Source organism: Sorangium sp. So ce295 (assembly GCF_051527405.1).
GTDB lineage: Bacteria > Myxococcota_A > Polyangia > Polyangiales > Polyangiaceae > Sorangium > Sorangium cellulosum_B.
This window is the reverse complement of record NZ_CP150324.1, coordinates 6,070,685-6,301,370: the sequence shown is the minus strand read 5'-3', so window position 1 is coordinate 6,301,370 and position 230,686 is coordinate 6,070,685. Positions and strand designations below refer to the sequence as shown.

General features: G+C 71.5%; 171 protein-coding genes, 2 tRNA genes and 3 pseudogenes (2 of these 176 cut by a window edge). 100 read left to right on the top strand and 76 right to left on the bottom strand.

The features are described 5' to 3' along the window. Nucleotides 1-7: the start of a 30S ribosomal protein S12 methylthiotransferase RimO gene (gene rimO, locus WMF11_RS23770; RefSeq protein ID WP_437910714.1), read on the bottom strand. Its footprint begins 1,460 nt before the window's first position; 7 of the gene's 1,467 nt are visible here — the first part of the coding sequence; the start codon lies at nucleotides 5-7; its stop codon lies beyond the left edge, outside the window. Next, nucleotides 4-1,335 carry a dihydroorotase gene (locus tag WMF11_RS23765; RefSeq protein WP_437979027.1) on the bottom strand — a complete coding sequence of 444 codons (1,332 nt, stop codon included), beginning with the start codon at nucleotides 1,333-1,335 and terminating at the stop codon, nucleotides 4-6. The genes rimO and WMF11_RS23765 overlap by 4 nt, the downstream gene beginning before the upstream one ends. Before the next feature lie 162 nt (nucleotides 1,336-1,497). On the opposite strand from WMF11_RS23765, the gene WMF11_RS23760 reads away from it, so the two are divergent. From WMF11_RS23760 to WMF11_RS23720, 9 genes are all read left to right on the top strand, one after another. After that, a tRNA-Leu gene (locus tag WMF11_RS23760) sits at nucleotides 1,498-1,584 on the top strand. 200 nt (nucleotides 1,585-1,784) lie between these two features. Then, entirely contained in the window at nucleotides 1,785-2,963 is a 1,179-nt protein-coding gene (locus WMF11_RS23755) for a hypothetical protein (protein WP_437979026.1), read from the top strand. A 66-nt stretch (nucleotides 2,964-3,029) separates the two neighbouring features. Further along, the gene (locus tag WMF11_RS23750) at nucleotides 3,030-4,106 is read left to right on the top strand and encodes a DUF4190 domain-containing protein (protein ID WP_437910712.1); all 1,077 of its coding nucleotides are present in this window, start codon (nucleotides 3,030-3,032) and stop codon (nucleotides 4,104-4,106) included. Between the two features lie 56 nt (nucleotides 4,107-4,162). Next, nucleotides 4,163-4,471, top strand: coding sequence for a hypothetical protein (locus WMF11_RS23745; RefSeq protein ID WP_437910711.1), 309 nt, complete (start codon nucleotides 4,163-4,165; stop codon nucleotides 4,469-4,471). Between the two features lie 78 nt (nucleotides 4,472-4,549). Further along, on the top strand, nucleotides 4,550-5,647 hold the full coding sequence (locus WMF11_RS23740; RefSeq protein WP_437979025.1) for a tetratricopeptide repeat protein: 1,098 nt from the start codon (nucleotides 4,550-4,552) through the stop codon (nucleotides 5,645-5,647). Further along, on the top strand, nucleotides 5,647-6,663 hold the full coding sequence (locus WMF11_RS23735; RefSeq protein ID WP_437979024.1) for a hypothetical protein: 1,017 nt from the start codon (nucleotides 5,647-5,649) through the stop codon (nucleotides 6,661-6,663). Before WMF11_RS23740 ends, WMF11_RS23735 begins: the two co-directional genes overlap by 1 nt. A 92-nt stretch (nucleotides 6,664-6,755) precedes the next feature. Beyond that, nucleotides 6,756-8,450 carry a serine/threonine-protein kinase gene (locus WMF11_RS23730; protein ID WP_437979023.1) on the top strand — a complete coding sequence of 565 codons (1,695 nt, stop codon included), beginning with the start codon at nucleotides 6,756-6,758 and terminating at the stop codon, nucleotides 8,448-8,450. Nucleotides 8,451-8,628: 178 nt separating this feature from the next. Further along, complete coding sequence (locus WMF11_RS23725) at nucleotides 8,629-14,031, top strand: hypothetical protein (protein WP_437979022.1); 5,403 nt, start codon at nucleotides 8,629-8,631, stop codon at nucleotides 14,029-14,031. Next, entirely contained in the window at nucleotides 14,021-15,019 is a 999-nt protein-coding gene (locus WMF11_RS23720; RefSeq protein ID WP_437910706.1) for a S66 peptidase family protein, read from the top strand. Before WMF11_RS23725 ends, WMF11_RS23720 begins: the two co-directional genes overlap by 11 nt. A 44-nt stretch (nucleotides 15,020-15,063) precedes the next feature. Here WMF11_RS23720 and WMF11_RS23715 read toward each other — a convergent pair whose 3' ends face one another. After that, a complete protein-coding gene (locus tag WMF11_RS23715; protein ID WP_437554969.1) occupies nucleotides 15,064-15,990 on the bottom strand; it encodes a lysophospholipid acyltransferase family protein in 927 nt (308 codons plus the stop codon). Nucleotides 15,991-16,089: 99 nt separating this feature from the next. Between WMF11_RS23715 and WMF11_RS23710 the strand changes: the two genes are divergently transcribed. The 3 genes from WMF11_RS23710 (at nucleotide 16,090) to WMF11_RS23700 (ending at nucleotide 19,117) form a co-directional block, all read left to right on the top strand. Further along, nucleotides 16,090-17,055, top strand: coding sequence for an NAD-dependent epimerase/dehydratase family protein (locus WMF11_RS23710; protein ID WP_012236892.1), 966 nt, complete (start codon nucleotides 16,090-16,092; stop codon nucleotides 17,053-17,055). An 8-nt stretch (nucleotides 17,056-17,063) separates the two neighbouring features. Further along, on the top strand, nucleotides 17,064-17,729 hold the full coding sequence (locus WMF11_RS23705) for a class I SAM-dependent DNA methyltransferase (protein WP_437910705.1): 666 nt from the start codon (nucleotides 17,064-17,066) through the stop codon (nucleotides 17,727-17,729). Between the two features lie 86 nt (nucleotides 17,730-17,815). Next, nucleotides 17,816-19,117: a hypothetical protein gene (locus WMF11_RS23700; RefSeq protein ID WP_437979021.1), complete on the top strand. Its 1,302-nt coding sequence runs from the start codon at nucleotides 17,816-17,818 to the stop codon at nucleotides 19,115-19,117. Between the two features lie 255 nt (nucleotides 19,118-19,372). On the opposite strand, the gene WMF11_RS23695 is transcribed toward WMF11_RS23700, so the two are convergent. Then, nucleotides 19,373-20,380: a hypothetical protein gene (locus tag WMF11_RS23695; protein ID WP_437979020.1), complete on the bottom strand. Its 1,008-nt coding sequence runs from the start codon at nucleotides 20,378-20,380 to the stop codon at nucleotides 19,373-19,375. Between the two features lie 30 nt (nucleotides 20,381-20,410). Next, nucleotides 20,411-23,605 (bottom strand): TonB-dependent receptor, encoded by a 3,195-nt coding sequence (locus tag WMF11_RS23690; protein ID WP_437979019.1) that lies wholly within the window; start codon nucleotides 23,603-23,605, stop codon nucleotides 20,411-20,413. A gap of 266 nt (nucleotides 23,606-23,871) precedes the next feature. Here WMF11_RS23690 and WMF11_RS23685 point away from each other — a divergent pair, with 266 nt between their 5' ends. The 8 genes from WMF11_RS23685 (at nucleotide 23,872) to bioB (ending at nucleotide 31,144) form a co-directional block, all read left to right on the top strand. Next, the gene (locus WMF11_RS23685) at nucleotides 23,872-24,663 is read left to right on the top strand and encodes an energy transducer TonB (protein ID WP_437979018.1); all 792 of its coding nucleotides are present in this window, start codon (nucleotides 23,872-23,874) and stop codon (nucleotides 24,661-24,663) included. Nucleotides 24,664-24,831: 168 nt separating this feature from the next. After that, entirely contained in the window at nucleotides 24,832-25,548 is a 717-nt protein-coding gene (locus tag WMF11_RS23680) for a MotA/TolQ/ExbB proton channel family protein (protein ID WP_437554963.1), read from the top strand. A gap of 111 nt (nucleotides 25,549-25,659) precedes the next feature. Then, on the top strand, nucleotides 25,660-26,076 hold the full coding sequence (locus WMF11_RS23675) for an ExbD/TolR family protein (RefSeq protein WP_437554962.1): 417 nt from the start codon (nucleotides 25,660-25,662) through the stop codon (nucleotides 26,074-26,076). Between the two features lie 5 nt (nucleotides 26,077-26,081). Further along, nucleotides 26,082-26,528: an ExbD/TolR family protein gene (locus tag WMF11_RS23670; protein ID WP_437910699.1), complete on the top strand. Its 447-nt coding sequence runs from the start codon at nucleotides 26,082-26,084 to the stop codon at nucleotides 26,526-26,528. A 179-nt stretch (nucleotides 26,529-26,707) separates the two neighbouring features. Beyond that, nucleotides 26,708-28,093, top strand: a complete 1,386-nt coding sequence (gene thiC, locus WMF11_RS23665) for a phosphomethylpyrimidine synthase ThiC (RefSeq protein WP_437911013.1) — start codon at nucleotides 26,708-26,710, stop codon at nucleotides 28,091-28,093. Further along, complete coding sequence (locus tag WMF11_RS23660; RefSeq protein ID WP_437979017.1) at nucleotides 28,090-28,788, top strand: thiamine biosynthesis protein; 699 nt, start codon at nucleotides 28,090-28,092, stop codon at nucleotides 28,786-28,788. Before thiC ends, WMF11_RS23660 begins: the two co-directional genes overlap by 4 nt. A 122-nt stretch (nucleotides 28,789-28,910) precedes the next feature. Further along, a complete protein-coding gene (locus tag WMF11_RS23655) occupies nucleotides 28,911-29,963 on the top strand; it encodes a type IV pilus twitching motility protein PilT (protein WP_437979016.1) in 1,053 nt (350 codons plus the stop codon). 131 nt (nucleotides 29,964-30,094) lie between these two features. Then, nucleotides 30,095-31,144: a biotin synthase BioB gene (gene bioB / locus WMF11_RS23650; RefSeq protein ID WP_437979015.1), complete on the top strand. Its 1,050-nt coding sequence runs from the start codon at nucleotides 30,095-30,097 to the stop codon at nucleotides 31,142-31,144. Here the strand turns inward: bioB and WMF11_RS23645 are convergent. The 4 genes from WMF11_RS23645 to WMF11_RS23630 all read right to left on the bottom strand — a co-directional run bounded on the left by WMF11_RS23645 (nucleotide 31,086) and on the right by WMF11_RS23630 (nucleotide 35,926). Beyond that, complete coding sequence (locus WMF11_RS23645; RefSeq protein WP_437979014.1) at nucleotides 31,086-32,840, bottom strand: mechanosensitive ion channel family protein; 1,755 nt, start codon at nucleotides 32,838-32,840, stop codon at nucleotides 31,086-31,088. The two genes, bioB and WMF11_RS23645, sit on opposite strands and share 59 nt — an antisense overlap. A 203-nt stretch (nucleotides 32,841-33,043) precedes the next feature. Continuing rightward, on the bottom strand, nucleotides 33,044-34,234 hold the full coding sequence (locus WMF11_RS23640) for an HRDC domain-containing protein (RefSeq protein ID WP_437979335.1): 1,191 nt from the start codon (nucleotides 34,232-34,234) through the stop codon (nucleotides 33,044-33,046). A 17-nt stretch (nucleotides 34,235-34,251) separates the two neighbouring features. Beyond that, nucleotides 34,252-35,241, bottom strand: a complete 990-nt coding sequence (locus tag WMF11_RS23635; RefSeq protein WP_437979013.1) for a matrixin family metalloprotease — start codon at nucleotides 35,239-35,241, stop codon at nucleotides 34,252-34,254. Continuing rightward, nucleotides 35,228-35,926 carry a hypothetical protein gene (locus tag WMF11_RS23630; RefSeq protein WP_437910693.1) on the bottom strand — a complete coding sequence of 233 codons (699 nt, stop codon included), beginning with the start codon at nucleotides 35,924-35,926 and terminating at the stop codon, nucleotides 35,228-35,230. Before WMF11_RS23630 ends, WMF11_RS23635 begins: the two co-directional genes overlap by 14 nt. Nucleotides 35,927-36,049: 123 nt before the next feature. Between WMF11_RS23630 and WMF11_RS23625 the strand changes: the two genes are divergently transcribed. The 5 genes from WMF11_RS23625 to WMF11_RS23605 all read left to right on the top strand — a co-directional run bounded on the left by WMF11_RS23625 (nucleotide 36,050) and on the right by WMF11_RS23605 (nucleotide 41,007). Continuing rightward, nucleotides 36,050-36,832, top strand: a complete 783-nt coding sequence (locus WMF11_RS23625; protein ID WP_437554954.1) for a thiazole synthase — start codon at nucleotides 36,050-36,052, stop codon at nucleotides 36,830-36,832. A gap of 301 nt (nucleotides 36,833-37,133) precedes the next feature. Beyond that, entirely contained in the window at nucleotides 37,134-38,399 is a 1,266-nt protein-coding gene (locus WMF11_RS23620; RefSeq protein ID WP_437979012.1) for a glycosyltransferase, read from the top strand. A gap of 202 nt (nucleotides 38,400-38,601) precedes the next feature. After that, on the top strand, nucleotides 38,602-39,933 hold the full coding sequence (locus WMF11_RS23615; RefSeq protein ID WP_437979011.1) for a glycosyltransferase family 4 protein: 1,332 nt from the start codon (nucleotides 38,602-38,604) through the stop codon (nucleotides 39,931-39,933). 107 nt (nucleotides 39,934-40,040) lie between these two features. After that, nucleotides 40,041-40,358: a tetratricopeptide repeat protein gene (locus tag WMF11_RS23610; RefSeq protein ID WP_437979010.1), complete on the top strand. Its 318-nt coding sequence runs from the start codon at nucleotides 40,041-40,043 to the stop codon at nucleotides 40,356-40,358. Nucleotides 40,359-40,389: 31 nt separating this feature from the next. Beyond that, the gene (locus WMF11_RS23605; protein ID WP_437979009.1) at nucleotides 40,390-41,007 is read left to right on the top strand and encodes a thiamine phosphate synthase; all 618 of its coding nucleotides are present in this window, start codon (nucleotides 40,390-40,392) and stop codon (nucleotides 41,005-41,007) included. A gap of 29 nt (nucleotides 41,008-41,036) precedes the next feature. Here the strand turns inward: WMF11_RS23605 and WMF11_RS23600 are convergent, their stop codons facing one another. After that, nucleotides 41,037-41,627 (bottom strand): Uma2 family endonuclease, encoded by a 591-nt coding sequence (locus WMF11_RS23600; RefSeq protein ID WP_437979008.1) that lies wholly within the window; start codon nucleotides 41,625-41,627, stop codon nucleotides 41,037-41,039. A 97-nt stretch (nucleotides 41,628-41,724) separates the two neighbouring features. On the opposite strand from WMF11_RS23600, the gene WMF11_RS23595 reads away from it, so the two are divergent. Next, nucleotides 41,725-45,636 (top strand): class I tRNA ligase family protein, encoded by a 3,912-nt coding sequence (locus WMF11_RS23595; RefSeq protein ID WP_437979007.1) that lies wholly within the window; start codon nucleotides 41,725-41,727, stop codon nucleotides 45,634-45,636. Between the two features lie 66 nt (nucleotides 45,637-45,702). Here the strand turns inward: WMF11_RS23595 and WMF11_RS23590 are convergent, their stop codons facing one another. After that, nucleotides 45,703-46,788 carry an aldo/keto reductase gene (locus WMF11_RS23590; RefSeq protein WP_437979006.1) on the bottom strand — a complete coding sequence of 362 codons (1,086 nt, stop codon included), beginning with the start codon at nucleotides 46,786-46,788 and terminating at the stop codon, nucleotides 45,703-45,705. Nucleotides 46,789-46,897: 109 nt separating this feature from the next. Between WMF11_RS23590 and WMF11_RS23585 the strand changes: the two genes are divergently transcribed. Next, nucleotides 46,898-47,767, top strand: a complete 870-nt coding sequence (locus WMF11_RS23585) for a helix-turn-helix domain-containing protein (protein ID WP_437979005.1) — start codon at nucleotides 46,898-46,900, stop codon at nucleotides 47,765-47,767. 290 nt (nucleotides 47,768-48,057) lie between these two features. Next, nucleotides 48,058-49,317, top strand: coding sequence for an AAA family ATPase (locus WMF11_RS23580; protein ID WP_437979004.1), 1,260 nt, complete (start codon nucleotides 48,058-48,060; stop codon nucleotides 49,315-49,317). Between the two features lie 16 nt (nucleotides 49,318-49,333). On the opposite strand, the gene WMF11_RS23575 is transcribed toward WMF11_RS23580, so the two are convergent. Beyond that, a complete protein-coding gene (locus tag WMF11_RS23575) occupies nucleotides 49,334-50,026 on the bottom strand; it encodes an HAD family hydrolase (protein WP_437554943.1) in 693 nt (230 codons plus the stop codon). 136 nt (nucleotides 50,027-50,162) lie between these two features. Here WMF11_RS23575 and WMF11_RS23570 point away from each other — a divergent pair, with 136 nt between their 5' ends. Then, nucleotides 50,163-51,998 carry an ImmA/IrrE family metallo-endopeptidase gene (locus WMF11_RS23570; RefSeq protein ID WP_437979003.1) on the top strand — a complete coding sequence of 612 codons (1,836 nt, stop codon included), beginning with the start codon at nucleotides 50,163-50,165 and terminating at the stop codon, nucleotides 51,996-51,998. 33 nt (nucleotides 51,999-52,031) lie between these two features. Next, nucleotides 52,032-54,506, top strand: a complete 2,475-nt coding sequence (locus WMF11_RS23565) for a hypothetical protein (RefSeq protein WP_437979002.1) — start codon at nucleotides 52,032-52,034, stop codon at nucleotides 54,504-54,506. A 19-nt stretch (nucleotides 54,507-54,525) separates the two neighbouring features. On the opposite strand, the gene WMF11_RS23560 is transcribed toward WMF11_RS23565, so the two are convergent. Continuing rightward, the gene (locus WMF11_RS23560) at nucleotides 54,526-55,080 is read right to left on the bottom strand and encodes an exonuclease domain-containing protein (protein ID WP_437979001.1); all 555 of its coding nucleotides are present in this window, start codon (nucleotides 55,078-55,080) and stop codon (nucleotides 54,526-54,528) included. A gap of 371 nt (nucleotides 55,081-55,451) precedes the next feature. On the opposite strand from WMF11_RS23560, the gene WMF11_RS23555 reads away from it, so the two are divergent. Both WMF11_RS23555 and WMF11_RS23550 read left to right on the top strand, forming a co-directional pair. Next, nucleotides 55,452-56,456, top strand: a complete 1,005-nt coding sequence (locus tag WMF11_RS23555; protein ID WP_437979000.1) for a serine/threonine-protein kinase — start codon at nucleotides 55,452-55,454, stop codon at nucleotides 56,454-56,456. Between the two features lie 153 nt (nucleotides 56,457-56,609). Beyond that, a complete protein-coding gene (locus WMF11_RS23550) occupies nucleotides 56,610-57,176 on the top strand; it encodes a hemerythrin domain-containing protein (protein WP_012236860.1) in 567 nt (188 codons plus the stop codon). A 10-nt stretch (nucleotides 57,177-57,186) separates the two neighbouring features. Here WMF11_RS23550 and WMF11_RS23545 read toward each other — a convergent pair whose 3' ends face one another. The 3 genes from WMF11_RS23545 to WMF11_RS23535 form a co-directional block, all read right to left on the bottom strand. Continuing rightward, nucleotides 57,187-57,570, bottom strand: a complete 384-nt coding sequence (locus tag WMF11_RS23545) for a DUF2752 domain-containing protein (protein ID WP_437910679.1) — start codon at nucleotides 57,568-57,570, stop codon at nucleotides 57,187-57,189. 93 nt (nucleotides 57,571-57,663) lie between these two features. Then, entirely contained in the window at nucleotides 57,664-59,073 is a 1,410-nt protein-coding gene (locus WMF11_RS23540; RefSeq protein WP_437910678.1) for a zinc ribbon domain-containing protein, read from the bottom strand. 147 nt (nucleotides 59,074-59,220) lie between these two features. Further along, a complete protein-coding gene (locus WMF11_RS23535) occupies nucleotides 59,221-59,469 on the bottom strand; it encodes a hypothetical protein (protein WP_437978999.1) in 249 nt (82 codons plus the stop codon). Nucleotides 59,470-59,818: 349 nt separating this feature from the next. On the opposite strand from WMF11_RS23535, the gene nuoE reads away from it, so the two are divergent. From nuoE to WMF11_RS23495, 8 genes are all read left to right on the top strand, one after another. Beyond that, nucleotides 59,819-60,301: an NADH-quinone oxidoreductase subunit NuoE gene (gene nuoE / locus WMF11_RS23530; RefSeq protein WP_044965469.1), complete on the top strand. Its 483-nt coding sequence runs from the start codon at nucleotides 59,819-59,821 to the stop codon at nucleotides 60,299-60,301. 4 nt (nucleotides 60,302-60,305) lie between these two features. Further along, nucleotides 60,306-61,658 (top strand): NADH-quinone oxidoreductase subunit NuoF, encoded by a 1,353-nt coding sequence (gene nuoF, locus WMF11_RS23525; RefSeq protein ID WP_437554936.1) that lies wholly within the window; start codon nucleotides 60,306-60,308, stop codon nucleotides 61,656-61,658. Then, on the top strand, nucleotides 61,655-62,293 hold the full coding sequence (locus WMF11_RS23520; protein ID WP_437554935.1) for an NADH-quinone oxidoreductase subunit J family protein: 639 nt from the start codon (nucleotides 61,655-61,657) through the stop codon (nucleotides 62,291-62,293). The genes nuoF and WMF11_RS23520 overlap by 4 nt, the downstream gene beginning before the upstream one ends. Continuing rightward, nucleotides 62,293-62,604 (top strand): NADH-quinone oxidoreductase subunit NuoK, encoded by a 312-nt coding sequence (gene nuoK / locus WMF11_RS23515; RefSeq protein WP_272093012.1) that lies wholly within the window; start codon nucleotides 62,293-62,295, stop codon nucleotides 62,602-62,604. The genes WMF11_RS23520 and nuoK overlap by 1 nt, the downstream gene beginning before the upstream one ends. A 1-nt stretch (nucleotide 62,605) precedes the next feature. Continuing rightward, nucleotides 62,606-65,170, top strand: a complete 2,565-nt coding sequence (gene nuoL / locus WMF11_RS23510; protein ID WP_437978998.1) for an NADH-quinone oxidoreductase subunit L — start codon at nucleotides 62,606-62,608, stop codon at nucleotides 65,168-65,170. Then, complete coding sequence (locus tag WMF11_RS23505) at nucleotides 65,167-67,170, top strand: complex I subunit 4 family protein (RefSeq protein WP_437978997.1); 2,004 nt, start codon at nucleotides 65,167-65,169, stop codon at nucleotides 67,168-67,170. The genes nuoL and WMF11_RS23505 overlap by 4 nt, the downstream gene beginning before the upstream one ends. After that, nucleotides 67,167-68,693, top strand: coding sequence for an NADH-quinone oxidoreductase subunit N (locus tag WMF11_RS23500; protein WP_437910674.1), 1,527 nt, complete (start codon nucleotides 67,167-67,169; stop codon nucleotides 68,691-68,693). Before WMF11_RS23505 ends, WMF11_RS23500 begins: the two co-directional genes overlap by 4 nt. A gap of 264 nt (nucleotides 68,694-68,957) precedes the next feature. Next, complete coding sequence (locus tag WMF11_RS23495) at nucleotides 68,958-69,962, top strand: hypothetical protein (protein WP_437978996.1); 1,005 nt, start codon at nucleotides 68,958-68,960, stop codon at nucleotides 69,960-69,962. A 36-nt stretch (nucleotides 69,963-69,998) separates the two neighbouring features. Here WMF11_RS23495 and WMF11_RS23490 read toward each other — a convergent pair whose 3' ends face one another. Together WMF11_RS23490 and hisC are read right to left on the bottom strand one after the other, a co-directional pair. Then, the gene (locus WMF11_RS23490) at nucleotides 69,999-71,207 is read right to left on the bottom strand and encodes a tetratricopeptide repeat protein (RefSeq protein WP_437978995.1); all 1,209 of its coding nucleotides are present in this window, start codon (nucleotides 71,205-71,207) and stop codon (nucleotides 69,999-70,001) included. Further along, nucleotides 71,198-72,289 (bottom strand): histidinol-phosphate transaminase, encoded by a 1,092-nt coding sequence (gene hisC, locus WMF11_RS23485; protein ID WP_437910671.1) that lies wholly within the window; start codon nucleotides 72,287-72,289, stop codon nucleotides 71,198-71,200. The genes WMF11_RS23490 and hisC overlap by 10 nt, the downstream gene beginning before the upstream one ends. 316 nt (nucleotides 72,290-72,605) lie before the next feature. On the opposite strand from hisC, the gene WMF11_RS23480 reads away from it, so the two are divergent. Beyond that, on the top strand, nucleotides 72,606-73,544 hold the full coding sequence (locus tag WMF11_RS23480; RefSeq protein ID WP_437978994.1) for a hypothetical protein: 939 nt from the start codon (nucleotides 72,606-72,608) through the stop codon (nucleotides 73,542-73,544). A 15-nt stretch (nucleotides 73,545-73,559) separates the two neighbouring features. On the opposite strand, the gene WMF11_RS23475 is transcribed toward WMF11_RS23480, so the two are convergent. Further along, on the bottom strand, nucleotides 73,560-77,711 hold the full coding sequence (locus WMF11_RS23475; protein ID WP_437978993.1) for a PAAR-like domain-containing protein: 4,152 nt from the start codon (nucleotides 77,709-77,711) through the stop codon (nucleotides 73,560-73,562). A gap of 236 nt (nucleotides 77,712-77,947) precedes the next feature. On the opposite strand from WMF11_RS23475, the gene WMF11_RS23470 reads away from it, so the two are divergent. Together WMF11_RS23470 and WMF11_RS23465 are read left to right on the top strand one after the other, a co-directional pair. Beyond that, nucleotides 77,948-79,036, top strand: coding sequence for a hypothetical protein (locus WMF11_RS23470; protein WP_437978992.1), 1,089 nt, complete (start codon nucleotides 77,948-77,950; stop codon nucleotides 79,034-79,036). Nucleotides 79,037-79,100: 64 nt separating this feature from the next. Beyond that, nucleotides 79,101-79,304 (top strand): hypothetical protein, encoded by a 204-nt coding sequence (locus tag WMF11_RS23465; RefSeq protein ID WP_437978991.1) that lies wholly within the window; start codon nucleotides 79,101-79,103, stop codon nucleotides 79,302-79,304. A 185-nt stretch (nucleotides 79,305-79,489) separates the two neighbouring features. Here WMF11_RS23465 and WMF11_RS23460 read toward each other — a convergent pair whose 3' ends face one another. The 10 genes and pseudogenes from WMF11_RS23460 to WMF11_RS23415 all read right to left on the bottom strand — a co-directional run bounded on the left by WMF11_RS23460 (nucleotide 79,490) and on the right by WMF11_RS23415 (nucleotide 89,398). Beyond that, nucleotides 79,490-81,193: a hypothetical protein gene (locus WMF11_RS23460; RefSeq protein WP_437978990.1), complete on the bottom strand. Its 1,704-nt coding sequence runs from the start codon at nucleotides 81,191-81,193 to the stop codon at nucleotides 79,490-79,492. Between the two features lie 332 nt (nucleotides 81,194-81,525). Then, a complete protein-coding gene (locus WMF11_RS23455; protein WP_437978989.1) occupies nucleotides 81,526-82,281 on the bottom strand; it encodes an RHS repeat-associated core domain-containing protein in 756 nt (251 codons plus the stop codon). After that, complete coding sequence (locus WMF11_RS23450; RefSeq protein ID WP_437979440.1) at nucleotides 82,278-82,736, bottom strand: hypothetical protein; 459 nt, start codon at nucleotides 82,734-82,736, stop codon at nucleotides 82,278-82,280. Before WMF11_RS23450 ends, WMF11_RS23455 begins: the two co-directional genes overlap by 4 nt. A gap of 553 nt (nucleotides 82,737-83,289) precedes the next feature. Beyond that, nucleotides 83,290-83,463 (bottom strand): annotated as a pseudogene (locus WMF11_RS23445) (DUF6531 domain-containing protein); the annotation flags it as partial. Nucleotides 83,464-83,560: 97 nt separating this feature from the next. Beyond that, nucleotides 83,561-83,719, bottom strand: a complete 159-nt coding sequence (locus tag WMF11_RS23440; protein ID WP_437978988.1) for a hypothetical protein — start codon at nucleotides 83,717-83,719, stop codon at nucleotides 83,561-83,563. 135 nt (nucleotides 83,720-83,854) lie between these two features. Beyond that, nucleotides 83,855-84,742: a hypothetical protein gene (locus tag WMF11_RS23435; RefSeq protein ID WP_437554925.1), complete on the bottom strand. Its 888-nt coding sequence runs from the start codon at nucleotides 84,740-84,742 to the stop codon at nucleotides 83,855-83,857. A gap of 528 nt (nucleotides 84,743-85,270) precedes the next feature. Next, nucleotides 85,271-86,272: a hypothetical protein gene (locus WMF11_RS23430; RefSeq protein WP_437719089.1), complete on the bottom strand. Its 1,002-nt coding sequence runs from the start codon at nucleotides 86,270-86,272 to the stop codon at nucleotides 85,271-85,273. Continuing rightward, nucleotides 86,269-87,282, bottom strand: coding sequence for a diphosphomevalonate decarboxylase (gene mvaD, locus WMF11_RS23425; RefSeq protein WP_437910664.1), 1,014 nt, complete (start codon nucleotides 87,280-87,282; stop codon nucleotides 86,269-86,271). The genes WMF11_RS23430 and mvaD overlap by 4 nt, the downstream gene beginning before the upstream one ends. Further along, a complete protein-coding gene (gene mvk / locus WMF11_RS23420) occupies nucleotides 87,279-88,289 on the bottom strand; it encodes a mevalonate kinase (RefSeq protein WP_437978987.1) in 1,011 nt (336 codons plus the stop codon). Before mvk ends, mvaD begins: the two co-directional genes overlap by 4 nt. Further along, complete coding sequence (locus WMF11_RS23415) at nucleotides 88,286-89,398, bottom strand: polyprenyl synthetase family protein (RefSeq protein ID WP_437978986.1); 1,113 nt, start codon at nucleotides 89,396-89,398, stop codon at nucleotides 88,286-88,288. Before WMF11_RS23415 ends, mvk begins: the two co-directional genes overlap by 4 nt. A 229-nt stretch (nucleotides 89,399-89,627) precedes the next feature. Between WMF11_RS23415 and WMF11_RS23410 the strand changes: the two genes are divergently transcribed. Continuing rightward, nucleotides 89,628-91,580 carry a DUF6345 domain-containing protein gene (locus tag WMF11_RS23410; protein WP_437978985.1) on the top strand — a complete coding sequence of 651 codons (1,953 nt, stop codon included), beginning with the start codon at nucleotides 89,628-89,630 and terminating at the stop codon, nucleotides 91,578-91,580. Nucleotides 91,581-91,750: 170 nt separating this feature from the next. Here WMF11_RS23410 and WMF11_RS23405 read toward each other — a convergent pair whose 3' ends face one another. After that, nucleotides 91,751-94,483, bottom strand: a complete 2,733-nt coding sequence (locus WMF11_RS23405; RefSeq protein WP_437978984.1) for a protein kinase domain-containing protein — start codon at nucleotides 94,481-94,483, stop codon at nucleotides 91,751-91,753. 146 nt (nucleotides 94,484-94,629) lie between these two features. Here WMF11_RS23405 and WMF11_RS23400 point away from each other — a divergent pair, with 146 nt between their 5' ends. The 3 genes from WMF11_RS23400 to WMF11_RS23390 all read left to right on the top strand — a co-directional run bounded on the left by WMF11_RS23400 (nucleotide 94,630) and on the right by WMF11_RS23390 (nucleotide 103,381). Next, nucleotides 94,630-95,184, top strand: a complete 555-nt coding sequence (locus WMF11_RS23400) for a GNAT family N-acetyltransferase (RefSeq protein WP_437978983.1) — start codon at nucleotides 94,630-94,632, stop codon at nucleotides 95,182-95,184. A gap of 361 nt (nucleotides 95,185-95,545) precedes the next feature. Further along, nucleotides 95,546-97,438, top strand: a complete 1,893-nt coding sequence (locus WMF11_RS23395) for a phosphoenolpyruvate carboxykinase (GTP) (RefSeq protein WP_437979334.1) — start codon at nucleotides 95,546-95,548, stop codon at nucleotides 97,436-97,438. A 228-nt stretch (nucleotides 97,439-97,666) separates the two neighbouring features. Beyond that, on the top strand, nucleotides 97,667-103,381 hold the full coding sequence (locus WMF11_RS23390; protein ID WP_437978982.1) for a sensor histidine kinase: 5,715 nt from the start codon (nucleotides 97,667-97,669) through the stop codon (nucleotides 103,379-103,381). A gap of 19 nt (nucleotides 103,382-103,400) precedes the next feature. On the opposite strand, the gene WMF11_RS23385 is transcribed toward WMF11_RS23390, so the two are convergent. Next, nucleotides 103,401-104,435, bottom strand: a complete 1,035-nt coding sequence (locus tag WMF11_RS23385; RefSeq protein ID WP_437910657.1) for a cation diffusion facilitator family transporter — start codon at nucleotides 104,433-104,435, stop codon at nucleotides 103,401-103,403. Between the two features lie 329 nt (nucleotides 104,436-104,764). Here WMF11_RS23385 and WMF11_RS23380 point away from each other — a divergent pair, with 329 nt between their 5' ends. From WMF11_RS23380 to WMF11_RS23370, 3 genes are all read left to right on the top strand, one after another. After that, a complete protein-coding gene (locus WMF11_RS23380; protein ID WP_437910656.1) occupies nucleotides 104,765-105,274 on the top strand; it encodes a hypothetical protein in 510 nt (169 codons plus the stop codon). A 28-nt stretch (nucleotides 105,275-105,302) separates the two neighbouring features. Then, on the top strand, nucleotides 105,303-106,202 hold the full coding sequence (locus WMF11_RS23375) for an STAS domain-containing protein (RefSeq protein ID WP_437978981.1): 900 nt from the start codon (nucleotides 105,303-105,305) through the stop codon (nucleotides 106,200-106,202). A 308-nt stretch (nucleotides 106,203-106,510) separates the two neighbouring features. After that, a complete protein-coding gene (locus WMF11_RS23370) occupies nucleotides 106,511-112,204 on the top strand; it encodes a sensor histidine kinase (RefSeq protein WP_437978980.1) in 5,694 nt (1,897 codons plus the stop codon). A gap of 52 nt (nucleotides 112,205-112,256) precedes the next feature. On the opposite strand, the gene WMF11_RS23365 is transcribed toward WMF11_RS23370, so the two are convergent. Further along, nucleotides 112,257-113,507 (bottom strand): zinc-dependent alcohol dehydrogenase, encoded by a 1,251-nt coding sequence (locus WMF11_RS23365; protein ID WP_437554912.1) that lies wholly within the window; start codon nucleotides 113,505-113,507, stop codon nucleotides 112,257-112,259. Nucleotides 113,508-113,924: 417 nt separating this feature from the next. After that, nucleotides 113,925-114,701 (bottom strand): tetratricopeptide repeat protein, encoded by a 777-nt coding sequence (locus WMF11_RS23360; protein ID WP_437978979.1) that lies wholly within the window; start codon nucleotides 114,699-114,701, stop codon nucleotides 113,925-113,927. A gap of 58 nt (nucleotides 114,702-114,759) precedes the next feature. Here WMF11_RS23360 and WMF11_RS23355 point away from each other — a divergent pair, with 58 nt between their 5' ends. From WMF11_RS23355 to WMF11_RS23340, 4 genes are all read left to right on the top strand, one after another. Continuing rightward, on the top strand, nucleotides 114,760-116,043 hold the full coding sequence (locus tag WMF11_RS23355; RefSeq protein WP_437978978.1) for a glycoside hydrolase family 1 protein: 1,284 nt from the start codon (nucleotides 114,760-114,762) through the stop codon (nucleotides 116,041-116,043). A 26-nt stretch (nucleotides 116,044-116,069) separates the two neighbouring features. Next, nucleotides 116,070-117,899, top strand: a complete 1,830-nt coding sequence (locus WMF11_RS23350) for a radical SAM protein (protein WP_437978977.1) — start codon at nucleotides 116,070-116,072, stop codon at nucleotides 117,897-117,899. Nucleotides 117,900-117,958: 59 nt separating this feature from the next. Continuing rightward, nucleotides 117,959-118,777, top strand: a complete 819-nt coding sequence (locus WMF11_RS23345; protein ID WP_437978976.1) for a HugZ family protein — start codon at nucleotides 117,959-117,961, stop codon at nucleotides 118,775-118,777. Nucleotides 118,778-118,930: 153 nt separating this feature from the next. After that, nucleotides 118,931-119,851 carry a hypothetical protein gene (locus WMF11_RS23340; protein WP_437978975.1) on the top strand — a complete coding sequence of 307 codons (921 nt, stop codon included), beginning with the start codon at nucleotides 118,931-118,933 and terminating at the stop codon, nucleotides 119,849-119,851. Between the two features lie 53 nt (nucleotides 119,852-119,904). Here WMF11_RS23340 and WMF11_RS23335 read toward each other — a convergent pair whose 3' ends face one another. Next, entirely contained in the window at nucleotides 119,905-121,197 is a 1,293-nt protein-coding gene (locus WMF11_RS23335) for a PAS domain S-box protein (protein WP_437978974.1), read from the bottom strand. 311 nt (nucleotides 121,198-121,508) lie between these two features. Between WMF11_RS23335 and WMF11_RS23330 the strand changes: the two genes are divergently transcribed. Both WMF11_RS23330 and WMF11_RS23325 read left to right on the top strand, forming a co-directional pair. After that, nucleotides 121,509-122,660 (top strand): lysylphosphatidylglycerol synthase domain-containing protein, encoded by a 1,152-nt coding sequence (locus tag WMF11_RS23330; RefSeq protein ID WP_437978973.1) that lies wholly within the window; start codon nucleotides 121,509-121,511, stop codon nucleotides 122,658-122,660. Nucleotides 122,661-122,921: 261 nt separating this feature from the next. Then, a complete protein-coding gene (locus WMF11_RS23325; RefSeq protein WP_437978972.1) occupies nucleotides 122,922-126,929 on the top strand; it encodes a chemotaxis protein CheB in 4,008 nt (1,335 codons plus the stop codon). 50 nt (nucleotides 126,930-126,979) lie between these two features. Here the strand turns inward: WMF11_RS23325 and WMF11_RS23320 are convergent, their stop codons facing one another. Continuing rightward, the gene (locus WMF11_RS23320; RefSeq protein ID WP_437978971.1) at nucleotides 126,980-127,516 is read right to left on the bottom strand and encodes a hypothetical protein; all 537 of its coding nucleotides are present in this window, start codon (nucleotides 127,514-127,516) and stop codon (nucleotides 126,980-126,982) included. A gap of 283 nt (nucleotides 127,517-127,799) precedes the next feature. Next, nucleotides 127,800-128,819 carry a lactonase family protein gene (locus tag WMF11_RS23315; RefSeq protein WP_437978970.1) on the bottom strand — a complete coding sequence of 340 codons (1,020 nt, stop codon included), beginning with the start codon at nucleotides 128,817-128,819 and terminating at the stop codon, nucleotides 127,800-127,802. A 309-nt stretch (nucleotides 128,820-129,128) separates the two neighbouring features. On the opposite strand from WMF11_RS23315, the gene WMF11_RS23310 reads away from it, so the two are divergent. Beyond that, a complete protein-coding gene (locus tag WMF11_RS23310; RefSeq protein WP_437978969.1) occupies nucleotides 129,129-129,689 on the top strand; it encodes a hypothetical protein in 561 nt (186 codons plus the stop codon). A gap of 35 nt (nucleotides 129,690-129,724) precedes the next feature. Here the strand turns inward: WMF11_RS23310 and WMF11_RS23305 are convergent, their stop codons facing one another. Next, a complete protein-coding gene (locus tag WMF11_RS23305; protein ID WP_437910642.1) occupies nucleotides 129,725-130,489 on the bottom strand; it encodes a CAP domain-containing protein in 765 nt (254 codons plus the stop codon). A 421-nt stretch (nucleotides 130,490-130,910) separates the two neighbouring features. Between WMF11_RS23305 and WMF11_RS23300 the strand changes: the two are divergent. After that, nucleotides 130,911-130,961, top strand: a pseudogene (locus WMF11_RS23300) (hypothetical protein); the annotation flags it as partial. Nucleotides 130,962-130,991: 30 nt separating this feature from the next. Here WMF11_RS23300 and WMF11_RS23295 read toward each other — a convergent pair. Next, complete coding sequence (locus WMF11_RS23295) at nucleotides 130,992-132,248, bottom strand: extracellular catalytic domain type 1 short-chain-length polyhydroxyalkanoate depolymerase (protein ID WP_437978968.1); 1,257 nt, start codon at nucleotides 132,246-132,248, stop codon at nucleotides 130,992-130,994. A gap of 492 nt (nucleotides 132,249-132,740) precedes the next feature. Between WMF11_RS23295 and WMF11_RS23290 the strand changes: the two genes are divergently transcribed. The 3 genes from WMF11_RS23290 to WMF11_RS23280 are packed head-to-tail and all read left to right on the top strand — an operon-like array spanning nucleotide 132,741 to nucleotide 136,016. Continuing rightward, the gene (locus WMF11_RS23290; protein ID WP_437978967.1) at nucleotides 132,741-134,234 is read left to right on the top strand and encodes a protein kinase domain-containing protein; all 1,494 of its coding nucleotides are present in this window, start codon (nucleotides 132,741-132,743) and stop codon (nucleotides 134,232-134,234) included. Continuing rightward, nucleotides 134,224-135,225 carry a hypothetical protein gene (locus WMF11_RS23285; RefSeq protein WP_437978966.1) on the top strand — a complete coding sequence of 334 codons (1,002 nt, stop codon included), beginning with the start codon at nucleotides 134,224-134,226 and terminating at the stop codon, nucleotides 135,223-135,225. The genes WMF11_RS23290 and WMF11_RS23285 overlap by 11 nt, the downstream gene beginning before the upstream one ends. A gap of 11 nt (nucleotides 135,226-135,236) precedes the next feature. Beyond that, the gene (locus WMF11_RS23280) at nucleotides 135,237-136,016 is read left to right on the top strand and encodes a hypothetical protein (RefSeq protein WP_437978965.1); all 780 of its coding nucleotides are present in this window, start codon (nucleotides 135,237-135,239) and stop codon (nucleotides 136,014-136,016) included. A 115-nt stretch (nucleotides 136,017-136,131) separates the two neighbouring features. Here the strand turns inward: WMF11_RS23280 and WMF11_RS23275 are convergent, their stop codons facing one another. Together WMF11_RS23275 and WMF11_RS23270 are read right to left on the bottom strand one after the other, a co-directional pair. After that, nucleotides 136,132-137,271: a hypothetical protein gene (locus tag WMF11_RS23275; protein ID WP_437978964.1), complete on the bottom strand. Its 1,140-nt coding sequence runs from the start codon at nucleotides 137,269-137,271 to the stop codon at nucleotides 136,132-136,134. A gap of 328 nt (nucleotides 137,272-137,599) precedes the next feature. Continuing rightward, the gene (locus WMF11_RS23270) at nucleotides 137,600-139,390 is read right to left on the bottom strand and encodes a trypsin-like serine peptidase (protein ID WP_437978963.1); all 1,791 of its coding nucleotides are present in this window, start codon (nucleotides 139,388-139,390) and stop codon (nucleotides 137,600-137,602) included. Between the two features lie 714 nt (nucleotides 139,391-140,104). On the opposite strand from WMF11_RS23270, the gene WMF11_RS23265 reads away from it, so the two are divergent. Beyond that, nucleotides 140,105-140,383, top strand: a complete 279-nt coding sequence (locus WMF11_RS23265; RefSeq protein WP_437978962.1) for a hypothetical protein — start codon at nucleotides 140,105-140,107, stop codon at nucleotides 140,381-140,383. A 321-nt stretch (nucleotides 140,384-140,704) separates the two neighbouring features. Further along, on the top strand, nucleotides 140,705-141,565 hold the full coding sequence (locus WMF11_RS23260; protein ID WP_437978961.1) for a hypothetical protein: 861 nt from the start codon (nucleotides 140,705-140,707) through the stop codon (nucleotides 141,563-141,565). A 151-nt stretch (nucleotides 141,566-141,716) separates the two neighbouring features. On the opposite strand, the gene WMF11_RS23255 is transcribed toward WMF11_RS23260, so the two are convergent. Further along, nucleotides 141,717-142,790: an alpha/beta hydrolase gene (locus WMF11_RS23255; RefSeq protein WP_437978960.1), complete on the bottom strand. Its 1,074-nt coding sequence runs from the start codon at nucleotides 142,788-142,790 to the stop codon at nucleotides 141,717-141,719. Between the two features lie 53 nt (nucleotides 142,791-142,843). Between WMF11_RS23255 and WMF11_RS23250 the strand changes: the two genes are divergently transcribed. After that, the gene (locus WMF11_RS23250) at nucleotides 142,844-143,083 is read left to right on the top strand and encodes a hypothetical protein (RefSeq protein WP_437978959.1); all 240 of its coding nucleotides are present in this window, start codon (nucleotides 142,844-142,846) and stop codon (nucleotides 143,081-143,083) included. A 170-nt stretch (nucleotides 143,084-143,253) separates the two neighbouring features. Here the strand turns inward: WMF11_RS23250 and WMF11_RS23245 are convergent, their stop codons facing one another. Next, complete coding sequence (locus WMF11_RS23245; RefSeq protein WP_437978958.1) at nucleotides 143,254-143,403, bottom strand: hypothetical protein; 150 nt, start codon at nucleotides 143,401-143,403, stop codon at nucleotides 143,254-143,256. Between the two features lie 52 nt (nucleotides 143,404-143,455). Then, nucleotides 143,456-146,068, bottom strand: a complete 2,613-nt coding sequence (rph, locus tag WMF11_RS23240; protein ID WP_437978957.1) for a rifamycin-inactivating phosphotransferase — start codon at nucleotides 146,066-146,068, stop codon at nucleotides 143,456-143,458. A gap of 210 nt (nucleotides 146,069-146,278) precedes the next feature. On the opposite strand from rph, the gene WMF11_RS23235 reads away from it, so the two are divergent. The 3 genes from WMF11_RS23235 to WMF11_RS23225 all read left to right on the top strand — a co-directional run bounded on the left by WMF11_RS23235 (nucleotide 146,279) and on the right by WMF11_RS23225 (nucleotide 153,633). After that, nucleotides 146,279-150,412 carry a serine/threonine-protein kinase gene (locus tag WMF11_RS23235; RefSeq protein WP_437978956.1) on the top strand — a complete coding sequence of 1,378 codons (4,134 nt, stop codon included), beginning with the start codon at nucleotides 146,279-146,281 and terminating at the stop codon, nucleotides 150,410-150,412. A gap of 231 nt (nucleotides 150,413-150,643) precedes the next feature. Beyond that, nucleotides 150,644-151,993 (top strand): hypothetical protein, encoded by a 1,350-nt coding sequence (locus WMF11_RS23230; protein WP_437978955.1) that lies wholly within the window; start codon nucleotides 150,644-150,646, stop codon nucleotides 151,991-151,993. Between the two features lie 254 nt (nucleotides 151,994-152,247). Next, on the top strand, nucleotides 152,248-153,633 hold the full coding sequence (locus WMF11_RS23225) for a serine/threonine-protein kinase (protein WP_437978954.1): 1,386 nt from the start codon (nucleotides 152,248-152,250) through the stop codon (nucleotides 153,631-153,633). A 55-nt stretch (nucleotides 153,634-153,688) separates the two neighbouring features. Here the strand turns inward: WMF11_RS23225 and WMF11_RS23220 are convergent, their stop codons facing one another. The 3 genes and pseudogenes from WMF11_RS23220 to WMF11_RS23210 all read right to left on the bottom strand — a co-directional run. After that, nucleotides 153,689-154,486, bottom strand: a complete 798-nt coding sequence (locus WMF11_RS23220) for a hypothetical protein (protein WP_437978953.1) — start codon at nucleotides 154,484-154,486, stop codon at nucleotides 153,689-153,691. A 247-nt stretch (nucleotides 154,487-154,733) separates the two neighbouring features. Beyond that, entirely contained in the window at nucleotides 154,734-155,399 is a 666-nt protein-coding gene (locus tag WMF11_RS23215) for a dihydrofolate reductase family protein (RefSeq protein WP_437910629.1), read from the bottom strand. Nucleotides 155,400-155,542: 143 nt separating this feature from the next. Continuing rightward, nucleotides 155,543-155,680 (bottom strand): annotated as a pseudogene (locus WMF11_RS23210) (hypothetical protein); the annotation flags it as partial. Nucleotides 155,681-155,897: 217 nt separating this feature from the next. On the opposite strand from WMF11_RS23210, the gene WMF11_RS23205 reads away from it, so the two are divergent. The 3 genes from WMF11_RS23205 to WMF11_RS23195 all read left to right on the top strand — a co-directional run bounded on the left by WMF11_RS23205 (nucleotide 155,898) and on the right by WMF11_RS23195 (nucleotide 158,310). Beyond that, a complete protein-coding gene (locus tag WMF11_RS23205) occupies nucleotides 155,898-157,283 on the top strand; it encodes a hypothetical protein (RefSeq protein ID WP_437978952.1) in 1,386 nt (461 codons plus the stop codon). Between the two features lie 167 nt (nucleotides 157,284-157,450). Further along, a complete protein-coding gene (locus WMF11_RS23200; protein WP_437978951.1) occupies nucleotides 157,451-157,816 on the top strand; it encodes an ArsR/SmtB family transcription factor in 366 nt (121 codons plus the stop codon). After that, on the top strand, nucleotides 157,813-158,310 hold the full coding sequence (locus WMF11_RS23195) for an SRPBCC family protein (RefSeq protein WP_437910626.1): 498 nt from the start codon (nucleotides 157,813-157,815) through the stop codon (nucleotides 158,308-158,310). Before WMF11_RS23200 ends, WMF11_RS23195 begins: the two co-directional genes overlap by 4 nt. A gap of 33 nt (nucleotides 158,311-158,343) precedes the next feature. Here WMF11_RS23195 and WMF11_RS23190 read toward each other — a convergent pair whose 3' ends face one another. Together WMF11_RS23190 and WMF11_RS23185 are read right to left on the bottom strand one after the other, a co-directional pair. Then, complete coding sequence (locus WMF11_RS23190; protein ID WP_437978950.1) at nucleotides 158,344-159,156, bottom strand: phytanoyl-CoA dioxygenase family protein; 813 nt, start codon at nucleotides 159,154-159,156, stop codon at nucleotides 158,344-158,346. 271 nt (nucleotides 159,157-159,427) lie between these two features. Next, nucleotides 159,428-160,006, bottom strand: a complete 579-nt coding sequence (locus WMF11_RS23185) for a superoxide dismutase (protein WP_437978949.1) — start codon at nucleotides 160,004-160,006, stop codon at nucleotides 159,428-159,430. Nucleotides 160,007-160,483: 477 nt separating this feature from the next. Between WMF11_RS23185 and WMF11_RS23180 the strand changes: the two genes are divergently transcribed. Then, complete coding sequence (locus tag WMF11_RS23180) at nucleotides 160,484-161,890, top strand: MBL fold metallo-hydrolase RNA specificity domain-containing protein (RefSeq protein WP_437910623.1); 1,407 nt, start codon at nucleotides 160,484-160,486, stop codon at nucleotides 161,888-161,890. A 178-nt stretch (nucleotides 161,891-162,068) separates the two neighbouring features. Here the strand turns inward: WMF11_RS23180 and WMF11_RS23175 are convergent, their stop codons facing one another. Beyond that, entirely contained in the window at nucleotides 162,069-163,322 is a 1,254-nt protein-coding gene (locus tag WMF11_RS23175; RefSeq protein ID WP_437910622.1) for an acyl-CoA dehydrogenase family protein, read from the bottom strand. A 254-nt stretch (nucleotides 163,323-163,576) separates the two neighbouring features. Between WMF11_RS23175 and WMF11_RS23170 the strand changes: the two genes are divergently transcribed. Beyond that, nucleotides 163,577-164,473: a LysR family transcriptional regulator gene (locus tag WMF11_RS23170; RefSeq protein WP_437978948.1), complete on the top strand. Its 897-nt coding sequence runs from the start codon at nucleotides 163,577-163,579 to the stop codon at nucleotides 164,471-164,473. A 99-nt stretch (nucleotides 164,474-164,572) separates the two neighbouring features. On the opposite strand, the gene WMF11_RS23165 is transcribed toward WMF11_RS23170, so the two are convergent. Together WMF11_RS23165 and WMF11_RS23160 are read right to left on the bottom strand one after the other, a co-directional pair. After that, complete coding sequence (locus WMF11_RS23165) at nucleotides 164,573-165,805, bottom strand: GNAT family N-acetyltransferase (RefSeq protein ID WP_437910620.1); 1,233 nt, start codon at nucleotides 165,803-165,805, stop codon at nucleotides 164,573-164,575. A gap of 92 nt (nucleotides 165,806-165,897) precedes the next feature. Continuing rightward, nucleotides 165,898-167,268 carry a sigma 54-interacting transcriptional regulator gene (locus WMF11_RS23160; protein WP_437978947.1) on the bottom strand — a complete coding sequence of 457 codons (1,371 nt, stop codon included), beginning with the start codon at nucleotides 167,266-167,268 and terminating at the stop codon, nucleotides 165,898-165,900. A gap of 318 nt (nucleotides 167,269-167,586) precedes the next feature. Here WMF11_RS23160 and WMF11_RS23155 point away from each other — a divergent pair, with 318 nt between their 5' ends. Both WMF11_RS23155 and WMF11_RS23150 read left to right on the top strand, forming a co-directional pair. Further along, on the top strand, nucleotides 167,587-168,069 hold the full coding sequence (locus WMF11_RS23155; RefSeq protein WP_437910618.1) for a hypothetical protein: 483 nt from the start codon (nucleotides 167,587-167,589) through the stop codon (nucleotides 168,067-168,069). A 96-nt stretch (nucleotides 168,070-168,165) separates the two neighbouring features. Beyond that, the gene (locus WMF11_RS23150; RefSeq protein WP_437978946.1) at nucleotides 168,166-168,825 is read left to right on the top strand and encodes a hypothetical protein; all 660 of its coding nucleotides are present in this window, start codon (nucleotides 168,166-168,168) and stop codon (nucleotides 168,823-168,825) included. A gap of 6 nt (nucleotides 168,826-168,831) precedes the next feature. Here WMF11_RS23150 and WMF11_RS23145 read toward each other — a convergent pair whose 3' ends face one another. Continuing rightward, on the bottom strand, nucleotides 168,832-170,619 hold the full coding sequence (locus WMF11_RS23145) for a hypothetical protein (protein ID WP_437978945.1): 1,788 nt from the start codon (nucleotides 170,617-170,619) through the stop codon (nucleotides 168,832-168,834). Nucleotides 170,620-170,723: 104 nt separating this feature from the next. Continuing rightward, complete coding sequence (locus tag WMF11_RS23140; protein ID WP_437978944.1) at nucleotides 170,724-171,536, bottom strand: alpha/beta hydrolase; 813 nt, start codon at nucleotides 171,534-171,536, stop codon at nucleotides 170,724-170,726. Between the two features lie 536 nt (nucleotides 171,537-172,072). On the opposite strand from WMF11_RS23140, the gene WMF11_RS23135 reads away from it, so the two are divergent. Beyond that, nucleotides 172,073-173,773, top strand: coding sequence for a DUF1592 domain-containing protein (locus WMF11_RS23135; protein ID WP_437978943.1), 1,701 nt, complete (start codon nucleotides 172,073-172,075; stop codon nucleotides 173,771-173,773). Continuing rightward, nucleotides 173,770-175,146, top strand: a complete 1,377-nt coding sequence (locus WMF11_RS23130; RefSeq protein ID WP_437978942.1) for a DUF1552 domain-containing protein — start codon at nucleotides 173,770-173,772, stop codon at nucleotides 175,144-175,146. Before WMF11_RS23135 ends, WMF11_RS23130 begins: the two co-directional genes overlap by 4 nt. A gap of 74 nt (nucleotides 175,147-175,220) precedes the next feature. On the opposite strand, the gene WMF11_RS23125 is transcribed toward WMF11_RS23130, so the two are convergent. Next, nucleotides 175,221-176,387 (bottom strand): S1C family serine protease, encoded by a 1,167-nt coding sequence (locus tag WMF11_RS23125; protein ID WP_437554863.1) that lies wholly within the window; start codon nucleotides 176,385-176,387, stop codon nucleotides 175,221-175,223. A gap of 229 nt (nucleotides 176,388-176,616) precedes the next feature. Here WMF11_RS23125 and serA point away from each other — a divergent pair, with 229 nt between their 5' ends. After that, nucleotides 176,617-177,876, top strand: coding sequence for a phosphoglycerate dehydrogenase (gene serA / locus WMF11_RS23120; RefSeq protein WP_437910611.1), 1,260 nt, complete (start codon nucleotides 176,617-176,619; stop codon nucleotides 177,874-177,876). 66 nt (nucleotides 177,877-177,942) lie between these two features. Beyond that, nucleotides 177,943-178,968 (top strand): LacI family DNA-binding transcriptional regulator, encoded by a 1,026-nt coding sequence (locus tag WMF11_RS23115; RefSeq protein WP_437978941.1) that lies wholly within the window; start codon nucleotides 177,943-177,945, stop codon nucleotides 178,966-178,968. A 199-nt stretch (nucleotides 178,969-179,167) separates the two neighbouring features. Here the strand turns inward: WMF11_RS23115 and WMF11_RS23110 are convergent, their stop codons facing one another. The 5 genes from WMF11_RS23110 to WMF11_RS23090 all read right to left on the bottom strand — a co-directional run bounded on the left by WMF11_RS23110 (nucleotide 179,168) and on the right by WMF11_RS23090 (nucleotide 186,769). Continuing rightward, complete coding sequence (locus tag WMF11_RS23110; protein ID WP_437554860.1) at nucleotides 179,168-180,403, bottom strand: MFS transporter; 1,236 nt, start codon at nucleotides 180,401-180,403, stop codon at nucleotides 179,168-179,170. Between the two features lie 132 nt (nucleotides 180,404-180,535). Further along, entirely contained in the window at nucleotides 180,536-181,408 is an 873-nt protein-coding gene (locus WMF11_RS23105; protein ID WP_437978940.1) for an alpha/beta fold hydrolase, read from the bottom strand. 189 nt (nucleotides 181,409-181,597) lie between these two features. Next, nucleotides 181,598-183,472, bottom strand: a complete 1,875-nt coding sequence (locus tag WMF11_RS23100; RefSeq protein ID WP_437978939.1) for a protein kinase — start codon at nucleotides 183,470-183,472, stop codon at nucleotides 181,598-181,600. Between the two features lie 58 nt (nucleotides 183,473-183,530). Continuing rightward, nucleotides 183,531-185,105, bottom strand: a complete 1,575-nt coding sequence (locus WMF11_RS23095; protein WP_437978938.1) for a serine/threonine-protein kinase — start codon at nucleotides 185,103-185,105, stop codon at nucleotides 183,531-183,533. Between the two features lie 257 nt (nucleotides 185,106-185,362). After that, on the bottom strand, nucleotides 185,363-186,769 hold the full coding sequence (locus WMF11_RS23090; RefSeq protein ID WP_437554856.1) for an FAD-binding oxidoreductase: 1,407 nt from the start codon (nucleotides 186,767-186,769) through the stop codon (nucleotides 185,363-185,365). A 194-nt stretch (nucleotides 186,770-186,963) separates the two neighbouring features. Between WMF11_RS23090 and WMF11_RS23085 the strand changes: the two genes are divergently transcribed. The 3 genes from WMF11_RS23085 (at nucleotide 186,964) to WMF11_RS23075 (ending at nucleotide 190,216) form a co-directional block, all read left to right on the top strand. Continuing rightward, nucleotides 186,964-187,965 carry an alpha/beta hydrolase gene (locus WMF11_RS23085; RefSeq protein ID WP_437978937.1) on the top strand — a complete coding sequence of 334 codons (1,002 nt, stop codon included), beginning with the start codon at nucleotides 186,964-186,966 and terminating at the stop codon, nucleotides 187,963-187,965. A gap of 515 nt (nucleotides 187,966-188,480) precedes the next feature. Continuing rightward, on the top strand, nucleotides 188,481-188,918 hold the full coding sequence (locus tag WMF11_RS23080; RefSeq protein ID WP_437978936.1) for a hypothetical protein: 438 nt from the start codon (nucleotides 188,481-188,483) through the stop codon (nucleotides 188,916-188,918). Between the two features lie 473 nt (nucleotides 188,919-189,391). Next, nucleotides 189,392-190,216, top strand: a complete 825-nt coding sequence (locus tag WMF11_RS23075; protein ID WP_437978935.1) for a CBS domain-containing protein — start codon at nucleotides 189,392-189,394, stop codon at nucleotides 190,214-190,216. Between the two features lie 23 nt (nucleotides 190,217-190,239). Here the strand turns inward: WMF11_RS23075 and WMF11_RS23070 are convergent, their stop codons facing one another. From WMF11_RS23070 to WMF11_RS23060, 3 genes are all read right to left on the bottom strand, one after another. Then, on the bottom strand, nucleotides 190,240-192,060 hold the full coding sequence (locus tag WMF11_RS23070) for a hypothetical protein (protein ID WP_437978934.1): 1,821 nt from the start codon (nucleotides 192,058-192,060) through the stop codon (nucleotides 190,240-190,242). A gap of 126 nt (nucleotides 192,061-192,186) precedes the next feature. Beyond that, a complete protein-coding gene (locus tag WMF11_RS23065; RefSeq protein ID WP_437978933.1) occupies nucleotides 192,187-193,311 on the bottom strand; it encodes an HmuY family protein in 1,125 nt (374 codons plus the stop codon). Next, nucleotides 193,308-195,206: a TonB-dependent receptor plug domain-containing protein gene (locus WMF11_RS23060; RefSeq protein WP_437978932.1), complete on the bottom strand. Its 1,899-nt coding sequence runs from the start codon at nucleotides 195,204-195,206 to the stop codon at nucleotides 193,308-193,310. Before WMF11_RS23060 ends, WMF11_RS23065 begins: the two co-directional genes overlap by 4 nt. A 542-nt stretch (nucleotides 195,207-195,748) precedes the next feature. On the opposite strand from WMF11_RS23060, the gene WMF11_RS23055 reads away from it, so the two are divergent. Then, nucleotides 195,749-195,823: transfer RNA gene (locus tag WMF11_RS23055), tRNA-Glu, on the top strand. Nucleotides 195,824-195,908: 85 nt separating this feature from the next. On the opposite strand, the gene WMF11_RS23050 is transcribed toward WMF11_RS23055, so the two are convergent. After that, the gene (locus WMF11_RS23050; RefSeq protein ID WP_437978931.1) at nucleotides 195,909-196,544 is read right to left on the bottom strand and encodes a Uma2 family endonuclease; all 636 of its coding nucleotides are present in this window, start codon (nucleotides 196,542-196,544) and stop codon (nucleotides 195,909-195,911) included. Nucleotides 196,545-197,631: 1,087 nt separating this feature from the next. Here WMF11_RS23050 and WMF11_RS23045 point away from each other — a divergent pair. Further along, nucleotides 197,632-199,293 carry a DUF262 domain-containing protein gene (locus WMF11_RS23045; protein WP_437978930.1) on the top strand — a complete coding sequence of 554 codons (1,662 nt, stop codon included), beginning with the start codon at nucleotides 197,632-197,634 and terminating at the stop codon, nucleotides 199,291-199,293. Continuing rightward, on the top strand, nucleotides 199,280-200,500 hold the full coding sequence (locus WMF11_RS23040; RefSeq protein WP_437978929.1) for a type II toxin-antitoxin system HipA family toxin: 1,221 nt from the start codon (nucleotides 199,280-199,282) through the stop codon (nucleotides 200,498-200,500). The genes WMF11_RS23045 and WMF11_RS23040 overlap by 14 nt, the downstream gene beginning before the upstream one ends. 1,054 nt (nucleotides 200,501-201,554) lie before the next feature. Here WMF11_RS23040 and WMF11_RS23035 read toward each other — a convergent pair. Next, on the bottom strand, nucleotides 201,555-201,776 hold the full coding sequence (locus tag WMF11_RS23035) for a hypothetical protein (RefSeq protein ID WP_437978928.1): 222 nt from the start codon (nucleotides 201,774-201,776) through the stop codon (nucleotides 201,555-201,557). A gap of 561 nt (nucleotides 201,777-202,337) precedes the next feature. On the opposite strand from WMF11_RS23035, the gene WMF11_RS23030 reads away from it, so the two are divergent. Beyond that, a complete protein-coding gene (locus WMF11_RS23030; protein ID WP_437910598.1) occupies nucleotides 202,338-202,970 on the top strand; it encodes a hypothetical protein in 633 nt (210 codons plus the stop codon). Between the two features lie 96 nt (nucleotides 202,971-203,066). Here WMF11_RS23030 and WMF11_RS23025 read toward each other — a convergent pair whose 3' ends face one another. Beyond that, nucleotides 203,067-203,288, bottom strand: coding sequence for a hypothetical protein (locus WMF11_RS23025; RefSeq protein WP_437978927.1), 222 nt, complete (start codon nucleotides 203,286-203,288; stop codon nucleotides 203,067-203,069). Between the two features lie 35 nt (nucleotides 203,289-203,323). Continuing rightward, nucleotides 203,324-203,560 (bottom strand): helix-turn-helix domain-containing protein, encoded by a 237-nt coding sequence (locus tag WMF11_RS23020; RefSeq protein ID WP_437979333.1) that lies wholly within the window; start codon nucleotides 203,558-203,560, stop codon nucleotides 203,324-203,326. On the opposite strand from WMF11_RS23020, the gene WMF11_RS23015 reads away from it, so the two are divergent. Then, entirely contained in the window at nucleotides 203,496-204,098 is a 603-nt protein-coding gene (locus WMF11_RS23015) for a hypothetical protein (protein ID WP_437979439.1), read from the top strand. The genes WMF11_RS23020 and WMF11_RS23015 overlap by 65 nt on opposite strands. Before the next feature lie 500 nt (nucleotides 204,099-204,598). Here WMF11_RS23015 and WMF11_RS23010 read toward each other — a convergent pair whose 3' ends face one another. Then, the gene (locus tag WMF11_RS23010; protein WP_437910595.1) at nucleotides 204,599-204,874 is read right to left on the bottom strand and encodes a hypothetical protein; all 276 of its coding nucleotides are present in this window, start codon (nucleotides 204,872-204,874) and stop codon (nucleotides 204,599-204,601) included. 712 nt (nucleotides 204,875-205,586) lie between these two features. On the opposite strand from WMF11_RS23010, the gene WMF11_RS23005 reads away from it, so the two are divergent. Next, complete coding sequence (locus WMF11_RS23005) at nucleotides 205,587-206,078, top strand: nucleoside deaminase (RefSeq protein WP_437554846.1); 492 nt, start codon at nucleotides 205,587-205,589, stop codon at nucleotides 206,076-206,078. 81 nt (nucleotides 206,079-206,159) lie between these two features. Here the strand turns inward: WMF11_RS23005 and WMF11_RS23000 are convergent, their stop codons facing one another. Further along, nucleotides 206,160-207,227, bottom strand: coding sequence for a hypothetical protein (locus WMF11_RS23000; protein ID WP_437978926.1), 1,068 nt, complete (start codon nucleotides 207,225-207,227; stop codon nucleotides 206,160-206,162). Between the two features lie 198 nt (nucleotides 207,228-207,425). Between WMF11_RS23000 and WMF11_RS22995 the strand changes: the two genes are divergently transcribed. Beyond that, entirely contained in the window at nucleotides 207,426-208,502 is a 1,077-nt protein-coding gene (locus tag WMF11_RS22995; RefSeq protein WP_437978925.1) for an ABC transporter substrate-binding protein, read from the top strand. A gap of 27 nt (nucleotides 208,503-208,529) precedes the next feature. Here the strand turns inward: WMF11_RS22995 and WMF11_RS22990 are convergent, their stop codons facing one another. Further along, nucleotides 208,530-208,700 (bottom strand): hypothetical protein, encoded by a 171-nt coding sequence (locus WMF11_RS22990; RefSeq protein ID WP_437978924.1) that lies wholly within the window; start codon nucleotides 208,698-208,700, stop codon nucleotides 208,530-208,532. 94 nt (nucleotides 208,701-208,794) lie between these two features. Further along, nucleotides 208,795-209,616 carry a polysaccharide deacetylase family protein gene (locus WMF11_RS22985; protein WP_437910592.1) on the bottom strand — a complete coding sequence of 274 codons (822 nt, stop codon included), beginning with the start codon at nucleotides 209,614-209,616 and terminating at the stop codon, nucleotides 208,795-208,797. A gap of 328 nt (nucleotides 209,617-209,944) precedes the next feature. Between WMF11_RS22985 and WMF11_RS22980 the strand changes: the two genes are divergently transcribed. From WMF11_RS22980 to WMF11_RS22965, 4 genes are all read left to right on the top strand, one after another. Continuing rightward, nucleotides 209,945-211,105 (top strand): alpha/beta hydrolase family esterase, encoded by a 1,161-nt coding sequence (locus WMF11_RS22980; protein ID WP_437910591.1) that lies wholly within the window; start codon nucleotides 209,945-209,947, stop codon nucleotides 211,103-211,105. Nucleotides 211,106-211,516: 411 nt separating this feature from the next. Further along, nucleotides 211,517-212,287, top strand: coding sequence for a response regulator transcription factor (locus tag WMF11_RS22975; RefSeq protein ID WP_437910590.1), 771 nt, complete (start codon nucleotides 211,517-211,519; stop codon nucleotides 212,285-212,287). 390 nt (nucleotides 212,288-212,677) lie between these two features. Beyond that, nucleotides 212,678-213,085: a Kazal-type serine protease inhibitor family protein gene (locus WMF11_RS22970; protein ID WP_437910589.1), complete on the top strand. Its 408-nt coding sequence runs from the start codon at nucleotides 212,678-212,680 to the stop codon at nucleotides 213,083-213,085. 367 nt (nucleotides 213,086-213,452) lie between these two features. Next, nucleotides 213,453-215,216: a CotH kinase family protein gene (locus tag WMF11_RS22965; protein WP_437978923.1), complete on the top strand. Its 1,764-nt coding sequence runs from the start codon at nucleotides 213,453-213,455 to the stop codon at nucleotides 215,214-215,216. Nucleotides 215,217-215,823: 607 nt separating this feature from the next. On the opposite strand, the gene WMF11_RS22960 is transcribed toward WMF11_RS22965, so the two are convergent. The 3 genes from WMF11_RS22960 to WMF11_RS22950 form a co-directional block, all read right to left on the bottom strand. Continuing rightward, nucleotides 215,824-216,972, bottom strand: coding sequence for a hypothetical protein (locus WMF11_RS22960; RefSeq protein ID WP_437978922.1), 1,149 nt, complete (start codon nucleotides 216,970-216,972; stop codon nucleotides 215,824-215,826). Between the two features lie 106 nt (nucleotides 216,973-217,078). Then, nucleotides 217,079-217,468, bottom strand: coding sequence for a hypothetical protein (locus WMF11_RS22955; protein ID WP_437910586.1), 390 nt, complete (start codon nucleotides 217,466-217,468; stop codon nucleotides 217,079-217,081). A gap of 661 nt (nucleotides 217,469-218,129) precedes the next feature. Further along, nucleotides 218,130-218,585, bottom strand: coding sequence for a hypothetical protein (locus tag WMF11_RS22950; protein ID WP_437910585.1), 456 nt, complete (start codon nucleotides 218,583-218,585; stop codon nucleotides 218,130-218,132). Nucleotides 218,586-218,630: 45 nt separating this feature from the next. On the opposite strand from WMF11_RS22950, the gene WMF11_RS22945 reads away from it, so the two are divergent. The 3 genes from WMF11_RS22945 (at nucleotide 218,631) to WMF11_RS22935 (ending at nucleotide 220,973) form a co-directional block, all read left to right on the top strand. After that, a complete protein-coding gene (locus WMF11_RS22945; RefSeq protein WP_437910584.1) occupies nucleotides 218,631-218,990 on the top strand; it encodes an SLOG family protein in 360 nt (119 codons plus the stop codon). Between the two features lie 342 nt (nucleotides 218,991-219,332). Next, nucleotides 219,333-219,800 carry an HD domain-containing protein gene (locus WMF11_RS22940; protein ID WP_437978921.1) on the top strand — a complete coding sequence of 156 codons (468 nt, stop codon included), beginning with the start codon at nucleotides 219,333-219,335 and terminating at the stop codon, nucleotides 219,798-219,800. Nucleotides 219,801-219,932: 132 nt separating this feature from the next. Continuing rightward, nucleotides 219,933-220,973: a DUF4419 domain-containing protein gene (locus WMF11_RS22935; RefSeq protein WP_437978920.1), complete on the top strand. Its 1,041-nt coding sequence runs from the start codon at nucleotides 219,933-219,935 to the stop codon at nucleotides 220,971-220,973. Nucleotides 220,974-221,152: 179 nt separating this feature from the next. Here WMF11_RS22935 and WMF11_RS22930 read toward each other — a convergent pair whose 3' ends face one another. Further along, nucleotides 221,153-222,529 carry a DUF5939 domain-containing protein gene (locus tag WMF11_RS22930; protein ID WP_437978919.1) on the bottom strand — a complete coding sequence of 459 codons (1,377 nt, stop codon included), beginning with the start codon at nucleotides 222,527-222,529 and terminating at the stop codon, nucleotides 221,153-221,155. A gap of 129 nt (nucleotides 222,530-222,658) precedes the next feature. Next, nucleotides 222,659-225,406, bottom strand: coding sequence for a bifunctional acetate--CoA ligase family protein/GNAT family N-acetyltransferase (locus WMF11_RS22925; RefSeq protein WP_437978918.1), 2,748 nt, complete (start codon nucleotides 225,404-225,406; stop codon nucleotides 222,659-222,661). A 186-nt stretch (nucleotides 225,407-225,592) separates the two neighbouring features. Between WMF11_RS22925 and WMF11_RS22920 the strand changes: the two genes are divergently transcribed. Continuing rightward, on the top strand, nucleotides 225,593-227,197 hold the full coding sequence (locus WMF11_RS22920; RefSeq protein ID WP_437978917.1) for a pectinesterase family protein: 1,605 nt from the start codon (nucleotides 225,593-225,595) through the stop codon (nucleotides 227,195-227,197). A gap of 70 nt (nucleotides 227,198-227,267) precedes the next feature. Continuing rightward, complete coding sequence (gene uxuA / locus WMF11_RS22915) at nucleotides 227,268-228,341, top strand: mannonate dehydratase (protein ID WP_437978916.1); 1,074 nt, start codon at nucleotides 227,268-227,270, stop codon at nucleotides 228,339-228,341. 189 nt (nucleotides 228,342-228,530) lie between these two features. On the opposite strand, the gene WMF11_RS22910 is transcribed toward uxuA, so the two are convergent. Further along, nucleotides 228,531-228,743: a hypothetical protein gene (locus WMF11_RS22910; RefSeq protein ID WP_437978915.1), complete on the bottom strand. Its 213-nt coding sequence runs from the start codon at nucleotides 228,741-228,743 to the stop codon at nucleotides 228,531-228,533. An 81-nt stretch (nucleotides 228,744-228,824) separates the two neighbouring features. Here WMF11_RS22910 and WMF11_RS22905 point away from each other — a divergent pair, with 81 nt between their 5' ends. The 3 genes in view from WMF11_RS22905 to WMF11_RS22895 are tightly spaced (at most 24 nt apart) and all read left to right on the top strand, a layout consistent with a single transcriptional unit that may run on beyond the window. Further along, nucleotides 228,825-229,481: a hypothetical protein gene (locus tag WMF11_RS22905; RefSeq protein WP_437978914.1), complete on the top strand. Its 657-nt coding sequence runs from the start codon at nucleotides 228,825-228,827 to the stop codon at nucleotides 229,479-229,481. Between the two features lie 24 nt (nucleotides 229,482-229,505). Next, a complete protein-coding gene (locus WMF11_RS22900) occupies nucleotides 229,506-229,733 on the top strand; it encodes a hypothetical protein (RefSeq protein ID WP_437978913.1) in 228 nt (75 codons plus the stop codon). Then, on the top strand, nucleotides 229,730-230,686 hold the beginning of the coding sequence (locus WMF11_RS22895; RefSeq protein ID WP_437978912.1) for a hypothetical protein. 1,044 nt of this gene lie beyond the right edge of the window; only the first 957 of its 2,001 coding nucleotides appear in the window; it begins with the start codon at nucleotides 229,730-229,732; its stop codon lies off the right edge, out of view. The genes WMF11_RS22900 and WMF11_RS22895 overlap by 4 nt, the downstream gene beginning before the upstream one ends.

Below are 230,686 nucleotides of genomic sequence, written 5' to 3'. Positions count from 1 at the left end.
AGCTCATGTCGCCGCTCCCTCGCCGTCGACGAAGACGACCCGCCCCGAGGCGAGCGTCATCTTGACGCGGCCCGTGAGCTGCCGGCCGAGGAACGGCGTGTTCTTGCTCTTCGAGCGGAGGCGCGCCGGGTCGAGCACGAAGCTCAGGTTCGGATCCACGAGGCAGAGCTCGGCGCGGGCGCCGGCCTTGATCGTGGGCGCCTCGAGCGCCGCGATGCGGGCGGGGGCGCGGGTGAGGGCGTCGACGAGCCGCCCGAGGGGGAGGGCGCCCTGCCGGACGAGGTCGAGCAGCACCGGGACGACGAGCTCGAGGCCGATGAGGCCGGGCGACGCCTCGGCGAACTCGCAGTCCTTCTCGAGCGTGGAGTGGGGCGCGTGGTCGGTCGCGACGGCGTCGATGGTGCCGTCCGCGAGCGCCTCACGGAGCGCGTCGACGTCCGCCTGCTCGCGCAGGGGCGGGTTGACCTTGCACGCCGTGTCGTAGCCGAGCACGGCGGCGTCGGTGAGCGTCAGGTGGTGCGGCGTGACCTCGGCGGTCACCGCGATGCCGCGGGCCTTCGCCTCGCGGAGGATGCGGACCGCCCCGAGCGACGAGATGTGCGCGACGTGGTAGCGCGCGCCGGTGGCCTCGGCGAGCAGCACGTCCCGCGCGACGATGATGTCCTCGGCCACGCGCGGCCAGCCCCGGAGGCCGAGCCGCGTCGAGATCGCCCCCTCGTGCATCTGCGCCCCGTCGGTGAGCGCGTGGTCCTCGGCGTGCTGGATGATCGTGAGATCGAAGGTCTTCGCGTACTCGAGCGCGCGGCGCATGACGGAGCTCGACGTCACGCAGCGGCCGTCGTCGGAGACCGCCACGGCGCCGGCGTCCTTGAGATCGGCCATCTCGGTGAGCTCCGTGCCCTTCTGGCCCATCGTGATCGCGCCGATGGGGTGGAGCGCGGGCCCCCCGATCGCGCGGGCTCGCGCGATCATGGCCTCGGTGATGGAGCGGGTGTCGTTGACCGGCCGCGTGTTCGGCATCGCGCACACGTGGGCGAAGCCGCCGGCCGCCGCGGCCGCCAGCCCGGAGGCGATGTCTTCCTTGTACTCCTGCCCGGGCTCGCGCAGGTGGGCGTGGAGATCGACGAACGCGGGGAGGAGCAGGAGCCCATCGCCCTGGATGATCTCGGCCCGGTCGGCGCGGCGCAGCTCGTCGGTCGCTGCGCCGCGTCCGGCCCGGGTGATGACGCCGTCTTCCACGACGACGTCGATCACGTCGTCGAGCTGTTGTGCCGGGTCGACGGCGCGCACGCCGACGAAGAGAAGGAGGGGAGGAGGTGAGCCGATGGCCGCCATGGGAGCGCGCTCCCCTAGCACAGGCGCTCCTCGCCGTGCACCGGTGCGGCGTCGGCGGGGGAACCCAACCGGACGGAACCGCAGGGAGAAGAAAAACGCTCGGGGCGTGATACAGCGCTTGACGGAACGCGAGGGGGTGAGGTAGTGATGCCGTCCCCGCTCGCGAAGCTGGCGGAATTGGCAGACGCGCTGGATTCAGGTTCCAGTGGGGTAACTCCCGTGGAGGTTCAAGTCCTCTGCTTCGCACCAAGCGCTCTTCTTATCCTGCTTCCCTAGCCACGACTCTTGCCAAGGTCGTGGCTCTGTCCCTGCTCGCCGTCTCCAGCAGTTCCTGTGATCGCCGCTCCTCCCCCTCGGCGGGAGGAGCCGCGAGTGCAGCCCCTGGTCCGAGCGCCTCGGGGGCGGTCCTCGCTGCCGCCGCTGCGTCGAGCGCCCCGACCGAGCCCGCCGTGGCCACTGCGCCGGCCGAGCCCGAGCTGCCGCGCGGGACCGGCGTCCAGGAGTTCGTGCCCGTCGGCTCCCTGGAAGGGTGCAAGGCGAAGTCGGGTGATATCGCGACCTACATCCTGCGCGAGGGGATGGGGATCGCCGGGCGCGCCGACGGCTCGTTCGGGGCCGTGTGGCTCGTGGACCTCAAGGGAGGGGACGCGCAGATTGCGTTCGCTGGCTTCGATAGCGAGGCCCGGCAGGTCGCTCGCGCGAGGGCGATCTCGAGCACGCGAGACGCAGGGCTCCGGATCTTCTCCTCGGGAGACCAATGGGTGGTCACCTGGTTCGACGCGGAGGGGCTGGCGTACGCGCGGCCCCGCTGGGAGACGAACCCGCCGGTCGAGATCCAGCGTGTCGGCGCGATCGGGAGGGAGGTCAGCGACCATGTGGCCCTCGCGCCCGCTCCAGGTGGCGCCCTGGTCGCAGCGGCGCCCTTCGGACCGGACCGCCAGCGCCTCGGGGTGTTCCAGTTCGCGCCGGTGGATCCTGCGCAGCCGCAGCTCAAGGCGGTCGGGGTCACGCGAAGCGCCAAGAAGCCGCGCTGGCCGACGGTCGCTGCCGACGCGTCCGGTGGCTACCTCGTCGCCTGGCAGGACGAGGAGGACGGGAGCATCCGGGCCTCGCGGTTCGACGCCGCGGGCAGGGAAGGGAGTGCTCACGTCGTTGCGCAGCGACAGGGCGGCGACCGACCGGCTGGCGCCGCTCAGGAGACACCGGACAGGGATCAGCGGCTCGGCCTTGTGGCCACGGGCAGCGCCGGCGCGCTGCTGGTCTGGAGCGAGGGAGCCACCTTGATCGCCCGCGCGCTGGACGCCGAGGCGCGGCCGCGCGGGGCGCCCTGGGTCGTTGGCAAGGGCAAGTGGCGCGCGCTCGCGCCGAGCGGCGACGGGGCCCTCGTGGCGTGGGTCGGCCACGACGGCAAGGTGGAGGGGCAAGCCCTCCTCGCGAAGCTGGCCGCCGACGGAGCGCCCTCTGCTCGAGGGATCCGGGTGTCGGATGGGGTGTTTCCCGTAAAGGATTCTCCCAGCGTGGCGCTCGCCGGTGAGCGGGTGGGCGTCGCATGGACGGAGCCCATGAGCACCGGTGTGAGCACGAAGCGCGCAGTCTTGCGTGTGCTCGATCGCACCTGCATCCCCTGAGCGCTCACGCGACGAGAGGGCCCGTGCGGCGGGCGTAGCGCGGCCTCCGGCGCTAGGATGAAGAGCGTGAGCCACGCATTCGGCCCGACTCAGCCACCGCCGAACCGCGATGCGAACGAGCCGCCTGCAGCGCTCAGGGACGCGCAGGCGGGCGCCCTGCCCTGCGAGAGCGAGCCGCCTGCCGGAGTGCCGCCCTGCGACACGGTCGCGGCCCGCGGGCGCGTCGCGCTCGCGCCGGATGCAGCGCAGCCGAGCCGCGCGCGGGCGGCTCGGCTGATCATCCAGGATCCCTACCTCACGCCGCCGCCCCCGCCGGAGCGACGGCAGCTCTCCACGCTGGCCGTGAGCTCGCTCGTCGCGGCGCTGTTCGGGCCGCTCGGGGCGATCGCCGCGATCGCCTTCGGATGGGCGGCTCGCCGCGAGATCGAGCAGGCCCCGGCCGTGCGCAGGGGGTACGCGCTCGCCAGCGTCGGGCTCGCGCTCGGCGTCCTGCTCACCCTCTGCTGGAGCTCCGCGATCGGCTTCGGCGTGTGGATGTGGAGCACCCATCACAGCGGAGAGACGGCCTCCGCCCTCCCGGAGGGGGAGGCCTCGCCGGAGCCGGCGAGCACGGCGTCGCCGTCGATGCCGCTGCCGGAGGCGCCTCCTCCGGCGGTGCAGCCGAGCGGCAGCGTCCCTCAGCACACGACCCACCGGCGCATCGGCGGGGTCTCCATCGTCGATATCGGCGTCGACGTGTCCGTGCTCAGCGAGGAGCTCGCCAAGCAGCGGGCGGAGGCATACGCCCAGGGCGAGAAGGTCCTCGTGATGACGACGAGCGATCCCTGCGAGCCGTGCCGCGGGGTCGACCGCTCGCTCGGCGATCCGCTGATGCAAACGGCCCTCCGGAGCGTGCGGCTCGTGCGCGTGGACATCGATCTCTTCAAGGAGGATCTCGATCAGATCAAGGTGCCGCGGCGGCTCTATCCGGGCTTCTTCCTGCTCTCGCCGGATCTTTCGCCGCAGGACGGGATCAACGGCGGCGAGTGGGACGACGACATCGCGCGCAACATCGCGCCCGTGCTGGGGGCGTTCGTGCGGGGCCAGTACACGACCCGCCGGCAGCCGTGGAACCCGCTGCCCGGCTCGGGCATGCGGCTCTGAGCCGGGTCGCGCGCGGCGACGAGCCCCTCGCGCGCCGGACAGGGTAAGCTCCGGCTGTGAAGCGCTTTGGCCAGCTCGCCCTCTTCGCCCTCTGCGTCGCGTTCAGCGTCTCGGCGGTCTACAACGTCGTCTCCGACAACGCCGACGTCGAACGGAGGGCGGCGCTCGTCGCGTGCGGCGAGGACGGCGCCGCGAGCGCGCCGGAGCGGCGCCGCGCGAGCGAGGGCTGCAGAGCGCAGATGACGCGGCTGGAGCGGACGCCGTTCGGCCAGACCTTCGAGTTCACCACGGCGAAGCGCGCCGTGGGCGTCAGGTGCGAGCGGGCGCTCGTGTTCGCCGGCGAGTACAGCTGCAAGCTCAGGTGATCGCCGGGGCGGCGGCCTTCACCCCGCCCGCCGCAAGACGCCGTTATCCGCGCGGAAGTTACGCTATGGTGGGCGGCCGTGACGAGCCCCACAGCGCGCTTGCCTCGCTCGATCCGCCCCGGGGCCGGGCGCATCGTCGTGCGCTTCGCCTCCGCGGTCGCAGCCGCCGCGGCGGTCGCCCACGGCGCGCCGCCGGCGCTGGCGGCGCAGGTGCCCGCGCCGGAGCCGCTCAGCGCGCCTGCGGTCGCGCCCGCCGCCCCGCCCGCGCAGCCGCCGCAGGACGTCGGGCCGAGCTCTCTTGCCCCGCCGCCGCAGGGCGTCGGGCCGAGCCCTCCGGCCCCGCCGCCGCTCTCGCGAGACGAGGAGGAGAAGCGGCTCCGCATCGAGCGAGCGACGGCGCTGCACGACGAGGCGCAGCGGCGCTACCAGCGCGGCGAGTACCGCGCGGCCATCGCGAAGCTGGAGGCCGCCGTGGCGCTCGATCCCGAGGGCAAAGAGCTCATCTACAACCTGGCGATGATCCACGAGCGGCTTGGCGAGATCGACGAGGCCGAGCGCTACTACCGCCGCTACCTCGACATGGAGGCGCTCCCGAAGGCGCGTGAGGAGGTGCATGCGGTCCTCAAGCGGCTCAAGGGCGCGAAGCGAGAGCTCGCCAGCGCGAAGCCGCCGCCGTCCGCGCCCGCGAAGGCCGCCTCGGTCTCCACGGCGCTGCCGTATTTGCCGCGCTTGCCGCGCCATCCCGTCGCGGTCGGCATCGCGACGCCGCGCGCGACCTGGCTCGGCGTCAGCGGGGGCATCGCCGCGGGGTCGCTCGTGGTCGGCGGCGTCTTCGCCGCGCTCGCCCTGGCGCGGGATCCCGGCGCCGGCGAGCGCACCGGGGCCGGCGTCTCCATCGCCGACCTGCAGGCCGACGCGAGCGCCGCCCACCGGTGCGCCGTCGCCGCGGACGTCGCCTTGCTGGTCGCCGGGCTCTCCGGGGCAGCGGCGCTCTACCTGTACCTGGCTCCGGGGGCTCCCGCGGCGATCCCGGCCGCTCGCGGGGCCTCGGCCGTCGGTTCGCGCTCGCTGACGCCGGGGCAGGATCGCCGTCTCCCTCGCGGCGCCGGTGCAGGGGCGCAGGGGATCCGCCTGTCGCTGGGCGCCGAGGGGGCCCGGCTCCGGGTGCAGTTCTGATGCGCCCCAGCGCCGCGCGGCGCAGGCTGCTCCGCGGGCTCGCCGCGCTCGTGTCGCTCGGCGCCGGGTGCGAGGTCCTCGTCGACGGCACGCTGGGCCCGGTGCACTGCACGGACGAGGGCGCGCTCGGGCCGCCGGCGTGCCCCGAGGGCGCCGTTTGCAGGGAGGGCGCCTGCGCCGAGCAGCAGCTGGAGCGCGCGCTGGGCGCGCGCTGCGCGCGGCACGAGGACTGCGGCGCGCTCGATTTCTGCCTCGATCCCGCGCTGTTCGACGTCGAGGGGCCGCGCGTCTGCTCGCGCGCCTGCTGCAGCTCGAGCGACTGCGACCCTGCCCGGGATGCGGTCTGCTGGATCCCCGACGGCGGGGGGAGCGGCCTCTGTCGCATCGGCCGGGAGGTCGGGCGGCCCGACGTGGGCGCGGGGCTCTCCGGCGCGCCTTGCGCCGCGCCCGGCGACTGCCGATCTGGCATCTGCGACGACGGCGCCTGCGTCGACGCCTGCTGCTCCGACACCGGCTGCGCCGCGAACGGGGCGGCGTGCCGGCTCACGACGGACCTCGTCTCGTCCGGTCCGGCCTGGGCGTGCCAGGCCGCCGCCTTGGGGGATGGAGGCTACTTCGAGCCGTGTGCTGGGGACGAGGACTGCGCGTCCGGGCTCTGCGCCGAGGTTGAAGGGAGCGGCCGCTGCACCATCCCGTGCTGTGGCTCGGAGATGTGCCCGGACACGCCCGGCGAGGTGAGGCAGCGCGTCGGCTGCGCCGAGCTCGCGATCGACGGACGCTCGACCGTCCGCGCGTGCATCACGCTGCTGTCCGGGGACAGCCTCGCGGCCGTCGGCGTTCCGTGCACCACGCCCGAGGACTGTCGGAGTGGTATGTGCATCAAGGATCCTGAACAAACGCAGCGATTCTGTAGCGACGTCTGCTGCAGCGATGCGTCCTGCGGCGACGCCGCGTTCTTCGGGTGCCACCCGCGAGCGACAGGCGAGTCGTGGGCCTTGCGATGCGAGCCCAAGTAACGGACGATCCCCCCATCGCGGTGGTAGTTCGTGCAGCTGACGGCCAGTTCCCAGCCAGCGCCCCCGGGTCGCCCGGCGAGCCCAGCAGGGCCATGGCGCTGATTTGCCCGCGCTGCCACCACCTCGGGGCCGTCGCGCTGGAGGGGAGGAGCTCGTCCAGCCAGCTTCCGTCTCCCGCCGGCGAGCGTGGCTCCCAGGACGGCCAGAGCGCGAGGCTACCTCGTTGCCCCCACGACGGGCTGGCCCTCGTGAGCCGCGAGGTGCTCGGCGAGGCCGACGGAGATCCGTTCCTGGGGATCACGATCGCGGATCGGTTCGTGATCGTGGGCAAGCTCGGCGCCGGCTCGATGGGCACGGTGTACCGCGCGCGCCAGGAGGCGATGGGCCGCGACGTGGCCATCAAGATACTGCGGTCGGACAGGGCCTTCGACGCGCAGGCGAAGGCGCGCTTCACCCGCGAAGCGCGCGCGATGAGCCTCCTCAGGTCGCCGTACACGGTCACCGTGTTCGATTTCGGCGAGGTCGTGGACGACGCGACGGACGCGGCCTTCGGCCGTGGTCGCTCCGCGGAGCAGAGCTCGCCCGGGGAGGGGACGACGTCGAGCAGCGGCTCCCTCTACCTCGCGATGGAGCTGCTCGAGGGCGAGTCGCTCGGTCAGCGGCTCAAGCGCCTGCGGCGGCTGCGCGTGGGCGACGCCGCCCGCTTCGCGCGGCACGCGCTCCTGTCGCTGGCCGAGGCGCACGACAAGGGGATCATCCACAGGGACCTCAAGCCGGACAACCTGTTCCTGGCGAGGCCCCCCGCGGGCGAGCACGAGGAGATCTGCAAGGTGCTCGATTTCGGCATCGCGAAGGTGATGACCGGGACAGAGCGGCCGGTCGACGCCCTCGAGACCCAGGCAGGCACCGTCTTCGGGACGCCGCGGTACATGTCGCCGGAACAGGCGCAGGGCAGGCCGCTCGACGCGCGGAGCGACCTCTACTCGCTCGGCGTCCTGCTCTATCAGATGCTGGTCGGGAGGCCGCCGTTCATCGACGACGATGCGGTCGTCGTGATGGCGAGGCACATCACGTCGTCGCCCGTGCCGGCGAGCGAGGCCGCGCCGGACGCCAGGATCCCGCCGTCGCTCTCGCAGCTCCTGCAGCGCGCCCTCGCCAAGCGGCCCGAGGAGCGGCCGCGGAGCGCCCAGGCGTTCATCGCCGAGCTCGATCGCGCGATGGACGAGGCCAGGCCGAGCCTCGACCGCGAGCGCCTCGGCCCGGCTCAGCCCGCCGAGGTCGGCGCCACGAGCGAGCTGCTCGCGGTCGTGGGCGACGGCGAAGGCGCCGCGCAGGCGCCGAGCACGCTGCGTCGCGCGCCGCGGAGGCGCACGTCGCGCGTGGCCGTCGGCGCCGGCGCCCTGTCCCTGATCGTCATGGCGCTCGCCGTGCGCGAGCTCCGCCGGCCTGCTGCGGACGGCAGCGCGCGCAGCCTTCAGAAAGGGGTAGCGCTGGAAGCGAGGGCACTCGCGAGCGCGGTCTCGCGCGTCGACCCGCCGCCCGCCGTGCCGACGGCGCCGCCGCCGCCCGCCGTGCCGACGGCGCCGCCGCCCGCCGCGCCGACGGCGCTGCCGCCCGCCGCGCCGACGGCGCTGCCGCCCGCCGCGCCGACAGCGCCGGCGCTGCCGCCCGCCGCGCCGCCCGCGGGTGTTGCCAGCGCGGCGCCCGCGCCCACGGGCGTACCATCGGCGTCGACACCGAGGCGAAAGCCAGCGCAGCAGCGCAAGCCGTATGTGAAATTCGACTGATGACGGCACGCGCGCGGCACCGCTGCGCAAGGCCGACGTGGGCCCCCGAAGGCCCGCTCTTCCATGGAGTCCCGTCGCGCGAGAGACAGCGGCGTCCGATCGCGAAGGACGCCGAGAGTCGCTGTACGAGCCGGAGGCTAACGTGTAACTTCGCCGCGCACCGATGGATCCCCGTGAGATGGAAACGCTCGTCCAGCGGCTCGTCACGAATCCGCATGACGGGGAAGCCCTGGCGTATGCTCACCGAGCCGGGGAGCAGGACCCACGCTCGTACGCCATGCTGCTCGAGCGCGTCGGCAGCTCCACCGCAGATCCATCGTACGCGGCGCACTGGCTGAGCGAGGCCGCGAACGTGTGGTCGACCACCATCGGCGACGCGCACCACGCCGCGCGGACGCTCATGATCGCCATCGACAAGGATCCGACGCAGCGGACCGCGGCGGAGCGGCTGGCGCAGCTCTACCGCGACAAGGGCGATCAGAAGGCGCTCGTCGCGCTCCTGGAGCGGCTCGTCAAGGCGCTCACGCCGCTGCTCTTCGAGCGGCCCGAGGTGCGCGCGCAGGTCTCGACCCTGCACGAGGAGCTCGGCCGGCTGTGGAGCGAGCCGCCGCTCTCGCGGCCGGAGCGCGCCCTCGAGAACTGGCGCCGCCTGGCGGAGCTCGATCCGCACAACGTCTATGCCATCTACGCGGCCCGCGAGATGCTGAAGGCCCAGCAGCAGTACGCCGAGGCGATCCCGTACTTCGCGATGGAGCAGGCGCTCGTCGACGACCCGGATCGGCGGCTCGCCCTGCTGCGCGACGAGGCCGACATCCGGCGCCGCGCCGGCGATCTCGCGGGCTCCACCGTGGCGCTGCGGAACGCGCGCGCGTTCGTGCCGCACGACGTGGGGCTCGTCCAGGCGCTCGGCGTCGCCATCGTCGACCGCATCGAGGCGGGCGAGCCGGTGCCGCAGCCAGAGCGCGACGAGGCCGCGGAGCTCTTCGTGGCGCTCGCGGAGACGTACGACGGGGAGTACGGCTACTCGTACTCGGTGTACGCCCTCCGCGCGGCGCCGGGGCACGATCGCGCGATGCAGCTCGCCGACCATTACGGGAAGCAGCTGGGCCGCATCGCGGAGCTCCGCCCGCGCTACCTCGCCTACCTCCAGGTCAACCCGAACGGGTTCATGGCCCCCGAGGCGCGCAAGCGGGCGTCCGTGCCGCCGCCCCCGCGGCTGCCGTCGGCGCCGCCGCCGCCCCTGGGCGTGGCTGCCGCGCCAGCGCACCGGTCGTCGGTGCCGCCCAGCGCGGGTGCCGCCCATGCGCACGCGTCCGTGCCACCCTCGGGCGTCCTCTCGTTGCCGGCTGCCGCCGGCCTGGTCGAGCCGGGGGTGGCCGCGTTCGCGCCGGCGTCTTCGTTCGCTCCCGCGCCGGGGTCGACGGCGCCGGACACGCTGGCTTCGCCCGTGGATGACGCGGCGCCGGCCTCCGGGGGGGCGTACGGCCTGGCCGGCGCCGCGCCGGCGCCCGATGCCTTCGGCGGCTCGGCCCCCTCGGAGGCGCTGCAGCCGCCGAGGGAGGAGCCGGCCGAGCTCCGCAAGCCGCTGACGCTCGCCAAGCTCCGCGAGGTGCTCAAGGGCGAGCCGGCCAACCCGGACGTGCTCGCGCAGGTCGAGGAGCAGCTGCGCCAGAAGCGGATGTTCGTCGAGCTGCGGGACGTCCTGCTCGCGGCGGCGCGCGTCCCCGAGGCGCCCGTCGAGCGCAGGAAGGCGCAGCTGCGCGACGTCGCCGGGCTGTGCGAGGCGCAGCTGCGCGACGTCGACTCGGCGGTCCAGGCCTGGAAGCTGCTCTCCGAGCTCGATCCCGGGGACGCGCAGGCCCAGGCCGAGCTGAGGCGGCTGCTCGAGCAGAGCTCGCGGTGGGATGACCTCGCCGCGCTCCTCGAGCACGACGCCGCCGCGACGCCCGACGTCGCGCAGAGGGTCGAGATCGAGAAGGCGCTCGTCGTGCTCCACGAGCAGAAGCGCCGCGACCCCATCGCGGCCGCGGAGGCGTGGGTGCGGATCGCGGGCCTCACGCCCGACGACGGCGCGGCGCTCCTGTCCGCCGTCAAGCTCTTCGAGCGCGGCGAGCGCTTCGATCTCGCGGCGCGGGTCCTCGCCGACGCGACGTCCTGGTTCAAGGGGAAGCTGAACCACGGGCCGCTCCTTCAGAAGCTCGGCGAGCTCCGGATGCGGCTCGATGAGCCGGGCGCCGCGGGCGACGCCTACGGCCAGGCCGCCGAGCTGCTGCGCCAACCGAGGCTGTGGGAGCTCGCGCAGAAGGCCTACGTCGCCGCGGGGCGGCTCGCCGAGGCGGCGAGGGCGCTCTGCGAGCGCGCGCTGCTCGCGGACCGCAAGGCGCGCCCGGCGCTCCTCGTCCAGGCCGCCGAGCTGCTCCTCAGCGCCGGGGACGTCGACGGCGCGCTCGACCGCGTCGAGCGCGCCGTCGAGATCGATCCGGCGACCGACGCTGCCCCCGCGATCGAGGATCTCTACCGGCGCGCCCGTCGGTGGCCCGAGCTCGTGCGGTTCCTCCTGAGCCGGGCCGAGGTGCTCGGCGACAGGGCGGAGCGCGTCGCGGCGCGGCGAGCCGCGGCGGCCCTGCAGCGCGAGCTCGGCGATCGCGACGGGGAGCGCGCGACGCTCACGCTCCTGCTCGCCGACGGCGATGACGCCGAGGCCATCGAGCGGCTGGCCCAGGACGCAGGCGAGCGTGGCGATCACCAGCAGGGCGCGGAGCTCCTCCGCAAGCTCGGCGATCTGACGGACAGCGAGCCCGGCAAGATCTCGCTCGCCCTGCGCGAGGCGCGCATGCTCGCGGAGGGCCCCGGCGACCTCGAGGCCGCGATCGCGCGCTACGAGGCGGTCGTGGCGACGCTCGATCCGCAGAACCGGATCGCGCTGCAGGGGATCGCCGACCTGGAGGAGCGGCGCGGCAACCCGAGGGGGGTCGCGGGCGCGCTCGAGCGTGAGCTCGTGCTCGTGTACGGCCACGACCAGGTCGACATCGCGCAGCGGCTCGCGGCGCTGTACGAGGGCCCGCTCGACGATCCGCGCGGCGCCGTCCGGGCGCTCGAGATCGTCCACGCCGTCGAGCCGGACGACCTCGACGCGGTCGCCCGGCTCCTGCGGCTCGCCGAGCGGCTGAACGACTGGCCGAAGGTCGCGCGCCTGATGGCGATCCTGATCGAGATGGAGGGCGACGACGACGAGGCGTCGCAGATGACCCGGCGCCTCGCCGAGATCCTCGACCAGCAGCTGGGCAAGAGCGACGAGGCGCTGGCGCTCCTGGAGCGGCTCGCCGATCAGGGCGACGAGCCGTGCCGAGAGGCGTACGTCGCGCTCGGCGATCGGCACGGGTGGAAGGGGATCGTCGCGACCAAGCTGGTCGCCTGGAACGAGTCGGTCGCGCGCGCGGGGCGCGAGGTCGCCCTGCGCGGCGCCTTCGAGCGGTTCGTGGAGGTCGGTCGCCAGAAGGACGCCGCGCGCGTGGCGATGGAGCTCGCGCGCTCCCGCACCGCCGACGCCGGTCTCGCGGAGAAGCTCGAGGCGATCGCGGTGGAGCTCCAGGATCGCGAGGCCCTCACCGTCGCGCACGAGCTCCTCGCCAGAGATCTCTCCGGCGTGGCCCGGGCGGCCGAGCTCGTGCGGCAGGCCGAGGTCCGGGTCTCCGTCGGCGCCGATCCGCTGGAGTCGATCCACCACGGCGAGGGCGCGCTCGCGAGCGTGCCGACCGCCGAGGTCGAGCCGCTGCTCCAGCGGCTCGCGGCGCTGGCCGAGGCCCCGGGCCTCATCATCGACCTCTTCGAGCGCCAGGTGAGCCGGTGCCGCACGCCGGCCGATCGCCTCGCGGCGCTCGTCCGCGCCGCCCAGATCGCCTGCGAGCGCGGCGCCACCGACCGGGCGAGGAGCTTCTTCGAGCTGGCCCTCGGCGGCGGCGTCCAGGAAGAGACGATCGCCACGCTCGAGCAGGTGGCGCGGGACGACGACGAGCGGTCGCGGTCGACGGCGCTGCGCGCGATCCTCGCCGAGGCGCTCGCGGCCGGCGGCCAGGGCTCGCGCGACGGCGGCCGCACCCGGGCGGCGCTCCTGCGCCGCGCGGCCACGATCGCCTACAAGGATCTCGGCGACGTCGACCGCGCCTTCGGCTGGCTGGGCGGCGCGGTGCTCACGCAGGTCGACGACGCTTCGCTCGACGCGCTGGAGGCCCTCGGGCGTGAGGTGGGCGACCTGCCCCGCGTCGGCGCGACGCTGGACCGCGCGCTGGACGAGGTCTTTGACGGCCCGCTCGTGCGCAAGCTCCTGCAGCGTCGCGCCAGGCTGCGGCGCGACGTGCTCGGCGACCGGCAGGGCGCCGCGGCGGATCTGAAGAAGCTTCACGATCTGTCGCCCTCGGATCAGGACGTGATGAACGACCTGTCGGGTCTCCTGCTGGAGCTCGGCGATCACCGCGGCATGATCCAGCTCTACGAGGACCAGATCCTCCGCGGCCGCGATCCGGCGCAGCGGGCGGAGCTCGCGCGCAAGGTGGCGCGCCTCTGGGAGGAGGAGCTCGGCGAAGCGCGCGAGGCGGCGGACGCCTGGCGCCGCGTCCTCCGCATGAAGGCGGGCGATCCGGACGCGACCGCGGGCCTCGAGCGGGCCAAGACCGGGAAGCTCAAGCGCACCCCGCCGCCTCCTTCGCTGCCGACGCGCGCGCCGGGCCCGCCGCTGACCGAGCCGCCGCTCGCGCCCCGGGCGCCGGCGCTCGAGACGCTCGGCCTCGAGGCCGGCGCGGTGGCGGCGGCGAGCAACGGCTACGCGGCCTCCGAGGCGCACGAGGGCTCCGAGGCGCACGAGGGCTCCGAGGCGCAGCCGGTTGCGGAGGCGCAGCCGGCGGCGGAGGCGCAGCCGGTTGAGGCGTACCCGGCGGCGGAGGCGCAGCCGGTTGAGGCGTACCCGGCGGCAGAGGCGTACCCGGCGGCAGAGGCGTACCCGGCGGCGGAGGCGTACCCGGCGGCGGAGGCGTACCCCGCGGCGGAGGCGTACCCCGCGGCGGAGGCGTACCCCGCGGCGGAGGCGTACCCGGCGGCGGAGGCGTACCCCGCGGCGGAGGCGCTGTCGGCTCCCCAGGCGCAGCCGACGGACGCCGCCGCCTCGCAAGCGCTGCCGGTCGAGCCGGAGCAGCAGGTCTGGGCCTACGGCGTCGCTGCGCACGCCGACGCGGGCAGCGGCGCTGCCCATGGCGATGTGGTTCTGCGCGAGGGGCAGAGGCTCCCTCTGGATAGCGCCACCCAGGTCCTCCACGTCGCTCCGGCTGCGTATTCCGATGCGCCAGCCGCTCCCGCGCAGTGGTCGGAGCTCGACGCGCACGCAGGGCCCCCGACGCTCGGCGACGTCGACAACGGCGAGGCCCATCGAGCGCACGATGAGGCGCCCCTCTCGGCCCCTGCGCTGCCCGTCGCGCCCGCTGCCCCCACGGCGCCAGTCGTGCCGCCCTTGCCTGGCTCCGACGCGATCGACGTCGACACGGATGCGGAAGACGTGGAGTTGATCGACGACGACCCTGGTGCTCGCTAGCTCTCGCCCGCCGATCCTGCCCCCGGCGCTCCGGCCGGGCGATACCGTCGCGGTGATCGCCCCTTCCAGCCCGTTCGAGCACGTCCTCGCGCGGGTCGGCATCGGCTGGCTCGCCCAGCGCTACCGCGTCCTCTTCGACGCGGGCGAGGGGCCTCCGCCTCCGTTCGACGGCGACGGTGATGGCCGGCGCGGCGCCCCGCCATCGCTGTCGGCGCCCTCCCATCACGGGCTGTTCGCGCGGGCCGGGTACCTGGCCGGCAGCGACGCCCGGCGCAGCGACGAGCTCGCCCGCGCGCTCTCGCACCCCGACGTCAGGGCCATCTTCGCGGCCCGCGGCGGCTACGGTGCGAACCGGTTCGTCCACCGGCTCGACTGGAGCGCCCTCGCTGCGCACCCCCGCTGGATCGTCGGCTTCTCCGACGTCACGGCCCTCCACGTCGAGGCAGCGCGCGCGGGCGTGGCGTCGCTCCATGGCATCCATGTCACCGCGCTCGGGCGCGGCGACGCCCGCGCCCGCGCCGCGCTGATCCGCGCCCTCGAAGATCCGCTGGGTGAGCGCCGCTTCGACGGCCTCACCACGCTGCGTGCCGGGGTGGCCGAGGGGCCGCTCTTCGGCGGCAACCTGGCCCTGCTCCACGCCTGCGCCGCCGCGGGGCGGCTCCGGGTCCCGGAGGGGTGCGTCCTCCTGCTCGAGGACGTCACCGAGCGGCCCTACCGCATCGATCGCATGCTCGCGACGCTCGAGGTCGGCGGCCACCTCGCCCCGGCCGCGGCGGTGGTCCTCGGCGACTTCGATCAATGCGCACCAGGCCCCGACGGCATCACGGTGGACGAGGTCCTCCGCGACAGGCTGCTCCCGCTGGGCATCCCCGTCGTCGCCGGGCTGCCGATCGGCCACGGCCATCGCAACGAGCCCGCCATCCTCGGCGGCCTCGCGCGCGTCCTCGCGCACGGCCCCGACGCCGCGGTCACGCTGGCGGGCGCCTGAGCGCCCGCGCGATCACGCGATCACGCGGTCACGCGATCACGCGATCACCAGAAGACGCTCTTCCGCTCCTTCAGGCCGCGGTTCAGCATCGACTGGATCCGACCCTTCACGAGCGCCACCTTCTCCTGGATCACCGCGTCGTCGTCGTCGGGGTCGCCGTGGAACGTCATCGGCTCGCCGAAGTAGATCCGGTATCGGGTCGGCAGCGGCATCTGGCCGCCAGGGAGCAGGAGCTGTGGGATGATCGGGAACGTCGGCATGCCGAGCGCCTTCGAGACCGACTCGAGGTTGCCGAGCGAGATGTACTGTTCCTCGCCCCCGATGACCGCGATGGGCACGATCGGCGTGTCGGTCTCGAGCGCGAGCCGCATGAACCCGAGCCCGAAGTCGAGCAGCTGATAGCGGCTGGAGAACCCCTTCGAGATCCCCTTCGTCCCCTCCGGGAACACCAGGATCGCCGCGCCCATGTCGAGCAGCCGGCGCGCGTTCTCGGGGACGCCGACCACCTGGCCCACGCGCGAGAAGAAGGTCGCCACGAACGGCAGCGTCTGCGTCCACTTCTCGACCATGCTCCGCATCACGCGCGGCGGCTCCGCGTCCAGGAACAGCGAGGCCGCGATGAGCATGCCGTCGAACGGGAGCTGGCCCGAGTGGTTCGCGATGAGGAGCACACGGCCGGGCGGGACGCGCTCGATGCCGAACACCTCGGTCCGGAAATAGAAGCGATGAAAGAACGCGGCGACCCCGACCGCGTACTTCGCCCACTCCCGGTCGAGCCCGAACGGGTCGACCCCGTCCGCCGCGTGAGGCAGCGCGACCCGGCGCAGACGGTCCTCGAAGTCCTGACCGAGCAGCCGGATGGTCGCGTCGTCGATCGTGCCGCGCAGGCTGTCGACCCCGACGCGCGCCAGCGGCAGCGCGCTGTGGGTGACGAAGTGGCTCAGCCTGGCGAGCGTCGTTCTGCTGGCCATGAGCGGCGGACGATAGCAAAACTCGCGTGGGCCTGCACCGGCACGAAGGGCTTGACCATCGGCCTCCTCGAAGCGACCGTCGCTCCGATGAGCGAACGAATGCTCGGTCGAGGCCGCCGTCCCGCCGCGGACACCGATCCGTCCCTCCGGTCCATCCTCATCACCGGCATCTGTGGTCGCCTCGGGCGGCGCCTGGCGCGGCGCCTCCACCGCGAGCGGCGCGTGATCGGCGTCGACCGGCGCAGCTTCGAGGGGCGCCCCAAGGACATCGAGCATCACCAGATCGACATCCGCCGCAAGAAGACCCAGGACATCTTCCGGCAGGAGCAGCTCGCCGCGGTGGTCCACCTCGGGGTCATGCACGATCCGCGGGTGAGCCAGATGGAGCACCACAGCTGGAACCTCGCCGGGTTCCAGCGGCTGCTCGAGTTCGTCGCGCAGTACGACGTGCCCAAGCTCATCGTGCTGTCGAGCGCGAACGCCTACGGGCCGCGCCCCGACAACCCGCAGTTCATCACCGAGGACGCCCCGCTGCTCGGCGGCGCGTCGTTCAGCGAGATCCGCGACCTCATCGAGGTCGACATGCTGGCGCAGTCGTTCTTCTGGAAGCACCCCCAGACCGAGACGGTCATCCTCAGGCCGGTCCACATCCTCGGCTCCGTGCGGAACGCGCCGTCGAACTACCTCCGGCTCAACGTGATCCCGACCCTCCTCGGCTTCGACCCGATGGTGCAGGTCATTCACCAGGACGACGTGGTCTCCGCGATCCTCGCGGCGCTCCGCCCCGGCGTGCGCGGGATCTTCAACCTCGCCGGGCCCGCGCCGCTGCCGCTCTCGCGCGTCATCGAGATGACCGGCCGGGCGCGCGCGGCGATCCCCCACTTCGTCATGCAGACGATCATCCCGCGGCTCTGGCGGTTCAGGGCGACCTCGTTCCCGGCCCCCGAGCTCGATCACATCCGCTACGTGTGCATGGTCGACGATCGGCGGGCGCGCGACATCCTCGGCTACACGCACGAGCACGACATCCAGGAGACCGTCCAGGCGGTCGACGACATCACCTGAAAGGCGTCATGAAGCGAGCGACCCGGATCGAGCGGCTCGTCGACTACTACGAGGACTTCGCGCCCGACTACGTCTCCACCTGGAAAGACATCCAGCACTACGAGAAGCCCGTGCGCGCGTTCCTGCGCGAGGTGGTCGCCGACGGCGCCCGCGTGCTCGACGCGGGCTGCGGCCCGGGCCACCTCACGCGCGATCTCCCGCCGTCCGTGGAGGTCGTGGGCTTCGACATCGCCGAGGGGATGCTCGAGATCGCGCGCAAGAAGCGGCCCCACGGCGCCTATCACCGGCACGACTACCACCTCCCGATCCCCCGCTCCTGGGGGCGGTTCGACGTCGCCCTCGCGCTCGGCACCCTCGAGTTCTGCGACGATCTCTCGCTCGTGCTCAAGAACCTGGCCGGCGCGATGCGCCCCGGCGGCCGCCTGCTGGTGAGCATCGTCGAGCGCAGGCCGAACGTCCGGCTCCACGAGCGCCACGCGCGCCCGCTCTCCGACGCCGAGCTGACCGGCGTGAAGATGTATCTTTACACCTTCGCCGAGCAGACGGACGCCATCCTGGGTTCTGGCCTCCTCCCGCGCAGCTACCGGCTCCACCCCGGCTGGCGACACACCGAGTACGACGTCGACGTGCTCTACGCGCTCTGGGACCTCGAGGTCTCACGCGGCGGCCGGTGATCACCCTGGGCAGCGCGGCGAGCCTTTCCGCGCCGGGCTGTCCAGGGTATCTCGTGGAGAGTCGTGGAGAGGAGAGCCACGGTTCGATGGACGTGAAGCTCGGCGGCACCTTCCTGACCTGCGCGATGGGGCCGCTGCACCACGCCGGCGCGTGCATGCAGGCGAGGCGGGTGCCGGAGGGGCTCCGCGAGCTGGCGCCGGAGGGGCTCCTCGGAGGCTTCCAGCGCGGCGTCGATCAGGCCGCGAAGCTCGCGGGCGTGCGCCGGGAGGACGTCGAGCGCCTCCTCCCGATGGCCGACGTGCGCGAGGCCATCGAGCGGCTCGGCGACAGCCAGTCCGAGGCGCTCGTCGCCTGGGATGTCTACGCCGGGCGCATCGGCGGGCTGCTCGAGGGCGTCGCCGAGGTGACCGACCACGGTCGGGCCCCCGACGCCGGCATGTGGCTCGAGCGGCTGGCGAACAAGGTCCGGCGCGATCGCCCGTTCGCGGAGCCGCTCCAGGTGCTCGCCGAGGACATCGCGCAATGGCAGGCGATGATCGGCCGCTGCCGCAAGCTGCTCGACGAGAGCGGCGGCGGCGCGCTGGCCAAGGCGTATCGCCGGCGGAGGCTCCGCAGGATCGCGTCGATCGTCGTGTCGGCGCTCGTCATCGTCGCGGCGCTCTCGGTGATCGTGCGGCTCCGCGCCGCCCGCGCGCGCGTCGACGCGGTCCTGGAGCGCCCGGAGGTGTGCGCGGTCCGCGACATCGCAAAGGACGATCTCGGCCGCGCGGCGAGCGAGCAGCAGCGGCGCGTGGCCGCGCGGCTCGAGCAGTGCGCCGCGGTGGAGGCCCGCGAGGCGCACGAGCGCGAGGAGCGGCTGCGCGCCGAGGAGAGGGCCCGCGAGGAGCAGCGGCTGCGCGCGGAGCGCGACGAGAAGTGCGCCGCGCTCGCCGTGCGGTTCAAGGCGGGGGCGTTCTCGGACGACGACGGCAAGATCGCCGGCGTGGAGAAGGATCTGCTCCGGCGGATCGCGGGGCGGAGGCTCCTCGCCACCGACGTCGGGCCGGTCGGTCCGGCGCTGCCGTGCGAGGGCGCGCGCGGCGGCGACGAGCTGCGCGCGGCCTTCGCGGACGCCCTGGTCGCGTCGGTCTGGACGTGGGCGCCGGCCGCCGATCCCGGCCCGAAGCTCGGTGATTTGCTCGTGGCGCGGCGCGCGGAGCTGCCCCCCCGCGCGCAGACGATGCTCGGGGTCCGGACTGGATACGAGTCCAAGCGGGCCATCGTATCGGGCGATCCTGCGGCGCTCGGGCGGGCGTCGCGCCTGTGCGCGCTCACGACGAAGCTCGAGATCGCGAGCGGGGCGGGCTGCGCGGCGCTGGCGAGGCTGGCCGTCAAGCCCGCGCCGTGAGCCAGCGATCCGAGGGATCGCGGCGTGAGCTGCGCTGATCTCGGGGCCGCCGGTCGGGCGCGTCGTCGCGGGCGCGCATCACCGCTCGCTCGACCATCGACCATCGACGGCGCTGCGCGGAGAACGGGGGCTCTTCGAGCCCGCCGCCTTCGGACGACCAGGGATGCGCCTGGGCGATGACGTTTTACGGGAGGTGAGGGGAGAGGGGCCGGAGGAGCGCAGGCGGGGCGATGGGCGCCCCGTCCGCCAGGTTGCCTACTTCAGGGCGGGGATGGAGTCCGCGTCGAGCACGCACAGGCCCGCGCTAGCGTCGCACTTCACCTTGAGCTCCGGGGAGATGCGAGGATCCACGCAGAGAGCTTCATCGACCTTGTCCGTGGGGATCGGAGCGCCTCCGGGCTCGGGATTCGGGGCGTAGACCCGACAATCGATCGCCGGCCAGACTCCGACGACCTTGTACGTCGCCGAGCAGCTCTCCTCCGAGTAGGTGACCTCTGCCTCGAATTGATTGCCGAGGTTGGCGGCTGTCACGTACACGCGCATGTTGCGCCACTCGAGCTTGTGCGATCCCAGCGCCACCGGCGGTACGCCGCCGCCTTCCCCACCGCCGCCCTCGCCCGCACCGCCACCGTCGCCGGCACCACCGGCTCCGCCAGCGCCGCCTTCCCCGGCGCCACCAGCACCACCGGCTCCGCCAGCGCCGCCTTCCCCGGCGCCACCGGCACCGCCAGCGCCGCCCTCGCCGGCACCACCGGCTCCGCCCTCGCCGGCTCCACCGGCTCCGCCCTCGCCGGCTCCGCCCTCGCCGCCGGCGCCGCCCTCGCCGCCGGGCAGCAACACCACCTCGGCGGAATCGAACGTCGGAACCGTGCAGATCTCATTGTCATCCGGTTCGCGCGCGGTGAAGGCACCGATCGCGAACGGGTTCAGATCCGGGTTCGGGTCGATCGCGGCGCCGCCGCGGTACCAAGTGCCGAATTCCAGGGTCTGGATCGCGACGCGCTTCGGGTCCGCGTCGGGGAGCTGGTCGCCATTCTCGTCCCGATCGTACACCTGCATCCCGGCCAGCTCGACAGTCCCGTCCTTCCGAGCACAGGGGCCCTCGGCATCCCCGTCGATCCGGGTGAACTTCGCTGCGAACGGGGACGCAAGGGCGCCGCCGACCGTGCACTCGGGCTTGGGCTGCGAGCAGCCCGGAGACATCGCCGCGAGCGGTGAGAGCGCCGCGAGCCCTGCCATCCAAACAAGCCATCGCTTCTTCATCGCTTGCATCCTTTCCCGCGCGCGCCGCGCCTAGAACGTCACCCGCGCGCCGAACCGGAACTGCCGCGGTGTCTGGAACTGCGTCGGCTCGCCGTAGTTCGGGTTCACGGCCTTGGGATCGAGCGGCTCGCCGGTGTTGTGGTTCTTCACGCACGTCGGGCCGTTGCTCGGGTTCAGATCTTCCTTCGTTCCACCGACGCAGGGGTCGACGTACTCGGCCGTGTAGCGCTGGTCCACCTGGACGGTCTCCTGGAAGTTGAAGATGTTGAAGACATCCATGGTGACGGTGAGCTCGCTGTCCTTCGCGAGCTTGACCGAATAGCCGATGTGACCGTCGATGTTGTGGATCCAGGGGAGGCGGCCGCCCTCGCCTCGAGGCAGGACGAACGTCTCGTCGGGGCCATACAGGTAGTGCGCTCCCCAGGTGTCGATGGGGGCGCCGGAGCGGGACCTGTACGTGAGGCCGAGGTCGAGGACCATTCCCTTCGGGAGCTCGATCGCCTTCGCGCCGTAGATCTTGATCTCGTGCGTGTTGTCGCCGGGCAGGGCCCCGTCGCGGTTGACGAGGAGCGACGCGAGATCGAACTCCGTGTTGATGTTCGGATCGAGCTGGTCGGTCTCGGGCTTGAAGAGGCCCGGATAGTTGCCTCGCAGGTACGACAGCGTATAGCTCACCTGGGCGAGCCACAGGTCGGAGAAGGTCTTGTTGAAATAGAGGGTCAGCGCGTCGTAGTCGCGCCTCGCCTCCGGGAAGTCCTTGGCGATCCCCTTCCCGGGGTTGCCGAGGAAGTAGGTGTTCGCCTCGTCCCGGCTCATGTCCTCGATGACGTTGTTCATCCAGCGCTTCGTGTACATCGCGCCGACACGCCCGTTCGGGAGGATCTCGTATTCGCCGCCGAGCACGAGCTCGTCGGACGACTGGGGCTCGATGTCCGGATCCACCGGGGACTTGCCGCCGCCGAACGTGAACCAGTTCTTGTTCGGGTCGTGGTTCAAGGCCCCTGGGGCGCCGAAGGCCTCGTCGAGCGGAACCCGGTTGTCGTCACTCCGGCACTGCCCTGCGCCATAACCCGTCGCGTCCTCGGGATTCCCAGGGTTACAGCCGCTGGCACCCCCGCGGTGGAAGGAGCGGGTGTACCGCTCGTTGCCGAACGCGCGATCCAGCATGTCGAGGGGGACGCTCTCGTAATACCGCGCGTAGTTCGCGAACACCTTCGACCGGCCCTCCTGCGTGATGTCGTAGACGACGCCCACGCGCGGAGACCACTGGTTCGCGAGCGCCAGCCCGAGCGCGCCGTCGCTCGCGTACAGGTACTGCGCGTCGTAGCGCACGCCGATGTTCAACGTCACCCGGTCGAGGATGCTCCAGCTGTCCTGTGCGAAGGCGCCGATCGTCGCGCCGAGCGACGACACCGTGAGCTTGTCCTGGATCACATAGTCCCTGGCGCCCGGGCCGGTCGACAGGCCGTCCGGGCCGGTCAGGAAGCCGAACTGTCGCTCGTCATGGGAGGCTTCCCACTCTCCCTCCTCCACGTAGGTGGTGCCGCCCGCGTACGCCTTGATGTGCTTGTAGGTCGTGATCTCTCCGTCGATGCCGGCCTTGACCACGTGGTGCCCGAGCCCCTCGAAGATGCTCGTCACCATCGCCTTCAGCTGGAAGCGGTTGAGCGCGGCGTCGTCGATGAAGTCGGGGCCGCCTTGCCAGTACTGGCGCACCGCGCAGGGCACCGCGGCGATCTCGCCGGTCTGCGTCGTCAGCGGCTTGCACATGGCCCGGGCCTCGGGCGAGAGGTTCTCGAAATCGTCGATCGAGTACGGGTTCGGGGAGTACCGCTGCCAGACCATGAGGGGCACGCCCGCCAGGCCCTCGCGCGTCCCGAGCTCCGAGCCGTCCGGGGGCAGCCGCGCGCTCCGCTGGTTGTGCCAGCCGAGGGTCGCGTCGAGGAGCAGGGTCTTGTTCTTGAACGCAGACGACCACTTCAGCGCGACGTCGGTGGACGACGCCACGTACTCGTGCGCCATCGCGCCGTACTCGCCGATGATGTTGGAGAGCTCGGTCACGCCCTGCTGCGGGTCGAACCCGAACGCGCCATTGCCGCCCGAGGTGGAGGGCGAGCCGTAGACGGAGAGCGCGACGCTGTGGTCCGGATCGATCTGGTAGGTCAGCTTCCCGAGGTACTGCAGCGTCTGCTCCTCGGCGCGGTAGAAGCGCTGCGTCCCCGGCAGCCGGTCGACGACGTTGAGCCCGGTCGCGCGATCCGTCACCGGCTCGAACGTGGTGGGGTCGTAGCGCGTTGCGAACAGGTTGCGCTCCATCGAGTAGCTCTTGAACGCGAGATCCGCGCCCGCGTAGAACCAGAGCTTGTCCTTCAGGATGGGGCCGCCGACCTCGAACCCGTAGTCGCGGATCGACGACAGGGTCTCGTCCGTCTGGATGGTCTCGCCCTGGCGACGGACGGCCTTGGGCGCGCCCTCGAGGACGCCGGGCGTGATGTTGAAGAAGACCGAGCCCTGGAACGCGTTGCCGCCGCTCTTCGTGACGACATCGAGGACGCCCCCGGTCGCGCGGCCGAACTCGGGCATGTACCCGCCGGCGATCACGTTGACCTCCTTGATGAACTCCATCGTGAGCGGCGTGCCGACGATCCCGTAGGCCGGGTCGTTCACCGACAGGCCGTCGATCACGTACTGGTTCTCGGGGGAGGAGGTGCCGGCGATGGACGTGCCGAACTCGTCGGCCTGCGCCCCGGGGACGGTCGCGGCGACCGACTCGAAGGAGCGGGTCGTTGCGCCCTTCCCCGTGGGGGGCGAGACGGCGATGCGCCGGGTGAAGTCCTGGGTGATGCTCTGGCTCACGCTGCTCGAGCCGACGTCGACCGTCGGCGCGCGGCCGACAACGACGATCTCCGCCGCCTTGAGCGCCTCCGGGAGCAGCTCGACGTTGACGCGGATGGTCGTCGCGGCGCGGACCGCGATCCCGCCGCGCGCGTACGGCTTGAACGCGTCCTTTTCGAAGCGCAGTGTGTAGTCGCCCGGCGGCAGGTTCGGGATACGGTACTGGCCAGTACCGTCCGTGACGACCAGCTGCTCCCCTTGCAGCGCTGGCGATGTCGCCGTCACGACCACATCGGCGGCCGGCGCCCTGTTCGACGCGTCGACTACCCGCCCGAGGAGCACACCGCTGCCCGTCTGCGCGAACGCAGGGTACGCCGTCAACAAAGTCATCGCGAGCAGCAGCAACGCCGCCCACGGCCCCAACGGCGCACGTGAGCGCCCTCCGTGTTCCAGCCTCTTTTCGAGAAACTTCACGGAATTCCCTCCAGAAGTGTATGCCCCTCGAGTCCTTCCTTACCCTAGACAGGAATCGCGCCAGACAATAGACTTTTTTGTAGGACTCGCTCGCTTGTACACTCCGGGTAGGCGCCGCACGCTTCCATACGTCGCGGCTTCTCTACCTCGATCGGCTCGAGTCCTAGGAGTTACGACCCCTCATGTTCGACTCGGTACTCGGTCGCGCTACCGCCACCCAGGGGCGGCTAGGGACGGGGACAGCGCTCTCCATCGTCGCCCACGTGGCGATCGCGGGCGCCATCCTCTGGCAGGCCACGCGCCCCCGAACCGAGAAGCCGAAGGACGTCGAGGTCACATTTTTCGCCCCGGCGCCGCCGCCCCCTCCGCCGCCGCCACCGCCGCCTGCGGGCGGCGGCGCGAAGCGCCCGCCGAAGGTGGAGCGCGTCGAGCAGCCGAAGCCCGTCAAGACGCCTGACACCATCTACGACATGCCGCAGAAGCCCAAGGCCAAGGCGCCTGAGCCAGAGCCAAAGCCGGAGCCGGTCAAGGAGGATGCGCCGGAGCAGCCGGGCGGCGTCGAGGGGGGAGTCCAGGGCGGCGTTCAGGGGGGCACCGTCGGCGGCGAGGTCGGCGGGCAGATGGGCGGTCAGCTGGGCGGCAAAGTCGGCGGCCAGGTGGGCAGCACGGCGCCGCCGCAGAACGTGGTGCTGGCGTTCGGCGCCGGAATGGAGCGTCCGAAAGAGGTCTCAGGTTGCAGGCCCAGCTTCACGCGCGAAGCGCTCGCCGCCAGGGTCGAAGGCCTCGCGCTTGTCAAGTGCGTCATCACTCCTGCGGGCAAGCTCACCAGCTGCAGGATCGCCAAAGGCCTGCCGCACATGAATGAGGCGATCCTGAACACGCTGACGACGACCTGCCGGTATACGCCCGTGATCTATCAGGGACGCCCCGTCTCCGTCGACTACACCATTCCCATCAGGCTGAAGATGCCCTGAAGGCGGCCAGACGAGACGGTATTGTTGCGAGGGCGGAGCACGTAGTAGAGAAGGGGACGTAGTAGGTCCGCGCCGTGGTACTGCCGAGTCCGCTCCAGCGTCCAGAGTCGCTGTTTCAGCATAGCCAGATCCATCACGCCACATGGGGCGCCGGGGAGGCGCGAGACGATGCAATTCACGTTGATCGAGCTGTGGGGCCACATGGGGCTCTTCGCGAAGCTGATTGTCTTCGCGCTGGCCATCATGTCCGTTGCGTCGCTGATCGTCCTGGGCGAGCGCATCGTCGTGTCGTTCCTGTCGCGCGCCGCCTCCCGCGCGTTCGCGGCGCGGGTCGGGCCGATGCTCGCCCGAGGCGAGCTCGAGGGGGCCTGGACCGCCGCGCAGCCGGGCGGGGAGAGCGGCTATCTCGGGCGCGTCATCGGCGCCGGGCTCGCCGCTTATGCCTCGAGCACGCCGTCGCGGCTGCCTGCGCAGGGGCACGAGCGCGACGGCGTGTTCGAGTCGGTCTCGCGGGCGCTCGAGCGGCAGGCGCAGCGCGAGGTGCTCAGCCTGAAGCGAGGTTATGGCCTGCTCGCCACGGTCGGATCCACGGCGCCGTTCGTCGGGCTGCTCGGGACGGTCATGGGCATCGTGACGGCGTTCCAGCAGATGGCGGCCGCTGGCACCAGCGGCCTCGGCACCGTCTCGGCGGGTATCGCCGAGGCGCTCATCACGACCGCCTTCGGGCTGATCGTCGCGATCCCGGCCGTCATGGGCTACAACTATCTCCAGGGTTGGATCGAAGCCCGGGCGATCGACATCTCGGAGTCGTCGAACGAGCTCCTCGACGTCGTGGCGAAGCGGCTCGACGGGCGCCTCGCGCCGGCCGCCGAAGAGGCTGCTTGACAGGGGACCCGCGCGACACCGCGCGCGCCTCTCCGCGGAGCGCGGCGCCCGGCGCCTCACGCCCGCGGCGCGGCGGGCGGTGACGCGCCCAGCAGGGAAGCGAGCGTTCCGATGGGGATGGGTGTCGGCCCGCAGAGGGGCCCCAAGAGCGAGATCAACGTCACGCCGCTCGTCGACGTCGTCCTCGTCCTGCTCATCATCTTCATGGTCGTCACGCCGATGCTCCAGCGCGGCAAGGACGTGAAGCTGCCGCAGGCCGCGAAGGTGGACGAGGAGAAGAAGGAGGTGGACCCGCTGATCCTCTCCGTGACGCTGGAGAAGACGGTGTGGGTCGAGAACGACAGATACGATGACGCCGGGCTCGCCGAGCGGCTCTCGCGCGAGTTCGCGGCGCAGCCGGGGCGCAAGGTGCTCGTCAAGGGGGACCAGCGCCTCTCGTTCGGCGACGTCCGCAGGGTGATGGAGACGGCGCGCAAGTCGGGCGCGAAGAGCGTCTCGCTGGCGGTCGAGGAGCTGAAGGGGAGATAGCGGCGATGAGCGCGAAGAGGAAGTTCGTCATCAAGCCGGCGGTGCCCCTGAACTCCGACATCAACGTGACGCCGCTCGTCGACGTCGTGCTGGTGCTGCTCATCATCTTCATGGTCGTGACGCCGCTGCTCGAGAAGGACATCGGCGTGCGCGTGCCGGACACCGAGCAGGTCAAGCAGGACACCCCGCCGCCGCCCGACCAGCTCGTCGTCCGGGTGAGCGCGCAGGGCGAGCTGCGGGTGAACGACGAGCCGGTCGAGCGCGCCGAGCTCGTGGGCAAGCTCAGGCCGCTGCTCGAGCGCTACAGCAGGCCTCAGGACAGGATCGTCTTCGTCGTCGCCGACGACGGCGCCGTCTACGGCACCGTCGTGGAGGTGCTCGACGGCGCGAAGGCCGCCGGCGCCCAGACGCTCGGCATGATGACCGAGCTCCCCGAAGCGCCGCCTCCCTGACAGCGGCGCGCGCGTGGACAGCGGCGCGCTCGCGGCGAGCGCTGGGCGAGCGCTGGGCGAGCGCTGGTGGAGGCGCGTTCTCTCGCCGACTCTAGGTCGGGCGGCCAGGCGCGACGCGGCGCTTGCGTCGCGCGCGGTCGCGACCTAAACCGCCCACCTCGAAAGCGAGGTCGTCGATGTTGCGGTCCGAATGGGTGAGCAAGCGCGCCGGGAGCCCGAACCAGAGCCAGATGCACTTCGCGAGGAAGGGCGTCGTCACGGAGGAGATGGAGTACGTCGCCCGCCGTGAGAAGCTCTCGCCCGAGCTCATCCGCAGCGAGGTCGCGCGCGGCCGGATGATCATCCCCGCGAACAAGAACCACCTGAACCTCGAGCCGATGTGCATCGGCATCGCGTCGCTCTGCAAGGTGAACGCGAACATCGGCAACAGCCAGACCACGAGCGACGTGAGCGGCGAGCTGGAGAAGCTGCGCTACGCCGTCAAGTACGGCGCAGACACGGTGATGGACCTGTCGACCGGGGGCGACATCGACGGCATCCGCCGCGCGATCATCGCGGACTCCCCTGTGCCGATCGGGACGGTGCCGATCTACCAGGCGCTCGAGGCGTGCAAGGGCACCGCCAAGATGACGGCCGCGGACCTCATCGACATGCTCGAGCACCAGGCGAAGCAGGGGGTCGATTACTTCACGATCCACGCGGGCGTGCTGCTCGAGCACCTGCCGCTCGTGAAGGGCCGGATCACCGGCATCGTCTCGCGCGGCGGCTCGATCATGGCGCAGTGGATGATCGAGCACCACAAGCAGAACCCGTTCTACACCCACTGGGACAAGGTGCTCGAGGTCTGCGCCAAGTACGACGTCACGATCTCGGCGGGCGACGGCCTCCGCCCCGGCTGCCTCCACGACGCCAGCGACGCGGCCCAGTTCGCCGAGCTGAAGACGCTCGGCGAGCTCACGAAGCGCGCCTGGGAGAAGGACGTGCAGGTGATGATCGAGGGCCCCGGGCACGTGCCGTTCGACCAGATCGCGATGAACGTGCAGAAGGAGATGGAGCTCTGTCACGAGGCGCCGTTCTACGTGCTCGGCCCGCTCGTCACCGACTTCGCGCCTGGTTATGACCACATCACGAGCTGCATCGGCGCCACGATGGCCGGCTTCGCGGGCGCCGCGATGCTCTGCTACGTGACGCCGAAGGAGCACCTCGGCCTGCCGAACCCCGAGGACGTCAAGCAGGGCCTCATCGCCTACAAGATCGCGGCCCACGCCGCGGACGTGGCGCGGAAGCGCCCGGGCGCGCGGGATCGCGACGACGCGCTGAGCCGCGCCCGCTACGCCTTCGACTGGAAGCAGCAGTTCGCGCTCTCGCTCGATCCGGAGACGGCCCAGGCGATGCACGACGAGACGCTCCCCCAGGAGTACTTCAAGACCTCGGAGTTCTGCTCGATGTGCGGGCCGAAGTTCTGCTCGATGCACATCAACCGGGTGGTCGACGAGTACAACGCGCGGCAGGAGCCCGAGAACGCGCCCACGAAGCGGTCGCTCTCGATCCTCGATCAGCCGTGAAGCAGGGGAGGGGCCGCGAGGGCGTCCGCCGCGCGCGGCGGAGGGGGCCTGTCGCGGCGCGCCTCGCGCTCGTCGCGCCCCTCGCGCTCGTCCTGCTCGCGCCCCTCGGCTGTCGCCGCGAGCAGGGGAGCGCCCCTCGCGACGCTGCGTCGCCCGCCTCGGCCGCCGCCTCGCCCTCCCTGGCGCCGCGCCCGCCGAGCCCTCGGCTCGCCGATCCCCGCTGGCGCCTCGCCGCGGGGGACGACCCGCTGGACTGCGCCCGGCTGGCCGAGGCCGAGGGCGCCTCCGGCCTCCTCGCCGCGCTCGACGACGGCGGCGACATCGCGCTCACGGCCCTGCGGGCGCTGCCGTACGCCGATGACGCCGACCTGGCGCTCGGGCCGCTCGCCGAGCGCGCCCGCGCGGCGTCCGGGCCGTCGCTCCCGCCGCTGCTCGAGGCGCTCCTCGGGATCGCCGGGCGGCCGCCGCGCCCGCGCGAGCCGCTCGACCCGGACGGGGCGCGCGGCGCGGCCGCGGCCCTGGTCGAGCTGGCGGGCCGGCGCGACCTCCCCTCGGACCAGCGCGCGCTCGCGATCTCGGCGGCGCGCGCGCTCGCCGAGCGGGGGCTCGTCGATCCTCTCCGTATTCCGGCAGATCTGGATCCCGAGGGCTCCGTCGCGGGCGCCGCGGGAGGCCCGGCGGCGCGGCGTCCCTGACGTCCCGCGCGGCGGTCCCGGGCCGCGCGGCCGTCCCGCGCGGCGGCGCGGCGCCTGTGGGCTTTCGGTTCGTGCAGCCGCGCTTTGGGCCGGTCGGGTTCCAATTTGGTACCTTGCCCCCCGTGACGACGCCGTACACCTCCGAGGCCTTCCTCCATCAGCTCCTCGGCAAGGCGCTTGCCGCCCACGCCAGCGACATCCACCTCAAGGTCGGTCAGCCGCCGGGCGCGCGGGTGCGCGGCGACATGGTCTACTTCCGCGTCGACAGGATCCGGCCCGAGGACAGCGAGGCCGCCGCGCGGGTGCTGCTCGCCGGGCGCCCTTCGCGCGAGCTGCTCGCCACGCTCCAGGAGCTCGACGCCGCGTACGTCGTCCCGGGCCTCGGCCGGTTTCGCGTGAACATCTATCGCCAGCGCGGCTCGCTCGCGATCATCCTGCGGAGCATCCCGCTCAAGATCCCGACGTTCGAGGAGCTGGGCGTGCCCTCGGCGGTCCGGGCGATGGTGGAGCACGATCACGGCCTCGTCCTCGTCGCGGGCACGGCCGGCAGCGGCAAGAGCACGACCCTCGCCGCGTTCGTCGGGCACATCAACGCGACCGTGCCGCGCCACATCGTCACCCTGGAGGATCCGATCGAGCACGTGCACGAGGACAACCGCTCCAGCGTGAGCCAGCGCGAGATCGGCGTCGACACCGCGGATTTCCCGACCGCGCTGCGCTCCGCGCTGCGGCAGGACCCGGACGTCGTGCTCATCAGCGCGCTCCGCGACGGCGAGTCGCTCGATCTCGCGCTCCACGCCGCGGAGACCGGGCACCTGGTGCTCGCGGCGGTCAGCTCGGCGGACGTCACGCGCGCGCTCGGGCGGCTGATCGCGCTCGGCAAGAGCCCGAGCGAGGTGCGCGACCGGCTGGCCGACTGTCTCCAGGGCATCGTCGCGCAGCGCCTGCTCCCTCGCCGCGACGGCGCGGGGGAGGTCCTCGCCGCCGAGGTGCTCGTCGGGACGGCCGCGGTGCGCGAGGCGATCCGCCGGCCGGAGGGGAGCCCGTCGCTGCGCGAGCTGATGGAGAAGGGGGTCACGCCGTACGGCATGCAGACCTTCGACGCGCACCTCAGGCAGCTCGTCGCGCAGGGGACCATCGCCAAGGAGACGGCGAAGGCGGTGACGACGCTCTAGAGGCGTCAATCGGGCCAAGACCGCCAGAACAGAGCAGAATCTCGGACCGCGAACCCGCTAGGCAGCCAGGAAATCCCTCCCTGTCGCGCCTTGCTTGCGGCGGCGCCTCAAGCCCGGCTATGAGCGAGCCCATGCTCGAAGGGATCGAACGAGAGGCGGCGGAGCACAGGAATGGATGCGGCGGCCCGGCCGGGCACGCCCCGTCGGCGGGCGCGCCCCGCCACGACTGGACCGTCCAGCAGGCGGTCGCCCTGCACGACCTCCCGCTCTTCGAGCTGATCGACCGCGCCCGCGCGGTCCACCGCGCGTTCCACGGCGAGCACGAGGTCCAGCTCTGCACCCTGCTCAGCGTCAAGACGGGCGGCTGCCCCGAGGACTGCGCCTACTGCCCGCAGTCGAGCCACTACGAGACCGAGGTCGGGCCGGAGCGCATGCTCGACGTCGGCGCGGTCCTCGCCGCCGCGGAGCGCGCCCGCGACGGCGGCTCGACGCGGTTCTGCATGGGCGCCGCGTGGCGCGAGGTGAAGGACGGCCCCGCCTTCGAGCGCGTCCTCGACATGGTGCGCGGCGTGAAGGCCCTCGGCCTCGAGGCGTGCTGCACGCTCGGCATGCTCACCGACGACCAGGCGCGCCGCCTGAAGGAGGCCGGCCTCGACGCCTACAACCACAACCTCGACACCTCGCGGAAGGCCTACAAATCCATCATCTCGACGCGCACGTACGACGAGCGGCTCGTCACCCTGCGCAACGTCCGGCGGGCGGGCATCACCGTCTGCTCGGGCGGCATCATCGGCATGGGCGAGTCGATCGCCGACCGCTGCGAGATGCTCGTCGAGCTCGCGCGCCTCGACCCCCACCCGGAGAGCGTGCCCATCAACGCCCTCGTGCGCTCGCCGGGGACGCCGCTCGAGAGCCTCCCGCCGGTCGATCCGATCGAGTTCGTCCGGATGATCGCGGTCGCGCGGGTCATGATGCCGCGCGCGATGGTGCGCCTGTCCGCGGGGCGGACGGAGCTCTCGCGCGAGACGCAGCTGCTCTGCATGTACGCGGGGGCGAACTCGATCTTCTACGGAGACAGGCTGCTCACCACGCCGAACCCCGGTGAGGACGAGGACCGCGCGCTCATCGAGAAGGCGGGGCTTCAGCCGATGGCGCCCGCCGCGGCGCGCGCTGCCCGTTAGCCGGACCTCCCGCCGCGGCCCGCTCCGGCTGCGGGAGCTCCCCTCCGCGCGGCGCGACGTGCAGCGTATGCGTCGGGTACGCGAGCCTCGACCCGGCCATGTCGATGATCTGAAGGAAGGTGATCAACATCGCCTGCCGGAACTCCCGGAACTCCCCGAAGTCGGTCGTCTGGAACCAGGCCATCACCTCGACGTCGAGCGACGAGGGGCCGACGCCGATGAAGCGCACAACGACGTCCTCGGTCCAGATCTTCGGGTGCTCCCGCAGCGCGCGCTCGCACTCTTCCACGATGGCGCGGAGCTGCTCGGGCGACGTGTCGCGATCGAGCCCCAGCACGCAGGCGAGGCGGATCCTGTCGCGCGCCGTGAACGACTCGATCTGGAGGTCGGCCAGCTTGCCGTTCGGGATCGTGACGACGGTCCGATCGAGCGTGCGGATCCGCGTCGAGCGGAGCCCGATGCTCTCGACGGTGCCGAGGAGCGCGTCCACCTTCACGAAGTCGCCGACCTGGAACGGCCGGTCGATGCCGATCGCGACCGAGCCGAAGAGGTTCTCCACCGTCTTCTGCGCGGCGAGGGCCAGCGCGACGCCGCCGATGCCGAGGCCGGCGATGAGGCTCGCCACAGGGTAGCCGAGCTCCGAGAGCACGGCGATCACGCCGATGATCACGATCGAGACCTTCGCGATCCGCCCCATGAGCGGCACGAGCGAGCGCGCCGCGGGGTTGTCGCGCGTCGCGGGGGCGGCGAGCAGGCGGCCGCCGACGGCGTCGATCGTGCGCAGGGCGAACCAGAACACGGCGACGAAGACGCCGGCGCGCAGCACCTTGTCGAGGAACTCCTCGGCCGGCAGGTAGAGCCCGAGCCACGGGAGCGCGGCCGTGATCACGAGGAGCGCCGCCGCGAACGTGAACGGACCGCGCGCCGCGAGGAGCACCGCGTTGAGCGTGGACTCCGTCTGCGCGATGACGCGGCGGAGCACGGCGCGGACGAGGTAGCTCAGCACCGCGCCGACGAGCCAGCCGACCAGCGCGAGGACCGGCAGCGCGAGCCACTGCCACCAGAGCAGCTCGCGCGGGCCGGGGCGCAGGAGCGCCGGCGGCAGGTGATCGCGGAGCCAGCGATCTTCGAGCCGCGCGTACCACTCGTCGACGCGCTCCACCGTGGCGCGCGAGAAGATCCAGCGCACGCCGTCGGGCGTCGTGCGCCGCACGAGGCGCACCGGCTGGGACCCCGTCCGCGTCGGGATCTTGCCGAGCTGCTCCACGCTGGCCCCGAGGTTGTCCTGCGTGTCCCCCTGCGGCTGCGGCGAGAGCGTCTCCACGTCCAGCCAGAGGTGCCGATCGAGCACCGCCTTGAGCTTCTGCGCGAGCTCCGCGCCGTTCGCCCTCGGCGGCACGTCCAGGTAGCGCGCGGCCTCGGCGTAGTCGCCCGCGCGGCACAGCTCGACGAAGCTGCGCATGGAGGCTCGAGGCGAGTCGGGCGCGACCGGGGTCGCCTCCGGCTCCGGGCCGACCTCGGCGCTCGCCGCGGGCGGCGACGACGGCGGGGGCGGCGGAGGGGACAGCTCTCCGGCGCTCGCTCCCAGAAGGGCGCACCCGAACACGAGCGCGAAGGCGAACGCGGCGCGGAGCCACATCGCCGGCGGCCAGAGGCGGAGCCTCCTCGGCGCCTTGGGGTGATCGGTCGAGGGCATGGGCCCTGCTATTCCATCGCCCGGCGGCTCTGTCGACCGGGCGGCGCGCGCGCCACGTGCGCTCGCTCGCAGCGGGCTCCACGTGTCGGAGATCGCGCAGGGGATCGCGGATGCGCGGAACCGACCTACGGAACCGAGGGAACCGACGCGCGGCCGACACGCGGAGCCGACGCGCGGCCGACACGCGGAGCCGACGCGCGGCGCTACCTCGCGGCGGCTGGCGGCTCGCCCGGCCGCGCCGCGGCTACGAGCGCCGCGAGCGCGCGGCCGTAACGCGCGAGCCGTCCCGCGCCGAGCCCCGGGATGCGCGCGATCGCGGCGGCGATCGCCTCGTCCCCGGCGTGGCCCTCCGCCAGCGCGATCTCCGCGAGCTCCTGCGCGCAGTGACCGGGCAGCACGACCTGATCGTCCACCTTCCGCGCCTTCGCCTCGGCCCTGCGCCACGCCGCGATCCGGGTCTCCACCGCGCGCCGCGCGGCGAGCTCCTTCCTGGGCGGGCGGGCTTGCTGGAAGAGGGCGCGCTCGTCCTCGGGCACGTCGCCGTCGCTGCGCCCCTGCTCGACCGCGCGGAGCCACGCCGCGACGCACCCGGCCGCGCGGCCCGCCGCGGCCCCGCGGATCGCGCGCACGTCGTCTGCGCTGGCAGGCCTCCGCTGCGCGAGCTCGAGCAGCACCTCGCTGGCGACGATCTTGAAAGAGGGCACGTCGGCCCCCTCGGCGGCGGCCTCGCGCGCCGCCACGAGCCGCCGCAGGATCGCCCGGCCCTGCGGATCGAGCGCCTGGGCCCCCTTGATGCGCGCGTAGGCGGGCCGCGGATCGCGCGGCGGCCCGAGGGCGGTCGCGAGCTTGTAGGCGCACTCCTCCTCGATCTCCTCGTCGATCCCGAGGGCGCGGCTGCGCTCCGCGAGCCGCGCGCGGAGCGAGAGCAGGTGGCGCACGTCGTCGGCCAGGTAGCGCAGCTCGGCCTCCTCGATCGGCCTGCGCCCCCAGTCGTGCTGCTGGAGCTGCTTGTCGACCTTCACGTCGAGCTCCGACAGGAGCAGCGCGGCGAGCCCCGTCGCCGCGCACCCCAGCATGCGCGCGGCGACCGAGGTGTCGTGCGCGCCAGCGAGCGGCGCGCCCGCCTCGGCGAGCATGCGCGCGTCGAAGGTGAGGTCGTGCAGCACCTTGGGCGGGCCCGCGGCCCCGAGGAGCCGCGCGAGCGGCGCGACAGGCACGCGGAGCGCGTCGACGACCCCGACCGCGATGTCGTCCCCCTCGCGAAAGGCGAGCTGGACGGTGCAGAGCCGCGGCCGGTACGCGAACAACCCGTTGGCCTCCACGTCGACCGCGAGCGCGTCGGCGCGGCCGGCGCGCTCGACCAGCCGGGCGAGCTCGCCTTCGCGCTCGACCAGGACGGGAGGGCTCTGGCTCAGCAGGCCTCCTCCCGGCCCGCCCGCGCTGCCGCGCCGCGCCTCGCCCGCGCGGCCACGCCGACCAGCGCGAGCGCGGCGAGGACGAGCCCTCCGCCGCGCCCGCCCTGGCCAGCGTTGCCGCGCGGGGCCGCGGCGCAGCCGTCCGACTCGTTCACCTCGGGCTGATCCGCGGCGCACAGGGCAGAGAAGCCGTGGCGCGGCGTGGGGTCGCAGCCCTTGATCGGCTCCCCGGGCGGGTACACCGCGCAGATCCCGTCGCGGTCGTCCTGGGAAAGGTCGCGGAGCGAAGAGCGGTAGTTGGCGAACATGGTCGCGTCGTGCTCGATCGAGTGCGAGAGCCCGAGGAAATGGCCGGCCTCGTGGGTGGCGATGCTCAGGAGGTCGAACGAGACGCCGTCGGCTCCCTGGGAGAGCGACAACGAGTTGATCTCCATGTCCGCGTCGTAGATCTCGCCGGTCTTGAGGTGGTAGGTGACGGTCGTGAGCGCGAGGGTGTTCCCGCTGTCGACGTACGGCCACCCGTCGTCCCGGAACATGACGATGTTCGCGTTCGCCTTGCGCTTGTTGTACTCGTGCGCGTCGCACGCGACCGGCCCCAGGTAGGTGACCTCCATGCGCGGGGTCTGCCCGTCGCCGCAGTCGGCCTCCGTCCACGCGGCGAACGCCTGCTCGAAGATCGCCTCCGCCTCCTGGAGCGACACCTGGACCGAGGCGTCCTCCTGGAGGGAGTAGCTCACGCACGGCGAAGGCCAGGCGAGCGGGGTGCCGCAGTCGTTGCCCTGCGGCGGCGTGCAGACCGCCGCGGTCTCCGCCTTCCCCGACGCTGTCTCCTCCGGCGGACAGACGCTCGTGCGGCAGAAGGCCAGGGCGTCCCCGGGGTAGGCGAGCGCCGCGGCGACGAGCGCGCTGCAGGCTGCGGCGATGGCGTGGGCGCGCGCGGGGCGGCGCGCGCCAGCGGGGCGCGGCGCGAGGTCACTTCTGCGCATGCTTCGCCTTCCATGCCTGGTTCACCGTGTCGATCGCCGCGTCGATCGCCGCGCCGACGAGCTGCTCGCGGGCCGAGATGGCGGGGCCCGGCCGGGGCAGGACGGTCCCGCTGTCGGGGCTCGCGGCCAGCCGCCGCACGGCGATGCGCCGCGCGCCGGCCCCGCCGGCGACCCTCGGCTTGTCCTCGCCGTCGACGACGGGGTAGTGGCCCTGGGCCATCCCGGAGACGACCAGGGCCGAGCCCACCTTGGAGACGAAGACCATCGCCTGCGCGCCGATCGCGAGCTGCGCGTCGCCCGACACGTGCTGTCCGACGTCCCCGACCACGCCCCCGAGCGTCCTGACCCAGACCTCGCCGTCGGGCTGTCCGGCCACGGTCCGGTCGATCGACAGGCGGGTGTAGGTGACGATCCTCCGGGCCCCGCCGAGCTCTTCCCACTGGCTGCGCTGCTCGATCGCCGTCGCGACCACGACGTACGAGGCCGCGGCGACGAGCTCGTCCAGCGAGAGCTGAATGGCCACGGCCGCATGCGCCGCGCGCGGACCGGACAGGAGCGCGCCGCGGCTCACCCCGGCGCGTTCCTGGCCGGCCTGCGCATGGCTGTCCGCTGTCGGCAGGGGCGTGAGCGTGAGCGCTGGAGGCAACGCGACGAGGAGGGCTATGCCAAGAGCTCTGGGAGACATGGGCGCAAAGATACCATGCTGCCGAGCGAGGCGCGCCGGAAGCGCCGGTTTTCGTCGACGCGCTGGACCCTGTGTCCCGGTCCGACTAGCAGATCGTCTGGGTCGAGACCCGAGGAGCCTGCGATGACGAGCGACGCGTTGACGATCGGCAAATACACGTTCACTTCCCGCCTCTTCGTGGGGACGGGCAAGTACAAGGACCTGGATGAGACCCGTCGCGCGCTCGAAGCGTCCGGCGCGGAGGTCGTCACGGTGGCCCTCCGCCGCGTCAATCTGAAGGAGCGGGGCGAGGGGTCGATGATGTCGCTGCTCCAGCAGGGACGCGTCACGATCCTGCCGAACACGGCCGGTTGCTATACCGTCGAGGACGCGGTCCGCACCTGCCGGCTCGCGCGCGAGCTCGGTCTGTCCGAGCTCGTGAAGCTCGAAGTCATCGGCGATGAACGGACGCTGTTCCCGGACAACGAGGCGACGCTCGAGGCGGCGCGGATCCTGGTGAAGGAGGGCTTCACGGTGCTGCCCTACTGCATGGATGACCCGATCGTCTGTCGTAAGCTGGAAGACATCGGGTGCGCGGCCGTGATGCCCCTGGCGGCGCCGATCGGCAGCGGGCTCGGCATCCGCAACCCGTACAACCTGATGATCATCCGAGAGACGGCGAAGGTGCCGGTGATCGTGGACGCGGGAGTCGGGACAGCGAGCGACGCCGCGGTGGCGATGGAGCTCGGGTGTGATGGGGTATTGATGAACACGGCCATCGCGGGCGCGCGGGACCCGATCTTGATGGCGCAGGCGATGAAGGACGCGGTGAGGGCCGGTCGGATGGCGTATCTCGCGGGGCGGATGCCGAAGAAGCTCTATGCGACGGCGTCATCGCCGGAGCAGGGCAAGATCGCCGCGCTGTAGCGCGGCGCTGCGGGTGTGGCCCCGCACCTCGATCCCCGCGCGCTCGCGTTCCCGGCATATTCCACCGATGCGGGAGGCGCTCGCGGGCGCGATGAGGGATGATGAACGAGCAAGTCCGACGTCCAGCACGGCGCTGCTGCGGCGCCGCCAAGTCAAGCGAACAGCATCCGCATGTCATGATACGCTCACTTACCTGAGCCAAAATGACACGGAACGCTCATCGCACGGTCGACACGCTGTCGTGGCGCGTCACGACGCTCTGACGACGACCGCGGCGACCTGACGGTCCGCTCAGGAGAATATGAGCAAGCCCAACGTCTGCATGGTCGTGAACAACCTCGAGGTCGGCGGGCTCGAGAAGGTGGTCCTGAGCCTCCTCGATCGCCTCGGCGATCACGGCTTCGACCTCTCGCTGATCTGCCTCGACGGCGAGGGACGGCTGTTCTCGGAGGTCAAGCTCCCCCGCTCGAAGTGCCTCGTGATCACGAAGGATCTCCGGCCGGTGCTGCCGGGCCTCAAGAGCGACCCAGAGGCGCTGCTGTGGATCCGGCGCTTCTTTCACCAGCGCTCGGTCGATATCGTCCACGTCCACAACCGTGCTCCGCTCATCTTCGCTGGCTTCGCGGCGCGCCTGCTCCGGAATCGGCCGCTGGTCGTCTACTCGGAGCACAACCAGATCAACCGGGCGAAGGGCTTCGATCGGCGCAAGTTCGGCTACTACGCCTACCTCGCCGACGAGATGGTCGCGGTGTCGCACGACCTCAGGCGCATCCTTGTCGACGACGTGAAGGTCCGCGCGCCGGTCCGCGTCATCCACAACGGCATCGACGGGACGCGCTTCGCCCGCGCCCGCGAGAGCGGCGCGGGCGCGCGCGTCCGCGCGGAGCTCGGCATCGGCGAGCGGGAGTTCGTGTTCGGGTGCGCCGTTGTGCACATCGAGCAGAAGGGGCTCCGTTACCTCCTCGAGGCGGCGCCCGAGGTGCTGCGGCGCGCGCCGGAGGCGCGCTTCATCATCGCCGGCGACGGCCCGCTCCGGCCGGAGCTGGAGCAGCAAGCCAGGGACGCGGGGCTCGGCGACCGGGTGATCTTCCCCGGGTATCGCTCGGACGTGCCGGAGCTCGTCTCCGCGTTCGACGCCTACGTGCTCCCGTCGCTCTGGGAGGGGCTGCCGCTCGCGCTGCTCGAGGCGCTCGCGCTCGGCAAGCCGATCGTGGCGAGCCGCGTCGGCGGCGTCCCCGAGATCGTCGAGCACGGCGTCGACGGGTTCCTCGTCCCGTCGAAGGACCCTGGCGCGCTGGTCGAGCACCTCTCGCGGGTCGCCCGTGACGGGGAGCTCCGCGAGCGAGCGCGCGCGCGCGGCCCAGCGAAGTTCACCGAGCAGTTCAGCCTGGAAGCGATGGTCGACGGGCATGTGCGCCTGTTCGACGAGCTCATCGCCAGGCGGCGCGGGGGCGACGCCCCGTCCCGGGCGCGCGCGTGGTCGACCCCCGCGGGGGCCTCCGGGCCGGCCGCTGGATGGGACGACGGCAACGGACGGGTTGGTCATCGGGTCGGTCTGGACGTGTAACGACATACGACACCAGGTGAGACTGAATCGAACCTGACCAGGGCGAATACGATGCTGAGCGAGGCAAAATGGGACACCGAACGATGCTGAGCGAGGCAAAATGGGGCGCTGGACGGGGCTGACCGAGGTTGGCGAGACCGAGTGAGATTGGCGGGATTGACGAGACTGAGCGAGACTGGCTAGACCGAATACGAGACCGAGCGTGAACGACGCCCTCTTTCGAGGCGCTCGCCCGCTCGGAGAGGAGGAGCTCTTGCGGCGGATGCGCGTTTTGCTGATCACGAAGATCTTTCCGAACGCGGTTCACCCGGACGAGGCGCCGTACAATCGGCGGCAGTTCGCCGCGCTGTCGCGCTACTGCGACGTCCGGGTGCTCGCGACGATTCCGTGGTTCCCCGGCATGGCGCGCCTCTCGAAGTGGCCTATCGGCGCCAGCGCGCCGCGCGAGGAGGTCATCGACGGGCTGGCGGTCCGGCACCCGCGGTACCTCTATGTGCCGAGGATCGCGCCCGCGCTGAACGGCCCGCTGTATGCGGCGTCGATGCTCCCGGAGCTCATCGGGCGCGGCCCGTTGCCCGACGTGATCGTCGGGGCTTTCGCCTACCCGGACGGCTTTGCCGCGGTCTGTCTGGGGCGACTGCTCGGGGTGCCGGCCGTGATCAAGACACACGGCTCGGACATCGACGTGATCCCGCGCGACCGGCGGCTGCGACGGCCGCTCGGCTGGGGGCTCACGCGCGCCGCCCGGGTGGTCACGGTCAGCCGCAAGCTCGCGGACGGGGTCGAGGCGCTCGGCGTGCCGCGCGATCGCATCGACATCGTGATGAACGGCGTCGACGTGAAGACGTTCCAGCCCCGCAACCGCGCCGAGGCGCGCGCCGCGCTCGGCAAGTCGCCGAGCTCGCGGCTGATCGTCTTCGTCGGCCACCTGAGCCGCGACAAGGGCGTGCTCGATCTGATCGAGGCGTTCGAGCGGCTCGCGCCGGTCCACCCGGACATCGAGCTGGCGCTCGTGGGCAGCGGCGCCGAGGAGCAGGCGTGCAGGGCCGCCGCCGCCCGCCTGGGCGGCCGGCTGACGGTGACCGGCTACTTGCCGCACGATCAGGTGTCGCTGTGGCTCGGCGCGTGCGACGCCCTCGCGCTCCCGAGCAAGCACGAGGGGACGCCCAACGTCCTGCTCGAGGCGCTCGCCTCGGGGCGCCGCGTGGTCGCGACGAGCGTGGGGGGCATCCCAGACGTCCTGCGCAGCGCCGAGCTCGGCGAGCTCATCCCGCCGGGGAACCGGGGCGTGCTGATGGATGCGCTGCTCCGCGCCGCCCGGGCGGACTACGACCCGGCGCGGGTCGCGGAGCTCGCCGGCCGGCGCGACTGGGATGACAGCGCGCGCGCCCTCCACGAGTCGCTCCTGCGCGCCTGCGGCGAGCCCCTGTCGAGCACCGGCGGTCAGGACACGGGCGACGCGCCCTTCGGCGCCCCGGCCTCGAAGGGCGGGTTCGAGAACGGCGCCGCCCGGACGGGCGCGTCCCTCAACTAGCCCCGTTTCCGGCCGGCCCGGCCGAGCGGGCCCGCGCGGCTCGGCCGGAGGAGCGGCGTCGCCGGGGCCGCGGCGTCCTCTTGACGCTCGCGCTCGTTCATCGGCGAATGCCGCTCGTGTTCACCGGCTTCCGCGCGGCCTTCGGCTCCATCGCGATCCTCGCCGCCGTCGCGCAGGCGCCTTACCAGTGCGCGAGCGAGGTCGACCCGGATCGCCGCGTGTACGAGGACCCGAGCGAGGCCGTGTACGCGCTGGCCGAGCGCTTCAAGGCGAGCGGCGATCGCCGCGCCCAGGTCGACACCTTGCGTTTCCTTGTCGAGCGGTATCCTGCCAGCCGGTTCGCCCGGATGGCCCGGCAGGATCTCGAGGCGCTCGGCGAGGCGGGCGCCCCGACGGAGCGCCCCCCGGGCGACGGAGCGCGATGACGCGCCGCCGCCGGCGCGCTGGAGGATGGCCATGTTCACCCCGAGGTTGACCCTCATCACCCAGGCGGCGGACGTCCCGGAGCCGGTCTTGCTGGCGCGGCTCTCGGCGTTCGGCGCCCTGCCCCCCGAGGCCCGCGCCCGCGTGGCGGTGCAGCTCCGCGATCCCGAGCTCTCCGGCGCGGCGCTCCACGCGTTCGGCAGGCGCCTGCGCGACGCCACCGCCGCGCTCGGCGCCTCGTTCCTCGTCAACGATCGCCTGGATCTGGCGCTCCTCCTCGGCGCGGACGGCGTCCACCTCGGCCGCCGCTCGGTCGCGGTGGCCGACGCGCGCGCCCTGCTCGGGGCCGGCGCCTTCGTCTCCGTCGCGTGCCACGGCGTCGACGACGTTCTCCGGGCGGCCGAGGCCGGCGCGGACGCCGCCGTGCTCTCGCCGATCTTCGCGACGCCCGGCAAGGGTCCGCCGCTCGGCCTCGCGGCCGTGCGCGAGGCGCGGGCCCGCCTGGCCGCGGCCTCGCGCAACGTCGCGCTCCTCGCCCTCGGCGGCATCGACGCGGCATCGGCGCCGGCCTGCCTCGAGGCGGGCGCGGACGGGGTAGCCGCCATCCGCGCCGACTTCGGCGGCGCGCTGCCGGCGCCGCGCGCGGGGTGAGCTGCGCGCTGCCGGCGCCGCGCGGCGGGCTACCGCGCCCAGAGCGCGGCGAGCGGCAGCTCGACCACCTCGAACGGCTCAGGCCGCACGACCTCCTCGCCTTCGTAGGTGTCGAGCAAGGACCACCGCCCGTCGTCGAGCCGGTAGACCTCGAGCGTCTGCGCGACCGGGTTGAGCAGCCAGGCGTGGCGGACCCCTTCGCGCCGGTAGATCCGCATCTTCTTGCCCCGGTCGACGCGCTCGGTGCGTGGGGAGATCACCTCGCAGACCCAGTCGGGCGCGACGTTGTAATGCGCGGGCGCGTCCTCGGGCCCGAGGGCGTCGGGCATGCGCTCGCGGCGCCAGCCGGCGAGATCCGGGACGATCTTGTCGGGCCGCGGTCCCAGGTGGAGCTCGGGCTCGTTGAGGATCACCCATCCCCCAGGCTCGCCCGGATCGTCATCGAACGGCCCGAGGCGACGGCCCAGCCGCGACGCCGCGCGCGTGTGCGGCCGTGCCGGCCTCGGAAAGGCGTGCAGCTCCCCGTCGAGGATCTCGGCGACCATCTCGTCCGGCACGGCCTGGAACGCGGCCTCCACCTCGGGCGCATTGCCTGGAAATAGAGGGTGCTGCGCGCTCATCGGCAGATCCTAGCACCCCTGCCGTTCATCGCGCGCGCTCCGCGCCGGCCAGCGCTTCCCTCGACGCTGGCAATGGGCCTTGCTACTAGGCCGGGCCATGTCCGAAGCGTCCTCGAAGAAACCGACCGACGGCCCGCACGAGCCCCTGTTCGACAGGGTGGCGACCGAGCTGAACTTCCCCGCCGACGAGGCGAAGATCCTCGCCTTCTGGAAGCAGCGCCGCATCTTCGAGAAGACGCTCCGCGCCGAGACCCGCGCCACCGGCCCCTCGCGGGGCACGTTCGTCTTCTACGAGGGCCCGCCGACCGCCAACGGCATGCCCCACAACGGCCACGTGCTCACGCGCGCCGTGAAGGACGTCTTTCCCCGGTACAAGACCATGCGCGGCTACGACGTGCCGCGGAAGGCCGGCTGGGACACGCACGGGCTGCCGGTCGAGGTCGAGGTCGAGAAGGAGCTGCGCATCCACGGCAAGGCCGATATCGAGCGGTATGGCGTCGAGCCGTTCATCTCGCGCTGCGTCGACTCCGTCTTCCGATACACCGAGGCGTGGGAGAACCTGACCGACAAGATCGGCTTCTGGGTCGACCTCGACAGCGCCTATGTCACCTACCACCGGAGCTACGTCGAGAGCGTCTGGTGGGCGCTCTCCCAGCTCCACAGGAAGGGGCTGCTCTACCGCGGCCACCGCGTCTGCTGGTGGTGGCCCCAGGGCGGGACGGCGCTCAGCGCGGCCGAGGTCGGCTCGAACTACAAAACGGTCGACGACCCCAGCGTGTTCGTCGCGTTCCCGCTCGTCGACGAGCCGGACACCGCGCTCTGCGCCTGGACGACGACCCCGTGGACGTTGCCGTCGAACGGCTACGCCGCGGTCCGGCCCGAGTTCGATTACGTCGTCGTGGACGCGGGCGCGCCCGCGGGGGGCGCGGCGCCCGTGGCCGGCAAGCTCATCGTGGCCGCGGCGCTGCGCGAGGAGCTCGCCAAGAAGTTCAAGCGGGACCTGCCCGTCCTCCGCGAGCTCAAGGGGAGCGAGCTCGTCGGCAAGCGCTACCGCCCGCCGTTCGACGCCTTCGCGAGGTCGCTCGAGGGCGCCTCCCTGCGCAGGAAGGACGGCAAGGCAGAGCCGCTCTACTGGGTCGTCCTCGGCGCGGATTTCGTCACGCTCGACTCCGGCACCGGCATCGTCCACGTCGCGCCCGCGTTCGGCGAGGACGACTTCAACGCGCACCGGCGGCGGATCGCGGAGCTCGCCGAGCCGGGCGCCGACGTCCCGATGCTCTGCGCGGTGCGGCCGGACGGCACGTTCGAGCCGGGGCTCACGGCGTTCTCGGGCCTCTGGGTGAAGGACGCCGATCCGCTGATCATCAAGGATCTCTCGGCCCGCGGGTTGCTCGTCCACGAGGAGAAGTACCGCCATGACTACCCGTTCTGCTGGCGCGCGGACGACGACCCGCTGATCCAGCTCGCGCGGCCGGCCTGGTACATCAGGACCCGGGACAACATCGACAAGGCGATCGCCAACAACCGCGCGGTCCACTGGCACCCGTCCCACATCCAGGAGGGCCGCTTCGGCGACTTCCTCGCCAACAACGTGGACTGGGCGCTCTCGCGCGAGCGGTACTGGGGGACGCCGCTCAACGTCTGGGTCTGCGCGAACGACGAGGAGCACCAGCTCGCCCCGGCCTCGGTCGCCGAGATCGAGGCGCTGAACCCGCGCGCCTTCGACCACTTCCGCGACGCCAAGAAGGCCGACCCCGGCCTGAACGATCACCTCATCGTCCACAAGCCGTGGATCGACAAGGTGACGTTCCCCTGTCCGTTTGCGGCTGGGGGCCCGCCCGGCGAGCCGGGCTCCGCCCCCAGGCCCCCGTGCGGCGGCGAGATGCGCCGCGTGACCGAGGTCATCGACGCCTGGTTCGACAGCGGGAGCATGCCGTTCGCGCAGTGGGGCTACCCGCACGCGGAGGGCTCGAAGGAGCTGTTCGATCGCGCGTTCCCGGCGGACTTCATCAGCGAGGCGATCGATCAGACGCGGGGCTGGTTCTACTCGCTGCTGATGGTCTCGACGCTGGTCTTCGACGAGGCGACGCAGGAGAAGCTCGGGCTGTCGCGGATCCGGAGCTACCCGCACCCGTACCAGACGTGCGTCGTGCTCGGGCACGTCTGCGACCGCGAGGGCAAGAAGGAGAGCAAGTCGAAGGGCAACTACACGCCGCCCGAGGTCATCCTCGAGCGCGTCCGGATGGAGTTCGCGGCGGCCGACGGCGGAGGCGCCGGGCTCGGCGCGGCGAAGGACGGCGTCGCGATCATCGCGCGCGAGGACTATGAGGGGCTCGATCTCACGGGCGACTCGGCGAAGGTGCGGGTCTACCGCGCCGATCGCGAGGGCGCGGCGCTGACGCTGGAGCTCAGGCCGGCGACGGGCAACAAGCGCCTCCCGCGCCGCATCGTCGCGCTCTCGCGCGGAGACCTCGATCGCCTGGGCCTCTCCCCGGCCGACAAGGCGCTCTCGGTGATGCCCAACGACGTGCCCAGGCTCCCGCAGGACCAGCGCGTCTTCATCGAGGATCCGGCGACGCCCGCGCCCGGGGCCGACGCGTTCCGCTGGTTCTTCTACGCGTCCTCCCCGCCGTGGACGAACACGCGCCACTCGCTCACGAACGTGCGCGCGTACCAGAAGGAGTTCGCGGTCAAGCTCCGGAACGTCTACTCGTTCTTCACCATCTACGCCAACATCGACGGCTTCTCGCCCGCGGAGGGGAACCCGGGCGCGACGGACACGTCGCCCGCGGCGCTCGCGGCGAGCGCCGGCTACAGGCCGGCGCGGGAGCGGTCGCTCCTCGATCGGTGGATCCTGTCGGAGCTCGCGCTCTCGACGCGGGAGGTGACGGCGCACCTCGACGAGTACCGGCTCTACGAGGCGGCGCAGCGGCTGGTCGACCTCGTGGACGCGCTCTCGAACTGGTACGTCCGCCGGAGCCGCGCGCGCTTCTGGGCCCCTTCGATCGGCGATACATTGGAGGTTGCGCCGGGGACCGTGCGGGCGGCCCAGGACAAGCGCGACGCGTACTTCACGCTGTACGAGGTGCTCGTCGCGCTCGCCAAGCTGAGCGCGCCGTTCACGCCGTTCCTCGCCGAGGCCATGTACCAGAACCTGGTGCGGCGGCCGTGGCCCGCGTCGCAGCCGGAGAGCGTCCACCTCGTGGCGTTCCCGGAGGCGGACGCCGCCGCGGTCGACGAGCCGCTCGCGATCGAGATGCGCGCGGTGCGCGAGCTCGTCTCGCTGGGCCTGCAGGTGCGCACGGCGAACAAGCTCAAGGTGCGGCAGCCGCTCTCGCGGGCCGACGTCGTGCTGTCGCAGCAGGGGCTCGCGGCGGCGCTCGCCGAGCACGTGCCGCTCATCGCCGAGGAGCTCAACGTCCACGAGGTGCGCTTCCTGAAGCCCGGCGAGGAGGGGAGCGCGGTCCGCTACGTGCTCAAGCCGAACTTCCGCGCGCTCGGGCCGAAGCTCGGCAAGAAGGTGCAGCTCGCGAAGCAGGTCCTGGCGAAGGCCGACGCGGCGGCGCTCCGCGCGGCGCTCGCGACCGAGGGCAAGATCGCGCTCGCGCTCGACGGCGAGCAGGTCGAGCTCGGCCCCGAGGAGATCGACGTGGCGGTCGAGGCGGGCGAGGGGTTCGCGGCGGCCGGCGGCCGCGCGGGGGTCGTCGTGCTGCACACGGCGCTCACGGACGCGCTCCGCGACGAGGGGCTCGGCCGGGAGATCCTCTCGCGGGTGCAAGGGCTGCGCAAGGAGCTCGACCTCGGCTTCACCGAGCGGATCCGGCTCGCGCTCGACGGCGGCGAGCGGGCCCGCAAGGTCGCCGAGGCGGCGCGCGAGATGCTCATGCAGGAGGCGCTCGCCGCCGAGCTCGTGCTGGGCGCGGCGCCCGCGGCGTGGGGGAAGGCCGAGCGGCGCGAGGTCAACGTCGACGGCGAGGCGCTCGTGATCGCGCTCGCGCGGACGGCGTGAGGGCGCCGGGGGGCGCTGCCGCGACGGAGACTCGGACGAGCGCCCCCACGGGCGCTCGGTGCGTGCTCAGTACCGCTCGCTGTCGTTCTTCGGCGCCATCGGCCATGCCGGCGCGCTCTCGCCGTTGATCGTCGTGCCGCCGTTCATGAACGCGCCGGCCAGGCGCAGGAAGCCGGCGGGGAAGTCGAGCGTCGGCGCCGAGAGCGCGTCGAGCGCGGCCACCTGATCGGGCGCGAGCTTCACCTCCAGGGAAGCGAGGTTGTCGTCGAGCTGCGCCAGCGTGCGCGCGCCGATGATGGTGGACGTGACGCCCGGCCGGGCCACCACCCAGGCGAGCGCCACGCGCGCCGGCGTGGTGTCGAGATCCCTGGCGATCTCGACGAGCTTGTCGACGATGGCGTACGCCTTGTCGGTGAGCGCGGAGAGCACGAACGGGCCGCGATCGGTCTTGTGCTTGCCGGCATTTTCCCGCGTGTACTTGCCGGAGAGCACGCCGCTCTTGAGGGGCGACCAGGGCGTGACGCCGAGGCCCAGCTCGCGCGCCATGGGGATGAGCTCCCCCTCCACCGTGCGCTCGAGGAGCGAGTGCTCGATCTGCAGCGCGATGAACTGCGCCCACCCGCGGAAGCCCGCCAGAGCGTGCGCCTGCGCGACCTTCCACGCCGGCGTGTCGGAGACGCCGACGTAGCGGACCTTGCCGGTCGCCACCAGATCGTGGAGGGCTCGCACTGTCTCCTCGATGGGCGTGTTCCTGTCCCAGACGTGCATCCAGTAGAGGTCGATGTAGTCGGTCTGCAAGCGGCGCAGCGACTGCTCGCACTGCGCGAAGATGGCCTTCCTCCCGGCGCCACCCCCGTTGGGGTCGCCGAGGTAGAGGTTGGCGGTGAACTTGGTGGCGATCACCGCCCGGTCGCGCTTGCTCGGATGGCGGCCGATGTGATCGCCGATGATCTTCTCGGAGTGGCCCTTGGTGTAGGCGTTGGCGGTGTCGATGAAGTTGCCGCCGCGCGAGAGGAAGCGATCGAGGATCGCCTCGGACTCCTTGACGCTGGATCCGAAGCCGTGGTCTTCGCCGAAGGTCATGGCGCCGAGGCACAGGGGGCTGACGCGCAGCCCGGAGCGGCCGAGGGTGACGTAGTGGTCGAGGTTCATCGTGGTCCTCCTGGGGGTTCGGGCTGAAGCGCCCTCGCTGGACCGCACCGTGCGCCCGTGCCGGCGTGCAATCTTGGAGGAAACGGCCGAGACGGGGCCGGGTGGGTTGATGGCTGTCCGACGCGAGCCCACGATGGTGAACGTGGTGGGATCGATCGAACAGGCGATCGCGCGGCGCGCCCCGCATCCGGAGGCCGGCGCGCCGGCGTCGCGTGTGCTCCGCAATTTCGTCGTCGCCGTCCGCGCCAGCGCGCCGCCGGTCACGAACCTCGACCTGCTGCCCGATGGCACGACGTCGCTGGTCTTTCGCCTCCTCGACGCGGATCGCGCCGACATCGTCGTCCTCGGGCCCAAGACGCGCGCCGTGTACAAGCGCGTGCCGCGCTTCCTGCTCGCGGTGCAGGTGGTCTTTCGACCTGGCGGCGCGTACCCCTTCTTCGGCGTGCCGATGGACGAGCTCGCCGATCGCATCGTTCCGGCGCGCGATCTCTGGGGCCGACGCGCCGACGCACTGCTTGAGCAGCTGGTGGCGGTCGGGGCCGGCGTCACGCGGGACCCCGCGCGGGCTCGCCTGGAGGCGATCGAACGCGCCCTCGAGGGCCGCATGCTCGGTCCCGACGTGTTCGAGCCCGCATCGGCGGCCGTCGCGCGCGCCGCGCTCCGGAAGCTCTCGCTCGGAGGGATCACCGTGGAAGAGACGGCGAGCGCGCTCCACGTCAGCCCCCGGAACCTGCGGCGCGCCTTCGTTGCGACCGTCGGCGTCTCGCCGAAGCAGTACGCGCGCATCGCCCGCTTCCAGCGCGTCGTCTCGAACGCGCAGGTCGCCCGCGGGTCGTGGTCGGAGATCGCCCTCGCGAGCGGGTACTGCGATCAGCCGCACCTGGTCAGGGAGTTCCGTGAGCTCGCGGGGCTCTCGCCGGTGGCGTTCATGAAGCGACGCTCGACCGGCGAGATCAGCGGCTCAGGTGGAGCGCCGTAGGGAACGCTCCAACGGGGCTCCAGCGCGTTCGATGCGACCGCGCGGAACGCGGGGCTCCTGCGCGATTACGTGCCGGGCCTTACGATCCTGCGGGTGTGACCGCCTCGCATCGAGGGGCGGCGCTCCTTCCGCAAGGATCTTGTTGCGGACATCGCTGGCGAGGCGTTCGATGATCCTCGTCGGGTGGGGCGCATCGGAGACTTTCAGGACGGTACCGAGACCGAGGGCCGCGTATCGCCGGCCCGTGACGGGCGATGGTCTGCCCGGACGGCAGGCTCTCTCCGTGGGGGGTGGACGTCCTCGAACCGAGGCTCCGCGCGGCGATGATCACCCACGTCTACGTCAGCAACTACGGCAGCGTCGGGGCTGGGATCGAGCTCACGCTCGGGTCGCTGACCGCGCTCGTCGGTCCGCCGGGCTCGGGCAAGGGCTGCCTGCTCGACGCGGTGCGGTTCCTCGCCGAGTGCGCCAACGGGGCGTTCGATCTGGCGGCGGCGAACCGGCGCGGCGGCGCGCTGGAGGGCGCGCGCGGCGACGGCGCGCTCACCACGCTCGGGGTCGCGGTCTCGAGGACCGAGGGCCACGGGTTCTGGCTCGTGCAGCTCGCGCCGGGAGAGCGGGAGGGCGAGGCGCGCGTCAAGAGCGAGACGGCCGCGTGGTGGCAGCGCAGCGCGCTCACGCGGCTCGTCAAGCCTGGCCTGCGCGAGGTCTTCGACGCCGGAAGCGACGCGCCCGAGGTCTCCTTCGACCGGCTGAAGGGCAGCCCGAAGGGGTTCTCGCGCAAGGACAAGGGGCGCAGCGGCACGCTCGCGTACCGCGGCGTCGCCCCCATCGCCGTGAGCGGCACGAAGCTCGTCCTGCCGCTGCTCTCCGATGGACCGCTCACCCCGATGCTCGACGAGCTGCGCCGGGCGGTCCTCTACTCCCTCGCGCCGCGCACGCTGCGCTCGCCCCAGAAGCTCAGCGCTTCCCGGCGCCTCAAGGCGAGCGGCGACAACTGGGGCTCGGTCCTCCGCGCGCTCGCGAAGGAGCGATGGCAGGACCCGTTCCTCGCGGGGCTGTCCCAGGTGATCGGCGACGTCGACGGCGCCCGCGCGTCGTCGTCCGGCGGGTTCCTCGTCCCGGAGCTGCGCCACGGCGTCGACGGCGACGGGCGCGAGCGCTGGCGGGCCGCCGCGGACGAGCCGGACGCCACGCTGCGGCTCGCCGCCATGGTCACGGCGCTCTCGCAGGAGCCCCCGCTCGTGCTCGCCGGCTTCGAGCACCCCGACGCGGGCGTCGATCGCGCCGCGCTCCCGGCGCTCCTCGAGTACCTGCGCGGCGCGTCCGCCCAGCGCCAGCTCCTGCTCACGACCGAGAGCCCCGCGCTCCTCGACCTCCTGCCGCCCGACGCCGTCTACTCGGTGGAGCGCCGCGACGGCTCGACCGCCGCGTCGTCCATCGACGAGGCGCAGCGGAGGGCGCTCCGGGAGCGGCTCGGCGCCCCGGAGAGCCAGCGCTCCGTGGCCGCGCGCGCGGCGCGCGCCGGGCGTCCGTCCGGCGCCCCCTGAGCCCGCCCGAGCGTCGCTACGACGCGAGCCGCTCCCCCGGCGGCGCGAGCGGCGACGCGCCGTAGCGCGCGAGGAGATCCTCCGGATCGAGGTAGATCGCCGCGCACCCGGCCTCGAGGAGCTCCATTTCAGGGAAGCCTCCGCAGAGGAGCCCCACCGAGAGGAGGCCGAGCTTCGCCGCGGCCTCGGCGTCGGACGGCGCGTCGCCGACGAGCACGACCTCGCGAGGATCGACGCTGCCGAGCCGGTCGAGCGCCGCCTCGAGGACGTCGGGGCGCGGCTTCGACCTGTCCGCGTCGTCGGCCGAGACCGTCCACGAGACCAGGTCGCCCACCCGGGCGAGCTCGACGCTGGCGTCGAGCTCACCGCGCGGCGTCGGCGAGGCGAGCACGATCCGGCGCCCGTCGCGCGCGACGCGCTGGAGCAGCTCGCGCACGCAGGGGAACGCCCGGGCGCCCGGGAGGAGCTCGCGCCCGTAGATCTGGTCGCGCAGGGAGGAGATCCCGGCGCCGATCCAGCCGAGCTCCTCGGGCGAGAGGAACGTCTGCAGCAGCTGGTCCGCGCCCTTGCCGACCTGGCCGCGCAGCTTCTCCCGCGGGACCTCGCGGCCGAACCGCCGGAAGGCCTGCTGCCAGGCGGCCGCGTGCAGATCGACGGTGTCGAGGATCGTGCCGTCGACACCGAAAATGACGGCGCTGACGCTGACCATGGCGCGACACGTGGCGCAGGGCGGGACGCACCGCCATCGGAGGGCTCCCGACGGCCCTATCGCGCCGCGGCGGCTGCGCTCGGCCGGAGTCGCGATAGACTGGCCGGGGAGGGCGAGCGGGCAGGGCGATGACGACATGAACAGGCGGCTGTCTGCACTCGCGATCCTCCTCGGCGGGCTGCTCGGCCCGGCCGGCGCCGCGGCGGCCGAGCCGGCGCTTGTCGCGGTCGATCTGGACGACGACGACGCCGACGGCGTGCCGGACGGCGAGCAGCCCCGCGCGCCGCCTGCCCCGGAGCTCCTGGCGCTGCGCGCGCCGCGCGGCGCGAGCCAGGCGCCCGCGGCGATCCCCGCCGGCCTGCGGCTCCTCGTCGACGGCAGCCCGGTCAAGCCCGGCGCGGCGATCCCCGCGGGCGCCCGCCGCGTCGAGATCCAGGCGGTCCGCGCCGGGCGCAGCGAGATCGCGCTCTTCGGAGAGGCGCGGACGATCAGCGCGTTCGAGGTGCGCGCGATCGACGGCGCCGGGCGGCGCATCGACATGGCGCGCTCCCACGCCTCGCTGCAGCGCACGCCCCCGGACCGGCTCGGCGACGATCCGTTCGCGAACCTCGACGATCCCGACGCGATCCGGCTGCTCGTGATCGGCTCGCCGGAGGATCTGCCGCTCACGCTCGACGTCCACTCCGCGGCGCCGTCCGGCGGGGTGATCGATCGCCTCTCCGACGTGCCGCTCGGCCACGTGCGGTGCCCGGAGGGCGCGCCGCCGGGCCTCGTGTGCGGATCGACGCGCCCCCTCCGGGTGGTCGCGGACGACATCGATCGCAACCACCCGATGATCGTCGATCGCTCCGTGAAGGGCGAGGTCGGCGGGGCGCTCGTCGTCGCCCTGCCCGGCGGGCCGAAGGTCCAGATGATCCGCGTCGCCGGCCCGCGCGCCTCGCCGCTCGGGCCGCTCGGGCGCACGCGCGCGCGCCTCCGGATCGTCATGGTGCGCCCCCGCGCCGGCGGCCCGCCGCCGATGGGCGGCGACGACGCGGGCGCGCTCGCCATCGCGCGCGCGGAGGTCGAGCGGGCGAACGCCCTCTGGGGCGCGTGCGGCGTGAGCTTCGGCCCGCCCGAGGCGCTCGACGTCACCTTCGTCGATCCGCCGCGCCCGCACCTGCTCGCGATCGGCTGCGACCACGGCCTGCCGGCCAGCGGCGGCGCGATCCGGGTGCGCGTCGACGGCCACGAGGTCACCGCGGCGATCGCGCCCCGCGCGCGCCCCGACGCGGCGGCCCGGGCCGTCGCCGCGGCGATCGGCGCGGCGGGGTTCTCGGTGCGGCTCTCCGACAACCCGGCCATCGGCGCGGGCGCCCACGGGACAACCGACGTGCTCGTGCGGCGGCCGGGCGGCGCGCTCGCGACCATCGAGCCGCCGGCGGCGGGCGCGCTGAGCACCGACGCGACGCTCACGGCGTGCATCGGCGCCGTGGACCTCGACGACGGCCTCCAGCACTTCAGCGACACGGACGCGATCGCCGGCACGGTCGAGGAGCGGGCGCTGCTCAAGGCGTTCGACGACGGCGACCCCTCGACCGTCGATGTCGTGATGGTCCCGAGCTTCGCGGGCGGCGGGCGGATCGGCGAGTCGTTCATCTTCGCCGACGGCGGGGCGATCCGGAACACGATCATCGAGGATCGCGCCGGCCTGCGCGCGGATCGCGCGTCGTTCGCGCTGGCGCACGAGCTCGGCCACGTGCTGCTCGACGAGCCGGGGCACCCGGACGATTTCGGGATCGACACGCCGACCCGGCTGATGGACGCCGACGCGGCCAACGCCTCCGCGTACGGGCCGCGCCGCCTGACCGTCGACGAATGCGCGCGCGCGATCAGACAAAGCGGCGCGGCGGAGCCGCGTTTGGGCCGACTGAGCGGTCCGGTGCCGCTGCTCGCGCCGTGGCCGCTCGCCCCGCTCGGTCGAGAGAGGTGAAACGCCGCTTCGCGCTGTGGTAGGAGCGGGCCCATGCGGGTCCCCCAGCGGAGCGGCCTCTTCAGCGGCGTCGCAGCCCTCGCGTGCGCCTCGGTCCTGCTCGAGATCTCGCTCGCGCGGATCTACGCGGCGCTGTTCGGCGAGATCCACGCGTTCCTCGCGCTCTCGCTGTCGCTCGTCGGCGCGGGCGTGGGCGGCGCGCTGCTCTACGTCGTGCCGTCGCTCGCCCGCCCGCCGGCGCTCTTCGCCCGCATGGCGACCCTCGCCGCGCTCGCGTCGGGCGCGACCCTCGCCGCGGTCATCCTGCTCGCGCACCGCGAGCCCCTGTCCGTCCCCGCGCCGGGGTCGCTCCCGTGGCTCGCGCTGTGCTACGCGGCCTCCACGGTCCCGTTCGCGCTCGCGGGCCTCGCGCTCGCGGCCGCGATCCGGCACGCGGCGCCGGAGATGCCCCGGCTCTACCTGCTCGATCTCGTCGGCGGCGCGCTCGGCGGGCTCGCCGCGGCCGGCGCGCTCCGCGCGGGCGCGCCCCGCGCCGCGCTCGCGGCGGCGATCTTCTTCGCGGTGGCGGGCATCTTCTTCTACCTCGGGTCGCGCTGCTGCGAGGGCGAGGAGCGGGCGCCCGGCGGCCTCGTCGCCACGTTCGTGCTCGGATCCTTCGTGCTGCTCGCCGGCGACGTCGGCGCCCCGTGGCTCCGGCTCGCCGGCATCCGCCGGCCGTCGCCCGACCGGACCGAGCACGAGGCCTGGACCGAGCGCTCGCTGATCTCCGTCGATCGACCGAAGGCCGGCGCGGCGCTGATGCGGCTCGGCGGCGCCGCGGCGAGCCCGATCCTCGACGCGAAGACGACGCCCCCGCCGCAGCCCGAGGACATGGCGTACGCGCTGCACAAGGACCAGGGCCCCGCGCTCGTCGTCGGCGCCGGGGGCGGGCGCGACGTGCGCGCCGCGCTCAAGGCCGGGCAGAAGGACGTGGTCGCCGTCGAGGGCGACCGCGGCGTCCTCGAGGTGATGCGCGGCAGGTACGCCGCGTTCAGCGGCAACCTGTTCGATAAGCCCGAGGTCCACCTCGTGGTGGGCGACGGGCGGAGCTTCGCCCGGCGCACGCCGCTGCTCTTCAGGAACATCGTGATCCCGTCGGCCGACACGGTCGAAGCGTCGACGACCGGCGCGCTCGCGCTCTCGGAGAGCCGGCTCCACACGCTGGAGGGCGTCGGGGACTTCCTTTCGCGCCTCCTGCCCGAAGGCACGCTCGTCCTGACCCGCGCGGACGCGGACTTCGATCGGCTGCTCTCGCTCGTGACCGCGGCGCTGCGCCGCGCGGGCGTGGCCGCGCCGAAGGACCACCTCTTCGCGTGCAGCGCCGCGCAGAGGACCGCGCTGCTCGCCCGGCGCACGCCGCTCGCGCGCGAGGACGTCGACGCGCTCCGCCGCCACTGCCGCAAGCACAGGTTCTCGGAGGTCCTCGCCCCCGACCGCCCGGCGACCCCGGTCCGCAGCCTGCTCGTCGCGGCGGCCGCGCCCACGGCCCCCGCGGCGGCCGCGCGCGTCGCCGAGGGCGCGGCCGCGGAGGCCGATCTGACGCCGCCCACCGACGACAGGCCGTTCTTCGCGTACACCGTCCCGGCGCGCCGCCTGCCCGCGGTGCTCGGCGACGTCGGGGCCCTCCGCGCCGGGCACACCGCCCTCTTCGCGCTCGCGCTGCTGCTCGCCGTCGGCGCGGTCCTCTCCGCGCTCGGCGTGCTGCTCCCGGCGCTCGCCGCGCGCCGTCGGCGCGGGCGCCTCGCGCCCCAGGACGTCGGGGCGCGCGCGTCGACCGCGTCGTCGACGCCGCCCGCCCGAGCGCTCGCGTTCTTCGCGGCGATCGGCGCGGGGTTCGCCCTCGTGGAGCTCGCCGTGTTCCGGCACGCTCTCCTCCTGCTCGACCTGCCCGCGCACGAGCTCCCGGCCGTGCTCGTGATCCTCCTTGTCTCGGCCGGCGTGGGCGGCTACCTCACCGCCCGGGTGGCCCCGGGCGCCGCGACGGCGGTCTCCGCGAGGGTGGCGGAGGCGCTCGCCGTGGCCGCGGCGCTCTCGGCGGTGGGCCTCGTGCCGCTCGCGCGGTGGGGCCTCGGGCTCGGGGCCTTCCCGCGCGCGCTCCTCGCCATCGCGATCCTCGTGCCGTTCGGCGTGCTCGCGGGCTCGCTCGTGCCGCTCGGGGTCAAGATCGTGGACTCGGTCTCGTCGGCGCTGCTGCCGTGGTGCTGGGCGCTCTGCGCCTTCGCGGGCGCGACCGCGATGGCCCTCGGCGCCCTGTGCGCGCTGAACCTCGGCTACAGCGCCCTGCTGCTCGGCGCGGGCCTCGCTTACCTCCTCGCCGCGGCGACCGTGCCGCCCGCCGCGGCCGGGGCGACCGCCGCGGGAGACGACGAGCGAGCGGTGTCGCCCGGAGGCGCCGCCGCCGGCGAACCACCGCCCCGGGACGCCGCAGGGGCGCAGCCCGAGACCCTCGAGGCGGCGCCGATCGCCTGAGCGCCCGGCGCCGCCGGCGTCACCGCCGCGCGGCCAGCAGGAGGTGCGCGAGCAGGCCCGCGATGTTGTGGGCGTCGTCGACGCCGCGGTGGTGCGTGCCCGCGAGCGGCAGGCCGGCGCGCTCCAGGGCCTCGGCCATCCCCACCTCCCGCGACAGCGCGTGCGTCACCGCGAAGAGGCTCTTCACGTTGAGGTGGCTCGGCCCGAACGGGAGCGGCACGCCGCGCGACTGGCACTGCCGCTCGAACATGCGCCGGTCGTAGTCGCCGTAGCTCGCCCAGAGGCGATCCTGCGCCTTGAGCTCGCTCCGGAGCGTCGCGCACGCCTCCCTGAACGACACGCCCGCGTCGACATCCGCCTGCGTCAGCGTCGTGAGCCCCGTACAGAACGGGCTCACGCGCGAGCGCTCAGGGCGCACCAGGATCGAGCGCCGCTCCCGGCGCCGGCACGAGGCGACCTCCAGCGGGCACACGCCGATCTCGATGATCTCGTTCTCTTCGCCCGGCGGCGGGTCGCCGTCCCAGCAGGTCGATTCCACGTCGATCACGAGAATGAGATCAAGACGCTTCGCCACGTCGTCGCCCTCGGCATGTAGTGAGGAGTGCGCCGCGAAGGTAACGGGGATCGGGACGCAATTTCCTTCAGGATTTTCCTGACCGTCCGGAAACGCCTTGGGCGGTTCGCTTCGTCCGGGCAAAAACTGAGTAGAAACGGGACATAAGCCGGAGGTGCACCCACACGTCGTTGGTCGTTTAGGCACCCAATCCGCTTGCTTGGCGGGCCTGGTCCATGGACACTCGTCAGGTAATTTCTGACGAGGTTCTCTACGTGGATCCTGGCTCCCAACTGCGTTGCTCCTCCGGTTCGGCCAGGGAGAGGTCCGTGATCGCTGAGGCGCTGCCTGACCCTGCCGACGCGGGCCGCGGTCCAGCCGAGGAGCGACAGTTGCCGCCTCGTTCCGGGATCGTCCGCCACGCGGGCCGCGAGCGGGGGGCGCCGAAGGGGCTCCCGCCGGGGCGTGGGGCCGGGGCGGTAGGCGGGATCACCACGGGGGCCTCGGCGTGTGGGCGGCTGGCCGTCGACCCGCTCGTCGGTCGTACAGAGCACGGACTGCACATCGAGCGGCTCATCGCCGAGGGGGGGATGGGCGCGGTGTACGCGGCCCGCCGCGCCGCGACGGGAGAGCCGGTCGCCCTCAAGGCGCTCCGGCGCGTGCACGCGGGGGACTCCGGGATCGAGAGCCGGTTCGCCCGCGAGGTGCGGCTCGCCCGCCGCATCGACCACCCGAACGTTTGCCCCGTGCTCGGCGAGGGGCGCCTCGAGGACGGGCGGCCGTTCTTCGTGATGCCGCTCTTCGACGGCGTGACGCTGAGCGAGGAGGTCCGGCAGCGCGGCCCCTTGCCGATCGGCCGCGCGCTCGTCCTCGCCGACCAGATCCTCGCCGGCCTCGCGGCGATGCACGCGGCGAAGGTCGTCCACCGCGACCTCCAGCCCGGCAACATCCTGCTCGTCCCCGGGGCGCGGGGCGCCGGGGCAGGGGAGGGCGCGACGACGGTCAAGCTCATCGATCTCGGCTTCGCGCACGAGCCCGGCGTCGACACGGGCGACGGCGTGACGCCGGACAGCCCCGGGTCGCTCGTCGGCACGCTGCTCTTCATGTCGCCGGAGCAGGCGATGCGGAGCCGCGCGATCACCGAGCGGAGCGACCTGTTCGCGGCCGCGCTGCTCATCTACTACGCCCTCTCGGGCAAGCTCCCGTTCCGGGGCCGGGGCGATCTCGACGTGCTCGTCGCGATCGTGCGGTCCGCGCCCGTGCCCCTCCGGCGGGAGCGCCGTGATGTCCCGCGCGTGCTCGACGAGGTGCTCTCGCGGGCCCTGTCCAAGCACCCCGACCACCGCTTCCCCAGCGCCTCGGCGATGCGCGACGCCCTCGCCGGCGTGCCGGTGTAGCCAAGGCAGCGCTCCGCGCGCCCCGGCGCCGGCCCGCTCCTTGCCACGACGGTGCCGCCTGCACCGCGCCGCCCGGCACCGCGATCCGGGGCTGTGCACGCGCTGCTCAAGCGCGGCGGCGCGGGGCGGTGAGCTTCACGCGAGGGGAACCCCATGGACGCACTCGATCTCTTGGAGCAGCAGCATCTCGAAGTCAGCGCCCTGATGGCGCGCATCGCCGCCGAGCCCAGCCCGGGCCTCCGGACGGCGATGGTCGCGCAGCTCTCCCGGATGATCGACGCGCACGTACGCATCGAGGAGACGTACCTCTATCCGGTGTGTGCCGAGCGGATGGCCGGCGACAGGAAGCCGCTCCACGACGCGTACGAGAAGCACGGCCTCGCGCGCTTCGCGGCGGACAACCTGCTGCGCACGCGCGTGACCGATGTGCGCTTCGAGGCGCGCCTCCGGCTCCTGCGGGACATTTTCGCCCACCACGCCGACGAGGAGGAGGACATCCTGTTCCCCAAGGCGAAGCGGGGCCTGACCGACGAGCAGCTCGACGTGATCGGCAGCGATCTGGAGCGTGCTTACGAGGTGCTGCTGCGCGTCGGCGTGCCCGCGGGCGCCCCGCTCGCGCGCTCGCAGCGCGGCTGGCCCCGGCGCGGCGCCCACGCCGTGCGCGCCCTGCGTCCGGTGTCGCGCCGGAGGGGCGAAGCGCTCCGCGTCCGCGGCTGCTAGCTGCTAGCTGCTAGACCAGCACGGGGCCGCCGAACGCGCCGAGGAAGCGCGCGATCCAGACGGCGAGCATCAGGACCGCCAGCGCGATGCCGAGCCGCGTGATCCACGCGCCCTTCATCCCTTCGGCGGCCGCGATGCGGCCGTCCTTCACGTAGATCGCCGCGTTGTACGCGAGCGCGGCGATCACGAGCGGCGCCATGACCGGGGAGAGAGGGTGGAGCCGCAGCGCGTCGGCCAGGTGGCCCTGCGCGAGGGCGAGCGTCGCGCGCGTGAGGCCGCAGCCGGGGCAGGGGTGGCGGGTGACGATCGCGAACGGGCAGAGCGGGGCGCCGCACGCGACGAGGAGCCCGAGCACCGCCGCCACGGTACCAAGGCGCGCAGCGCGGCCGCGCACGTGCGCCGCGCTCCATCGGGACAGGGCCGACGGAGCGGGCGAACGGGCTTCGGTCGAGCTGGACGGCGACACGGCGGAGGACCGCGGCGCGGATCAGGCGGCGTTCGGGTCCCAGACCTCGTTGAGGTCCTTCGCGAGGGCGTAGAGCGGCAGGAAGACGTAGAGCACGATGCCCTCGGCCTGCTGGTTGCGCGAGCCGGCCATCTGCTTGGCCCGGGTCACCTGCTCCGGCACCTTCACCCAGAGGAAGTAGTAGTTGAGGAACGGGATGAAGAGGTACCAGGGCTTGAACTCGGGGTCCTTCGTCGCCTGCTGGAGCTCGTTCAGCATCGCCCACATCTGCCAGAGGGCGTAGAGGAAGCAGACCATCCCGATCACGCACACCGTGACCGGGTTGCGGATCTCACCCTTCGCGCCCGGGGCCATCGAGCCGCCGCCGCCGTACACGCCCAGGTTGCTGGCCGCCTGGCCGAACTGGCCGGGCGCCGACATCTGAGCGCCGCCGGGCGACCCGCCGTAGCCGGGATCGCTCACGCCCGGAGGGCTGCCGTAGCTGCCGCCGGGCGACCCGCCGTAGCCTCCGCCCGGAGGGCTGCCATAGCCGCCAGCCGGCGACCCGCCATAGCCTCCGCCCGGAGGGCTGCCGTAGCTGCCGCCCGGGGGGCTGCCGTAGCCGCCGCCCATCGGGTCCTGGCCCGGAGGCGGCCCGTACCCGCTGGCGCCGTGCTGCGGAGGCTGCCCGTAGCCGGGAGGCGCGCCGCCAGGCGGCTGCCCGTAGCCAGGAGGCTGCCCGTAACCAGGCGGCTGTCCGTAACCGGGCGGCTGCCCGTAGCCGGGAGGCGCGCCGCCGAGGCCGCCCATCGGGTCCTGGCCCGGGGGCGGTCCGAACGGATTCCCACCCGGGCCGCCCTGCGGGGGCTGCCCGTAGCCGCCGGGCGGAGGAAACGCGCCGCCGGGCGGAGGAAACGCGCCGGGCGGCGCCCCTGCGGCCCCGCCCATGCCGCCGGGCGGCTGGCCCGGGGCGCCGTACCCGGGCAGCTGGTCGATCGCCATGGTGCCGCCGAGCGGGTTCACGCCCTGGGGCTGCTGGCCGAACGGCGCATAGCCGCCCGACGGGCTCGCGGCCGCGCCGCCGAAGGCCGGGCCAGACGGCTGCTGTCCGCCGGGGGACGGCGAGCCGTAACCCATCCCGGGAGGCGGCGGGGCAGGGGGAGGCCCCGCCGAAGCGCCGAGCCCCGCCGGCGGGACGCCGACCACCGTGCCGGCGAGGCCCTGCGGCGGGCTCGGGATCGCGGCCATGCCCGGCGGCGCTCCGGCAGGAGGCGCCGGAGGCGGAGGCGCCCCCGGCGCGCGCGGTCCCGCCGCGCCCGCCCCGGAGGACGGCTGACTCATCAGCATGGTGCCCTTGAACTTCGGCGCGGCGGCGCTCTTCAGGTTGTAGCCGCACTTCGTGCACGTGGACGCCGTTTCCGAGTTTTGCGTCCCACAATTCGGACAGAACACGCACCACCTCCGGCGGGGGATTCGCTGTTACGGATGTCCGCGCCCCTGCGCGTCGTAATGGGCGCCGAGGGTAGTTGAAGCGCGTTCCGGTTCTCAAGTGAAAGACGAAGAACGCTGCGGACTTCTCGGCAGGCTACGCGGTCTTCGTCAGAAAACCCAGGGAGTACCGCGTGGCCACGTGCTCCAGGCGGGGGCGGGGACGGGAGGGGGGTCCAGGCGGGGGCCCGCGTCTACGACCACGACCACGACCACGACCACGACCACGACCACGACCACGACCACGACCACGACCACGACCACGACCACGACCACGACCACGACCACGACCACGACCACGACCACGACCACGACCACGACCACGACCACGACCACGACTAGGAGAACGATCGCGGGCACGGCCACGTCGGGGGGAGAGGTCCGGTTTCTGGGCAGCGGCAGGCTTTGTGTGGTCCGCTTTATGTTTCCCCCCCGGCGCGCCTTGACAGTGACCACCGTCGCTCACTAGCGTGCCCGCGCCTCGGGACGGCTCCGTACGACGGACAACCGAATGCCCGGCCGCCGGTGCGCGGGGCTGTCCGCCTCCGGCAGGCGCCTCCAGATCGGAGGCGCACGAGGGTGCGCCCGGTCTGCCGGGCGGACCCTCGTTGAAAGGGACCCGCGTTGCGGGGTCCCGACTGCATGTGGAAGCGGGCACGCCGCGAGCGCGGCGCGCCCAGGGAGCCAGCGGACCGTGCCAACAGCCGACATGACCGAACAATTTGCTCTGACCGCCGAGCGGCGAACCGAGTTCGAGAAGATCCTCGCGCGCTACCCGAACCGCCAGGCCGCGTGCATCCCCGTGCTCCACCTCTGCCAGGAACAGGAGGGGTGGGTCTCCGAGCGGGTGCTCCGCTGGGTCGCCGAGCAGCTCGGCCTCTCGGCCGCGCACGTCCAGGGGGTCGCGACCTTCTACACGCTCTTCAACAAGGAGCCCGTCGGCAAGCACCAGGTCTGGGTGTGCCGCACGCTGAGCTGCGCGCTCAACGGCGCGGATCAGGTGCTCCACCACTGCGAGAAGCGGCTCGGGATCCACGCCGGCGAGACCACGAAGGACGGGAAGATCACCCTGCGCACCGCAGAGTGCCTCGCCTCGTGCGGCACCGCCCCGATGATGCAGGTCGATCGCGACTACCACGAGGGCCTCACGCTCGAGAAGGTGGACGCGATCCTCGATCGGTTGACGAGGTGACGAGATGCTCCGGCTGACGCGCTATCTGACCAAGAACTACGACACGCCCGACGGCCACAAGCTCGCCGTCTACGAGAAGGGCGGCGGCTACCAGCAGGCGAAGCGCGCCCTCGGGATGACGCGCGAGGCGCTCGTCGAGGAGATGAAGGCGGCGAACATCCGCGGCCGCGGCGGCGCCGGCTTCGCGATGGGCGTGAAGTGGAGCTTCATGCCGTGGCCCCCGAAGCCCGAGCGGCCGCACTACCTCGTCATCAACGCGGACGAGGGCGAGCCCGGCACCTTCAAGGACCGCACCCTGATGGAGAAGAACCCTCACGCCGTCGTCGAGGGGTGCATCATCGGGTGCTTCGGGATCGGCGCCCACGCCGCGTACATCTACGTGCGCGACGAGCTGCACCTCTCGAAGGCGCGGCTCTGGGGGGCGATCGAGGAGGCGCGCGCGAAGGGCTACCTCGGCAAGCGCCCGTTCGGGATCGACTACCCCGTCGAGGTCTACGTCCACACCGGCGCCGGCGCGTACATCTGCGGCGAGGAGACGTCGCTCCTCAACTCGCTCGAGGGCAAGCGCGGCGAGCCGCGGCTCAAGCCGCCGTTCCCCGCCCAGTTCGGCGCGTTCGGGATGCCGACGACCGTGAACAACCTGGAGACGATCGCGGCCGTGCCCACGGCGCTCGAGCTCGGCGGGGAGAACTTCTCGAAGCTCTCCTCGCTGCACCACCTGAAGGACGGCGGCTGCCGGCTCTTCGGCGTGAGCGGCCACGTGAACAACCCCGGGATCTTCGAGGCGGCCGTCGGGGTCACGCTCCGCGACCTCATCTACGAGTACGGCGGCGGCGTGAAGCACGGCAAGCTCCTCGCCGTCATCCCGGGCGGCTCGTCGTGCCCGATCCTGCGCGCCGACGAGGTCGTCAACGCGCCGAGCGACAAGTCGCCGCTCCACCCGTGGCACGGCCAGAGCGTGCTCGACGTGCCGCTCGGCGTGGACACGTTCCGCGCGCTCGGGACGATGCTCGGGACCTGCTGCGCCATCGTGCTCAGCGACAAGGCGTGCCCCGTCCTCGCGATGCACAACCTGATGCGCTTCTACCGCCACGAGTCGTGCGGCCAGTGCACGCCGTGCCGCGAGGGCAGCGCCTGGATCCACCGGATCCTCGACCGCATCGTGCACGGCGAGGGGACGATCGAGGAGCTCGATCGGCTGCACGAGATCGCCGACAACATCATGGGCAACACCATCTGCGCCTTCGGCGAGGGCACGGCGATGCCCGCGCTCGGCTTCCTCCGGAAGTTCCGCAAGGAGTTCGAGGCGTACATCCAGACCAAGGGCCGCTCGTCGACAGGGGTGCTCACGCCGTGAAAATCTTCGAGTTCGCCTTCTTCGGGCTGGCGTCGCTGCTCGTCCTGCTCGGCGGCCTGGCCACGGTCGCGGCCAGGAACCCGATCCGCGGCGCGATGGGCCTGCTCACGTCGATCGTCGGCATCGCGGGGCTCTACCTGATGCTCTCGGCGGAGTTCCTCGCCGCGATCCAGATCCTCGTGTACGCGGGCGCGATCGTCATCCTCTTCCTCTTCGTGATCATGCTCCTCGGCCCGTCGGCGACGTCGCCGCGCGACGCCCGCACCGCGGTGCCGCGCTACGTGGGCGCCGGCGTCCTCGGGGCGAGCAGCATCGGCGCGCTCGCCCTGGTCGCGAGCGCGTCGAAGCCCGGGGTCCTGGCCGTCCCGGCCGCCCCCGAGTCGCTCGGGACCATCGAGGCGCTCGGGCACGAGCTCTTCACGAAGGGGATCGTGCCGTTCGAGCTCTCGGGCGCGCTGCTCCTCGTCGCCGTGATCGGCGCCGTCGCCGTCGCCCGCGGCAAGCAGGTCGACCCGACGCTGCTGCCCGCCGGCGAAGGCGCGGACACCGCGTCGCCGGAGCCGGGCGATCAGGGGGCCGCGCAGCCGGGCGCCCTCGCGGGACACGCCACCCTGTCGGCGAAGGAGCCGCACTGATGATCTCCGTCCCCATCGAGTACTACCTCGTCGTCGCGGCGGTGCTGTTCGTGATCGGGTCGATCGGCTTCCTGCTCCGCAGGAACCTCCTCGTCCTCCTGATGAGCATCGAGCTGATGCTCAACGCCGTGAACCTCACGCTCGTCGCGTACAACCGGGTGCACCCGCACGATCACGCCGGGCAGATCTTCACCTTCTTCGTCATCGCCATCGCGGCGGCGGAAGCCGCAGTCGGTCTCGCGATCGTGCTCGCGTTCTACCGCATCCGGAAGACGATGCGCTCGGACGACGCCGATCTCCTGAGGAGTTAGCGTGGAAGCCCTGAGAGTCTTATTCCCCGCGTCCGAGTTCGCGCTGCTCGCGGTCATCCTGGGCCTGCCGGCGCTCGGCGCGTTCGTGAACGGCCTCTTCGGCAAGCGCCTCGGCAAGGACGCGGTCCGGCTGATGGCGCTCGCCGCGCTCGGCGGCGCCTTCCTGGCGGCCGTCACGACGTTCCTGATGCTGCCGCACGAGGGCGGCAAGCTCACCTGGACGGCCTGGCGCTGGTTCTCGATCACCGGCCGGATGGGCCAGTCGATCCCGATCGACGCCGCCTTCAGCGTCGACGGCCTGAGCGGGACGATGATCCTCGTCGTCACCGGCGTCGGCTTCCTCATCCACCTCTACTCGTCCGCGTACATGCGTGAGGACCCGGGGTACTACCGGTTCTTCGCGTACCTGAACCTGTTCATCTTCTCGATGCTCGTGCTGATCATGGGCGACAACCTCGCCGTCCTCTTCGTGGGATGGGAGGGCGTCGGCATGTGCAGCTACCTGCTGATCGGGTTCTGGTTCAAGGACGACAAGAACGCGAGCGCGGGCAAGAAGGCGTTCGTCGTGAACCGCATCGGCGACTTCGGCCTCCTCGTGGCGATGGCGATGCTCGCCTACTACACGGGCACGCTGAACTTCGACGGCATCGCGGCGAACGCGGGCAACCTGCTCTCCGCGGTGAAGATCTGGCCGATCGGCAACATGTCGGCCGACACCGTGCCCGGCTTCCTGAGCTTCCTCATCCCGTCGCAGCCGGTGCTCGTGTACGCGGGGACGCTGGCCGCGCTCGCGCTGTTCCTCGGCTGCGCCGGCAAGAGCGCGCAGATCCCGCTCTACGTCTGGCTGCCCGACGCGATGGCCGGCCCGACGCCGGTCTCCGCCCTGATCCACGCCGCGACGATGGTGACCGCGGGCGTCTACCTCGTGGCCCGGCTCTCGGCGGTGTTCGTGCTGTCGCCGTTCGCGATGGCGGTCGTCGCGGTGACCGGCGTGGCCACGGCGCTGTTCGCGGCCTCGATCGGGCTCTTCCAGAACGACCTGAAGAAGGTGCTCGCCTACTCCACGGTGAGCCAGCTCGGGTTCATGTTCATCGGCGTGGGCGTCGGCGCGTTCGCCGCCGGCTTCTTCCACGTCCTCACGCACGCCTTCTTCAAGGCCTGCCTCTTCCTCGGGGCCGGCTCGGTGATCCACGCGATGCACGCCCGCATCCACGACACCGACCAGTCCCAGGACATGCGCAACATGGGCGGCCTCAAGAACCACATGCCGCTGACGCGCTGGACCTTCCTCCTCGCGTGCCTCTCGATCGCCGGCTTCCCCGGGTTCGCCGGGTTCTGGTCGAAGGACGAGATCCTGTGGCGCGCCTTCTCCGGCCGGATCGAGTCCGTCTCGACGCGCGGGCAGCCGGTGTGGCAGTGGCCCGAGTGGCTCGGTCCGGCGATCTACTGGGTCGGCATCCTGGCCGCGACGATGACCGCGTTCTACATGTTCCGCGCGTACTTCCAGACGTTCCACGGCGAGTTCCGCGGCTGGACGATCGTGCGCGGCTGGAAGGACCCGCACCCGCACGGCCACCACGACGATCACCACGGGCACGCGCACGGCGAGAAGCTCGAGGGCCCGGAGCCGCACGAGTCGCCGCTGCCGATGACGATCCCGCTGATCGTGCTCGGGGCGCTGTCGGTCTTCGCCGGCTTCCTCATGGCGGAGCCGCTCGTGCACCTCACCCACAACCACGCGTTCGCGCCGCTCGCGCACCTGCTGGAGCCGGTCTTCTCGCTGACGGAGCGGGCGGTGAAGGTGCGCGAGGGGGTGGAGGGGCTGCTCTTCCCGATGATGCTGCCCGGCGTCGCGGCCTGCTTCACCGGCATCGGCCTCGCGATGCTCGTGTACTGGAACAAGCGCGGCGAGCCCGAGCGGCGCTTCGCCGAGAGCGTCCCGGGGCTCTACCGGCTCATCTACGACAAGTGGCGGATCGACGAGCTCTACAACGCCACCGTGGTGGGCATGGTCGACGCGATCGCCGACATCTTCACGATGGCCGACAAGTGGATCATCGACGGCATCATCGCGAAGCTCTCCGCGGCGCTCGTCGGGTTCTTCGGCACGGTGCTGCGCGCGCTCCAGACGGGCCGCGTGCAGGTCTACGCCGCGTCGATGGTCGTCGGCCTCGCCGGCGTCGGCTGGTTCCTCGTCAAGCCGCACGCGGACGCGAACGTCGACGACGCGGAGCTGCGCCGGTCCGGCGAGGTGAGGCTCTCGGCGGCGCCGGGGCTCGGCTACCGGTACCGCTGGGAGGCGCCCGGCCTGCCGGCGCGCGACTTCTCCGAGGCGGCCGACGTCACGGTGAAGCTCGAGCCCGGCGAGACCAAGGACGTCGTCCTCCGCGTGCGCAACGCGTTCGACCGCGAGGCGACCGAGACCTTCTCGTTCTCCAGGCCGGCGGGCCGCAAGACCCCCGCGGGCCCGACCACCATGCTGGGCTCGGACGTGCCCGCGCTGCCCCCGGGGGCGACCCCGGCGGAGCAGATCCATGACCTGATCCAGCCGAGAGGCCTGCAATGAGCGCGCTCGACCTCGTAACGCACTACTGGCCGGCGCTCGCTGCCGGCGTCGTGGGAGCGATCCTCCCGCCGGGCGACGGGCAGGGCGCCGACGGCGCCCACGCCGGCGACGATCACCACGGCGGCCACGGTGACGACCACCATGGCGACGACCACCACGGCGAGGCCCACGCGGCCGCGGGGTACACCCCGTGGCAGCGGGCCGGCCTCGGGCTCATCGCGGCGCTCACCGTGCTCTTCGTGCAGTGGCTCTGGCCGTCCGGCGCCGCGGCGGAGGCGGCGGGAGCGACGGACGAGTGGCCGTCGCTGCTCAACGTGCTCATCGGGCTGCCCTTCGTGGGCGCCGCCGCGGTGCTGTTCGTGCCGCGGCAGCTGCTCTCGCTGCTCCGGGGCTTCACGCTGGCCGTGCTCGGCGCGGGCTTCCTCGCCTCGCTGTGGCTGCTCACCGTGCCGATGACCGTGGGCTGGCACTTCCAGTCGATCAAGGAGTGGATCCCGACGCTGGGCATCCGGTGGCACGTCGCCATCGACGGCATCAGCCTCTGGCTCGTCCTGCTGACGACGTTCATCGCGCCCATCGCGGCGTACGCGTCGTTCGGCTCGATCAAGAGCCGGATCAAGGAGCTCTGCTTCTGCCTCCTGTTCCTGCAGGGGGCGATGCTCGGCGCGTTCGTCGCGCTCGACCTGTTCCTGTTCTTCCTCTTCTGGGAGCTGATGCTGGTGCCGATGTTCGTGATGATCGGCATCTGGGGCGGCGTCGAGAAGATCAAGGCGGCGATCAAGCTCTTCGTCTACACGATGGCGGGCTCGATGCTGATGCTCGCGGGCATCGTGTACCTCGTGTGGGCGAACCAGAAGCTCACGGGCGCCTACACGTTCGACTACCTCGCGCTGTCGCGCGTGGTGCTGCCCCGGAGCGCGCAGATGCTCTGCTTCTGGGCGTTCTCGATCGCGTTCTTCATCAAGGTGCCGATGTGGCCGGTGCACACCTGGCTGCCGGACGCCCACGTGCAGGCGCCGACCGGCGGCTCGGTGATCCTGGCCGCGGTGATGCTGAAGATCGGGACGTACGCGTACCTGCGCTTCTCGATGGGCCTCTTCCCCGGCCCGGCCTCCAGCCTCGCGGCCAACCTGGCCGGCATCGCGATCCTCGGCGGGGTGATCTACGGCGCGCTCGTCGCCTGGAAGCAGTCCGACGTGAAGCGCCTCGTGGCGTACTCGTCGGTCGCCCACCTCGGCTACGTGATGCTCGGGCTCTTCGGCGTCACGCCGAGCGGGATCCAGGGCGCGGTGATCCAGATGGTGAACCACGGCGTCTCCACCGGCGCGCTCTTCCTCCTCGTCGGCGTGATCTACGACCGCCGGCACACCCGGGAGGTCTCGGAGTTCGGCGGCCTGGCCAAGGTGATGCCGGTCTACGCGACGCTCTTCCTGATCGTGACGTTCGCCTCCGTCGGCGTGCCCGGCACGAACGGGTTCATCGGCGAGTTCATGATCATCATGGGGACCTACGCCTCCGAGCGCCTCGGGACGTTCAGCGGGATCCACACGATCGGCGCCGCGGCGGGCGTCATCCTCGCCGCCGTCTACATGCTGAGCGTTGTGCAGAAGATGTTCTTCGGGCCGCTCACGAATCCGAAGAACAAGCACCTGCCCGACGTGACGCCCCGCGAGGGCCTCGCGCTCGCGCCCCTGATCCTCATGATCTTCGTGATCGGCCTGTTCCCTGCGATCTTCCTCGATCGGATGAAGGAGTCGGTCCTGTCTACTTACAACCAGTTCAAGGTCGTCTCCGGGCAGGCGATCCTCTTCGCGGACGAACGGAACGCGAAGCTCCTGCCCGAGGACACGTTCTCCCCCGCCTTCCTGAAGGGCGCCCCCTCGCTGGGCTCCGGTGAGGGCGCGGCGGGGGCGGGTGAAGACGAGCAGGCTCGGCGCGATCGGGGCGCGCGCCGAGGAGACGGCGCGCTCGCGGCGCGCGCGGGGGAGGCGGCGCGATGATCCTCGGACCGTACATCGCGGTATCGCCGCTCATCGTCGTCTCGCTCGGCGGCGCGCTGCTGATGCTCGCGGAGGCGTTCTCGCACCGCCGCGAGGAGTCGCACGATCGCCGCTCCGGCCCCTCGTCCGACATCGCGCTCGGGACCGCGATCACGCTCCTCGCCGGGGCGGTGTTCTCGGGCGCGGTCGGGTTCGTCGGCCCCGAGACGCTGGAGGGGTTCGACTCGCTCGCCCCCTACCTGGTCATGGACCGGTTCACGCTGTTCTTCTCCTTCGTGCTCTGCCTGGGCGGCGCGCTGGCGGCGCTGCTCGCCGGGGGGTACCTCCCGGAGCACCGGCTCGATCGCGGGGAGTTCTATCCGCTGCTGACCTTCTCGACGGTCGGGGCGATCATCCTCGCCGGCGCGGGGGATCTGCTGACGCTCTTCCTCGGCCTGGAGACGATGTCGCTCGGGGCGTACGCCCTGACCGGCTTCCGCCGGACGTCGCCGCGGAGCACCGAGGCGGCGATCAAGTACTTCCTGCTCGGCTCGTTCGCGGCGGCGCTGCTGCTGTACGGCGGCGCGCTGATCTACGGGGCGACGGGGCACACCGACCTCGCGGGGATCGGCGAGGTCATCGCGGGCGCGAAGGGGGCGGCGGCGCCGAACCCGGCGCTGCTGCTCATCGGGGCGACGCTGGTGCTCGTCGGGCTCGCGTTCAAGGTGAGCGCGGTGCCGTTCCACATGTGGACGCCGGACGCGTACGAGGGCGCCCCGACGCCGGCCACGACGTTCATGGCGGTGGCGGTGAAGGGCGCGGCGTTCGCGACGCTCCTGCGGGTGCTGCTCGGGGCGTTCGGTAGCCCGGCGCTCTCGTCGTGGGCCGCGGGCTGGCCGCCGGCCGTGGCGGTGATGGCGCTGCTCACGATGACGGTCGCGAACCTCATCGCGGGCCGGCAGGAGTCGGTGAAGCGGATGCTCGCGTACTCGAGCATCGCGCACGCCGGGTACCTGCTCGTGGGCGTGGCGGCGACGGTGCGGGCGAGCGAGGACGCGCAGGCGAGCGTGATGTTCTACCTGCTCGCCTACACGGTCTCGACGGTCGGCGCCTTCGGGACGCTCATCCTCTGCGGCAGCCGTGGGGCCGAGGCGGTGAGCTACGAGGACCTCTCCGGCATCGGCAAGCGGCACCCGGTGGCGGCGCTCGCGTTCTCGCTCTTCCTGCTGTCGCTGGCCGGGGTGCCGCCGACCGCGGGCTTCTTCGGCAAGCTCTACATCGTCAAGGCGGCGATGGGCGCGGAGCTGTACACGCTGTCCGTGGCGCTGCTCCTCAACAGCGTGCTGTCGGCCTACTATTACCTGCGGGTGCTCGTGTACATGTACATGCGCGAGCCGGCCCCCGGCGCTCCGATCGCGCGGCCGATGCGCTCGGGCTACGTCAACGCGGCCCTTGTGGTGTCCGCGGTGCTCGTGATGGTCCTCGGCATCTGGCCGACGACCTCGCTCGGGATCGCCGTCCGCGCGGTCCTGGCGTCTCGCTAGAGCGGGGGCCCACCCGCTTCGGATACGGGCCCACCTCGACGTTTTCGGTGCTCGGCGTACCGGAGTACGCCTGCGCGCCGAAAACGCCGATCTGGTCCCGTCTCCTGTGCGGGTGAACCCCCGCTCGGCAACGCGGGTGCGGGCCTGGAAGAGCGCTGCCAACTCGTATGGCAACGGAGCGCTCGCGATCGAGGCGCTCGCGCTTCGTCCGGCCGTGAAACCGCGATGCTGCGCGGGGCGCGCGAGTTGCTAAAGTCGGCGCCGATGCGAACCGGCGAGAAGCTGCAGAGAAGAGCGGGGGATGGAAGGATGCGAGCGGCGTGCGTCGCGCTGCTCGGGGCCCTGGGGTGTCAGGGAGGGAACGCGAGCGGCGGCGCGACCGCGGGGAGCGCGACACCGGCGGGGAGCGCGGCGCCTGTGGCCGCAGGGAGCGCAGCGACTGGGGCCGCGGGGAGCGCAGCGCCGGCGGCCGCAGGGAGCGCGAGCGCCGGCGCGGCGGCGAGCGCGCAGGCCGGGGCGGGTCAGGTGGACGCGATCTCGCTGACCTCCGAGGACGTCGTGAAGGTGATGAACCCGAAGCGACGGGCGCCGTACAGCGGGCCCACGGGGACGCTGCGAGGACGCGTCACCATCAAGGGCGACCCGCCGCCCGATACAGGGCTCAGCTTCCCGATCGGCAAGTGCGGCGAGGCCGCCGCGACCTACGGGCGGCTGTTCCGCGTGGGACAGCAGAACGGGGTCGCCGACGCGCTCGTCACCGTCGTCAACTACAGCGGCTACGTGCCGGAGCGCGAAGAGGCGGAGAAGGTGACCATCCACGGGTGCGCATTCTCGAAGCGGACCGTGGTCATGACCTACGGCCAGCGGCTCGAGGTCGCGAACCTCGATCCCCTGGAGCCGTACATGCCGAACCTCGAGGGCGCCCCCTTCATGGCGGTCCTCGTCGCCGTGCCCCAGGGCGATCCGGTGAAGTTCTACCCGCCGCAGCCAGGCTACTACCACCTCGTGGACAAGCTGCCGAAGCCGTTCCTCAAGGCCGAGGTCTTCGTGCTCAAGTTCGCGACCCACGACGTGACCGGGCTCGACGGCAAGTACGAGATCAAGGGCATCCCCGTGGGCAAGGTGCTCACCGCCGCCCTGCTGCCGGCCATCGATCAGGACGTGAAGCGGGAGATCGAGATCAAGGAGGGCGAGAACACGCTCGATTTCGAGCTCAACTTCGACCTCAAGAAGCACAAGGAGAAGCCGCACACCAAGCCCTCGCCTTGAGGTACACGGCGGGGGCACGCGGCATTGACGCGCCCATCAGGGTGCGCCGCCCGTGAGCTCTCGGTGGACGCGCCGCTCGACCTCCTGGGACAGCGCATCCCCGGCGACGAGCGCGGGGGGCGGCGGGCCGAGCCAGGTGAGCGCGGCGTCGCGGCCGACGCGACGGAAGAGCAGCTCGGCAAAGAGGAGCCGGGCGAGCCGCGAGGGGGCCACCGCGGGGCCGCCCGCCGCCGCGGACAGGTCGAGGGCGTCGCAGGCCCGCGTCAGCGCATCGAGATCACCGCTCAGATCGGCCGCCACCGCGAGCGCCACGAGCGCCTCGGCGCTCGCCGGATCGGCCGCCGAGACGAGCTCGGCCTGCTCGCGGGCCTCGCCGAGGCGGCCCAGCGCGGCCGCGCGCACCGCGACCTCGGCGGGCGTCAGCTCCGCGTCGCGCGCCAGGCGGCGGGCGCGGCGGAGCTCGCCCAGGACGAGCGCCTCGTCGACCTCGGCCAGCTGCCCCCCTGACGGCGTCGGCCGCCCCAGGACGGCTGCCCCCGGCGCAGCCAGCTCCCGCAGCCGCCGCGCAGCCTGCTCGGCCACCGCGTGATCGCCCGCCTCGACGGCCGCCGCGTGCAGCGCGCGCCATGCCTCCGTCGACCAGGGGCGCCGCACCACGAGCGCCCGCAAGGCGAGGCGCGCGTCGTCCGTGCGGCCCAGCCGCCGCAGGATCTCGGCCCGGAGCAGGGCGCCGTCGTCACGATCCGGATCGAGCACAATCGCCCGATCGATCCGCCCGAGCGCCGTCTCGAGCCGCCCCGCCGAGAGATCGCAGCGCGCCTGCTCGCGGTAGGCCGGCTCGTAGTCGGGCTCGATCGCGCGGGCGCGCTCGAAGGCGGCCCCCGCGGCCTCCCCGCGCCCGAGCCGGCAGCGCACCGACCCGATACGCGTCCAGATGTCCGCGCTGTCGGGGTCTCCGTCCTCCGCCAGCTCGTACGCCTCCAGCGCCGTCGCGAGATCGCCGCGCGCCTCGGCCTCGGCGCCGATCGCATACAGCGCATAGGCGTGCGCCGCGATGGTACGACCCTCGATGATCTGGCCGTCGATCGAGCGCGCGACCCTGGGCGCGGCGCAGCCGGCAATGGAGGTCGACGCCGTCAACGCCATCAACGCCGCCAACGCCGTCCGCACCGCGGGCTCCGCGAACGTCGCGAGGAACACGCGCGGCGCGCGCCGCGCGGCGGAGAACGCCACGGCTACGCGCACGCGGCGATCTCGGCGAGGAGGCGATCGTTCTCCTCCGGGAGGCCGACGGTGATGCGGAGCCGGTGCGCGAGGCGCCCTCCCGCCGCGTGGAAGCTGCGCACGAGGACGCCGCGCGCGGCGAGCGCCTCGAAGACCTCGCCGGCAGGGCGGCGCGTGCCGATCCAGAGGAAATTGGCGTGGCTCGGCGCGACCGAGAGGCCGAGCTCGGCGAGCCCGGCCGCGAGGCGCTCGCGCTCGGCCGTCACGGCGGCGGCGGCGCGGCGGAGCTCGCCGCCGAGCTCCCGCAGGGCGAAGGCGGCCGCGCGCTGCGACGGGGTGGGCAGGTTGTAGGGCTGGCGGACCTTGTCGAGCTCGGCCACGAGCTCCCGGGCGCCGATGAGCCAGCCGATCCGCAGCGACGCGAGGCCGATCTTCGAGAGCGTCCTCAGCACGGCGACGTTCGGGTGCTTGCGCAGGAGGGCGAGCTGGTCGCGCGGGGCAAAGTCGATGTACGCCTCGTCGACGATCACGAGGGCGTCCCGCGCCGCGGCGACGACCGCCTCGAGGCGGTCCTCCGACATGAGCGCGCCCGTCGGGTTGTTCGGCGAGGCGATGAAGACGACGTTGGGGCGCGCGAAATCGACGGCGCGCCCGAGGCCCGCGACGTCGAGATCCCAGCCGGCGTCGAGCGGGACCTCGACGACGCGCATCCCGCGCGCGCGCGCGCTCAGCTTGTACATGACGAACGTGGGGCTGACCGTGACGACGCTCGCCGCGTCCGCGCCCTGCCGCGGGCGGCTGAGCGCGGTGAGCACGATCGAGATCACCTCGTCGGAGCCGACGCCGGCCAGGATCTCGTCAGGATCGGCGCCGCAGTGGGCGGCGATGGCCTCGCGGAGATCGAGGGCGCGCGCGTCGGGGTAGCGGCCCCAGTCGTCGGGCGCCGCGGCCCGCGCGAGGGCCGCCCGCGCCTCGGCCGAGAGCAGCGGCGGGCTCTCGTTGGCGTCGAGGCGCACAGGGAAGTGCCCCGCGACCGGGGTGTAGGCGTGGAGCTCGGCGAGCTCCGGACGAAGCAGCGCAGGGAGGAAATCGGGCAGCGGCATGGCTCGGTCCACGGTCGTCGCGGGCGCGGCGATGAGGGAGGAGGAGAGCGGTATACACCCCGCGCCGGACCGGGAACACCTCGACGTGCGCGTTTCCTGGGCGGCGGGGCGGCCGTGGTCCGCCGAGCGCTCCGGCGCTGCGGTCGCGGTTCGTCGAGCGCTCCGGCGACGTGGCGGTGGGCGCGAGGTCATCTTTGCCGTCGGTGGCGCCGCAGGTATAGAGCGTCCATCTCAGCTCAGCGCGCTCCGGAGATGTGCACGAAAGCGGGGGAGCACCGCCGATGGATCTCACGCGTTATCAGGACGAGGTGACCCCATGCCCGTGGTGAGCCCTGCGACCGTGCTCGTGCCGTCGCTTTCCTCTCCCATCCCTGAAGGCCTGAACCTGATCTTCTCCCCGGACTTCCCTCTGGAGGAGCGAGGGGGCGAGGCGGTCGCCGCGCCGCACGCCGCCGAGGCGCCGTGGTCGGTCGCGCGCGTCGGCAGAGCAGATGAAGCGCTCCGGGATGTAGCGCAGGAGATCGCGCGCCGGTTCGGCCCCGTCCATGACGGCGCGTTTCCGGAGCGCGCGCCCGGGGACGTCCTCGGAGCGTACGCGTTCTCGTTCGTGCGTCCGTCGTTCGTGTCGCCCTTCGCAAGCCAGCGTGAAGGTGTCTTCTTCGGCGAGCGTGTCGTGCCGGTCTTCGGGCTCTGGAAGGACGTCGATGACGTGACGTGGGCGAGGGCCGCGGCGCAGCTCCGGATCCATCGCTACCGGGACGTGGATGACTTCATGATCGAGATCGACGCCAGGGGCGATGAGCGCGTCGTGGTCGCCCGGTGCCCGCGACGTGAGACGCTCGGGGCCGCCGTCGCGGAGGTCGTCGCGTCTGTGCGGAAGTCGCGGAGCTGGCGCGGCCGATGGTTCGGCGCAAAGCCGTTCGACTGGAACTGTGCGCTAAGGATTCCCCCGCTCGACCTGTGCGCAGTCCGTGTCCAGGAGGAGCTCATCGGCAAGCCGCTCGCGGGCGGGGACGGTTCCCCGATCGGCGACGCCCGCCATGCCGTCCGCTTTCGCCTCGGCTGGGACGCGCTCCCGCCGAGCGAGCCCGGGCCGATCACCCTCGGGCGCGGCGATATGTACGAGCGCCCCTTCGTCTGCAACGGCCCGTTCCTCGTCGTCGTCCTGGGCGCGTCGCCGCAGGACGAGGTGCGGCTCGCAGCCTGGATCGAGGCGCCGGAGGCGCGGGAGGGCGCAATCCCCGACGCATCTTGAGCGGCGAGCCGCCGGTCACTGCCCGAACGTGTACCAGCGCGGCTTGATGTCCTTGATCAGGTGCCCGCCGCCGTTGACGTGCAGGTTGCCCGGGGCGTTGCCGGATCCGAGGCCGGTGGGCATCCCGCTGACCAGGCCGGAGGCGCCCGCGTTGCCCATCTGCCCAGCGGAGGCCACGCCCGGGACGCCCTTCGCTGTCGCGCCGGACGTCGTCGCGCCGGTCCGGTCCGCGACCGCCTGGGCGACGCTGCGGCCCATGAAGTTCGGCTTCGTCCCGCCGTTGCACGTGACGACGTCCACGCGCGTTCCTGGCATTTTCCCGTTGAACCCGGCGGCGTTCAGCTTGTCCGCGAGCTGGGCCCCCGAGATCTTCTTCCCCGCCCACTCGACGCTGCCCGGCCAGCCGTGGGTGTCGACGACGACATCCGTCTCGCCCTTGAGGCTGCCAGGCACGACCTGGTTCGGCTTGAGGATCGTCGCGCCCGGGTACTTCGCCGCGTACTGCGAGTAGTACGCGTTGTGGAGCTTGGGATCGTTCGAGGCCGTGATGATCGTGAGCAGCCCGAGCGGATCGATGAAGAGCGTCGGGTTCGGGACGAAGCCGATCTCCTGCAGCGAGCCCGAGAGGCCGATGGGATCCGGCGAGATGAACACGCGCAGATCGGGCGCGTAGTAGCGGTACCGGTTGTAGTGGAGGCCGGTGAGCTCGTCGGCGCGCTGCCCGGCGAAGCGGAGCGCGCCCGGCTCGCCGCGCTTGTGGGCGACCTCGCCCCAGGTGGTGAGATCGATCTCGGTGATCTCGCCGGCCGCGTCGAGGGTGAGCCATGGCGTCCCCGCGGCGTCGGTCGCCACGAGGCGGAAGCCCGCGCCGCCCTGCGACTCGAGCAGCGGCATGTGACCTGACGCGTCGAAGACGCGGCGCGTGACCTGCCCGCCCGAGGTGCGCTCCTCGACGATGCTGTCGCCATCCCAGCCGAACCACGTGCTCCCCTGGCCGACGATCTCGGCCACGCGGCGGCCGAGCGCGTCGTAGATGTACTGGATCTTCAGCCCGTCGCCGCGCACGGCCTCGGTCAGCCGATCGTTCTCGTCGAAGGCGTACCGCCACGTGCGCCGCGGATCGGGCGCGTCCCGGCCCGAGAGCCGGCCAAGCCGGTCCCAGGTCAGGACCTGATCGCCCGCCGCGCGCGGCCGCCCGCCGGCGCCGACCGACGCTTCACCCCGCGCGATCGCCGTGCCGTGCGGCGAGTAGGAGAACGCCTCCGTCGCGCCGAGCCCGCGGACGTCCGCGGGCCGCCCGTGCGCGTCGAGCTCGTAGCGGCGCTCGCCGCGCTCGCTGTCGATCACGGCGGCCAGCGCCCCGACCGGGTGCCAGCGGTAGGCGCGGGAGCGGACGACGTCGCCCGACGCGCCCTCCACCTGGATCTCCACCGGGAAGCCCTCGGCGTTGCGCCGGGTCAGGAGGGCGCCGACGCCGCCGTCGCGCCGGCGGGCGCGCTCGCCGTCCTGCTCGTCGCGCTCGAAGACGAAGCGCTCGGCGGCGTCCGGATGGCCGACGCCCATCGCGGCGACCCGCCCGTACGCGTCGTGCTCCAGCGCCACGCGCCAGCCGGACGAGTACCGGCGCGCCACGAGCTGGCCGCCCTCGTCGTAGTCGTAGCTCGTGACGAACTTGAAGCCGCCGCACGTCTGGGTGTCCCGCAGGATCGCGCCGCGCTCGTCGTACGCGAGCTCCGTCGTGCAGGCGCCGTTCGTCGCGCGCGCGACGCGCCCCAGGGCGTCGTACTCGAAGTGCTCGACGAGGCCCGACGAGTACTCCCGCGAGACGACGTTGCCCGCGCCGTCGCGCGAGAGCCGTACGATCGACTCGTCGGGGCGGAGGATCGACACGAGCCGGTCCGCGCCGTCGTACTCGTAGCGGTACTGGAGCCCCGTGAACGTCGTCTCGCGGACGAGGTTGCCGGCCGCGTCGTACTCGAACGAGCGCCGCTCGCCCGCGGCGTTCTGCATCCAGCTCAGCCGGAGGAGCGCGTCGTAGCCCATGGTCCAGCGCGAGCCGTCCGGCAGCACCTGCTCGACGAGCGCGCTGGCCACGTAGCGGTAGTGCGCGCGGCCGCCGCCGGGGTACGAGGTCGCCGTGCACAGCCCGAGCCCGTCGAAGGCGTGCTCGGTGCGCTGCCCGCTCGGCCCCACGGCGCAGACGATGTTGCCCGAGGAGTCGTACTCGAGCGTGGTCGCCGCGCCGCCGGGCGACTCGATGCGCACGGGCATGCCCAGGAGATCATACACGTAGGTCCACACGCGCTCCCCCTGGGCGTAGCGGACGAGGTTGCCGTGCGCGTCGTACTCGAGCGTGTCGACGAGGCCGCTCGGGTACGTGATCTTCGTGTTCTTGCCGCGCGCGTCGTACTCGGCCGTCGTCTTGCCGCGCGCGTCCTCGATCTCGATGACGCGCCCCCGGCTGCGCCGCTCGGTGGAGCGGTGGCCGTTCGGGGCGATGGTGGTGACGCCCTGTTGCTCCTCGTCCGTCTGGTACCGGACCGTGCCGCCGCCGTCGCTGAGGGAGATCAGCCGTCCGGCGAGATCGTGGCGGCGTCGCTGCGTGGCCCCGGCGCCGTCGGTGACGGCGATGAGGCGCCCGACCCCGTCGTACGTGAACAGCATGGAGTAGCCGCGCGGGTCGACGTAGCGCTCGACGAGGCCGAGCGCGTTGCCCTGGTAGCGATGCACGTGGCCGAGGGCGTCCGTCACCGTCGTCTGGTGAGGCTCGGGCCCGTACGCGACGCGCGTGTGGAAGATGCCGCGGGGACCGCCGGCCACCTGCGCCTCTGGGGCGCCGAGCGCGGCGAGGAGGTCGCCGCCGGGCAGCTCACCCCAGGTCTCCACGCAGCGCCGCTCGCCGCCCTCGTCCTGGTACACGAAATGGAAGACGACGCCGTCGGCCCGCGTCTCGGAGCGCAGGTAGTGCTCGTCGTCGTAGCTGAACCGGGTCTCCGCGCCGCCCACGTCGATGACCCGGACGAGGTCTCCGCGCCCGTCGAGCTCGTAGGTCACGAGGCGCCGGCGGTGCTCCTTGCCGCCCTCGTCCGCGACGGCGACGGACCAGATGCGAAGGTTCCCGTCGCGGGAGACCTCCGCGCGGCGGCCGACCGAGTCGGTGATGGCCACGACCTCGTCCTGATCCCAGTCGATCGTGGCCGCGTTGCCGAAGGCGTCGCGCAGCTCGGCGAGCGCGTACGCCCGCGGATCCGCGGTGGGCCGGAGGACCCGCACGAGGTCGTCGCCGAGGTCGACGACGATCGCGTCTCCGTCGAGGTGCACCTTCCGGCCGTGGGGGAGGAGCAGCGCTTCACCGGCCCCGGGCAGCTGCATCTCGGTGCGGCGCTGCTGGTCGTCGACGAGGACGAGGTGATCGCCGTTGCGCTCGGCGCGCCAGGCGAGGCTGTGCGACCAGCCCCACCCGAGGCCGCAGCGGTGGCGCACGGCCGAGGTGCTGTAGGTGCGGATCCACTGGACCCAGAGGAACCCGGTGAGCGTGAAGTCGGCCGCCGGGATCGTGAACAGCGTCCCGGTCACGACGTCGATCGGATGGCCCGCGGCCGCCTGGCCCTCCGCGCCCGGCGGCGCAGGCGGGCTCGGCGGCGCGGCGCCGCTGTTGCTCCCGCCGCCGCCTCCGCCGCCGTTGCCGCCGCCTTGCGGGCCGCCGCCGCCCGGGCCCCCGGCGCCGCCGCCGCCGCCCCCACCGCCGCCGCCGCCCCCGCCAGCGCCGCTCGCGCTGGCGCCGGCGCCGACGGTGATGCTCTTGTTCATCTGGCCCATGCTGCCGGTGATGCCGGCCATGCCGAGCTCGATGATGACGTTCGGCGCGCCGAGCCAGGGGAAGCAAGGCCCGCCGGTGTTGAGGCTGACGACCTCCTTGAGCGTGCCAGGCTCGTTGCCGTGGCACGCCTTCATGCAGCCGCCGACGGTGAGGATCTTCGCGCCCTCGATCTTCGTGCGCATGCACGGGTCGATGATCCCCTCCGCGACCGTGCCCATGGTGGGGTAGGGGATCGGCAGCGGGCTGGGCGCGGCCGGGGTCAGACACACGCTCACCGCCATACCGGTCATCTGGTGACCGGATTTCTCGGTGATGGTGTCCATATGGAGGGCGGTGACCTTACCCATGGTGACAGGATGGTCCCACGGTCCCGCGAGCGTGTGCAATCGCGGCAATCGCGAGCCCGCCGTCCGGTAGCCTGGGAAAGCTACATGGCTCGGACGGCCTCGCCGGGAGCGCGGCTGACGTGCGGGGGAGGGAGATGACCAGGCAGGAACGTCAGGCTCGTGCTTCTTCCTGGCGCTGGCGGCGCGGGCTCGCTCGGCGCGAGGCAGGCGTCCGCGATTAAACTCCCCTTGTCGCCATGCCGCCCGCCGCCTTCGCCGTCTGTCACCACGACACGCTGCACGCGCATGTGCGCGTCTGCCCTCACCTCGACGTCGAGCACCGGCCGGGCGTGAGCCTCGTGTGGACCGGCGTGAGCGCGATCGCGTGGCAGAGGCTCGCCTCGCTGGCAGGGGCTCCCCTCGAGAGCGAGCCTGCCGGGACCGGTGAGCCGGCGGCGCCGCTCGCGCAGGCCATGCGCGAAAGCCCGATCGACGAGAGCACCCTGGACCCGGCGTACTGGGCCGCCTGGGCCGGGCCGCTTGCCGAGAGCTCGGCCGAGGCGCTCCAGCGGGAGAGCTGCCGTCTCTTCGGCGTGGACTGGCCCCTGGGCGCGCCGTCCGGCGCGGACCCGGACAGGATCGCCCTGTGGAGCGGCTTCGCGATGCACCCGCGCTTCGATCCTCCGCTGGCCCGCGCTCCATTCCCTCGATCACACCATGGCGTTCAGGTCCCCTGCTTCGGCGTGTGGTCGAGCCCGGACGAGCCCAAATCCGTCTGGCAGTCGCGGGCAACGCAGGCGCTCGTGCATTTCCCCCGCACCACGGACGCCGAGCTCGTGGGCCTCTCGGACGAGGAGATCGACGCCGCATACAACCAGTTCGTCGTCCAGCTCCGCGCGGCTGATCCCGAGGTCAGGATCATCGTGGCCACGTTGCCCGCCGGACCGACGCTAGCGCGCACGATCAGCCGCGCGCTCTCCCTTCTTCAGGAAGACGACGCGCACCCGCGCGCGCGCTTCTCCGCCGACGAGGGCCTGTTCATGCCGGTGATCGACATCGCGTGCGCTGCTCGCTCGAGCGAGCTCGCCGACCGCGTGCTCGAGAGTCCGTCCCTCGGGCGCGTTCGCCTGGGCCCTATCGAGCAGGTCATCCGCTTTCGCCTCGACGACGGGGGCGCAAAGGCACCCTCGCCGCCGCGCTCCTTCGGCCTGATGTCACCCCCGCGGCGCTTCAGCTGCGCCATGCCGTTCCTGGTCCTCGTCCTCGCCCGGCGCAGCCAGGTGCCCGTCTTCGCGGCGTGGGTCGAGAACGCCGAGGTCCTCGCGAAGGCGCCAGCGTCCCGGTGATCAGTCTTCGTGCGGCGGCGCGCCGGGGAAGCCGCCGCCGTGCGACCCGCGCCCGGTCGGCGCCGTGGGATCGTTCCACGAGCCTCGATCAGGCGGGAACGTCGGGCTCGTGCTTCTTCCTGGCGCTGGCGGCGCGGACCCGCTCGGCGCGCCGCTCCTCTTCCGCCGCGTCCTCGTAAGGCGACAGGAGGCGGTCGCGGAGGAGCGCGTGCGCCTCGTCCTTGTCGTCGTCGTACTCGGCGTGGCCTGGACCAGGAGCGTGCCGTAGGCCTCGTGCCTCGGCGACGCGGCGGCGGTGACCCGGCGGGCGTCGGCGACGCGGCGCGGGTCTCCCGGCGGGCGTCGGCGACGCGGCGGCGGTGACCTGGCGGGCGTCGGCGACGCGGCGCGGGTCTCCCGGCGGGCGTCGGCGACGAGGCGCTGGCCTCCACACGGCCTGGGCCCGAGGCGCCGCTACGGCAACCAGCGGCCCACCTCCGCGATCGCAGAGGCAGCGCCGACGATCGCCGCCGAGCCGCCCAGCCTGCGCAGCAGCGGCGCGAAATCCGTGAGCCCGCCCCAGCCGATCAAGAGGTTCTCGAAATCCTTCTGCCATCGGTTCCCCAGCACATCGCAGAGCACGCACGCCGCGTTGTCCAGCGCCATCCACGGCGCACATGCGAGCACGGATCGAAGCGTGTCGTCGTCGCCATGTTGCCAATAGGCGTCCATGACCTCGGCCACGGCTCGTTCCCGGAGCGCTTCGGGCAGGTGCGGCACGATCGCCGCGAATGCGGTCACCCGGAGGACACCCTCCGTGCTGCCAGCCAGACGCAACGCTTCTTCCGGCTCAAGCCCCGCGCACGCAGCGGCAGCCTCATGATAAGGACCGGACAGAAGAGACCCGAACTCGTTGGGAGCGGCGTCGCGCAGCCGGCGCGTGAGCTCCGGATCGGCACCTGTCGGGATACCGGAGAACGAGGGGATCGGACATGGTATGAGCTCGCCGGCCTCGTCGAGCGCGGCCCGCGCCTCGTCCGCCCACGCCTGCACCGCCTCCCGTTCGACCCCGGCCAGGGTGCCTGCCAGCGTGACGAGCGCTGCCGCCCGCGCGCGCGCCGCGCCGGTCGGCTTCGTGAGATCCACGCTCGGCTCCTTGTAGGGATGGGCACGATCGTCTCGCGGTCCGTGGCGGCTTCCCTCCTTGGCGAACAGCGCACCCTCGACGACGGCGCACCGCGTGATGTGGTTCAACGCTGCCGCGCGCTCCGGTTCGGTGGACGCGCTGAACAGCGCGTCTTCCGCAGCCGTGCGCGCGCGGCGGGCGTCCGTGACGAACCCGACGAGCCCTCCGGGTCTTTCCATCCAGGTGGCGAGCCACGCCGGTGAGACCAGCTCCATGAAGGCGGACAGCGCGGGCGCTCGCCGCGTCATGTGGGCGCCCAGGTACTCGACGAGGTACGCTGGCCAGGTGAGCGCACCGCCCTCGGGGGCCCTGGCCGCGCGCAGGCTGGCGAGGCCTCGATCGACGATGCCGTCTTCGAGCGACGCGATGTCTGCCGATGCAGCCCAGCGCGCGCGCATCGCATCGTTGCCGAAGCGGTAGGTCCCGTCGTCCGCATGGACCACGAGAGCACGCGCCGGACGCGGCGCGCGGTGGAGCGCCTCGATCGACGCGCTGGGCAGCTCGAACGCCGCCATCAGGTCGTCCTTCGATACCGGCGCGAGCGCCGTCGCCAGGGCGTCGAGGCATCGTTCCGCCGCGCGCCCGACATCTCCGCTCCCGGCCAGGGTGTCTCGCGCCTGTTGCACCGCCTCTTCTGCCGCGGTGGCCTCCCCTGGTAGGTGCAGCACCGCGGACGTCTCCTCCGTCCATTCGAGATGCTGACGCCAGTCCGAGCTCCGCGCCGAGGGACCTTCCACGCCCACGGACACAAGGAACCGCACCCTGAAACCGGCTTCGTCCAGAAACGGTACCCCCTTCTCAGGCTCCCAGTCCGCCGCGCGCTCGAGGCCGTCGACGATCACGAGCAACACAGGATCTTCCATCTCCAGATCCCACCGCAACGCTCCGGCGATCGACCACCGGAGCTCATTAGGGCTGCGTGGTCGAGAGAATGCCGCTGACCACGAGCTTCGAAACAGACCGAGCAGCACCTTGAGCGCCTCGCGTTCCACCGCGGTTCCGAAGCACGAGCTCACCGGGAGAAAGATCACCTCTGCTCTATCGCGTGCCGCCATAGAGAGAGCCCATCGCGCGAGCACCTCGGTGCGCCTCTTCTGATCTGCGCCGACGACGAGTGCACAGCTCGGCCCTTCCGCGAACCACCGCTCGAGCGCCGTGAGGAGATCGGCGTCTTGCTCGGAAGCGGACCGGGCCAGGACATCTTCAGGGAGGCATCGCCAGAACTCGGCCAGACCAGCGTGCGACCGCGCGTACCCACCGTCCGGGCCACGCAGTCGATCCACAGCACCTCTAGGAGGCTTTGGGCCGTCAATCATTCGATCGCTCATCGTCGTCTCTTTCGTGCCTGCTGCAGTACCCCCTTGGAGACAGGGGTGTAGGTCGTTTCGCCGTCCCAAGGTTTGATTTTCTCGGCCTTCCTCGGCGCATGTCCTATGATGCCCTTCGTGATCCCCATGTCGTTGAACATCTTCTTGCACGCTGGACAGGGATCGGCGCCGTAGCGGATGCCCGATTTGTAGTCGTCCCTGGTCCCTTCATAGGTCTCGATGGTGTAGCCCTCCTCATTGAACAGCTTCGCGATGTCCTCCTTCTTCGTTTCGGGCCCCATCTTGTGAGCGAGGCTCGTGAGCGCCGTAATTTCTGCGCATGAAGTCCGTGCGCTCGTCGCGCCACGGTGGGGTTGAACACCGCTGCCGCCGACGCCGCCACCCGGAATATCCTGGTTGTGCCCCTCAGCGACCACGTTGCCCCGCGCGTCCTTGATGACGGAGTACATCAGCCCGTCGGGGTCGACGGCGGACGTGGGGCAGTTGGCGGCGTAGGCGAACGGGTTGAGCCCGCCCTCGAGGCCGATGGGGTCGGGGCTGATGTACCGGCCCAGCTTCGGGTCGTAGTAGCGATGGCGGTTGTAGAACAGCCCGGTCTCCTCGTCGGCATACTGGCCGCGGAAGCGGATGGGCGTGCTCGTCGAGGCGCCGTCTGCCACGGCGGCCGCGCCCCACGGGGAGCGCAGGAGCTCGCAGCCGAGCCGGCCGTCCGGGCCCACGAGCGCCTCCGGGGCGCCGGAGTCGTCGTTCACGTAATGCCACCAAGGCGACACCGTGCGCACGCCGCCCTCCGTGCGCGCGTCGCGGTGCGCGAACGGGATCGTCGCGCCTTGCTCGAAGACGTAGGTGCGCTCCTCGACGACGGGCGCGCCGCCGGGCGCCCGGCGACCTCGCCCGTGAGGCGGTAGTCGATCCGCACGTCGGCGCGCTCGCCCGCGACGTGCTGCTCTTCACGCACGATCCAGCCGTTCGGGTTGCGCTGGAACACGAACAGCCCGGCAGGGCACGCCGCAGCCACGATGTCTCCGTTCTCGTCGTGCTCGAACGACTCCTCCGTCCCGTCGGCGAACACCCGCCGCACGAGCCGCCCGGCGGCGTCGCGCTCGTACTCCGTGCGCTCGCCCAGGCCGTTCCTCGACCACACGACGCGGCCCATGGCGTCGTGACCGTAGCGCGTGACGCGCCCGTCGAACGCGTGCTCCTCCACGACGAGCCCCGCATCGGCTCGCCGCGTCGTAGCGGAAGAAGAAGGTGAGGCCGGTCGGGGCCGTGGTGGACGTCAGCAGGTTTCGCTCGTCGTACGCGTATGTCGTGAGCTCGCCATCGGCGTCCTCTGCGCCGGTCAGCCGCCCGTGCGCGTCGTAGGAGTACCGGACGAAGGGGACCCACCGCCCCTGTTCGAGCGCGTTCTTCGCCTCCAGAGCGGCAATATGGCCATCGCGCCCGCGGACGACGCGGACGACCCGTCCGGCGGCGTCGGTCACCTGGACGAGATGGCCTTGCTCGTGGTCCAAGACGATGCGGTTGCCCCAGCGATCGGCGATCGCCGAGAGGCGGGAGGTCATGCCGTCGTCCGACGGCACCTGAACCTCGAAAAGGAAGCGCGGACCGTCCGGTAGATCGAGCCGGAACCCGAGGCCCTCGCGGTGCAGGAGCCAGCCATGGGGGCCGAGCACGCCGGCGCCCGGTTCGAGCTTGCCGAAATCGTGCTCCACGCCGTCGGACGTGATGACGCGGACCGACCTCCGGCGCTCGATCACCTGCCACGCGAGTGAGAAGGTCCACCCCGGTCCGAGGCCGACGTCGCGGTCGCGCGACGTGCTGGAGTACGTGCGCTCGATCCGGAGCGGCAGCGGGCTCGGAAGAAAGAGGTCGACGGCGGGCAACGTGAACACGCGGCCGGACACGACGTCGACCGGATCGCCGCGCGACATGGTGCCGCTCGTACCGGGCCCGTGGTGGTTGGGGCAGCCGCCGCCGTCGGTCGAGCCGGTGCCGCACGACCCCGCGCTCTTCCCGCCGCCGTCAGCGTCACTGCCACCGGCCCTTCCCGTCGGCTCCCCGCGCGCCTGTCGAACCGCCGCCGCCTTTCCCCCCGGACCCGTCGCCGCCTCCTCCTCCGCCCATCACGAAGACTCCCGGATTCATGCCGGGGATCGCGGGGATGTTCGGCACAGGCGCTGTTCGCATCCGGCCATGCTCGACGGCGCGACGCGAAAGTACAACGGAGTTTGCGACGCGGCGAACGCAGGACGCAGCGCGCGCTCCCCCGGCTCCCCGCGTCGCCGAGCGATCGCGCGCGCCAGCGCCGAAGGCCCGCGCCCCTCAACGCGCGACGAGGCGCATCGGGGGGCGGCTGTGCTGGATGTGCTCGGTCTCGAGCTCCTCGAGCTCGAACGCCCTGTCCATGTCCATGTCGAGCTCCGCGAGCTCACGCTGCGTGCTCTCGCCGTTGTCGAGATCGTCGAGCTCGCGCATGAACCTGTCGATCTCCACGCACGTCGCGGGCGAATCCACGGGCGTCATCGACTGCTCGTGCATGAGCTGGATGAGCTCCAGGATGGTGGCGAGCTTCTGCGACACGACCTCCAGCCCATCGCGGGTCTGGCTCCAGCACTCGGCGCGCCGGTAGGCGATCGAGAGGCGCCGCTCGGACAGCCCGCGGGTCCGCCCCGCGGACGTGCTCCGGACCGCCTCGAGCGAGCGGATCGTGTCCATGAGCTCGCCGTGGTTGGTCATCGCGAGCGACTCCTGGCCGGCCTTGTGCGCGATCGCGAGCCGGATGTAGCTCATGATGAGGCGGCTCAGGCCGAAGCCCTCGTCGAGCAGGGGCGGGATCGATCCGCCGCGGCGCCGGATGTTCTCGCGGGTGCGATCGATGAGCCGGTCGAGGCGCGCGAGCTCCTGCTGGTGCCGGATGTCCATCTGCCGGATCAACGACTCGCGCGCCCGCGACCAGGCCGCCCGATCCACCTCGTCGAGCTGCGCGTCGATGCTGCGCCGGAAGAAGCCGCGCCAGGGGACGACGCACAGGATCACGAGCTCCGCCCCGAGCCCGAGCAGCAGGAGCAGCGGGCTCCAGCCGATGAAGCTCAGGAGGAGCGCGCTCCCCACGACGAGCAGGTTGTACGGGTGGACCAGCACCCGCCCCAGGTACGTGCTCGCGGTGCGCCTCCGCAGCGGTGCGACCTGGACGCCGAACGCTGCCAGCATGGCCCTCGACTCGGCCATGCTGGCGCCAAGCACATCCTCCAATCGGCAAAGCTCTCGATCGCACGTCGTCATGGAGCCCCCCTCCTCACCTGGTCCTCTGGTCCTCGTGCCACCTCACCCCGTTCACCACCCCCCGCGCCCGAGCCGCGACCGACGGTCGGCGGTCCGGCGCGCCTGCGCGCGCCCCCGCGCCGATGCATCAGCGCGCTGTGAACGCAGGTCACGCCCGCCGAGCCCGCGCCGGCAGCCTCCTGCCCGCGGAGCCCGCCTTGGAGGACCGGGCGCCCACCGCGCTCATCGGCCGTCCAGGCGGTATCACCATGAAAACTCAAGCTTTCACGGCGGCGCTGCAGCATCGCCGGCTCCACGAAGTCCATGCTTTCCCTGCTGTTCGCGTCCCGAAGGCCTCATGAAGGACCGCGGTGCGTCGCCCGAGCGCAGCGCCGCGGTCGATCCGGGAGCGAGCAGAGCGGGCTCCGTGCCAAGCGCTCCGGCACCGCGCGGCGCACGATCGGCGAGGGGACGCGCTCAGGCAGGGAGCGGAGGGGCTGCGTCCAGCACGTGGACGCCGGGGGCGCCGAGCGACATCGGCACGCGCTCGAGGCCGGCTTCACGCGCCGCGGCAAGCCATGCCGTCGAGGGCGGCGCGCCGCCGACGAAGAGGGAGACGTCGCCTCCGCCCGCGCCGCTCGGCGCGATCGCTGCGCCTTCGGCGGCCGCGGCAGGGCGGAGGCGCCTGAGCGCGGGGGTGACGATCGGCGCGCCCGAACGGTCGCCGAGCTCGGCGAGCGCGTCGACCTGCCGATCCAGCGCGGCCACGAGCGCGCGAGCGTCCGCGGCCTCGATCGCGGCGCGCGCCCCCTCGGCGGCCGCGCCGAGCAGCGCGCGGTGCGCCTCGGGCTCGCGGGCGGCGAGCGCGCGCACGCGCTCGAGCATGGCGCTCGTGCGCGCCGAGGCGTCGCTGGCGAAGACCTCGATCACGAGCCCGCCCGGCAGGGCGTGCGGCGCCACGTCGAGCTCGCCGCCCGGCCCGAGCCGGCAGCAGAGCACGCCGCCGTAGACGCTCGCCGCGACGTCCACGCCGCTGCCTCCGCCCTGCGCGCGCCGGTGCGCCGCGAGCGCGTCGAGGAAGAGCGCGCGCGGGTCCCACGCGGGCGCGCGCCGGTCCTCGGTGGACGCGCGCGCCGCCCGCGCCTCCGAGGCCGCCGCGGCGCGCGCGGCGAGCGTCGCGACGAGGATGGCGGCGCTCGATCCGAGGCCCAGCTTGCGGCTCGCCTCGCGGGGCGGCGCGCCCGGCGAGGCCAGAGGCGGCTCCGGCGCCGCCGAGCGGAGCGCGGACGCGTCGAACCACGCCGCCGCGTCGAGCGCGCCGGCGTCGATCGCGGCCTGGACCTCCTCGGTGACGAGCGCGGCGGGCCGCGCCGGGTCGGCGAGGACGTACCGATCGACGGCGGCCACGAGCGCGGGCGCGCCCTCGAGCACGGCGTAGGCGCCCGAGAGGACAAGCTTGCCAGGCGCCCGGACGATCACGCGCCCCCGGAACCGGAAGAGGGCGCGAGGCGGGCTCCGCCGCCGGGGACGGCCGTGATGGTGCGGAGGACGCCTGGTACGGCGAGCAGCGCCGCGCCCACGGCGGCCTGCGCCTCGGGCGTCGTGAAGACCTTCACGTGCGGGCCGGCGTCGATGGTGAAGAACGCCGGCGTCCCCTGGGCGCGGAGCCTCCGCACCGCGGCGATCACCTCGACGGTGGCGCCGGTCCAGTAGAGCAGGCCCGGCGAGGCGGCGATGCTCGAGGCGTGCATGCACAGGGCGCTCGCCTCGGCCGCGGCGCCGAGCGCGGCGAGGTCGCGCGCGAGGACCGCTGCGCGGACCGCGTCGAAGAGCGACGGCGCCGCGTCCACCCACGCGGGGAAGTACGGGCTCGTCATCGCGGTGTGCCGCATGCCGTCGCTGGAGCCCACGTCCTTCGGGCCCTCGCGCGTCACCGCGATCACGACCGCGAGCGGCCAGTGGTCCTCGGGCGCGAGCGGCGTCGCGGCGAGCGCCTCGTCCCCGGGGCGGCCGGCGCGGAGCTCGACGAAGCCGCCGAACGCGGAGCGCGCGGCCGAGACCGAGGTCTTCCTCGCGAGATCGCTCACCAGCGCAGGCGCGGTGGGCAGGCCCGCGGCGGCGCTCGCGGCGAGCGCGAGCGCGGCGAACGCCGACGCGCTCGAGGCGAGGCCCGCCGCGGTGGGGAAGTCGTTCCGGCTGACCACGCGGGCGCGCTCGCGCCGCCCCGAGGCGGCGCGGACCCGGTCGAGGAGGCCGGCGACCCGGCGCGTCGCCTCCGCGTCCGGCGGCAAGGCCGCGCCGCCGAGGTGGAGCTCGTCGCGGTCGAGCGACGCGTCGAAGGCGACCTCGGTCGTCGTCTCCATCCCGGCGAGCGTCACCGAGAGGCTCGGGACGGCGGGCAGGTTGTGGCCATCGGCCCGCTTGCCCCAGTACTTCGCGAGGGCGATGTTCGGATGGGCGATCGCGGTCGCCCGGCTCACGACGCTCATGCTTGCTCCTGTGGCTCCGTCCTCGTCACGCCCGCCTTCACCCGGGTGACGAAGCCGCTGTACCCCGCGTCGCGCCAGGCGGCGAGCACGCGGTCCGCGGCGCTGTTCGACGCCGCCGCCCCGCCGTCGCCCGGCGGAGGCGGCGGGAGCAGCGCGATGACCGAGCCGCCGCCGCCGGCGCCGGTGAGCTTGGCGCCGAGCGCGCCGGCCTCGCGCGCCAGCTTGCACAGGGCCTCGATCGCCTCGGTCGAGACGAACATGCCGGCGAGGAGCATCTGGTTCAGGTCCATCAGCCGGCCGAGCGCGACCGCGTCGCCCGCCTCGATCGCGAGGGCGGCGTTCTCGACGAGCGCGGTGATGCCCGCGATGGACGTCGCGGCCAGCGTGGGCTTGCGCTCGAAGAGCCTCGCCACGAGCTCGACCATGCTGCGCGTGGACGACGACACCCCGGTCGAGCCCACGCAGAGCCACAGGTCGTCGCGCGGGGCGACGGGGGTGGCGCCGTGCGCCCGGGTGAAGCGGAAGCAGCCGCCGCGGGCCGCGGCTGTGGTGTCGATGCCCGACGGGTTGCCGTGGAACACGCGCTCCCAGGCGGCGGCGGCGTCGGTCACGGCGGCGGCGTCGGCCGCGGTTTCGGCCGCGGTCCGCGCCGCGGCCGCGGGCGCGCGCGCGAGCGCGGCCACCGACCTGGCGATCGCGACCCCGAGCGCGGCCGAGCTGCCCAGGCCGCCGCCGGGCGGCAGATCGCTCTCGGCCTCGACGCGCACCGGGCCGACGTCGGGCAGCGCCCCGAGGAGCGCCGCGAACGCCCGCGCGACGTCTTCCTCGGCCGACGCCGCGCGGAGCTCGCGCCCGCCCAGCCGGAGGGCGCTCGCGCCGGAGCAGCGGGTCGCCCGTGCGCGGGCGCCGCGCTCGATGCCGGCGGCGAGCGCTGGCGCCCCGTACACGACGGCGTGCTCGCCGAGCAGGATGACCTTGCCGGACGCCTCGCCGAGCGCCTCGGTCATGCGCCGGTCCACCGGAGCGCGCTCGCGGCCCCGCACAGGATCTGCCGCGCCGACGCGCTCACGGGCAGCGAGCGCGCGAGGACCTCGGCCTCGCCGCACAGGGCGGAGAGCCGCTCCTCGACCGCGCGCCGCGCGCCGCACGCCTCGAGCGCGAGCGTCGCGGCCGCCACGGCGTCGTCGCTCGCTTCCTTGCGGCCGAGCGCGCGCTCGACGGCGCTCCGGCCCGCGGCGTCGAGGCGCCCCTCGGCCGCGGCCAGCACGGCGGTGCGCTTGCCGGCGCGCAGGTCGTTGCCGACCGGCTTGCCGGTCGCGGCGGCGCTCCCGAAGGTGCCGAGGAGGTCGTCGCGCAGCTGGAAGGCGACGCCCACGGGCGCCGCGAACCGCTCGAGCGCCGCCACGGTCTCGGCCGGCGCGCCGGCCAGCGTGGCGCCGAGCGCGAGCGGGCCGCGCACCGTGTAGCTGCCGGTCTTGAGCGCGTGCATCTGCTCGACGTCCTCGGCCCGGCCGACGACGTCGAGGTGCTGCCCGATCACGACGTCCTCGTGCATCTTGCAGAACAGCCGGACGGCCGCGAGCGTCGTCGCCGGCGGCGCGTCCGCGCCCGCGAGCGTGCTCAGCGCGAAGCTCCAGGTGAGGTCGCCCGCGAGGATCGCGGACGAGGCCCCGAGGTGCGGATCGCCGAGCGTCTCGCTCAGCGCGACGTGGACGGTGCGGTCTCCGCGCCGGACGGTGTCGCCGTCGATCCAGTCGTCCTGGATGAGCAGGTACGTCTGGAGCAGCTCGAGCGCGACGCCGGCGTCGATCGCGGGGCCGAGCGGCGCGTCCGGCGCGACGCCCTGGTAGGCGGCGACGAGCAGCCCCGCGCGGAACCGCTTGCCGCCGCGCAGGGTGAGGCTCCGCGCCTCGGAGACCATGGCCTCGACCTCGCGGCCGTAGCGCTGCACGGAGGCCGCCTTGTCGCGCCAGCGCTGATCGAGCGCGGCGTCGACGCGGGGGCGGATCGAGGAGAGAAAGTCGAGGAACAGGCGGGCGCCGGGATCCGCTGTCCCTTCGAGCGTCCGATCGCCGGCGCCGGGCGCGCTCTCTCCGTCCTTCGTGTGCGCTGTCATGGAATGCGCGGCAGCCTAGGAGCCGGACGCGAGGCGGTCAATCTCGGCCGAGAGCGGCCGGAGCCCGGAGAGTCGCGCCGCGGAGCGGCGCGGCCGAGGTGGCTTGGGTCGTGCAATGCGAGGTGCTCGCGTCGCGGGCCGCGAGCGCCGCGCGGAGGCTCCCTGCGAGATCGCTCGTGCGGAGTCGCGCGCCGAGCCTCGCCGTGGCCGCAGGGAAAGGGGGACTTTGATGAAGAGATCACCGGATGGGGTGCTGGGCGTCTTTCTCCTCGTGGCCCTCGGCGTCGTCGGGTGCGGCGGTCGCGACGCCCGCGAGGCTCTCCCGGAGAGCGCCGATCGCGGCGTGTTCCGCGCGGCGTCGCCTGCCGCGGGGTCGCCTGGCAGGGAGACGCGATTGCTGCCCGCATACCGCGTGATCGGCGGCGGCGCCGACGTCGCGCGGGCGTCGGCGCTCGCCGGCGCGCTCGGGCTCGCGGAGGATCCCGCGCGGGGGGGCGCCGCCGCGCTCGTGGCCGGCGGCGCGATCCGCTACCTCGACAGCGCGCGATTCCAGCGCTTGCCCACGAGGAAGGCCGACGCGCCGCCCGCGCCCGGGTTCCGCGACGAGCGCGGCTTCGAGACGTCGGCGGGCGATGACGCCCTGGATTTCGAGGCGCTCGCGGCGCTGCGCGTCCTGCCGGAGCCGGACGCGGCGGCGCGGGCGTGGGCCGCGCTGGACGCCGCGGGCTTGCCGGTCGGGAGCGAGTTGGCCGTCGGCCACTCGCTGCTCGAGGCGGTCGACGCGGAGGGCCGAACTGTGGCGCGGGCCGAGCTCGACACGCAGGTGAGCTTTCGCGACGAGCTCGAGGGGATCCGGCTGATCGGCCCCGGGGCCAAGGTCCGGGTGACGTTCGACGGCGAGGGCGCCGTGACGCATCTGATCTACGCGCGGCGCGAGCTCGCGCGAGGGGAGGACGTCGCGATCGTCTCCGCCGCCGAGGCCCCCGCGCTGTGCGCCGGCGCGCTGGGCGGCGGCGCGGTGATCGCGGCCGAGCCGGAGCTCGTCTATTACGCGCCGCCGCTGTCCCGCGAGGTACGGCGGATCCTGCCCCATTACGTGTGCAGCGCACGGCGGACGGTCGGCGGGGAGGTGATGGACGTCCGCAAGAGGATCGTGCCGGCCGTCATAGACGCTCCGAGGGCCGAGATCTCGGTGCGTGTGGACGGCGCGACCGCGCTCGCGGAGGCGAGCGTCACCGGCGGTGCTGCGCCATACACGTACAGGTGGGTATCGTCGGCGCGCTCGCTCGACGTGCTCGACGAAGGGCGCGAAGGCGGCGCGCGGGTGAAGGTGTCTGGCGTCTCTGGTCTTCGCGGGGAGACGGAGACGCTCTCGCTCTATGTCACGGACGCCGACGGTCTGGTCGCGACGGCGGCGCAGCGGCTCTCGTTCGGCCGTGCGTCGGCGGGGCTCGGCGCGGCGCGCCCGCCGCTCCCGCCGCCGGTCGACGATGGCCGCGCGGTGGTCGGCGCCGAGTGGGTCGGGCTCTGCGGCGGCCTGGATCACTCGGCGGCGAACGTCGATGGGCTGATGAAGAGCTTCCGGGAGGGGGGAATCGAGTCTCGCTTCAACTGGGGCGATCAGCGCGCGTGGGAGGTCGATTTCAAGGATCCGGCGCTGGGCGGCCAGGACGCGTCGTTCGCGGATTCGGTGGATCTCACCTTCTACACGGGGCACGCGAACGGCGTCGGGTTCATGTTCTGCAGCGCGATGAACGACCGGGTCCTTCATTTCAACGACGCCCGGTGGGGCAACGCCAACCTGGAGTGGATGGTGGTGGCCGCCTGCGGCCCGCTCCAGGACGACGGCGGCGCGTGGCGCTACCGGTGGGCGGGCGCGTTCGATGGGCTGCACCTTTTGCTCGGCTATGCGACGGAGTCGTTCGACGACACGACCGAGGGATCGATGTTCGCGCGTTACCTGCTCGACGACGCCAGCCCGGCGCCGGTGCGGCAGGCGTGGGTGACGACGGCGATCGAGGTCCAGCCGGACGACGAGGTGATCTACGCGGTGATGGGGGCATACGGGCAGGGGTGGACGGTGCCCAACTACGATGACCATTTCTGGGGGAAGGGCCCGGTCGGGCCGGATCTGGCGGGGGCCGCGAGGATCGGGTTCTGGCGGATCTCCGGGCCGACCTAAGACTATGCGAGAGGTTCGTCGCGGAAAGCGAGGAACCGCCAAGAGTCGCCATAAGACGCCAAAAAATAATGAAAAATCTTGGCGTCTTATGGCGACTCTTGGCGTCTTATGGCGTCCTCGCGGTGCCATCATTCCGGCAGGCTAAGCCGGCAAGCCGGCGTCAGCTCCCCTCAGTACCCGAGCCACTTCGCGTCGAGCTCGATCGAGCAGTGATCGACGAACCGAAACCCGACGCCACCCCCGTCCGCGGCCCCGATCGTGTACACCGACTCGTTCGCCTGAGGCCGGTGGTCCGTCGCGCTGAACGAGATCGGCCCCGCCGTCATCCCGTCGAGCACCACGTTCTGGAAGCCCTCGAGCGCGGCCTTCAGGTCCTCTCCGGTCGGGTGCGTGCGGCCGGCGTCGATGGCCCGCTCGACGGCCTTGCGCCACATGAGCGCCGCGGCGTGGCCTTGGACGTAGGGCTGGTCCTGGTACAGCTCCAGCGGGTGGCCGTCCTTCTCCCGGTAGGCCCTGTGGATCCGCAGCATCTCCGCCATCCCGCTCGAGTGCTGGGTGTCGCCGTAGACGGGCACGGGGAACAGCCCATAAAAGATCCCCGCGCAGTCGGCCCCGCAGATCGCCAGTGTCCTCTCGCCGATACCCCAGTTGTTCGCCATCACGCGCAGCTGCCAGCGGTTCTTCTCCTGCCCCGGGAACGCCTGATGGATGAGCTTCTGCGCCGCGGCCGCGCCCTTCCCGACGAAGGACGAGGAGAGGACGCTGTTGCCGGCCCAGAACCAGCTCGCCGGCACATACGACGGGTCCGCTCGCTTCTTCTCGATCTCCCGCTTCACATAGCCGATCACCGCGTCGACGATGCGCCCCTCATCCTCGAGGGACGACGTCTGCGGGACGATGAGATCCTGGCCGAGCAGCATCCCGGGCAGCTCCTCCACGTAGGCCTTGCCCGCGGCGAGCGGATCGACGCAGTAAAGACACTTGTCTATCGTGTCGTGCACCATCGCGATGCGCCCGGGCGCGATCTTCCAGGCCGCCTTGATGCCGATGCGGATCGCTGTCGAGTAGTCCGTGGCCGGAAAGAAGATGTAGGGATATCCAGGGCTCGTCTTGTGCTCTGTCGCGGAGGCGCTCTGGCCCAGGGCGTTGAACTCGGCGTGGGACACGTCCGCCGAGATCGGCACCGGCGTGGCGAGCGAGCCGGCGTACGAGCCGGGAATGATGAGCTTCTTCTCCTCCGTGAGCCTCGGGGCCACGCGGGTCGTCGGCCCGGTGCCGAACACGAACAGCGTGGAGACCTCGCTCCACCCGGGCTGCCGCCGCCACGCCTCGATGACCTCCTCCGTCCTGGCGGGGTCGTACTGCGCGTCCCTCATGTCGACGTCGATGGGACAGCCCCGGAGCCCTCCCTGACTGTCGTTCAGGTGACGCAGGTAGTCGTAGACCCCGTAGTTGTAGGGCGGCGAGATGTCGGTGGCAGTCCCCGTGTCGCCGGTCGTGATCCGGACGCGGAGCACCCCGGTGCAGCGAGGGCCGGCGTCCGGCTCGACGAGCACGGCCGCGGCGGAGCCGGCAGCGGGCGGCTGCCCACCAGGGCGGCGCGTCGAGAACGCCGCGGCCGCGACCAGCACGGCCGCGCCGAGCGCCCCGATCCAGTAGCTGCGCTGCTGGGGCGCGGCGGCCGTGCGGAGGTTCGACTTCAGGCTCGTCGAGTCCGAGGCGGAGCGCCCTGGGCCCGGCGTCCCCGAGGTCCTCTGCCCGAGCTCCTCGTCGAGGGCGATCACGGGCTGAATGCGCCTCCCTTCTGCGCCCTCGAAATGGCTCACGCGAGAGGGGCGGGGCTCGACGGGCACGCTCGGGCGGTCCACGCCCTGCGCGCTCTGATCGAGGTACGCCTTGACCTGCCGCTGCATGCTCGCCCGGCGCTCCGCGAACACCCCCAGCATGCTCGCGCCGATCTCGTCGGACCCGACGTCCTCGCCCGCCGCGCGCAGGTAGTCCTCGAGCGCCGCGCGCATCTCCTGCGCGGTCGCGAACCGCTTCGCCGGATCGCGGTCGAGCGCCCGCGTCACGATGGCGTCGAGGGCCGGGGGGACGTCCGGCCGGAGGAGCGAGGGCCTCGGGATCTCGTCCACGGCCGCCAGCTTCCAGAGCGCGCTCACGGCGTCGCCCCCGAAGAGCCGCTCCCGCGTGAGGAGCTCCCAGAGCACGATCCCCGCGACGAAGATGTCGGCCCGCCGATCGGTCGACCCGCTGCCGACGGCCTGCTCCGGCGCCATGTACGACGTCTTGCCCTTCAGCTTCCCGGTCTCGGTGAGGTCGGTGTTGATCGACGCCTTGGCGATGCCGAAATCGAGCAGCTTCACCGCGCCGTCGTACGTGACGAAGATGTTGTGCGGGGAGACGTCGCGGTGGACGATGCCGAGCGGCGCGCCGTCGTAATCGCGGAGCTCGTGCGCGTAGTGGAGGCCGCTCAGGAGGTCGGCCACGATCCTCACCCAGACGCCGCGCGTGAAGCCCGCCGCGCCCGGCTCCCCCTCGGCCACCGCCCGCATGAGCGCGCTGAGCGGCTGGCCCTCCAGGTACTCCATCACGGTGAAGTAGCCGGCGTCGTCGTGGTCGACCTCGTAGGTCTGGACGATGTTGGGATGGTTGAGGCGGGCGGACAGCTTCGCCTCGTCCAGGAACATGGCGACGACCTTCTCGCCGTCCCCGCCCGCTCCGCCCACGCCGCGATGGCGCTTGACAACGACGAGCTTGTTGAAGGATCCCGGCCCGCGCGCGATCGCCAGGAACACGTCGCCCATCCCGCCCCGGCCGAGCTTCGCGATCAGCCGGTACTTGCCCATGATCGCCGCCTGGGTCGGCTCCGCGTCCGAGGTGTCTTGACCCGTGCCCACCATGTTACCGGCCGTCCTCAGGGGCGCGCCATGCTCCGAGCGGACTGGGTATATGAGCAAAGCCGGTTATCCTTGTCAACCGTCCCCGCGGGCGGGGCCACGGCAGGCTGCCGGGGTCTTGCGCGTCTTGCGCTAGCGCCCAGAGACCCATGCAAGAAAAGCATATTTACCATCGAGACGAGCTCCCCGACGCCTTCCGGTGGCAGGCCGTGTCGTTCATGCGGGCGGCGTGGCCGTCGATATTCACGGGTCCACTCCGGCTGCTCAAGCACACGTATCCGTCTGACATCGGCACGGCGCACTTCACGATCAGCGAGGAGGAGGTGCTGCTCAGCTACGCTTCGGTGATGCGCCTCTCGCTGACCCACGCGGGGGAGGAGCACGTCGTCTATGGCCTGGGCAACGTCTTCACGTCCCCGCCCTACCGGGGCGAAGGCCACGGGCGGCAGGTCGTGGAGATGGCGACGCGCTTCCTCCAGGACAGCGACGCCGATGTCGCCGCGCTGTTCTGCAACCCCAGCCTCGAGCGCTTCTACGCGGGATGCGGCTGGGAGGCGCCGCCCGGCGCGATCACGCGCATCGGCACGCCGGAGCGCCACTCCGAGTACAAGGAGCTCAGGATGATGCTGTTCCTCTCGGAGAAGGGGCGTCGCGCCCGGGCGGCGTTCGCGCGGGAACCGCTGTACGTGGCGTGGCCATGGTGAGCACCGGCGCGTAGGCACGCACCGGGGGCATGGGCGGGCGGCGCGGCTGCCCGCGAGGCAGCCCTCGGGGCCAACCGCTGGACGGATTTCGGTCGGATTTCGGGCGGATCGACGACCCAGCGCGCGGCGCAGGGCTCGCCCCGCGGGCGCACCTGGTGCGCGCAGCGCTGCTGTAGCGATCGGGCTCAGGGAGAATCAGGGCAGCCTTCCGGCCGCATTTCGGCCAGAATTGCCGTCGAGGGCGGGCAGGGCCTGCGCTTTGCAGAGCGCGTTCGACCCAGAGAGCCAGGAGGGTACGCAAGTGTCCGTAGCAGCCAGCCAGAACAGCCAGAGCTCGTTCCACTCGGAGCCGCCGCCGCCGGTGTCGATCCCCGGCCTGCGGGCGAAGATCACGAACGAGAAGCTCAGGCAATGGATCGCCGAGGTCGTCGCGCTGTGCCAGCCGGACAACGTGCACGTGTGCGACGGCTCGAAGGAGGAGTACGACGCGCTGTGCGACCAGATGGTCAAGGCGGGCACGCTCATCCGTCTGAACCCGGAGAAGCGCCCGGACAGCTACCTCGCGCGCTCGGACCCGAGCGACGTCGCGCGGGTCGAGGACCGCACGTTCATCTGTAGCCGGCGAAAGCAGGACGCCGGCCCCACCAACAACTGGGCCGAGCCGCAGGAGATGAAGGGCACGCTGCGCCGGCTCTTCGCCGGGTCGATGCGGGGCCGCACGCTCTACGTCATCCCGTTCAGCATGGGCCCGGTCGGCTCGCCTTACGCGCACATCGGCGTGGAGCTCAGCGACTCGCCGTACGTCGCCGCGAGCATGCGCATCATGACGCGCATGGGGCGCAAGGTGCTCGAGGCGCTCGGAGACGGCGATTTCGTCCCCTGCCTGCACTCGGTCGGCATGCCCCTCGCCCCGGGACAGGCCGACGTGCCGTGGCCGTGCAACGCGGAGCACAAGTACATCGTCCACTTCCCGGGAGAGCGGCTGATCTGGTCGTACGGGAGCGGCTATGGCGGCAATGCGCTGCTCGGCAAGAAGTGCTTCGCGCTGCGCATCGCCTCGGTCCTCGGCAGGGAGCAGGGGTGGCTCGCGGAGCACATGCTGATCCTGGGGGTCGAGTCGCCGAAGGGCGAGAAGACGTATGTGGCCGCGGCCTTCCCGAGCGCCTGCGGCAAGACGAACTTCGCCATGCTCATCCCGCCGAAGGCGTTCGCGGGCTGGAAGATCACGACGGTGGGCGACGACATCGCCTGGATGAAGCCCGGGCGGGACGGGCAGCTCTATGCGATCAACCCCGAGGCGGGCTATTTCGGCGTGGCCCCGGGGACGTCGGACAAGTCGAACGCGAACGCGATGGCGACCATCCGGAAGGGGACGATCTTCACCAACGTGGGGCTCACGCCCGACGGCGACGTCTGGTGGGAAGGGATGACCGACGAGCCGCCGCCGGAGCTCATCGACTGGCAGGGGAAGCACTGGACCCCGGACTGCGGCCGCAAGGCGGCCCACCCGAACGCGCGCTTCACGACGCCTGCGTCGCAGTGTCCGTCGATCGATCCGCGCTGGGACGACCCGAACGGGGTGCCCATCAGCGCGATCGTCTTCGGCGGGCGGCGCGCGACGACGGTGCCCCTCGTGGTCCAGTCGTTCAACTGGAGCTTCGGCGTCTACACGGCAGCGACCATCGGCTCGGAGATGACGGCGGCGGCCGCCGGCAACATCGGCCAGGTGCGCCGCGACCCGATGGCGATGCTGCCCTTCTGCGGCTACCACATGGGCGATTACTTCAATCACTGGCTGCAGATGGGGCGCCAGATCGTCAATCCGCCCCGCATCTTCTCGGTGAACTGGTTCCGCAAGGACGACCAGGGCAACTTCCTCTGGCCGGGCTTCGGGGAGAACATGCGCGTCCTCAAGTGGATCGTCGACCGCGTGCACGGCCGCGGCTTCGCGGAGGAGAGCCCGCTCGGCTGGATGCCGCGCTACGAAGACATCGAGTGGCGGGGCATGGACCGCTTCTCGAAGGAGCAATTCTACCAGCTGATGGCCGTCGACCGCGAGGCGTGGAAGGTCGAGTTCGGCTCGCACGGGGAGCTCTTCGAGCGGCTCTACGACCGGCTGCCCAAGGAGATCCTGCTGATGCGCGAGCTGCTCCTGTCGCAGCTCTGGCGCTCGCCGGAGCGGTGGGAGCTCGCGCCCGAGCGTTACCTCGAGGAGCACGAAGGCGACGACGCGGTCGACGAGCCCGGCGCGTAGAGGCCTCCCCGGGTGAGGGCGCCCGCGCGGCGCGGCACACGGCGGCGCGGGCGGCTCCCCCGCGTCGGCGCCCAACGAGCACGAGGCTGGCGGCCGCTCACGCCGCTCGGCGGCATGACGAGGCGGGTCGCGCGGACTCGACCGCGCCCGAGTCGACAGCTGCCCCCATGTCCTGCTAGACCGCCAGGATCCAGCGCTCCACGGCGGGCCTTCCGCATGGGGCTCGCCATGGACGTGAGCGCTCCCTCCTACCTGGTCACCGCGACGCTTCACGAGGGCCAGCGGACCCGCCTGCTGCGCGCGGTCCGGAGCGCCGATGGCCGCCCGGTGGTCCTGAAGGTCCTCGACCCGAGGCGCAGCCGCCCGAAGGACGTCGAGCGGCTGAAGCACGAGTACGCGATCGGTAAGCTGCTGGACCACGAGGCCGTCGTGGCGCCGCTCGCCCTCGAGACGCACGAGGGGCTGCCGGCGCTGGTCCTGGAGGACTTCGGCGGCGAGCCGCTCGACCACCTCATCGGCGCGCCGATGGCCGTCGAGAGGTTCCTCGAGCTCGCGGTCCGCATCGCGGCCTGCGTGGCGGCGATCCACGAGCGGGACATCCTCCACAAGGATCTCAAGCCGCAGAACATCCTCGTCAACACGGCCACCGGCCAGGTCAAGCTCGCCGACTTCGGCCTCGCGTCCCGCTCCTCCCGCGAGCTGCCGCCGGCAGGGCCTGCGCGGCTCGTCGAGGGGTCATTGCCGTACCTGTCTCCTGAGCAGACGGGGCGAATGAACCGGGGGATCGACGGCCGCGCCGACCTCTATGCGCTCGGCGTGACGTTCCACGAGATGCTCACCGGGCGGCTGCCGTTCGAGGCGAAGGACCCGCTGGAGTGGGTGCATTGCCACGTCGCGCGCCTCCCGCCGGCGCCCTCGACGCTGGTGCCCGAGCTGCCCGAGGTGCTCTCGACGCTGGTCCTGAAGCTCCTGGCCAAGATGCCCGAGGATCGCTATCAGACCGCCCGCGGCCTCAAGCACGACCTCGAGCGGTGCCTCTCGCAGCTGCGGGCCACTGACCAGATCGCGCCGTTTCCCCTGGGCGAGCGCGACGTCTCCGGTCGCTTCCAGATCCCCCGGAAGCTCTACGGCCGCGAGAGCGACGCGGCCGCGCTGCTCTGCGCGTTTGACCGCGTGGTGGCCACGGGCTCCCCCGAGCTCGTCGTGGTCTCCGGCTACTCCGGCATCGGCAAGTCGTCGCTGGTGCACGAGCTCTACAGGCCGATCGTCCGGGAACGAGCGCTCTTCCTCTCGGGGAAGTTCGACCAGTACAGGCGCGACATCCCCTATTCCACGCTGGTCCAGGCGTTCCGGGAGCTCGTGCTCGAGATCCTCGCCGAGAGCGAGGAGCGGATCGCGGTCTTCCGGCGGCGATTGCTCGGCGCGCTCGGGAGCAACGGGCAGCTCATCGTGGACGTGATTCCCCACGTCGAGCTCGTCATCGGCCGGCAACCGCCTGTCCCCGAGCTCCCGCCGGCCGAGGCGCAGAACCGGTTCCGGGTCGTGTTGCGGCACTTCATCGGGGTGTTCGCCCGGAAGGAGCACCCCCTCGCGATCTTCCTCGACGATCTCCAGTGGACCGATTCGGCCAGCCTCGGGCTCCTTCGCGATCTGTTGACGCACCCCGAGACGCATCATCTCCTCGTCATCGGCGCGTACCGAGACAACGAGGTGAGCCCCTCGCACCCGCTCATGGTGGCGATCGAAGAGGTCCGGAAGGAGGGCGCGCGCATCTCCGACATCGCGCTGGGCCCGCTCTCCCGGGAGCACCTCGCCGCGCTCGCCAGCGACGCGCTCCACTGCAGCCGCGAGGACGCCGCGCCGCTCTCGGACCTCGTCCACGAGAAGACGGGCGGCAACCCCTTCTTCGCGATCCAGTTCCTCTCCGCGCTGCACGAGGAGCGGCTGATCGCGTTCGACGAGGACGCCGAGGCCTTCCGGTGGGATGTGGCGAGGATCCGCGGAAAGGGCTTCACCGACAACGTCGTCGACCTGATGGTCGGCAAGCTCGCGCGGCTCTCTCCGAGCGCGCAGAGGGCGCTGCAGCAGCTCGCCTGTCTGGGGAACACCGCGGAGGTCGCCCTCCTCGCGATGGTCCGCGGCCGCACGGAGCAGGACGCGCACGCGGACCTCCGGGAGGCCGTCTCCGCGGGGCTCGTCCAGCGCCTCCCCGGCTCGTACAAGTTCATCCATGATCGGGTGCAGGAGGCGGCCTATTCGCTCATCCCCGAAGGCGAGCGGGCTGAGGCGCACCTCGCGATAGGCAGGCTGCTCGCCGCGCGCACGGCGCCGGAGGAGCTCGAGGAGAAGATCTTCGAGATCGTCAATCAGCTCGACCGCGGCGCTCCGCTGATCACGTCACGGGAGGAGCGAGAGCGAGGCGCCAGGCTCAACCTCGTCGCCGGCAGGCGCGCCATGGCGTCGGCGGCCTTCGCCTCGGCGCTCACCTACCTCGTCGCCGGCGCGGCGTTCCTGGAGCCGGAAGACGACCGCTGGGAGCGGCAGTACGAGCTCGCCTTCGCGCTCGAGCTGCGCCGCGCAGAGTGCGAGTACCTGACGGGGGAGCTCGGCGCGGCGGAGGAGCGGCTCTCGACGCTCTCGCGCCGCGCAGGGAGCCTGGTCGACGCGGCGGCGGTCGCGTGTGTGCGGGTGGACCTCTACACGACGCTGGATCGGAGCGAGCTCGCCGTCGAGATCTGCCTCGAGGTCCTGGGGCGTCTCGGCGTCGCGTGGTCGCCTCACCCGACGCAGGACGAGGTTCAAAAGGAGTACGAGCGGATGTGGGCTCAGCTCGGGCGCCGGCCGATCGAGGCGCTCGTGGGCTTGCCGCCGATGACCGATCCGGTGATTCGCGCGATCATGGACATCCTCACCTGGGGCCAGGCGCCGGCCTTGTTCACCGACCAGAGGCTGCACAGCCTCGTCGTCGGTCGCATGGTGAACCTGAGCCTCGAGCACGGCAACAGCGACGGATCGTGCTTCGGCTATGTCCATGTCGGCGTGGTCCTCGGCTCGCGCTTCGGCGACTACCGCGCGGGCTACCGCTTCGGCAAGCTCGGCCTCGATCTGGTGGACAAACACGGGCTCGGCCGCTTCAAGGCCCGCGTCTACCTGGACTTCGGAGTGCTGGTCAATCCGTGGACGAGGCACGTGCGCACCAGCATCGAGCTCCTGCGGCGCGTCTTCGACATGGCGAGCGAGACCGGCGATCTCACCTTCGCAGCCTTCGCCCGCAACGCCTCTCTCGTGCTGCTGATCGCCAAGGCGGAGCCGCTCGGGGACGTGCAGCGCGAAGCCGAGAGCGCGCTCGCTTTCGTACGGAAGGCGAGGTTCGGCCTCATCATCGATTGTGTCATCGCGCAGCTGCAGCTCATCCGGTGCCTCCGCGGTTTGACGCCCAGCTTCTCCTCCTTCAATGACGTGAGCTTCGACGAGGCCAGGTTCGAGCAGCACCTGGAGAGCGATCCGCGGCTCTCGGTGGCCGCCACCTGGTACTGGATCTGCAGGCTCCAGGCGCACTTCCACGCCGGCGATTACGCTGCTGCCCTGGCCGTGGCGACGAAGGTAGAGCGGCTCCTCTGGGCGGTGCAGTCGTTCTTCTATGTGACCGACTACCATTTCTATGGCGCGCTCGCGCGGGCGGCGCGCTGCGAGGTGGCGCCCGCGTCGCCCGAGTCGAACGACGAGCGGCGCCGGCACCTCGCGGCGCTCGCCGCCCACCACGCGCAGCTCGAGGTCTGGGCTTCGAGCTGCCCCGAGAACTTCGGCGGCCGCGCCGCGCTGATCGGCGCCGAGATCGCGCGCCTCGAGGGCCGGGCGCTCGACGCCGAGCTCCTCTACGAAGCGGCGATCCGCGCTGCGCGCGAGAACGGCTTCGTCCACGGCGAGGCGCTCGCGTACGAGGTCGCGTCGAGGTTCTACCGGGCGCGGGGGTTCGATCTGGTCGCGGACACGTACCTGCGCGAGGCCCGCGCCTGCTACACCCGCTGGGGGGCGGACGGCAAGGTCAAGCAGATCGACCAGCAGAATCCCCGCCTCTGGGATACGAGGCCGCTCGCCCAGGCCGCCACCTTCGCGGCGCGGTCCGAGGAGCTCGACCTGCTCTCGGTGATCAAGGCATCACAGACAATCTCCGGCGAAATCGTCCTCGACCAGCTCCTGCGCACGCTGCTCACGTCCGTCCTCGAGCAGGGGGGCGCGCAGCGCGCTTGCCTCCTACTGTGTCAGGACTCGCGCCTCGCCATCGAAGCGGAGGCGACGCTCGACGAGCGGGGCGCCTCGACGGCGATCCGGCCGGGTCCGGCGGAGGGCTCTTCGCCCCGCATTCCCATGTCGCTCGTCCGCTACGTCCACTGGACGAAGGAGCGCGTCATCCTCCACGACGCGGCGGCCGACGCGGGCAAGTTCTCCGGAGACGAGTACTTCGCGCGGAATCGGCCCAGATCGCTCCTCTGCGTGCCCGTCCTGAGGCAGGCCGAGGTGGCGGTTTTGCTCTACCTCGAGAACAACCTGCTCGCGGGCGCGTTCACGCAGGAGAGGCTCACCGCGCTCTCGCTCCTCGCCACACAGGCGGCGATCTCGCTGGAGAACGCGCGGCTCCTCGCCAAGGAGCAATGCGCGCGGACCGCGGCCGAGGCGGCGGAGCGGCGCGCAGCCTTCCTGGCCGAAGCCGGGGAGATCATCTCCGCGTCGCTCGATCACGGAGAGGTGCTGTCCCGCCTCGCGCGGCTGTCGGTGCGATCGTTCTGCGACTGGTGCGTCATCGACTTTGCAGAAGGCGGGGACGCCCGGCGAGCTTTCTGGGCCCACAGCGACCCCGCGAAGGAGCCTTTGCTCGAGGAGCTGCGACGGCGATACCCTGCTGACCGGCACTCGCCCCACCCGTCGGCCCGTGCCTTTCGGGACGGGGGGCCCCTCCTGCTCCCCGAGATCTCCGACGAAATCATCCGGAGGCACGCCGAGGACGACGGGCACGCGAGGCTCATCCGCGAGCTCGGGACGCGGAGCTCCGTCATCGTGCCGCTCGTGGCGCGGGGACAGACGATCGGGATGCTGACCGTCGTCTCGTCCGCGCCGGAGCGCCGCTACGGGGACGCCGATCTCGCGCTCGTGCAGGAGGTGGCGCGCCGGGCCGCGATAGCGATCGACAACGCCCGGCTCTACAGCGCCGCGCAGGAGGCGGTGCGCATGCGGGACGAGTTCCTGACCGTGGCGACGCACGAGCTCAACACGCCGATGACGTCGCTCACGCTCACGCTCGAGGCCATGGAACGGGCCCTCCGATCGGGTCGAACCTGGGATCCGCAGGCCATGGGCCGGCAGGTCGACCGCGCGCTGCGGCAGGCGGCGCGGCTGACCCGCCTGAACAGCGAGCTGCTCGACGTCTCGCGGATCAACGCGGCTCGGCTGAGGCTCGATGTGGCGGAGGTCGACCTCGGGGAGGTCGTCCGCGACGTGCTCGCGCGGTTCAAGCTGGATCAGGCGCGCGCCGGGTGCTCGGTGTCGCTGCGGGAGTGCGGCCGGGTCGTGGGCCTCTGGGATGGTTCCCGCGTGGACCAGATCGTCTCGAACCTGCTCGCCAACGCGATCAAGTTCGGGGCGGGCAACCCTGTGGAGATCTCCCTCGGCGAGGAGGCGGGGACGGCGCGGCTCTCGGTGCGGGATCACGGGATCGGGATCGACCCGGCGCGCCAGGGGCAGATCTTCGAGCGGTTCGAGCGGGCCGTATCGGACAGGCACTACGGCGGGCTGGGGCTCGGCCTGTACATCAGCCGCAGGATCGCGGAGGCGCACGGCGGCTCGATCCATGTCGAGAGCGCGCTCGGCGCGGGAGCGACGTTCGTCGTCGAGCTGCCTCGGGCCGGGCCGCCGCCCGGGGCCGGGCCGCGCGCCCAGCCGGACTGAGCGGCGCTGCCGGGGGCCCTCACGCCGGCTCGTCGCGCTCGGGGTCGATGTGCACGAGCACCTCTGCGTCGGGCTCGATGGCGAGGATGGCGTCGCGCGCGCGGTCGCTGGTCGCGTGCGCGCGCGCGAGGGGGAGGTCGCCCGGGAGCTCGATGTGCACCTCCACGAACAGCGTGCGCCCGGCGATCCGCGTGCGCAGCCTGTGGTGGCCGAGGAGCTCGCCGCGCGCGCGCATGGCGTCGAGCGTGTCCGCGATGGCGCCGACGCGCTCCTCCGGGGCGCTCGTGTCGATGAGGTCGCGCACGCCGAGCCGGAGGAGGGTCCCCGCGGACGTGAGGATGTAGACGGCGACCGCGACCGAGAGGACGCCGTCGATGCGGGAGAAGCCCGTCGCGTAGGTGAGGGCGACGCCGGCGAGGACGGCGAGGTTCGCGGCGATGTCGGTGCGGTAGTGGACGGCGTCGGCCTGGATGGCGCTCGAGCCGGTGCGCGCGGCGACCCGGCCGAGGTAGGCCACGAGCGCCGCGGTGATGAGCGCGGCGGCGGCCATCGCGCCGAGCGTGACGGCGGCGAGGCGGAGCGGCTCGGGCGCGAGCAGCCGCCGGATCCCCTCGATGAGCAGGTAGACCCCCGAGCCGCCGATGAGCAGGCCCTGACCGGCGGTCGCGAGCGTCTCGATCTTCGCGTGGCCGAACGGGTGCGAGCGGTCGGGCGCGGCGTGGGCCAGCTGGATGGCGAGGGCGTTGGCCGAGGAGGCGAACAGGTCCGTGAGCGAGTCGACGGCGCTCGCGGTCACGGCCATCGACTGGCCGAGCTGGCCGGCGATGAGCTTGCCGAGGGCGAGGCCGCCGGCGGTCAGCGCCGCGATGCGCCCGGCGCGCAGCGCGGCGCGGGCGCGGTCGGCGGGGTCGAGGCGGCGCTCGGCGGAGGGAGCGGCGCCGCGATCGACGGCGCGGGCGGCGGGCGCAACGCCGGGGTCAGGGCGGGCGGCGGGGTCGGCGCGGGCGGACGGGTTGGGGCGGGCAGCGCGGGCGGCAGGACGTGGTCCGCTCATGGCCGGGAGGCTACCCCGCGACGCCCTTGCCCGTCATGCGCGTGGTGGTCAGGATCACCCGAGCGGGTACACCGCCACCTCGCACGCGCCCCGACCGCGAGATCGTCGAACGGATGGCCCCGCGGCCCTGGCGGAGACGGCGGAGTACAAGCCGCCGAACGAGCTCATCGACTGCCTCGCTCATGGGCTGTCTCACAAGGACACCGGCAGCTCCCGCGCGCGGGCCCGAAGGCGCTTGCGACGGAGAGGTCGCTCTCGATAGGTATGCCCAGACGCCTCCTGCGGCGCTCCGGGGGGATCTGGGTGGCAGGGGGGGTGGGGGAGATCCGATGACCAAGACACTCAAGAGACCCATCGAGACCCGGACCGGCATCCGCGTCGTGCAGGACGGCGACGTCGTGGAGACGTTCAACGTCGTTGGCGAGCGCATCCACCGCATCGAGAAGCCTGGCCGCATCCCCGGTGTCTTCGTGGCGCGCTGGTATGGCACGCCGCTCGACGAGGAGATGAAGGAGATCATCGGCGGTCATTTCTACGAGGTCTTCCTGGAGTGCGGGGGCCCGCTGTGCCTCATCGACATACGCGACTGCAAGGCGAGCTGGGACGGCATCAACGACTGGCAGCGAGACGAGATCATGCCGAAGGCCTACGCGGCCGGGCTGAAGCGGGTCGCGACGCTCCTGCCCACGGCAGCCGCGGAAGGCGCGGAGCAGGTCGTCGAGAACCACGAGTTCGCCGCCAGCCGGTTCGCGGAGGACGACGCGCGCATCGCCGCGTTCTTCTCCGAGGAGGAGGCGCTGGCCTGGCTGCGCAGGGCCCACCCGCCGGGGGCGGCGTGAGCGCGGAGCCCGCGCGCGAGGCTCCGGCATGACCGAGCGCGACACGCCGGGGGAGGGCGCGGCGCTCGAGGCCTTGCGGGGCGTGCTCGACGCGATCCGCGACGGCGTCCTCGTCTACAGCGGAACGGGCGATGTGGCGTTCGCGAACGCGCGGATCCGGGAGCTGCTCGGGGACGGCCTCGCCGGGCCGGAGGCGCTGGCGATGCGCGGGGGGGCGCTGGCGAGCGGGCACCCGCTCGAGCCGCTCGGGCGGGCGTGGCCGGACGTGCTCGGCGGCGCGCGCAAGCGGTTCACCTGCCGCGCCGCGCGCGAGGACGGCCGCGCGGTCGACCTCGAGGTGCTCGCGTGCAAGGTGAGCGCCGCGGGTGAGGAGCTGATCCTCGTCGAGCTGCGCGATGTGACGCGAGAGAAGCAGGCCGAGCGGGCGCTCCTCGAGAGCAAGCGGCAGGCCGAGGGCGCGGTCCTCGTGCGCACCGAGGAGCTGCAGAGGAAGATTCGCCTCGTCGAGGAGCAGGAGCGGGCGCTGCTCGAGCTCTCCACGCCGGTGATCCAGGTCTGGGAAGGCGTGCTCGTCCTGCCGCTCGTCGGCACCATCGACCACCGGCGATCGTCGCTCATCCTGGAGAGCCTGCTCGGCAGCGTCGTGGAGACCTCGTCGGACCGCGTGATCCTCGACGTGACGGGCGTGTCGGTCACGGACGAGGTCGTCTCGAGCTACCTTCTCAAGGCCGTCCGGGCGGCGCGGCTGCTCGGCGCGGCGTGCTCGTTCGTGGGCATCTCGCCGGCCATGGCGCAGGCGCTCACGCGGCTCGGGCTCGACTGGTCGGGCGTTGAGACCTTCCGGGACCTGCGGGCGGGCCTGAAGGCCGCGATCGCTGACCGGCAGCGTGCCCCGGCCGCAGCGCGGCGCGCAGCGAAGCCCGCCTGATCGCCGCGGCGAGCGCTCGCGAAGGCAGCGGCCCGCATGCAGGTCCCTGCTCGTCGGGGCCCGCGACGTGCACCGCGGAACTGCCGGGCCTGACCCGTGGTACCTATCGATAGAGGGGGTGCCGGGGTGGCACGATCGTGGGAGGCCGTGACAGAGAATGCGGTCCCCGGCGGGCGTCATGGGCTCACGCCGGTCGTGTGGCTGCGTCGTCTCGGCGAGGCGCGCGGACTCGAGCGCTCCGGCGCCGACGGCAGCCCCAAGGGGCCGCCAGGCGTCCGGGCGCCAGCGCTTCACGGAGTGCCTTCCCCATGGGGATGAGCGCCCCCTCGCCATACACGATCGTCGAGACCCTCCACGAGGGCCTGAGGACCAGCTTGCTCCGCGCGGTCCGGCGCTCCGATGGCCGCTCGGTGATCTTGAAGATCATCGACCCGAAGCGCAGCCGCCCGCAGGACGTCGAGCGCCTGAAGAACGAGTACGCGATCGGCAAGATGCTGAATCACGAGGCCATCGTGAAGCCGCTCGCCCTCGAGACCTACGAGGGGCTGCCAGCGCTCGTCCTGGAGGATTTCGGCGGCGAGTCGCTCGATCACTTCATCGGCGCGCCGATGCCAGCCGAGCGGTTCCTGGAGCTCGCGGTCCGCATCGTGGCCGGCGTGGCGGCGCTCCACGAGCGGGGCATCCTCCACAAGGATCTCAAGCCCCAGAACATCCTCGTCAACGCGGCCACCGGCCAGGTCAAGCTCGCCGACTTCGGCCTCGCGTCCCGCCTCTCCCGCGAGCCGCCGCCGGCGGGGCCTCCCCGGCTCATCGAGGGCTCGTTGCCCTACCTGTCTCCGGAGCAGACAGGGCGCATGAACCGGGCGATCGACAGCCGCGCCGACCTCTATGCGCTCGGCGTCACTTTCTACGAGATGCTCACCGGGCGCCTGCCGTTCGAGGCGCGGGACCCACCGGAGTGGGTGCACTGCCATGTCGCCCGCGAGCCGCGGCCGCCCTCCGCGTTCGTCCCGGAGTTGCCCGAGATCCTCTCCGCGATCGTCCTGAAGCTCCTGGCCAAGATGGCGGAGGATCGCTACCAGACCGCGAGCAGCCTTCAGCATGACCTCGAGCGGTGCCTGGCCGAGCTCCGGGCCAATGGCAGGCTCGATCCGTTCCCCCTGGCCGAGCGCGACGTCTCAGGCCGCTTCCAGATCGCTCAGAGGCTCTATGGCCGCGAGGACGAGGTCGCCGCGCTGCTGTCCGCGTTCGAGCGCGTGGTCGGCACCGGAGCCCCGGAGATCGTCCTGGTCTCTGGTTATTCCGGGATCGGCAAGTCTGCGCTGGTGAGCGAGCTGCACAAGCCGATCGTCCGCGAGCGGGGATTCTTCCTCTCGGGGAAGTTCGACCAGCACAAGCGCGATATCCCGTACTCGACGATCGTCCAGGCCTTCCGGGAGCTGGCGCTCGAGCTCCTCGCCGAGAGCGAGGAGCGGCTCGCGGTCGTCCGGGAGCGGCTGCTCGCCGCCCTCGGGGTCAACGGACAGCTCATCGTGGACGTGATCCCGCAGGTCGAGCTCGTCATCGGGCGGCAGCCGCCGGTCGCCGCGCTGCCGCCGGCCGAGGCGCAGAGCCGGTTCCGCGTCGTGTTCCGGCGCTTCATCGGGGTATTCACCCGGAAGGAGCACCCCCTCGCGCTCTTTCTCGACGATCTCCAGTGGGCCGATCCCGCGAGCCTCAGGCTCCTCGACGACCTGATGACGCACCCCGAGACGCGGTGTCTGCTCGTCATCGGTGCCTACCGCGACAACGAGGTGACCCGCTCCCACCCGCTGACGCTGGCGCTCGATCAGATGAGGAAGGGGGGCGCGAGCGTCCGGGAGATCGTGCTTGGCCCGCTCTCCCGCGAGCACCTCGCCGCGCTCGTCAGCGACACGCTCCACTGCCGCCGCGAGGACGCCGCGCCGCTCTCGGATCTCGTCCACGAGAAGACGGCCGGCAATCCCTTCTTTGCGATCCAGTTTCTCATGGCGCTCCACGAGGAGCGCCTGATCGAGTTCGACGTCTACGCAGAGGCCTGGCGGTGGGACGTCACGAAGATCCGCGCCAAGGGCTTCACCGACAACGTGGTGGCCCTGATGGTCGGGAAGCTCATGCGGCTCCCTGCCAGCACCCAGGAGGTATTGAAGCAGCTCGCCTGTCTGGGACACGCCGCAGAGGTCGCGCTCCTGTCGATGGTCCATGGCCGCTCGGAGGGGGTGTTGCACGCGGTCCTCCGGGAGGCCGTCCGCGCAGGGCTCGTCGTCCGCACGGACGGCGCGTACAAGTTTCTCCACGACCGTGTCCAGGAGGCGGCCTATTCGCTCATCCCGGAGGACGAGCGCGCGGTGATGCACCTCGGGATCGGCCGTCTGCTCTCGTCGCGGACGCCGCCCGAGGAGATCGAAGAAAAGATCTTCGAGATCGTGAACCAGCTCAACCGCGGCGCCGCGCTGATCACGGCGCGGGAAGAGCGCGAGCGCGTGGCCGAGCTCAACCTCGTGGCGGGCGAGCGCGCCAGGAGAGCCACGGCCTACGCCTCGGCGCTGAGCTATCTCACGGTCGCCGCCGAGCTTCTCAGAGGTGAGGGCTGGGACACGCGGTACGAGCTCGCCTTCGCGATCGAGCTCCACCTGGCCGAGTGCGAGATCGTCACCGGCGCCCCGGCGGCGGAGGAGCGGCTCTCCGCGCTCTGGCGCCGCGCGCGGGACCTCGTCGAGGCGGCCGCCGTCGCGCGCAAGCGCGTTGAGCTCTTCACGACCCTGAACTGGAGCGACCGCGCTGTCGGCGCGTGCCTTGAATACCTCCGGCGCGTCGGCGTTGCGTGGTCGCCGCACCCGACGGACGAGGAGGTCCAGCGGGAATACGAGGGGCTATGGGAGCGGCTCGGGAGCCGCTCGATCGAGGAGCTCATCGACCTGCCCCCGATGACCGATCCGGCCTCGCGGGCGACCGTGGACGTCCTCACGTCGACCATAGCGCCAGCGCTCTTCACCGATGCCAACCTGCTCGCCCTCATCCTGGGTCGCGCCGTGAACCTCGGCATCGCGTATGGCAACAGCGACGCCTCGTCCTTCGCCTACGTCTACCTCAGCACGTGCCTCGGCCCGCGCTTCGGCGACTACCAGGCGGCGTACCGCTTCGGCAAGCTGGGCTTCGATCTGGTGGAGAAGCACGGGCTGCTCCGCTTCAAGGCCCGCGTCTACGCGACCTTCGCGTTCATGGTCCTGCCCTGGACGAGGCACCTGCACGCCAGCGTCGAGCTCATGCGGCGCGCCCGCGACGTGGCGCAGGAGACCGGCGACCTCGCGTATGTGGCCTATACCGGCAGCTCCCTGGTCTCGCTGCTGCTCTCGGGCGGCGATCCGCTCGACGAGGCGCAGCGCGAAGCCGAGAGAGAGCTCGAGTTCGCGCGGAGGGCGAGGTTCCATCTCATCGTCGACATCTACACCGGAAACCGGCGGCTCATCCGGACGCTCCGGGGCCTCTCGTCGGACTTCTCCACCTTCAACGACGCGGAGTTCGACGAGGGCCGGTTCGAGCAGCACGTCATGAGCGATCCCACCCTGACGGTCGCCGCCTGCTGGTACTGGATCCGGAAGCTGCAAGCGCGCTTCTACGCGGGCGACCACGCCTCCGCCATTGAGGCGGCGTCGAGGGCAGAGCAGCTCCTCCCGTCGTCGTCAGCGTTCTTCGAGGCGGCGGAGTACCATTTCTATGGCGCGCTCGCGCGGGCGGCTCACCACGACGCGGCGACCAGCGACGAGCGGCCCCGGCACCTCAATGCCATCGTCGCCCACCACCACCAGCTCGAGCGATGGGCGACGAATTGCCCCGAGAACTTCGGGAACCGAGCGGCGCTGATCGCCGCCGAGATCGCGCGCATCGAGGGCCGGCTCCTCGACGCCGAGCGCCTCTACGAAGAGGCCATCCGCTCGGCGCGCGATAGCGGCTTCGTCCACAACGAGGCGGTCGCCTGCGAGGTCGCGTCTCGGTTCTACCGATCACACGGGTTCGACAGGTTCGCCGACACCTACCTCGGCGACGCGCGGACCTGCTATGCCCGCTGGGGCGCCCGCGGCAAGGTGACGCAGATCGACGGGCAGAACCCGCGCCTCCGCGAGCCGGGGCCCAGCCCGTTCACGGCCACCTTCGCGGCTCGGCCCGAGCAAATCGACCTGCTCTCGGTGACCAAGGCCTCACAGGCCATCTCGGGCGAGATCATCCTCGACAGGCTCCTGCGCACGCTGCTCGAGGTCGTGCTCGAGCAGGGCGGCGCGCAGAGGGCCTGCATCCTCCTGAGTCAGGACGGAAGGCTCTCGATCGAAGCGGAGGCCGCGATCGAGGAAGGAGGGGCGGTGGTGAGCACCCTCGAGTCGGGGCCGGTGGATTCCTCGCAGCGTCTCCCCTCGTCGCTCGTCGACTACGTGTGGCGGACCGAGGAGCGTGTCATCCTGCACGACGCGGCCGCCGATGCGGGCAGGTTCTCCGGCGACGCCTACTTCGCGCGGAATCGGCCCAAATCGCTCCTCTGCATGCCCATCCTGAGGCGGGCCGAGGTGGTGGGCCTGCTCTTCCTCGAGAACAACCTCCTCGCGGGCGCGTTCACGCCGGAACGGCTCACCGCCCTCTCGCTCCTCGCCTCGCAGGCGGCGATCTCCCTGGAGAACGCGCGGCTCCTCTCGAAGGAGCAGTCCGCGCGGACCGCGGCAGAGATGGCCGTGCGGCGCGCGGCCTTCCTGGCCGAGGCCGGGGAGATCCTCTCCGGGTCGCTCGATGATGGGGAGACGCTGTCGCGGCTCGCTCGGCTGTCGGTGCGATCGTTCTGCGACTGGTGCATCATCGACGTCGTGGAAGGTGGAGCGACCCGGCCCGCGGCCTGGGCCCACAGAGATCCCGCGAAGGAGCCTTTGCTCGCGGAGTTACGGCGGCGATACCCTCCTGGCCGGGACTCGCCCCACCCGGCGGCCAGCGTTCTCAGGAGCTGTGAGCCGCTCCTGCTCCCCGAGATCTCCGACGAAGTCATCCGACGACACGCCGAGGACGACGGGCACGCGAGGCTCCTCCGCGAGCTCGGGGCACGTAGCTCCGTCGCCGTGCCGCTCGTGGCGCGGGGACAACCGCTCGGGGTGCTCAACGTCGTCTCGTCCGCGCCGGGGCGCCGCTACGGGGACGCCGATCTCGAGTTCGTCCAGGAAGTGGCGCGCCGGGCGGCGATGGCGATCGACAATTCGCGGCTCTACCGTGCTGCCCAGGAGGCCGTCCGGATGCGGGACGAGTTCCTGACCGTGGCGACGCACGAGCTCAACACGCCGATGACGTCGCTCACGCTCACGCTCGAGGCGATGGATCGGGGCATCCGGTCGGGTCGCCTCTGCGACCCGCAGGCCATGGGCAGGCAGGTCGACCGCGCGCTGCGGCAGGGAGCGCGCCTGACCCGCCTGAACAGCGAGCTCCTCGATGTCTCGCAGATCGACGCGGCTCGGCTGAGGCTCAGCGTCGCCGAGGTCGACCTCAGGGAGGTCACCCACGACGTGGTCGCGCGATTCAGGCTGGATCTGGAGCGCGCCGGGTGCTCGGTCTGGCTCCGGGACGGCGGCCGCATCGTGGGCCGCTGGGATCGCTCTCGCGTCGATCAGATCGTGACGAACCTCCTCGCCAATGCGATCAAGTTCGGCGCGGGCAAGCCCATCGAGGTCGTCCTCGGCGAGGAGGCCGGGATAGCGTGGCTCTCGGTCAGGGATCACGGGATCGGCGTCGATCCGGCGCGCCAGGAGTGGATCTTCGAGCGCTTCGAGCGCGCCGTGTCCCACCGGCACTACGGCGGGCTGGGGCTCGGCCTGTACATCAGCCGCAGGATCGCGGAGGCGCACGGCGGCTCGATCCGCGTCCAGAGCGCGCCCGGCGCCGGCGCCACGTTCATCGTGGAGCTGCCGCGCGCTGGGCCGCCGCGCACCGTCGATCCGAGCGCTCTGCCGAGCTGAGCGCCGCGTTCAGGGGGTGGGCGCGGCGCCTCCTTGCGCAGGCGGCGCCGGGCTACGCGACGGCGCGGTCCAGGTGGGCAGGCGCCCCCGCCCGCGACGGGCGGAGCTCGACCTTCACCCACCCGGCGTCTCGCCGGTCGAAGGCCTTGTAGGCGTCGATCGCCGACTCCAGGGGCGCTTTCTTGGTGAGGATCGTGGTGGGATCCACCTGGCCGGTCTGCACGAGGTCGACGAGCTTCGGGATGTACTTCCTGTGATTGCAGTTGCCCATCTGGAGGGTGAGGTTCTTGTTCATGGCCTCTCCGATGGGGAACGTGCGCGACGTCTGCGGATAGACGCCGATGACGGCGATGGTCCCCGCCTTGGCCACGCACCGGACGGCCCACTGCAGCACCTGCGACGGCCCGTCGCCGGCGCGGAAGGCGTCGCCGGTGGTCCGCGCGTTGGGGGCGATCTGCTTGACCTCGAGGTCGAACGCCTTGGCCTGCTGCTTTGCCTCCTTGTGGGCGGGGCCTTCGTGCGGGCGCTCGGCGTCGACGCCCACGGCGTCGATCGCCCGGTCCACGCCGATGCCGCCGGTGAGGCGCAGGATGGCCTCGATCGGGTCCTCGGCGGAGAAGTCGACGGTCTCGGCGCCCTGCTCGCGCGCCATCTCAAGGCGGTCGGGCACGCGATCGACGGCGAGGATGCGCCCCGCGCCCATGAGCTTGGCGCTCGCGATCGTGAACAGGCCGACGGGGCCGCAGCCGAAGATCGCGACCGTGTCGCCTGGCTTGATCTCGGCGAGCTCGGCGCCGAAGTACGCCGTCGGGAAGATGTCGGAGAGCAGGATGGCCTGGTCGTCGCTGACCCCGTTCGGCAGCTTGACGAGGCCGACGCCCGCGAAGGGGATGCGCGCGAGCTCGGCCTGCAGCCCGTCGAACGGGCCCGACATGGCGGGGCCGCCGAAGAACGCCGTGCCCGCGTGCTTGCCGTTCGGGTTCGCGTTGTCGCACTGCGCGTAGTACGCGGCGCGACAGTACGAGCAGTAGCCGCACGCGATCGTCGAGGGCACGACGACGCGATCGCCCTTCTTCAGGTTCCGCACGTCGGCGCCGAGCTCCTCGACGACGCCGACCGCCTCGTGGCCGAGGACCGTGCCCGGCACCATCCCCGGCATCGTGCCGCGGACGAAGTGGAGATCGGTCCCGCAGATGGCGCTCGCCGTGATCCGGAGGATCGCGTCGGTCGGCTCCTTGATCTTCGGCTCCTTGACGTCGTCCATCCGGATGTCGCCGACGCCGTGAAACACTACCGCCTTCATGGGTTCTCGCTTTCTCCCTCAAGGGGCGGCGCGCCGGCCGGCCGAGAGGCACAGGCCGCCGCGCTCTGCAGAGATGTCCGGGGTTCTAAACGCCGCGTGTCCGTGCCGATCCCGTGCCAGCCTGCGCGTGCAACCGCGGCGCGGAGGGCAGCAACCGAGGTGCCAGCGGGACATCGCCCGGAGATCCGGCTCCGGCGCGCTGCTCGCATCCGCGGCGCGCTGCTCCTCGGGCAGTGGGGCGATCGTGACAATCTGCCCCGTCCGAGGCCGCCCGCCGCAGGGGAGCCCGGTTATCCGGGCTCGCTGGCGTGGAAAGAGGCTCTCAGCCGCAGGCGGCCCACCTGGAAGGAGGTCAAGCGAGCCGCGCCGCTGGCCGCGCCCCGTGGCCGAACCGGCCGCCGGGCCGCCGTCGTGGCATCACCGCCCTTCGCGCCGCCGATCCGCCGCGCTCCCCCGCGCAGGCGCCGCGGCGTGCCGCGCGAGCGCGCGCCGGACCGGGCCGCGATCGGCGCCGCCGGCGCGCACGGGATCGGCCTCGCCGACCAGCACCGACAGCGCGCGCGCCTGCGTCGTCGCCGCGGCCGCGAGGGCGCGATCGCCGTTCCGCGCGGCGAGCGCCGAGAGCCGCCGCGCGACGCCGAGCGCCGCCGGCAGCGCGCCCGCCGCCACGTACGCGGCCGCGAGCTCCTGGAGCAGCTCGCCGTCGTCGCCCCGGAGCGCCGCCGCCGCTTCCAGATCGGCGATCGCCTCCTCGCGCCGCCCCTCGCGCGACCGCAGCGCCGCCCGGGCGCGGTGGCCCTCGACGAAGCCGCTCACGTGGTCCAGCCCCACGGTGTACGCGCGCTCCGCCTCGCGCGGATCGCCCGCCCGCTCGTACAGCGCGCCCAGCCCCAGGTACGCCGGGCCGTAGGTCGCGTCGAAGCGGACCGCCTCCAGGTACCGCCGCAGCGCCACATCGGCCTCGCCGGCCGCGGCGCGTGCCTCGGCCTGGCGCGTCAGCTCGGCGGCCTGGGCCGTCGCCCAGCCGACCCCGTCCGCCCGGGCCGGCGTGGCCCCGTGCAGCAGCGCCGCGGCGAGCGAGGCGGCGGCGAGGGCGCGCGCTCGCGCGCTGTTTCGGGGGCGCGCGCCCCCCGCCTCTACGCACCGCGCCGCGCACACAGGGCCGAGCGTACCGGCGCCCGGCCCCTCGAGCAATCGGACGGCTGCTCCGGAAGGCAGCCGCCCGGCGCGAGTTCGCGTAGGATGCGCGCTCATGGGTGAGGATCTGCGCTTCCCGGACGGGTTCCTGTTCGGCACTGCCGCCTCCGCCACACAGGTCGAGGGGCACTGCGCGCAGAGCGACTGGGCCGCGTTCGCGCGCGAGCCGGGGCGCGTCCGCGGCGGCGATACGCCGGACGACGCGTGCGACCAGCTGCACCGCTTCCGCGAGGACGTCGCGCTCCAGGCGCGGCTCTGTATGGGGGCGCACCGGCTCTCCATCGAGTGGGCCCGCGTCGAGCGGGAGCCGGGCGAGTTCGATCCGGCCACGTGGGACCACTACCGGGACGTGCTCGGCGCGCACCGGGACGCCGGGATCACCCCGATGGTCACCGTCCATCACGTCACCCTGCCGCGCTGGGTCGCGCAGCGGGGCGGCCTGCTCTCGCTGGAGCTGCCGGCGCTCCTCTCGCGCTTCGCCGAGCGCGCCGTCGAGGCGCTCGGCGACCTGTGCCAGCTCTGGGTCACCATCAACGAGCCCAACATGCTCGCCCTGCAGGCCCACCTGCTCGGCGTCTGGCCGCCGGCGCGGAGCTCGCCCGTCGAGGCGGTGCGCGCCCACCAGAACCTCTTCCGCGCCCATGCCGCCATGTACCGCGCCATGCACGAGGCCGCGGGCCGGCGCGGGCATTCCATCTCGGTCGGCGTCGCGCACCACCTGCGCGTCATCGAGCCGGAGCGGTTCGGGCGGCTCGCCGACCGCATGTGGGCGGCCCTCTTCGAGCGGCTGTTCAACGACGCGTTCGCGCGCGCCGTCTGCGACAGCGGCCTGCACGACTTCTTCGGCGTGAACTACTACAGCCGCGACCTTGTCCGCTTCTCGGCGGCGCACGCGCGCGCCGGGTTCCTCCGGCGGCTCGTCCCCGAGGGGGCGGAGGTCAGCGATCTCGGCTGGGAGATCTACCCGGAGGGGCTCGGCTACGTGCTCGACGCCTGGTGGCCCCGCGCCCGGGTCCCGATCTACATCACGGAGAACGGCATCGCCGACGCCGACGACGACCAGCGCCCGCGGTTCCTCGTGCGGCACCTCGCGGAGGTCGCGCGGGCCATCGAGCGCGGCGTCGACGTGCGCGGGTACATGCACTGGTCGCTGCTCGACGGCTTCGAGTGGGCCGAGGGCTATGCCCCGCGCTTCGGGCTTGTCGAGGTCGACCGCGTGACCCAGGAGCGCAGCCTGCGGCCCAGCGCCGAGCTCTACGCCCGGATCGCGCGCGCGCGCAGCGTCGAGGCAGACGGCCCGGGCGGCGCGCTTCGCTCTCGCGGCGCCGCGCCCGCGTGACGGACGGCACCGGAAAGGCAGGATCGATGCGCATCGCGCTGCTCTACCCACCGCCCTGGAAGATCCCCGCGCCCGGGGAGGCGCCCGACACGAGCGGCGACGGCCCGCCGGCCGAGTACCGCGAGGGCGACCTCGACCCGGACTTCCACCAGACCCCGTACGGGCTCTTCTCGCTGGGCGCGCAGGCGCTCCGCGCGGGCCACCAGGTGAAGGTGCTGAACCTCTCGTCGTACCCGTTCTCGCAGGTCGAGCGGGTCGTGCGCGAGCTCGGCGCGGACGTGTTCGGCCTGTCGTGCTGGACCGCGAACCGGCGCGGCGTGGCGCTCACCGCCCGGTGCATCCGGCGGCTCCACCCCGGGGCGCACATCGTCGTCGGCGGGCCGCACGCGACCCCGCTCGCGGCCGAGATGCTGCGGCACCACCCCGAGATCGACACGGTGACGCTCGGCGAGAGCGAGCACTCGTTCCTCGAGCTCCTCGATCGCCTCGAGGCCGGCCGGCCCGCGCTCGGCGTCCCCGGCACGGCGTACCGCGTCGACGGCCGGGTCGAGCTCGGGCCGCCCCGGCCCGCGATCGAGGAGCTCGACGCGCTCGCGTCGCCGCACGACCACTTCGCCACGCACATCGTGATGACCTCGCGCGGCTGCGCCTGGGCGTGCACGTTCTGCGGCGCCGAGGCGACCTGGGGCCGCGGCTTCCGGGGCCAGTCGGTGCCCTACGTGCTCGACTCCATCGAGGCCGCCGTGGCGAAGCTGCCGGTGAAGATGGTCCAGATCAAGGACGACACCTTCACGACGAACCGCAAGCGCGTCATCGAGATCTGCCGCGGCATCCGCGATCGGAAGATCTCTTTCCTGTGGAGCTGCGACACGCGCGTCGACGTGCTCGGCGAGGAGCTGCTCCGCGAGATGCGCCTCGCCGGCTGCCAGCGCCTGAGCCTCGGCGTCGAGTCGGGGTCGCCGTCCATCCTGAAGAACATCGACAAGAAGATCACGGTCAAGAAGATCATCGAGTCGACGGAGCTCGCGAAGAAGTACGGGATCCAGGTCCGCTACTACATGATGCTGGGCAACCGCGGCGAGACGGCGGAGACGTTCCGGGAGACGCTCGCGTTCCTGGAGGCGGCGAGGCCGCACCAGTACATCTTCTCGTGCCTGTCCATCTACCCGGGCACGCGCGACTTCGACGACGCCGAGGCGGCCGGCTGGCTCCAGCGCGACGTCTATTTCCGCGGCGACTTCCAGGAGCTCAAGACGCCGTTCGACGCCTCGGAGGAGGACACGGCGCTGATGAGCGCCTGGTTCGAGCAGAACAAGGGGCTGCGCGAGCTCTACCGCGAGGGGGTGGGGGAGCGCAGGGCGATCCTCGAGCTCCTCGGCGATCACCACGCGGCGCACCTGGAGCTCGGCGTCGCCTACCTCGACGCGGGGCAGCTCGACCTCGCGGAGCGGCACGCCGCGCGCGCGCTGGAGCTCGGCCACCCGCTGCCGGGGCTCGCGCTCAACGCGCTCGCGTGCGTCGCGGCGGGCCGGCGCGACTGGCAGGCGATGCAGGATCACTTCACGGCGGCCGCGAAGCGCGACCCGCAGCACGCCGTGCTCATCCGCAACGTCCAGGCGGCGCGCGCGTGGTTCGCGAAGGGCGGGCCGGGCAAGGGGCTCCCGCTCGATCTCGTCGCGCGCTGCGACTTCCAGCTCCTGGAGCGGACGGCGCAGCCGGCGCTCCCCGGGCCGCTCGCGGAGGACTTCGCCGTGTGGCCGCAGGCCGTGGCGCGGCCGGCGCCGCCGCGCGCGGACGAGGCCGCCGGCCGCGACGCAGCGGCGCAGCGCGGGCGGCTCCGGGTGCTGCCTTCGTAGCGCCGCGCCGCGCAGCGCCCCGGTTCCTCCGGCCCTCCCGGCGTGCTACCCGCCCTTCCATGTCGACGAGCACAGACCACGGCCGCCCCGGCGCCGGCCCGGAGCCGGCGGCGGACCCCCCTCTCCAGGGCGCGAAGGCGCCGAGCCACGCCGAGCGCTGCCGCACGCTGGCGCAGCGGGCCCGCGCCGCCACGCTGTGCACGCTCGCGCGGGATCCCGCCGGCTATCCGTACGGCTCGCTCGTCGCCGTCACCGTGGACGCGCACGGGCGCCCGCTGCTGCTGCTCTCGGCGCTCGCCGAGCACACAGGCAACCTCAAGGTCCGCGCCGAGGCGTCGCTGCTCCTCGCCGAACCGGCCGAGGGCCTGGCCGACCCGCTCGCGCTCGGCCGGATGACCCTGATCGGCCCGTGCCGCCCCCTCGAAGGCGCGGAGGCGGCCGCCGCCCGGACGAGCTTCCTCGCGACGCACCCGCGCGCGTCGTACTACGTGGATTTCACGGACTTTTCTTTCTACCGCCTCGACCCGGTGTCGATCCGCTACGTCGGCGGCTTCGGCCGCATGTCCTGGGTCGAGGCCGACGCGTACGCGGCCGCCGAGCCCGATCCGCTCGCGGCCGACGCCGCGGGCATCCTCGAGCACATGAACACCGATCACGCCGACGCGGTCCTCGCGTACGCGAAGGTCCTCGCCGGCATCAAGGACGCCACCGGCGCCACGATGACCTCGGTCGATCGTTACGGCTTCGAGCTGGACGTCATCACGCCAGCGGGGCCGAAGGCGACGCGCCTCCCGTTCGGCGCGCCGGTCTCGGCGACGGACGAGGTGCGGAAGGCCATGGTGGCGCTGGTCCGCGAGGCGCGCGGCCGCACCGCTTAGAGACGCGTCGCGCGGGCGCGCCCTGCCCCTCCGGCGCGTGTGAGGCCGCCGTCCGCCATGGCGGCGCCAGCCCCGGAGCGCGCCACGTCCCCTGGCACCCGGCTGATTTCGGCGACTCGCTCCCTGGTACGCGATCTGCCGAGGTCGCGCTCCATGGGAGACGCCGACATCACGCTGCGCCACATCGCCCGGAGGTGCCCCGGCGACCTGACGCGCGTCTTTGTCCCCGAGGGCAGGCCGGTCGAGGTCCTCGGCTGGATCGACACGCAGGTCACGAAGCTCGAGCGGCGCCTCGACAAGGCGCTGCGCCTGCGCGTCGGCGGCGAGCTGCGCGTGCTGCACGTCGAGTTCTGCTTCGCTTGGCGCGAGGACGTGCCCGACCAGATGTTCGAGTACCTGGGCTTCCTCTTCGCCGCGCTCCGGCGCGAGGCCCCCGGAGAGCCGGTGCCGCCCATCGAGAGCGTCGCCGTGGTCCTCTCGGGCCGCAGGCAGCGCCTGCCCGCGACAGGGACGCGCCGCACCGCCTGGCGGGAGCGGCGGTTCAGCGGCGCGCGCTTCCGCATCGACGCGGTTTACCAGCGCACGGTCGCCGAGCTCAGGGCGCGCGGCAGCGTGTTCTGGCTCGTGTTCGCCCCGCTTGCCCGGGACGCCACCACCGCCGGGATGCGGGAGGTGGTCGCGGAGATCCACGCGCGGGTGGCGACCGGCGAGGAGCGGGTCGAGCTATATACAGCGCTCCTCGTCATGGCCGCCATCGACCCCTGGGGGCACAATCTGCGGAAGGAGATCGTCATGCTGATGGACGACAGGGAAACGGAGAAGGACCTGCTCTGGACCGTACCGTGGATGAGAGAGGCCCTCGACGAGCGCGTGCGGGAGGCCGAGCAGCAGGCCATCGCCCAGCTGCTCGGCCGCCTCTTCGCACGGCGGGTCGGGCGGCGGCCCACAGCCGAGGAGGAGCGCTCGATCGTCGAGCGCGCACAGGCCACCGGGCTGGGCGATTTCGACGATGCCCTGCTCGATCTCGACGGCGATGCGCTGGTGCGCTGGCTCGCCGAGCCGATCCGCCGCTGACCCGAGCGCGATCCTGACGGCGACGCCTCGCCGGCCAGGATGTCCGCAGCCCGTCACCCGTCGCGGCGCCGCGGGCCGCTCGCTCTCCTCCCTCCGCCGCGGCGCGAGCGCCCCAGCGCGTGGTGGAGCCCGCTCTGGAGCGAGCTCAGCGTGACGATCTCCCGGAGGTCGATGCCGATACCCACCATCGTCTGCGCCACCTCGGGGCCGACGCCGGTGAGGATGACCTCCGCGCCGAGCAGCTTGACCGCCTGGGCCGCCCTGATCAGCGAGTCCGCGATCTCGGCGTCCACCACCGCCACGCCGGTGACGTCGAGGATGACCGTGGCCGCGCGCTGCGCCACCACCCCCTGGAGCAGGCGCTCCAGCAGCTGCTCGATGCGCACCCGGTCGAGCCGCCCGACGAGGGGCATCACCAGGATCCCCGCGTCGAGCGGGATGAGCGGCGTCGAGAGCTCCCGGATGGTCGCCTCCTGCGCGTCGATCATCTGCGCTTGAAGCGCCGCGCGCTCCGCCTCGGCCCGCCGGAGCTCGGTCACGTCGTACCCCTCGGCGATCAGGAGGACGCTCTGGCCCAGCGTGTCGAGGATCGGCTTCATCTTGAGGTCGAGCGTCGCCACGCGCCCGCCGGGCCCGTGGATCTTCACCTCGCACGAGGACGGCTCGCCCGAAGCTGCCCGGCGGACGCACTCCCTGATCCGCTCCCCTGCGCTCGCTCCGCCGACCCAGAACGGCGCCTGCCAGAGCGGCCCGCCGTGCGCTTCGCCCGGCCGCGCCCCGGTGAAATCGGCCATCGTCCGGTTGCGCTCGATCAGGTCCCCCTGCGGGGTGAGCAGGCCGATGAACATCGACGTCTCGTCGAAGATCGCCCGGAACTTCTGCTCGCTCTCGCGCAGCGCCTGCTCGCGCTTCAGCTGCTCCGTGAGGGGGCGCGAGAAGGCCGAGAAGAACTGCTCATCACCGCTCTGGACGAGGTGAGAGCTCACCTCGACGTCGATCAGGTGGCCGTCCTTGTGGCGGTGCCTCGCGAGGAAGCGGAGCGACCCCCTGGCCTTGATCTCCTCGATGACCATGACGACCTCGTGCGGCGGCCGCGGGTCGATCTGGCCGATGTTCATCGTCAGGAGCTCGCTCCGGTCGTAACCCACGATGCCGGCGAAGGATGGATTGCAGTCGAGGATCTCGCCGTTCATCCCGACGACGTGGAACCCCTCGCCGGCCGCCTGCAGGATCAGCCGCGTCCGTTCCTCCTGGCGCCCCAGCTGCTCATGGAGCCTGTCGATCTCCTTGCGCAATCCGGCGTTCTCCGCCCGGAGCCGCTCGATGCTGTCCTGATCCGTCTCCACGTTCGCTCTTCCTTCCATCCTTCCGACCGCCCCCCCTCCCACCCCGCCGAGGAGCCGCTCGCCCCTCCCGCGCGTCTCCAACGAACCAGGAAGATAGCCGATCCCGGCGTCACGCCGCGCGCTCGTCGGCTGCCCGGGCGCGCCGGGCGCGCTCGACCGGAGCGGACGAGCTCGACGCACTTCCGCGCGGTTCACGGCGTGCCGCGACGTGTCGCCGCGGCGTTGCGCCCATGACATCAGCGCGGGACGCGCCTGCGCGATACGAGCGCTCGACCTCAGGCCCTCGGCCGGCGCCGGAGCGCGAACGTGCGATGACTCTTCTTGCCCCTGACGCTGCCCCTGACGCCCACGATGAGCCTCTCCCCGGGGCGCGATCCCGCCCGGGCGCGGGCGCCGTCGCGCTGAGGTGGCTCGGGGTCGCCGTCGCGGCGGCGGCGCTCTGGAGCACGATGCGCGGCGCGGATCTCCCGGGCGTCGCGGCGCTCATCGCCTCCGCGTCCGCGCCGATGATGGCGCTCGCCCTCGTCCCCAACCTCGTCGCGCGGCTCTTCCAGGCCGAAGCGAGCCGGCGCGTCTTTGGCACGCGCACGCGCAACCCCGCGTCCGGCCGCCACGCGCCGTTCTCCCGGTATCTCGCGCTCACGCTGTCGACCGAGGCGCTCACCATGAGCGTCCCCGTCGGCGCCGCCCTCTCCGAGTCGGTCACGTTCTATCTGCTGCACCGGTGGTGCGGGATCCCGGGGCCGCAGGCCGTCGCCGGCATCGCGGCGCGCAGGGCGCTGATCGTCCTCGCGAACGCGGCGTATGTCGCGATCGCCCTCGCGCTCGGCTTTAACCACCTGGAGCGCGCCTCGCGCCCCCTGATCGGCGGACCGTGGCTCCCGTGGCTCGTGGTCCTCTCGGGGCTCGGCCTGCTCGCCGTGGCGCTCGCGCTCGGGGGCGCGCTCCTCTCGGGCACGGTCGCGTCGCGGATCTTCGCCTGGCTGAAGCGCCTGCCCGGCCAGCGCGTGAGGGCCTATGTCGAGGCGAGAGAGGCGGCCTTCTCCGCGACCGACCGGCACGCGGCCGCGCTCGTGGAGCGTCGCTCGGCGCTCGCGGCGGCGGCGCTGCTGCTGCTGGGGATGTGGCTCGCCGAGGGGGCGGAGACGTACTTCTTCCTCCGGCTCCTCGGGGTCGACGTCTCGCTCTCCGAGGTCCTCTCGTTCGAGGTCGTCCTCGCGCTCCTCCGCGCCGCCGCCTTCATGGTGCCTGCCGGGCTCGGCGTGCAGGACGCCGGCTATGTCGCCTTCCTGACCGCGCTCGGCGTGCCTGCCGCCGCCACGGTGGGCGCCGCCTTCGTCCTCATCAAGCGCGCCAAGGAGCTCGTGTGGATAGCGCTCGGCCTGCTCGTGTTCTTCGGCGGCCGGGCGGCCTTCCGCCCGGCGCCCGCCCCCATGACGGGGAGCGATGCGACGAGAGGATGAGACGGTGTGGTGACGAGATGACGAGGCCGTCGCCGCGCCGCAAGACCACCACATGGGGCGCGCAGTGAGGCAATTTGTCACACGTTCGACGTCCGCCCACCGCCGAAATTCAGGGGATTTTGGCCCCTGTGAAGGCGCTCGCCAGCGGCCACAGCCTGGGCACGCTTGCTGCCGTCGAGGTCGGTCATGTCGACCGAGCGCGAGGTGCGCGACGCCACAAAGACAAGGATTCGCACAGTCCGGCCAGAAGTAGCGCCCTACGTGGTAGGAATCGGCGCTTCGGCGGGGGGGCTCGAGGCGCTCGAGCACTTCTTCGCGAACATCCCGAAGGAGAGCGGGATGGCCTTCGTCGTGGTCCAGCACCTGTCGCCGGACTTCAAGAGCCTGATGGACGAGATCCTCGGGCGCCGCACCGAGCTGCCCATTCACCTCGTCGAGAACGGCATGCTGGTCGAGCCCGACCACGTCTACCTGATCCCGCCGAAGAAGGAGATGATCATCTCCGGAGGCCTCCTCCTCCTCAGCGAGAGGGATCGCGACCAGGAGCTCGCGCTGCCCATCGACGTGTTCTTTCGATCCCTCGCCCAGGACTGCGGCCCGCGGGCGATCGCCGTGGTCCTCTCCGGGGGCGGCAGCGATGGGTCACGGGGGATCCGCGCGGTCCACGACGCGGGCGGGCTGGTCGTCGTGCAGGACGTCGAAAGCGCGCAGTTCGATGGGATGCCGAAGACCGCGCGAGACGCCGGTGTGGCCGACTGCGTCCTGCCTCCCCAGGACATGCCGCGCGTCCTCCTCGATCACGTGAGGTCCAAGGGGCGCCGGCCGGAGCGGGACGCGGCCAGCGTCGATCAGGGGATGAGCGCGGTCTACAGGATGCTCGAGGAGCAGTTCGGCATCGACTTCACGCACTACAAACCGAGCACCGTCACCCGGCGCATCGAGCGGCGGATCCAGCTCGCGCACACGGACGATATCGAACAGTACGTCAAGCGCCTGAGGAGCAAGTCGAGCGAGCTCGACGTGCTCTACCGTGATCTCCTCATCGGCGTGACGCGCTTCTTCCGGAACGAGGAGGCGTTCGGCATCCTCGAGCGCTCGGTGCTCCCCGATCTCCTGCGAGCGGGGCCGCGCGACGCTCCGTTCCGCGTCTGGGTCGCCGGCTGCGCGACGGGTGAAGAGGTCTACTCGCTCGCCATCCTCCTCCACGAGCTCACCTCCCGGATCGGCCACCGCCCGTTCAAGGTCTTCGCGACCGACGTGCACCACGGATCGCTCGAGGTCGCGACGCGCGGGCTCTACGAGGAAGAGGCGGTGATGAACGTCTCGCCCGAGCGGCTCGAGCGGCATTTCATCCGGCGCGGACGCAGCTATCAGGTTGTCCCGGATCTCCGCCAGGCGGTGGTCTTCGCGCACCACAACGTGATCAAGGACGCGCCGTTCACGCGCGTCGACTTCATCAGCTGCCGCAACATGCTCATCTACCTTCAGCCGCCGGTGCAGCAGAAGGTCCTGAGCCTCTTTCACTTCGCGCTCAACCGCGGGGGCGTGGTCTTCCTCGGGCCCAGCGAGACGCCGGGGCAACTCGCGCACGACTTCGAGATCGTCGACAAGCAATGGCGGATCTACCGGAAGTACAGCGACCGGCGGATGCAGGTCGAACCCCGCTTCCAGCCGGTGTCGCCGAAGGCCCGGAGCGCCCCGCGCTCGGGGATCACCGCGCCCGTCACGCGCCACCCGCCGTCGCACCTGCTCGGGACCTACGACGCGCTGCTCGACGAGTTCATGCCTCCGAGCCTCCTCGTCACTGACACCGGGGAGCTCGTCCACGCGTTCGGCGGCGCGAGCCGGTTCCTCAAGGTCAAGGACGGCAGACAGGGGCTCGACGCCTTCGAGATGCTGGACTGCGACCTCAAGATGGTGCTGACAGGGGGCCTCCGGCGCGTCATCAAGGAGCGCACGGCGATCGTGTTCAAGGGGGTGCAAGCGGAGGGCGGCACCTACAAGATCACGATGCGCCGGGTCGAGAGCCGGCGAGGCACATTGCCCCACGTCCTCATCACCTTCGAGGCGATCGACGGGGCGCCGCGGCGGGCGGCGATGCCGGAGATCGAGATCGACCTGGACGACGTGTCGCGCGAGCAGCTCGGCGCGCTCGAGGCGGAGCTCGGGCACACGAAGCAGACCTTGCAGGCGATGACCGAGCAGCTCGAGGCGAGCAACGAGGAGCTGCAGGCCGCGAACGAAGAGCTCCTCGCTTCCAACGAGGAGCTGCAGAGCACGAACGAGGAGCTCCAGAGCGTCAACGAGGAGCTCTACTCGGTGAACGCGGAGTACCAGCGGAAGATCGCCGATCTCACCGAGCTCGGAAACGACATGGAGAACCTCCTGTCGAGCACGGACATCGGCACCATCTTCCTCGACAGGGAGCTCAAGATCAGGAAGTTCACGCCGCAGATCGCGGAGAGCTTCAACCTGCTCTTGCAGGACGTCGGCAGGCCGATCGAGACGTTCACGTATGCGGTCGATCACCCGGAGCTCACCGCGGATCTCAAGCGCGTGCTCGCGACGGGGGAGCGCGTGGAGCGCGAGCTGCGCGACCGGCATGGTCGCTCGTTCTTCCTTCGCATCCTCCCCTACCGCGCCAAGGGCACCATCGCGGGGGTCGTGCTCACGCTCATCGACGTGAGCGGCCTGAAAGCGGCGGAGGACGCGCTCTTCCACGAGCGCTATCTCCTGAACAGCCTGCTCCGCAGCGTGCCCGACGCGATCTACTTCAAGGACGCGCGCGGCCGGTTCATTCGCACGAACCACGCCATGGCGGAGCGACTCGGCCTCTCCGATCCAGGCGAGGCGGCGGGGAAGACCGGCTTCGAGCTGCCTGGGTACGAGGCGGCGCTCGCCGTTCACCAGGAGGACGAGGTGGTGCTGCGGACCGGCGAGGCGCAGCACTACAAGCTGGAGCAGCGCGTGCGGCAGGACGGCTTCGTGGAGTGGGACCTCGTCACGCGGCTCCCGCTCATCGATGCGGCGCGCCACATCGTGGGTATCATCGGGATCTTCCGGAGCGTCACCGCGCAGAAGCGATCGGAGGAGCAGATCAAGGACGCTGTGCGCAGGCGCGACGAGTTCCTCGCCATGCTGTCGCACGAGCTCCGCAACCCCCTTGGCGCGATCGTCCACGCCACGGCGCTGCTCAAGGAAGACTGCTCCGCGCCGGACGGCGCGTCCGGGCTCGACGAGAAGGTCGTCCAGATCCTCGAGCGTCAGTCCGCGCAGATGGCGCGCCTGCTCGACGATCTGCTGGAGGCGAGCCGCGTCACGCAGAACAAGATCGAGCTTCGAAAGCGCGTGCTCGATCTCGGCACGGTGGTGAAGGACGCCGCCGATGCGGTCAAGAACCTCATGGACACGCGCGGCGTCGATTTCTCGGTCGTGGTCGATCCCGAGCCGATCTGGGTCGAGGGCGACCCTGCGCGGCTCCAGCAGGTCCACGTGAACCTGCTCAACAACGCCGCGAAGTACACCTCGCGAGGGGGTCATGTCGCCCTGGAGGCCAAGCGCCTGGACGGGCACGCGGTGGTCCGCGTGAAGGACGATGGCGTCGGGATCCCGAAGGACATGCTCGACACGGTGTTCGAGCTCTTCGTGCAATCGAGCCGCACCCTGGACCGATCGGCGGGAGGGCTCGGCGTGGGGCTCACCCTCGTCCGAGGCCTCGTTGAAAAGCATGGCGGCACCGTGAGCGCGCGGAGCGACGGGGAGGGCAAGGGGTGCGAGTTCGAGGTGCGGCTGCCGATCTCCGAGCCGTCATCCGAGAACGAGGCGGCGCGCGGCCCGCTCCTCGCGAACTTCCCCAGGAGATCGCGGGTCGTCGTCGTGGAGGACAACGACGACGGCCGCGAGGCGCTCTGCGCGCTCCTGGCGCGCGCCGGGTTCGAGTGTCATTCGGCGTCTCACGGGATCTCGGGGATCGAGCTCATGGACGAGGTGCTCCCGCACGTGGCCATCGTGGACATCGGGCTGCCGGGGATCGACGGCCTCGAGTTCGCGCGCCGCGTCCGGGAGAAACCCCAGCACAAGGACGTCTATCTGATCGCGCTCACCGGCTACGGGCAGCAGGGCGACCGAGAGAGGGCGCGTGCAGCCGGGTTCGACGAGCACCTCGTGAAGCCCGTCGATCTCGGGACGCTCAAGCGGCTGCTCGCCGAAGGCGAGCCGGCGACGGGCGAGAGCGGCGCCGGAAGCGCTCGCCCGACGGGCCGTTCCTGAGCGCCATGCCTCCTCGCCCCGCGAACAAGCTCATCGACGCCGGCGGGCTGTCAGAGGCACTCGACGAGGCCGTCGTAGAGCGATCTGTCCGTTCCGGGGAGCGCGGCGTCGATCGCCCGACCCGACGGCGCCGCGAGCGCCTCGACGAGGTCGGTCACGGCGGTCCCCGGGGCGATGGGCATCTCGCAGAGGAAGATCCTCGCGTCTACCTCCACATCCCCCGTGGAAGGCACGATCTCCTCCATGCTCGCGGCGAGGATCCACACACAGCGGCCGATCGTCCCGGCGTGCTCCTCGACGGAGCAACGGAATCGAAGCGGCTCGTAGTTGCTGAAATCGCCTTCGCAGAACGTGTCGCCGCACACGACGTCGAAGTCGTCGTTCAGCTCGCGGAGCAGCCCGTACCAGGCGTCGATCTCCTCCGAGCTCGTGAAGTACGACGCGGCGTCGACGAAGCTCCTCGCGCTCGTCGAGCCGGCCGGCGCCGCTGCGCCGTCGTGCTGCGGTGGGGTGCTCTCCGGTGGCTCCGGGGCGGCGCCTTGCGCGGTGGAGCAGGCGAGCGCGAGGACAGGGAGACTCATGGACATGGCATGACGAACCGGCATGGGTGCCTCCATCCGAGCGCGGCGCGTGGCGCCGGCTCGGGCTAGCACGCCGCTTCCGGGCTTCGCGCTGCCCCGCAACGGCGGGGACCAGCGCGAGGTCGGACCTCGCGGCGTTTCGGTGCGCGTTTCGGTGGGCACTAATTGCGAACGGTGTGCCGCGGCCTTTTTGCGGGATCTTTGGGCCCTCTCCGCGCTCCGGGACCTGGCGGCCGCCACGCGCGCCGCCAGTTTCGCCAGCTCGGGGCCGTCGCGCGCGGCGCTCGGATCAGGGGAAGGTCAGGATCTCCACCCAGTGGGGACCGCGGCCCACCGGGGTCGACGTCGACGAGGTGAGCCGGCCGCTCTCGCGGTCGATCGCGTGCACGCGCACCGCATGCGAGAGCTGCCCGGCGGCGACGAGCCAGCGGCCGCCGGGGTCGATCTGGAAGCCGCGCGGCTGCTGCTCCGTGGGCGCGTGCGAGACCAGGCTCAGGCGGCCGGTCTGCGCATCGACGCTGAACCCTGCCAGCGTGCTGGAGGTGCGCTCCGACGTGTAGAGGAAGCGGCCGTCGGGCGTGAGGTGCAGGTCGGCCGCCCAGGGCTTGCCAGAGAAGCCCTCGGGCAGCGTGGAGAGGCTCTGCACCGGCGCCAGCGTCCCGCGCTCGGCGTCGAAGGCCAGGACGTCGACGCGCGCGTCCAGCTCGTTGAGCAGGTAGACGAAGCGCCCGTCGGGAGCGAACGCGAGGTGGCGCGGGCCGGCCTGCGGACGCACGGGCAGCGCCGGCGGATCGTTGGGGGTGAGCTGGCCAGTGGCCGCGTCGAAGCGCCACTGCATCACCACATCCGAGCCGAGGGCGCTGACGAAGACGTAGCGGTTCGACGGATCCACCAGCGTGGCATGCGCATGGCGACCGGTGGGCAACACCGTAGCTGGCTCGCCCACCGCGCCGTCGCTGCCGAGCGGGCTGATGCTGGTCATGTGACCGCCATAGGAGGCGCCGAAGAGATGGCGCCCGCTGCGATCGGTGATGAGGTGCGACATCCTGTCGGGCAGCGGCGCCGCCGACAGCGGCCTCAGCCGCCCGCTCGCCGCGTCGAGCGCGAAGCTCTGCACCGCGTGGGGCTCGGTGCGCAGCGCGACGTAGAGGAAGCGCCGGTCCGGCGAGACCGCCAGCGGTCCGGCCTGGCCGTCGATGCCGACGGTCTGTACGGGCGCCAGCGACCCGTCGGCGGGGTCCAGGCGCAGCACCGAGATCTCGGAGCTCTCGGCGTTGGAGACGTAGACGTAGGTGGCGGCTTGGGTCATCGCGGCGAAGAGGCTGGAGGCCAGCGCCAGTATCCACCATCGGGCCGGCGTCGCGCCACGGATCCTGCTCCGGGCGGCGCGCCTGCCCACGTCGCAGCGACGCGCGCCATCAGGCAAGCAGAGCCACAAGGGCGTGAGGCGCCGATGCGTGAGCGGTGACGGCAGAGGTGAAACCTCATGGACGAATCGCGGAAGGACCGGCACGATGCCTCGCCATGGGACGAAAGAAGGCGCATGCTGCGGCGATGAGCCGCTCGCCGCGGGCGTGATGGTCTGTCTCGGTGGTTGGGCGCGGAGGTGCAAGGTCCGATGCTGAAATGGCTGCTCGTCGGGCTCGTGGTGTTCCTGATCTACCGGTTCGCGATGAAGCGGCCGCGTTACGCTCGGCTGTTCTCGCCGGATCACCTGATCGAGCTCTCGCGCGGGCTCGGCCGCGCCAAGGACACCGCGCTCAAGCGCCCCGGGGGGGGCCCGCCCGCGGACCCGTTCGCCGAGGGCAATGCGTTCATCACGTCCGCCGATATCGCCGTGGTGTATACCGTCGCCGAGGCCAGCGAGGCCGGACGAGAGCACCACGTCTCGCTCTCACTTCGCGGCGGCGCTCTCGCTCGCGCCGCCGCGGGGTTCCTTGCCGCGGCGCTCTGTCGATTGCTCGGCCTGGGGGAGACGCAGCGCGTGCTCGCGGTCTCGAACAGCGGCGTTTACCACCTGATCTTCGAGGTCCCCGCCGCGGACGAGGCGCGATTCGCGGCGCGATCCGTCCCGAAGCTCGACGACGCGTCTGCGCGGAGGCTCGTCGGCGTGGCCATGGAGGATCGGGGGCCGCTGCTCGCGCGCCTCGGCAAGCTCGACGTCAAGGTCCCGAAATGATGTTCTTGCCGGAGCTGAAGGGGAACGAGAATCCTCTATTCGCAGTCGACGAACACGACGTCGTACGCGATGGTCGCCGAGATTCCGGAGACGCTCACGGAGTAGGTGTTGCCGGCTTCAGGGTCCCAGCCGTTCGGCACGATGCGGATGGCGTTCGTGGAGCCGTAGCGCCCCTGGAGCGGCTCCACGTCGACGGCCAGCGGGGCTCCGCCGCTCGTGATCGTGACCTCGGCCTCCTCGAGCTCGATGTCCTCGCTCTGGATCGACCAGCCGGTGTCGCTGAGTGAGCTCCAGCGGTCGCTGTAGGCCTGAATCGGGAACACCCCGGGCGGAGGCCAGGCCGTCCACTCCTTGCCGGCGCGCCCCGTCCCTCCGATGTTCTGCATGCAGGAGGCGCCGTTCTTGCCGGTAGAGCCGAGGCCGATCGGGCCGAGATCGTTCGCGAGGATGATGCGCCGGTGGCCAAAGGTCGTCTCGTTCCCGGGGTCGATCAGATAGCCCTGAACGCTCGCGACGCCGGGGCCACTCGAGATGTTGCTCGTCCTCGCGCCGTCCGCGCCTGTTTTCGAGTAGCACTTCCAGCTCTCCGGCGGCTCGTGCGAGAGCGAATTGTTCGCGTCCATCATGAGCGCGCAGGCCTGGGCCTGCGCGTCGCGGGTGGGCTCGGTCACGACCGGGGGCAGGTCCGCAAGCCAGCGGTACAGGTTGAAGAGCCGGAGCGCGTTCGCTCGACCCTCGGCAGAGATGTCTCCCGGGTCGCACCCGGGGTCCAGCGAGCCGCTCCACGTGCCCTCGCTCATGTCGGCGGTGTCGGCGTTGAAGCGCGCGCAGGTGCCCTCCGGCGAGCGATCGCCCGTCTCGGGTGTCGACCCTCCCGACCCTCCCGATGCCGTGCCTGCCGATCCGCCGCCCCCTTCTCCTGTGCTGACGGCTGACGAACCTCCCGTAGAGGTGCCGCCAGCTCCTCCGGCGCTCGAGGCGTCCGAGCCTGAGCCCGCGCCGCCGCTGCTCGCGGTCGTGCCACCCGTCCCGCCCGACCCGGCGGCTGGCGGTGAGCCGCCCGACGAACCTGACGCGCCAGGATCGGCATCTTCGCTGCTGCAGGACGCGGCCGCGATGAGGAGCGCGGTGGATGCGACGAGTCGAAAGCGAGTCAAAGCCGTCTTCATGGTAGGGGAATGAAATCCAAACGTTTCGGAGACGTCAAGCCCCGAGGGCAACTGCGGGTTGAAGACGGATGGAACGGTGTACTGCTGGGGGGAGAGCGACTACCACGAGCTCTGGCTGCCGCTGTTACCTCGGTCACGCAGCAGATCGGCGACGGCGGCGGACCACCGCGCCAAGGCCTGCCACGAGCAATCCGACGAGCGCGCCGCCGGGCAGCTGACCGCTGGAGGCCGCGTTGAAGCTGCACCCACCGTCGTCCGACGCGCTGTCGCCGCCTGTCGTCGTCGGATCGCTGTCTCCGGAGGCGGTGCTCCCACCCGCGTTGCTCGTCGAGCCGCCCGTGGTGGCTCCGCTGGTGCCTTGCGCCGCGCCTCCGGTGGTCGCTCCGCTGCTACCCGTGCTGCCGCTCGCGTCGCCACCCGTGCCTGAAGTGGCGCCGCTTGCGCTGCCACCTCCGGTCGATGTGTCGCTGCCGCCGGTGCCATCACCGCCGCCCGCGCCGTCCCCGGGGGGCGGAGGATCCATATCGAGCCCGAAGAAGCGCACGACGTCCTTCCACAAGCCGCGCCCCGAGAGATCGTGCGGGGCACCGTCCGCGTAGTTCGCCTCCAGGAGGAGCGTGCCCGCGGCGTTCGTGTAAGAGTACCGATGCCATGTATCTTGGGAGCCCATGAAGATGCTCGTCTTGCTGTCGGAATGACCGAAACCAAAGACGTCCGTCCACTGCGCGATCTGGGCTCGAAAGTTCGGCTCGTAGTTGAGGGTGGTGTCATCCGCTCCGTGCCAGATCTGAACGCGAGGCCGTGCGCCGGTGAAGCCCGGATCCGCCTTGCGCACGATGTCACCCCACTCGGGGGCGGTCCTGTCGGGAGGGGTCATCCAGCCATAGGCGTTGCCTCCCGTCCAAGCTCCGGCGGGGACACCGGCCAGCACCGAACCCCCAGCAAACACGTCCGGGTAGGCAGCGAGGAGCGCGTTCGTCATGCAAGCGCCGGAAGACGCCCCCGCAGCGAAGACTCGGGTCGCGTCGGCGTCGTGCCGTGAGACGGCGTACTGGACCATCTTGGTGATGGCCTCTCGCTCACCGCTGCGCGCGGGCGTCGCGTCAAAGCAGTCGCCGCCTGCCTGGGGCGTGATGATGAGGAAGCCGTGCTGATCCGCCAGACCCTGGAACCAGCCGTGAGCGTTCGCCGCGTTCCCGCTGCAGTAGTGCAGCGAGACCACGACCCCCGGCGATACGTCGACCTTGTCCGGGACGTAGAGGTCCATGGGCGTGTTCCCGCCGTAGTCGACCCGGGTCTGCCACGAAGCCGCCACTGACGGCGAAATCGCGAGCAACACGGTTGCAAGGGAAGCGGCGGCGGGCGCGACGAATCGAAGGGTGGTGGTCATTGGCTACCTCGCTATCACTATGTCAATAACAGCCGATGAGTAGAACGGAAGTCGCGACTCGCCGACGTCCGATCGGTCGCTCCTGAGTCTGATGTGCATCGCCGCGACGCGGCTTCCATGCGTGAGGATATTCGTATCATGTTTTTGCAGGCAAGCCGAGGCGCGTAGTCGAGCCAAGCCCGATCGCTGGGCGAGGAGCTGTGTCGTTTCGTAGCAACTCGTGGGGGTGTGTCGTTTCGTAACAATCGGTGGAAGGATCGGCGGAAGAAATGGAAGGGCCCGTCAGCGCCGCGGCCATCGCTGAAGATCAGGTCGTCGTCGCTCTCCTCCCGGCGGGTCGCGACGGGTCAGGTAGCAGCGGCCGCGACAGGAGACAGGATAGGCCAATTTATAGGGTAGCGCTGCCCGGCTGAGGCCGGCGCAGCGGAAAATTGCATGAGCCTCTGACCGTGACGTGGCATAGTGGATGCCCTTCTTCCGCCCTGGCCTGCCATGTCGAGCCCTGACGAGACCACGATTGCCCCCGGGGATGTCCTCCTCGGCAAGTATCGCGTGGAGAGCGTCCTCGGACGAGGCGCCATGGGGCTCGTCGTCGCCGCGCGCCACCTCGCCCTCGACGAGCGCGTCGCGATCAAGGTGCTGTTGCCGAAGCACGTGCGGGATCCGGAGATCCTCCAGCGCTTTCTGAGGGAGGGGCGCGCCGCCGTGCGCGTCCGCAGCCAGCACGTCGTGCGCGTCGCCGACGTCGGCACGCTCGAGAGCGGCGCGCCGTACATGGTGATGGATCACCTCGAGGGGAGGGACCTCGCCGCCGTGCTCGCGGAGAGCGGGCGCCTCGCGGTGCCCGTGGCCGTCGAGCTGGTGCTCCAGGTCTGCGAGGCGCTCGCGGAGGCGCACGCGCAAGGCATCGTCCACCGGGACGTGAAGCCGAGCAACCTGTTCGTCACGCGGAACGCGGACGGCTCGCCGTGCGTCAAGGTGCTCGACTTCGGGATCTCCAAGATGACGCACGCGGAGGACCACGCGTTGACGCGGGTGGGGGGAGTGCTCGGCTCGCCCCTCTACATGTCCCCCGAGCAGCTCCGCTCCTCGAGCGACGTCGACGGCCGCGCGGACATCTATTCGCTGGGCGTCGTCCTCTTCGAGCTGCTCACGGGGCGAACGCCGTTCTTCGCGCACGAGCTCGCGCAGCTCGTCTACCTGGTCACGCAGGGGGAGCCGCAGCGGCCGCGCGCCCTCCGCCCGGACCTCCCGGAGCCGCTGGAGCAGGTGATCCTCGCGGCGATCGCGCGCGATCGCGATCGCCGGTTCCCGACCGTCGCGGATCTCGCGCTCGCGCTGGTGCCGTTCGCTCCGCCGCACGCGCGCGCGGCGGCCGAGCGCCTCTTCGGCGCGCTGCGCGGCGCGCTCCCGGCCGGGGCCCTGCCGCCCGGCGCCGCTCGCACCGCCACGGCGGTCACTGCGGCCGGGGCGACGCTCCCCGCGTCGACCGTGCCCCTCGGCGGGGGAGCGCTCACCATGGCGCCGCTCGGTACGACGAACCGCAAGCCAGCGTCGCGCGAGAAGCGCGCCGCCGCGATCGGGCTCGGCCTTGCGCTCCTGAGCGGCGGCCTGCTGCTCTGGCGCCTGTCGGACCGGGCCCCGCCCGGCATCGAGCGCGAGACGGCGTCGTCGGCGGGCCCTCAGGGCGCGGTCCCGGAGCCGCGCCCCGAACAGCCGAGCGCCGGGCCGGAGCCGCGCGCCGCGCAGCCCAGCGCTGCGCTGGACGCGGCCGTCGAGCCGGCCGCCAGCGCGGTGCCGCCGTCCGGCGCCGCTCCCGGCGCGTCGGCCGAGGGGCCGCCGCCCGACGCGCGCGCCCCCGCCACGGGCGCCCCCGCCGCGCAGAAGCCCGCGAGGCCGGGCGGCTCGGCGCAGCCTGCGAAGCGCGGCGCGCCGCAGGGGAAGCGGCCCTCCAGCGCCGACCCGTTCTCGCGCGATGTCTTCTGATACGTTTGATACCTTCGCCGACACGATGACGCCGCCGCAGACGAAGAGCCGACCGAAGCGCGGGCGCGCCGCGCGTCTCTGCGCGATCGGCATCGGCCTGGCCGCGGCGATCGCGGGCGGGCGCGCCGCGAGGGCCGAGGACAAGGCGGGCGCCGTGGCGCTGTTCCGGGAGGCGGGGGCGCTCGTCGACGCTGGCCAGGCGTCGCGCGCCTGCCCCAAGTACGAGGAGAGCCTGCGCCTCTACGACAGCGTCAACACCCGCTATTTCCTCGCCGATTGCTACGAGCGCATCGGCAAGATGGCCTCCGCGTGGGCGCACTTCCTCGAGGTCGCCGCGCGGGTGCACGCGAGCGGCGACCGGGTGAAGGAGGCGAAGGCGCGCGAGCGCGCGGCGGCCGTCCAGCCGAAGGTCTCGCGCCTCTCGGTGGTCGTCGAGGCCGCGAGCACGCCGGGCCTCGAGGTGAAGCGCGACGGCACGCCGGTCGGCCCCGGCCAGTGGGGCGTGCCCATGCCGGTCGACGCGGGGACCCACGTGATCCAGGCGAGCGCGCCGGGCAAGCGGGCGTGGACGGCGCAGGTCGAGGTGAAGCCGGGCGGCGTGACCTCGACCCTCGTCGTGCGCGCGCTGGAGGACGACCCCGCGTCGGGCGACGCGGGCGGCGCGGGCGGTGGCCGCCGCACGATCGCGCTCGTCACGGCAGGCGCGGGGGTCGTCGCCGTGGGCGTCGGGGCGGGGCTCGGCTTCGCGGCGAAGTCGAGGTTCGACGAGTCGCGCCCGTTCTGCAACGGCGATCGCTGCGATCGGCGCGGCATGGACATCCGCGGCAGCGCCGTGGCGCGCGCGAACGTCGCGACCGTGGTCTTCGGCGTCGGCCTCGCGGCCATCGCCGGCGGCGGCGTTCTGTGGCTCACCGCGAAGAGCTCGACCCAGGGCGCGTCGCTGGCGATCTCGCCCGCGGTTGGCGGCGCGCTCGTGCAAGGCAGCTTCTGATGCGCTTCCAGGTGCTCCCAATCGCCCTCTGCGCGTCGGTGTCGCTGAGCGGATGCGGCCTTGTCCTCGGCATCTCGCCCGGCGAATACGACCCGGATCCGTTTGGCCTCGATGACGGCGCCGGGGGAGCCGGCGGCCAGGACGAGGGGGCGGGCGGCGCCGGCGGCTCGGGCGGCTCGGACGCGGAGCCCGAGCTCCCTGCCTGCACCGCGCTCCTCGACGACCTGGAGGACGGCGACGGCGCGATCCTCCGGTGCAAGGACCGTGTCGGCAGCTGGTACACGTACAACGACGGCACCCGGGGCGGCGCGCAGACCCCTCTGCCCGGCCGCCCGTTCGTACCGGTCTCGCCCGGGCACGACCCGAGCGAGTACGCCGCTCACGTCGCGGGGAGCGGCTTCCTCTCGAGGGGGGCCGGCATGGGGTTCGACCTGAACTTCGCCCCGGGGGGCGCGAAGCTCACCTACGACGCCTCTGCCTACTCGGGCCTTACCTTCTGGGCCAAGGCGGCGGCGCCGACGCACATCTACGTGAACTTCCCCGACCGCAACACCGATCGCGAGGGCGGCGTGTGTGAAGGCACCGGCTGCGGCGACCACTTCGGCGAGGGGATCGACATCACGACCGAGTGGGCGCAGTACACGGTCATGTTCGAACTCCTCAGCACGGACGGCTGGGGCGTGCCCGCGCCCCCGGCGTTCGACGCTTCGCACGCTTACTCGATCGAGTTCCACACGGCGAAGTCGACCGTGTTCGACATGCTCGTGGACGACATCGCGTTCGTCCCGTGACGAACGCCCGCCCCCACCCTCGGTCACGAGAACGTTCGTGAGCCATGGTGGGGGCCTGGTCCGAGCCCGACCGAACGAGCCTGGTGAACCCCGCTGCCCTCGAGCAGGCGGCTGCCTATTCGTCGGTGACGTGCAGGACGTGGTTGCTGTTGGTGTGGACGAGGATGGCCGTGTCCGTCGCGGGATGGGTGTCCAGTTGAAGGGACGGGTTATAGCCCGCGGCGGTGGGCGTGACCGTGCCGGTGGTGCTCCACCCGCTCGTCCCCCGCTTGGCCAGCCAGGGCGCGCTGCCCTTTCTGTAGGCGATCTGCGGTTTGAAGGTGTCATCGATCACAAGGGATAGATAGGAACCCTGAACCGCCGTGTCGACGGTGCTCACCGTCCAGTTCCCAGTCAAGAAGCTCCACGAGGCGGACTTCAAATCATTGTTGCTCTTGTACACGATCTCGCGACGGAGCGACCTGGCGTCCATCGACACGTAGCCCCCGCCGTTCGCGTCGATCAGGGTGGTCGTCCAGGTGCCGAGAGAGGGCCCGACGAACCGGCTCACCTGCACCCCGACCGAGCTCTCGGCGAAGGCGACCAGCGGCGTCGCGCCATCGAGGGCGATCGCGTCGGAGGCCAGCCTGATCGGGTTCGTGTTCGCCTTGATCGTCCCGGTGAACCACGGATTTCCGCCGGTCTTCCCTGCGTATTTCAGGCTCCGGACGCCAGCGCTCGTCTCCGTGGTGTAGACGACGTGGACGATGTAATCCTGGAGCCCCGCGTCGTACCTGACCTCGATCGAGGGGGTACGGACCACATCGACGGAGTCGACCGTCTCGCAGTCCCACTGGCTGAGGACGCCGCAGTTGCCGGCGTTTCCGCCCACCCGCCGGGCGACCTTCAGACGATGCGTGTCGACGTCGACGTACGCGATGAACTCGGTGCCGTCCTCCTTGCCGATGGTCATCGAGAGGCCGTTGAGGAAGTTCACGGATTCATCGACCGTCTCTATCACCCAGGGCAGCCATCCGGAGGGGAAGCCGACGTTGGCCTCCCGGCGGGCGACCATGACGACATCGCCGGTGGTATCGCTGTAGGCGACGCTGTGCCACTTGCTCCAGGCGCCCCCTCCCCAGTCCTTCCACGCATAGCCCTGCGCCGTGTGTCCGACCGCGCTGGTGCCGGGGATCGGCCCCGTGGACCACGCCATCGCCTCGGAGCCCACCAGCAAGACGGCCGCCGCCATCGTGAACCGAAATCCTCTGAGCATGACCCGTCAACCTCCGATTGCATCACCGTGTAAGAAAGCCAGACGGAGCGCCGCCCCGTCGACACGGGCATTCGACACAGGTATTGGCAAGCTGCATGCCAATAAAGCGAACCTCTCTCGACATCCAAGCACGAAGGGGGCCACCGGGCGGGCCGCGAGCGCGTCGTCCTCTCGTTCGCGCTCTGGCGTCCGTGCGCATCGAGCGCGCCTCCCGGATCCGTGACATGTCACGCGACATGTCACATGACATGTCACGATATCGAGCCATCGAGATGGCGCCGTGGTGCCTGAAGCCGAGGAGGTGCAGGCGGGCGGCGTCGGCGCCGGCTCACATCGCGGTGATCGCGATGTTGTCGACGAGGACCGGATCGCCGGTCGAGACGCGGATCTGCAGGTTGTTGTCGTCCGACGGCGGGGTGAACGTCGCCGAGCAGGTGGTGCTCCACGCGCTCGAGGGCGAGAAGCTCGTCCACATCACCTGGGCGCCGCCGCTCACGACGCGGAGCTCGGCCTGGGAAGACCCGCTCGCGGTGGTCCTGCGCGCGTCGAAGCAGATCTGGTACGGCCGCCCCGCGGCCAGCGCGAGCTGGCGGTTGCGCACCGGGTAGCCCGTCGCGCTCTGCGTCACGCGGACCGCCCAGTTGGGCGTGCCCATCACGCGTCCGTCGGGGACCACCTGCGCCCGGCTCCCATCGACGTCGTTGCGCCAGTTCGTGCGCTTGTCGAAGGTGTCGAAGTTCATGACGGCGGTGCTCTTCACCACGCTCGGCGCGGACACGAGGATGTCGGCGGTCCCGAACACGCCGAGCCCGAGCGTGAGCCCGTCGGACGGGGCGTTCACCTCGAACGTGTGCGTCTGCCAGCCCGATCCCACGGTGTTCGCCACGTACTCGCCCCCGAGCGACGTCGTGCCGCTCTTCAGCCCCACCCACAGCGAGCTCGCGTACTGGCTCGCCTGCGTGTAGGTCATGAGCGTGATCCGGTAGCTGCCCGCGGCCAGGTTCAGCTTGCCGTGCGAGAGCGCGTCGGCGTAGCCCGCGCCGGTCGTGCGGTTGATGCGCGCCCACCGGTTCGTCACGTCGAGGGTCGCGAGCGCGGTGAGGTCCCAGAGCGCGTTGCGACGCTGGCTGTCGAAGCCGAGGTTGTACCAGTCGCGCCGCGCCTCGCCGCGCAGCCGCTCGAGGTCGCGCTGGATGTCGAACTCCCAGTCGAGCTCCTTGTCCGCCCAGCCGTAGTAGTTGGCCGGGGTGAGGCCGAGGCTCGTGACGAGCGAGACATTGACCGTGGGGCCCTGGGCCGCGGGGTCGAAGCTCGGGTTGACGTAACCCCAGTAGAGCAGATCGCGCATGGAGAGGGCGTTGCGTCCCCAGCACCCGCCGGAGCACGCCGTGGAGAGCGGGGCGATGATCATCTTGCCGTTCGCCGCGTTGAAGTGGGGCGAGCCGCTCATGCCTCCTTCTCCCCAGACGTTCATCTCGACGCCGGTGTTCGGCGCCGAGGCCGGGGTGAACCAGTGCCCCGCGCCGGTGACGCTCGTGACCTGGCCATTGGCGTACATGCGCGTGTCGAAGGGGAGGCTGCCGTTCTGCTGGTTGTTCGCCGAGATGCTGTAGATCTGCTGTCCGACGACGGGCGGCGACACGTCGAAATCGACGTAGCCGTACTTGTCGCCCGGGTTCTCGCCGGCGGCGTTCGGCCAGCAGAAGAAGAGCACGCCGTCCGTGTCGTTGAACGTCTGCTCCATCGCGTCGCACGTGAAGGCCTCCGTGTCCGACGCGGCCGTGCTGCCGTTCCGGTACGTGCGGAAGGTGATGCTCGTCGGCCCGCCCCCGCAGTGGGCCGCGCTGAAGAAGACGTTCGGGCCGATCATCACGCCGTTGCAGTAGCCGCCCAGCGACGCCTCGGCGAACTGGCTCACCGCGACGTCCGGGTTCGTGGTGTAGAGGCTGGCGGCGTTGACGATCCGCTGGTTCGGGCCGAGCGTCATCTCGGTGGCGAGCGCGCTCTCGGCCTCTCCGACCGGCTCGTCGTCGAGCTCATCGACGCCGGCCGTCGCGGCGCAGCCGGTGGTGACAAGGATTCCGAGGAGCGGTGCGGTGCGGAAGAAGTGCTTCGACATGGTCGTCTCCGTGGGCTCCTGCGCTCTCGCGCGGCGCCGCGGCGCTGGCTGGCGGACACGCAGCGACGCGCCTGGATCGCTGTGCGTTCGACGCCCGGCCAAGCAACCGATATGCCGTCCGCGAACCGAGGGATTCGCGCTGCCGTCGGCGAGTTTGTCGCGTGGCCGTCGCACCGCGACGCGCGGGTGTGGCCTGCGCGACCACAGTTCGGCGGCGCCCCGCCTCGATGCCCCCGGGGACGGCCCTTGTCGGAACTGTCAAGGGCGCCAAGAAAACCGGGGAACAGGGGGGATACCCGGACGGCCCCCTTCCCCCTCTCCCCTTGGCGTCCTTGGCAGCTCGGCGGTTCTTCTGCTGATCCGGGGCAACTTCCCGCAGTAGAGCCGATTACTTGACCCCCCAGCACGCGGCGTAGTGTCTTCTCACGCCGCGAGGAGCGTTCATGCGCAACATGCTTCGAAGGATGAGCGCCGTCATCGCGATCGCTCTGTCGGCTGGCTGTATGGTGAGCATCGACCACAACAGCAGCGACGAGGGGCTTGGCGAGAGCGCTCAGGCGCTTACCAGTTGTTCGGTGGACTGTGATTGCCCGCTCGGACTTTACTGTAGCGGCGGACAGTGCATTGACGTCGACTTCAGCCCGCTGCCTGAGTACGTCCCGTGCTACGGCAGCTGCCAGTGTCAGAGCAACGAACGCCGCCAGTTTGGCCGTTATGGCGGGTCCTACGGGTGCCGCGGACCGTGACGGAGACCTCGTCGCCGTACTCCTCCCGGACCACCTGGAGCCGATCGCGCAGCTCGGCGAGCACGCCGTGACGATCGTAGGGAATCGAGACGGTACGCTCGACGAGGTGCTGCGCGAAGAAGGCATCGATCCGCGCCCTGAGCGCGTCGCCGTCCCGGCGCTCGAGGGCGCTCATCAGGAGCGCGCCAGGATGCTCGCGGGCGAGCGGCTCCAGGGCACGAGGACATCGATTCTTCCGGATCCATGAGTGATCGGGGGACGGCGACGAGGGGTGAGGAAAATTGCCTTTCGGCGCCCGAGCCCGTAGGGATGTGTCATGCGCACGAGCAAGCGGTCGCTGTCCACCGCGCCGGGGCCACCGCGTCCGCTGCGGACCCCTCCGCCGCACCCTGCCACCGTCGCACAGGCGTCCTCCGCTCCGCCTCCCCATCCGGCGAAGGCAGGTCCCCGCCCGCTCTCCCCGCATCCGGCCACCGTCGCGCAGGCGGCCGCCGCGCGTCCTCCCCATCCGGCCAGGGCTGAGCCCTTCACCGCACGACCGCGCCCGACCTCCTCGTGGGTCGCGCAGATGCAAGTGAAGGTGCGCCTCGAGCTGAAGGGGGGCGACGAGATCCGCTTGAGCATTTCGGGACGGCCCAACTGGGCAAACCAGATCTCGAAGCACATCGTCCCGCCGGAGGGGCAGTCGAGGGGGCACGTCATCGAATGGAGCACGATGGTGCGCGCCCTCGTCGCGCGGGTCGCCTCGTCGAAGGCCAGGCTGAAGGAGATCCTCCACACGCAGGCGAACGACGAGAGCGGCCTCACGTCCGCGCTCGTCGAGCACCTCAAGCGTCTCTACAACAACCCCGACAACATCGTCCTCAACTACACCGGCAAGGACAACGACGCAGGCGGCAAAGCGAACTCCCTCGCCCAGGACATTGACCGGCTCGGGGAGGGACCGACCCGCACCCTCAAGCTGAAGGAGCTCTTCTCGCTCTCGTTCAACCCGGGCATCGGCGGTGCCGGGCTCAGGAGGCTGCCCGAGTACCTCACGACCTTCTCGATCGCCTGGTCGATACCGGAGAAGACCGCCGCAGAATGGGCAAAAGAGGCCGGCTGGGGGGCGCTCGGTTCGACCTCGGAGCTAAAACTCGAGGAGGAGCTGATCGTGGAGAAGGGATTCGGCAAGACGATCACGATCGACGAGGCGTTTCAGGAGACCGATCCGGAATGGCTCGAAGGCGCGTTCGAGGAGTTCCAGGACAGCCCGACGAAGCTCGAAGAGCTGGCCTTCATGATCCTCGGCAGCTACGACGACGCAAAGCACCTCCAGCCGCTGTACAAGATGTATCTGAAGCAGATCCTTGTCATCATCCAGAGAGCATGGGGCGCCGAAGATGAGGCCTATCAGGAGCTCGCGAGACGGGTGCGGGAGCGCATCTGACGCGCGAGCGGCGACGGCGCGAGCCGCTCGCCCCGCTTGCCCCGGCCTGTGCAGGAGGCGTACGGTGGGCGGGACGGCCAGCCCAGATTGAAGGTCGGACCGGGAGCGGGCCGGGAGCGGGAGCGGGCGCTCCAGCACCCTCGACGCGAGGTTATTCCCAGTTCTTGCGCTGGGGATTCTCCCAAGGCGCCTTGCACAACACGCAATTATCGCCGAAGAAATGGTCCCGCGCGCCCATGTCGTTGTAGATCCAGTAGCGCATCCATGCGACGATCGCGGGCCGCTCTTCGCCGCCGCCGTCGCTCTCGATGTATGCATGAGGCGCGCCCGTCAGCGTTGCCAGGAATGTGGGCACTTCGGACATGTCGTAGGTGGCCTGCTGGAGGGGCATGCCGACAGTATCCCGGGTGCCAGTCGTCTGCAGCATCGTGCCGTGGAGGTCGGCCGAGGCCCTGTGGCCGTGGATCGAGACGACAGTGGCCACCGCCTCGTGACCGCCGAGTTGCACGGCCGAGGTGCCGCCGACCGAGAAGCCCATCGAGACCGCGTGATCGACGTAGAGCTTGCCCTGATATTTGCCTGGCGCGTCGTTCTGCTCCAGGATCCAGTTGAGACCATCCTCCATCTTCTTGAGATTGCCTGCGTCGCCGGGGCCGCCGCTGAGGACGGGGCACCCGACGACCACGAAACCGTGAGAAGCAAAGTTCGTCAGCATGTTCGTGTGCACCGCCACCTGCTGGCCGATGCCGGGGCCGAAAACGATCGGAGCGTGCAAGAAGCCGTCCACACCCAAGGGTTCGGGCCTGAACACCGTATAGGCTCCGTTCGGCCCCACGTTCCGCTCCACGGTCGTCGCGAACGGACCCTTGGCAGAGTAATCCGTGATGGGTGGGAGCGCCGAACCACCGGCTCCGCCGGCTCCAGCGCCGCCGTCACCTGCTCCGCCCGCGCCTGCTCCGCCCGCGCCTGCTCCGCCCGCGCCTGCTCCGCCCGCGCCTGCTCCGCCCATTCCACTGGCGCTGGTGTCGGCACCGCTACTGGCCGCGCCACCCGACCCAGCGGTTCCGCCGGTCGACGCCCCGCTGGTGGTGGCTGACACGCTGGAGCTGCCCGCACCGGCAGCTTGTGCCGCGCCGCCGTTGTCTTCGCCGCACGCCAGCAGCGCGACGCTCGAGAGCAAGCAGAAGACATTGAAGCGCCTGACGGCTTTCTTTTTGTTGTACATGAGGCCTCTCTGGTTACGTCACGCCAGCGTCAAGCGCCTGCTTCAGGCCGACGATGACGAAGTTGGCAGACAGGTGGTTGCCAGGCGTTCCGCCTTGGAACCGTTGCAACGCTCCCCTGCATGCTGCTCATCTGGAGCGAGAGCCGACCGTCAGGGTCAACGCGCATGAAGAAGAAGGGCTCGATGCGCATGACGGTCTATGCAGGGTTAAGCGGAAGAAACTCCAGAAAGCCAATGTGAACGTTCACATTGCCGGCGTCAATCAAAAACCGCCGCGCGGCGATCCTCGATGATCCGATGGGTGCGCAGCGGCGGCCGGCCTCGTGAGATGCAGCGGCGCTCCGGGCCGTACGGCGGACGTGGCTTCGGTGGGTAGGCCTTCGCGCGCGGCGGCGAGCAGGGACATGCGCTGGGGTGAGTGGACGCGCGTCGGACGCGTTTTGAGAGAATCGACGCGGCCCGGTCACGGCAGCTCGAGGCCGAGGTCCAGGATCGCCGATACCGGCGACCCCTGGAAGGTATCGTGCCGTGCCGCTGCCGCGTCGTTGTAAAAATGGACGTTTTGCACGGTCGGCGCCGCGATCCCGAGCCCGACGGCCCCGAACCGCGGCACCAGGAAGCGGTGCCCAGCGCGGCCCCGTCGAGGAGCGCGAGCGCCGCGGATCTCAGGTCAGGATCTCGACATACCCGTCCGTTCCATGCACGCGGATGCGTTGCCCATCCCGGATCCGCCTTGTCGCGTTGTCCACGCCGACGACCGCCGGCAAGCCGTATTCCCGGGCGATCACCGCGCCATGGGTCATCAGGCCCCCCACCTCGGTCACAAGGCCCTTGATGGACACGAACAAGGGCGTCCAGCTGGGATCGGTGAAGGTGGTGACCAGGATATCCCCCGCCTCCAGCGCCGCGTCGGCCATGTCCAGGAGGACGCGGGCTCGCCCCTCGACGACGCCGGAGGAGACCGCCAGGCCGACGAGGGCTCCGGCGGGGAGATCGGCTCGTTTGTGCGCACCGGCCACGATCTCCCCATCGGACGTGATGACGAGCGGCGGCGACAGCTTCTTGTGGAGCTCGTGTTCGGCCCTCCGCTGGCTGACGATCCGGTCGTCCACCTGATGCGTGCGCACGACCTCGCGGAGCTCGTCGAACGTGAGGTAGTAGATGTCCTTGGCGTCGTGGATCACGCCGGCCTGCACGAGCCGCTCGGCTTCTCGCAGCAAGGCCTGCTTGTAAATGAAGTAGCGATTGACGAGGCCGTACTTCGGATACTCGCGATAGCCGATGAAGCTCCGGAGCCGGTCGATCATCCGCTGGGCCTCGCTCGCCTTCTGCTCTCCGTCCGGCAGCTGCCTCAACCGGCCTTGCAGCGCTCGCGCCCGCCGCAAGGCCTCCTGACGCCCCTGCTCGAACCTCCGCTCGCCGGCGCGAGGCTCGAAGTTCTTGATGTTGCTCAGGATCAAGGGGACCAGGGTCGCCGGCTCCTCGCTCCAGCGGGCCCTCGTGATGTCGATCTCCCCCACGCATCGCATCCCGTATTTGTCGAGGTAAGCTTGGATGGCGTCCCGGGCTTCCTTGCCACCATCGAGCGCGGCCAGCTCCTCCAGGAAGCCATCGTGCTTCACGTTCTGCAGATAAGCGACCACGTCCGGATAAGGACGGATCACGTCGGCGACGTCCAGCAACGCCAGGCCCATCTCCGACGTGATGTTGTTCGACACGGACTGGGAGAGCGTATCCGCGACGCTCTTCTCGCCGAGCCACGCCAGCATCTTCTCGTTGATCCACGAGGAAGCGTTCATGCCCGCCATGATCGCGCCCATGCTCCGCGGACCGAACATGGACTTGCTCAGCGCCTGGATGTCCTCCCGGATGAAGTCGAACAGCGCCGTTCCGGTCCTTGTCCGGATGTCGCGCTTCAGCTCCGCGAGCCCGGCCTGGGTGCGCTCGATCAGCTCGGCGACGATCGCCGGGTCGTCCTCGACCTGCGCGTCGAAGCGCCCCGGCGCCTGCTTGCCCTGGCCGGGGCGCGGGGCCGCCGGATCGTCGGGCAACGGCTCGATGAAGTCTCCCCGATCGAGGATCGTCGAGAGGGCGTCCCTGAGGAGCGGATGGGAGCGCCCCAGGAGAGTCAGGAGGGCGTCCCGGCTGGCCGGTGAGGCCAGCTGCTTCGTGGGATCGACGAACAACCTGCCGCCCGCCGCGAGCATGCGGCCACCCGAGGTCAGCTGGAACAAGGACAGCCCCAGGGGCCTCATCGCGTCGGTCATCATCTGTTGATGGCCGACGGAGATGTAGACGTGGTTGCCTCGATCACCGGCTTCGGGGATGGGGTACAGGGTCGTGATCGGCCGGCTCTGGACGATGTGGAATTCCTCCTCGACAAGGCACCACTCGATGTCCTGGGGATGGCCGAAATGCCCTTCGATCTGCCGGCCCAGGCGCTCGAGCCGCACGATCTGCCCGTCGGCCAGCACCTGCCCGTCCTGCCGCTCGGGCTCGATCGCCCGCTCTTCGGTGCCGCCCTCCTCCAGGGCACGCGTGGCCAGCGTCTTTCTGGCGATCGCCTTCTCGATGACCTGGCCGTTCCGCACCTTGTAGCGATCGGCGCTCGCCAGGCCGGCGACAAGGGCCTCCCCCAGGCCGAAGCCAGCCTCGATCGACGACACCTTCCGGTTCGACGTGACGGGATCGGCCGTGAAGACGATCCCGGCGGCCTGCGGGAAGACCATCTTCTGCACCACCACGGCCATGTGGACCTTGCGGTGATCGAAGCCGTGCTGGATCCGGTAGGTCACCGCCCGCTCCGTGAAGAGCGATGCCCAGCACCGGCGGACGTGCTGCAGGATCGCCTGCGTCCCGAGGACGTTCAGGTACGTATCCTGCTGGCCCGCGAAGGAAGCCCCCGGCAGATCCTCCGCCGTCGCGCTGGACCGTACGGCGTAGGCGTCGCCCGCGCCAAGCGTGGAAAGAGCCCGGGTGAGCGCCTCTCGTACGTCCTCGGGGATGGCCGTCCCTTCGATGATCCGGCGCAGCTCGGCGCTGAGCTCCCGGATCCCGTCCCGGTCCTCCGCCGCGAGCGACGACAACCGATCGAGCAACCCGCCGATCGACGGCGCTTCTCCCATGATCCGCTGGAAGGCCTCGGTCGTGACGCAGAAGCCGGCGGGCACGCGGACGCCCTCGATCCTGGAGAGCTCCCCCAGGTTCGCGCCCTTCCCCCCGACCACGCTGGCCTTCGTTCGATCGACCTCCTGGAGAGCAAGCACATAGGTCCGCATCCGTTCACCTCCATCAGGGCGTCGGCAGCTCGTTCGCGTCGACGGATCGTCACGCCCCCTTCGTCGAAGGGCGCCACGATAACGCGAACCACGGATGGGCTCTACCGAACGAAACCCCACGATGGCGACCTCTTCAGGTCGGCGGCAGGCATCCATGCTTCCGGTGGCTCGACGCGCGCAGTAGCATCGCTCCGGAGCCAACCCCCGCAGATGCGCTGCACCCTCTGTCACCGCAGGATCGGTGTCGTCACGGGTTGTCCGCTGCACGGCGGCGCGGCCCCGAGCGCCGCGAAGGAAGAGGGCGGGGCGGGGGAGGTCGCGCCCCGGGTCCCAGGGTTCGATGGGCTCCGCCTCCTCGACGAGGGCGGCTTCGCCCGCGTGTTCGCGGCCTCGCGGCGCGAGGACGGCCTCGCGGTGGCGCTCAAGATCGCGCGCCACCGAGGCGATCCGCGGTTCTCGCGCGAGGCGGCGGCGCTCCGCAGGGTCGGTCCGCCGGCGGTGCCGCGGCTGCTCGGCGAGGGCGAGAGCGACGGAGGCTTTCCGTATCTGGTCCTCGAGCTCCTCGAGGGAGAGACGCTGGCGCGATGGATGGAGGCGCTCCCCGGGGCGGGCGCCGCGGCGCCGGTCGAGGCCGCGCGGCTCCTGGACGCGCTCGGCGCCGCCGTGGACAGGGGCCACGCGGCCGGCGTCGTGCACCGGGATCTGAAGCCGGAGAACGTGATGGTGCGGCGGAAGCAGGGGCCGGCGCCGGAGGTCGCGCTCCTCGACTTCGGGCTCGCGCGGCTGGGGGAGGGGAACGGCGCGATGGAGGAGGGGCGCGAGCCCACGCACACGGGGCTCCGGCTCGGCAGCGTGGTGTACATGGCCCCGGAGCAGTGCCTCGACGCGCGCGACATCGACGCGCGCGCGGACCTCTACTCGCTCGGGGTCCTCGCGTTCGAGCTGCTCACCGGGCGGCCGCCGTTCGTGGGAGATGCGTCGGCCGTCGTTCACGCGCACGTCTCCCGGCGCCCACCGCGGCCGTCGGAGATCGCGCCCGTCCCCCGGGGCGCCGACGACGTCCTGCTGCGCGCCCTGGCCAAGGCGCGCGAGGAGCGCTTCGGGTCGGCCCGCGCCTTCTCCGAGGCGCTCAGGGCAGCGCTCGAGGGCGTCATGGCCCCGCTGCCGCCCCAGGAGGCCGGCCAACCGCCCCAGAGGCCCGGTCACCCCCCCCGCCGCGCCGCTCCCGGCAGGCCCGCCCCGCCGCGGCGGGGCCCCGTGGCGCTCCTCGCCGTCCGCAGCGGCGCGCCGGTGGACCAGGTCGTCGGCGTCGCCGCCTCCTTCGGCGGGCGGCTCGCCCGGGTGCAAGACGGGCTCTACGTCATCGCTTTTCCCGGGGCACCGCGCCCGGGCGCCCGCGCCGCCCTCCAGGCGGCCCGCCGGCTCGCCGCCGCGCTGGACGAGGCGACGTCGGCGGTGGTGCACGTCGCCGAGCTCCAGGTGCGCGAGGGCGCCGCCGGGATGGTCTTCGCGGGGCCCGCGCTCTCGCAGCCCAGGAGCTTCTGGCCCCCCGGCGCGCCGGATCCGGTCGCGATCACCCCCGAGGCCGCCGCCCTCCTCCCGGAGGCCGCCCCCCTCGACGAACGCGCCGAAGCAGCCAGCGACGACAGCGCGAGCGCAGGCGTCGCCCCGGCGGCACCCCCGGCCGCCGAGCTTCCGCTCCGCGGGCGAGACGAGCTCGTCGCCGAGATCGCCGCGGACGCGCGCGCCGCGTGGCGCGACAGCGCGCCGCTCCTGCTCACGCTGCTCGGCGACGTCGGCCACGGCAAGACGCGCCTCTGGGAAGCGGTCGCCGCGGCGCTCTCGTCCGAGCCTGGCGCGCAGGCGATCGCCGTCGCGGCGAGGCCGCCCGCCGTCGCGGAGCCGGCAGGGCTCGTCCGCGCGCTGCTCCGCGCCGCCCTCTCCCTCGGCGGCGGCGCGCGCGCCGAGGCGATCCGCGCGGCGTGCGTCGCGCGGCTCGGCCCCGAGCTCGGCCTCGCGTCGTGGCCGGCGGTCGCCTTCGCGCTCGACGCCCTGCCCGAGGCCGAGCCCGCCGTCGCCGCGGTGCTCGCCGCGCCGGGCGCGCTCCGCCAGACGCTGGCCCGGGCCGCCGGCGAGGCGCTCCGGCGCGCGTCCGAGGAGCGCCCGCTCGCGCTGGTCGTCGACGACGCGCAGTGGGGCGATCAGGCCGGCCTCGACGCGATCGAGATCGCGACCCTCTCGGGCGCCCGCGCGCCGCTCGCGATCCTCGTGGCGGCGACCCCGGCGCTGGCCGAGATGCGCCCGCTCCACGGCGAGCGGGCGGCGCGCTCCGTCCAGCGGCGCCTCCCGCCGCTCGACCCGGGCGCCGCACGCGCGGTGCTCCTCGACCGGCTGCGCCCGGTCGAGTTCGTGCCGGATCCGGTCGTCGCGGGCCTGCTCGAGGCGGCGCAGGGGGTCCCGCTCTTCCTGGTCGAGCTCGCGTCCGCGCTCCGGCAGGCGGGCGCGATCCGGCAGGTCCGCGGCGGGCCGGGGTGGTACCTCGCCGGCGACGAGATCGCGCGGGGCGAGGCGGCGCCGGTCATGGACCGCCTCGCGCGGCGCGCGCTCGCGGGCCTGCCGCCGCCGCTCGCCGAGCTCGCGGCGGTGTGCGCCGTGGCGGGCGACGAGCTCGCGATCGACGAGATCGGGAGCCTCCTCGACGAGGCGGCGCGGGAGCGCGCCGTCGGCGCGTGCGGGGACCTGGATCCCGGCGTCGGCCTGTCGCGCCTCGCGCGCCGCGGCCTGCTGCGCGTCGTGGACGGCGTCGACGACGTCGACGCGCGCCGGCTCGCCTTCGCGCACCCGCTCCTCCGCGAGGCGATCGAGGCCGAGGCGCCGCCGGCGCTGCGGCGGCGGCTGCACGGGATCGCGCTCCGGCGCCTGCTCGCGGCGCCCGCGGAGCGAGGCGCCCACCTCGCGCGGATCGCGCGGCACGCGGCGGCGGCGGGCGCGCACGCCGAGGCGGCCGCGGCCTGCTTCGAGCTCGCCGAGGACGCGCGGCGGCGGCACCTCTACGTCGATGCGGAGCGGCACTACTCCGCGGCGCTCGACGCGCTGGCCGCGACCGAGGCTGCGCCCGCGGCGACCGTGCCCGCAGCTGCGCCCGCAGCTGCGCCGGGGAGCGCGATCCGCCGGGTCGCCGTCCTCGCGGGCCGCGGCAAGGTCCGCTACCGGATCCAGCGCTTCGACGACGCGGCCGGCGACCTCCGCGCGGCGCGGGCGCTCGCCGAGGCCGAAGGCGACCTCGCCGCCGTCGCGGATCTGCTCCTCGAAGAGGCCACCGTCCTCGACTGGTGCGACGATTACGCCGGCTCGCAGGCGCTCGTCGGCCGGGCGGTGCCCCTCGTGGTGCGGCTCGGGGACGCCGCGCAGCGGGTGCGCTGCGAGGTCGCGGTGGGGCGCGGGCACTTCCGCCGCCAGGAGCTCGAGGAGGCGATCGCGCGCCTCGCGCCCGCGATCCGGGACGCCGGCGCGCTGGGCGATCACGAGAGCTGCGTCATCGCCCTGCTCCTGCTCGCCCCCGCGCTGGTCTACGCCGGCCGCCTCGACGAGGCGGAGGCGCGGTTCCACGAGGTCATCGAGCGCTGCGAGCGCGTGGGCGATCGCCTGCACCTCGGCATCGCGCTCATGAACCGCCTGACGCTCCGCCTGGTGCGCGAGGATCCGGAGGGCGCGCAGGGCGACCTGCGGACCGCCGTCGCCCTGGCCCGCGAGCTCGGCAACGCGTACCTGGAGCGCGGCCCGGCCCACAACCTGGCCGAGCTGCTCTACTGGAGCGGCGAGCTCGCCGAGGCGCTGCCCCTCGCCGTCCGCGCCTTCGAGCTCCAGCAGCGGTTCTTCCAGGCGACCCCGGTGCCCGACTACGCGCTGCTCGTAGCGCGGATCCTCGCCGCCCGCGGCGAGCTCGCCGCGGCCGCGCGCCACCTCGACTGGGCGCGGGAGCAGTGCGACCTCGGCGCCGCGCCGCCGGTCACGCGGGTGCTGCTCCGGCTCTGCGCGCAGCTCGCGCAGGGCGGCGGAGGGCAGGGCGGCGGAGGGCAAGGCGGGGGAGGGCAAGGCGAGGCGTGGGAGGCGCTCATCGCCGAGGCGCGGAGCGCGTCGTTGCTCAGCGAGCGCATCGAGATCCTCTGCTTCGCGGCGGCCGACGCGCTCCGCCGGGGCAGGCGCGAGGAGGCCCGCCGGTGGCTCGGCGAGGCGACGCAGAGCTCGTGGGGCGAGCGCTTCTGGAAGGGGCGGCTCGCCCACCTCTCCGCGCAGCTCGATCGGCTCGATCGGCTCGAGCCGCCCGACGACGCGCCTCCGTGAGCGCCGCTCGAGGGCGCCTGGGGTCGCCGGAGCGACAGCTGCCCACCGGCTGTCGCCGCGCAGGCGACAGCGGGCCCCGGCGGAGGCCTGAAGGGCGCGGGATCCGGGCCGGGTGGCGCTGGCGCGACGCGTGCTAATGCGTTCATCGCGGCCCATCGCGTCCCTCTTGCGATGTCTCGCGCGCTGCCGCGCGACGTCGCTCCGTGATCCCTTCTCGTGAAAGGCGCAACGATGAACCTGAGATCCGCTCGCCTCGCCTTCGCTGTCTCCTCCGCCCTGTGCCTCGCGACGAGCGTCGCGTCGGCGCTCGACACGGTCGTGCCCAGCGGCTCGATCCTGACCACCTCGGCGTCTCTCAAGATGATGGTGATCGGCAATCACCTCCGGCTCGAGGTCCTGGCCGGCAACCTGCTCACCACCAACGCGGCCAACCTTCACGAGCTCACCCAGCTGCCGCTCGCGAGCGAGTCGTTCGAGGAGGGCCCGCTGCACCTGGCCCTGCTCGATCCGCACGCGCGCGACGTGATGCAGGTCCTCGTCGAGTGCGCGCTCGCGCCGGATGAGAGCGTCGTCTGGACCACGACCGCTGCCGAGCTCTCGGCCGTCGACGCGGGCGCCACGGTCAGCTCCCCCGAGAGCGACCTCTCGTGGGCGGCGCCGCTCGGCGCGAAGCCGTCGCTCGCGCCCGTGGAGGTCGAGTGGCGGGGCGCCGCCGGGCTCTGCCCGAGCTGGGCTGACGGCGCGCCGTCGCTCGAATGCCAGGAGCTCGTCTCGGCGTGCCTGCTCGCGAGGAACAACGCGCGCGGCGCGCACGTCAACCTCTCGCTCCGCTGGGAGCCGCTCCTCGGGGAGGACTCGCCCGGTCAGCTGGCGAGCTCGCAAGCGATCAACCTGGTCCAGCGCACGTATCCGGTACAGGAGGGCGCGTTCTTCGGCAATCTGCTCGACCCCGCGAAGCTGAACCCCGCCGCCGAGGTGACGCTCGTGAAGACGTTCGAGAAGGGGCTGACGCTGGGTACGACGAAGATCGTCTACCGCGTCGAGCGGCCGTCGCTCGCGGATGTGAAGATCGTCTATCAAGATGCTTTCGCCTGCTCTCCTCCCGATCCGTTGCCGGGCGTCGTGTGGAACAACCAGCGGTTGCTGATGCAGTCGCGCATCTGCGCCATGCCCGGCGACCACGGCTGGGGTTGCGTCGCGCAGCCTGCCGGCTCGTGCGCCGGGGAGCCGGCCTCGAACGAGCCGCCCCCGCCCGTGTGCGACGGCGCGACCGAGATCGGGTCTTACCCCGCCTGCAATGGCGGCGGCGCCACGTGGATGCACCCCGTGACGGTGTTCTTGAACGACCCCTGTCAGCTCTACTCGTGCAGCGGGCCGCCGCCGTGGACCGAGCAAGGTCCGTACATCTACCCCCCCGAAGATCCGTTCTGGTTTCCGGCGGGCGGCATGCTGCCCTACAATCGATACGGGTACCCGATCGATGACGTGTGGAACGAGCCGGGGGTGCTCGACCCGCGGGTGCTCGGCGAGCTCGGCGCTCCGGACGCGCTCGGCGGGCAGGGCCCGCTGCCCGACCCGTAGCCGCCGTCCCCTCGGGTGATGGGGCGATCGGGCGGCTGTTCGGCTTGCGATGCGCCCGCCGGGGGGGGCGCAGCAGAGCCTCAGGGCCGATGGCGTCAAGCGTCGCCGAGGCCGTCACCGTCCACGTCTTGCTGCATCGGGTTCGGGGCGTACACGACAGTTGTCGTCGTGGTTCGGCAGATGCAGGCCTCGCGTCGTCACGGCGGAGCGGCGCGCTTGCATTCCGGGGTGAGCTCGGGCGATCTCGTCCCACCATGGCGGCGACCACGAGGCCTCACGACCCCACCGGCACCGTCGCCGACGAGGAGCCGGGGGCCGCGGACGACCTCGCCCCCGGCACCCTCGCCGGCGAGTTCCTGGTCGACGAGGCGCGGAGCCGCGGCGGCTTCGCGGTGGTCTACCTCGCCACGCAGCTCGGGACAGGCCGCCCCGCCGCGCTCAAGGTCCTCCGCCGCCGTCTCGCCGCAAGTACCCGGATTCTTCAAAGATTTCAGCAAGAAGCCGCGGCCCTCCGGCGCCTCGCCCACCCGCACATCGTCGAGATCCTCGGCGCCGGGGACCTGCCCGACGGCAGGCCGTACATCGCCATGGAGTGGATCGAGGGCCGGACGCTCCGGCAGGAGCTCCGCGCCCGCGGCGCGCTCTCCGCCGCGGAGGCGCTCTCCGTGATCGAGGAGGTCGGCGCGGCGCTCTCCGCCGCGCACGCGCTCGGGATCGTCCACCGCGACGTCAAGGCGCAGAACATCATGGCGATCCCGCGGGGCGGCTGGTTCACGACGCGCCTCGTCGACTTCGGGATCGCCAAGCTCCTCGAGCCCGAGCGGCTCGGCCGCGGGCCGATCTTCACGCAGAGCAGCGTGCTCGGGACGCCGGGCAGCATGGCGCCCGAGCAGATCGCCGGCCGCCCGGTCGACGCGCGGACCGACGTGTATGCGCTCGGCCTCCTCCTGTACGAGCTGCTCACGGGGCAGCCCGCGTTCCACGCCGACAACCTCGTCGAGCTCGAGGAGCTCCAGCTCTTCGCGCCGCCGCCGCGGGCGGGCGATCTCGTGGCGGTGCCGCCGGCCTTCGACGCCGCGATCGCGCGCTGCCTCGAGAAGTCGCCGGACGCGCGCTACCCGAGCGTCGCCGAGCTGCTCGCGGATCTCCATCTCCGCGCGGCGCCGCTCGCGGCGAGGGACGAGGCGCGCGTCCGCCCGGCGGCGGCGCTGCACGCCAGCGTGCAGATCGAGGGGGAGGGCGAGATCGACGAGGCGGCGTTCGACGACGCCGAGGAGGTCCTCGCGACGGTCCGGCGCGCCGCGGCGGACGCGGGGCTCGTCACGATCGTCGACGGCGGCGGGGTGCTGGTCGGGGCGACGGCGCTCCCGGTCGATCCCGAGGGCAGCCGCGCCGCCCGGGCCCGGCTTGTCGACGTCGTGCGCGGGCTGGAGACGACGATCGCGGCGAGGCCGGGGCCGAGCCCCGCGGTCCAGGTCGTGCTGGTGCTGCACGCCGCGCCCGCGAAAGTCGAGGGCGCGCCGGGCCAGCAGCGGTTCGCGGGCGGCGCGCTCCTGCGCCTCGACGAGTGGACGACGGGGCATTCCCGGGGCGGCCTCGTGATCACGCCCGCGGCGCGCGCGGGGATCGACGAGGGCTAGCTCCCTGGGCCGAGACGGTCGACCTCGGACACCACCCGACCCCGGGAGGGCGACTTCACTTCAAGACGAGCTTCCCTGCCGGCGTGATACACGATCTGTTGGGCTCGGGCGGCGTGTCGCCAGATTCACACTCTGCCGGCACCTTGTAGTCCTTGCCGACCGTCCCCTTCGGGTACCAGCACTCCGCGTCGAGGTAGCGTGTCAGGTAATGGTCCCCGTCGCTCGACGATGCCTCGTTCGTCTTCCAGTCCGTGCCCGTGTAGAGGATGATCGCGCCCTCCCCGCACATCCTCTCGGCCTCCTTGACGAGCTCCGGCTTCCAGATGGGAGCAGGCGTCGTGCCCTTCTCCGGCACCTTGTCGCACGCCGTGAGCTCGCGCGAGCCGTCGTCCTGGGCGCGGAGGTTCACCCGCTCTACCGTATCGAAGTTCAGGGCGCCGCTCACGGTGGTGGTCCAGTCCATGCCGGGGCGCTGCTGTCCGCCTTGCACGCGGAGCGAGGCAAAGCCGCAGCCCTGTTCTCCCGAGTCCTTCTTGCGGAGCGCCGTCAGCATCTCGGCGCATTTCTCACGCGCCTGCTCCACGGACATCTTCCCATCCACGGTGTCGGCCATCCACTGGTTGGCCAGCGCCAGCTTGGTCTTGTCCGCACAGCTCGCGGCCACGACGATCGCGTTGAAATACGCCTCGTTCGTGTCGAGGCTCTTCTTCGACGCGGCGGCCGTGTCGTTGTACCTCTTCGCGAACTCGTCGAGCTGAGCCTTCTCCTCGGGGGCGAGCGACGGGATGAACGCGCCGCAGCCGAGCGGCGCCGCGCACGACAGGAGCAGGATCGCCGTCAATGCCTTTGACATGGTTCCATTCATGGGGCGGTGCGATAGCGTCCAACGGATATGACGTCAACGCGAATGCGCGCCGCGTTCGACGTCGCGCCGGCGCGCGCCTCCGCAGGTCGCGCGCTGCCCTCCTGTGCGGCGGCGCCGCATCTCCGCCCACCTGCGCGGCGATGACCTTCTCGTCGGGCATCATTCCCGCCTCGGACTCCTTCGTTGCCTTGACGAACACGATGACTTTCACGGCGCTCTCCTCGCTGGACTCAAGCTACTTCGTCAGGACGACGTGGGTGGCGTGCTCCGAGGAGGCGTGCTCCGTGCATCGGTAGCCGAGGCTCACCGTATCGATGCCGGCGAGGAGGTGCTCGCCCCGGCCGAGGAGCACGGGGGAGATCACGAGGTGGAGCTCGTCGATGAGCCCCGCGGTGAGGTACTGCCGAACGGTGGCGACGCCGCCGCCGAGCCGGATATCCTTGCCCTGGGCCGCCTCCTTCGCGCGCTCCAGCGCGGCGTGGATACCCTCGGTCACGAAGTGGAAGGTCGTTCCGCCCTCCATGGTGAAGGACTCACGAGCGTGGTGCGTGAGCACGAAGACGGGCACGTGGTAGGGCGGGTTCTTGCCCCACCATCCCTGCCAACCGTCGTCGGGCCAGGGGCCCCGCTGCGGCCCGAACATGTTGCGGCCCATGATCCAGGCGCCGAGGTTCTCGAAGCCGCGCGCGGCGAAGTCGTCGTCGACGCCTGTCCGGCCGACCGTGTCGCCGATCAGCGAGGCAGCGAAGTCGGCGGACATCCTCTGGAACGTCTTCGTGCCGAGGACCCACTTGTGCAGCGCCATCCCTCCGACGCCCATCGGATTGGCCAGATTTTGGCCGGGACCGGCGCCATGGCCGTCGATCGAGATCGAAAACGCGTTTACCCGAAGCCTCGACATGCGCGCAACTCCTTCCGACGCAGGCGTCGCCTGCGACCCGTCTGACGACCGTTCGTCCGAAGTGGCGACGAACGAGCCGGGGCCGGATCGACACGCCGACGAATTTTTTTCTCTCGCTGGCCGAACGTCACATGAAAGCGCTGTCAATTCAACGGTTTAGGAGGTTCCGGGCGGGCGGACCGCCCCTGGAGCCGCTTCTCGTGGCGCTCGATTCGTGGCGCTCGGTTCCGATTGTCGCCCCAGCACGCGACGCGGCGGCTCTGGAGCAGGGCACAGGAGAACTGCTACGCTATCGGCAGGTCAGATCCTCTCCGCCGGCACCTGTGGGCTCGCGGGCGGGGCGGTCGCGTCCGGCAGTACGTGGATCCGGATCAAGCGTGACGGCGTCGACGTGGGCAGCAACGACGAGGGCTCTCTCTGCCGCTATGGATCTCTGTCGATCGCGGCCGCGACACCGGGCGTCTACGTGATTCATGCGGGATGCGTCAATAACACAGCGTGTTCTGGCACCGTGGCGTGCCAATACTGACGAGGCGAATGCGTACTGACGAGGCGAGCGAATGGCGATCTGGAGGTTCAACGCACATGAGACGCAGGCTCAAGCTCGTCGCCATCGACGTCGTCGGTGCGGTCGCGTTCCTGGTGCCGGCGCAGGCGCTGGCGTCGTCCGAGGGGTCGTTCAACCCCGGCTTCCTGCTGTCCGCCGGCAGCGGCGAATGCCCGGTCGGGGTCGGCATGGAGATCAGCGGCATGGTGTTCCCGAAGGGCGATCCGGGCTCGATCGGCTACGGTGGTTTCTTCCAGGCGCAGACGTATGCCGGCGACTATGGGCGGCTGGCGTTCGGGTTTCAGCTCGGAAACGTCGTCGGTGGAGAGCTCGGCTTCGCGGGTCTGACCCGCAGCGATCTCCACACGTCGACGTTCGCTCTGCACACGGGCGTCTTCGCCTCGGCCGCGGTGCTGGGGACGGGTCTGCGCGTGACGATCCCGATGAGCGGCTCCGATCACGGGCTCCCGGCCCACGGCGTCGAAGTGTCGTGGGTCTTGACCCTCAAGGTTCCGATCTACAGCGGCAGGGTCTTCAACTCGTTCGGCCGGCCGCTGCGAGACGAACAGGGCCCCATCACGGCCGCGGCGCGCGAAGCGAGCGGCTGGGCGGACGTCAGCGACCCCGCGCTGGTCGCGCACCTTTCGCCCCGGGAGCGGGGAGAGCTCGCCGCCCTGTGGGTCGAGGCCGCGCTCGCCGAGCACGCCTCGATCGCGACGTTCGCCGCGCTCGCGCTGGAGCTCCTGGCGCTCGGAGCACCTGCAGACTTGCTCGCGGCTTGCCAGCAGGCGGCGCAAGACGAGCTCGAACACGCGCGCCTCTCGTTCGGTCTCGCGAGCACGTACGCGGGGCGACCGCTCGGGCCGGGCAAGCTGCCGTTGCCGGCCACCGGGCTCTCGGGCGACGCCGCCGCCGTCGCGTACCTGAGCTTCACGGACGGCTGCATCGGTGAGACCTTCGCCGCGGCGCTCGCGCGGCGAGCGCAGCGCCGCGCGATCGATCCGGCCGTCGCGCGGGCGCTCGCGCGCATCGCGGCGGACGAAGCGCGGCATGCCGCGCTCGCCTGGCGCATCGTCGCGTGGTGCCTGACGCTCGATCCCGCGCGCGTCCGCGCCGCGCTCGGCGCTGCGCTGGCGGCGCCGGAGCTCGAAGCGCCCGCCGCCCCGCTCACGGATGTCCTGGGGCTGCCGATCGTGCCGGCGGCGCGCCACGGAGCGGTGCCCGTCGACGAGCAGAAGCCCCTGCGGCGCCGCGCCGAGCGGACCGCGCGGGCGCGCCTGAAGCGCATGCTGCGGGCGCCGCGCGAAGCGCGGGCCGAGGGAGGCCCCGTGCCCTGAGCGGGGCGCTCTGCGCGAGCCCCCGCGCCTGACACACAGGTGAGCCGCCGCGGAGCTGCGCCGTGCTCAGCCGCGCTCCACGCGGGCCGCCAAGGTCCGGCCGCGCGTGCAGCCCCGCGAGCCGTGGCGCTTGACCGAAGTATGCACCTTGGTGTATGTACATACTCATGCAACTGGATGTCTTCCAGGCCCTGGCCGATCCCACGCGCCGCCGCATCGTCGAGGCTCTCCTTTCTGGCGAGCAACAGGTGGCCGAGGTCGTGGAGAAGGCCGGCATCCACCAGTCGGGCGTGTCGCGGCACCTGCGCATCCTCTCGGAGTCAGGCTTCGTCTCGATGCGACCCGATGGGCAGCGGCGCCTCTACTCCCTCCGTCCCGAGCCGTTCCGCGAGCTCGAGGACTGGCTCGGCCGCTACCGGCAGCTCTGGGAGGAGCGCCTCGATCGTTTCGGTGCCGCGCTCGAGAAGAAGCGCGCGCAAGCTCAGAACAACCCGGCCGTTCAAGGCGGCCCAACCACGAGGAAGCGACCATGAACAGCGCAGTCAAAACCCAGGCCCGATCCAAGGTCAGAGTCGAGCGCACCTATCGCGCCACGTTGCAGGAGGTCTGGGACCTCTGGACCACGCGAGAGGGCTTCGAGTCCTGGTGGGGGCCGCGAGACTTCCGGGCCGCCGTGGCGGAGCTCGACGCGAGGCCGGGCGGCGCCCTGCGCTACGAGATGATCGCCGCCACGCCCGAGATGGTCCGCGCCATGGCGGAGGTCGGCCGGCCGCCCTCACACGCCGTCACCTCCACCTTCGCCGAGCTCACGCCCATGACACGGCTCGTGCTCCGCAACGTGATCGACTTCCTGCCCGGCGTACCGCCCTACGAGAACGACATCGATGTCGAGCTCACGGAGATCGGCGACCGCGTGAAGATGGTGGTGCTGCTCGACACCCTGCATAGCCCCGAGTTCACCGAGATGCAGAAGGAGGGCTTCACCAGCCAGCTCAGCAAGCTGGACGAGAGGTTCGGGGCGGGGTGAGAGCTCCCGCGCCTGGGCGAGCGGCGTCGCGCGTCAGTAGGCGAAGGCCTGGTAGACCTCGGTCTCCTCGGTCTCCTCGCGCGCGTCGAGCGATTCGACGATGGGATTGAAGCGGAGCATGCGCTTCGCCCGCTCCGACAGGTGGGAGAGGCTCTCGCGGGGCACCCGGATCGAGACCTCCGGGCGGAAGAGCCAGCGGCGGCTGTAGCCGATGACGACCATCGGCCGCGGCTCGCGCGAGCGGTTCGGGGTCCCGCGGTGGAGGCCGCGAACGTCGCGGACCATGACGTCGCCGAGCTCCATGGCGATCGGCTCGAGCGCGACCTCGCCCTGCTCGAGGCGCCGCATCCCCTCGGCCTTGGAGAGCATGTGCGTGCCGCGGGCGATCTCGATCGGGCCGTTCTCGGCGGTGACGTCGACCAGGGGGAAGTTGACGGCGAGCTGGAACGCGGGTGTCTCTCTCCCGGTCTCGGGGAAGAGCGGCGGCGTGTCGCGGTGGACGTCCTGGTAATCGGACCCGAGGAGCGGGGTGTCGGTCGCGAGCTGGACCATGGTCATGTCGGCCCCGACGAGGCGCTCCACCACGCCAAGGATCGTCTCGTCCTCGTAGATGCGCGGCTCCGCGAAGGGGGCCTTGAACGGGAGCGTCACGTAATAGCGACCGGGCCCCCGGTTCTTGAGGTGCCCCTCACGCGCGATGTGGGCGTCGAGGAGCGGCGCGAAGGCCTCACGCCACGAGCGCAGCAGGCTCTTCGGAAGGAGGTTCTTTATCAGGCAGAACCCATCCCGCTGCGCTGCGCGGGCAAGCTCATCCATCTCGGCGCTCGTGTGGCGGGCGTGGCTCATGGCTCGGGCCGAGCTTGGTGGATCGAGCGGAGTCGTCAAGCTCGGCGCTCGCTCTCCGGACGGTTCATCCCCGTCCCACCGCCGCCGGAATCATCGTCTTTGGAGGAGAGTGCGGCGCTCCAGGCGCCAGGCCCACGCGCGCGGGACGGGCGAGTGATCTCAGCCTGACGAGGCCGACGCCCGCGCGGCCCCGCTCTGCATCAGCTCAGGCTGGTCGCCCTCATGCCTGACACAGAGCGGCCTCGACGCCGCTCTCGCGGGAGCGCGCCGGTCACAGCTTCGAGGCGGCGTGGTCCCAGTTCACCAGGTTCCACCATGCCTCGACGTACTTCGCCCGGGCATTGCGGTAGTCGATGTAATACGCGTGCTCCCACACGTCGCACGTGAGCAGCGGCGTCTTGCCCTCCGTGAGCGGGCACCCGGCGTTGCCCGTCTGCACGATCTCGAGCTTGCCTGAGCCATTCTTCACCAGCCAGGCCCAGCCCGAGCCGAACTGACCGATGGCCGCGGCGGTGAACTTCTCCTTGAACGACGACACGCTCCCGAACGCCTCGTCGATCGCCGCACGGAGCGCGGCGGCAGGCTCACCGCCGCCCTGCGGCTTCATGCTGTGCCAGTAGAACGTGTGATTCCACACCTGAGCTGCCTGGTTGAAGACCCCGCCGGACGTCGTGCGGACGAGATCCTCGAGGCTCTTGCCCGCGAGCGCCGGGTCCGCCGCCACGAGCTCGTTCAGCTTCGTGACGTAGGCGTTGTGGTGCTTGCCGTGGTGGAAGTCGAGCGTCTCGGCCGAGATGTGGGGGACCAGCGCGTCTTTGGAGTAGGGGAGCTCGGGAAGAGTGAAGGTCATGGTTCAGTTCCTCGTGTTGCGTGTCGGCGGCTACGCGCTCGTCGCAGCCCGTTGTGAGTAGCTCGGCGAAGACCTTCGGGTGGCGCTCCGGCCACGGATCGAACGTCCGCGCTTCGCGGCCAGACGGCCGCTCCACGTCGCCGGGTCCGGCGGCAGCATAGCAACCTCGGTGGGCGCGCGTGGCGCCTTGCCAATGAGTTGGCAGTTTTCCATCCATTTGGAGAGACGGCCTCCCGGCCAGCGGGCTCAGCGGCTCCGCAAACCTGCCAGAGCGGACGGCGCGCGGCGCCGCCGATGCCGCCGCGCGTGACGCGGCTCTCACGGAGATCGAGGAAGGCATCGATGCACGTCCGGCGTATGCGAAGATCCCGCGACGCCCCAAGACGGCGCCCTGGAACGGCCGCGTTCGAGGAGCGGAACGTCGAGGGAGCTCGACGATCTGTCCGGTCTGTCGGTCCGGTTGCTATCATCGAGCCCGTGCACCTCGAGTTCATCGGCGCCGCCCAGACCGTCACCGGATCCATGCACCTCCTGAGGACGCGTGACGCGACCGTCCTGCTCGACTGCGGCCTCTACCAGGGCCGCCGCGCCGAGTCGTTCGAGCGCAACCGCCACCTCCCTCTCCCCATCCACGAGATCGACGCCGTCGTCCTCTCCCACGCGCACATCGATCACTCCGGCGCCCTGCCGATCCTCGTGAAGAACGGCTATGAGGGCCCCATCTATGCGACCCCGGCGACGCGCGATCTCGCGGCCGTGATGCTGCGCGACGCCGCCGCGATCCAGGTCTCCGACGCGCGCTACCTCAACCGCCGCGCCGAGAAGCAGGGGAGCGACGAGCCGCGCGTCGAGCCGCTCTACGAAGACGACGACGCGGTCGAGGCGATCTCCCGCCTGGTCGCCGCGCCCTACCACCACCCGATCGAGATCGCGCCGGGCGTGCGGCTCACCTTCCTCGACGCGGGCCACGTGCTCGGCAGCGCCGTCTCGCTGCTCGACGTCGTGGAGGGCGATGCCCACAGGCGCGTCGCCTACACGGGCGATCTCGGCCGCTACGAGCGCCCGATCCTGCGCGATCCCGAGGTCGCCGAGCGCGCGGACGTGCTCGTCTGCGAGAGCACCTACGGCGATCGCCTGCACGAGGGGACCGACGAGCTCGACGAGGATCTCGCGCGCGTCGTCCGGCGGACCTCCGAGCGGGGCGGCAAGCTCTACATTCCCACGTTCGCGCTCGAGCGCGCGCAGGAGGTGATCTTCGCGCTCAAGAAGCTCCGCCGGCACGGCCGCATCCCGCCGCTGCCGGTCTACGTCGACTCGCCGCTCACGGTGAAGCTCACCGACGTCTTCCGGCTCCACCCCGAGTGCTTCGACGTCGAGACGCGCGCGCTCCTCCGCGGCTCAGGATCGCCCTTCGATTTCGAGGATCTTCGCTACGTCGAGGACGTGGCGGGCTCGAAGGCGATCGACGCCGAGCCCGAGCCCTCGATCGTCATCGCGGCCAGCGGCATGTGCGAGGCGGGGAGGATCCTCCACCACCTGAAGGCCGGGATCGAGGACCCGAAGAACACGATCCTCATCGTCGGTTATCAGGCGCAGCACACGCTCGGCCGGCGGCTCGTGGAGGGACGATCGCGGGTGAGGATCTTCGGCGTGGAGCGGGACCGTCGGGCCGAGGTCGTGGTCCTGAACGGCTTCAGCGCGCACGCCGATCAGGGCGACCTGCTCCGCTACGCGGACCGCTGCCGCGAGCGCGGCCCGCTCGGCAAGATCGCGCTCGTCCACGGCGAGCCGCGGGCGCAGGAGGTCCTCGCGAAGATGCTCCGCGCGCGCGGGCACGGCGAGGTCGTGATCCCGGCGCCCGGTGATCTCCTGGAGATCGCCTGACCGGTCGTGGCCGGTGATCGTGGCCGTGCTGCGCCCTGCGGCGTGAGCCGCGGGCGCGCCCAGGGCCGCGGTGTCGCCGGATCGCAACAACCTCCCTGCCGCCTTGTGGTGAGTGATTCACAGGCTCACGGGGACGCGCCGCGGTGCCGTGGCCGCTCGGCGCTGCAAGCCACGTACTTCAGTAGGCCCCCTTCGGCTCGAGGCCCAGCATGTGCTGGCCTACCATCGTGGACACGGCGTCCCAGTTGAGCGTGATGTGCTGCGCGATCGCGTTGCCGTCTCGCCACATGCGCTGGATGGGTTGACCGAGCGCCAGGCTGCTGCCACCGACGCACGAGAACAACGATTGAATGGCGGCGTGCGACAGCTTCGCCGCATAGGCGTGGCCTCGCCGGTTGCGGATGCGCTTCTCGACGCTCACGGACCTCCCCTGGGCCGCTGTCAGCTCCACCTCGGTGATGTCGCGGTCGAGGACGAGCCTCGCCGCGTCCACGGCGGCGGCGGCGTCGGCCAGACGCGACTGGACATGAGCGAACTGGCTCAGGAGCGCCCCCGCGCCGCCGATGCCGCCGCGCGTGAGGCGGTTCTCACAGAGATCGATGAAGGCGTCGATGGCGCCTTGGGCCGTGCCCAGGAGCGGGGCCACGAGGCAGACGGGGATCGCCGAGAGGAAGGAGATGCTGTAGATGCGGTTGGGGTTCACCGCGGCCCCGGGAGGCGCACCGGACGCGGCCTCCGCGAAGGTGAGCTTCCGATGACCCGGGACGAAGGTCGGCTTGTCGATGACCACGGTCTTGGACCCGGTGCCAGCTTGAGCCGCGACGTACCAGTCGTCCTCGATCGACCAGTCGGAGCGGGGCGCGAGCAAGAAGCCGGCGCTGGGGGCGGCGTCGCTCTCCTTCGGGAGCTGGACGCCCAGCATGGCCCATTGTGAGTTGTCGATGTTCGAGGCGAAGCGCCACTTGCCCTGGATCAGGTACCCGCCATCCACCGCCTGCGCCGAGGTGACGGGCGAGTAGGAGCCGCACAGGATGGCCCGGGGACTTTCCCTCCACACGTCGTCCTGCGCCTGCGCCGGGAACAATCCGAGCAGCCACTGGTGGATGGCCCCGAGCGAGCACGCCCAGGCGGACGAGGTGCAGCCCCGCCCGATCTCGCTGATCACGTCGAGCAGCGCGGTGAAGCCGTACTCATAGCCGCCGTAGCGAGCCGGCTGCATCAGCCGGAAGAAGCCGGCGTGATGGAAGAGCTGGTTCGTTTCCTCCGAGACGCGGCGCTCGATCTCCGTCTGCTGGGCCCGCTCGCGGAGGCGAGGGACGAGCTCGCGCGCAGTGGAGACCAGGCTCTCGAGCGGCGGCGCGTCTGCGGCGGGGCTGATCCGACCGGGGGCCTTCATGCCCGCGGTTCTGATCGACGAGTGTTCGAGATTCATAGGTTATGCCTCGCGGGGCGAAGATTGGCCGGCTGGCGCGACCCGATCGGCGCGGCCAGGGGCGCGCGCTGCGCCCTCCGGGGCCTCGGGGGAACTGGCATCGCCGACGGCGGCGCCGCGCATCGGCGCGGATCGCCGCGAGGCGGGACGCCGCGCCGGCGCCGCCACGCTTAGGATCACGTCCAGAGTATGCGAAGATGCCCACGACGGCGCCAGATGGCGCCCTGGAACGGCCGCGTTCGAGGAGTGGAACGTTGAGGGAGCCCGATGATCTGTCCGGTCTGTCGATGTTCGTGCGCATCGTCGAGGAAGGCTCGCTCAGCGCGGCCGGCCGGGCGCTCGGGCTGCCCAAGGCGACCCTCAGCCGCAACCTCGCGCTGCTGGAGAAGCGGCTCGGCGCGCCGCTGCTGATCCGCTCCACGCGCGCGCTCAGCCTGACGGATACGGGCAGGCGCTTCTTCGACAAGGTGCAGCCCATCGTTCAAGAGGCGCAGCAGGCGACCGCCGAGGTCAAGAGTCTCCATGCGGCTCCCTCCGGGCTGCTGCGCGTCACCGCGCCCGTCGCCTATGGCCAGGCGGCGATCGCGCCCCGCCTGCTCTCGTTCATGAGGCGTTATCCGGCGGTCCGCATCGACCTGCATCTCCATGACGGGCGCGTCAACCTGGTCAACGGCGGCTACGACCTCGCCATCCGGATGGGGGCGATCGAGGACAGCGAGCTGATCAGCCACAAGCTGGCCGACGTCACCATGGTCATCGTCGCCTCGCCGAACTGGCTGGAGCAGCACGGCATGCCCCGGAGGCCCGCCGACCTCGCCCAGCACGCCGCCGTCGTCACGCGGCCGGATATCGTGCAGTGGAAAGTCGGCGGGGAGACCGTGCGCGTCCCCTGGCGCATGAGCACCGGCAACATGATCGTCACGCGGGACGCCGCGAGGGCCGGGCTGGGCATCGCTTTCGTGCCCGAGTTCCTCGTATTGCGTGACCTGGAACGAGGAACGCTGGTACGCCTGCTCCCCGACGTCGAGCTGCCGGTGATTCAAGCGACGGCGCTGTACACCCGCGCCGCCAGCCAATCGGTGGCGCTGCGCACCTTGCTCGACGACCTCCTGGCCAGCCGACCCATCGAGGTCGACGCCGCGCCGTCGTGACCCTGCCCGGGCGCGGATGGTACCCCCCTCTGCTGCGACATGCGATGTCGGTACACCGGCCTTTGGTCAGGTGGGGTGGAGACGAACGGGCCGGCGGCCTCAGAACCGATCTGCCAGCGTGAGCTGCGGGTGCTGCGCCGGGAAGAGCACCGGGACGAGCCGGGCGGCGTCTCCGGTAAGCCGGAGCTTCCCCGCGTCGCACACCTCCAGCGGCGCGTCCGAGCCGAGGAGGAGCCGCGCCACCGCCCAGCCGCCGCGGATAGCGCTGCGCGTCCCCGCGGCGCTCCGCCCGCGGGCGACCTCGACGCGGCCGCGGTCGAGGCGGAGCGTCGCCGTCTCCTCGGGGCTGGCGAGGGTGAGCGCGCCGCGGTAGCCCGCGAGCTCGGACGCGGCGAGCCGGGCCGAGAGCTCCGGCGCCATCGCCGCGAGGCATCCGGGGAGGTCGACGACCCGGACCATCGCGGCGCCGCTTTCCGCATACCGCTGCTCGTGGCGGCTGTTCAGCGTCCGGAGCCGCGCGGCGAGCGCCGAGCGGTAGGGGAGCGTGTCGAAGCGGATCTCGGGGAGCGCCTTCCGCCGGCAGAGGGCCCCGAGCGCCGAGAGCGCCGCGTCCGGCGCGCCGGTCGCCTCGGCGCACACGAGCCGGCTCCTGCCCGCCTGGACGACGACATGCCCCTCGGGGCGCTCTCGATCCGCGCCCCAGCACCAGGCCTCGACGTCCTTGCGCATGCCGCTCCACGAGCGCAGAAAGGTCGGCCGCACCGCCGTGCCGGTGAGGCCGGCGTTCCACCGGTTGTGCAGCCGCACCAGCCCAGGCGTGGGCGCCGCGGGGATCCGGCGCAGGCCGCGCAGCCGAGGCAGCGTGGCCGGGAGGTCGGCGAGCTTCAGGCGCCACCGCGACTCGGGCCAGGCCGGCACATAGCCGAACCGGTGGTAGAAGTCGTCGATCCCGAACAGGATCGAGAGGTGATAGCCGCCGGCGCGCATGCGGTCGAGGCTGTGCGGAGCCGTGCGGGCCATGAGCCCTTTCCCGCGGTGGGCCGCCTCGGTGGCCACCGCGCCGATGCCGCCGCAGCGCACCTCCGCCCGACCGATCCGCATCCGGTAACCCCACACGCCCCAGTGGGTGACCATCGCGTCACCGAGGAACCCGATGACCGAGGCGTCCCAGTCATAGTGGCTGTGGTTCACGTACCAGGCGGCGCAGTCCGCGCGGAAGCTCGCGTAATTGCCAAAGGTGCGCGCCGCGATCTCGATCACCGCCGTCGCGTCGGCGACCGGAGCGGGGGACCGGACGGTGAGGGACGGAGTCTTCAGGAGCGTATCCGCCATCGGGTGGAGTGGTTCGCCCACGGCGTGGGATCGAGCATGGTCCCTCGTATCCGGACCCCGCCGGCCCTGTCCAAGTTTCTGACGCCGCGGCGCTACCCCTCCGGCTCGCGCTCCGGCCCCAGCCCGTGCCGGTGGAGCAGGCGGTACAGGTACCGCCGATCCAGCCCCGCGGCGGCCGCGGCCCGCGAGACCTTGCCGTCGTGGGCGCGGAGCAGCGCCTCGAAGTAGCGGCGCTCGAAGTCCGAGAGGACCCGGTCGCGCGCCTGGGCGTACGGCACGCTCGCGTCGACCGGCGGCGGCGCGCTCACCGGCGCGAGCTCGCTCACCGGCGGCGGCGCGCGGAACACGAGGTACTGCTCCACGTAGTTCCTGAGCTCGCGCACGTTGCCCGGCCACGCGGCGCGCGTCATGCGGGCGATCACCCTCGGGTCCCGCAGCGTCGCCGCCTCGTCCGGCGTCGCGTGGAGCGAGGCGAGGAGATCGTCGAGCAGCGCCGGGATGTCCTCCGGGCGCTGCCGGAGGGGCGGCATCGGGATCCGCACGACCGCGATCCGGAAATAGAGATCGGCGCGGAAGCGGCCCGCGTTCACCTCGGCGCGCAGGTCCCGGTGCGTGGCCGCGATGACGCGCACGTCGACCGACCTCGGCGTGTTCGTCCCGAGGCGGCGGATCTCGCGCGCCTCGAGCGCCCGCAGGAGCTTCGGCTGGAGGTCGAGCGGCAGCTCGCCGATCTCGTCGAGGAAGATGGTCCCGCCCGACGCCTCCTCGAAGGCGCCGATCCGCTGCTCGCCCGCGCCGGTGAACGCGCCCTTCACGTGGCCGAAGAGCTCGCTCTCGATGAGGTTCCCATGGATCGCGCCGCAGTCGACGACCACGAACGGCCTGTCCCGCCGCGCGCTCTGCTCGTGGATCGAGCGGGCCGCCTGGCTCTTTCCGGTGCCGGTCTCGCCCTCGAGCAGCACGGTGACGTCGCGCTCGGCGGACCGCGAGAGGAGCGCGAACACCGCCCGCATCGCCGCCGACGCGCCCGAGAGCGCGCCGAACCGCGCCTCCTCCCAGAGCGGCAGGCGGTTGTGCTCCGTGCCGAACTCGAAGCGGGCGACCGTCTTCCCGAGCCGGATGAGGCTGCCGGTGCGCAGCAAGGCCTCGATCACGTGCACCCCGTCGACGACCGTGCCGTTGTGGCTGCGGAGATCGCGGACGCGCGCCCCGGCGTCGTCGATGCGGATCTCGCAGTGAAACCGGGAGACGGTGGCGTCGACGACCACGAGGTCGTTGCCCTCGCTCGACCCGATCGAGCACCGATCGGCGGAGGAGTCCCAGACAGCACCCTTGGCCGGGCCCTCCACGAGCTCGACGCGGAACCGGCGGACCATGCCCGCGCTGTCGTCCGGGCGGGCGCCCGGGTGGGTCAGCGTATCGCCGCCGCTCTGGGCTGCTCTCTTCGGGGGTCCGCTCGCCATGGCGCCACGATACCACGGCGCCGTCGCCCCCCGCGCGGCGGCGCTGTCGCCGCCCAGGCCACGCCGGCGCAGCGGAGTGCGACTGGCGCGCGACAACCGCGCTCCGCGACCGGGCGATCCGCGCGGGACGCGGCTGGCACGCTCGATGCTCAACGGTGAACGAACGGTGACCGGTGAACGGTGAAACGTCAGCGGACCAGCGGTCCGCAGACAACGGTCCACGGTCAACGGTCCATGGACGACAACACCTCGAACGCGCGGTGATGGGGCGCATCACCGGCAGCGCGTCCACCAACAAGCGCCCGAATGGAGAATCTCATGAAGCCCATCCTCAAGCTCTCGATGCTCGCCGTCGCCTCCGCCCTCGCCACGGTCAGCGTGGCGCCGGACGCCTCGGCCAGGAACACCGCCGCATTCATCGGCCGCGCCAGGGACGCCGCCGAGGCCAGCTGCTTCAACGAGAGCTACGGGAGCCTCATCAACGACGGATTCGTCGGCGGGCAGCGCTGCGGCAACTCGGTCATCATCCTCCCCCTCGTGATGGATCCCGGCCCCTTCAACAACTGGGCGAGGGTCACCGTGACCGCGAAGAAGCCGACTTGGACCACCACGATGAGCTGCGCCACGTTCGTCTTCGACAAGGCCACGGGCGGCGGCTGGTCCGGCGGGGGGGTCGACCTCGCGACGACGGGGTGGCTCGAGAACATCAAGCTGCCGGACACCCCTTATTATCCCGACACCTCGCCGTTTGCCGCCTGCACTGTCGGTCCGGGCGCGCAGGTGGTCCAGCTCGTTTACTGAGAGGGTCCGCGGCCGCCGTGGGAGCGCGACGCGCGCTCTCACGGCGTCGGCCTGCCTCGCCGTTCGACGGAGGGAGTCATTTCGACGGAGGGAGTCATGAAGAGGATCTGGCAGGTTCTGATCGCGCTCACGGCGGCCGGCGCCGTCGCGACGCTCGCCGTCGAGAGGCGGCGGGACGAGGCGGAGATGGCGCGCATGCGCGAGGACATGGGCGCGCTCTCGCGCGCCATCGAGGCGACGAAGAGCGGCCCGGCCCCTGCCGGCGCCGCGCCCCGCCCTGAGCGGTGGATCGAGGCCGCCGCGCAGCCCTCCCCGGCTCCGCCGGCGGAAGCGCCCGCGGCACCCGCGCCGGAGCCCCCGGGCGACGCGAGCGAGAGCGCCCCGACGGTCGAGCAGCGCGCGGCCGCGCTGGCCGCGGTGCGCGAGCGCCTGGAGGACACGTTCACGCAGCAGGGGACCGACGCTCGGTGGAGCGCCGAGGCGCGCGAGGCGGCCCGGGAGAAGCTGAGCGCGGCGCTCCCGGACACCTCGTCGCTCCGCTCGATCGAGTGCCGGAGCTCGATGTGCCGTGTCGAGACGGTGCACCAGGACTTCGAGCAATACGAGCAGTTCGTCCGGAGCGCCTTCATGAACCCGCAGGAGGCGCTCTGGAGAGGGGGATTCTTCACCCTGCCTGTCAACGACCCACGGGAAGGCGAGCTCGTGACCGTGGCCTACGTCGCTCGCGAAGGCGCGCCGCTGCCAATGGCTCTCTAGAAGAGCTCAGAAGAACCCGATCGGGCCCGGCGACCAGGGGAACTCCACCGCCTCGCCGGCCGCGGGCGGCGGGACGCGGCGGAGCCTCCCGTCGCGCCACGCCAGGATGACGAGCCCCGGATCCTCGAGGGGCGCGCCCAGGTTGACCTCGAGCCGCACGGGCCTCCCGTCCGCGACCTCGGCGACCCGGATCGTGGCGCCGCACTGGCCGACCTCGTAGCCCGCGGCGATCGGGGAGGACGGCGCGCGGTAGAGGGTCTCGAACGCGCCGGTCAGCATCGTCCCGTCGATGCGCCCCAGGGAGAACGAGGACGGGCCTGTGCGCGTGAGGCGGTGCGTGCCCTTGTTCATCGAGAGGATCGACCAGCAGGAGAACGAATCGGGCGACTCCAGGGCGCGGATCGCCTGAGGGTAGATGGCTGCCATGGGATCCGAGGCGGCCGCGATGAAGACCCGCTTGCGGGGCGGCGCCTCGATCTCCGCGGTGCGGGCGATGTCCTCGAGCTTGCGCGCGATATCGATGCTCGACGAGGTGGCGGCGAGGAACAGGAGCGGCGCGATCCCGAGGTGCACGGCGGCGAGGAACCCGGCGCCGGCGCGGCGGGGCCAGGACGCGGCCCCGGGCGAGGAGGCGCGGCGCAGACCGCGCAGGACGACGACGGCGAGGAGCGGCGCGATCCCGAGGCCCGGCATCAGCAGCAGGCGCGACCCGGGGAAGCCCCCGAGGCTCGTGAAGAACGCGAGGAGCGCCCCGGGGACGAGCCAGCGCAGGGCGGCCCGCTCGCGCTCGGGGACCGCAGGGAGGCATGCGCGGTAGAGGAGGGCGACGCCCGCGGCCGCCGCGAGCCCGACCGCGATGAAGGGGAGCTTGGGGAGCGGGACGGAGAGATCCGCGGGCACGGCCACGAGGGCGCCGCCGATCAGGATGGGCAGCCGCTCCGCCGCGGCGGCCACGAAGGCGAGGGGGCTGTTGAGCGGGTCGATATACCCGCCGGTGTGCGCGGCGCCGCCGCCGAACGCCTTGTACGCGGCGAAGTACCCGAGGAGGCCGAGCACCGGGAGCACGCTGGCCGCCCGGGCGCGAAAGCCGTCCGCGCGGCCCGGCGGTACGGGACCGGCGAGCTGATAGGCGATCCAGTACGCCGCCCCGCCGAGCGCCGCCTCGCCGCCGAGGAGCCCGATCCCGAGCCCGAGCGGGCCGAGGTACAGCCCGGGCCGCCACCCTTCCTCGCGGTAACGAAGGTACGCCAGGAGCCCGAGCACCACCGGGAGCGCCGCGAGCAGCAGGTGCTGGCACGCGATCCACCCGACCGGGTGAACGTGGTTCCCGCTGATCGCGAAGATCAGCGTGGCGAGCGCCGCGGTCGCGCCCGGGAGCACGCGCAGGAACAGCCTGGCCGTGGCCGCGACGAGGGCGACATAGAGCCCGATCGAGACAAGGTGGTACCCGAGCGGGGTGTCGCCGAAGACCGCGCGCTCCAGCGTGAACAGCGCGCTCGCCAGGGGGCGGACAAGGTGGATCCTGAGCTCCGGATCGGTCCACCACGGCAGCCCGGAGATGGAGACGGCAGCCCGTGTCTCCTCCGGGACGCCGGGGAAGAAGTTGTAGAGATCGTACCAGGGAGGCGAGCCAGGGATCAGCTTCGCGAGGTAACAGAACAGGATGTAGTCATCGGCATAGAAGGCGATCGCCACCGTGGGCAGCGCCAGGGCGAGCGCGAGGAGCAAGACAGCCGTGAAGAAGCGAGGGTGGCTGAGCCACCGCGCGAAGCGATCGGAAGGATCCGGTTTCATTCGGGCCCACAACGTAGGGTAGGTCGCGCGCGCCGTGTAGAGCCCCTGGAAACAGCGCATCCGGGCGGGTGAGGGCGAGGCCCGTGGCTATGCCCGGACGGCCGTCAGCGCATCTCGGCGGCGGCGCCGCGGATGAGCTGCAGGAGGTCGCGCCGCATCTCGCCGCTCACCGTGTGGCCGACGCCTGGGTAGCTCACCAGCCTCGCCTTGACGCCGCGCCCCTCGAGCGCCGCGATCGCGTCGCGCGTCGGGCCGATCGGGACGCGCCGGTCGTCCTCGCCGTGCAGCGCGACGAGCGCTGGAGCCGCCGCGCCTGCGCCGGGCAGCACCGCCGACGGGACCCAGCCGCCCATGGGGAAGGCGGCGCCGACCACGCGCGGGTGGTGAAGGGCGAGCGCGAACGTGAGCGCGCCGCCCTGGGAGAAGCCGGTCACGATGGCCTTTCCCCGCGTCGGCCGCTCGGCGGCGACCCGCTCGATCGTCGCCGCGAGCGCGGCGGCCGCGCGCAAGATGCCCTGTCCCACCTCATCGCTCGCGAGCGCCTGCTGGAGCGGAAACCACGAGTAGCCGCCGCCGTACGGCGTGAGCCCGCGCGGCACGATGAGGCGCACCTTGACGTCGGCGCCCGACAGCAGGCCCGTGAACGACTCGGGCCTGTCGCCGAGCCCGTGAATCGCGACGACGAGGGGGAGCGCCTCGCTCCGGTCCGCGCCGCCCGTGATCTCTTCGAGGTACTCGACCGCGGCGGCGGGGACCGCCGCGCTCGCGGCCGGCGCGGCGGGAGGCGCCTGCTGCCCGGTGCCCGCAGCGCCGCCCCCGGGCGGGGCTGCCCGTCGCTCGCACGCGGCGAGCGAGACGAGCGACGCGAGCGCCAGCGCAGACCAGGCGTAGCAGCGGCGGAGGCGAGAGGGGCGCATCGAGGATGATGCTTGCTGAAGGCGCAGCTCGGCAGCAACAGCGAACTTCCCGGCGGCGACACCGCACCGCCTCGGCAGGATTGGCCAGCCATCGAGATCTCCTGCCATGGCCGGCATGCATGGGAGATCACACACACGAGCAAGGAGAGTTTTGGGTGCTGTTGGATTTGTCTGCTCCAGGGCGATCGTCGCGCACCTGCCCATGGACCAAATTTTTTTTGGGTTGTTAGTAAAGTGTATTTCCTACATAACTGGATCTCGCTGCTTGGCTTAGAGCGAACGAAACCTCTTGTCGCCAGGCAGCCGATGGTCGGCGCGTCGCGTCGTTGCTCCGCGTCGCCCTGCTTCAGCAGGGCGCCTCGTGGCATCCGGCGCTGCGCCCGCCGTCGGCTGCCTGGTGCAGTCCGGATTTGTTCAGAGCCTTTCTTCAGGAGAGGTCGGCGACCTCACTGGCTTATCGATTGACCACCTCGTCGCGGTGGCGGACGAGGTGAGTCTCCTGCGTACACAATCGATCTGCTCATCAGGAGAGCTCGATGATCTCACTGGCTTGTCGATTGACCGCCTTCCCGCGGTGGCGGCGGCTGCTCGGCGCGCAGCTGAGCGTGGCCGCGCTCCTGCTCTCGGGGTGTACGGGCGCCGTGGGTGATCCGCGGGAGGGCGAGGGGGATGGCGTCATTCCCGGTGGGCCGACTGGGCCTGAGGTCGCCGAGCGCAGCATGTTTCCGCGGCTGACCCACGCGCAGTGGGAGAACACGGTGCGCGACCTCCTGCACCTCGACGACCGGCCCGGCCTCTCGGCGTCGTTCACGAGCGACCCGCTCGGCGGCGTGTTCGACAACAACGAGGCTGCGCTCCTCGTGACGCCGGGCCTCTGGGGCGATTACCAGCGCGCCGCCGAGGAGCTCGCGGCGATGGTGACCGCCGACCAGGGCAAGCTCGGTCGGATCGCGCCCGCGGACCTGCCGGACGGGCCGGAGGCGCGGGCGCAGGCGTTCGTCGAGCGGTTCGGCGAGCGGGCGTTCCGGCGGCCGCTCACGGTCGAGGAGCGGGACGCGTATGTCGCGCTGTTCCACCGCGGCGAGGAGCTCTTCGAGGGCGAAGACCCCTTCGCCGCGGGCGTCCGCGCGGCGCTCGAGGCGTTTCTGCAGTCCCCCCATTTCATCTACCGCGTCGAGATCGGCGCCGGGCCGGCGGAGGGCGGGCTCATCCCGCTCGGCGGACACGAGATCGCGACCAGGCTCGCCTATACCCTGTGGAACACGATGCCCTCCGACGCGCTCCTCGAGGCGGCGAAGGCGGGCGAGCTCTCGACCCGCGAGGCCGTCCGCGCCTACGCCGGGGGGATGCTCGACGACCCGCGCGCCCGCGAGGTCGTCGGCGCGTTCCACCGGCAGCTCTACGATTACGAGCAGTACCACGACCTCAACAAGGATCAGGCGCTCTACCCCGAGTTCGTCCCCGAGATGGGCGACGACATGCAGCGCGAGGCGGAGCTCTTCGTGGATCACGTCGTCTTCGACGAGGAGGGCGGGCTCACCGACCTGCTCACCGCGCGCACCGCGTTCGTGAACGATCACCTCGCCGCGGTCTACGGCGTGGAGGGTGACTTCTCGGACGAGTTCAAGCGCGTGGAGCTCGACGAGGGGGAGCGCTCGGGGCTGCTCACGCGCCTCGGCTTCCTCGCGGCCAAGGCGACGGCGCGGCAGCCGGACTCGATCCACCGCGGCGTCTTCGTGAACCTCAGGATCCTCTGCGCCACGCTGCCGCCGCCGCCCGACGACGCGACCTCGCTGCCGCCGGGCGAGCTCGCGACCAACCGCGAGCGCGTCGAGGCGCACACGGGCAAGGGGACGTGCGGCGCGTCGTGCCACGGGCTGCTCATCAACCCCGCCGGGTTCGCCTTCGAGCACTACGACGCGATCGGCAAGTTCCGCGCGACCGACAACGGCGCGCCCGTCGACTCCGCGGACGTCTACACGCTCGGCGGCCAGCCGAGGAGCTACGCGGATGCGGTCGAGTTCAGCCAGCTCCTCGCCGAGAGCAGCGAGGCGCACGGGTGCTACGCGGAGCGCTGGCTCGAGTTCACCCACGGCCGCGGCGCGCGCGCGGAGGACCGGGCGCTCGTCGAGGAGCTCGGCGAGGCGTCGCGCGGCGGCGCCTCGACCAAGGAGCTCATCGTCCGGATCGTCTCCTCCACTCCCTTCCTCGCTCGCGTTCCTGCGGAGGCACCATGATCACCCGACGACGTGTGCTTCGAGGCCTGTTCGGCGTCACGGTGGCGCTCCCGTTCCTGGAGACGTTCGCGCCGCGCCGCGCCGCGGCCGGCGAGGGGGACGCGCCGCCCTTCGCGATCTTCATGCGCCAGGCCAACGGCGTCGCGCAGCAGGTCGGCGATGAGCCGGAGATGTTCTGGCCCAGCGCGCCGGGCCCGCTGACCGCGGAGTCGATGGCCGCGGACGCCGATCGGGCGGTCAGCGAGCTCAAGGACTACGCGAGCCGGCTGATCCTCGTGCGCGGCGTCCGCTTCGCGTTTCCGGGCAACGGCTGCGGCCACTCCGGCGGCGGCAACCAGTGCCTGACGGCCGCGCAGGTGTCGGAGGACCCGGCGGGCAACGAGTCGCTGGCGATGGGCGAGTCGATCGACAACCGCATCGCGACCGAGCTCAACCCGGCGGGCGTCGAGCCGCTGACGCTCTACGCAGGCAGGAAGTCCGGTTACATCAACGAGGTGCTCTCGTACCGCGGGCCGAAGCAGCTGCGCGCCGCCGAGCGCGACCCGTACAAGGCGTACCAGAAGCTCTTCGGGCTCGCCGAGGTGGACGCCGCGGCCGCGAAGGCGCTGGCCGCGCGCCGCGCCAGCGTGAACGACCTGGTCCGGGAGCAGATGCAGGCGCTGATGCGCCGGACGGACCTCAGCCAGGGCGACCGCGAGCGGCTGCAGCTCCACTTCGACAGCATCCGCGACCTCGAGGTCGGGCTCGCCTGCGCGCTCCCGCCGGAGCGGGTCGCGGAGATGGAGGCGATCTCCCCGGACGTCGGCAGATCCGAGAACGTGGAGACCGTCGCCCGCATGCAGATGGACATCATCGCGCTCGCGATGGCGTGCGGCGCGACGCGCGCGGCGACCCTGCAGGTCGGCGACGGCAACGACGGGACCGAGTACACGATCCACGGCGTGCGGCAGAAGAGCTACCACAAGATCTCTCACCGCATCGACGGCGACGGCGAGGTCGGCCCGCCGATCGAGGGCGCGCAGGAGCTGCACCACCAGATCGACCGCATCCACGCGCGGATCTTCAAGCACCTGCTCGACAGGCTGTCGTCCTACGATCTCGGCTCGGGGACGCTCCTCGACCGCGGCGTGGCCGTGTGGCTCAACGACAATGCCGACAAGTACCACTCCTACTCGAGGGTCCCGTACATCCTCGCCGGCGGCGCCGCGGGTTACCTGAAGACCGGCCAGTTCATCGACCAGCGGGTCACCAACAACAAGCTGCTCAACACGATCGGCGCGGCCGTCGGCTGCACGAACGGCCAGGGCGGCCCGCTCGATAACTTCGGCGACGAGAGCCTCGAAGGCGGGCTCATCGACGCGATCGTGACCTGAGAGAGGAGCTCGCCCGTAGCGGGCGAGCTCCGCCGACGCCTGGATAACTCGGGGATGGGGCGGGGAGGGGCGGGTCAGCCGAGGAGCTCGACCGCGACCTCGATGGTGGCCTTCTCTCCGTTGGGGCCGCGGAGCACGTCGACCTTCACCTTGTCGCCCGGCTTCTTGCCGTCGAGCGCCTGGTACAGCCCGTCGTAGTCCGTGACGGGCGTGCCGTCGATCCCCACGATCACGTCGCCCAGGACGATCCCGCGGTCGCCCTCGGAGAGGCCGCGCATGCCCGCCTTGTCGGCGGGGCCGCCCGGGACGACGGTCATGATGATGAGGCCGCGGATGCCGTTGCGACGCTCGAGGCGGCGGGACTGATCGAGCTGGATGCCGAGGCCGACCTGCTCGGCCTTCCCGGTCCGGATGATCTGCGGGACGATCCGCGCGATCGTCGTCGACGGCACGGCGAAGCCGATGCCGGCGGAGCTGCCGCTCTTCGAGAAGATCATCGTGTTCATCCCGATGAGGTGCCCGCTCGAGTCGAGCAGCGGGCCGCCCGAGTTGCCAGGGTTGATCGCGGCGTCCGTCTGGATCATGTCGCGGATGGTCACCTCGCCCACGCCCTGGACCTGGCGCCCGAGCGCGCTGATGATGCCGGTCGTCAGCGTGTGATCGAGGCCGAACGGGTTGCCGATCGCGATCGCCTTCTGCCCGACCTCGAGCGGCTCGCGCAGGGGCGCGACCTGGATCGGCTTCAGCATGTCCTTGGGGGCGTCGATCTTGATGACCGCGATGTCCTTGCGCGGCTCGACGCCGACGAGCTTCGCCGGGAACGTCTTCTCCCCCTGGAGCCGGACGACGAGCGACTGCGCGCCGGCCACGACGTGGTAGTTCGTGACGATGTGCCCGTCGGCGTCCCAGACGAAGCCGGAGCCCGAGCCCGCGGGCACCTCGACGGCGGTACCCCAGAAGCGGTCCACCACCAGCCGCTGCTGCGTCACGAACACCGTCGAGGGCGCGACGTCGCGGAACACGGCGATCGAGTTGCGCTCGTCCTCGATGAGCGCGCCCTTCGAGGGCGGGACGGGCGGCGGCGTCGTGTCGATCGTCGCCGACGTCGCCGGCGCGTCGGGGACCTTGGTCGCGTCGGGCGACGGGCCGCTGGGGCCGGGCTTCCCCTTACATCCGACGGAGGCGGCGAGCGCGGCGACGACGAGGACGGCAGGGAGTCGAGCGTGGCTGCGGTGGCGCATGCGGCGCAATCTAGCTTGCGATCGGCAAGGCGTCTCCCCTGCGGCGCGCCGTCGGCCTGCGCGGCGGCGCGGCAGTCTGCCGCGCGCAATGAATGCGCGGAACCCATGCGCGGAACCGCGCGCGGAACCGATGCGCAGGACGGTCGCGCTCCGGCATCGGCGCGCGTCGGCGCCGGAGCGGATCCTGGGATGCAAAAGGGCGAAGTTGCGGTAGAGGTGGCCCTGACGGATGAAGCCCATGACGCCCTCAGCAACGAAATTCCAGACGACCCCCCCTGTCGCGAAGGAGCCCGTCAAGGTGCTCCTGCTCGAGAACATCCACCAGAGCGCGCACGAGCTGTTCCGGTCGCGATCGTTCGAGATCGAGACGCGGAGCTCCGCGCTGAAGGAAGACGAGCTCATCGCCGCGCTCGCGGGCGTGGACATGCTCGGCATCCGGAGCAAGACGCACGTCACCGCGCGCGTGCTGGAGAAGGCGGACAAGCTGCTCTCGATCGGGTGCTTCTGCATCGGCACGAACCAGGTCGACCTCGACGCGGCGAACCGGCGCGGGGTGCCGGTGTTCAACGCGCCGTTCAGCAACACGCGCAGCGTCGCCGAGATGATCATCGGCGAGTCCATCATGCTGGCCCGGCAGCTCGGGGACAGGTCGCGCGAGGTGCACGCGGGCACATGGAAGAAGGTCTCGAAGGCCTGCTACGAGATCCGCGGCAAGACCATCGGCCTCATCGGCTACGGCCACATCGGCCAGCAGCTCGGCGTGCTCGCCGAGGCGATGGGGATGCGCGTGGTCTACTACGACATCGCCCAGAAGCTCCCGATGGGCAACAACCGCGCGCTGCCGACGCTGCAGGCGCTGCTCGCCGAGTCGGATTTCGTCTCGCTCCACGTGCCGGCCACGCCGGAGACGCACAACATGATCGGCGCCGCCGAGCTCGCGCACATGCGCAAGGGCGCGTACCTGCTCAACGCGAGCCGCGGCTCGGTCGTCGTGATCCCGGCGCTGGCCGAGGCGCTGAAGAGCGGCCACCTCGCGGGCGCCGCGATCGACGTCTACCCGGAGGAGCCGGAGTCGAACTCTGACGGCTTCCTGACCGAGCTGCAGAAGCTCCCGAACGTGATCCTGACGCCGCACATCGGCGGCTCGACCGAGGAGGCGCAGGAGGCGATCGGCCGCGAGGTGTCGCGCGCGCTGACGCAGTTCGTGACCACCGGGGCGACGACGGGCGCGGTGAACTTCCCGAACGTCGAGCTCCCGCCGCTCAAGGCCACGCATCGCATCCTCAACGTCCACCGCAACGTGCCTGGCGTGCTCCGCGACGTGAACCGCATCGTGTCGGACGTGAACGCCAACATCGACAGCCAGGTCCTGTCGACGGACGCCAACATCGGTTACCTCATCATGGACCTGTCGCAGGACGTGTCCGCCGAGGTGAGCCGGCGCATCGGGGCGCTGGAGACCAGCCTCCGCACCCGCGTGCTCTACTGAACGTGCGTCGGGCCGGGGCGCCGCCGCGTCCCGGCCGGAGTCCCCGGCCCCGAGAGGTGCCCCGCCTTGTCGCCAGCGTTCACGATCCAGCCGGGGCCGCGGCCGCAGATCCGGATCGAGGAGGTCGCCAAGCGCGCTCGCGTCTCGCCCGCGACCGTCAGCCGCGTGGTGAACGGCAGGGGCAAGTACAGCGCGGAGACCCGGGAGCGCGTGCTGGCGGTGATCGACGAGCTCGGCTACGTGCCGAACACCGCCGCCAGGAGCCTCGCGCAGGGGAAGACGGGTGTCCTCGGCCTGCTCCTGCCGAACATCAGCACCGAGTTCATCTCCAGCCTCGTGCGGGCCATCGCCGCCTCGGCGGCCGAGGCGGGCTACGACGTGCTGCTCTCCGTGAGGCCGGAGGCGCCGGCGCGGCGCCTCGTCGGGCGGCACAACACGGACGGGGTTCTGATCTTCGGCCACTACGTCCACGAGGCCGATCTCCGGCAGCTGATCCACCAGAAGTGCCCGGCGGTGCTCATGTACCAGTCGTCGCCCGCGGACGCCCCGCTGCCCAGCGTGATCATCAAGAACGCCTCCGGCGCGCGCGCCATCGTGGGGCACCTGATCGAGGCGCACGCCCGGCGCCGGATCGCCTTCCTCCACGGCGTCCCCGAGAGCGAGGACTCGACGACGCGCGCGGAGGGGTACCGGGAGGCGCTGGCCGAGCACGGCATCGCCGTCGATCCGCGCCTGATGCGCCGCGGCTTCGACGCGCGGGAGGCGCGGGCCGCGACGCTCGCGTGGGTGCGCGAGGGGGTCGACCTCGACGCGATCTTCGCGTGGTGCGACCACGCTGCCGCGGGCGCGATGGAGGCGCTGCGCGCCGCGGGCAAGCGCGTGCCCGTGGAGGTCTCGGTCATCGGCTTCGACGACGCGCCGTCGGCGCGACACCTCGAGCCCGCGCTCACGACGGTGCGCGCGCCGACGGACGGGGTGGGCTACCGCGCGGTGCAGGCGCTGGTGGACCTCATCCAGACGGGCAAGGCCGAGCGGAGGATCGAGCTGCCGACAGAGCTGATCGTCCGGCGGTCGTGCGGCTGCGATCTCTGAACCCGGCGAGGATCCGCGATCGGTCGATCGAATTTCCGGAGAAATTCACAGGGAGGCGGGGAGACGGGGAGACGGAGAGTAAAATCCCATTGATCTCCCCGTCTCCCTGTGAATTTCTCGCTAAAATGCCAATAAAATGAGGGGATTTGGCAGGTTTCGACGTTGAGCGCCGCGATGGACCCCGCCGTGGAGACAGCGATTATTCATTCCAGACCGGGACGCTGACGCGCTCTCCGGCGCTGCGCCGCGCGGCCGGGTCGTCGCCCGCGAAGACGACGGTGAACACGACGAACGCGGCCCACAGCGCCGCGAGGTGGTAGATCATCGCGATGCCGCCCGCGGCCTGGTAAATGGCGCTCGACGCCGGAGGGCCGAGGAGCATCCCGGCGGCATAGAAGACGTTGTAGAGCGAGTTCGCGCGGCTGTAGTCCCGCGGCGCGGTGACGACGCCCTGGAGCGCCAGGCTGAGCGGCGATATCGACGCGAGCGTCGCCCCCGCGACGAACACGGCCACGCACATCGCGTCGTAACGATCGAGGTACACGAAGCCGAGGATCATCAGCGTGCCGATCGTGCCGAGCGCGCGCATGAGCAGCAGGTGGCCGCGGCGGTCGCCGATCCGGCCAAAGACGTTGGTGAAGAGGAGCATGCCCACCGCGAAGTAGGCGGGGATCTGGATCGTCTGGTCGCGCGTGACCCCCTTGGAAGCCATCAGGTAGAGCGGGAGGAACAGCACGACCGACGCCTGGAAATAGCCGTAGGCGAAGGTCGCGAAGCACGCGGTCTTGATGCGCCAGAGGATCGAGGCGGAGGACGCCGAGGGCTCCGCCCCGCTCGCGGCGCCGGCCTTCCCGTGGGCCTCGGACATGCCCGGCAGGTCGCGATCGAGGCGCGCGAGCACGAGGACGGCCGACATCAGCGAGATCACGCACGAGAGGAGGAACGCCGCGGGCATCGAGGAGAGCGCGACGATGTGCGGCGCGCAGAGCGGCCCGAGGACGTAGCCGAGCGCCATCGAGACGGCGTAGAGGCTCGTGACGAACGCCTTGTTGTCCTTGTCCGACCGGGCGAGCAGGATCGTCTCGCAGCTCACCCAGATGCCGACCGAGCAGGCCCCGTCGAGGAAACGCACCGCGGCGATGGCGGCGAAGGTCGGCAGGAAGGGGAAGGCGCCGACCGCCGCCGCGTACCCGACGAGCGCGAGCACCAGCGTGGTCTTCGCCGAGAACCGGCGGATGAGCGTGTCCATCGGCAGCGAGAGCAGGACGATGCCGAGCGCGAAGCACGACGCGAGCAGGCCGATGTCGGTCTTGGTGAACCCGCGCGCATCGAGGAAGACCGCCGTGAGCGAGATGGCGATGCCGTACGCGAGACCGAGGAGGAAGATCGAGCCAAAGACGAGCCAGATGTTGCGATCGGGGATGCGGCGGAGCATGAGCGCCCGCCAGGTTCGATCGGTCGCTCCGCCGTGTCAAACGGGTACGTGCGTCAGGAAACGTGCCTCGCCGGCGGTCGCGCCGCGCACGCCCGCGAGCGCCCCGCGCGCGATCGCGCTTCAGCGACGGCGTCAGCGCAGGAACTCGAGGAGGAGCTGATTGACCTTCTCGGGCCTGTCGTAGTGCACGAAGTGGCTCGCGTCGGGGATGCGGGCGACTCGGGCGTTCGGGACCAGCTTCGGATCCGGCGTAGCGAGCTCGGAGCCGAGATAGCGATCGTGCTCTCCCCAGATCACCTGCACCGGGATGTCGATGCGGGGCGGCCTGCCGGCCTCGCGAAGGCTGCCCGGGCGGAAGAGGGCCCGGTAGTAGTTGATCATCGCCGTGAGCGCGCCGGGCTGCGACCACGCCTTCACGTAATGGGCGAGATCCTCGTCGCTCACCGCGCCCGGGCGCCGCGGGTCGTCCTTCACCGACGCGCGCAGCTGCGCGAAATCGTCCCTCTGGGCGGCGAGCTCCGGGAGCTTCGGGAGCTGGAAGAAGAACATGTACCAGCTCTTGCGGAGCTGCCGGGCCGTGCGGAACCCGGCGAACAGCCGCTCGGGGTGAGGGCAGTTGAGGATGACCAGCCGCTCGAGGAGCGCCGGATACCGCGCCGCGAACCCCCAGGCGACGCCGCCGCCCCAGTCGTGGCCGACCACCGCGGCGGCGCGCTCCGCGCCAGAAGCCTGGATGAGCGCGGCCACGTCGGCGGTGAGCTCGGCGATCGCGTACGCGGCGACGCCCTCGGGCTTGTCCGAGAGGTTGTAGCCGCGCATGTCGGGCGCGATCACGCGGTAACCCGCCTCGACCAGCGCGGGTATCTGGTGGCGCCACGAGTACCAGATCTCGGGAAACCCGTGGAGGAGCACGACGAGCGGCCCGTCGCCCGCCTCGACGTAGTGGAGGCGCACGCCGCCGTGCTCGGTGAACCGGTGCGAGAGCTTGGATTCGTCGAAGGTCATCGTGTCTCCTTGCGCTGATTCCGTCGAACGGCCGCCGGCGCTCTGCCGCGCGGTCACGGGTTGAGTCCCGGGATCCTACACGGTGCTCCGGGCGGTTCGACGTGCCAGGCGCCGCGGCGGACGCCCCTGTCGAGCGACGCCGCGGTTCTGTCATTGCAAGAAAATTGCGACTTCCGGGCGGCGCGTGGCTCACCCGTGGTGCCGTGTCATCGCGACGAGGGTGGCGACCAGGAAGATCACCAGCCCGAGCGCCCCCGCCGCCCCGAGGAGCAGCGTTCGCTGGAGCTTCGCGACGCGCTGGGCGGAGAGGATCTCCTGCTGGATGCCGTTGCAGATCTTCTTGGTCTCGCGCAGGAGCTGCCGCGCCGCCGTCGGATCTCTGGCGATGCGGCTCGCCTTCAGGCTCTCCGGGCGGCCTCGCACCATCGCGCGCAGGATCAGCACCATCAGCTCGTCTTGCCAGAATTTCTCGGGGATGGCGTTGCGGCGCTTCACGTAATGGTCGTTCTTCGCCAGGTGGCTCGGCGTGAGGGGCAAAGGCACGTCCTCCAGGGAGCCCACGAATTTGCCGAGCGCCTCCACATCCTGTTGCTGTTCGGTCAAGATGAAATAGAAGAGCGCGCCGACCGCGTAGAGATCGTGCGCCTCGCCGAGCCGGCGCACCAGATCGAACTGCTGGTTGTTCGGATCGAGCGGCGGCTCGCCTCGGAAGCAGGCGATGAGCTCCCCGCTCGACGGATCTCGCTCGATCCGGATGATCTCGAGATCGTGATCGTGCCTCGGGTCGCGCTCATCGGCCAGGATGTCGGTGTCCATCAGGTCCGCCGCGAGGGGCTTCGGCACCCGGAACCGATCACCGTCGAGCGTGATCCGCTGCGCGATGCGGAACTTGCGGCGGCAGGCCTCGGGCGAGAGGAAGGGGTGCTTGATGCTCCCGCCGGCGACCTCGTCTTCGTACCAGCTGCGGGTGAGCTCGTCCTTGTCGGACAGGCCGAAATCGATGACCCGCACGTGGAATCGCGGGGAGCTGATCATGTCGTCGAGCGCCTCGCGGAGGTCGCTCGCGCCCTCGCGCTGGCGCTCGGCGGTCGTGGCGCTGGCGGGGGTGATCATCAGGTTGTCGGGGGCGAGGTCCTTGTGCACGATGGTCTTCTCGCCATGCAGCCAGGCGACCGACTCGGCGAGCTCCACCATCAACCGGACCTTCTCGAGCAGGATCGCCTTGTGGAAGAGCGTGTGGGACCGGTCTTGCCGCCACACGTCCTCGATCCAGGTGAACGCCCGCCTGTGCCACGGATCGCCGCGCTGGGCGCGGGTGTCGAGCTCGACCCAGGGCTGGCCGTACCGTGCCCACAGGGCCTGCAGCTCGCTGCGGCGGCGCCCGACGAACTCGACGAGGCTCACCTCGAGGAGCTCCATCACGACCGCTTCGCGATCGACGAAGTTCAGGATCCTGCCCGATCTGGCGGTGGGACCCTGCTGGCAGCAGCGCTTCGCGGGGTACTGGAGCAGCTCGAAGAACTGCCCGTTGATGTAACGGCCCGAGAGCTCGTATCCGCACTCCTTGCAGTGAAGTGATGGGTGGCTCTCCGTCGCGATGTCCTTGCGCCGGAGCAGCGTGTTGCACCCCCTCGGGCAGGCGGGGTGGTAGATGGTGCCGCAGCCGCACAGCACCATCGGCTCTAGCTGGATGATGTCGAGCGTGCAGACCACGTTCACGCCGGCGTCGGTCGTCATCTCCTTCAGCAGCTTGATCTCCTGGCTGAACAGGCGCTCCTCGGAGAGCTGCGCGAAGTCGTGGAGCACCTTGATCGCGACGAACCGCACGTTCTGGCCGGCGCTCAGCTGCATCCCCTTGTAGACCTTCGCAAACTTGCCGCGGCCGAGCTCGATCGGCGAGCAGAGCCCCGTCGCGTCGCGGGTGGTGAGGAACTGGTAGCTGACGTTGGCCTGGACGGCGTTCAGCGCCGCGCCGGGCGCGCTCCTCGGCGTGGAGGAGGCTCCGGCGCCTTGCTCGCCGGGGATCGGTTGCGTCGACTCCGGCGTCTGCACCAGTGTCAGCATGGTCATCACCTCATGAGTCCAGGGTTCGATCGCCGCGCTCGCGCGCGTGAGCGGCGGCCTAGAAGACGTTGATGCACGCGAGGTGGGCCGTCCCGGTGGCCGGGTCGATCGCCGACAGGACCACGAGCTGCTTCGCGGCGCCGTCGACCACGATCGCCGCCGCGAGCCACGGGATGTCGACGCGGAGGCGCGCTCCGCCGGCGGCCGCCTCGGCGCTGTCGCAGTGGAGCCGCTGTACCCGGGCGCGCCGGTGCCCCACGTCGAAGCGCACGTCCCGCGCGACCTCGGGGAGGAGGAGGCCCTCGCAGCGCGTCGAGGGGTTGCTGGCATCGTGATAGATGCTCGGTCGCGGCCCGCCGGGGGAGACGGCGCGCCGCTCGACCTCGATGAAGAGCGAGCCTGCGCGCGGCGACACGAGCAGCGGCGCGGGCAGGAGGTCCGGAGCGGCCGCGAAGAGGATGGGTGTCTGGAAGCGGTCTCGCTCGTCGACGGCCACCGACTGGAGCATGAGCCTCCGGCCCTTCGGCAGCGAGCGCGCCTCGCAGGTGCCAGCCCGCGGGGCGGCGAGCTCCAGCGGCCCGGCGGCTCGCGGGGCCTCGACCCCGCCCTCGGGCTGCGCCATCGCAGCTGCAGGCGGAGCGCCGCGCCCGGCGTGGACGAACCAGGGCGCCGCGCGGAGGGGCTCGGCCGCGCGCCCAGCGAGGCTCGCCCCGAGCGCCGAGAGCTGGCGGGCAGCTGCCTCTGGATGGACGAAGCGCCCGCCCGCCTCCCAGACGATCGCCTCGAGCTCGTCGGCCACGACGGCGGCGCTCTCCGGCCGAGCCGCTGGATCGCGCGCGAGCGTGTGCAGCACCAGCTCGTCCAGCCGCCGTGGCACGTCGGCCCGCAGCGAGCGCACGGGCGGGGCGGAGGCCTCGAGGACGGCCCGGATCGTGGCGATGTCGGTGTCGCGCCGGAAGAGCGGCTGGCCGGTCAGGAGCTCGTGAAGGATGACCCCCACGGAGAACAGATCGGATCTCCGGGTCAGCGGCGACGCCGAAGCCTGCTCGGGCGACATGTACGGGAGCTTGCCCTTGACCATCAGACAGCCCGTGGACTCCACCAGCCGGTGCTTGGCCCAGACGATCCCGAAATCGATGATCTTCACCGCGCCATCCGGGCAGCACATGATGTTCTGCGGGGTCACGTCGCGGTGGACCAGGTCGCGGTGATTGCCATGCTCATCGCGCAGCTCGTGCGCCGCGTGGAGTCCCCGGCACGCCTGGGCGAGGATGGCGGCCACGAGGTCCGGCGGCAGCACCCGCGCCGCGGTGTACAGCTGAGCTCGGAGCGAGGCCAACGTCACGCCGGGCAGGTACTCCATCACCATGTGGAGCGGCTGGTGCTCGTCACCGAAATCGAGGATACGAACGACGTTGTTGTGGTTGATGCTCGCGAGGACGCGCATCTCCTCGAGGAACATCCTGGCGGCGTCCGGTATCTTCCCGGCCAGATCGGGCAGCATCACCTTCAACGCCACGTCACGGATGAAGCCGCCAGGGCCCTTCTGCCGCGCCAGGTAGACGGCGCCCATGCCCCCGGAGCTGAGCTCTCCGATCACTTCATAGCGACCGAACATGGGACGGAACGTCATGTGCCGCGCCGCTTCTTTCGTTGATAAACCGCCCGTCGTGGCCGGAAAGGCCATGTCCGTCGTCATGGCCGACTAGGTATGATTCGAATTCTATGGCCCTGGTAGTGGTATCGAGCGCAGGCGTGAAAAATCCAGGAAACGCCTTGCGTCCGGGGCAAAGGTGCCGGTTCGTCGCGCTTTCCTGGGATCAGGCGACGGCCGCTCGATTCGTCAGGTATCGCAGCGGGGCGCCGGGGGAGGGGCGGAGCGGGAGGCGCTCAGACGTCGATGATCTTGCCCGGGTTCATGAGGTTCAGCGGATCGAGCACCCGCTTGATGGACCGCATGATCGCGAGCTCCTCTACCGAGCGCGAGTAGGGCAGGTAATCCTTCTTGAGCAGGCCGATGCCGTGCTCGGCGGAGATGCTGCCGTGGTACTTCTTCACGAGCGAGAAGATGGCGTGATCCGCCTCGTGGGTGCGCTTCAGGAACTCCTCGCGCGTGAGGTCGTCGGGCTTCATCACGTTGATGTGGAGGTTGCCGTCGCCGATGTGGCCGAAGAGCGCGATCTCCCACCCTGGATAGCGGGCCTCGAAGAGGCTCTCGAGCTCGGAGCAGAAGCCCTCGAGCTCCTGGATGGGGAGCGACACGTCGTTCTTGTGCGGGAGCCCGGTCGCCGACAGGCTCTCGCTGATCCCTTCGCGGAGCGCCCAGAGCTCGGCGGCCTGCGCGCCGTGCTGCGCGAGCGTGCCGTCGGTGACCAGCCCGCGCTCGAACAGCGAGGTGATCCACGCCTCTAGCGCCTCGGGCTCGCCGCGCTCGACCTCGATGAGCACGTAGTAGTCCGACGGCGCGGAGAGCGGCACACGCACGTTCCTGTGGCGGCGCAGGCGCGCCTGGCACTTCTCGGTGAAGAACTCGTAGGCCATCACCACGAACGGCCCCGTCCGGGCCTCGCGGAACAGCGCGAGCACGCCGGCGAGGTCGGGCACCGCGAACAGGAACACGTTGAGCGCCTCGGGGACCCGCGTGAGCTTGAGCGTCGCCTCGGTGATGATGCCGAGCGTGCCCTCGCTGCCGATGAACAGCTGGCGCAGGTCGATCCCCGTGTTGTTCTTCTCGAGCGCGCCGTTCAGCTCGAGCACGGCGCCGCTCGCGGTGACGACGGTGAGCCCGAGCACCCACTGGCGCGTCAGGCCATAGCGGATGACCTTCACGCCGCCGGCGTTCGTGGCGATGTTGCCGCCGACCTGGCTCGACCCCTTCGAGGCGAAGTCGACAGGCCAGGTGAGGCCGTGCGGCGCGACGTGCTGGTGCACCGCCTCGGTCACCGCTCCGGCCTCGACGCGCACGGTCGCGCCGAGGACGTCGACCGGGCCCATCTTGCGCATCCGATCGAGCGACACGACGAGCTCGCCCCTGGCCGCCACGGCGCCGGCGGCGAGCCCCGTGCGACCGCCGGAGGGCACGATCGGGACGCGGTGCTCGGAGCAGAGGCGGAGCAGCCGCGAGACCTCGTCGGTCGACCGCGGCAGCGCGAGGGCCGAGGGCCTGGGCTCGTGGACCTTGGTCCAGTCGCGGCCGAACGTCGCGAGATCGGCGGCGTCCGTCGAGAGGAAATCCGCGGGGAACTCACGCTGGACGGCCTCGAGGAAGGGGCCGGGGAGGCCAGTAAGTGGGGTCATGGTCGGCTCGGTACTGCGGCATCGCCGGGAGGGCAAGGGCAGGCGGTCTTCGCCCTCACGCGGTCTTCGCCCTGACCCCGCGCAGGCGCGCCGAGCGGGTCGCTTCGGCGGCGGGGCGGGAGTCCTCGTGGCGCAGGCGCCGCGAGAGCGTTGCCGCGCCACGACCGACAGGGCATCTTGACCGAGGAGCGCGCATGGACAGGGCAGACCGCGCGGCAAGGGTGGCAAGCATGGCGGTGCTCGCGCTGGTCGCGTGCGAGCGCGCTGCCAGCGAGGCGCCGCGTGGATCGGGCGCCGCCGGCGGGGGCGGCGCTGCCCCGGACCCGATCGCGGCGAGCAGCGGCGCGTCGGGCGCGAGCGAGCAAGGGAACGCGGGCGAGCAAGGGAACGCGGGAGGGCAGGGCGGCGGGGGCGGCGGCGGCGGCGAGGGCGGCGCGCTGAGCTGGGAGCCGGTCGAGACGGACTGGTGCTCGGCAGGGTGGATCGGCCTGGACGACCACACCTGCTTCCATGTGCCGGAGACCGCGCTCCGCGGCGCGCCGATCCTTTATGTGCTGCACGGGGCCATGGCGCCCGACTCGCTGCCCGTGGGCCTGCAGGCAACCGCCGCGGAGGCCGCCGAGGCGCTCGGCGCCGTCGCGGTGTTTCCGCGCGGAAGACCAGGACTCTGCACCTGGGATCCGTCCGTGGAGACCTACTCCTGCTGGCCGACGCGCCGCGAGACCGTCGACGCAGCGGCGCCCGCCCTGCTCGAAGAGTGGATGCGCGCAGAGGCGTTGATGGAGCGGATCCTCGGCGGGACGTCCGGCGGGCGTTATGTCATGGGCTTCTCCAACGGCGGCTATTTCGCGAGCTACGTGGCGCTGGAAGGCCTCGTCGCCGTCGACGGCGCAGCGCTCGTCGGCGCGGGGCGCATGGTCATCGAGGAGCACCTGTTCTCCGAGGAGAGGCCGCCGATCTTCATCGCCGTCGGTGAGCTCGAGCTCGCCTCCACCATCGCGAGCGCCGAGAACCTCGCCGACGTGCTGACCCAGCACGGCTGGGAGCACGAGCTCGTTGTGCACCCGGGGCGCGGCCACGAGATCCACGCCGACGACTTCTCGAGAGCCTGGGAGACCTGGATGGCCGCGCCCCGAGCGGCCCCGCGCCGCCGCCGCGCTCGCCCGGCGGAGGATGGGGCCGACTCGACTCGATAAGACCCCTGACGCGCGCAGCGCGGGATGCCCGGAGCGTCCTTTTTGAGCACTCTTGCGTACATGAGCGCAGGGGAGCTGGGCCGAGCGGGGCGGCGTTGATCGCCTGAGGACGGCGAATGCACCTGCGGTGTTATCGCCCCTTGTCTCATGTTGTCAGCGCGGAGGCTCGACATCGTCGGAGACACCTCGTCGGCGCGCGCTGCGCCGAGAAATCCGCAGCGCGCGAAAGGCGTGTTATTGCCGGAGCCGCCGCGTTGCGCGAGGCGCTCCCGGCGGGCGCCGAGCGCGCCTGGAAGCGCCTTCTCTGCGCAGTGATCCGGCGCGGGGGGACACGGAGGATCACCGCGGGGTCGTGCGCTGTTTAGGAATGTCGGTTTGTCGTTGCCTCGCGCCCGCGGCGCGCGCCCTCGGGCGGCAGGCTCTGCACACCAGCTCTCGGGCATGAGCGCTGCTCTCTCCGCAACCCGACTGGCGCGACGGTCTTGCAGACGTCGCGGGCAGGGCAAGGAGGAGAAATGGTCGAGCTGTTGAATACCAGGTTGATGTGCGTCGCGATGGCGATGGCGGCGCTGGCCACCGGGTGCGCGGTGGGCGCGGGCGAGGCGGACGTCGACGAGAGTGATGCGGACGAGGCCGTGACGGTGGAGGAGGCCTCCCAGGCGCTGTGCGGCGACGCCAGCTGGGCGCGGAGCTGCGGGGCCTCCGGGGGCTTCACCGATCCGAGCTGGGGCTGGCCCAACGGGAACTTGGGCTTCCCCAACGGGAACTGGGGCCTCCCGGGCTGCGGCAACGGGAGCTTCGTCGGCGGGAACCCCTGGGGTAACCCGGGCTGGAACAACTGGGGCAACTTCGGGAACTACAGGCCTTGCGGCTGGAACGGCCCCTGGGGCGGCTTCAGGCCGCCGTGCGGCAGGCCCGGCTGGGGCGGCGGCGGCGGCTGCGGCAGGTTCTAGCCCGCTGGCCCGGAGTCCATCCGCGGCGACGACGGCGAGCGCGGGCCCTGGACCGGCGCACGACAGGCCCTCGGAACACGAGGGGCCCCCTGCGCGCCCGGCGCCCGAGCCGCGGCTCGTCTGACGGATCGCCCGGGCCGAGCCGGGACACTGGCCTCCGGGAGCTCGCGGCAGGCGCGAAGCTCCTGGAGGTCAGGAGCCCCGGGGGTCTCCGGATCGGCGACGGCCGTGCGCCTGGCGGCCACGTTCCGGGGCCCCCACCTGTCGCATTTTAGGACATCGCCGCCTGGCACGCGCACCTGGGTCTGGCGGCTCAGCCGCTGCCCAGCCCGTTGCACACCTCGGCGCAGATCGCGCGCCGAGGCGCGGTGCCTGCGCTTGCGCCAGGCCTGGCGGCCCTCGTCCCATGGCGGATCGCTTCTTGCTCCCTCTGGAGCGCGCCGGATCGCCGGCGTCCTCGAGGAATGCTCGCCATGATGTCTTTTGCGACACCCGTCTCGCGTTACATGACCTGTGAAGTCATCGCGGCGTCCGACATGACGCCGCTGCCAGAGGTGCACCGCACGCTGGGCGAGCGCGCGATTTCCTGCGTTCCGATCCTGGACGCGGCGTCGCGCGCGATCGGCGTGCTGTCGCGCACCGACCTGCTCCGGCTCGGCAGGTTCGAGACGAAGACGAACAGCCGAGGAATGCTGCTCACCTTGCCCGATGTCCCGTCGCGGGCCGTGCTGCGCCCGGGCATCATCACCGTCGGGCGCGCGACGCTGGTCGGGCAGGCGGCGAGCGTGCTGCTGAAGCACCGTATCCATCGCGTGTTCGTCCGCGAGGACGAAGCCTTGACGGGCGTGTTCAGCACCAAGGATCTCCTGCTCTCCCTTGTCGAGGCGCGGGACCCGACGGCGATCGGCGGGCTCATGTCGGCGCCCGCGTACACGATCCCGCTCGACGCGCCGCTCGCGCTCGCTGCCGACCGGCTGACGACGGCGCAGGTGAGCGGGCTCGTGGTGGTGGATCCCGGCGGGTGGCCGGTGGGGATGTTCACCCAGACCGAGGCGCTGCTCGCGCACGGCGTGCTGTCCGATTCACCGGTCGAGGACGTGATGAGCCCGGCCATGGTCTGCCTCGACGTCCGGACGCCGCTCCACCGCGCCGCGGCCGCCGCGCACGCGGCGCAGGCGCGGCGCGTGCTCGTCGTGCAGGGGCGGCGGCTCCGCGGCGTGCTGACGGGGCTGGACTTCGCGCGCGCCGTCGCAGGGACGGGCGTGATCTCCATGGCCGCGAGGTCCAGGGCGGGATAACGCCGGCCGCGGCGAGCGCGGCCTCACCGCGCGGCGGCGCGGGTCGCCATCCGCTCGACGACCCCGTCGGCGTCGGCGGTCAGGCGCGCGGCGAGCGCGCGGGCGGCGGCGGGCGAGGCGGCCGCGACCCCCTCGACGGCGCCGAGCCGCGCGCGGCGCGGGAGGCGCGGGTCCGCGGCGAGGGCCTGGAGCTCCGCGATCACGCGCGTCGAGGCGGAGGCGGAGGAACGCGTGGCGGCGCGGCCCGCCGCGGTGAGGGCGCGCGCCCTCACGTACGCCGGCGCCCCGGGATCGCGGCCGACCGCGAGCAGCCGATCGGCGTCGGCGCCGGCCGCGCGGAGCAGCTCGTCGAAATCCGTGCCTCGGGCAGCGCTCTGGCCGCAGAAGTGCCCCGCGAGCAGCGCCGCGGCGTGCGGCGGGAGCGCGGCGGTGGAGGCGAGGCGGTCCGGCGCAAACGAGCGAGCACCCTCGCCCGGAGTCGGCGGCGCGATGGGCGCTCCGCTCGCCGGCGTGTCCGCGTCGGCCGGGAGCGGGACGGCCGCCCCGCCGCCCTGCTCGACGATCCCGCGGTAGAGCGCGCTCGCCCGCACGACCGCCGTCTGCTGCGGCGTCATCGTGCCCGAGAAGTCGCCCCCCGTCGGGAACATGAGATTCCCGAAATCCGGGCAGCGCTCCCTCCGTGACCTCATGTTGCTGCACTGCTCGGTGTCGTCCAGCGGGTCGCCGAAGTCCGCGTCGAACTCGGTCGTATGGAACAGCCCGGCGAGATGGCCGAGCTCATGGCGCAGGATGAAGCTGTCAACCGAGGGCTCCTCGTAGAGCGTGACAACGATGCCGCTCAGGTGGGTGCCGTGCTCGACCGCGACCGAGGGCACGGCGGGCGTCACGCCGGACGCCTGCACGATGCTCCCCCCGAACGCCGTCACTGCGATCACGTTGAGGGCCGGACGGCCGGGGGCGCCGGCCGTCTGCTCGAGCAGGCCGGGGAGGAGCTCGTCGTCGATGAACTCCCACTCCGAGCCCAGGTGGCGGACGTTGATGCTGCCCACGCCGAGGCCCACGTACCCCTCGTACGCGGCGAGCAGCGCGCGCCGCATGTACTGCTCGGAGACCGCCTCTCCGGCGATGAAGGCGTTGATGTCGATCTTCCCGCCGTGAAAGCGCCCGTCGAGCGTCCGGCGGTGCCACACCGAGAGGCGCACCGGCTCTACCAAAGGGCCGACTCCGCCGTTGCCGAGCTTGATCCAGTAGACGCCCGGCGCGAGCGGCGCGGATGCGTCCGCGCCGGTCTGGGGGACGGCCGCCGCGCCGATGCCCTGGTTGAAGAAGGCGGCCATCGTGCCTGGGATGGTGTAGTCGGCCGCCAGCAGCCTGCCGTCGGGGCCGCGGATGCTCTCGATCCCGATGGGCTCGAAGCTCGGCGATGACGCCATGATCTCGGCGACGGCCGTGAAGCCCAGGGTGCCCGGCTGGATGGTCACCGGGACGGCGCCATCGATGTCGACGTTGTCGTGCTCTTCCTTGACGAGGGGCGGAATCGGCGGGGCCCCCCCCTCTCCGATGCTGCCGCCTAGACCGGCCCCGGAGGAGCCTTGCGGCGCGGAGCTCGCCGTGTCTCCGGAGCTCCAGGAGCCGCTGGAGCCGCCGGAGCCGTCGGGCGGCGGCTCGAACCCGTCGACCACCACCCTGCCGCCGCAGGCGCCCGCGACGAGGGCCGCGAGCGCGCCCGCGGCGAGGAGAGCGCCTCCGCGAACCTGCGTTGCCCGGCGCTCGCCGCCCGGCTTCCTCCCGTCCACGCGAGACGGATCGAGTGCGCTCGATGCCGGTGCAAGCGACGTTGACATAAGCATGCTCCTGCGTCGGTAAGGGCCCTCCCTCACCGCGCGCGCAGTATGCGCGGGCCCTCGCGCGGTGTCACGCGCTGCGCACGCTCGTGACCTCGGCGGGGTGTGCGATGGCGTGAGCGGCGCTCATTCCACTTGCTTGACGCGCATTCTCACCCGACCTGGAGATGCTTCCGTCGCGCCCTCGAAGCGCTCGATGACGATCACGAAGCGCGACACGCCGTCCGCGCCCTGGACGAGCCACGCGGCGTCCTTGGCCGGCGCGGGGGGCGTCGCGCCGGGCTCGATCCACCGCCCCGTGAAGGCGGTCGCGATGTGGTCGCCGCGGTACGGGACGGCGGGATCGGAGAGGGCCGCGTGGTCGGCCGCGTCGAACCGCGCCTGCTCCGACGCGGCGGTGCGCGCCTTGACCTCGGCGAGCTCCTCGGAGTCCGACGCATCTGCCTGGAGGTCGGCGGCGCGCGTGGTCCCGGGGCCGCCGAGCTCGCCGTTGACGCTGACGAGCGACCTTCGGAAGCAGACATTCCAATCCGTCGACGCGCGCGCCTCTTCCGGCGTGAGCATCAGCTGCCGGTTGCCCGCGAGGTCGAGGCAAGCGCTCGGCTCGGTCTCGGGCGCGTCGATGCCGCCCGCGGTCGCGTCGAGATCCTGGATGTCGACGGTCGGGCCGGGGCCGTCGGGGAGCACCTCGGCGTAGCGGAGCTGATAGAGCGCCGTGACCGGCGCCCCGTCCACTTCCCCGTAAAAGGAGACGATCTGGAGCTTCCAGTACCGGCCCTCGTGCTCGATCGCGTGGACGTGGTAGCGGCTGAAGGCGACGTGCTCCTCGCCGTCGTAGGCGTACCAGCGCGAGAAGGCGCCGCCGGAGTCGTCCGTGAGCAGGAAGGGGGTGCTCGGCAGCTCACCCGCTCTGTAGTCCTCGAGGCCGATCGGCAGCGCCCCGCCGTCGCCGGGGCCGCTGAGTCCGCTGTTGGTGAAGACGTCGTAGCCCGAGAGCGCGAGATCCCAGTCGGTGGACGCCGCGCCGTCGCCTTCCGGGAGCGCGATCTCCGGCGTGGCGAGGCGGAGGAAGACGCGGCCGGTGGCCGGCACGTCGACCTCGAGGAGCGCGCCGTCCTGCGTAGTCCCGGGGTCTCCGCTGGAGGTGCCGGGGTTTCCGCTGGAGGTCCCGGGGTCTCCGCTGGAGGTCCCGCCGCCGCCGCACGCCGGGGTGAGCAGGAGAAGCGCTGCCGCAACCGATCCTCTTGTCATGAGTCCTCCCACGGTAGATCGGCGCGGACGCCGACGTAAAACGTGCGCCCCTCGAGGGGCCGGTGATCGCCGCGGCGCTCAGGGTCCTTTTGCGCGCCAAGCAGGTTCCTTACGCCGAGATACGCCTGCGACGAAGGCCAGAGCGGCCGCGCGAGCCGCGCGTCGAGCGTCGTGAACCCGGGGGCGTACACGTCTTCCTCAGCGCGCGGGTCTCTCTCGACGAACGCGCTGCTGATGGTCCGGAGACGGGTGACGAGCTCGAGCCGGAGCGGCAGATCGGCGCGGAGCGAGGCCTGCGCCGTGTGCGGCGGTTTGCCGGAGAGCGGCTGTCCGGGATCGGCGGTGTCATCGCGTGTCCAGAGGTAGGCGTAGCCGGCCTCGACGCGGAGCCACGGTGTGGCCTGGAGCGTGGCCGAGAGATCGAGGCCCGCGGTGCGCGCCTCGGCGATGTTCGTGTAGGTGTACGTATCGACGCCGTCGGAGGAGCTGACGGGCTTCGGGTCGACGTCGATCAGGTTGTCGACCCAGTTCGAGAAGGCGCCCGCCCGCGCCGTGATCCCCTCTCGGGGGATCCATGTGACATCGCCGTTCACGCCCCACGACGTCTCGGGGGCGAGCTCCGGGTTGCCCTCGAGGATGTAGCCGAGGCTCGAGTGGTCGAACGAGAAGCCGAGCTCCTTCGCGCTGGGGGCGCGGAACCCCCGCCCGCCGGAGACGCGCAGCGTGAGCGACGGTGAGGGCCGGTACGCGAGGGCGAGGCGTGGGGCGACGACGCCGCCGTAGCGGACGCGGAGCTCGCCGCGAATGCCGGGCATGAGGGTGAGCTCGTCGGTGAGCTTCCACCCGAGCTGGCCGTAGAGCGCGGCGCTGCCGAGCCGGGTGCTGGGCACCTCGTCGTTCGGCGGGATCTCCTCGGTGCCGGAGGTGGTCACGGTGGTGATCTTGAGCACCTGGTCGAGCGTCTCCACCTCGGCGCGCGCCCCGGCGACCCAGGTGCGCTGCCCGTCGGCGACGGTGGCGATCGCCTCGTAGCTCTGGAGGGTGCCCGAGCGCTCGCGCAGCTCCTCGTAGGGCGAGCCGCGCTGATCGCGGCCGCTCGATCGGAAGCCCCATTGTTGGCCGGCGGCGAGGCGCAGGCTGGAGCCGCCGCCGAGGTCGAGCGTCTCGGCGAGGTGCAGGGTGATGCGGTCGGTCACCTCGGGGAGGTCGTAGAGGTAGACCCCGAGGACGGGCCGCTCCTTCTGCTCGACGCCGTCCTGCTCGTCGTGGATCCAGCGCGCACGGAGCCGCAGATCGACGCCCCTTCCGAGCGCGGCGCCGGCGCGCAGGCCGAGGAGCGTCTGGGCGCGCTCGGGAAGGGCGGTGGGGGCGTCGGCGCCGGCCTCGGGATGGGCGAGGTTTTTGGCGGGCTCGACGAGGGAGAGGCTGTCCTCCCGCTGGAACGAGGCGTCGGCGCTGGCCCAGGCGCGCTCGCCCCGGTAGGCGCTCGATCCCTGGAGGACGAGCCCGGCGCGGCTCCGGCCTTCGAGGCGGGCGCGGCCGCTGTAGCCCGGGTGCTCGGGGGGCGCGGAGAGCACGTTGACGACCCCGCCGATGGCGCTGGTGCCGTAGAGCGAGCTGGTCGGCCCGGTGACGAGCTCGATGCGGGAGACGTCGCCGAGCGGGAGGGACGAGAGGTCGATGGCGCCGCCGGCGTCGCCGATGACGCGCTCGCCGTCCTCGAGGACGAGGACGCGGTCGAGGTCGAAGCCCTGGATCTGGATGGCGCTCGGGTTGCCGAGCGCGCCGTACGCGCTCGGGTTGACCTGGACGCCGAGCTCGCCGTCGAGCGCCTCACCGACGTTGGTGGCCCCGCGGCGCTCGGCCTCGTCGCGGGTGACGACGCGCGTGCGCACGGTGGCGCGCTGGCTGCTCTCGGGGGTGCGGGTGCCGGTGACGACGACCTCGAGGGGAGGCGGCGCGGCGGGCGAGGGGGGAGGCGAAGCGGGAGAGGAAGGCGAAGAAGCGGGAACGGGAAGAGGCGAAGAGGAAGGGAGCGCGGCCGAGGGCTGCGCGGAAGGGAGCTGCGCGAGCGCAGGGCGCGAGGACGCGGCTGGGACGAGCGCCGGGAGCGGGCAGAAGGCGAGCAGCGCGGCGCGCGTCAGGCGCCGGCGCCGGGGCACGGTCCTCCCTGGGACATCGGAACGGCAGGCTCGAGGCGCGGGGACGGCGGCATGGGGAGAGCTCGGCCTGTGCGGCGTTCGGTGGATCGGGTGAGGTGGGGTGGGGGATGGTCGCCCGGTTCAGGGCGGTCGTCCAGCAGTTCGGGGGGCGGGCGCCGTGGCTGCGGGGGGTCGCGGGGCGGGAAGCGGGCCCGGCGACGGAAACCCCAACGGGCGACGCGAGTTGGGCTTGCATTGCTCGACGACGGACGGTAGGGTCCCGCGCCGAATCGCCGGTCCCCATCGTCTAGCCCGGCCCAGGACTCAGCCCTTTCAAGGCTGCTACGCGGGTTCGAATCCCGCTGGGGACGCAATTCATTACTAGTTTCAAGCGCTTGGCGACGCGCTGAGCGATGGCCGGAGGTTCAGGTAGATGCCGCACGAAGCGCGGCAACGCTACTGGGCTTCCGGGTCTCCGAGCGTTCCTTCTCCGGATTCCGGACCGAGCAGCTCCACCTCGCTCCAGAGCGCGTCGAGATCGAGCGAGAGTCCCTCCAGGCCGGGAATATTGCCGACGATCCCGTCGGCCGCCGAGCGCGCGTGCACGTAGCGGCGGTCGGTTCCTAGCTCGAGGAGCTCGAGCGTCCTTTCCTGCGGGTCGATGATCCAATTCCAGCGCACCCCGAAAGATGCGTACTCGTGGAGCTTCTCGACACGGTCGCGTCGAGCGTCCCGCGGGGTAGGAGAGACCACCTCGACCATGATGTCGGGCGGAGCGTGGAGCGTTCCGCGCCGAGGTGGCTTGCGGCTCCGAGGCATGTACGCAGAGGCGTCGGGCTTACGGCCAGAGACAGCGCTCACCGCGTACTTCGCTTCGGAGCCCAGCACGAGCCCGCCCTGCGGAATGAGCCAGCCCCCGAGCACCCTGATCACCCAGGCCACGATCACTTCGTGAACGGCGTCCGGCGCCTCTTCCTCCACGAGCCGCCCGTCGACGAGCTCGCCCGGTTCATCTTCAGGCAGACTGGTCCACTCGGCGAACGTGACCCTCCGCTCGACCGCGACCTCGGTGCGTGCGCTCTGGCTGATCACCTCGCCACGGTAGCACAGCGTTCCGCGTGCCGTCGTGTCGGCGTCGGAAGAGGGCGCCCCGACGTCGAGCTCGGGGGAGCTCGGCGCCCCAGTCCCCAGCGCTGGCACCCCCTCGGGCCTGTCTGCTGAAGGGAAGCGGATGGGCGAGGGCTTGTCCTGGGCCGAGCGGTTCCTTGGCCCGCCAAGGGGCTCAAGTAGGCAACGGACAGGAAGGACCTTGTTGCGGCTGGGTTCGTCCACGGCGTGCCGGGTGCTACCAGCAACCGCGGGTGACACATTGCTTGTCCGGCGAGTTTACGAGGTCAGCACGAGAACGGCAATCGATACCCAGGCTCGGTCACGCTCGAAACGTGGCGTCCGTGTTTTTGACAACGAGACGGACGTCTCGTTGTCAATCTTCGCGAACGTTCTGGACTCCGAGCATGACGACGCCGCCCGTACCCTCCACAGAACGGCCCAAAGGGAAACCATCGCGCGTGGCGCCCCTGGAGAGTCTCGACCGCGACGCCGCCCTCGCCCTACCAGGTAGTAGGATCCGAGGGGTTGCCGATGCCCCGCCCTGGCCGGGTCTCCGCAGCGGCGGCCTATCTTCGGAGACGCGCAGATAGGTCGCGGAAGTCGCTGTTTATTCAAGGGAATACGGAGATTGGCCGCGGTGCCTCGCCGCCTACATGCTATAATCCGCCGCTAGGCCCTGCGAGGCAACGGATTGCGACGTTCGGCGGGCAGACGTAGTGCCCATCTGGGCCAGACCGGCATCGGCCGCTCCGGTAATAGGCTTTGTCGCTGCGATAGGAATTCCGTGGCCTCGCGGCGACGAGGTCCAACTAAGGCGTTCGGCGTGATGGACTGGATCTTCCTACGCCGCTGGCCCCCGATGGCTGGGGCACGAAGTCGAATGCATCGTGGCGTGATCGGCCGGCGCGCCCGAGCCCGCTCGGCCCCGCGACGCGGCCCTTCGCCCTTGCGCCCGAGCCCGCTCGGCCCCGCGACGCGACCCTTCGCCCTTGCGCCCGAGCCCGCTCGGCCCCGCGACGCGACCCTTCGCCCTTGCGCCCAGTGCAAGCGCTAGGGTACAATTGAAAGAATGGATAAGCCCCGGCTGGAACACCGCCCGGAGACTCGCGCCCTGACGGTGGAGACTCTCCTCCTGTACGTACGCGAGGGAAAGATCCGCATCCCGGAGTTCCAGCGCCCGCTGCGGTGGCGCTCGGCGCACGTCCTTCACCTCTTCGACAGCGTCTACCGAGGCTTTCCCATCGGGGAGCTCTTGCTCTCGAAGAAGCAGGCGGGAGCGGCGAAGCTACACTTCGGGCCGGTCACGATCGAAGCCTCCGAGGTTCACGACGCACTCTTTGTGGTCGACGGCCAGCAGCGAGTCATTGCCCTCGCCGGCGCCATGCTCCGTCCGGAGGCGAAGCCCTTCGGCGACATCCACGCCGTCTGGTTCGATCTCCAAGAAGAGCAGTTCGGCCGACCATCGCGTGCAGAGCCCCCTCCCCATTTCCTCCCGCTCAACGTCGCTGGCGACTCGATACGCCTCCTGCGTTGGCTCAACGACTGGCCGTTCCGCAACGAGCGTCCCGATCTCGTTGAACGGGCGATCGCACTCAGCAAGGCCGTCCGCGAGTACCAGGTCCCCGCGTACATCGTGGAGGGCGCGTCCGAGGATGCCCTCCGGGTGATCTTCAAACGGGTGAACGACTCCGGGGTGGCCATGCGCGAGAGCGAGGTCTTCGAGGCCCTTTTCCACGCTCGGGATCCGCACCCTATCCAGAGCGCGTGCGCGCGCCTGAAGGAAGAGACAGGCTTCGGAGAACTCTCGCCCGAGTGGTTCCTTCGCTGCCTCAAGGTGGTCGAGGGCGCGGACCTCCGACGGAGTTCGACGAAGGGGGAGGACGACGCCGCCGAGCTCTCGGAAGCGTCCGTTGAACACACGGAGAACGCGCTCCGGAGAGCGATCGCATTCCTCTGCGACGACGCGTGGTTCCCACACCTCCAGCTCATGCCTTACCGGCTCCCGCTCGTGGTGCTGGCCCGCTTCTTCCATCGCCACCCCGACCCGGATCCGCGCACGCGCACGCTCTTGACCCGGTGGGTCTGGCGCGGCGCGCTCTCAAGCTTGCACACGAGCAGCAGCGACGCGACCATTGCCAGCCTACAGGCCCTGATACAGGACGACGAAGCCTCGTCGGCCCAGGCGCTCCTCGGGAGCGTGCCCCGAGAGGTCGAGTACCCGAGCTCGACTGTGGAATGGAACGGCCGCGGCGCCAAGGCAAGACTGTGCGCGACGGCTATGGTCTACCTGAATCCGCGCGATCCCGACACCGGCGCCCCTTATACCTTCGAAGACGTGCAGGCGATGCTGGCCACCCGCGCGCCAACGGAGGTGGTCGAGGGGCGCGTCCGCAAGCGCAACAAGAAGATTGGGGACATCTTCCTCGACGTGACGGGGAACGACCACACCACGGTTGCCAGGTGTATCCTCCTCTCTGATCGACGAAAGCTGAGGCGGCTCACCTCCGCTTCCGCCGAGGTGCTGTTGAGCCACGGGATCGACGACCGGACCCTCCGCGCGCTCCGCAGCGGCGACCTAGCGAAATTCGCTGACCGGCGCGCGAAGCTGCTCGATGAGAGGTTTCGCCGGTTCTTCGCCGAGCGCGTCGCTGAGGGAGAGAGCGATCGCCCCACCATCGCCGAGATCGCGCGCAGGGCCCGCGCCGTGGTGGCCGCGCATGGACGCCCTTGAGGTGCGCCTTGAGGGCGCGCTCGTCGGGCTCTTGGAGCGCTTCGAGGACTGGACGTGTCGCTTCTCCTTCCACTCGTCGTGGTTGGAGGCCCCCGAGCGCCCCGTCCTGGGACAGTTCTTCGAAGACCAGAAGCCGCGCGAGGTTGAGACCGTAGGACACGTCCCCTGTTGGTTCGATCACCTGTTGCCTCCCCCCCAGAGTCCGCTTTGGCAGGCGGTGGTCCGGCAGGCCCAGGTCGACCCCGACGATCCGATGATCGAGTTCGACTTACTGGGCTTCCTCGGAGAGGATCTCCCGGGCGCCGTCGTCATGACGCCGAGCCGGCCACGCCTCGCGCGGGAGCCCCGCGCCGCTCCGCCTACACGTCAGGTTCCCGAGGGATCGATATTGTTCGCCCTCGCTGGTCAGCAGTGGAAGCTCTCGGTCCGGCCGGGAGATCGCGGGCTCGTCGTCCCAGTGCGCGGCGAGACCGGGCAGTGGCTTGCCAAGTTCCACGATCCCATGTACCGGGATCTGCCCCGGGTCGAGCACGCGACAATGCGGTGGGCGGAACTCTCCGGCGTCCAGGTCCCTCAGCGGAAGCTGGCGCACGTTGCGGAGTTCGACGGCTTGCCGGAGGGCGTCCCGATCGGTGACGGATCCGTGTACCTGATTGAGCGCTTCGATCGGAAAAAGGACGGCTCGCGGATCCACATGGAAGACTTCGCGCAGGTCCTGGACCGTCCGCTTTCCGAGAACTCGCTCTACGGGGGCGCGCACGAGGAGATCGCCGCGATCCTTGCCCACCTCTCGCCGGGTGACGTCCGCCAGTTCGTCGAGCGCGTGGTGTTCTCTGCGCTGTGCGGGAACACCGACGGGCACCTAAAGAACTGGTCGCTCTTGTACGTGGACGCGCGGCGCCCCGTCCTTTCGCCGGCCTATGACGTGATCTCATCCGTGCTCTACGTTCCGCCCCTCGACGATCGGATGGCGCTCGGCCTCGGCGGCTCGCGCCGCTTCGAGGATGCTCGGGTTGAGTCATTCGAAACGATGGCGGAGGTGGTGGGAGTCTCCTTCGCCGAGGTCTCCCGCTGGGTGCGCGAGGCCGCGGAGCGGATCCGGAACGTGTTCTCCACGCACCGCGAGGATCTGTCCTACCGCCCCCATGAGCGCGCCCGTCTGGAGAAGCATCTCGCTCGGGTCCCTCTTAGCCAAGGAAGGCGCTGACTCCCGGCCGCTCGTGGGATAGCGCCGCCATCCAGATGTGTAGTGTTATCGAGTCTGGAAACCTTCCTTGCTAGCTCCCAGCACTTGAGTGCCCCGACCTAAACCGCAGCCGAACAAAGGCTTGCAGCCGGCGAGACACCTGGGCAGGCCCTGGCCGCGGTCTGTCCAGGTGCCTCGCCAGCTGAAGCCCAAGTCGTTATGCCGCTTACGCGCCGGGGTGCTCGACCTCCTTGTCTCTGCTGGAGCGACCAGCCGCCCGATGGTCTCGTGGGCGATGTGAGCCGCCTCGATGTCGCCCGCGGCGAGCGCCGCTCCGGCCGGCGCTGCCCGCCGCGGCGAACGCGCTCGGCGGCGAGGTCGATGACGCCGGCCGCGTCGGTCCCCGGCGCGCCGAGCAGGCGGCCGATGGTCTCGTGGGCGATGTTGAGCCGCCTCGATGTCGCCCGCGGCGAGCGCCGCTCCGGCCGGCGCTACCCGCCGCGGCGAACGCGCTCGGCGGCGAGGTCGATGACGCCGGCCGCGTCGGTCCCCGGCGCGCCGAGCAGGCGGCCGATGGTCTCGTGGGCGATGTGAGCCGCCTCGATGTCGCCCGCGGCGAGCGCCGCTCCGGCCGGCGCTACCCGCCGCGGCGAACGCGCTCGGCGGCGAGGTCGATGACGCCGGCCGCGTCGGTCCCCGGCGCGCCGAGCAGGCGGCCGATGGTCTCGTGGGCGATGCGCGCCGCCTCGATGTCGCCCGCGGCGAGCGCCGCTCCGGCCGGCGCTGCCCGCCGCGGCGAACGCGCTCGGCGGCGAGGTCGATGACGCCGGCCGCGTCGGTCCCCGGCGCGCCGAGCAGGCGGCCGATGGTCTCGTGGGCGATGTGAGCCGCCTCGATGTCGCCCGCGGCGAGCGCCGCTCCGGCCGGCGCTACCCGCCGCGGCGAACGCGCTCGGCGGCGAGGTCGATGACGCCGGCCGCGTCGGTCCCCGGCGCGCCGAGCAGGCGGCCGATGGTCTCGTGGGCGATGTGAGCCGCCTCGATGTCGCCCGCGGCGAGCGCCGCTCCGGCCGGCGCTACCCGCCGCGGCGAACGCGCTCGGCGGCGAGGTCGATGACGCCGGCCGCGTCGGTCCCCGGCGCGCCGAGCAGGCGGCCGATGGTCTCGTGGGCGATGCGCGCCGCCTCGACGTCGCCCGCGGCGAGCGACGCCCTCATGCCTTCCGCGAGCTGGCCGAGCAGCACCGTCCGTGGGTCCGCCGGTTTCGTCCGCGATTCGTCCGGCTCACGAGGTTCCACGCACTTAGCCGCCGCGGTCTGCACCGACACCTCGCCGCCAGCATGCGGAAACCTACGTGATTCCTGCGGATCTCGACGTGTGTCCAGGGTTCGAATCCCGCTGGGGAGCCGGGTGTCGTTAGCGCTGCTCGTCGCGCACGGGGGACCCGAGATCAAATGAGGTGAGGCTCCGGGGGGAGCGCGCATGGGGGCCATGTCACTGCGGGCTCCTACTGCGCCTCCCGGTCCTCGGCCGAGCTCGCGGGGGCGGGGGGTTAACACCCGCGGCGAAACGTGACAGAGTCCACCCTGCCGAGCCACCGAACACGAACCTTCGCCCTTCCAGCAACCGCGCACATGGAACCTCATGAACATCATCGCCGATCGGTCCGCTCAGCGAGCGCCTCAGGGGGCGCCCTCCTGGTCGCGGGCCTCCTTCTGTGTGGCTGCGATGCCGCTTCGTCTACCCCGGGGGAGGGAGACACCGGACCGCGATGTGCTCCCGGCTCACTGTCGCTCGAAGGATCCATGTCCGGACAGGCTGTGCGAGAGTCCTATGCGTGGAGCTCCCTGGCTGGACGCGTGGAGAGCCTGCGCTTCGATTTCGGCGCTGGTGGTGAGCTGCATCTGTTCGGACGGGAGATGCTGCGAGAGGGCGTCGAGCTGAGCGCCGCTGGGTTGATCCGGATGCCCTCCGAGGGGTCGAGCCCTGATACGTGGTTCCATGATGCCGGCGGCTCGACTGTGATCCGGGACGAAGCTGGCTACAGGTTCTCCATGGCATCGCTGGTCAAGCTTGGCGCGTGCCCCGGTGAGCCCATCGCCGGTGAGATCGTTTACGAGTTCGAAGCGGATGTGCTCTCGGGGCCAATCGAGGGAGCGCCGAACGGCGACGGCCAGAACTCGAGCGAGTTCTCGTATGGCCCGGATGCGCATGGCGGCCATGTCTATTTCGATCTTGGTGGAGTGCTCCATGTCGAGGTCGACGGGAACGAGATCGTCAGCGGTTATCTCGTGATCCCGGGAGAGCGCCTCGGCACCCCGACGGTCTACTGTGTCGGAGGCGGCTCCTACAGCAAACGTGAAGACTCCGCTTTCCCTTTCCCCCGGGACGCAGTGTACGTGATGACGGATCTGTCCCGGCTCGGCGCGGGGGCGAGCATGGCTCCAGCCGCTGGTTCTCTGCAGGGATGCTACGACTTCACGAATCCATGAGCTGAAAGCGAGGCTCAGCGGTCGCGGCGCGTGTCCTCAGGAGATGGGGACCGCCGGCGAGCTCGGGCTCTCCGGCGACTCCTTGCACCGCGCCCATCACCCCGAGCTGCACCACCGCGACCTGTCGGGCTTCGCGCGGAGGACGATCGCCCCGAGATCCTCGGGTGTCGTGAGCTGCCCCTCGGCGATGAGCGTGGCGCCGATCTGCTGCGTCGGCGGGCTCGGCAGGTCGCCGATGCGGCCCGACGCGAACTGGACGTTCTGCGCGGCGATGGCGGCCGACACGTCGGCGGGCGAGAGCGCGAGCGCCGCGTTCAACGCACCGCGACGACCTCGTGCGTGAGCGGAATCTTCTACTCCGCGAGCGCGGCGTCGTCGGTCCGTTCCATCTCCGCAGCGCTGGTGGGTCTCGCAGGTTTCACGCGCTTGAAGGGCCGGATCCCGCCGGACGAGACGAGGCTGTACTCGGCGCCCCTCGCTGTCCCGGCTCTCGCCACGCGGCCGCGAGCGACGAGCGTGCGAAGCGTGACGTACACGCTCCCGTTCGGTAGCCCGCTGCGCGCGGCGATCTCCGTCGCCGTCCCTCGCACGAGGGATCGAACGGTTTCGAGCACCACAGCCTCCCGATCGCTCGTGGAGTCCCCCGTCGCGGTCATCGTGCCAGCCGTGGTTCGCTCCGCGCCGGATGCCGGTGCTGAGGTCCTCCTCGTGGACCGTGCCGCCGTCGAGGAGCTTGACGCTGCCGAGAGCGCGCCCTGCTTCCCGCTCCTTGTGGACGGTGCCGTCGTCGAGGAGCTTGACGTTGCCGAGAGCGCGCCCTGCTTCCCGCTCCTCGTGGACGGTGCCGCCGTCGAGGAGCTTGACGTTGCCGAGAGCGCGCCCTGCTTCCCGCTCCTCGTGGACGGTGCCGCCGTCGAGGAGCTCGACGCTGTCGAGAGCGCACCCTGCTTCCCGCTCCTCGTAGGCCTCGCCACGCTCCTTTGGGCGTGCGCGGGCCCCTTCCGGGGGGGCTTCGGCCCCTTCCGGGGCTTCGGACGGCGCTCCGAGGAGGCGTTCGCCGCTGGCCGTCCCAGATCGGCCAGCATCGTCGTCACAGTCCGGTGCGCTGCGGCGCGGTGCTCCTCCTGAACTCGTTCGACCAGGCTCAGGATGTCCTTTATAAAGCGGTCCACCCGCTCCTTGATCGCGTCAGAGGCGTTCATGGGGGGCGCCGTAATAGCACGAACGCTCCGACAGTCGAGAGCTTGCAAGCAAGCTGGGCCGGTCTGGGCAACCGGTGACGTCGCCTACGTGCGCAAGGAGCCGGATCCCGAAGGCCATCCGCGCGCGCCGCGCCGGCAAGTCTTCGGCACCCTCGAGCGCGCTCTCGGGTCAGGCCGCGCCGAGCGGACTCTCCAGGCGCGCGGGGACAAGCGTCCGGTCGAATGCCGCTGCCGCGCGCCTCCCGGCATCCGGTCACGCCATGGAGGTGAAGGGAGCGGGGAGGGCCTTCCGGGCATCCCCGGGGTGGCGGTCAGCATCGAGCGCACGCCATCGATGCGCCTCTTCACCTCGGCCGCTGTTCAGCGGACCTGGTGGTTTCTCCCCCGGAGGCTCGCTCCCCGCTGCGGCAATCCAGCGAGGCGACGTCATGGACACGCGTTCGGCGCGGCGGTGCAGTTGCCGAGCGCCGCGCACACATAGGAGCGCGCGCACGTCCTGGCGTCATCCGGGGAGTACGCCGCGACGTGCTGGGTCGACCTCCCGAAGGGACTGGTGACGCACATCGCGTACGTCCGCGCCGCCCCCGCCGGGGCTAGCTGAACCCCCTGGAGCACGGCCCTCGCGGCGGCGCATCCCAGCGCCTCCACTTCCGAGTCCGCGAAGACCACGAGCCCCGGGCCCGCGCAGCGCGTGTCCGACAATGCGGTGTTGAACGTATAGCGATTGGCCCCACGGCAATCGGTGAAGCTCGGTTCGCGCGTCTGGGTAGCGCCGCCGCGAACCCCGCTGGCATCGCTTCGTCCGTCCTCGGCCGAGCTGCCGCCGGCCGAAGGCGATCCGCTCGCGGGGGTCATGGTGAACAGCAAAAAGGCACTCCAGGCATGTAGCGCCGCTGGGAGCAATCTCATGGATCGTCTCTTGTCGTGACCGCCCGACCGAGCTCGTTCAGAAGTTGAGTGTTGGCAGGCAGCATGTTTGTTGGCATATCCCGTGCCACGCCGCAGGGCTCGCGTTTCGACGTCTTTCCCGCGGATGGAGGTCGCAACCAGGGGGCGCGTAGCCCTGTCCTCTTTGCTGATCACCGTGAGCATGACGCGTCCTTTTGCGCATTCGAGCAAGATCTTGATGTTGGCTCCGTCTTCCTTAGTCCCTAATTTCCGAGCTCGCAATGTCGTCCGGGCCGAAGGTGCCGGCAGTGACAGCGCCTTGAACGTCGCCATGGGAGTTCGTGGCGCGACGCCGGTGTCTGGCGCGGTCGAGGAGCTACCCCAGGATGCCGCAGGCGATCGACCTCTGCCGTTGACACCGCATGCGCAGTGCGAGAGGATGAGCCGACGCAGCGACCATGAGGGCATCCACAGGCCCAGGCGTGATCCCGCGCTCGAGCTCGGTGAACGGCGAGGTCGGTTTACCATGACCCATCCAGTAGACGACCCCCTGGACGCGGGCTTCATGCAGCTCGCCGTGGACGCCTCGAGCGACGCCCTGCGCGCCGGCAACATGCCGTTCGGCGCCGTGCTCGTGCAAGGCGGCCAGGTGATCCATGTGAGCTTCAACCAGCGGCGCACGGCGAACGCAGGGCAGGGGGACTGCACCGCGCATGCAGAGGTGGTGTTGATCCGCGAAGCAACGGCGGCGCACGGCCCGGAAGCGCTCGCGGGCGGCACCGTGTACGCCAGCGGGGAGCCTTGCGCCATGTGCTCGGGGGCGTTGTTCTGGGCGGGGGTGAGCCGCATCGTCTACGCCGCCAGCACGCCGGACATCATCGCGGTGCTCGGCGGGCCAGCGCTGCCGGTGCGCTGCCACGAGGTGCTGGCGCAGGCCTCGCCCGCCGTGCGCGTGGACGGGCCGATCCTGCGAGAGGCCGCCGTGGCGCTGCTGCGGAGCGCCGTGGAGCGGTCGTAGCCCGCTCCGCGCTCGACAGGCCATCATCCTGCCCGCTGTCCGCGCGGCGCCCCTGAGCGCATGCGCCTCGAGGTCATCCGCTCAGAATGCGATCGTGGAGTACGGGCAGCGCTTCTTGATCTCGTCCACATCGCACGCCTGAGGTGGCATGCAGTTGAACGAGGGCGGGCAGCTCGGGTCCTGCTCGCAGCCGCAGCCGCACTCGTTGGAGACGTAGGTCAGGCCTCCGGTGCAGGCGAAGTCGATGAGCGCGCACTCCTCCGGGCTGGTGCTCACGTACTGGCGCCACCACTCGCTCGACGGGTCGCATCCGCAATAACGCTCGGTGCACGCCACGCCCCCGCCGGCGGTGCAGGTGCAGGTGTTGCAGCCGTCGAGGGAGGGGAAGCTGTCGCCCTGCTCGTATCCCACGCCTCCGTAGGTGCAGGCCTCCAGACAGCCCTTCTCCGTGCATGCGACGCTGCCATCCCCGCCGCACGTGCAGGTGTTGCAGCCGTCGAGGGCCGGGAAGCTGTCGCCCGGCCTGTACTCCACGCCTCCATACGTGCAGCCCTCCGGGCAAGCCACGTCCGTGCACACGATTTCGCCGTCCGCGTTGCACGTGCAGCTGTTGCAGCCGTCGTCCGGTGGGACCGGCGCCCCCGCCGCGTAACCGATGCCGTCTCGTTCGCAGCCGTGACACCCGATCTTGGTACAGCCGACGCTCCCGGAGCCCGAGGGATCGCAGGTGCAGGTGTTGCACCCGTCGGACGCCGGGAACGACTCACCGGGCAGATAGGCGAGCCCGTCGTAAATGCAGCCGCCGGTGCACTCGATCAGCGTGCAGGCGACGTTCCCGTCCTCCATGCAGAAGCAGCTGTTGCACCCGTCCCCGGCAGGGAACGACTCGCCCTGCGCGTGCGTGACCCCTCCCCACGTGCACTCGGCGATGCACGCCATATCGGTGCAGGAGACGTTCCCGTCCTCCGAGCAGAAGCAGCTGTTGCACCCTTCCTTGTCACGAAATTCGTCGCCGGGGCTGTACTCGACGCCGTCGTACTCACAGGTCGTCCAGCCGAGCGGTCCGCAGCCCGCGAGCGCGCCGGAAAGGGCGATCGCGAGCGAGAACACGGGGCCGAGATGAAGCCACGTCGGTCGAAGGTCTGTCATTGGATTCGCTCCTGTGCCAAAGAGTGCCAGGGCCGCGCGTCGGGGGATCCCTAGAAAAGCGCGCGGTTTGATGCAAGACAGCGTTCTAGAAAAACTCGTGCCAGGAACGTCGAGGGCCACGCGTTCTGGCGCATACGCGAGTCCGTCGGCAAGAAGGAGGGCTTGTATTATAGCGGATGCTCGTCTAATATAACGGATATGACTCCTCCGCGTCCCCTTCCTCCTGGCCTGCTCCGCGCCGCGTGGCCTGCGGTCCTCCTGTTCGTCGTGCTGGTGTCGTGCGCCGCGGGGGGCTGCTCGCGCGACGACGCCTCGCGCGCCTCCGCCGCCGGATCGGAGGGCGAGTTCGAGACGCTCGAGCTCCGCTATCAGGGCAACAACGGCACCGTGTCGCCGATCGAGCTCGCCGAGGATCTCGGTTACCTCGCGCCGATCCGCCTGAATTTCATCGGCAGCACGGTGAGCGGCCCGCAGAGCGTGCAGGCCGTGGTCACCGGCGACACCGACTTCGGCGGTGCCTTCAACGGCGCCATCGTCAAGCTGATCGCGGCCAAGGCGCCCATCATCGCCGTCGCCGGCTACTACGGTGTCGACGAGCAACGCCAGAGCGGCTTCTACGTGCTGAACGACAGCCCTCTGCGCACGGCGCGCGATCTCCTGGACAAGACGATCTCCATGAACACGCTCGGCGCTCACAGCGAGTTCATGATCAAGGAGTTTCTGTCGCGTGGCCAGCTCGCGCCGGAGGAGGCCGGGCGCGTCACGCTGCTCGTCGTCCCCCCGGTGAACGGCGAGCAGCTGCTCCGCGAGAAGCAGGTCGACGTGGCGACGCTCGGCGACATCTACCGCGATCGCGCGATCGCGCGCGGCGGCATTCGCTCGCTGTTCTCGGACTATGAGCTCTACGGCAAGTTCACCGCGGGCAGCTACGTGATGAAGACGAGCTTCATCAAGCAAAACCCGAAGACCGCGCGGCGCTTCGTCGAGGCGACGGCCAAGGCCATCGAGTGGGCCCGGGACACCCCGCGCGAGACGGTGGTGGCGCGCTGCATCGCGCTGATGAAGAAGCGCGGCCGGAACGAGGAGGACTCGGCCATCAAGTTCTGGCGCAGCTACGGCGTCGCCGGCAAGGGGGGCCTGATCGCGGAGCGCGATTTCCAGGTCTGGATCGACTGGATGGTCAAGAGCGGCGAGCTCAAGCCGGGCGAGATCGCCCTGAGCCGCGTCTACACGAACGAGCTCAACCCCTACGCGAACGACCAGGCCGCGAAGTAGTCGTGGTCGGTCGCCCCCCTGGATGCGTCAGGGCAGCGCGCGGGGCTTCCAGAAACCTTCGAGCTTCTCCTCTCTCAGGGCTTGATCGAGGAAGCTGCGGTCGACCCAGGGCTCGAAGTCGAACGTCGTGCGGATCAGGCCCAGGCGCCTGGCATCGGCGATGCTCGCCTTGTAGCGAGCGACCACGTACGCGTCCACGAGCGGGCTGTCCCTGTCGCGCGCCGACTCGCCACCTCGAGTCCTCTGGATCCAGGAGGAGCATCGGGGGCGCCTCGTCCACCCCACAGGCCGCCTAGCGAGGCACCTCGCCGCGGATCACCTGCCGCACGGTCAGGACGGCGACGCGGCCCGCGTCGCGCTCCTCCGCGAGCCAGTCGAGGAGGGTGGAGAAGTCCTGTCTGGAGATGCTGTACGTGCCGCAGGCGTCACAGACGTGGTGGAAGATGAGCTGTATCCATCCGCCGTCCTGCTGCGCGCTGCGGATGAGAGCCTTGATCGTGGGGACGCCCTGGCTGCGGGTGAGCGATCCGGGCGCGCGGGTGGCGGTCGGGTCGGGGGGAGGGATGGACTCCGTCCGTGGGCACGAGATGCATGAGGCGAACGCGAGCCCGCCCGCGCGCCTTCCGCTGTCGTAACCGCAGGCGCGCACCAGCGCGGTGCTGACGCTGTCGTGAGCGCCCCAGGGGTAGGCGAAGTCGCTCACGGCGAAGCCAAGCGCGAGGAGGGCGCGGCGATCGTCGCAGATCTGCCGGCGCTGCTCGCTGGCGCTGAGCCCGGGCAGCCGCATGTGATTGACGGTGTGACCGCCGATCTCATGGCCGTCGGACGCGAGCGCGCGGAGCTGCGCGACCGTCAGGTAGCCGGGGCGGCCGAGCACACCGCTGTTCACGAAGAACGTGGCATGCATCCTGTGCTGGGCGAGGATGGATCGCACGGAGAGCTGATCCGCCAGCGTGTCGTCGAATTCGATGGACACGACAAGGGCGCCCGGGTGACGCCCGGTCACGTGGACCGGGGAGAGGAGGACGGCGGCAAGGCACGCCACGACGAACGCCAGCGCCGCCTGCCGTCGGCGCGTCGCGGGGCGCCGCGCACAGCCGCTCTCCGTGGGCACGATCTCCACGGAACACGTCGCCGTATCATCGACCGTGCCCGGGCCTCCGGCGCCCTTCCGGGAAGACCAGCGCGCTCTGCGCCTTCCAGGAACGCCTGGAGATGCTCCCGGGACCGCGCGCGGCGGCGAGCGGCTGCGGCGCCGAGGCATAGGCCAGTATGCCCATGCCTCGAGCCGGCGACCTCGGATATGACAGCCGCGTGCATCGGGTGATGTGACCACGGACGGCGAGCCGGGAAGACGAGGGGCGGCGCTGTCTCGCGCTTCCGAGGACGTGGCCCGAGCACCGGATGGCGGTCTTGAACCCACCGGACAGAGGTGCTGACCAATGACGTACGGACGAACGAGTTTACCGAAGCTGATTCTGGTGCTGGGAGCGCTCGGCATCTCCCTCTGGGGCTGCGGTGGTGACAGCGATGGGACCACCAGCGCCGGCGGCGACGGCGGCGGCCCCGCCGCGGGCGCCAGCACGAGCAGCAGCTCGGGCAGCGGGAGCGTGTCGGCGGGCACGACGGGCTCGACCAGCAGCAGCACCGGCAGCGATGGCGCCAGCACGAGCGGCGCCGGCGGCGACGGCGGCGGAGGCGGCCCCGCCGCGGGCGCCAGCACGAGCAGCGCGGGTGGCGGCGCCAGCACGAGCAGCGCGGGTGGCGGCGCCAGCACGAGCGGCGCGGGCGGCGGCGAGCCCATCACCTGCCCGTCGACCGCGCTGAGGGCCGGCGACACGAACAAGACGATCACGGTCGGCGGCTCGAACCGCAGCTATGTCCTGCATGTCCCTGCCGCGTACGACGGCAGCAAGCCGGTGCCTCTCGTGGTGGACCTCCACCCCCTCGGCGGCTCTGGCCCGTCGGAGCGATCGGGCTCGCCGTATCCGGCGCAGACCGACCCGGAGGGCGTGATCATGGCCTTCCCGTCAGGGCTCGCCGGCCCCTCGGGCGGCGCCTGGAACGTGGGGCCCTGCTGCGTGAAGAACACCGACGACGTGGCCTTCGTCAAGGCGATGGTGGCCCAGATCCAGGAGACCGCCTGCATCGACCCCAAGCGCATCTACGCGGTCGGCTTCTCGATGGGAGGTGGAATGTCCCACTACCTCGCTTGCCACGCGGCCGATACGTTCGCCGCCGTGGCGCCCGCCGCCTTCGATCTCCTGCAGGAGAACATCGCCGATTGCAAGCCGTCGCGCCCCATCACCGTGATCTCGTTCCGCAGCACCGGGGATCCGATCGTGCCTTACGCCGGTGGATACTCCGCGGTGGTGAGCGGCATGCCCATCACGTTCCTCGGGGCGAAATCGACCCTCGAGAAGTGGGGCCAGATCAACAAGTGCACGGGCTCGCCATCGGCCGAAGACAGCAAGGGCTGCTCGACCTTCTCGAACTGCGAGGGCGGCGTCGAAGTGGCCCTCTGCACGAAGCAGGGAGGGGGCCACGACTACGGCAACGCCGCGGTCGGCTGGCCGGTCCTGAAGCGGCACACCATGCCGTAGCCTCTTCCTGACGCGCGCTCTGCGTGCTCGACGCGGCGCGTCCCCCCACTCCCGTGCACGGCGTCCCTCGATCGTCGCCGTCCTGCCCACACCCGCCTCCACGCTCGAGCGACTCCGCTGACATCGAGGTGCGACCCGCTGTGGGATGCGATGACGCTGCGCATCCCACAGCGCGGTCTGTCGGCCTGCAGCGCCATCAGAAGAATCTGCTGCCGATGCGCGAATACCGCGTGATCGTAGCTGCGGCGTGACACGCGAACTCGCGCGTTGGTGGCCGACGCCTTGATCGTTCGACGTGGCGAGTGATACTTTGGGAGCCTGCCTCCCGAGCGGTTTCGTCGTCCAGCGGGAGGCGTCAACGAGCTTCCCATGAAGGTCAGCGGAACCACAATCCTGACGCGGAAAACCTTGGTGAGCCGGAGATTCGGCTCGGAAGCGTGGCGCGGCCTCTTTCGCGACATGGCGCTGAGCCACCCGTGGTTCAGGCAGCCGATCACGGCCAGCAGCCTGGTTCCGCTGCCCGAGTTCCTCACGTTCCACGACGAGCTCGTGCGGCGCTTCTATCCGGACCGCAAGGACGCCCTCTTCGAGCTCGGGGCCGAGTCGGCGCGCTGGGCGCTCGTCGATGGCCCGCTGAAGCGCTTCGTCCGAGATCCGGGGATGTCCTCGCTGGTCACGGCCATTCCCACCCTCTGGCATCGTTACTTTTCCGAGACCGACAGCCGCTCCGAAGCGGCGCTGCGGGACGCCGGCGTCGAATTTCGAGTTCACGACCTCCCGGCCTGGCACCCGTATTTCGAGCATTTCGTGATCGGGTACACGAAGGAGATGCTGGAGCTCTATTGCGCCAACCCGATCTGGACCCATCGCCTCGCCGGGGGGCGCGGGACGACGTACAACTACCTGCTCGCCACCGATCCCGTTCCGAGCGCTCCTCCGAGCGGAGAGCGCGCCGGCGGCGGGTGCGCTCGGCCCGTCCGAGCACGAAGGGCGCTCACGGCGCGCGAGCTGGAGGTGCTGCGGCTCGTCGGGGTCGGCAAGACCAACCGCGAGATCGCCGTTGTCCTCGACATCTCCCAGAAGACCGTGCAGCACCACATCGCCCACGCCTACGACAAGCTCGGCATCTATAGCCGCGCCGGGGCGACGCTGTGGCTGGGCGAGCGGGGGCTCCTGGGCTGAGGGGCGACGCGAGCGCGCGCCCGCGCAGGCCGCGCTGCGGGGGCAGGTCGCGCCAGCCCTCGCTCACGTTGCGCAGCTTTCGCCCGATCCGGGCGGCCCCTGACGCCGCAGCCGGGCGTGCCCGCCGTGGAAACCGCGCCGCCCGACGTGTGGCCTGACTCCTGCCAAGGGGACTGTGCCCCCGCGGCGCTGCGACCGTCGGCTCGACGTCTCATCGCACGTAGGTCGCGTCGAGTTGACTCTCATGCTCGCCGACCGATCGACAGGGGGATGACAGGGATCACGCGCCGCGCTCGCGCTCGGCGCAAGGCGCCCTTTCTCTCCAGGGGAAAGGCTCGTGCACGGTCATCGCTTTGCCGGGAGCGGCGAGGCGACATTGGAGGAAACATCATGAACGTTCAGGCTTGGTTCAAGGCCAGTCGCATGGCATCCGTCGTCTGGCTCGCGCTCGCCATGGCCCCGCTCGCCGGGGGCTGTCAGGTGGAGGTGGCCGACGATGCGCCCGAATCGATCGACTCCGAGTCGAGTGAGGTGAGGGGAGGCGGCGGGCACCAGGGCGGCGTCTGCGGCGGCCTCGCCGGGATCGCGTGCGAGCGCGGCTCCTTCTGTGACTACGACATCAAGGCGCAGTGCGGCGCGGGCGATCAGACGGGCGTCTGCGCGCCCATCCCGCAGGCGTGCACCCAGGTGTACAATCCCGTTTGCGGCTGCGACGGCAAGACGTACAGCAATGCATGCTTCGCGAACGCGGCAGGCGTCTCCGTCGCGTCGCCCGGCAAGTGCGGCGCGCCCTCGTGATCGCGCGCCGCGGGGGGCCTGACGTGCCGCGTCCCCCCGCGGCGTCGACTCGATAGCTCTCGCCGTCCTCCCGCGTCGATGTCGACTTACCTCGCTCTCCCAGGGGAGCGGAGAGGCCTGCGCGATCGCCGCGGGAGGGCGCGCGGCGCGCCTGCGCCGCCCTCCTCCAACGTGGAAATCTCCGCTGCATCATGAATGGAAGAATCCACCGCGATCGATGCGGAAAGTTCCACCTCACGCCAGCCCTGCGCCTCGGGCCGATCTGGCCGATGACGGCATGCCGCACGCTTCTGGCGCGAGGTTTCGTCACACGATCGATCCAGAATTGACATAATATCGCCCCGAAACGCGAGCTGAGGAGCGATCGATGACCTTGAGAATTCTTCGTTGCCTGTTGCCTGTCGCCACGCTGGCGGCCGCGCCTCTCGTGGGCTGCGGCTCGTCCGACGACCCCGGCGCGACCGGGGCGGGCGCCGGCGCGAGCAGCAGCACCGGGGGGCAGGGCGCGGGAGGCGACGGCGCAGGGGGCGACGGCGGGGCGGGCGGCGTCCCCACGGAGCCGCCGGACTACGCCGCCGCGTTCCCGCAGGACCGGGTTGCCCGCATCGACATCACCATCACGCCCGAGCAGTGGCAGCAGATGGTCGACGACATGACGGACATGGCCGGCGAGTTCGGCTCGCAGGGCGGTCCCTTCGCGCCGCCTCCGGAGTGGGTCACGGCCTGCGATGGCCTCGTGGCCGGCGACGCCTGCACGATAGACCTCTTCGGGGCCGCCACCGAGGGAGCGTGCACGGAGCTCCCCGGCGGCCTGACCTGCCAGCCGCCCCCGCAGGAGCCCGGGGAATTCGTGCCGCCGCCGGACTGGATCGCCGCCTGCGAGGGGCTGGCGGCGGACGCCGACTGCACGATCGACATCTTCGGGACCGCCACCGAGGGGGTGTGCACCGACGTCGAGGGCGAGCTGACCTGCATGCCGCCCGGCCCTGGGGGCGGCGATCCGGGGCTCATCAGCAGCGTCGAGCTGCTCCCGCGCACGCCGGTCTACGTCGAGTGCGACGTCGCCACCGAAGATCGGCAGTGGAAGCACGTCGGCGTCCGCTTCAAGGGCAACTCGAGCCTGCTCCTGCCCTGGAACGCGGGCAACTGGAAGCTGCCGCTGCGCCTCAACTTCGACCGATTCGAGGACGAGTATCCCGAGACCAAGAACCAGCGCTTCTACGGGTTCGACTCGATGTCGTTCGCGAGCGGGTACCTGGATCCCTCGCTCCTGCGCGAGAAGATCGGCACCGACATCTTCGCCAAGGCGGGGATCCCTGCGCCCGCGACCGCGTTCTACCGGGTCTTCGTCGATCACGGGGAAGGGCCCGTCTATTTCGGGCTGTACACCGGCATCGAGCTCCCGTCGGACGAGTCGTTCCTCGACACCCATTTCGGCGGCCACAAGGGCAACCTCTACAAGCCCGATGGCACCGGCGCGCGGTGGGAGACGTGGGACCCCGACACCATCGTCAAGGAGAACAACGAGGACGACACCGATCTCTCGGACGCGCGGGCGCTGTTCGACGCGCTGCACGCCGACAGGACCGACGCCGCCGCGTGGCGCGCGGGGCTCGAGGCGCGCTTCGACGTCGACGGCTTCCTGCACTGGTTCGCGCTGAACGCGGTGATCGAGGACTGGGACGTGTACGGCCGCCTGCCGCACAACTACTATCTCTACGCCGACCCGAACAAGGGCGGGCAGTTCACGTGGATCCCCTGGGATCACACCTTCGCGTTCTCGGACGCCGACGCGGGCGTGACCATCGGGATGACGGCGCTGTCCCTCTCGATGGCCGAGGTGACCGAGCAATGGCCGCTCGTCCGGTTCCTGCTCGACGATCCGGTCTATCTCGATGTCTACCGCGGCTACGTGGCGCAGGCCGCCACCGAGGAGTACGAGGCGGCCGCCTCCGAGGCGTGGTTCAAGGCGGCGCACGACCTGATCGCGCCGTACGTCGTCGGGCCGGAGGGCGAGATCGAGGGGCACACGCACCTCACGACGCCCGAGGACTTCGAGAACGGACTCGCCACGCTGATCGCCCACGCCAAGGGACGGACAGCGGAGGTCGCCCTCTACCTCGAGCAGTGAGGGTCGAGCCGTCTCCGCACAGGGCGAAAGAGTCCTGTGCCACGGATAGCCGACCTGTCCCCGCGATCGCGGGCGCTGCACTTCGTGGGTCGCGTGGCCGACCCGTCGGCGTAGCGCCGCGAGGCCGCGCGTCCGGCGCGCGGGCGCGGCTCGCCCGGCGGTCGCCTCGCTCGGCGGGGCGCTCGCCTCCGCGCCCCGCCCGTCGAGCCTCCGGAACTCCCGGCCGATCAGGGGGATCACGAGCACGAAGATCGCGATGTCGATCGCGGCGTTCGCCCAGAACACCCCGCTCACCCCGGCGATCCTGGGCAAGAGCCACATCAGGGAGAGATAGAACACGAGCTGCCTCAGCAGGGCGAGCGCGCTCGCGAGCTTCGCCCGCTCCACGGAGGGGAAGAGCGCGAGCGCCATGAAGACCCACGGCATGACGGGCAGGGCGAGGACGGAGATTTGGAAGTCGAGCAGCTGCTGCGCCGCGAAGTCGAACCCCGGCAGCATGGAGCCGAGGACGACCTCAGCGGGCGTCTCTATCGCTCATGGCACGGTCGGCGCATGGTCTGAAAGAACGAACCACGCCTCGGCCGTCGCCGATTCCGGCGTCGAGGCGTCATCTCGAAGGGCTGCGCGGCTTTCGCCGACGCGCCGGGCGCCGCCGCGAGGCTGCCCCGAGGCGCTTTTGGATCGCCGCCTGCGTCTCGCGAGGCAGCGTCGCGATGTACTCCGCGGACAACGCGCGGAGCATCGCGTCCGGCAGGGCGAGCACCGCCTGCGCCTCGGTGAGCCCGGCGAGCCGCTGCTCGGGGGCGAGCCCGGCGAGCCGCTGCTCGGGGGCGAGCCCGGCGAGCCGCTGCTCGGGGGCGAGCCCGGCGAGCCGTTGCTCGGGGGCGAGCCCGGCGAGCCGCTGCTCGGGGGCGAGCCCGGCGAGCCGCTGCTCGGGGGCGAGCCCGGCGAGTAGCTGCTCGGGGGCGAGCCCGGCGAGCCGCTGCTTGGGCGGCACCCGTGCGACGAGGCGCTTGAGCACCTTCTCGAAGCTCTCGACCACCCGTTTTTCGTCCTTCATGTGCCGCTTCCTCTGCCCCGGGAGCGGACGTCGAAGCTGCTCGACATGCTCCAAGAGCGCCCAGAACACCGCGATCTCCGCAGGGGAGAGCGCCGGGATCCCGCCGGGGTCGGCGACCATCCCAGGCGTCACAGTGTACAGCAGATGGTCGCCCTCGCGAGCGTTCGCCGGCACCGTCTCCACCACCCGCAGCGGAAAGACGCAGAGCCGACCCTCGTGCGTGCCCGGTCCCGTGGGCGTGAGCGCGCAGCCGAGCGACCTGAGCGCCTCGACGAAGCGCGGGGTCAGGCGGGGCGCGAGCACGCGGAGGGCGACGGAGGCGGGGTCCTCAATCTCTGCAACGACGAGGTACTGCAGCGCGTAAGCGAGGAGCATGCGGGCGTCATCGCGTTCGAGCTCGTCGGTCGGCCCCTTGAAGTGCACCAAGGTGTGCTCGGCCAGCCCGCCCACGACGCTGGTGAGAAGGCTCGGTCTGGGCGGGGCGCCGCGCCGCCGGCGCCGAAGGATGACGAGGTCGACGCGGAGCGGCTCGCGCGCGAGCTGAAACTCCGAGATGCACTGATACCAGCCCGCGGGCAGCACGTGCTCGAGGAGCGCGACGAGCACCGGGTGCCATGCCGTGTACACGCGGACGCGACGGCGCCCCTGCGGGGAGCGCGTCCCGCTCTTCGTCGCCGTTCGCGCGGCTTTCGCCATGCGGAGCAGCGTTACCACGACCGCCGTCGACAGGCGAGCTCGTGGCGTGAAGCGGTGACGCCGGCGGCACAGCGCGGTCCCCCGACATTCATGGCTAACAGCACGATTACGTGACGCCCGGAGTCGTCGTTCCGGTAAAGGCATCCCAGGCCCGAATGTAAGCGCGCGCATCGGGTCCCAGATGAGAGACGACGCGCGCAACGGCGGCAGGGGCATCGACGCCGCGGGCGCAGATGGCCTCCAGGAGCCCCGTCGCGACCGCATCTGCCTCTGGGCCACTTCCTGACAGCGAACGCTCCACGAGCCGCGAAACCTCATCAAGCGTGGTGTCATCGAGGTCGGATTCAAGCTGGACAAGCGCACGACCGATGCGGCCGAAGACGACCGTCACAGGCGCCGAATCGGGCTCCCAGTAGGCGACGACCTCAGACACCGCTTCCCGCAGCTTCGGGTGGCAGGCGGCGAAATCCTGGTACGGGTTGAGCGAGTCGGCCATCAACGTTCTCCTGCTCTGAGAGGGCTCCCCTCGACGTTCAGGCGGTACGGGGCCGGGGAGAGCCTCGGTGACGAGGTCGTTGAGATTCCGATGGAGATATGTGCGGTCGGTCTTGGACCGTGGAGAGACATGAGCCCGTCGCTCGATGAAATGGCGTTCAGGGTGGCCCCGTCCAGCACCGTCGCCGCTGGGCTGTCGAGTGCGCCGCCCGGCCGTCGCACCCCTGTCCCATGAGCCGCCCCCATGGGGACGATACTACAGGGCTATGCCGCTTCTGTAAGGGCGATCTTCGTGTCGGCCGGGCGCGGTCGAGGCCGGTCCGACGGCGCCGAGGCGGCCTACAGCGGTTGCGCACGACGGCCTGAACGCCGCTGGCGCGCACGAGCAAAATATTGGCTTCTGGAAGGAAGCGCGCCAGCGCCGATCTCCGCATCTTCTCCCCCGTCTCCGGGGCAGGACGCCCCGCGATGCCATCGAGAGAGGAACCCCCCATGTCGAAGCTCATCCGCGCCGCCGCTTTCGCCTCGTTCACTGCCCTCGCCGCCTGCGCCTCGGAGGCCGCGGGCCCGGGCGTGCCCGTGGAGGGCCCCACCGGCGCGCCGGCCGCGCGGCTCGCCGCGTTCACGTCGGACGCCGCCGGCTTTGATACGCGCTCGTATTACTACGACACCGGGCGCGAGGTCGTCGTGTTCGACGCCCAGTTCACGGGAGCGTACTCCCGCGCGAGCGGCGTCACCGCGAAGACGTGGCAGTCGACGCGCTCCTCGCCCTGCGGGTCGCCGGAAGGCAGCGGCACCTGGGTGAGCCGCGGCGACAGGCACACTGTCCGCAGCGCGACGGGCGCCGCGGCGTGCGCGCGGTGCATGAAGTGGGCCGCGATGAACGCCGCGCGCTGCGGCGGCAGGATCCAGTGGGCGCTGCCGACCTCGAGGTGCAGGACGCCCGGGCTCGCGTAGAGCAGCTGGTGGTTGCGGTGCGCGTGCACGTCGCCGCTGAACGGCAGCACATCGTCGGCGAGCCCGAACGCGGGCAGGTCGACCGCATCGACGTCGACCTGCCCGCGCGGATGGTTCGGCGGGCGGGTGCTGCGCCGGGAGGACCAGCCGGGGGTGTGCACATCCTGATGTTCCCGCTCCGCGCGCTTCGAGGGTAGGATGGCGGAATGACGCGTGTGATCGTCGCCGGCGCTGTGGCGTGGACCAACCTGGATGCGATCCGGCGCGAGCTGGCGAAGCTCCCGGCAGGGGCGACCGTGATCCACGGCGACTCGCCGGGCGCGGACGCCCTCGCCGGGCGCGTCGCAGCCGAGCTGGGGCTCGACGTGGAGCCGATGGCGAAGAACAAGGCGGACTATGCGAAGTACAAGCGTGGTGCCTGGAAGGGGCTCAACGAGCGGATGCTTGCGAGCGGGGTAGTGCGGGTGCTGGTGTTTCATCCGGCGGTCGACAAGAGCCGCGGGTCGGGACACCTCGTCGGGCTGGCGAAGGCGGCTGGTGTCGAGGTGAGCGTGTTCGTGGAGTGAGGGGCACGGAGGGCGCGGCTGGCAGGAGCGCAACGGAGGAGAGGTTCCGGGACATGACAGCAGCTTGGCGACAGCACCCGAGGCTTGAGGGCCGCTTTCACGTCGACCACCCGGACGACCTGCAAGTCCTGGTTCACGACGGCGGGCCGCGGCTCACCGATCGCCGTCCGGAGCTTGTCTGGGTGCGCGTCACCGCATGCCACGGCGATGTCTTCACCGCCCGGTTGCTGAACCAACCGCACCAGAGGTCGTCCAGACGCGTGAAGGGCAAGACGTCTCATGTTTCCCGCCTCCCGCGATGACGCGAGGTCGCTGCTCGCGACCCTGGGCGCTCCGCCTCACTTGCTGCTGCACGTCGAGCTCGTCGGGGAAGCGGCGGATCTGCTCATCGTTCTCTTCCGCGAGCAGGGCATTCCGATCGACGAGGACTTTGTGCGGGTTGGCGTGGTGCTCCATGACGCCGGCAAGATCGAGCACCCTCGAGAGCTCACGGGGCCTGGCAACGAGCACGAACCCGCAGGCGAGCGAATGCTCCTCGCGGCTTCCGTCACGCCGGCGCTCGCGAGGGTGTGTCTGTCGCACGCGCGCTGGCAGCAGATGGCCTCTACACTGGAGGAGCTCATCATCGCCCTGGCCGACAAGCTCTGGAAGGGAGTGCGCGCGCCGGATCTGGAGGAACGAGTGCTTCTGGAAGCCGCGGCGCGCGGCGGCCGTGATCGCTGGGGCCTGTTCATCCCCTTCGACTCTTGCTTCGAGAGGATCGCTGAACGAGGGCACTTGCGACTGGAACGTAGCTGGCACACGCGCTGACTCCCGGATAGATCCGCCGGCGCCTCTCGCCGCGGCTCAGCCGAGCGTTCGGAGGGCACCGCGACCTGGGGCGACCATGATGGCAGACATCAGAGATGCCGCTGGCGATTCACGAGGAAGAAGGATGACGTCATGATCACATTTGCGGTCTCGGACGTAAAGCGTTGCGAAAGCGGACGACCCTCCATCACGCTCGAAGAGTCGCTTCAAATCCGGTCGGAGCGGGGTTTCGAAGCCGCCGCGTGCAACCTGCCCGGTCTGATTCAGTCGAGAGCTCACGGGTTCGTCGAGGCAGTTTACCTGGCCTTCTATTGGCACTACCCGCTCGTCTTGTCGCCGGACGACGTCTGGCTCTGTCTCGCGCAGGGGTTCGCGACGCATGTCAAGCTCCACGCCGAGGCGCTGCGCTGCCGGTTCGTGAGCCACGACGACAGGCTCACCATCTCCGTACGTCGCGACGATTTCGTCAAGGGCTCTCCCTCGAATGACTGGCCGGCAATGTTCTCCGAGCTGTCTGGTCGCATCGGGGAGCATGTCGGCAAGACGAGGGAGCTCGTCGTGGCGGACTTCTCGACGACCGGTGCCATCGAACGAGCCGCGTCCGAGGTCGTGCTCTTCGACGCCATGCAGCGATATTTCGATTACTTGGCCGTCTCGCTCAGCGGCATCCCAGAGATCACGCTCCTCGGGACGGTGGACGACTGGCTGTCGATCCGGAGAAGAGCCGACATGTTCAGCGAGTTCGATCTGACTGGCTGGACGGCGACGCTGTTGCCCGTGCTGGACCGGATCGTGCGGACCGCGCGCGGCGACGTGGATCGCGCCTTCTGGCAGTCCTTCTACAAGCAAAAAAACCAGTCTGGTGGACCCTATGTGAACGGCTGGATCAACGTTCTCTTCCCCTATGTCGAGGGGCAGGGTGCTGGGACAAATAGGCGCGAACCGTCCCCGAACCTGTATGCCATGCGCTGGGAAGAAGGTCTGAGCGCCGAGGTCGGCGGTGGCCCGGCCATGCACGACTTTCCGAAGGGGCTTTCTTCCGCCCCTTTCACGTGGGAATACCTGGGAGCCAAGATTCCCATGGTCTTCATGGGCGGCTTCACGGGCGTCTCGCAGGACGCGACCACCGGGGCCGTCAGGCCGGCGATCGGCTGGGCGATCGGCGAGCGATGACGATGGGTGATGGCCTGGCACCATGAGCATCTACGTCACACGCTGGATCCTGCGGTTCCCTCGCCACGGTGACGCTCATACCGGATGCGGTTGGATCGATGTTCATGGGCAAGCCATTCCCGAGCATTGCGGCCCTGTGCGCTCGCCAGCGGGTCCGGTTCGTCGGAGACGCGCGCGGGTCAGCGCGCGGCCATGCCGGGAAAGCCCGCCGAATGCACGGTGCGGGTCCCCTCGATCCCCTTCAGATCGACGTGCGAGGCGCGCGGCGGCGTCCAGCCCTCATCGGTGAGCAGACCGACGAGCTCGGCGTCGGCGGCGAGCGGCGCGGAGACGGTGAGCTCGCCGCCTGCCGAGACGCCGAGCAGGCGCGCCGCCGTGTTCACGGTGCGGCCGAAGTAGTCGAGGCGCTGGTTCAGGTTGACGAGCAGCGCCGGGCCGCGGTGCATGCCCGCCCGGAGCACCAGGCGCTCGCCCTCGGGCCGGCCGGCGTTGTGGCCGAGCATCCCGCGCATGGCGGCGCTCAGCGCCGTCACCGCGGACCGCTCGTCCAGGAACGTGGCCATGACCGCGTCGCCGATGGTCTTGACCACCGCGCCGCCCCGAGCTTCGACGGCGCCGATCACGACGTCGAAGTGATCGCGCACCAGGTTGTACGCGGGGGCGTCGCCGATCCGCTCGTACAGCCGCGTGGAGCCGCACAGATCCGTGAAGACGACGAGGACCGATCGGACCGTCAGCCGCTCCCGCGCCGACAGCACCATGCCGCCGAAGTAGCGCCGGTACTCCGGCACGTGGAGCAGCTCGAGCCCGCTGAGGCGCCGCGGCAGGCTGGCCGGATCGAGCTCGTCCTTCAGGACATCGTGATGAACGATGAAGCCGCACTGCGGCCAGCCGACGTTGGTGAGCGCGATCTTGAGCGGTCCGGGCCGCACCGCCAGCTCCGTCACGTCATAGCGGGGTCCCGCGAGCTGCGAGATCGCGACGACCTGCACCTCGTCCGTGGGCTCACCCTCGACGCGAAGGATGCCCTTGGCGCGGGTCAAGGGGCAGAAGTAGCGGTAGCGGCCCGCGGGGAGCACCTCGGTCGCCGCCGCGGTCTCGCCGAGCGCGGCGGTGATGCCATAGCGGGGGTGGAGCGCCGACGGCGGCTGGCAAACGGGGGGGAAACCGAGGTCCTCGATGGAGCGGCCGAGCGAGAACGTCACCTCGACGCGCGCCGCGATGTCGACGTCGAAGGAGTACTCGCACATCGGGCAGAACGAGACGGCGGTGGCCGTGGCGAGGTCGTCGATCGCCTCGGCCAGCATGTTGCAATGGCTGCAGTGGACGTCCCAGTGCATGTCGAAGAGGCCAGTCTGGGTGCCGTGCAGCAGGACGCGGATGACCGCGTGCGCGTCGAGCGCGGTGTCCGCCGCGACCACGTGGGGGTTGATACGGTAGCGACGGATCAGCGGCGCGTCGTGGAGCCATCGCTCGACCGCGTCGATCTCGCCTGCGTTCACGGGGTGCTGCTGCCTGAGCCGCTCGAACAGGGTCTTCAGACGGTGGGTATCCATGGCTGCTCCCCGAGCATGCGCATGTCTCGTACGCGGCGGGAAGCGCCACGTGCGTGCCCGGCCGCGCCGCTCCCCCACGTTCCCACGAGGGCTCCAGCAGCGCGGCTGTCGCACAGGACCTTATCGCGCCTACAGCGTCAGCTCCGCCCTCGCGGTCGAGTCCCCGATCTCGCGGGTCACCCGGAAGCCGAGCTTCTGCGCCACGCGCTGCATCTCCACGTTCTCGGCCAGGATGTCGGCGCTGATGCGGGAGAGCCCCTCGTCGCGGCCGATCTGGACGAGGAGGCCCAGCAGCCGGGAACCGAGCCCCTGCCTCTGGTGCTCGTCGCTGATCAGCAGGGCGAACTCCGCGTCGCGCGTGCCTGGCAGCTTGCTCAGCCGGCCGACGCCGATGATCTGCCGCTGCGCGCCGCCCGCGGGCGGCTTCTCGACGACGAGCGCCATCTCGCGGTCGTAGTCCGCGAAGCAGACGCGCGTCAGCCGCTCGTGCGCGGTGCGCAGGTCGAGCTGCATCGGGTAGAAATACCGGAGCCGCACGGTCCGCTCGGACAGCTTCTTGTGGAACTCGACCATCTGCGGCTCGTCCTCGGGGCGGATGGGCCGAATCGTGAACGACGCCTGCCCGTCCTTGCTCTTGAGCTCCGTCACATACTGGGTGGGATACTCGCGGATCGCCGACCGGGGGAGCGCGGACTCCGGCGTGTCCGGCGGGTGCAGGACGACGCGGGCGTCGAGGGCGATGGCCCCCTCCGCGTTCACGGAGAGCGGGTTGATGTCGATCTCGCTTATCCATCGCTGCTCGATCACGAGCTGCGAGAACCTCACGAGCAGGTGCTCGAGCATCGTGAGGTCCACCGGCTTGCGGCCGCGCACGCCTTGGAGCGCGCGGTAGATCCTCGTCTGCTCCATCATGCGCCGCGCCAGCGTCGCGTTGAGCGGCGGCAGGCCGAGCGAGCGGTCCTTGAAGATCTCGACGAGCTGCCCGCCGGCCCCGAACAGGAGCACCGGGCCGAACTGCGGATCGACCGAGCTGCCGAGGATGATCTCGTAGGCGTCCTTCAGCGAGATCATCGGCTGGACCGTCACGCCCTGGAAGTGCTGCGCGCCGGCCAGGCGCGAGACGCTCTCCTGGATCTCCTCGAACGCCCTGCGTACGGCGTCATCGTCGCGCAGACCGAGCTTCACGCCGCCCACGTCGGTCTTGTGGGTGATCGTCGCGCTGTACAGCTTGAGGACGGCCGGATACCCCATCTCCCTGGCCATGGCGATGGCCTCGTCCGCGCTCCTCGCGACGGCCGTCGGCACCGTCGGGATGCCGTACGCCGCCATGAGCTGCTTCGACTCCACCTCATCCAGGAGCGTCCGGCCCGACGCGCGGACGCCGGCGATGAGCTCCCTGGCCCTCTCGCGATCGACGTTCAGCGCCCGCTCGTCCGTGCTCGGCGTCTCGTACAGGGCGCGGAGGGCGTACGCGTAACGGAACATCGAGCAGAACGAGCGAGCGGCGGTGTCGGGGTACTCGAACGTCGGGACCCCGGCGCGGTTCAAGATGGCTTTGCCCGCCTCCACCTCCACGCCGCCCATCCAGCTGGCGAGGACGGGCTTGCCGTCGACGTGCGCGTGCTTGCGCAGCGCCTCGGCGGTCTGGGTCGGCTCGGTCATGTCCTGCGGCGTGAGGATGACGAGCACGCCGTCGTTGTTCGGGTCCTTCGCGCAGATCTCCAGGGCCTTCGCGTAGCGGTCTTCGCCGGCGTCGCCGAGCACGTCGACCGGGTTGTTGCGGCTCCACGCGGCGGGGAGGAAGCCGCTCAGCTCGCCCAGGGTCTCCGGCGAGAGCGGCGCCAGCTCGCCGCCGTTCGCGACGAGCGCGTCCGCCGCCAGCACGCCCGGGCCGCCGGCGTTGGTGACGATGCACAGCCGATTGCCGCGGGGCCGCGGCTGCTTGGCCAGCGTCTCGGCCATGGAGAACAGGTCCGCGATGTCGTTCACGCGCAGCACGCCCACGCGCCGGAACGCCGCGTCGAGCACCTCGTCCGAGCCGGTGAGCGAGCCGGTGTGCGAGGCGGCCGCCTTCGCCGCCGCCTCGCTGCGGCCTGGCTTGATCACGATGATCGGCTTGGTGAGCGCCACCTCGCGGGCGGCCGACAGGAACGCTCGCGCGTCGCGCGGGTCGCCGATCGACTCCATGTAGATGAGGATGCTGCTCGTCTTGGGGTCGTTGCCGAGGTGGTCGATCAGGTCGCCCCAGCCGACGTCGAGCATCGAGCCGACGCTGACGAACGCGCTGAAGCCGACCTGCTCCTTGAGGCTCCAGTCGAGCACCGCGGTGCAGAGCGCGCCGGACTGGCTGATGAACGCGACCTTGCCCGGCCGCGCCTGCCCCTTCGCGAACGTCGCGTTGAGCCCGCCGATCGGGTTCATGACGCCCAGGCAGTTCGGGCCGATGATGCGCATCTTCCCGCGGGCGCGATCCATGATCTGCCGCTCGAGCTGGACGCCCGGGGGGCCCATCTCCTTGAACCCCGCCGAGATGATGATCGCGCCGGGGACGCCGGCGTCCACGCATTCGCCGATGAGGCCCGGCACGCTCCCGGCGGGCGTGACGAGGACCGCGAGATCCACCTTCGCCGGCACGGCCGCGATGCTCGGATAGGCCTTGATGCCGAGGACGCTCTGCCGCTTCGGGTTCACCGGATAGACGGTGCCGCCGAACGGGTTGCTGATCAGGTTCCAGAGGAGCGTGCGGCCGACGGCGCCGCTGTTCTCGGTCGCGCCGATGACCGCGACGTTCCGCGGCCTGAAGATGGGGTCGAGGCTCTGAGGCTCCTGACGAAGGACATCGTGGGCACGGTCGGTCATGGGTACGGAGTCAGCCATGAAGCTCCTCGAGGGTGGATGGGGCGAACGCACCAGGGGCCGTTGCGCCGGAACGACGATGGCCGTCGTGCCACACGGCCGGCCTTGGCGCATGGGGAGTCTCTGCGAACACAGCAGGGGGCACGTTCCGTGCCCTGAACGCAGATTGCCAGGCCGCGCAGCGCCTTGATACCCTGCGCCGGCGCCATGATCCGCTCTCGACTTTTTCTCTTCGGGCTCCTCGGTCTGTGTTCGATCGCCTGCGAGGGCGCTGGGACGGCGGACGACACAAGCGCCGAGGCGTCCAGCGGCGCCTCGACGGCCGGCGCCTCGACGGCCGGCGCTTCGACCAGCGGCGGATCGACCGGCGGCGGGTCGACGAGCGGCGCGGCTTCGGGCGGCGGCGGGTCGACCAGCAGCGCGGCGTCGGGCGGCGCGGGAGAGGGCGGCGCCGGCGCGGCCGGCGGCGGCGGCGAGGGCACCGGCGCGAGCCAGGGCGGCGGCGGCGCGGGCCCGGTCGACCTCCCAGCCGGCGTGAGCGCGCTGTTCCCCGCGCCGGGCGCCCGGGGGCTGTGCCCGGATCCGCCGCTCCGCATCACGTTCCCCGGCGCTCCGAAGCTGGGCAGCGCGGGCGCCGTTCGCGTGTTCAACGCCGCCCGGCCGGGCGCGGCGGTCGCGACGGTCGACATGGCCTCGATGACCGTGAGCGCCACGATCGGCGGCAGGACGTTCAACGTACCTCGCCCGGCGTACGTGGACGGCAACGATGCTGTCGTGTCCTTGCCGTCGCGCGCGCTCGACTACGGCCAGTCCTACTACGTCACGGTCGACCCCGGCGCCATCGTCCCCCCGGGGGGCGGCTCGTTCGCTATCGCGGACGCGACGGCGTGGCGCTTCGACACGGCGGACGCAGGCCCGTCGAGCGTCTCGTCGCTCGATGTTGCGCTCGACGGCTCCGGCGACTTCTGCTCGGTGCAAGGCGCGCTCGACGCGGTCCCGGCGAACAACAGGGACAGCGTGCTCATCACCGTTCAGCGCGGGACCCACCACGGGGTCGTCTACTTCGAGGGCAAACACAAGATCACGCTGCGCGGGGCCGATCGCAAAGGCACGGTCCTCTCGGGTACGAACAACAACAACCTGAACCCGAGCACCAGGGGGCGCGCGCTCGTCGGCGCCGACAAGGTGAGCGACCTCATCATCGAGAACCTCACCATCCACAACCTGACGCCGCAGGGCGGCTCCCAGGCGGAGGCGCTGCGACTCCAGGACTGTGACAGGTGCGTCGTGCGTGACGCCGACATCCTGAGCCTCCAGGACACGCTGCTCTGGTCCGGGCGCCTCTACGCGGACAACTGCACGATCTCAGGCAACGTCGACTTCGTGTGGGGCACGGGCGCGGCGTATTTCAACCGGTGCGAGATCAAGACGGTCGGTCGATCCGGCTACATCGTGCAGGCGCGCAACGGCGACGCCGGCTACGGCTATGTCTTCGTCGACTCGCGCATCACGAGCGACGCGGGCATCACGGGGAACACGCTGGCGAGGATCGACGTGAGCCAGTATCCGGCGAGCCACGTCGCGTACGTCAACTGCACGCTCGGCAGCCACATCTCGCGGGCGGGGTGGACGATCACGGGCGGGTCTCCTCCGCGCACCCTCCGCTTCTGGGAGTACCAGAGCCGGGACGCGGATGGACGCCTCATCGACACCAGCGGGCGTGTCGCCGGATCGACGCAGATCTCCGCGCAGCAAGCGGCGATGATGCGCGATCCAGCGGTCGTGCTCGGCGGCTGGGTCCCTCCGAACTGAGCCGGCCGCGCGGCGCATCGAACCCTGAGCTCTGCGCGGGATGACCCGTGACGCTGGAAGGACCGGAACGATGAAGATGACCTTTCGCTGGTACGGCGAGAACGACCCCGTGAAGCTCGAGTACATCCGTCAGATCCCGGGCATCTACGGCATCGTCTCGGCTATTTGCGATGTGCCGGTGGGCGAGGTGTGGCCGGTCGAGCGGCTGCAGGCGCTCAGGGCGCGCGTCGAGGGCGTCGGCCTCCGGTTCGAGGTGGTGGAGAGCGTGCCGGTGCACGAGGACATCAAGCTCGGCAAGCCGACCCGCGAGCGGCTGATCGACAACTTCTGCCAGAACATCCGCAACTGCGCGGCCGCCGGCGTGAAGGTGATCTGCTACAACTTCATGCCGGTCTTCGACTGGACCCGCACCGAGATGGCCAGAGAGCTGCCCGACGGCTCGCTGACCCTGGCCTTCGACGCCGCGGCGGTGGCCGGGATCGATCCGGAACAAGGCATCTCGCTGCCTGGCTGGGACGCGAGCTACAAGCCGGAGCAGCTCCGCGCCGTCCTCGACGAGTACAAAAACGTCGGCGAAGGGGCGCTATGGGAGCACCTGGAGCACTTCCTCCGGCGCGTCATCCCGGTCGCCGAGGAGGTCGGCGTCCGGATGGCCATGCATCCGGACGACCCGCCCCGGCCGATCTTCGGCCTGCCGCGCATCGTCAAGAACCGCGACGATCTGATGCGCCTGGTGAAGACCGTCGACTCTCCGGCCAACGGCATCACGCTGTGCTCCGGCTCGCTGGGCGCCGATCTGTGCAACAACATCGTATCGCTGGTGCGCGAGTTCGGCGGCATGGGCCGCATTCCCTTCGGTCACCTGCGCAACGTGGCGGTCCAGGAGAATGGCACCTTCTTCGAATCTTCCCACCTGTCCTGTGAGGGGTCGCTCGACATGGCCGCCATCGTGAAGGCGTACCATGACGTCGGCTTCGACGGCTACGTGCGCCCGGACCACGGCCGCATGATCTGGGGTGAGACCGGCAAGCCGGGATATGGGCTGTACGACCGCGCGCTGGGCCTCGTGTATCTCAATGGGCTGTGGGAGGCGACGTGCAAGCTCTCGCCCGGACCCGCCGCCAAGGCGCCCACCGCCGGATGAACGGGTAAGCGGGCAGGGGAGGCGGGGACGCCGGCGTCGGCCGGGGGTCCGTCGCGGACGCCGACCGCCGGTCGCGACCTTTCACTTCCCGTGCCGCGGGGGCTAGAGTGTCGGCACCGTGCCTGCCACGACCCTCGACGACGCCTACCAGGCCCTCGAACTCAAGGCGCTCGAGCCCGATGACCCGGTCTACGTGCAGACCACCATCCCGGTCGGCAGGGGCGTCATCTGCCGCCCCTCGCGCGGCTGCGGGGCCAGCTCCTCAAGTCGAGCGAACGGGACCGCTTCTTCCTGTCGGGGCACATCGGCAGCGGCAAGAGCACAGAGCTCAAGCGGCTCCTCGCCGACCACGGCATCCTGCAGCGCTTTTACATCGTCGCGTTCGACATCGAGCTGGAGCACCAGCCAAGCCTCGCCTCGCACGAGCTCCTGTTCCTGATCGCGGCGCAGCTCTACGCGCGTGCCAGCGCCGACACGACGCTGGTGACGTTCGATCGGTCGGACCGATGGCTCGGCATCCTGCAGCGGCTCGACGCCGCGCTCTACGGTCCGACCGGGCTCGTGCAGAAGGGCGGGAAGTTTGGCCTGAGCTTCGACCTCTTCTTCGTCAAGCTCAGCCAGGAACTCGCCGTGGAGCAAGGTCGCCGCCGCGAGTTCCGCGGGTTTGCCGAGACCCAGGGGAGCGTGCTCGTGGAGCTCATCGACGCCCTCGTCGACGACATCGGGACGGCGCTGGTGCACGCCGGCCTCCCGCACCGCGTGCTCATCGTCGTCGACGATCTCGAGAAGCTGCGATCGAACGAGCAGTTCACCGAGATCTTCCACACGAACCTGGGGGCACTTCTCGCGCCGCACGTCCCCATCCTGGTCACGGTGCCTCCTTCCGTCACCTTTGGCGGTCCGGGCGGCGCCCTCGGAAGGAACGTCAACCACCTGCGTCCGATCCAGGTGCTGCGCAAGACGAACGTGCTGGATCCGACAGGTGCCGAGGACCCGACGGGCGTCGCCGTCATGCGGAGCATCTTCGATGCGCGCGTGGGCCCTGGGCTGTTCGACGCCGAGGTCGTCCGCGAAGCCGCCTTGTCCTCCGGCGGGGTCGTGCGCGACTTCTTCAACCTCCTGCGGTTCGCGATCATCTAGGCGCAGCTCTACAATCAGGATCGCGTGGATGAGATCGCGTGGGAGGACACGCTCACGGAGGAGAAGACCAGGTTTATCGCCACGCTCTATCCCAAGGACAGGGAGGCGCTCCGCGCCATACGCGAGGCGCACCTCCTGGCCGATGCGGAACAGCTCGAATACGCCCGGCGATCAGTGGTGATCGAGCACAACCACGACGGTATCTGGTGGGAGGTGGCGCCGATGCTCTGGGAGTGGCTGGACAAGGCGTGAACCGGGTCGTGCGCAAGCTGCGGCGAGCGGACGAGCAACAGCTCCGCGGCCTCGAGGCCGCGCTGGGACGGGGGCATTTCGTGATCGTCGTCGTAGACGACGCGGCCTGGCCGATCGTGCGCAGCGCGATCGGCGTCGAGGCGAGCGGCGAGTTCACGCTCGAGAACGGCGGCGATGTCGTGCAGATGTTCGACTCGCCCGCTGCGGCGGGCGAGGGCGTCGTCTTTCTGCACATCGGCGAGCCCGCGGCGGACGCGATGCTGGCGCTCAATCTCAACCGCGACAAGCTCCTCAGCCGGAAATGCCGCTTCCTGCTGCGCCTGCGCGGCCTCGAGGCGTTTCAGCGCTTCGTGCGGGAGGCGCCGGACTGCTACTCGATCCGCGACGCCGTCGCCCTCATCGAACCCCAGAAGGCCATCGATCTCGAGCCATCGCGGGAGCCTGAGCCCGACGTCGAGCACCAGATCGCCAACGAGCGTTCGCCCGATGCGCTGCTGGCCCTCGGAAAAGATCTGATCATGCAGAATCGCCTGCATGATGCGCACCGCGCGCTCGACCGCGGGATCGCGCTCTTAAAGCGGAAGAAACGGCTCGTGGCACTCGACCGGTTGATGCTGGCAGCGCTCCACTTCCACCGCTGCGATGGCGCCACCAAGCAGGAGCGTCGTATCCACGTGCAGGAGGCGCTGCGAGTGCTCGGGCCGGTGCGGGAGGAGTTCAGCGAGGAGTACACCAAGCTCCTCTCGCATCTCTCGGATTACTATGGCAGCGAGATCGCCGCGGTACGTGAGGCCCACGATGCCGCAGAGCAGGAGGACCCGCGCAACCCGGATTTCGTCACGCAGCAACTCATCGTGCTCGTGGGCGCCTACCTTGACCGTGAGGACGTGCGGGGAGCTCGCGACGCGTTAGGGCAGACGCAAATAGCTTGGTTCGCGACCGAGAATCGCCTC

Coding starts and splice junctions, on each gene's coding strand:
- WMF11_RS23765 (WP_437979027.1), bottom strand. CDS start 1,335: ATGGCGGCCATCGGCTCACCTCCTCCCCTCCTTCTCTTCGTCGGCGTG.
- WMF11_RS23735 (WP_437979024.1), top strand. CDS start 5,647: ATGCGCCCCAGCGCCGCGCGGCGCAGGCTGCTCCGCGGGCTCGCCGCG.
- WMF11_RS23730 (WP_437979023.1), top strand. CDS start 6,756: ATGGCGCTGATTTGCCCGCGCTGCCACCACCTCGGGGCCGTCGCGCTG.
- WMF11_RS23725 (WP_437979022.1), top strand. CDS start 8,629: ATGGAAACGCTCGTCCAGCGGCTCGTCACGAATCCGCATGACGGGGAA.
- WMF11_RS23715 (WP_437554969.1), bottom strand. CDS start 15,990: ATGGCCAGCAGAACGACGCTCGCCAGGCTGAGCCACTTCGTCACCCAC.
- WMF11_RS23710 (WP_012236892.1), top strand. CDS start 16,090: ATGCTCGGTCGAGGCCGCCGTCCCGCCGCGGACACCGATCCGTCCCTC.
- WMF11_RS23705 (WP_437910705.1), top strand. CDS start 17,064: ATGAAGCGAGCGACCCGGATCGAGCGGCTCGTCGACTACTACGAGGAC.
- WMF11_RS23700 (WP_437979021.1), top strand. CDS start 17,816: ATGGACGTGAAGCTCGGCGGCACCTTCCTGACCTGCGCGATGGGGCCG.
- WMF11_RS23695 (WP_437979020.1), bottom strand. CDS start 20,380: ATGAAGAAGCGATGGCTTGTTTGGATGGCAGGGCTCGCGGCGCTCTCA.
- WMF11_RS23690 (WP_437979019.1), bottom strand. CDS start 23,605: ATGACTTTGTTGACGGCGTACCCTGCGTTCGCGCAGACGGGCAGCGGT.
- WMF11_RS23685 (WP_437979018.1), top strand. CDS start 23,872: ATGTTCGACTCGGTACTCGGTCGCGCTACCGCCACCCAGGGGCGGCTA.
- WMF11_RS23680 (WP_437554963.1), top strand. CDS start 24,832: ATGCAATTCACGTTGATCGAGCTGTGGGGCCACATGGGGCTCTTCGCG.
- WMF11_RS23675 (WP_437554962.1), top strand. CDS start 25,660: ATGGGGATGGGTGTCGGCCCGCAGAGGGGCCCCAAGAGCGAGATCAAC.
- WMF11_RS23670 (WP_437910699.1), top strand. CDS start 26,082: ATGAGCGCGAAGAGGAAGTTCGTCATCAAGCCGGCGGTGCCCCTGAAC.
- bioB (WP_437979015.1), top strand. CDS start 30,095: ATGCTCGAAGGGATCGAACGAGAGGCGGCGGAGCACAGGAATGGATGC.
- WMF11_RS23645 (WP_437979014.1), bottom strand. CDS start 32,840: ATGCCCTCGACCGATCACCCCAAGGCGCCGAGGAGGCTCCGCCTCTGG.
- WMF11_RS23635 (WP_437979013.1), bottom strand. CDS start 35,241: ATGCGCAGAAGTGACCTCGCGCCGCGCCCCGCTGGCGCGCGCCGCCCC.
- WMF11_RS23630 (WP_437910693.1), bottom strand. CDS start 35,926: ATGTCTCCCAGAGCTCTTGGCATAGCCCTCCTCGTCGCGTTGCCTCCA.
- WMF11_RS23625 (WP_437554954.1), top strand. CDS start 36,050: ATGACGAGCGACGCGTTGACGATCGGCAAATACACGTTCACTTCCCGC.
- WMF11_RS23620 (WP_437979012.1), top strand. CDS start 37,134: ATGAGCAAGCCCAACGTCTGCATGGTCGTGAACAACCTCGAGGTCGGC.
- WMF11_RS23610 (WP_437979010.1), top strand. CDS start 40,041: ATGCCGCTCGTGTTCACCGGCTTCCGCGCGGCCTTCGGCTCCATCGCG.
- WMF11_RS23605 (WP_437979009.1), top strand. CDS start 40,390: ATGTTCACCCCGAGGTTGACCCTCATCACCCAGGCGGCGGACGTCCCG.
- WMF11_RS23600 (WP_437979008.1), bottom strand. CDS start 41,627: ATGAGCGCGCAGCACCCTCTATTTCCAGGCAATGCGCCCGAGGTGGAG.
- WMF11_RS23595 (WP_437979007.1), top strand. CDS start 41,725: ATGTCCGAAGCGTCCTCGAAGAAACCGACCGACGGCCCGCACGAGCCC.
- WMF11_RS23590 (WP_437979006.1), bottom strand. CDS start 46,788: ATGAACCTCGACCACTACGTCACCCTCGGCCGCTCCGGGCTGCGCGTC.
- WMF11_RS23585 (WP_437979005.1), top strand. CDS start 46,898: ATGGCTGTCCGACGCGAGCCCACGATGGTGAACGTGGTGGGATCGATC.
- WMF11_RS23575 (WP_437554943.1), bottom strand. CDS start 50,026: ATGGTCAGCGTCAGCGCCGTCATTTTCGGTGTCGACGGCACGATCCTC.
- WMF11_RS23570 (WP_437979003.1), top strand. CDS start 50,163: ATGAACAGGCGGCTGTCTGCACTCGCGATCCTCCTCGGCGGGCTGCTC.
- WMF11_RS23565 (WP_437979002.1), top strand. CDS start 52,032: ATGCGGGTCCCCCAGCGGAGCGGCCTCTTCAGCGGCGTCGCAGCCCTC.
- WMF11_RS23550 (WP_012236860.1), top strand. CDS start 56,610: ATGGACGCACTCGATCTCTTGGAGCAGCAGCATCTCGAAGTCAGCGCC.
- nuoE (WP_044965469.1), top strand. CDS start 59,819: ATGACCGAACAATTTGCTCTGACCGCCGAGCGGCGAACCGAGTTCGAG.
- nuoF (WP_437554936.1), top strand. CDS start 60,306: ATGCTCCGGCTGACGCGCTATCTGACCAAGAACTACGACACGCCCGAC.
- nuoK (WP_272093012.1), top strand. CDS start 62,293: ATGATCTCCGTCCCCATCGAGTACTACCTCGTCGTCGCGGCGGTGCTG.
- WMF11_RS23505 (WP_437978997.1), top strand. CDS start 65,167: ATGAGCGCGCTCGACCTCGTAACGCACTACTGGCCGGCGCTCGCTGCC.
- WMF11_RS23500 (WP_437910674.1), top strand. CDS start 67,167: ATGATCCTCGGACCGTACATCGCGGTATCGCCGCTCATCGTCGTCTCG.
- WMF11_RS23495 (WP_437978996.1), top strand. CDS start 68,958: ATGCGAACCGGCGAGAAGCTGCAGAGAAGAGCGGGGGATGGAAGGATG.
- hisC (WP_437910671.1), bottom strand. CDS start 72,289: ATGCCGCTGCCCGATTTCCTCCCTGCGCTGCTTCGTCCGGAGCTCGCC.
- WMF11_RS23480 (WP_437978994.1), top strand. CDS start 72,606: ATGCCCGTGGTGAGCCCTGCGACCGTGCTCGTGCCGTCGCTTTCCTCT.
- WMF11_RS23475 (WP_437978993.1), bottom strand. CDS start 77,711: ATGGGTAAGGTCACCGCCCTCCATATGGACACCATCACCGAGAAATCC.
- WMF11_RS23470 (WP_437978992.1), top strand. CDS start 77,948: ATGCCGCCCGCCGCCTTCGCCGTCTGTCACCACGACACGCTGCACGCG.
- WMF11_RS23440 (WP_437978988.1), bottom strand. CDS start 83,719: ATGCGAACAGCGCCTGTGCCGAACATCCCCGCGATCCCCGGCATGAAT.
- WMF11_RS23435 (WP_437554925.1), bottom strand. CDS start 84,742: ATGCTGGCAGCGTTCGGCGTCCAGGTCGCACCGCTGCGGAGGCGCACC.
- mvaD (WP_437910664.1), bottom strand. CDS start 87,282: ATGAGCGTCGTGAGCCGGGCGACCGCGATCGCCCATCCGAACATCGCC.
- mvk (WP_437978987.1), bottom strand. CDS start 88,289: ATGACCGAGGCGCTCGGCGAGGCGTCCGGCAAGGTCATCCTGCTCGGC.
- WMF11_RS23415 (WP_437978986.1), bottom strand. CDS start 89,398: ATGACAGCGCACACGAAGGACGGAGAGAGCGCGCCCGGCGCCGGCGAT.
- WMF11_RS23410 (WP_437978985.1), top strand. CDS start 89,628: ATGAAGAGATCACCGGATGGGGTGCTGGGCGTCTTTCTCCTCGTGGCC.
- WMF11_RS23405 (WP_437978984.1), bottom strand. CDS start 94,483: ATGGTGGGCACGGGTCAAGACACCTCGGACGCGGAGCCGACCCAGGCG.
- WMF11_RS23400 (WP_437978983.1), top strand. CDS start 94,630: ATGCAAGAAAAGCATATTTACCATCGAGACGAGCTCCCCGACGCCTTC.
- WMF11_RS23390 (WP_437978982.1), top strand. CDS start 97,667: ATGGACGTGAGCGCTCCCTCCTACCTGGTCACCGCGACGCTTCACGAG.
- WMF11_RS23385 (WP_437910657.1), bottom strand. CDS start 104,435: ATGAGCGGACCACGTCCTGCCGCCCGCGCTGCCCGCCCCAACCCGTCC.
- WMF11_RS23380 (WP_437910656.1), top strand. CDS start 104,765: ATGACCAAGACACTCAAGAGACCCATCGAGACCCGGACCGGCATCCGC.
- WMF11_RS23375 (WP_437978981.1), top strand. CDS start 105,303: ATGACCGAGCGCGACACGCCGGGGGAGGGCGCGGCGCTCGAGGCCTTG.
- WMF11_RS23370 (WP_437978980.1), top strand. CDS start 106,511: ATGGGGATGAGCGCCCCCTCGCCATACACGATCGTCGAGACCCTCCAC.
- WMF11_RS23365 (WP_437554912.1), bottom strand. CDS start 113,507: ATGAAGGCGGTAGTGTTTCACGGCGTCGGCGACATCCGGATGGACGAC.
- WMF11_RS23355 (WP_437978978.1), top strand. CDS start 114,760: ATGGGTGAGGATCTGCGCTTCCCGGACGGGTTCCTGTTCGGCACTGCC.
- WMF11_RS23350 (WP_437978977.1), top strand. CDS start 116,070: ATGCGCATCGCGCTGCTCTACCCACCGCCCTGGAAGATCCCCGCGCCC.
- WMF11_RS23345 (WP_437978976.1), top strand. CDS start 117,959: ATGTCGACGAGCACAGACCACGGCCGCCCCGGCGCCGGCCCGGAGCCG.
- WMF11_RS23340 (WP_437978975.1), top strand. CDS start 118,931: ATGGGAGACGCCGACATCACGCTGCGCCACATCGCCCGGAGGTGCCCC.
- WMF11_RS23330 (WP_437978973.1), top strand. CDS start 121,509: ATGACTCTTCTTGCCCCTGACGCTGCCCCTGACGCCCACGATGAGCCT.
- WMF11_RS23320 (WP_437978971.1), bottom strand. CDS start 127,516: ATGTCCATGAGTCTCCCTGTCCTCGCGCTCGCCTGCTCCACCGCGCAA.
- WMF11_RS23315 (WP_437978970.1), bottom strand. CDS start 128,819: ATGACCCAAGCCGCCACCTACGTCTACGTCTCCAACGCCGAGAGCTCC.
- WMF11_RS23310 (WP_437978969.1), top strand. CDS start 129,129: ATGCTGAAATGGCTGCTCGTCGGGCTCGTGGTGTTCCTGATCTACCGG.
- WMF11_RS23305 (WP_437910642.1), bottom strand. CDS start 130,489: ATGAGCGAGGGCACGTGGAGCGGCTCGCTGGACCCCGGGTGCGACCCG.
- WMF11_RS23295 (WP_437978968.1), bottom strand. CDS start 132,248: ATGACCACCACCCTTCGATTCGTCGCGCCCGCCGCCGCTTCCCTTGCA.
- WMF11_RS23290 (WP_437978967.1), top strand. CDS start 132,741: ATGTCGAGCCCTGACGAGACCACGATTGCCCCCGGGGATGTCCTCCTC.
- WMF11_RS23285 (WP_437978966.1), top strand. CDS start 134,224: ATGTCTTCTGATACGTTTGATACCTTCGCCGACACGATGACGCCGCCG.
- WMF11_RS23275 (WP_437978964.1), bottom strand. CDS start 137,271: ATGCTCAGAGGATTTCGGTTCACGATGGCGGCGGCCGTCTTGCTGGTG.
- WMF11_RS23270 (WP_437978963.1), bottom strand. CDS start 139,390: ATGTCGAAGCACTTCTTCCGCACCGCACCGCTCCTCGGAATCCTTGTC.
- WMF11_RS23265 (WP_437978962.1), top strand. CDS start 140,105: ATGGCGGGTCCTACGGGTGCCGCGGACCGTGACGGAGACCTCGTCGCC.
- WMF11_RS23260 (WP_437978961.1), top strand. CDS start 140,705: ATGCAAGTGAAGGTGCGCCTCGAGCTGAAGGGGGGCGACGAGATCCGC.
- WMF11_RS23255 (WP_437978960.1), bottom strand. CDS start 142,790: ATGTACAACAAAAAGAAAGCCGTCAGGCGCTTCAATGTCTTCTGCTTG.
- WMF11_RS23250 (WP_437978959.1), top strand. CDS start 142,844: ATGACGAAGTTGGCAGACAGGTGGTTGCCAGGCGTTCCGCCTTGGAAC.
- rph (WP_437978957.1), bottom strand. CDS start 146,068: ATGCGGACCTATGTGCTTGCTCTCCAGGAGGTCGATCGAACGAAGGCC.
- WMF11_RS23235 (WP_437978956.1), top strand. CDS start 146,279: ATGCGCTGCACCCTCTGTCACCGCAGGATCGGTGTCGTCACGGGTTGT.
- WMF11_RS23230 (WP_437978955.1), top strand. CDS start 150,644: ATGAACCTGAGATCCGCTCGCCTCGCCTTCGCTGTCTCCTCCGCCCTG.
- WMF11_RS23225 (WP_437978954.1), top strand. CDS start 152,248: ATGGCGGCGACCACGAGGCCTCACGACCCCACCGGCACCGTCGCCGAC.
- WMF11_RS23220 (WP_437978953.1), bottom strand. CDS start 154,486: ATGTCAAAGGCATTGACGGCGATCCTGCTCCTGTCGTGCGCGGCGCCG.
- WMF11_RS23215 (WP_437910629.1), bottom strand. CDS start 155,399: ATGTCGAGGCTTCGGGTAAACGCGTTTTCGATCTCGATCGACGGCCAT.
- WMF11_RS23200 (WP_437978951.1), top strand. CDS start 157,451: ATGCAACTGGATGTCTTCCAGGCCCTGGCCGATCCCACGCGCCGCCGC.
- WMF11_RS23195 (WP_437910626.1), top strand. CDS start 157,813: ATGAACAGCGCAGTCAAAACCCAGGCCCGATCCAAGGTCAGAGTCGAG.
- WMF11_RS23190 (WP_437978950.1), bottom strand. CDS start 159,156: ATGAGCCACGCCCGCCACACGAGCGCCGAGATGGATGAGCTTGCCCGC.
- WMF11_RS23185 (WP_437978949.1), bottom strand. CDS start 160,006: ATGACCTTCACTCTTCCCGAGCTCCCCTACTCCAAAGACGCGCTGGTC.
- WMF11_RS23175 (WP_437910622.1), bottom strand. CDS start 163,322: ATGAATCTCGAACACTCGTCGATCAGAACCGCGGGCATGAAGGCCCCC.
- WMF11_RS23165 (WP_437910620.1), bottom strand. CDS start 165,805: ATGGCGGATACGCTCCTGAAGACTCCGTCCCTCACCGTCCGGTCCCCC.
- WMF11_RS23160 (WP_437978947.1), bottom strand. CDS start 167,268: ATGGCGAGCGGACCCCCGAAGAGAGCAGCCCAGAGCGGCGGCGATACG.
- WMF11_RS23155 (WP_437910618.1), top strand. CDS start 167,587: ATGAAGCCCATCCTCAAGCTCTCGATGCTCGCCGTCGCCTCCGCCCTC.
- WMF11_RS23150 (WP_437978946.1), top strand. CDS start 168,166: ATGAAGAGGATCTGGCAGGTTCTGATCGCGCTCACGGCGGCCGGCGCC.
- WMF11_RS23145 (WP_437978945.1), bottom strand. CDS start 170,619: ATGAAACCGGATCCTTCCGATCGCTTCGCGCGGTGGCTCAGCCACCCT.
- WMF11_RS23140 (WP_437978944.1), bottom strand. CDS start 171,536: ATGCGCCCCTCTCGCCTCCGCCGCTGCTACGCCTGGTCTGCGCTGGCG.
- WMF11_RS23135 (WP_437978943.1), top strand. CDS start 172,073: ATGATCTCACTGGCTTGTCGATTGACCGCCTTCCCGCGGTGGCGGCGG.
- WMF11_RS23130 (WP_437978942.1), top strand. CDS start 173,770: ATGATCACCCGACGACGTGTGCTTCGAGGCCTGTTCGGCGTCACGGTG.
- WMF11_RS23125 (WP_437554863.1), bottom strand. CDS start 176,387: ATGCGCCACCGCAGCCACGCTCGACTCCCTGCCGTCCTCGTCGTCGCC.
- serA (WP_437910611.1), top strand. CDS start 176,617: ATGAAGCCCATGACGCCCTCAGCAACGAAATTCCAGACGACCCCCCCT.
- WMF11_RS23110 (WP_437554860.1), bottom strand. CDS start 180,403: ATGCTCCGCCGCATCCCCGATCGCAACATCTGGCTCGTCTTTGGCTCG.
- WMF11_RS23105 (WP_437978940.1), bottom strand. CDS start 181,408: ATGACCTTCGACGAATCCAAGCTCTCGCACCGGTTCACCGAGCACGGC.
- WMF11_RS23100 (WP_437978939.1), bottom strand. CDS start 183,472: ATGCTGACACTGGTGCAGACGCCGGAGTCGACGCAACCGATCCCCGGC.
- WMF11_RS23095 (WP_437978938.1), bottom strand. CDS start 185,105: ATGACGTTCCGTCCCATGTTCGGTCGCTATGAAGTGATCGGAGAGCTC.
- WMF11_RS23090 (WP_437554856.1), bottom strand. CDS start 186,769: ATGACCCCACTTACTGGCCTCCCCGGCCCCTTCCTCGAGGCCGTCCAG.
- WMF11_RS23085 (WP_437978937.1), top strand. CDS start 186,964: ATGGACAGGGCAGACCGCGCGGCAAGGGTGGCAAGCATGGCGGTGCTC.
- WMF11_RS23080 (WP_437978936.1), top strand. CDS start 188,481: ATGGTCGAGCTGTTGAATACCAGGTTGATGTGCGTCGCGATGGCGATG.
- WMF11_RS23075 (WP_437978935.1), top strand. CDS start 189,392: ATGATGTCTTTTGCGACACCCGTCTCGCGTTACATGACCTGTGAAGTC.
- WMF11_RS23070 (WP_437978934.1), bottom strand. CDS start 192,060: ATGTCAACGTCGCTTGCACCGGCATCGAGCGCACTCGATCCGTCTCGC.
- WMF11_RS23065 (WP_437978933.1), bottom strand. CDS start 193,311: ATGACAAGAGGATCGGTTGCGGCAGCGCTTCTCCTGCTCACCCCGGCG.
- WMF11_RS23045 (WP_437978930.1), top strand. CDS start 197,632: ATGGATAAGCCCCGGCTGGAACACCGCCCGGAGACTCGCGCCCTGACG.
- WMF11_RS23040 (WP_437978929.1), top strand. CDS start 199,280: ATGGACGCCCTTGAGGTGCGCCTTGAGGGCGCGCTCGTCGGGCTCTTG.
- WMF11_RS23005 (WP_437554846.1), top strand. CDS start 205,587: ATGACCCATCCAGTAGACGACCCCCTGGACGCGGGCTTCATGCAGCTC.
- WMF11_RS23000 (WP_437978926.1), bottom strand. CDS start 207,227: ATGACAGACCTTCGACCGACGTGGCTTCATCTCGGCCCCGTGTTCTCG.
- WMF11_RS22995 (WP_437978925.1), top strand. CDS start 207,426: ATGACTCCTCCGCGTCCCCTTCCTCCTGGCCTGCTCCGCGCCGCGTGG.
- WMF11_RS22980 (WP_437910591.1), top strand. CDS start 209,945: ATGACGTACGGACGAACGAGTTTACCGAAGCTGATTCTGGTGCTGGGA.
- WMF11_RS22970 (WP_437910589.1), top strand. CDS start 212,678: ATGAACGTTCAGGCTTGGTTCAAGGCCAGTCGCATGGCATCCGTCGTC.
- WMF11_RS22965 (WP_437978923.1), top strand. CDS start 213,453: ATGACCTTGAGAATTCTTCGTTGCCTGTTGCCTGTCGCCACGCTGGCG.
- WMF11_RS22960 (WP_437978922.1), bottom strand. CDS start 216,972: ATGGCGAAAGCCGCGCGAACGGCGACGAAGAGCGGGACGCGCTCCCCG.
- WMF11_RS22955 (WP_437910586.1), bottom strand. CDS start 217,468: ATGGCCGACTCGCTCAACCCGTACCAGGATTTCGCCGCCTGCCACCCG.
- WMF11_RS22945 (WP_437910584.1), top strand. CDS start 218,631: ATGACGCGTGTGATCGTCGCCGGCGCTGTGGCGTGGACCAACCTGGAT.
- WMF11_RS22935 (WP_437978920.1), top strand. CDS start 219,933: ATGATCACATTTGCGGTCTCGGACGTAAAGCGTTGCGAAAGCGGACGA.
- WMF11_RS22930 (WP_437978919.1), bottom strand. CDS start 222,529: ATGGATACCCACCGTCTGAAGACCCTGTTCGAGCGGCTCAGGCAGCAG.
- WMF11_RS22925 (WP_437978918.1), bottom strand. CDS start 225,406: ATGGCTGACTCCGTACCCATGACCGACCGTGCCCACGATGTCCTTCGT.
- WMF11_RS22920 (WP_437978917.1), top strand. CDS start 225,593: ATGATCCGCTCTCGACTTTTTCTCTTCGGGCTCCTCGGTCTGTGTTCG.
- uxuA (WP_437978916.1), top strand. CDS start 227,268: ATGAAGATGACCTTTCGCTGGTACGGCGAGAACGACCCCGTGAAGCTC.